190 protein-coding genes and 1 pseudogene (1 of these 191 only partly in view) are annotated in these 171,332 nt (G+C 43.7%); 138 read left to right on the forward strand and 53 right to left on the reverse strand.

Annotated features, from left to right (window positions below):
• The 4 genes from AC3WTJ_RS33315 to AC3WTJ_RS33330 all read left to right on the forward strand — a co-directional run.
• Nucleotides 1-482 carry the 3' portion of an MBL fold metallo-hydrolase gene (locus AC3WTJ_RS33315; RefSeq protein ID WP_157323920.1) on the forward strand. It extends 142 nt beyond the left edge of the window, so only the last 482 of its 624 coding nucleotides appear in the window; its start codon lies off the left edge, out of view; it ends in the stop codon at nt 480-482.
• A 252-nt stretch (nt 483-734) separates the two neighbouring features.
• Complete coding sequence (locus AC3WTJ_RS33320; RefSeq protein ID WP_157323918.1) at nt 735-1,040, forward strand: hypothetical protein; 306 nt, start codon at nt 735-737, stop codon at nt 1,038-1,040.
• Between the two features lie 235 nt (nt 1,041-1,275).
• Complete coding sequence (locus tag AC3WTJ_RS33325) at nt 1,276-2,358, forward strand: Gfo/Idh/MocA family protein (RefSeq protein WP_407870596.1); 1,083 nt, start codon at nt 1,276-1,278, stop codon at nt 2,356-2,358.
• Between the two features lie 125 nt (nt 2,359-2,483).
• Nucleotides 2,484-4,448, forward strand: a complete 1,965-nt coding sequence (locus tag AC3WTJ_RS33330) for an AraC family transcriptional regulator (protein ID WP_492525541.1) — start codon at nt 2,484-2,486, stop codon at nt 4,446-4,448.
• A 161-nt stretch (nt 4,449-4,609) separates the two neighbouring features.
• Here AC3WTJ_RS33330 and AC3WTJ_RS33335 read toward each other — a convergent pair whose 3' ends face one another.
• The 3 genes from AC3WTJ_RS33335 to AC3WTJ_RS33345 all read right to left on the reverse strand — a co-directional run bounded on the left by AC3WTJ_RS33335 (nt 4,610) and on the right by AC3WTJ_RS33345 (nt 7,189).
• Nucleotides 4,610-5,515: a TIGR03943 family putative permease subunit gene (locus tag AC3WTJ_RS33335; protein ID WP_492525543.1), complete on the reverse strand. Its 906-nt coding sequence runs from the start codon at nt 5,513-5,515 to the stop codon at nt 4,610-4,612.
• 18 nt (nt 5,516-5,533) lie between these two features.
• The gene (locus tag AC3WTJ_RS33340; protein ID WP_492525545.1) at nt 5,534-6,472 is read right to left on the reverse strand and encodes a permease; all 939 of its coding nucleotides are present in this window, start codon (nt 6,470-6,472) and stop codon (nt 5,534-5,536) included.
• A gap of 207 nt (nt 6,473-6,679) precedes the next feature.
• Nucleotides 6,680-7,189: an RrF2 family transcriptional regulator gene (locus AC3WTJ_RS33345; RefSeq protein ID WP_492525547.1), complete on the reverse strand. Its 510-nt coding sequence runs from the start codon at nt 7,187-7,189 to the stop codon at nt 6,680-6,682.
• A gap of 226 nt (nt 7,190-7,415) precedes the next feature.
• On the opposite strand from AC3WTJ_RS33345, the gene AC3WTJ_RS33350 reads away from it, so the two are divergent.
• From AC3WTJ_RS33350 to AC3WTJ_RS33365, 4 genes are all read left to right on the forward strand, one after another.
• The gene (locus tag AC3WTJ_RS33350) at nt 7,416-7,877 is read left to right on the forward strand and encodes a carboxymuconolactone decarboxylase family protein (protein ID WP_492525549.1); all 462 of its coding nucleotides are present in this window, start codon (nt 7,416-7,418) and stop codon (nt 7,875-7,877) included.
• Between the two features lie 307 nt (nt 7,878-8,184).
• Entirely contained in the window at nt 8,185-8,787 is a 603-nt protein-coding gene (locus AC3WTJ_RS33355; protein ID WP_492525551.1) for a hypothetical protein, read from the forward strand.
• A gap of 159 nt (nt 8,788-8,946) precedes the next feature.
• On the forward strand, nt 8,947-9,348 hold the full coding sequence (locus AC3WTJ_RS33360; protein ID WP_157323897.1) for a cupredoxin domain-containing protein: 402 nt from the start codon (nt 8,947-8,949) through the stop codon (nt 9,346-9,348).
• A gap of 202 nt (nt 9,349-9,550) precedes the next feature.
• Nucleotides 9,551-11,764: a heavy metal translocating P-type ATPase gene (locus tag AC3WTJ_RS33365; protein ID WP_492525553.1), complete on the forward strand. Its 2,214-nt coding sequence runs from the start codon at nt 9,551-9,553 to the stop codon at nt 11,762-11,764.
• A 106-nt stretch (nt 11,765-11,870) separates the two neighbouring features.
• Here AC3WTJ_RS33365 and AC3WTJ_RS33370 read toward each other — a convergent pair whose 3' ends face one another.
• Nucleotides 11,871-12,842, reverse strand: a complete 972-nt coding sequence (locus AC3WTJ_RS33370; RefSeq protein WP_492525555.1) for a YpdA family putative bacillithiol disulfide reductase — start codon at nt 12,840-12,842, stop codon at nt 11,871-11,873.
• 294 nt (nt 12,843-13,136) lie between these two features.
• Here AC3WTJ_RS33370 and AC3WTJ_RS33375 point away from each other — a divergent pair, with 294 nt between their 5' ends.
• Nucleotides 13,137-15,704, forward strand: coding sequence for a heavy metal translocating P-type ATPase (locus AC3WTJ_RS33375; RefSeq protein WP_492525557.1), 2,568 nt, complete (start codon nt 13,137-13,139; stop codon nt 15,702-15,704).
• Between the two features lie 130 nt (nt 15,705-15,834).
• Here AC3WTJ_RS33375 and AC3WTJ_RS33380 read toward each other — a convergent pair whose 3' ends face one another.
• Entirely contained in the window at nt 15,835-15,993 is a 159-nt protein-coding gene (locus AC3WTJ_RS33380) for a YjzC family protein (protein WP_492525559.1), read from the reverse strand.
• A gap of 43 nt (nt 15,994-16,036) precedes the next feature.
• On the reverse strand, nt 16,037-16,576 hold the full coding sequence (locus tag AC3WTJ_RS33385; protein ID WP_492525871.1) for a cation:proton antiporter: 540 nt from the start codon (nt 16,574-16,576) through the stop codon (nt 16,037-16,039).
• Nucleotides 16,577-16,796: 220 nt separating this feature from the next.
• Between AC3WTJ_RS33385 and AC3WTJ_RS33390 the strand changes: the two genes are divergently transcribed.
• The 5 genes from AC3WTJ_RS33390 to AC3WTJ_RS33410 all read left to right on the forward strand — a co-directional run bounded on the left by AC3WTJ_RS33390 (nt 16,797) and on the right by AC3WTJ_RS33410 (nt 21,161).
• Entirely contained in the window at nt 16,797-17,525 is a 729-nt protein-coding gene (locus AC3WTJ_RS33390) for an SDR family oxidoreductase (RefSeq protein ID WP_492525561.1), read from the forward strand.
• Nucleotides 17,526-17,557: 32 nt separating this feature from the next.
• Nucleotides 17,558-17,938 carry a MerR family transcriptional regulator gene (locus AC3WTJ_RS33395; RefSeq protein ID WP_492525563.1) on the forward strand — a complete coding sequence of 127 codons (381 nt, stop codon included), beginning with the start codon at nt 17,558-17,560 and terminating at the stop codon, nt 17,936-17,938.
• A gap of 381 nt (nt 17,939-18,319) precedes the next feature.
• A complete protein-coding gene (locus AC3WTJ_RS33400) occupies nt 18,320-18,904 on the forward strand; it encodes a TetR/AcrR family transcriptional regulator (protein WP_492525565.1) in 585 nt (194 codons plus the stop codon).
• A 97-nt stretch (nt 18,905-19,001) separates the two neighbouring features.
• A complete protein-coding gene (locus AC3WTJ_RS33405) occupies nt 19,002-20,432 on the forward strand; it encodes an MFS transporter (protein ID WP_492525567.1) in 1,431 nt (476 codons plus the stop codon).
• Between the two features lie 165 nt (nt 20,433-20,597).
• Nucleotides 20,598-21,161 carry an LOG family protein gene (locus AC3WTJ_RS33410; protein WP_492525569.1) on the forward strand — a complete coding sequence of 188 codons (564 nt, stop codon included), beginning with the start codon at nt 20,598-20,600 and terminating at the stop codon, nt 21,159-21,161.
• Between the two features lie 358 nt (nt 21,162-21,519).
• Here AC3WTJ_RS33410 and cydS read toward each other — a convergent pair whose 3' ends face one another.
• From cydS to AC3WTJ_RS33425, 3 genes are read right to left on the reverse strand one after another with little or no spacing between them, the layout of a single operon-like run.
• Nucleotides 21,520-21,621 carry a cytochrome bd oxidase small subunit CydS family protein gene (gene cydS / locus AC3WTJ_RS33415; RefSeq protein ID WP_492525571.1) on the reverse strand — a complete coding sequence of 34 codons (102 nt, stop codon included), beginning with the start codon at nt 21,619-21,621 and terminating at the stop codon, nt 21,520-21,522.
• A 4-nt stretch (nt 21,622-21,625) separates the two neighbouring features.
• A complete protein-coding gene (locus AC3WTJ_RS33420; RefSeq protein WP_492525573.1) occupies nt 21,626-22,654 on the reverse strand; it encodes a cytochrome d ubiquinol oxidase subunit II in 1,029 nt (342 codons plus the stop codon).
• On the reverse strand, nt 22,651-24,000 hold the full coding sequence (locus AC3WTJ_RS33425; protein WP_492525575.1) for a cytochrome ubiquinol oxidase subunit I: 1,350 nt from the start codon (nt 23,998-24,000) through the stop codon (nt 22,651-22,653). The genes AC3WTJ_RS33420 and AC3WTJ_RS33425 overlap by 4 nt, the downstream gene beginning before the upstream one ends.
• A 429-nt stretch (nt 24,001-24,429) precedes the next feature.
• On the opposite strand from AC3WTJ_RS33425, the gene AC3WTJ_RS33430 reads away from it, so the two are divergent.
• The 4 genes from AC3WTJ_RS33430 (at nt 24,430) to AC3WTJ_RS33445 (ending at nt 26,906) form a co-directional block, all read left to right on the forward strand.
• Nucleotides 24,430-25,143: a cytochrome c biogenesis CcdA family protein gene (locus AC3WTJ_RS33430; RefSeq protein WP_492525577.1), complete on the forward strand. Its 714-nt coding sequence runs from the start codon at nt 24,430-24,432 to the stop codon at nt 25,141-25,143.
• Between the two features lie 42 nt (nt 25,144-25,185).
• A complete protein-coding gene (locus AC3WTJ_RS33435) occupies nt 25,186-25,704 on the forward strand; it encodes a redoxin domain-containing protein (protein WP_492525579.1) in 519 nt (172 codons plus the stop codon).
• A gap of 66 nt (nt 25,705-25,770) precedes the next feature.
• Complete coding sequence (locus AC3WTJ_RS33440) at nt 25,771-26,484, forward strand: DsbA family protein (protein WP_492525581.1); 714 nt, start codon at nt 25,771-25,773, stop codon at nt 26,482-26,484.
• Nucleotides 26,481-26,906 carry a disulfide oxidoreductase gene (locus AC3WTJ_RS33445; RefSeq protein WP_492525583.1) on the forward strand — a complete coding sequence of 142 codons (426 nt, stop codon included), beginning with the start codon at nt 26,481-26,483 and terminating at the stop codon, nt 26,904-26,906. Before AC3WTJ_RS33440 ends, AC3WTJ_RS33445 begins: the two co-directional genes overlap by 4 nt.
• Nucleotides 26,907-27,381: 475 nt before the next feature.
• On the opposite strand, the gene AC3WTJ_RS33450 is transcribed toward AC3WTJ_RS33445, so the two are convergent.
• On the reverse strand, nt 27,382-28,356 hold the full coding sequence (locus AC3WTJ_RS33450) for a cation diffusion facilitator family transporter (RefSeq protein WP_492525585.1): 975 nt from the start codon (nt 28,354-28,356) through the stop codon (nt 27,382-27,384).
• 264 nt (nt 28,357-28,620) lie between these two features.
• Between AC3WTJ_RS33450 and AC3WTJ_RS33455 the strand changes: the two genes are divergently transcribed.
• The 3 genes from AC3WTJ_RS33455 to AC3WTJ_RS33465 are packed head-to-tail and all read left to right on the forward strand — an operon-like array spanning nt 28,621 to nt 30,301.
• Complete coding sequence (locus AC3WTJ_RS33455; protein WP_157317614.1) at nt 28,621-28,986, forward strand: ArsR/SmtB family transcription factor; 366 nt, start codon at nt 28,621-28,623, stop codon at nt 28,984-28,986.
• Nucleotides 28,987-29,004: 18 nt separating this feature from the next.
• Nucleotides 29,005-29,457, forward strand: coding sequence for a BlaI/MecI/CopY family transcriptional regulator (locus AC3WTJ_RS33460; protein ID WP_492525587.1), 453 nt, complete (start codon nt 29,005-29,007; stop codon nt 29,455-29,457).
• On the forward strand, nt 29,435-30,301 hold the full coding sequence (locus AC3WTJ_RS33465) for a M56 family metallopeptidase (RefSeq protein ID WP_492525589.1): 867 nt from the start codon (nt 29,435-29,437) through the stop codon (nt 30,299-30,301). Before AC3WTJ_RS33460 ends, AC3WTJ_RS33465 begins: the two co-directional genes overlap by 23 nt.
• Before the next feature lie 52 nt (nt 30,302-30,353).
• On the opposite strand, the gene AC3WTJ_RS33470 is transcribed toward AC3WTJ_RS33465, so the two are convergent.
• Nucleotides 30,354-31,511, reverse strand: a complete 1,158-nt coding sequence (locus AC3WTJ_RS33470; protein WP_492525873.1) for a cation:proton antiporter — start codon at nt 31,509-31,511, stop codon at nt 30,354-30,356.
• A 431-nt stretch (nt 31,512-31,942) separates the two neighbouring features.
• On the opposite strand from AC3WTJ_RS33470, the gene AC3WTJ_RS33475 reads away from it, so the two are divergent.
• The 4 genes from AC3WTJ_RS33475 to AC3WTJ_RS33490 all read left to right on the forward strand — a co-directional run bounded on the left by AC3WTJ_RS33475 (nt 31,943) and on the right by AC3WTJ_RS33490 (nt 36,342).
• Nucleotides 31,943-32,788, forward strand: coding sequence for a cytochrome c oxidase assembly protein (locus AC3WTJ_RS33475; RefSeq protein ID WP_492525875.1), 846 nt, complete (start codon nt 31,943-31,945; stop codon nt 32,786-32,788).
• A 441-nt stretch (nt 32,789-33,229) separates the two neighbouring features.
• On the forward strand, nt 33,230-34,621 hold the full coding sequence (locus tag AC3WTJ_RS33480) for a LysM peptidoglycan-binding domain-containing M23 family metallopeptidase (protein ID WP_492525591.1): 1,392 nt from the start codon (nt 33,230-33,232) through the stop codon (nt 34,619-34,621).
• A 29-nt stretch (nt 34,622-34,650) separates the two neighbouring features.
• Nucleotides 34,651-35,253 carry a copper resistance CopC family protein gene (locus AC3WTJ_RS33485; RefSeq protein WP_492525593.1) on the forward strand — a complete coding sequence of 201 codons (603 nt, stop codon included), beginning with the start codon at nt 34,651-34,653 and terminating at the stop codon, nt 35,251-35,253.
• On the forward strand, nt 35,254-36,342 hold the full coding sequence (locus AC3WTJ_RS33490; protein WP_492525595.1) for a copper resistance D family protein: 1,089 nt from the start codon (nt 35,254-35,256) through the stop codon (nt 36,340-36,342).
• Between the two features lie 340 nt (nt 36,343-36,682).
• On the opposite strand, the gene AC3WTJ_RS33495 is transcribed toward AC3WTJ_RS33490, so the two are convergent.
• A complete protein-coding gene (locus tag AC3WTJ_RS33495; protein ID WP_492525597.1) occupies nt 36,683-37,774 on the reverse strand; it encodes a copper resistance D family protein in 1,092 nt (363 codons plus the stop codon).
• A 253-nt stretch (nt 37,775-38,027) separates the two neighbouring features.
• Here AC3WTJ_RS33495 and AC3WTJ_RS33500 point away from each other — a divergent pair, with 253 nt between their 5' ends.
• The 10 genes from AC3WTJ_RS33500 (at nt 38,028) to AC3WTJ_RS33545 (ending at nt 46,773) form a co-directional block, all read left to right on the forward strand.
• Nucleotides 38,028-39,191, forward strand: a complete 1,164-nt coding sequence (locus tag AC3WTJ_RS33500; RefSeq protein WP_492525599.1) for a YhgE/Pip domain-containing protein — start codon at nt 38,028-38,030, stop codon at nt 39,189-39,191.
• 26 nt (nt 39,192-39,217) lie between these two features.
• Nucleotides 39,218-39,814, forward strand: coding sequence for a TetR/AcrR family transcriptional regulator (locus AC3WTJ_RS33505; RefSeq protein WP_407870644.1), 597 nt, complete (start codon nt 39,218-39,220; stop codon nt 39,812-39,814).
• Between the two features lie 6 nt (nt 39,815-39,820).
• Nucleotides 39,821-40,780, forward strand: coding sequence for a PfkB family carbohydrate kinase (locus tag AC3WTJ_RS33510; protein ID WP_492525601.1), 960 nt, complete (start codon nt 39,821-39,823; stop codon nt 40,778-40,780).
• 349 nt (nt 40,781-41,129) lie between these two features.
• Nucleotides 41,130-41,840 (forward strand): CpaB family protein, encoded by a 711-nt coding sequence (locus AC3WTJ_RS33515; protein ID WP_127458335.1) that lies wholly within the window; start codon nt 41,130-41,132, stop codon nt 41,838-41,840.
• Between the two features lie 20 nt (nt 41,841-41,860).
• Nucleotides 41,861-43,096, forward strand: a complete 1,236-nt coding sequence (locus tag AC3WTJ_RS33520; RefSeq protein ID WP_492525603.1) for a CpaE/TadZ family protein — start codon at nt 41,861-41,863, stop codon at nt 43,094-43,096.
• Between the two features lie 24 nt (nt 43,097-43,120).
• Nucleotides 43,121-44,626 carry an ATPase, T2SS/T4P/T4SS family gene (locus AC3WTJ_RS33525; protein ID WP_492525605.1) on the forward strand — a complete coding sequence of 502 codons (1,506 nt, stop codon included), beginning with the start codon at nt 43,121-43,123 and terminating at the stop codon, nt 44,624-44,626.
• A gap of 4 nt (nt 44,627-44,630) precedes the next feature.
• Nucleotides 44,631-45,563 (forward strand): hypothetical protein, encoded by a 933-nt coding sequence (locus AC3WTJ_RS33530; RefSeq protein ID WP_492525607.1) that lies wholly within the window; start codon nt 44,631-44,633, stop codon nt 45,561-45,563.
• An 11-nt stretch (nt 45,564-45,574) separates the two neighbouring features.
• Nucleotides 45,575-46,447, forward strand: a complete 873-nt coding sequence (locus tag AC3WTJ_RS33535) for a hypothetical protein (protein ID WP_492525609.1) — start codon at nt 45,575-45,577, stop codon at nt 46,445-46,447.
• A gap of 14 nt (nt 46,448-46,461) precedes the next feature.
• The gene (locus AC3WTJ_RS33540; RefSeq protein WP_164819826.1) at nt 46,462-46,611 is read left to right on the forward strand and encodes a hypothetical protein; all 150 of its coding nucleotides are present in this window, start codon (nt 46,462-46,464) and stop codon (nt 46,609-46,611) included.
• A gap of 30 nt (nt 46,612-46,641) precedes the next feature.
• Nucleotides 46,642-46,773: a hypothetical protein gene (locus AC3WTJ_RS33545; RefSeq protein WP_268597730.1), complete on the forward strand. Its 132-nt coding sequence runs from the start codon at nt 46,642-46,644 to the stop codon at nt 46,771-46,773.
• A gap of 69 nt (nt 46,774-46,842) precedes the next feature.
• Here AC3WTJ_RS33545 and AC3WTJ_RS33550 read toward each other — a convergent pair whose 3' ends face one another.
• The 5 genes from AC3WTJ_RS33550 to AC3WTJ_RS33570 form a co-directional block, all read right to left on the reverse strand.
• Nucleotides 46,843-48,294 (reverse strand): recombinase family protein, encoded by a 1,452-nt coding sequence (locus tag AC3WTJ_RS33550; protein ID WP_492525611.1) that lies wholly within the window; start codon nt 48,292-48,294, stop codon nt 46,843-46,845.
• Between the two features lie 26 nt (nt 48,295-48,320).
• Nucleotides 48,321-48,938: an ImmA/IrrE family metallo-endopeptidase gene (locus tag AC3WTJ_RS33555; RefSeq protein WP_492525613.1), complete on the reverse strand. Its 618-nt coding sequence runs from the start codon at nt 48,936-48,938 to the stop codon at nt 48,321-48,323.
• 95 nt (nt 48,939-49,033) lie between these two features.
• Complete coding sequence (locus tag AC3WTJ_RS33560) at nt 49,034-49,855, reverse strand: restriction endonuclease (RefSeq protein WP_492525615.1); 822 nt, start codon at nt 49,853-49,855, stop codon at nt 49,034-49,036.
• 181 nt (nt 49,856-50,036) lie between these two features.
• Nucleotides 50,037-50,603: a hypothetical protein gene (locus AC3WTJ_RS33565; protein ID WP_492525617.1), complete on the reverse strand. Its 567-nt coding sequence runs from the start codon at nt 50,601-50,603 to the stop codon at nt 50,037-50,039.
• A gap of 52 nt (nt 50,604-50,655) precedes the next feature.
• Nucleotides 50,656-51,048 (reverse strand): helix-turn-helix domain-containing protein, encoded by a 393-nt coding sequence (locus tag AC3WTJ_RS33570; protein WP_492525619.1) that lies wholly within the window; start codon nt 51,046-51,048, stop codon nt 50,656-50,658.
• A 153-nt stretch (nt 51,049-51,201) separates the two neighbouring features.
• Here AC3WTJ_RS33570 and AC3WTJ_RS33575 point away from each other — a divergent pair, with 153 nt between their 5' ends.
• The 43 genes from AC3WTJ_RS33575 to AC3WTJ_RS33785 all read left to right on the forward strand — a co-directional run bounded on the left by AC3WTJ_RS33575 (nt 51,202) and on the right by AC3WTJ_RS33785 (nt 82,329).
• Nucleotides 51,202-51,426, forward strand: coding sequence for a helix-turn-helix transcriptional regulator (locus AC3WTJ_RS33575; protein ID WP_492525621.1), 225 nt, complete (start codon nt 51,202-51,204; stop codon nt 51,424-51,426).
• 19 nt (nt 51,427-51,445) lie between these two features.
• Nucleotides 51,446-52,210, forward strand: a complete 765-nt coding sequence (locus AC3WTJ_RS33580; RefSeq protein ID WP_492525623.1) for a phage antirepressor KilAC domain-containing protein — start codon at nt 51,446-51,448, stop codon at nt 52,208-52,210.
• A gap of 215 nt (nt 52,211-52,425) precedes the next feature.
• A complete protein-coding gene (locus AC3WTJ_RS33585) occupies nt 52,426-52,614 on the forward strand; it encodes a hypothetical protein (RefSeq protein ID WP_492525625.1) in 189 nt (62 codons plus the stop codon).
• A gap of 236 nt (nt 52,615-52,850) precedes the next feature.
• Nucleotides 52,851-53,120, forward strand: a complete 270-nt coding sequence (locus tag AC3WTJ_RS33590) for a hypothetical protein (RefSeq protein ID WP_492525627.1) — start codon at nt 52,851-52,853, stop codon at nt 53,118-53,120.
• Nucleotides 53,117-53,326 (forward strand): hypothetical protein, encoded by a 210-nt coding sequence (locus AC3WTJ_RS33595; protein WP_492525629.1) that lies wholly within the window; start codon nt 53,117-53,119, stop codon nt 53,324-53,326. The genes AC3WTJ_RS33590 and AC3WTJ_RS33595 overlap by 4 nt, the downstream gene beginning before the upstream one ends.
• Complete coding sequence (locus AC3WTJ_RS33600; RefSeq protein ID WP_492525631.1) at nt 53,323-53,577, forward strand: hypothetical protein; 255 nt, start codon at nt 53,323-53,325, stop codon at nt 53,575-53,577. Before AC3WTJ_RS33595 ends, AC3WTJ_RS33600 begins: the two co-directional genes overlap by 4 nt.
• Nucleotides 53,574-53,744 (forward strand): hypothetical protein, encoded by a 171-nt coding sequence (locus AC3WTJ_RS33605; RefSeq protein WP_492525633.1) that lies wholly within the window; start codon nt 53,574-53,576, stop codon nt 53,742-53,744. Before AC3WTJ_RS33600 ends, AC3WTJ_RS33605 begins: the two co-directional genes overlap by 4 nt.
• A 104-nt stretch (nt 53,745-53,848) precedes the next feature.
• Nucleotides 53,849-54,019 (forward strand): hypothetical protein, encoded by a 171-nt coding sequence (locus tag AC3WTJ_RS33610; RefSeq protein ID WP_492525635.1) that lies wholly within the window; start codon nt 53,849-53,851, stop codon nt 54,017-54,019.
• A gap of 44 nt (nt 54,020-54,063) precedes the next feature.
• Complete coding sequence (locus AC3WTJ_RS33615) at nt 54,064-54,345, forward strand: hypothetical protein (protein ID WP_492525637.1); 282 nt, start codon at nt 54,064-54,066, stop codon at nt 54,343-54,345.
• Nucleotides 54,284-55,201 (forward strand): ATP-binding protein, encoded by a 918-nt coding sequence (locus AC3WTJ_RS33620; protein WP_492525639.1) that lies wholly within the window; start codon nt 54,284-54,286, stop codon nt 55,199-55,201. The genes AC3WTJ_RS33615 and AC3WTJ_RS33620 overlap by 62 nt, the downstream gene beginning before the upstream one ends.
• Nucleotides 55,198-55,593, forward strand: coding sequence for a single-stranded DNA-binding protein (locus tag AC3WTJ_RS33625; protein ID WP_492525641.1), 396 nt, complete (start codon nt 55,198-55,200; stop codon nt 55,591-55,593). Before AC3WTJ_RS33620 ends, AC3WTJ_RS33625 begins: the two co-directional genes overlap by 4 nt.
• 65 nt (nt 55,594-55,658) lie before the next feature.
• Nucleotides 55,659-55,808, forward strand: a complete 150-nt coding sequence (locus AC3WTJ_RS33630; protein ID WP_492525643.1) for a hypothetical protein — start codon at nt 55,659-55,661, stop codon at nt 55,806-55,808.
• A 209-nt stretch (nt 55,809-56,017) separates the two neighbouring features.
• Nucleotides 56,018-56,560: a site-specific integrase gene (locus AC3WTJ_RS33635; RefSeq protein WP_492525645.1), complete on the forward strand. Its 543-nt coding sequence runs from the start codon at nt 56,018-56,020 to the stop codon at nt 56,558-56,560.
• 233 nt (nt 56,561-56,793) lie between these two features.
• Nucleotides 56,794-57,051, forward strand: a complete 258-nt coding sequence (locus AC3WTJ_RS33640) for a hypothetical protein (protein WP_492525647.1) — start codon at nt 56,794-56,796, stop codon at nt 57,049-57,051.
• A 215-nt stretch (nt 57,052-57,266) separates the two neighbouring features.
• Nucleotides 57,267-57,458 carry a hypothetical protein gene (locus tag AC3WTJ_RS33645; protein ID WP_492525649.1) on the forward strand — a complete coding sequence of 64 codons (192 nt, stop codon included), beginning with the start codon at nt 57,267-57,269 and terminating at the stop codon, nt 57,456-57,458.
• 17 nt (nt 57,459-57,475) lie between these two features.
• Nucleotides 57,476-57,637 carry a hypothetical protein gene (locus tag AC3WTJ_RS33650; RefSeq protein WP_492525651.1) on the forward strand — a complete coding sequence of 54 codons (162 nt, stop codon included), beginning with the start codon at nt 57,476-57,478 and terminating at the stop codon, nt 57,635-57,637.
• Complete coding sequence (locus AC3WTJ_RS33655; protein WP_492525653.1) at nt 57,634-57,969, forward strand: hypothetical protein; 336 nt, start codon at nt 57,634-57,636, stop codon at nt 57,967-57,969. The genes AC3WTJ_RS33650 and AC3WTJ_RS33655 overlap by 4 nt, the downstream gene beginning before the upstream one ends.
• Nucleotides 57,950-58,369 (forward strand): YopX family protein, encoded by a 420-nt coding sequence (locus AC3WTJ_RS33660; RefSeq protein ID WP_492525655.1) that lies wholly within the window; start codon nt 57,950-57,952, stop codon nt 58,367-58,369. Before AC3WTJ_RS33655 ends, AC3WTJ_RS33660 begins: the two co-directional genes overlap by 20 nt.
• Before the next feature lie 13 nt (nt 58,370-58,382).
• Nucleotides 58,383-59,267 (forward strand): hypothetical protein, encoded by an 885-nt coding sequence (locus AC3WTJ_RS33665; protein ID WP_492525657.1) that lies wholly within the window; start codon nt 58,383-58,385, stop codon nt 59,265-59,267.
• Nucleotides 59,264-59,485: a hypothetical protein gene (locus AC3WTJ_RS33670; protein WP_492525659.1), complete on the forward strand. Its 222-nt coding sequence runs from the start codon at nt 59,264-59,266 to the stop codon at nt 59,483-59,485. Before AC3WTJ_RS33665 ends, AC3WTJ_RS33670 begins: the two co-directional genes overlap by 4 nt.
• A 2-nt stretch (nt 59,486-59,487) precedes the next feature.
• The gene (locus AC3WTJ_RS33675; RefSeq protein WP_492525661.1) at nt 59,488-60,222 is read left to right on the forward strand and encodes a DNA-methyltransferase; all 735 of its coding nucleotides are present in this window, start codon (nt 59,488-59,490) and stop codon (nt 60,220-60,222) included.
• 284 nt (nt 60,223-60,506) lie between these two features.
• Complete coding sequence (locus tag AC3WTJ_RS33680; protein ID WP_492525663.1) at nt 60,507-60,857, forward strand: ASCH domain-containing protein; 351 nt, start codon at nt 60,507-60,509, stop codon at nt 60,855-60,857.
• Nucleotides 60,857-61,045: a hypothetical protein gene (locus AC3WTJ_RS33685; protein WP_492525665.1), complete on the forward strand. Its 189-nt coding sequence runs from the start codon at nt 60,857-60,859 to the stop codon at nt 61,043-61,045. Before AC3WTJ_RS33680 ends, AC3WTJ_RS33685 begins: the two co-directional genes overlap by 1 nt.
• Nucleotides 61,023-61,223 (forward strand): hypothetical protein, encoded by a 201-nt coding sequence (locus AC3WTJ_RS33690; RefSeq protein WP_492525667.1) that lies wholly within the window; start codon nt 61,023-61,025, stop codon nt 61,221-61,223. Before AC3WTJ_RS33685 ends, AC3WTJ_RS33690 begins: the two co-directional genes overlap by 23 nt.
• Nucleotides 61,183-61,542, forward strand: coding sequence for a RusA family crossover junction endodeoxyribonuclease (locus AC3WTJ_RS33695; RefSeq protein ID WP_492525669.1), 360 nt, complete (start codon nt 61,183-61,185; stop codon nt 61,540-61,542). Before AC3WTJ_RS33690 ends, AC3WTJ_RS33695 begins: the two co-directional genes overlap by 41 nt.
• 469 nt (nt 61,543-62,011) lie before the next feature.
• Nucleotides 62,012-63,016: a hypothetical protein gene (locus tag AC3WTJ_RS33700; RefSeq protein WP_492525671.1), complete on the forward strand. Its 1,005-nt coding sequence runs from the start codon at nt 62,012-62,014 to the stop codon at nt 63,014-63,016.
• A 56-nt stretch (nt 63,017-63,072) separates the two neighbouring features.
• Complete coding sequence (locus AC3WTJ_RS33705; RefSeq protein WP_492525673.1) at nt 63,073-63,546, forward strand: hypothetical protein; 474 nt, start codon at nt 63,073-63,075, stop codon at nt 63,544-63,546.
• A 274-nt stretch (nt 63,547-63,820) separates the two neighbouring features.
• Nucleotides 63,821-64,273 carry a terminase small subunit gene (locus AC3WTJ_RS33710; RefSeq protein WP_492525675.1) on the forward strand — a complete coding sequence of 151 codons (453 nt, stop codon included), beginning with the start codon at nt 63,821-63,823 and terminating at the stop codon, nt 64,271-64,273.
• The gene (gene terL, locus AC3WTJ_RS33715; RefSeq protein WP_492525677.1) at nt 64,236-65,753 is read left to right on the forward strand and encodes a phage terminase large subunit; all 1,518 of its coding nucleotides are present in this window, start codon (nt 64,236-64,238) and stop codon (nt 65,751-65,753) included. Before AC3WTJ_RS33710 ends, terL begins: the two co-directional genes overlap by 38 nt.
• Nucleotides 65,747-65,980 (forward strand): hypothetical protein, encoded by a 234-nt coding sequence (locus AC3WTJ_RS33720; protein ID WP_492525679.1) that lies wholly within the window; start codon nt 65,747-65,749, stop codon nt 65,978-65,980. Before terL ends, AC3WTJ_RS33720 begins: the two co-directional genes overlap by 7 nt.
• 19 nt (nt 65,981-65,999) lie before the next feature.
• Nucleotides 66,000-67,844: a hypothetical protein gene (locus AC3WTJ_RS33725; protein WP_492525681.1), complete on the forward strand. Its 1,845-nt coding sequence runs from the start codon at nt 66,000-66,002 to the stop codon at nt 67,842-67,844.
• Nucleotides 67,845-67,867: 23 nt separating this feature from the next.
• The gene (locus AC3WTJ_RS33730; RefSeq protein ID WP_492525683.1) at nt 67,868-69,412 is read left to right on the forward strand and encodes a chitobiase/beta-hexosaminidase C-terminal domain-containing protein; all 1,545 of its coding nucleotides are present in this window, start codon (nt 67,868-67,870) and stop codon (nt 69,410-69,412) included.
• A gap of 11 nt (nt 69,413-69,423) precedes the next feature.
• Nucleotides 69,424-70,446, forward strand: coding sequence for an SGNH/GDSL hydrolase family protein (locus AC3WTJ_RS33735; RefSeq protein ID WP_492525685.1), 1,023 nt, complete (start codon nt 69,424-69,426; stop codon nt 70,444-70,446).
• A gap of 345 nt (nt 70,447-70,791) precedes the next feature.
• The gene (locus AC3WTJ_RS33740; RefSeq protein WP_492525687.1) at nt 70,792-71,574 is read left to right on the forward strand and encodes a hypothetical protein; all 783 of its coding nucleotides are present in this window, start codon (nt 70,792-70,794) and stop codon (nt 71,572-71,574) included.
• A gap of 20 nt (nt 71,575-71,594) precedes the next feature.
• Nucleotides 71,595-72,557: a N4-gp56 family major capsid protein gene (locus tag AC3WTJ_RS33745; RefSeq protein ID WP_492525689.1), complete on the forward strand. Its 963-nt coding sequence runs from the start codon at nt 71,595-71,597 to the stop codon at nt 72,555-72,557.
• Nucleotides 72,558-72,614: 57 nt separating this feature from the next.
• On the forward strand, nt 72,615-72,893 hold the full coding sequence (locus tag AC3WTJ_RS33750) for a hypothetical protein (RefSeq protein ID WP_492525691.1): 279 nt from the start codon (nt 72,615-72,617) through the stop codon (nt 72,891-72,893).
• Nucleotides 72,894-72,935: 42 nt separating this feature from the next.
• Complete coding sequence (locus AC3WTJ_RS33755) at nt 72,936-73,520, forward strand: phage adaptor protein (protein WP_492525693.1); 585 nt, start codon at nt 72,936-72,938, stop codon at nt 73,518-73,520.
• A complete protein-coding gene (locus AC3WTJ_RS33760) occupies nt 73,517-75,514 on the forward strand; it encodes an SGNH/GDSL hydrolase family protein (protein ID WP_492525695.1) in 1,998 nt (665 codons plus the stop codon). The genes AC3WTJ_RS33755 and AC3WTJ_RS33760 overlap by 4 nt, the downstream gene beginning before the upstream one ends.
• Before the next feature lie 118 nt (nt 75,515-75,632).
• Nucleotides 75,633-76,925: a hypothetical protein gene (locus AC3WTJ_RS33765; RefSeq protein ID WP_492525697.1), complete on the forward strand. Its 1,293-nt coding sequence runs from the start codon at nt 75,633-75,635 to the stop codon at nt 76,923-76,925.
• 10 nt (nt 76,926-76,935) lie between these two features.
• Nucleotides 76,936-77,634, forward strand: a complete 699-nt coding sequence (locus tag AC3WTJ_RS33770) for a hypothetical protein (RefSeq protein WP_492525699.1) — start codon at nt 76,936-76,938, stop codon at nt 77,632-77,634.
• A 37-nt stretch (nt 77,635-77,671) separates the two neighbouring features.
• Entirely contained in the window at nt 77,672-78,214 is a 543-nt protein-coding gene (locus AC3WTJ_RS33775) for a stalk domain-containing protein (RefSeq protein WP_492525701.1), read from the forward strand.
• Between the two features lie 51 nt (nt 78,215-78,265).
• Complete coding sequence (locus AC3WTJ_RS33780; protein ID WP_492525703.1) at nt 78,266-79,711, forward strand: hypothetical protein; 1,446 nt, start codon at nt 78,266-78,268, stop codon at nt 79,709-79,711.
• An 11-nt stretch (nt 79,712-79,722) separates the two neighbouring features.
• Entirely contained in the window at nt 79,723-82,329 is a 2,607-nt protein-coding gene (locus AC3WTJ_RS33785) for a hypothetical protein (protein ID WP_492525705.1), read from the forward strand.
• On the opposite strand, the gene AC3WTJ_RS33790 is transcribed toward AC3WTJ_RS33785, so the two are convergent.
• Nucleotides 82,326-82,511 carry a hypothetical protein gene (locus AC3WTJ_RS33790; RefSeq protein ID WP_492525707.1) on the reverse strand — a complete coding sequence of 62 codons (186 nt, stop codon included), beginning with the start codon at nt 82,509-82,511 and terminating at the stop codon, nt 82,326-82,328. The genes AC3WTJ_RS33785 and AC3WTJ_RS33790 overlap by 4 nt on opposite strands.
• 106 nt (nt 82,512-82,617) lie before the next feature.
• On the opposite strand from AC3WTJ_RS33790, the gene AC3WTJ_RS33795 reads away from it, so the two are divergent.
• Genes AC3WTJ_RS33795 through AC3WTJ_RS33805 form a run of 3 tightly spaced genes read left to right on the forward strand, consistent with a single transcriptional unit; the run spans nt 82,618 to nt 84,024 of the window.
• Nucleotides 82,618-82,824: a hypothetical protein gene (locus AC3WTJ_RS33795; protein WP_492525709.1), complete on the forward strand. Its 207-nt coding sequence runs from the start codon at nt 82,618-82,620 to the stop codon at nt 82,822-82,824.
• Complete coding sequence (locus AC3WTJ_RS33800) at nt 82,821-83,279, forward strand: hypothetical protein (protein WP_492525711.1); 459 nt, start codon at nt 82,821-82,823, stop codon at nt 83,277-83,279. The genes AC3WTJ_RS33795 and AC3WTJ_RS33800 overlap by 4 nt, the downstream gene beginning before the upstream one ends.
• Nucleotides 83,260-84,024, forward strand: a complete 765-nt coding sequence (locus tag AC3WTJ_RS33805; protein ID WP_492525713.1) for a glycoside hydrolase family 25 protein — start codon at nt 83,260-83,262, stop codon at nt 84,022-84,024. Before AC3WTJ_RS33800 ends, AC3WTJ_RS33805 begins: the two co-directional genes overlap by 20 nt.
• Before the next feature lie 37 nt (nt 84,025-84,061).
• Here the strand turns inward: AC3WTJ_RS33805 and AC3WTJ_RS33810 are convergent, their stop codons facing one another.
• From AC3WTJ_RS33810 to AC3WTJ_RS33835, 6 genes are all read right to left on the reverse strand, one after another.
• On the reverse strand, nt 84,062-84,187 hold the full coding sequence (locus AC3WTJ_RS33810; RefSeq protein ID WP_492525715.1) for a hypothetical protein: 126 nt from the start codon (nt 84,185-84,187) through the stop codon (nt 84,062-84,064).
• Between the two features lie 103 nt (nt 84,188-84,290).
• The gene (locus AC3WTJ_RS33815; RefSeq protein WP_492525717.1) at nt 84,291-84,476 is read right to left on the reverse strand and encodes a hypothetical protein; all 186 of its coding nucleotides are present in this window, start codon (nt 84,474-84,476) and stop codon (nt 84,291-84,293) included.
• Between the two features lie 68 nt (nt 84,477-84,544).
• Nucleotides 84,545-84,682 carry a hypothetical protein gene (locus AC3WTJ_RS33820; RefSeq protein WP_492525719.1) on the reverse strand — a complete coding sequence of 46 codons (138 nt, stop codon included), beginning with the start codon at nt 84,680-84,682 and terminating at the stop codon, nt 84,545-84,547.
• Nucleotides 84,683-84,761: 79 nt separating this feature from the next.
• A complete protein-coding gene (locus AC3WTJ_RS33825; protein WP_492525721.1) occupies nt 84,762-84,983 on the reverse strand; it encodes a hypothetical protein in 222 nt (73 codons plus the stop codon).
• Nucleotides 84,980-85,189, reverse strand: coding sequence for a hypothetical protein (locus tag AC3WTJ_RS33830; protein ID WP_492525723.1), 210 nt, complete (start codon nt 85,187-85,189; stop codon nt 84,980-84,982). The genes AC3WTJ_RS33825 and AC3WTJ_RS33830 overlap by 4 nt, the downstream gene beginning before the upstream one ends.
• A gap of 2 nt (nt 85,190-85,191) precedes the next feature.
• Nucleotides 85,192-85,410, reverse strand: coding sequence for a helix-turn-helix transcriptional regulator (locus AC3WTJ_RS33835; RefSeq protein ID WP_492525725.1), 219 nt, complete (start codon nt 85,408-85,410; stop codon nt 85,192-85,194).
• A 165-nt stretch (nt 85,411-85,575) separates the two neighbouring features.
• Between AC3WTJ_RS33835 and AC3WTJ_RS33840 the strand changes: the two genes are divergently transcribed.
• From AC3WTJ_RS33840 to AC3WTJ_RS33870, 7 genes are read left to right on the forward strand one after another with little or no spacing between them, the layout of a single operon-like run.
• A complete protein-coding gene (locus tag AC3WTJ_RS33840) occupies nt 85,576-85,827 on the forward strand; it encodes a hypothetical protein (RefSeq protein WP_492525727.1) in 252 nt (83 codons plus the stop codon).
• Nucleotides 85,828-85,832: 5 nt separating this feature from the next.
• Nucleotides 85,833-86,108 (forward strand): hypothetical protein, encoded by a 276-nt coding sequence (locus AC3WTJ_RS33845; protein WP_492525729.1) that lies wholly within the window; start codon nt 85,833-85,835, stop codon nt 86,106-86,108.
• Between the two features lie 13 nt (nt 86,109-86,121).
• Nucleotides 86,122-86,310 (forward strand): hypothetical protein, encoded by a 189-nt coding sequence (locus AC3WTJ_RS33850; protein ID WP_492525731.1) that lies wholly within the window; start codon nt 86,122-86,124, stop codon nt 86,308-86,310.
• Nucleotides 86,307-87,407: an FtsK/SpoIIIE domain-containing protein gene (locus AC3WTJ_RS33855; RefSeq protein WP_492525733.1), complete on the forward strand. Its 1,101-nt coding sequence runs from the start codon at nt 86,307-86,309 to the stop codon at nt 87,405-87,407. The genes AC3WTJ_RS33850 and AC3WTJ_RS33855 overlap by 4 nt, the downstream gene beginning before the upstream one ends.
• Nucleotides 87,408-87,450: 43 nt before the next feature.
• Nucleotides 87,451-87,825 carry a hypothetical protein gene (locus AC3WTJ_RS33860; protein ID WP_492525735.1) on the forward strand — a complete coding sequence of 125 codons (375 nt, stop codon included), beginning with the start codon at nt 87,451-87,453 and terminating at the stop codon, nt 87,823-87,825.
• Nucleotides 87,826-87,841: 16 nt separating this feature from the next.
• Complete coding sequence (locus AC3WTJ_RS33865; RefSeq protein ID WP_492525737.1) at nt 87,842-88,324, forward strand: hypothetical protein; 483 nt, start codon at nt 87,842-87,844, stop codon at nt 88,322-88,324.
• 53 nt (nt 88,325-88,377) lie between these two features.
• Nucleotides 88,378-89,565: a M24 family metallopeptidase gene (locus AC3WTJ_RS33870; RefSeq protein ID WP_492525739.1), complete on the forward strand. Its 1,188-nt coding sequence runs from the start codon at nt 88,378-88,380 to the stop codon at nt 89,563-89,565.
• A 114-nt stretch (nt 89,566-89,679) separates the two neighbouring features.
• On the opposite strand, the gene clpP is transcribed toward AC3WTJ_RS33870, so the two are convergent.
• From clpP to AC3WTJ_RS33885, 3 genes are read right to left on the reverse strand one after another with little or no spacing between them, the layout of a single operon-like run.
• A complete protein-coding gene (gene clpP / locus AC3WTJ_RS33875) occupies nt 89,680-90,261 on the reverse strand; it encodes an ATP-dependent Clp endopeptidase proteolytic subunit ClpP (protein ID WP_157317564.1) in 582 nt (193 codons plus the stop codon).
• A 38-nt stretch (nt 90,262-90,299) separates the two neighbouring features.
• Nucleotides 90,300-90,605: a hypothetical protein gene (locus AC3WTJ_RS33880; protein WP_492525742.1), complete on the reverse strand. Its 306-nt coding sequence runs from the start codon at nt 90,603-90,605 to the stop codon at nt 90,300-90,302.
• Nucleotides 90,606-90,619: 14 nt separating this feature from the next.
• A complete protein-coding gene (locus AC3WTJ_RS33885; protein WP_492525744.1) occupies nt 90,620-91,204 on the reverse strand; it encodes an ArsR/SmtB family transcription factor in 585 nt (194 codons plus the stop codon).
• Between the two features lie 704 nt (nt 91,205-91,908).
• On the opposite strand from AC3WTJ_RS33885, the gene AC3WTJ_RS33890 reads away from it, so the two are divergent.
• The 4 genes from AC3WTJ_RS33890 to AC3WTJ_RS33905 all read left to right on the forward strand — a co-directional run bounded on the left by AC3WTJ_RS33890 (nt 91,909) and on the right by AC3WTJ_RS33905 (nt 95,211).
• On the forward strand, nt 91,909-92,133 hold the full coding sequence (locus AC3WTJ_RS33890; protein WP_492525746.1) for a DUF896 domain-containing protein: 225 nt from the start codon (nt 91,909-91,911) through the stop codon (nt 92,131-92,133).
• Between the two features lie 160 nt (nt 92,134-92,293).
• Entirely contained in the window at nt 92,294-92,857 is a 564-nt protein-coding gene (locus AC3WTJ_RS33895; RefSeq protein ID WP_492525748.1) for an NADPH-dependent FMN reductase, read from the forward strand.
• Nucleotides 92,858-92,895: 38 nt separating this feature from the next.
• Entirely contained in the window at nt 92,896-93,897 is a 1,002-nt protein-coding gene (locus tag AC3WTJ_RS33900; protein WP_492525750.1) for a type I glyceraldehyde-3-phosphate dehydrogenase, read from the forward strand.
• Between the two features lie 429 nt (nt 93,898-94,326).
• The gene (locus tag AC3WTJ_RS33905; RefSeq protein WP_492525752.1) at nt 94,327-95,211 is read left to right on the forward strand and encodes a hypothetical protein; all 885 of its coding nucleotides are present in this window, start codon (nt 94,327-94,329) and stop codon (nt 95,209-95,211) included.
• 244 nt (nt 95,212-95,455) lie between these two features.
• Here AC3WTJ_RS33905 and AC3WTJ_RS33910 read toward each other — a convergent pair whose 3' ends face one another.
• Complete coding sequence (locus AC3WTJ_RS33910; protein ID WP_492525754.1) at nt 95,456-96,295, reverse strand: YitT family protein; 840 nt, start codon at nt 96,293-96,295, stop codon at nt 95,456-95,458.
• A 183-nt stretch (nt 96,296-96,478) separates the two neighbouring features.
• On the opposite strand from AC3WTJ_RS33910, the gene AC3WTJ_RS33915 reads away from it, so the two are divergent.
• Nucleotides 96,479-96,601: a hypothetical protein gene (locus AC3WTJ_RS33915; protein WP_492525756.1), complete on the forward strand. Its 123-nt coding sequence runs from the start codon at nt 96,479-96,481 to the stop codon at nt 96,599-96,601.
• 90 nt (nt 96,602-96,691) lie between these two features.
• Here the strand turns inward: AC3WTJ_RS33915 and AC3WTJ_RS33920 are convergent, their stop codons facing one another.
• Complete coding sequence (locus tag AC3WTJ_RS33920; protein WP_492525758.1) at nt 96,692-97,465, reverse strand: SDR family NAD(P)-dependent oxidoreductase; 774 nt, start codon at nt 97,463-97,465, stop codon at nt 96,692-96,694.
• A gap of 30 nt (nt 97,466-97,495) precedes the next feature.
• Nucleotides 97,496-98,233, reverse strand: coding sequence for an SDR family NAD(P)-dependent oxidoreductase (locus AC3WTJ_RS33925; RefSeq protein ID WP_492525760.1), 738 nt, complete (start codon nt 98,231-98,233; stop codon nt 97,496-97,498).
• 174 nt (nt 98,234-98,407) lie between these two features.
• Here AC3WTJ_RS33925 and AC3WTJ_RS33930 point away from each other — a divergent pair, with 174 nt between their 5' ends.
• The 13 genes from AC3WTJ_RS33930 to AC3WTJ_RS33990 all read left to right on the forward strand — a co-directional run bounded on the left by AC3WTJ_RS33930 (nt 98,408) and on the right by AC3WTJ_RS33990 (nt 113,021).
• On the forward strand, nt 98,408-99,007 hold the full coding sequence (locus AC3WTJ_RS33930; protein ID WP_492525762.1) for a TetR/AcrR family transcriptional regulator: 600 nt from the start codon (nt 98,408-98,410) through the stop codon (nt 99,005-99,007).
• 132 nt (nt 99,008-99,139) lie between these two features.
• Complete coding sequence (locus AC3WTJ_RS33935) at nt 99,140-102,388, forward strand: hybrid sensor histidine kinase/response regulator (RefSeq protein ID WP_492525877.1); 3,249 nt, start codon at nt 99,140-99,142, stop codon at nt 102,386-102,388.
• An 8-nt stretch (nt 102,389-102,396) separates the two neighbouring features.
• Nucleotides 102,397-103,554, forward strand: coding sequence for a response regulator (locus tag AC3WTJ_RS33940; RefSeq protein ID WP_492525764.1), 1,158 nt, complete (start codon nt 102,397-102,399; stop codon nt 103,552-103,554).
• Between the two features lie 5 nt (nt 103,555-103,559).
• Complete coding sequence (locus AC3WTJ_RS33945; protein ID WP_492525766.1) at nt 103,560-103,697, forward strand: hypothetical protein; 138 nt, start codon at nt 103,560-103,562, stop codon at nt 103,695-103,697.
• A 389-nt stretch (nt 103,698-104,086) separates the two neighbouring features.
• Nucleotides 104,087-105,781: a DHA2 family efflux MFS transporter permease subunit gene (locus AC3WTJ_RS33950; protein WP_492525879.1), complete on the forward strand. Its 1,695-nt coding sequence runs from the start codon at nt 104,087-104,089 to the stop codon at nt 105,779-105,781.
• A gap of 60 nt (nt 105,782-105,841) precedes the next feature.
• A complete protein-coding gene (locus tag AC3WTJ_RS33955) occupies nt 105,842-106,411 on the forward strand; it encodes an NAD(P)H-dependent oxidoreductase (RefSeq protein ID WP_407870767.1) in 570 nt (189 codons plus the stop codon).
• Nucleotides 106,412-106,521: 110 nt separating this feature from the next.
• The gene (locus AC3WTJ_RS33960) at nt 106,522-107,628 is read left to right on the forward strand and encodes a GntR family transcriptional regulator (RefSeq protein ID WP_492525768.1); all 1,107 of its coding nucleotides are present in this window, start codon (nt 106,522-106,524) and stop codon (nt 107,626-107,628) included.
• A gap of 239 nt (nt 107,629-107,867) precedes the next feature.
• Entirely contained in the window at nt 107,868-109,310 is a 1,443-nt protein-coding gene (locus tag AC3WTJ_RS33965; RefSeq protein ID WP_492525770.1) for an ABC transporter substrate-binding protein, read from the forward strand.
• A gap of 92 nt (nt 109,311-109,402) precedes the next feature.
• On the forward strand, nt 109,403-110,290 hold the full coding sequence (locus AC3WTJ_RS33970) for a carbohydrate ABC transporter permease (protein ID WP_492525772.1): 888 nt from the start codon (nt 109,403-109,405) through the stop codon (nt 110,288-110,290).
• 19 nt (nt 110,291-110,309) lie between these two features.
• Nucleotides 110,310-111,143, forward strand: a complete 834-nt coding sequence (locus tag AC3WTJ_RS33975; RefSeq protein ID WP_127457396.1) for a carbohydrate ABC transporter permease — start codon at nt 110,310-110,312, stop codon at nt 111,141-111,143.
• Between the two features lie 259 nt (nt 111,144-111,402).
• Entirely contained in the window at nt 111,403-111,900 is a 498-nt protein-coding gene (locus AC3WTJ_RS33980) for a DinB family protein (RefSeq protein ID WP_492525881.1), read from the forward strand.
• A 75-nt stretch (nt 111,901-111,975) separates the two neighbouring features.
• Entirely contained in the window at nt 111,976-112,863 is an 888-nt protein-coding gene (locus AC3WTJ_RS33985; RefSeq protein ID WP_492525774.1) for a fructose bisphosphate aldolase, read from the forward strand.
• The gene (locus tag AC3WTJ_RS33990) at nt 112,863-113,021 is read left to right on the forward strand and encodes a hypothetical protein (protein WP_492525776.1); all 159 of its coding nucleotides are present in this window, start codon (nt 112,863-112,865) and stop codon (nt 113,019-113,021) included. Before AC3WTJ_RS33985 ends, AC3WTJ_RS33990 begins: the two co-directional genes overlap by 1 nt.
• A gap of 51 nt (nt 113,022-113,072) precedes the next feature.
• Here AC3WTJ_RS33990 and map read toward each other — a convergent pair whose 3' ends face one another.
• Together map and AC3WTJ_RS34000 are read right to left on the reverse strand one after the other, a co-directional pair.
• A complete protein-coding gene (map, locus tag AC3WTJ_RS33995) occupies nt 113,073-113,819 on the reverse strand; it encodes a type I methionyl aminopeptidase (RefSeq protein WP_492525778.1) in 747 nt (248 codons plus the stop codon).
• A gap of 7 nt (nt 113,820-113,826) precedes the next feature.
• Nucleotides 113,827-114,411, reverse strand: a complete 585-nt coding sequence (locus AC3WTJ_RS34000; protein ID WP_492525780.1) for a TetR/AcrR family transcriptional regulator — start codon at nt 114,409-114,411, stop codon at nt 113,827-113,829.
• A 186-nt stretch (nt 114,412-114,597) separates the two neighbouring features.
• Here AC3WTJ_RS34000 and AC3WTJ_RS34005 point away from each other — a divergent pair, with 186 nt between their 5' ends.
• From AC3WTJ_RS34005 to AC3WTJ_RS34020, 4 genes are all read left to right on the forward strand, one after another.
• Nucleotides 114,598-114,993: a VOC family protein gene (locus AC3WTJ_RS34005; RefSeq protein ID WP_492525782.1), complete on the forward strand. Its 396-nt coding sequence runs from the start codon at nt 114,598-114,600 to the stop codon at nt 114,991-114,993.
• Between the two features lie 466 nt (nt 114,994-115,459).
• Nucleotides 115,460-116,011: a cupin domain-containing protein gene (locus AC3WTJ_RS34010; protein WP_492525784.1), complete on the forward strand. Its 552-nt coding sequence runs from the start codon at nt 115,460-115,462 to the stop codon at nt 116,009-116,011.
• A 191-nt stretch (nt 116,012-116,202) separates the two neighbouring features.
• Complete coding sequence (gene lepB / locus AC3WTJ_RS34015; protein ID WP_492525786.1) at nt 116,203-116,865, forward strand: signal peptidase I; 663 nt, start codon at nt 116,203-116,205, stop codon at nt 116,863-116,865.
• Nucleotides 116,866-117,060: 195 nt separating this feature from the next.
• The gene (locus AC3WTJ_RS34020) at nt 117,061-117,363 is read left to right on the forward strand and encodes a hypothetical protein (protein ID WP_407870779.1); all 303 of its coding nucleotides are present in this window, start codon (nt 117,061-117,063) and stop codon (nt 117,361-117,363) included.
• A gap of 274 nt (nt 117,364-117,637) precedes the next feature.
• On the opposite strand, the gene AC3WTJ_RS34025 is transcribed toward AC3WTJ_RS34020, so the two are convergent.
• Nucleotides 117,638-118,759: a hypothetical protein gene (locus AC3WTJ_RS34025; protein WP_492525788.1), complete on the reverse strand. Its 1,122-nt coding sequence runs from the start codon at nt 118,757-118,759 to the stop codon at nt 117,638-117,640.
• 249 nt (nt 118,760-119,008) lie between these two features.
• Between AC3WTJ_RS34025 and AC3WTJ_RS34030 the strand changes: the two genes are divergently transcribed.
• From AC3WTJ_RS34030 to AC3WTJ_RS34050, 5 genes are all read left to right on the forward strand, one after another.
• Nucleotides 119,009-119,464 (forward strand): NUDIX hydrolase, encoded by a 456-nt coding sequence (locus AC3WTJ_RS34030; RefSeq protein WP_492525790.1) that lies wholly within the window; start codon nt 119,009-119,011, stop codon nt 119,462-119,464.
• Between the two features lie 267 nt (nt 119,465-119,731).
• Complete coding sequence (locus AC3WTJ_RS34035) at nt 119,732-120,370, forward strand: hypothetical protein (protein WP_492525792.1); 639 nt, start codon at nt 119,732-119,734, stop codon at nt 120,368-120,370.
• 420 nt (nt 120,371-120,790) lie between these two features.
• Complete coding sequence (locus AC3WTJ_RS34040) at nt 120,791-121,309, forward strand: DUF4275 family protein (RefSeq protein ID WP_492525794.1); 519 nt, start codon at nt 120,791-120,793, stop codon at nt 121,307-121,309.
• Between the two features lie 596 nt (nt 121,310-121,905).
• Nucleotides 121,906-122,703, forward strand: a complete 798-nt coding sequence (locus tag AC3WTJ_RS34045; protein WP_492525796.1) for a lipid II flippase Amj family protein — start codon at nt 121,906-121,908, stop codon at nt 122,701-122,703.
• Nucleotides 122,704-123,232: 529 nt separating this feature from the next.
• Entirely contained in the window at nt 123,233-123,931 is a 699-nt protein-coding gene (locus tag AC3WTJ_RS34050) for a CTP synthase C-terminal region-related (seleno)protein (RefSeq protein WP_492525798.1), read from the forward strand.
• Nucleotides 123,932-123,956: 25 nt separating this feature from the next.
• Here AC3WTJ_RS34050 and AC3WTJ_RS34055 read toward each other — a convergent pair whose 3' ends face one another.
• Complete coding sequence (locus AC3WTJ_RS34055; RefSeq protein WP_492525800.1) at nt 123,957-124,109, reverse strand: DUF3973 domain-containing protein; 153 nt, start codon at nt 124,107-124,109, stop codon at nt 123,957-123,959.
• A 246-nt stretch (nt 124,110-124,355) separates the two neighbouring features.
• On the opposite strand from AC3WTJ_RS34055, the gene AC3WTJ_RS34060 reads away from it, so the two are divergent.
• Nucleotides 124,356-125,156, forward strand: a complete 801-nt coding sequence (locus AC3WTJ_RS34060) for a hypothetical protein (RefSeq protein ID WP_127457377.1) — start codon at nt 124,356-124,358, stop codon at nt 125,154-125,156.
• 61 nt (nt 125,157-125,217) lie between these two features.
• On the opposite strand, the gene AC3WTJ_RS34065 is transcribed toward AC3WTJ_RS34060, so the two are convergent.
• Nucleotides 125,218-126,108 (reverse strand): AraC family transcriptional regulator, encoded by an 891-nt coding sequence (locus AC3WTJ_RS34065; RefSeq protein ID WP_492525802.1) that lies wholly within the window; start codon nt 126,106-126,108, stop codon nt 125,218-125,220.
• 145 nt (nt 126,109-126,253) lie between these two features.
• On the opposite strand from AC3WTJ_RS34065, the gene AC3WTJ_RS34070 reads away from it, so the two are divergent.
• On the forward strand, nt 126,254-127,165 hold the full coding sequence (locus AC3WTJ_RS34070; RefSeq protein WP_492525805.1) for a DMT family transporter: 912 nt from the start codon (nt 126,254-126,256) through the stop codon (nt 127,163-127,165).
• Between the two features lie 75 nt (nt 127,166-127,240).
• On the opposite strand, the gene AC3WTJ_RS34075 is transcribed toward AC3WTJ_RS34070, so the two are convergent.
• From AC3WTJ_RS34075 to AC3WTJ_RS34085, 3 genes are all read right to left on the reverse strand, one after another.
• Nucleotides 127,241-128,218, reverse strand: a complete 978-nt coding sequence (locus tag AC3WTJ_RS34075) for an ABC transporter substrate-binding protein (protein WP_492525807.1) — start codon at nt 128,216-128,218, stop codon at nt 127,241-127,243.
• Between the two features lie 183 nt (nt 128,219-128,401).
• On the reverse strand, nt 128,402-130,138 hold the full coding sequence (locus tag AC3WTJ_RS34080) for a helix-turn-helix domain-containing protein (protein ID WP_492525809.1): 1,737 nt from the start codon (nt 130,136-130,138) through the stop codon (nt 128,402-128,404).
• Nucleotides 130,135-130,872 carry an AraC family transcriptional regulator gene (locus tag AC3WTJ_RS34085; protein WP_492525811.1) on the reverse strand — a complete coding sequence of 246 codons (738 nt, stop codon included), beginning with the start codon at nt 130,870-130,872 and terminating at the stop codon, nt 130,135-130,137. Before AC3WTJ_RS34085 ends, AC3WTJ_RS34080 begins: the two co-directional genes overlap by 4 nt.
• Nucleotides 130,873-131,166: 294 nt before the next feature.
• Between AC3WTJ_RS34085 and AC3WTJ_RS34090 the strand changes: the two genes are divergently transcribed.
• Genes AC3WTJ_RS34090 through AC3WTJ_RS34105 form a run of 4 tightly spaced genes read left to right on the forward strand, consistent with a single transcriptional unit; the run spans nt 131,167 to nt 136,065 of the window.
• The gene (locus tag AC3WTJ_RS34090) at nt 131,167-132,690 is read left to right on the forward strand and encodes an ABC transporter substrate-binding protein (RefSeq protein ID WP_492525813.1); all 1,524 of its coding nucleotides are present in this window, start codon (nt 131,167-131,169) and stop codon (nt 132,688-132,690) included.
• Nucleotides 132,691-132,749: 59 nt separating this feature from the next.
• Nucleotides 132,750-133,697 carry a carbohydrate ABC transporter permease gene (locus tag AC3WTJ_RS34095; RefSeq protein WP_492525815.1) on the forward strand — a complete coding sequence of 316 codons (948 nt, stop codon included), beginning with the start codon at nt 132,750-132,752 and terminating at the stop codon, nt 133,695-133,697.
• 5 nt (nt 133,698-133,702) lie between these two features.
• On the forward strand, nt 133,703-134,554 hold the full coding sequence (locus AC3WTJ_RS34100) for a carbohydrate ABC transporter permease (protein WP_492525817.1): 852 nt from the start codon (nt 133,703-133,705) through the stop codon (nt 134,552-134,554).
• A gap of 47 nt (nt 134,555-134,601) precedes the next feature.
• A complete protein-coding gene (locus AC3WTJ_RS34105) occupies nt 134,602-136,065 on the forward strand; it encodes a sulfatase family protein (protein WP_492525819.1) in 1,464 nt (487 codons plus the stop codon).
• A gap of 67 nt (nt 136,066-136,132) precedes the next feature.
• On the opposite strand, the gene AC3WTJ_RS34110 is transcribed toward AC3WTJ_RS34105, so the two are convergent.
• The 13 genes and pseudogenes from AC3WTJ_RS34110 to nikC form a co-directional block, all read right to left on the reverse strand.
• Nucleotides 136,133-137,212: a stalk domain-containing protein gene (locus AC3WTJ_RS34110; protein ID WP_492525821.1), complete on the reverse strand. Its 1,080-nt coding sequence runs from the start codon at nt 137,210-137,212 to the stop codon at nt 136,133-136,135.
• 198 nt (nt 137,213-137,410) lie between these two features.
• Nucleotides 137,411-138,334 (reverse strand): annotated as a pseudogene (locus AC3WTJ_RS34115) (S8 family peptidase).
• A 190-nt stretch (nt 138,335-138,524) separates the two neighbouring features.
• Nucleotides 138,525-138,698: a hypothetical protein gene (locus tag AC3WTJ_RS34120; protein ID WP_492525887.1), complete on the reverse strand. Its 174-nt coding sequence runs from the start codon at nt 138,696-138,698 to the stop codon at nt 138,525-138,527.
• Nucleotides 138,667-138,816: a PCYCGC motif-containing (lipo)protein gene (locus tag AC3WTJ_RS34125; RefSeq protein ID WP_492525823.1), complete on the reverse strand. Its 150-nt coding sequence runs from the start codon at nt 138,814-138,816 to the stop codon at nt 138,667-138,669. The genes AC3WTJ_RS34120 and AC3WTJ_RS34125 overlap by 32 nt, the downstream gene beginning before the upstream one ends.
• 31 nt (nt 138,817-138,847) lie before the next feature.
• Nucleotides 138,848-139,606, reverse strand: a complete 759-nt coding sequence (locus AC3WTJ_RS34130) for a hypothetical protein (RefSeq protein WP_492525825.1) — start codon at nt 139,604-139,606, stop codon at nt 138,848-138,850.
• A 445-nt stretch (nt 139,607-140,051) separates the two neighbouring features.
• Nucleotides 140,052-140,957, reverse strand: coding sequence for a DMT family transporter (locus tag AC3WTJ_RS34135; protein WP_492525827.1), 906 nt, complete (start codon nt 140,955-140,957; stop codon nt 140,052-140,054).
• 15 nt (nt 140,958-140,972) lie between these two features.
• Nucleotides 140,973-142,286, reverse strand: a complete 1,314-nt coding sequence (locus AC3WTJ_RS34140) for a sodium:solute symporter family transporter (protein ID WP_492525829.1) — start codon at nt 142,284-142,286, stop codon at nt 140,973-140,975.
• Between the two features lie 2 nt (nt 142,287-142,288).
• On the reverse strand, nt 142,289-142,987 hold the full coding sequence (locus tag AC3WTJ_RS34145) for a response regulator transcription factor (protein ID WP_315955869.1): 699 nt from the start codon (nt 142,985-142,987) through the stop codon (nt 142,289-142,291).
• Nucleotides 142,988-142,999: 12 nt separating this feature from the next.
• Entirely contained in the window at nt 143,000-143,755 is a 756-nt protein-coding gene (locus AC3WTJ_RS34150; RefSeq protein ID WP_492525831.1) for a sensor histidine kinase, read from the reverse strand.
• Between the two features lie 77 nt (nt 143,756-143,832).
• Nucleotides 143,833-144,840, reverse strand: a complete 1,008-nt coding sequence (locus tag AC3WTJ_RS34155; RefSeq protein ID WP_492525833.1) for an ABC transporter ATP-binding protein — start codon at nt 144,838-144,840, stop codon at nt 143,833-143,835.
• Complete coding sequence (locus tag AC3WTJ_RS34160; protein ID WP_492525835.1) at nt 144,837-145,868, reverse strand: ABC transporter ATP-binding protein; 1,032 nt, start codon at nt 145,866-145,868, stop codon at nt 144,837-144,839. The genes AC3WTJ_RS34155 and AC3WTJ_RS34160 overlap by 4 nt, the downstream gene beginning before the upstream one ends.
• A 14-nt stretch (nt 145,869-145,882) precedes the next feature.
• Nucleotides 145,883-146,803: an ABC transporter permease gene (locus AC3WTJ_RS34165; RefSeq protein WP_127457365.1), complete on the reverse strand. Its 921-nt coding sequence runs from the start codon at nt 146,801-146,803 to the stop codon at nt 145,883-145,885.
• Nucleotides 146,804-146,863: 60 nt separating this feature from the next.
• Nucleotides 146,864-147,763, reverse strand: a complete 900-nt coding sequence (gene nikC / locus AC3WTJ_RS34170) for a nickel transporter permease (protein ID WP_127457364.1) — start codon at nt 147,761-147,763, stop codon at nt 146,864-146,866.
• Between the two features lie 192 nt (nt 147,764-147,955).
• Between nikC and AC3WTJ_RS34175 the strand changes: the two genes are divergently transcribed.
• From AC3WTJ_RS34175 to AC3WTJ_RS34205, 7 genes are all read left to right on the forward strand, one after another.
• The gene (locus tag AC3WTJ_RS34175) at nt 147,956-149,182 is read left to right on the forward strand and encodes an amidohydrolase (RefSeq protein WP_492525838.1); all 1,227 of its coding nucleotides are present in this window, start codon (nt 147,956-147,958) and stop codon (nt 149,180-149,182) included.
• On the forward strand, nt 149,179-150,663 hold the full coding sequence (locus tag AC3WTJ_RS34180; RefSeq protein ID WP_492525840.1) for an amidohydrolase family protein: 1,485 nt from the start codon (nt 149,179-149,181) through the stop codon (nt 150,661-150,663). Before AC3WTJ_RS34175 ends, AC3WTJ_RS34180 begins: the two co-directional genes overlap by 4 nt.
• Before the next feature lie 39 nt (nt 150,664-150,702).
• Nucleotides 150,703-151,929: an amidohydrolase family protein gene (locus AC3WTJ_RS34185; RefSeq protein ID WP_492525842.1), complete on the forward strand. Its 1,227-nt coding sequence runs from the start codon at nt 150,703-150,705 to the stop codon at nt 151,927-151,929.
• Nucleotides 151,907-152,242 carry an RICIN domain-containing protein gene (locus AC3WTJ_RS34190; RefSeq protein WP_492525844.1) on the forward strand — a complete coding sequence of 112 codons (336 nt, stop codon included), beginning with the start codon at nt 151,907-151,909 and terminating at the stop codon, nt 152,240-152,242. The genes AC3WTJ_RS34185 and AC3WTJ_RS34190 overlap by 23 nt, the downstream gene beginning before the upstream one ends.
• A 341-nt stretch (nt 152,243-152,583) precedes the next feature.
• A complete protein-coding gene (locus tag AC3WTJ_RS34195; protein ID WP_492525846.1) occupies nt 152,584-154,152 on the forward strand; it encodes a glutathione ABC transporter substrate-binding protein in 1,569 nt (522 codons plus the stop codon).
• Nucleotides 154,153-154,162: 10 nt separating this feature from the next.
• Entirely contained in the window at nt 154,163-155,461 is a 1,299-nt protein-coding gene (locus AC3WTJ_RS34200; protein ID WP_492525848.1) for a purine/pyrimidine permease, read from the forward strand.
• Nucleotides 155,462-155,690: 229 nt separating this feature from the next.
• A complete protein-coding gene (locus AC3WTJ_RS34205) occupies nt 155,691-156,884 on the forward strand; it encodes an MFS transporter (RefSeq protein WP_492525850.1) in 1,194 nt (397 codons plus the stop codon).
• Between the two features lie 380 nt (nt 156,885-157,264).
• On the opposite strand, the gene AC3WTJ_RS34210 is transcribed toward AC3WTJ_RS34205, so the two are convergent.
• Nucleotides 157,265-157,453 carry a sporulation protein Cse60 gene (locus tag AC3WTJ_RS34210; RefSeq protein ID WP_315955856.1) on the reverse strand — a complete coding sequence of 63 codons (189 nt, stop codon included), beginning with the start codon at nt 157,451-157,453 and terminating at the stop codon, nt 157,265-157,267.
• 279 nt (nt 157,454-157,732) lie between these two features.
• On the opposite strand from AC3WTJ_RS34210, the gene AC3WTJ_RS34215 reads away from it, so the two are divergent.
• A complete protein-coding gene (locus tag AC3WTJ_RS34215) occupies nt 157,733-159,190 on the forward strand; it encodes a response regulator (RefSeq protein WP_492525852.1) in 1,458 nt (485 codons plus the stop codon).
• Nucleotides 159,191-159,213: 23 nt separating this feature from the next.
• Here the strand turns inward: AC3WTJ_RS34215 and AC3WTJ_RS34220 are convergent, their stop codons facing one another.
• Nucleotides 159,214-160,026 carry a helix-turn-helix transcriptional regulator gene (locus tag AC3WTJ_RS34220; RefSeq protein ID WP_492525854.1) on the reverse strand — a complete coding sequence of 271 codons (813 nt, stop codon included), beginning with the start codon at nt 160,024-160,026 and terminating at the stop codon, nt 159,214-159,216.
• A 440-nt stretch (nt 160,027-160,466) separates the two neighbouring features.
• Between AC3WTJ_RS34220 and AC3WTJ_RS34225 the strand changes: the two genes are divergently transcribed.
• From AC3WTJ_RS34225 to AC3WTJ_RS34265, 9 genes are all read left to right on the forward strand, one after another.
• Entirely contained in the window at nt 160,467-161,789 is a 1,323-nt protein-coding gene (locus tag AC3WTJ_RS34225; protein ID WP_492525856.1) for an ABC transporter substrate-binding protein, read from the forward strand.
• Between the two features lie 160 nt (nt 161,790-161,949).
• A complete protein-coding gene (locus tag AC3WTJ_RS34230) occupies nt 161,950-163,722 on the forward strand; it encodes a sensor histidine kinase (protein WP_492525858.1) in 1,773 nt (590 codons plus the stop codon).
• A 31-nt stretch (nt 163,723-163,753) separates the two neighbouring features.
• Nucleotides 163,754-165,211 carry a response regulator transcription factor gene (locus tag AC3WTJ_RS34235; RefSeq protein ID WP_492525860.1) on the forward strand — a complete coding sequence of 486 codons (1,458 nt, stop codon included), beginning with the start codon at nt 163,754-163,756 and terminating at the stop codon, nt 165,209-165,211.
• Between the two features lie 32 nt (nt 165,212-165,243).
• The gene (locus AC3WTJ_RS34240) at nt 165,244-166,350 is read left to right on the forward strand and encodes an alpha-L-fucosidase (RefSeq protein ID WP_492525862.1); all 1,107 of its coding nucleotides are present in this window, start codon (nt 165,244-165,246) and stop codon (nt 166,348-166,350) included.
• Nucleotides 166,351-166,427: 77 nt separating this feature from the next.
• Nucleotides 166,428-167,576 (forward strand): galactonate dehydratase, encoded by a 1,149-nt coding sequence (gene dgoD / locus AC3WTJ_RS34245; protein ID WP_492525864.1) that lies wholly within the window; start codon nt 166,428-166,430, stop codon nt 167,574-167,576.
• Nucleotides 167,577-167,810: 234 nt separating this feature from the next.
• Nucleotides 167,811-168,857: an LLM class flavin-dependent oxidoreductase gene (locus tag AC3WTJ_RS34250; RefSeq protein WP_492525866.1), complete on the forward strand. Its 1,047-nt coding sequence runs from the start codon at nt 167,811-167,813 to the stop codon at nt 168,855-168,857.
• Nucleotides 168,858-169,085: 228 nt separating this feature from the next.
• Nucleotides 169,086-169,445, forward strand: a complete 360-nt coding sequence (locus tag AC3WTJ_RS34255) for a DUF1304 domain-containing protein (protein ID WP_492525883.1) — start codon at nt 169,086-169,088, stop codon at nt 169,443-169,445.
• Between the two features lie 184 nt (nt 169,446-169,629).
• Complete coding sequence (locus AC3WTJ_RS34260) at nt 169,630-170,400, forward strand: putative protein N(5)-glutamine methyltransferase (protein WP_492525885.1); 771 nt, start codon at nt 169,630-169,632, stop codon at nt 170,398-170,400.
• Between the two features lie 108 nt (nt 170,401-170,508).
• The gene (locus tag AC3WTJ_RS34265) at nt 170,509-171,018 is read left to right on the forward strand and encodes a GNAT family N-acetyltransferase (RefSeq protein WP_492525868.1); all 510 of its coding nucleotides are present in this window, start codon (nt 170,509-170,511) and stop codon (nt 171,016-171,018) included.
• Nucleotides 171,019-171,332 lie beyond the last annotated feature (314 nt).

Below are 171,332 nucleotides of genomic sequence, written 5' to 3' on the forward strand. Positions count from 1 at the left end.
TTGAAGCGATTTTACTGACGCATGCGCATTTCGATCATATCGGCGGCGTTGATGAAATTCGCAAGCTGAAAAAGTGTCCCGTTTACATACACGATCTGGAAGCCGACTGGCTGACGAATCCGAAGAAAAACGGTTCAACCCGCTGGCCGGAGCTAGGTGTTCTTATCGAGACCGAGCCGGCTGAGTACGCGCTGGACGAAGGGCAAACGTTGGAGTTTCTGGGCATCAAGCTCAAAGTGTTCCATACACCCGGCCACTCTCCGGGAAGCGTGAGTTTCCTATACGACAAACATTTGTTTAGCGGGGATGTTCTGTTTAAACTGTCGGTTGGCCGGACGGATCTGCCTGGCGGGGATAACAATGAGCTGCTGGATTCTATCCAGGATAAGCTCTTCCTCCTTGAAGACGATACGATCGTCTATCCGGGGCATGGCGGTAAAACAACGATTGGCTTCGAAAAAGATAATAATCCATATGTATAGAAGAAACAGCGAGTCGGGAATGTGTTCCTGACCGCTGTTTTTTTGTCTTATCTCCGTGTATTACCCAGGTACAAGCGGGCTGATGCAGGAGGCTCGTTCGCCCATGATACGTAACCATTTTTGGGTGATCTGGGTGTTTACCGTGTTCGTGGTAGGTGCTCCCCCATAGACTGATGTTGTAAGCTATTCACCCAACCCTAACGATAACAACCTAATGTTAAAGCTTCAATATTCTAAGGAGGTGCTCCATCCATGGAGTTTGTAAAACCAACGTATCCAATTGCACCGATGCCAGCTCCGATGCCAATGCCAGCCCCGATGCCGATGCCAATGCCAATGCCAGTCGCACCGGCGCCAGCGCCTATTATGCACCACAAGCCAGTTCACAATGACATCCACCTGCACGCTTCGTACCAACAAACTTCGTTTGTATTCCCAAAACCGGTTGCCGCAGCGCCAGTAGCCAAAGTTTGCGCATACCCTAACAACAACGTAGGCAGCATTCTTGTTCTGTTCATTTTGCTTGTCATTATCACTCGTTGTATTTGTAAATTTTAATTACGAGTAGTTCACTAGTTCACTTGGCCCACGTCAGGAGACGCCTGCGTGGGTTATTTTTTATGCGTGAATGGTACTAGCTGTGTTCTCAGAAGACTATTCAAATTGCGAACCGCAAAGTAGTATCATTTTTTCACAACATAGAGTCACATTTCATCCCTCCATCTTGTTAAGCTTAGAGGGTCAACAAGAAACAATGCAGCGATAATTCATATATGATAGGGGACTATATACGATGCAAAAAAGCGATGGCATGAATTACGCACCAGTCGGTACATTTAACTCCGTTTGTCAACCTGGCGAGTTTATATTTGCAGCAGCAGCACTGGATCACGGCCATATCTACGGGATGTGCAACGGGCTTCGCGAAGCGGGCGGCGAGTTGAAATGGGTGTATGACCCGGATCCTAAGAAAGTAGATACATTTGTAAGCAAATTTCCGGGTGTTCGCGTTGCCAGCTCTTTGGAGGAGATCCTTCAAGACAGCGAAGTCAAGCTGGTTGCCGCAGCGGCGATTCCTAGCGATCGTGGACCGCTTGGTCTGAAGGTTATGGACAGCGGCAAAGATTATTTTACAGACAAAGCGCCTTTCACGACATTGGAGCAATTGGAAGCGGCCCGCGAGAAAGTTGCAGAGACGAAGCAAAAGTATGCCGTTTACTACAGCGAACGTCTTCATTCAGAAAGCTCCATCTTTGCGGAGCAACTTATCAAGCAGGGCGCAATCGGACGTGTGCTGCAGGTTATCGGTCTTGGACCGCACCGCATCAACTTGTCGAGCAGACCGGACTGGTTCTTCGAGAAAGAGAAGTTTGGCGGAATTTTGTGCGACATCGGCAGCCATCAAATTGAACAATTCCTTCAGTTCACAGGCGCGAAGGATGCCAAGGTTGTACATAGTAAAATCGCGAACTATAACTACCCGCAGTATCCGACGTTTGAAGATTTCGGTGATGCGACATTGGTTGGAGATAATGGAGCTACAGGTTATTTCCGGGTAGACTGGTTTACACCGGATGGCTTAAGCACGTGGGGCGATGGCCGCATGACGATCCTCGGCACAGAAGGTTATATCGAGCTTCGCAAATATGTGGATATTGCCAGAGAGCAGACAAGCAATCATGTGTATCTTGTGAACGGGGATGGCGAGCAGCATTTTGCTGTGAATGGCCAGGTGGGCTACCCTTACTTCGGCCAGCTGATCCTGGATTGTTTGAACCGTACAGAAAATGCGATGACGCAGGAGCACGCTTTCAAAGCGGCGGAGCTGTGCTTGATTGCGCAACGCGATGCGATGAGAATTACATCGGAAAAGTAATAGCTGCTGTCATGCAGCATACAGGAGTGAGCTGACCTCTACGGAGGTCAGCTTTTTCGTGTAGGTGTCATTGTCGCTCTGTTGCTGACTACTCTATAATAGGGAAAGAACAGGGGGGAATGAATATGGCGGGGGACATGCAACTAGAAGATCAGCTCCAATTATGGTACCAGGCTGCAGTTAAAATTATGGACGTTAGGCACGTGAAAATGACGTCCGGCGAATCGCTGCGCGCTTACCGACTTCCGTCGAATGCCTTTATCTTTGCTTTGCAGGGCGGCGCGAGCATTGCGCTTGATGACCGTGACTATGCCGTTCAAAAATTCCATCTTCTGCACGGCGGGAAAGGAAGCTACTTGGATATCAAGCTCACGGAGCATATTTTTGAGTATTACCTCATGCTGTACAAAGCTAGCATTCCGCTTCCTACGATGAGAGATAAACTGAAATACATAGATAAAAGCAATCCATTCTATATGCAGTACAGTTTCTTGCCGAGGCTGCCCATGCTGCTGTATCAGATCCTGGAGCAGCTCGAACGGGAGTGGAACGGTGCCAGCAATTTATCGAAACTGCATGCCAAAACATTGTTGTACAGTTTCATCTACGAGCTGATGCAGCAGCTCCAAGACCAAAAAGTGACGATGGTTCCAGGGGAGCCGGTGGCGCAAGCGATCCGTTTCATGCATGAGCATTACGCAGAATCGATTACGCTGGAGCGGTTAGCGGAAGTATTGGAATGCAGCCCAAGGCAAGTGACGCGGATGTTCAAAAATCAGACGACCGCCAGCCCGATTGACTACCTGATTCGTTATCGCATGGAAAAAGCCAAGAAACTCCTGCTGGATACAGATGCTACGCTTCAGCAAATTGCTGCTGGAGTAGGCTATCAGGATGTTTATTTTTTCAGCCGTACCTTCAAAAAACATACAGGCATCGCACCGGTTCATTTTAAGGACAATTACCAGACGTCCCTTCACAGTCTCTATAATCCATTCAGGATGTCTATATCTTCCATTGCATTGCGCAAGCGGGGAGGGCATACTAGTCATGAGGATAATAATCATTCTCAATATAGAAGTGAAGGGGTATTACCAATGTACAGAAGTTCCAAACCGTCTATTGCTTTAGTTTTATTGCTCAGCCTGACCTTGTTCGTAACCGCATGTGCAAGTTCATCCAGCCCGGCAGGGGAGAATGGGCAAGCACCGGCTTCCACGAGCAGTTCCAAAGAGCAAGCCGCAAGCGAACGGGTTTTAAAAGATGCTTTAGGACACGAAGTGAAGGTTCCAGCCAATCCGCAGCGTGTTATCGCTTCATATTTAGAGGATCACTTGGTAGCACTAGGCGTTAAGCCTGTAGCACAATGGTCCATTAATAAAGGGACTACGACCGTACAAAACTATTTGCAAAAAGATCTGAACGGCATTCCAACGATTCCTTTTGATCTTCCATTTGAAGCTGTGATGAGCTTTAAACCGGATCTGATCATTATGGACAGCGCGGAAACCGTTGCAGGTGATAAATATGATCAGTACTCCAAAATTGCTCCAACCTACACGGTAGGGGGCGAGAAAAACAATGATTGGCGCCAAGAGCTGCTAACCATTGGAGAAGTTTTGAACAAGAGCAAGGAAGCTAAACAAGCCTTGGAAACCTACGACAACAAAGCCAAGGATGCGAAAGAAAAGCTGCAAAAAGCGATTGGCACGCAAAAGGCCGCGGCGCTTTGGGTGACGGCTAAGGCTGTTTATGTGGTAAGCGAGAAATTATCGAGCGGAGATGTGTTGTACAAAGATTTGGGACTTAACGTCCCAAGCGTGGTCCAAGAAGCTTCCAAAACAGGAACAGCCAACTGGCTCTCCCTGTCCATGGAGAAGCTCGCTACACTGGACGCTGACTATTTGTTCATTGTGAACAGCAAAGGCGTTAGCAAAGAAGAAATTCTTAAAGACCCAGTATGGGCAGGGATTCCCGCTGTGAAAAAAGGTCAAGTTTATGACTTTGACAATAACTCCAGCTGGTTATACTCCGGCACAATTGCGAATAGCCAAATGATTGATGATGTTCTGAAAAGTGTTGTGAAGTAAGGAAAGAAGGTTCCTGGGATGGCAGATGCCGACTCAGGGCCTTTTTATGATGTAACTAACCCAATTTGAGAAGTTTATGAACTAAATGTTTTAGGCGGTTCAATAAGTCCAAAAACCCTATCCCTCGGTCATTAGATGACCTTTGGGATAGCCTCGTTTGGTTAGCTTCCAAAGTATGGATTTTGATATACATAGGGACTTGTGGGTGCATCTTGCGTATCAACTGTTTTGGCCACGATCGTTAATACATCTTTGCCGTCAAATTGTCGTTTTTCTATGGTGCCGAGCGCAACTGCGTACATATCGTTTTTCCATTGTTCCGGGGTATCGGCTTCCACTAGGATCGCGAGCGGGACAGAGTCTGCGACACAGCACCTCATGGAAAATCTGCCGAGAGCAAACTCATTTTTGCTCATCGTATCCAGTCGGTATACGTAACCGCTAATCTGCACCTTTTTACCCACAAATTGATCTTGATACAAGTCCAGTGATGTCAGCGATTCGATATAAAAATCATCATTAATCACGATGAGAGGTTCTTTGTACATCTCTGCAGCCCGCTTGGCGTAAGGCTTGGTGTATTCATTAAACGGAAAAACCTGACCTGTATCCGATTGCAGCTTATCATTCGGAAATAAGTTCGGGCTTGCATCGCCGTAATTGTTATTCACTAGGATGCCTGAAGGGGTGAAATTCAATCCTTTTTTGGCCGCCATCTGACTGCCTAGTACCGCACTAGGAAAAGAAAAGGCAAGAACAAGCGGGATGATCAGAACTCCATACATGATAATAACGCCGGGCTTCCAGTGATCGTGGCTATGTGCCGAGCATGAACAGGCGGCTGCCGCTGTTGGGGTCTTGGCGCGGATAGCTCGGACTGCCAAATAAAGCTGATGCATAGCCAATACATACATGTCCACAGCAAGACTTTTCACCCATAGATTCATGGTTGGTGCAACATAATAAATTAAAGCATCGGAACGGCTGATCTGCACGATAAAAATAACGAAGGCGAGTAAAACGGCAGCTCGAATCGTTCGATGCGCGAACGTGGACCATTTTTGCATAGTTGCCTTGCCTCCATTCTATAAGTACGGATACAGTTGATCGAATGCGACGGAACCTAGCAGAACGACTGCAGCTGAAATGAGCATAACCGTCACGAGGGTTTTGATTCGGAACACTTTTAGCAGCATCATCGTGCTTTTGATATCGAGCATAGCGCCAAAAACGAGAAAGGCAAGCACGGAGCCGAGGCTGAAGCCTGGAATGAACGTTGCGCCGATAAAGGCGTCTGCCGTGGAGCAGATGGAAAGGATGTAGGAGAGTCCCATCATAAACAAATGAGGAGTGAAATCACCATCGCTTAATGTGAGAAGCCATTTTTTGCTTACAACTGTTTGCATCAAAGCAGTAACCGTAGCGCCTAAAACTAAAAATTTGCCTACATCAAACATTTCAATGGCGGCATGTTCCAAGGTTTCATGCCATTTGTTCGTCCATGCGGCTGCTTTTGGTGGTTGGACCGGGAGAGGTCGTTTAGGGCTTTTTTTGATTGGAGTGGCTTGTTCAATCGTATTGCCTACTTGCGAGCGAAGCGCAGAATTGCCTACACCTCGGGCCGCCCATAGCCCAATCATAGCCGCTGCGGCAAACGCCAATACCATGCGGGCAACGGCCATCTCCGGATGAGCACGAAAGGCTACGAACGTGGATGTAAACACGACGGGATTAATCATCGGTCCGGCCATCATGAAGACAAGACCGATATAAGGCGGCATGCCTTTGCGGATCAGGCGGTGCACAACAGGGATAATTCCGCATTCGCAAAGCGGAAAGACGATGCCCAGCAGACATCCAAAGAGGATGCCGGGAATTGTTCTTTTCGGTATCCATCGCTGCAGCGTTTGATCACTAATGAATGTTTGCAGCAAAGCGGAAATTACGACACCTAGCAGAATAAACGGAAATGACTCTAGTAAAATACCGAGAACCATGGTGCGAAAATCACTTAAAAAACTCATTAAGCCCGCCGCCTTCTTAATAATAGAATAAACCAAATAAAAAACAACTATTAATAGTTGTTTTTTATTTGGTTTATTTGTGTTTTCTATTGATTTTAGCAGGCGACTATTATTTCTACAACAAAATGACGTTAAGAAATTGTTAAGGAGAGGGGGGGTTGGTCAATTCTTGTTCAGTATAAAAAAACACCTAACATCAGGAAGATGTCAGGTGTCTTGCTTGCTAGTAGCAAAATATTCACGGGTTTGTTTACGAGATTGAGGCGTTAAGACACGATCAAGCTCCTCATTTAGCCAAGTAAGCGACTTGTTGCGCAGAACATTGCGCATACTATCCTCAGCTTCCAGCATCGCCATGTTAATCGTACAGGGAGTAGCTTTGGTACATGCTGCAACCTCTTCGTCCTTCGTACATAAATAACTATTATCTTTTATGTTTTTGCATTGGAAAATAGGCGCCTCCCCTTCGACTGCTTCGACTACATCCCAGAACGAGATATCCGAAGGATGCTTGGCTAATTTATAGCCGCCTTTAACTCCAGGGACAGAGCTTACGATGCCGGCTTTTGTCAATTTACTGAAAATCTTCGATAGATACGTCTCGGAAATACCTTGAAAAGCGGAAAGTTCTTTAATCCCAATCGTAGCATCAGGAGGAATATCAATTAAATATACTAAGCAATGCAGTCCATATTCAACGCCAATACTATACTGCATGCAAACACCTGCTTTCAGATAAAAAAAGTTATTATACCTCATCTTAGGTGGATTTAGGAACCTTGTCAAATAGGGAGAGGTGTGCGGTTGACAGCCATAAACGAAAGAGATATATTATAGACATAGTTAATCGACGATTAATATTGTCTATAATATCTCGAAGAAATAAGATCTATGAAGCCTGCATTTTCTTTTAAAAATAAAGAAACTAAGGAGTGTCAAACACATGGAAATCAGATTGGATTATACGAAAGTACAGCCGGAGTCTCTACAAACACTATTAAAATTGGAAGGGTACGTGAAGAAGAGCGGGCTTGACAGCAAACTGGTGGAATTGATTAAAATTCGCGCCTCGCAAATTAATGGCTGCGCCTACTGCCTGGATATGCATACGAAAGACGCGCGAGCGATGGGAGAGACAGAGCAGCGTATCTATTTGCTCAACGCATGGAGAGAAGCTCCGTTTTACACGCCGTCAGAGCGTGCTGCGTTAGCTCTAACGGAAGCTGTGACCAGAATTTCAAATGCCGGCGTGCCGGATGATTTGTATGACCAAGTTCGGAGACATTTCGATGAGGAACAATACGTTGATTTAATTATGGCGATTAATGCCATTAATAGTTGGAATCGCATGGCGATTTCAACAGGCATGTTACCTGGAGACTATCAGCCTCCTGCAAGTAAATAATTTCATTTATGATGTGAAAATGAAAAGAGGGTGTCCAAAAGCCAATTTCCTGGCTATCGGATAGCCTTTTTTTCATGCATTTTATTGATTGGCAGGCTGCCCGGTTATCGGATCAAAGCGATAAATCCAAACTTATGGAAAACATTTTTAGTTGCATCTATAGCCCTTATGAGTCATTTCAAACTTTCAGCTTTCAAGTATACTTTAGACAGTTAATCTGAGCTGGACTGAAGGGAGGGTCATGATCCATGTGTTGAAATGGTAATTGGAGCGCAAGCTAAACTGCAAAAAGTAGAGGTGAAGACGGTTGAGAAGATTAGCTCAAGGGATTTATGTGAAAATATGCGGTTTATTCCTGATCATAAGTGCATGTTCACGCAGTTTACCAGCAGCCGCGCATGAACACGGGGACTCAGTGACAGAGATCCAAATGGGGCCTTCTACTTTAACGGTGAATACAAGTATTGCTTCTCTTATTTTCGTCCTGCTTGTAGTTGTCGTTCTCATTCTTCACTTACGCACTAAGAAAACTGTTTTAACTAAAATGACAGGCATGATGGCGGCTATGGCGATTGCTATGGTATCCAGTCTGGCAGTCGGCACAATAGCTGGAATTGTTTTGGAGAAATTATTCCTATCAACTGTTATTGGAGTCACCTTTGGCATGAGTGTTGGTTATTTATCCGGAAGCTTCTTGCATCTGCTTGCCTCTTTGGACGGCATGTTAGCAGGTTTGATGGGAGGCATGATGGGGGCAATGCTGGGTGTTATGGTGATTTCGGATTATCCGACACTTTCCATCGTTTTCATGGATGTTGTCTTAGCGGTTTCGATGTTGCTGCTGTATAAGCTGTTAGATGCCGAAGAAAATCTTCCTGTGGATACTTCCGTTTCTCAGTTAGAGGCGTAACTGTAGAGGTAAGTTCATTGGATTGAAACTAAATTTTCATCAATCATTCATATTATTAGCACAAAGGACACAATCTAATGACATGTTCAGGTGTATAATCAACCTTGCCGGATTTACTGGCTAGGTTGATTTTTTTATGATTCGAAAGGGGGGACTGGCTTGAAAAGTCGTTTAACGAAATTCTCAAGATTTGGTCTTATTTCGGGAGTTCTTATGATTTGTCTTTTTATTTTTGCTTTATTTTATTTTCAGCAACCGGAGTCATCAGCCGAGGAGCCCACGGTTACGCAACAAGGCGGATATCAAGTTGTTACGATAAATGTGAAAGATGACGGTTTTTATCCTAACAATATCGAGGTTCAGGCAGGTGTGCCGACAAAGCTAAATTTCAAAAAACAAAGCCGCTTGACTTGTATCAAGAGTGTAGCATCTCCTGAATTAGGCATGGATGTCTATTTGGAAAAAGGGGATAATTTCTTTACATTAAAAGATTTAAAACCCGGAACCTATAAGTTTCACTGCGGTATGTATATGTACTATGGGACAATAACGGTGAAATAATGGAACAGTTGAAATCCCCATCTATAAATGGCGAATAAAAGATCATTTCAACCTTTTTAGGGATGAAATGATCTTTTTCTTTGTCCATTCTGTGATAATTAACCGTACTTGATATGAAAAGTTTCAGAGAGTCTAGCATGATTTTGGATCACACCCCATATAGTTGCAAGTAAGCGAGCAATTGATATCGGAGGTGCAGAGCTTGAACGAACAAATAACGTATCAGAAAATAAACCTGCAAATAGAGGGCATGACATGTGCAGCCTGCTCTGCGCGAATTGAGAAAGTGATCGGCAAAATGGCAGGCGTTCATGAAATTGCAGTGAATTTACCAATGGGAAGTGCAGCATTAGTGCTGGATGCAGGCACAGAGTTGAAAGGGGAAATTATTGAACGTATTGAGAAACTGGGATACTCGGCTAGAAGCTTTGAAGAAGCGGGTGATTCTCAGCAAGCGATAGTTGGACTGGGAGCAAAACTAGTGATTTCGGCGTTATTCACACTTCCTCTTCTGTGGGCAATGGTTCGTCATTATACCATGACATCGAGCCTATGGATTCCTGATCTATTTTTGGAACCATGGTTCCAGTGGCTGCTTGCTACGCCGGTTCAATTTGCAATAGGTGCTCCATTTTATTATAACGCGTGGAAGGCCATAAAAAATAAAAGTGCGAATATGGATGTTCTTATCGTTCTTAGTACGACTTGCGCTTACTTGTATAGCCATTACATGACGATACATATGCTTCGTTCGGGAGGAGCTGACCCGCATGCCGTCTATTTTGAGACAAGCGCCATGATTATTACCGCTGTTCTCCTTGGTAAGTGGCTGGAAGCTTCGGCGAAAGAAAGAAGTATGAAGACTATTCATCGACTGCGCCGCTTAAGCCCGCAAACTGTCACAATCATCAGAAATGAGATGCAGTCCGAAGTCATATCGATAAAAGACGTCAAAATTGGGGATATGCTCCTCATCCTGCCAGGTGAAATTGTTCCTGCGGATGGACGAGTTATTCGCGGCCGGTCAGCTGTTGATGAAGCATTCATTACGGGGGAATCCGTACCTGTAGAGAAACGTCAATACGATCGCCTGATAGGCGGATCTGTGATTAGAGATGAAGCCATTACGATGCAAGTAACTGCTCTTGGGTCTCAAACTGCGCTCGGTAAGATGATTCATTTGATGGAGGAAGCCCAAGGCTCGAAGGCTGAGATCGGACGTTATGTAGATCGAATTGCCGCTGTGTTCGTTCCTGCTGTTTTGGTGCTTGCCTTGCTGACATTGTGTATTTGGTCTCTATGGCTTACTCCGGGGGATCTCAAAGGAGCGCTATTCAAAGCGATAGCTGTGCTTGTCATTGCGTGCCCTTGCGCCTTAGGATTGGCGACGCCAACTTCGATACTGGTCGGCACAAGCCGTGCTCTGGAATCGGGCATTTTATTTAAAGAAGGCAAGTATGTGGAACAATTGCAGCAGATCGATATCATTTTAATGGATAAAACAGGAACGCTTACCCATGGAACACCCCGTGTGACAGACGTCATCACGGATCCGGGCCAGGAGCATCGCCTGCTTCGCATGCTTGCTGCTGCTGAGAATGGCATCGAACATCCTTATGCGAAAGCAATTATGAAGGAAGCCGTTCGGCGCGGACTTCAGGTTAAAGAGACAACCTCCTCACAAGCAATAACAGGCCTGGGTGTGAAGGCGCGAGTAGATGAACATGAGATTCTAGTCGGTTCCAGAGCTTTTATGAATCAGGCTGAGATTTCCATCCAAAGGTTTGCATATGTAACAGAACAGTTAGAGAGGGAAGGCAAGACGATGTTATTTGCAGCTGTGGACGGTGTGCCTGCAGGTGTAATCGCACTCATGGATACATTAAAAGCATCTACACCTCAGGCTTTAAGAAGGTTGAAAAAAATGGGAATCATTGTGGCTATGGTAACCGGCGATCACCGTAAAACAGCTAAAGCGATAGCTGAAAGAGCTGGCATAACAACGGTCTATTCGGAAATGCTGCCACAGGATAAGGTTCATTTGGTCAGAACACTGCAGCAAAAAGGGAAACGTGTTGCTATGGTCGGGGATGGCGTGAATGATGCCCCTGCTTTAGCAGCTGCGGATATTGGTATTGCTGTAGGTACCGGTTCAGAGATCGCGAAGGACGCAGCGGATGTCAATTTGCTTCATAGCGATTTGGGAGGCGTTGCGGATGCTGTGGTGATGAGTCGTAAGACCATGCGCAATATTCGTCAAAACTTAATTTTTGCATTAATGTACAATATCTTGGCTATACCGCTTGCGTTCATGGGGCTGTTGACACCATGGATCGCTGGAACAGCTATGGCGCTAAGTTCTGTATCTGTCGTTACAAATGCGAGCAGACTGCAGAAAGCATCATGGCGTGATTAAATATCATTTTTTGATGGGCAAGAATTCACACCTAAGGAAAAATAGGAGTACAAAAAAAATCCTCGACCTATTGCTTATTAGGTAGAGGATTTCGAAATTATCATGATTATGAATGAAGCGTAGCAAGCGTTTTCGCAATATTGAGGCCATGAAGCCGTCCATCATCGATAAATACTTTATTCGTAATTCCGCCAGTCACCACACCAGCGACATAGACGTTCGGTATATTGGTCTCAAACGTATCCATGTCAAACTTAGGAACCAGCGTTGCAGGATCAAGTTCTATTCCTAATTGCTGTAGCAGGGCAACATCAGGACGATACCCGATTAAAGAGAAAACAAAATCGTTGGGAACCTTGATCAGATCGGTTCCCTGTGTCACATGAACAAATGATTGGTCAATAGCGGTCACCGATGCCTCCGGATAGAAGCGGATCCGGTCTTTCTCAATCAGGTTTCGGATGTCGAGCAGGAGTGTCGGTTTAATGCCTTGATAAACGGACGTTCCCCGATGAACCAGTGTTACCTCCGCACCATTTCTATAGAGGTCGATTGCGGCCTCAATCGCCGAATTCTTCCCCCCCGCGACAAGAACAGATCTTCCTGCATAAGAGTGACCTTCTGTATAATAATGTTTTACTTTTGGAAGTTGTTCGCCTGCAACTTCCAACAGTCTCGGTTGATCGTAAATACCTGTTGCAAATACAAGTTGGCGTGCTTCATAAACGCTCTCTTGGCCATGATGATTACGGCAATAAACGCGAAAGTGATCGAAGTAACGTTCTACTTGCGTAACATGATGATAGGTTAAAATGTTCAATTGCTGTCTCAATACAACAGAGCGATAATACCGCATCACTTCCAGCCGAGAAGGGCGTTCCTCCTCAGACAGAAAAGGAATATCTGCAATTTCAAGCCTATCGCTAGTGCTGTAGAAACGCATATTTACGGGAAAAGAAAGGATCGAATTGACAATAGCGCCTTTCTCGAGAATCAAATAATTCATGCCTTGCTTTTGCAAAGCGGCTCCTACGGAAAGTCCGCAAGGACCGCCTCCGATTATGATGACATCGATCATGAATTTTTCACCCCATTTATTGTTCACGTGTGCAGTAACACGATTTTATAAAATAGTAACACAATTAGCGAGGGAAATGAAGTTTGTTTTTAAATTAACTGGTTATCGCAATACGTGTTGATTTCTAAGGCGCTTTTATATTGAAAAGGGATTCCTTTCAACGGAACCCTTTTTTTAGTAAAGTCATTTCGTTGGGTTATTGACGATTGACATAATAAGGAGATCGACATAATATAAAGTTAATACATGAACATGTAATCATATATTAATGGATATTAAGGAGTATGATCTCTAATGTCTTCTAATTCATCTTGTTGCAACAACGGAGGTAATAAAAAGGACCTGCATCAAAATCAGGGACGCGAGGGTGCGCAAAATCAGGATAAAAAGCATGTCCATGATCACACACACGATCACACACATGACCATGTTCATGATCACACACATGACCATACCCATGATCATCACCATGACCACGATCACCACCATGGTGATTCATGCTGTGGTAGCTCATTAGGTGAAGCGGTGAATCGAACAATTACACTTGAAGGCATGCATTGTGCGGATTGTGCAGTGAAGCTGGAGAGATCCGTATCTCGCTTAGATGGAGTAAATCAGGTTTCTGTTAACTTTGCTACTGCCAAGATGAGTCTTGCTTACACAGAACCGATAGTTAATTTTGAAATTATTAAGAAACAGATTAATAATTTAGGATATGGTATTCAACAACAATCATCTGAGAATCAAGTTTCCGTCTTTCGAATAGATGGGATGGATTGTGCAGACTGCGCGCGAAAACTTGAGAAGAGAGTCGGCTCGCTTTCAGCTGTGAACCAGGTAACAGTAAACTATGGGGCTGCTAAGATGACTGTTGAACATAATGGAACGGCCGATCAAAGCATTCTACAAACGGTAAAGCAGGCGGGGTATACGGCCACATTAGATTCAGGGAGTCTAACTCGACCAACTGCCGAAGCAAGCTTCTGGAGACGGAATAATAAAGTTCTTCCTACGTTTTTATCAGGGCTATTATTTGCATTAGCATGGGTTCTAACATTTGGTGATCTCGTAAATCAGGTCTTCTCAACGGTATTATATGCCGTTGCTATTGTTGTTGGTGGATTTCGGATTGCCAGAACAGGATTTTATGGTTTGAAGTCCCGTACAATTGGGATGGATCTACTCATGACTGTCGCAGCTGTGGGTGCTGCACTTATCGGGCAATGGGAGGAAGGTGCAGCGGTTGTATTTTTATTCTCATTGGGTGAAACATTAGAAGCTTACACGATGGATCGGACTAGGAAATCAATCCGTGGGCTGATGGATCTCTCTCCGAAAGAAGCCTTAGTTCGTAGAGATGGCCGCGAGTCTATGATTGCCATTGAAGATATTCAAATTGGTGATACCGTTATCATCAAACCTGGTGAGAAAATAGCGATGGACGGCGTCATTATCAAAGGTCATTCAACGATAAACCAAGCCCCGATCACTGGGGAGTCGATTCCTGTTGAGAAATCAAGAGGCGATGAAGTATTTGCAGGGACAATTAACCAACAGGGTGCACTAGAGGTTGAAGTAACGAAACTGTCTAAAGATAATACCTTATCTCGCATTATTAGTATGGTTGAAGATGCCCAAGCGCAAAAAGCTCCTTCTCAACGTTTTGTTGATGTTTTTTCTAAATATTATACGCCTGCCGTGCTAATTATTGCTGTGGGCATAGCCATTATTCCTCCTGTATTCTTTGGTCAGCCTTTTCAAACGTGGATTTATCGCGCACTCATGATGTTGGTCGTGTCCTGTCCGTGTGCATTGGTGATTTCAACACCGGTTTCAATCGTGTCTGCAATAGGAAACGCGGCGAGAAATGGCATTCTTATTAAAGGCGGGGCACATCTAGAAAGATTAGGTGCAGTTTCCGTTGTTGCCTTTGATAAAACAGGGACATTAACCGCAGGGATGCCACAAGTAACGGTAGTCATCGCTTTGAATGGACAAAAAGAGGAAGAAGTCTTATCTATTGCAGCAGGAATTGAGTCTTCGTCGGAGCACCCTGTTGCAGAGGCAATTGTTCGGTTCGCAGAACAAAAGGGTATTCGGATGAAGGAAATTTCATCGTTTAGTTCTGTCACTGGTCAAGGTGTTAAAGCTACAATTCAAGGTGTGGAATATTTCATCGGCAGTCCAAAATGGTTTATTCACGACTTGAATGTTTCCCTTGAAGAGATAAAGGCAAGAATTCAAGAATTAGAGCAACAAGGGCAAACGGTTATGCTCATGGGTACCAGTGAGCAAGTACTTGCAATTTTTGCTGTAGCGGACGAGGTTCGGGCAAATAGTAAATCTACACTTGAACAGTTAAAACGTATAGGAATTAAGAAGACAGTCATGTTGACAGGAGACAATCGAGGAACAGCTCATGCTGTAGCCGCTAAGCTCGGGGATATCGAGTATTACGCTGAGTTGCTTCCACAAAATAAGGTTGCTTCTATGAAAAAATTAATGGCGGAATATGGTCATGTTGCCATGATTGGTGACGGAGTGAACGACGCTCCGGCCTTAGCCACAGCTACTGTTGGTATTGCGATGGGGGCAGCAGGTACAGATACTGCCTTAGAAACGGCAGACGTAGCTTTAATGGCAGATGATCTATCCAAGCTGCCTTATGCCATAAGTTTAAGTCGGAGAGCATTGAAAATTATAAAACAGAACATTGCTTTCTCTTTGTTAGTAAAAGTTGTGTTTCTTGTCATGATTTTTATGGGAACATCAACTCTTTGGATGGCTGTTTTAGCGGATACAGGAAGTTCACTCATTGTAATCGCGAATGGAATGAGACTGCTTCGAAAAAAATCAGATTGACCTTGAAGTACTATAAAAGCATATCAATAAAAAAATTGTTCGAGGCATATAATTGCTTTGAACATTTTTTTATTTAGAAAAAAGAAACGCCTAGCTCATAAGCCGGCGTCTCCACCAAAAGTTTACCTATTCATGCTTCATGCTTCCAAGTGGTTGCTTTTCCTGTCTTAGGACAAGTAGGGAAAGTATCACCTGCCTGAAGAACAACGTGTCCTCCATCACCATCAATATAATGTCCAGTTTCCGTTACCTTTTCACCCGTCTTGTGGCGATGATTTGGGTTTGCCATACGGCGTCACACTCCTTAGTTTATTGTGACACATAAGTAGAAATCATGTATTCACGAAAAGTAATATTCCCTTATCATTAATAAGATGAACCTTCCAATTTTGTCCATAACTAAGAAGTGCTAATAAGTCCATGAATAAGCTTAATACAGGCAATAGAAGCTCCTGGTTATTGCGAGCTTCTTGTTGCAGCATAATCTCTGAAATAAAATTTAAGCGTCGGTAGAGCATCAAAGTGGTTAAGATAACTGTAATAATAGAAGTAAAGTATTCATTGGGAAGTAAATTTGCTTGCAAGCCCGCTGATGCAATGATTAGAGCGACTTCGCCACGTGAGATCATTCCTGATCCAACTGCGAGAGCGGAATGATTATTCATTCCGGTTAATCTAGCTCCTAAGGCTCCTCCAATTAATTTAGTAAGAACCGCTATGATGCTTAATACAATAATAAAACCTATCTGATTGCCTATGCCTTTAAACGATACATTTAATCCAATGCTGACAAAGAATACAGGTACAAATAAAGAATAAGCTATAGGTTCAATTTTTGATTCAACAGTATGCTTAAATGAAGTTTGGGAAATATGAAGGGTCGTTCAAAGGGGGCGCGATAGTACAATAAGCAGGGAGCAGTTCGCCGTGGCCGGCAGCAGCTCCTTTTTCATTAAGCTAAAGGGCAGGCTTTTTTTTGTATTTACCGCTTGACTTGGTGTTAACACCAAGTTGTAACATGAGCGATGTAATGTTCAAAAGCGTAATGATGCATGTCATTCCGCTCAAAAAGAGAAGGATAGGTGAGAAGAAATGACCGTACAAATGAAGAAGGTAGCTTTAATTACGGGAGGCAACAGAGGGCTTGGATTTGAAACGGCCCGCCAATTGGGGAATCTAGGGTATACGGTTCTGCTAGGAGCAAGAAACCAGGAAAACGGGGTAGAGGCAGCAGCAAAATTGCAAGCCCAAGAAATTGATGCACACTGTATCGAATTGGATTTGACCGATCAAGCGACTATTGATGCAGCAGCTCGGATAATCACAACAACGTATGGAAAACTGGATGTGTTGATTAATAACGCAGGAATTGGTGTTATGCATAAATTTGCGGATCTGAGCGTATCGGATTTAAAGAGATCATTTGATACGAACTTTTTTGGGGCATTCGCGATCAGCAAAGCTATGCTCCCCCTCATCGAAAACTCGGATGCCCCGCGGATTGTCAATATTTCCAGCTCCATAGGATCAATAACGCTGCATAGCGACCCGGCTAGTGGCATATATCCTTTTAAGGCGTTGGCCTATAGCAGTTCCAAAACTGCACTGAATCAGCTTACCACACATCTTGCTTTTACCTTGAAGCATACGCCTGCTAAAGTAAATTCTGTTTGCCCTGGTTTTGTAGCTACTGATTTCAATAACGGATACGGCGATCTGACACCGGAACAAGGTTCCCGAATCATTGTCCAATATGCTACACTTGCACAAGATGGACCCACAGGGGGCTTCTTCAACGAGCAAGGTGTTATTCCATGGTGACTTAATTTCATAAAAGATAGGAAGGTCTTAGGATGAGCAGCGGCGCCGCTTTTTCAATCAAGGAAATTTCAATGATGACCGGACTGACAGAGGATGCACTCCGTTATTACGAGAAGATCGGACTGCTTCCCCGGGCAAAAAGAAGAGAAAATGGCCGACGAATGTATCACAATGAAGACATGCAGCTAATGGAGCTTATTATTTGTTTGAAGAAGATAGGTGTTCCCCTTAAAGATATTAAAGAGTTTGCAGCACTCTCCTACAAGGAAGACATCCTGTCTGCACCTGAAGTGTATGATAAGGTTCAAGCATACAGAAGAAAGCTCCAGGACCAAATCAATCACTTGCAGAAAATTTTGGGTGTACTGGATTACAAAATTGCGAATAAGAAAAGCCTGCTGAAGGATTCATAAATTTAGATTCAGTATTTGAATGCAAGGACAGAACACTGTGGAGCGACTACCGGTGTTCTGTATTTTTTTATGGGAACCCGTATCCACCATGTTCTTTACAACAATTTCTATTAATTATTGACTGTTCAGTCTAGAAATGCTAAGATGAATTCGTCAAGCGAGGGGAGTGAAGGAAAATGAGGAATTAGGCTATTTTTTTATGATAATTTCGGACTGAATGGTCAAAATATGAAGGAATTATCCAACCTACATTATCGTCGTTCGAACGAAGGTAGGACTTTCTGAAATCTAACGCGATTTGCTGAATAAGGACATGACTCCAATTCTTGACCGAACGATCTGTTAAGGGTAGTATGGGGATGAGGAAAGGAGGGATTCTACGTGGCACGAAGCAAAGAATTCGACATGAACCTGGTTCTGCATAAAGCGATGGAAGTGTTCGGTCATTATGGGTATGAGGGAACGTCGCTTCCCATATTGCTCGAAGGGCTGGGCATCGCACGGCAGAGTTTATATGATACGTACGGCACGAAGAAGGATCTCTTCATCAAGGCCGTTAAGCATTACGTAAACGAGAAATCATCCGCCGTTGTTGATCATTTGGCGAATTCGGAGTCCGTCAAGGAAGCGATTCATGAGATCTTCCGTGAGATCGTCTTCGTTCTTCAAGATGAGGATCGGCGCAAGGAGTGCTTCATTCTTTCCAGCGCCATCGATCAAGTCCCCCACGAGCCGGAGATTGCCGCCTTGTTTGAGGAGGACCGTATCCGACTGGAGCGCGCCTTCTATGAAGCGTTGATTCGAGCTAAGCAACGGCAGGAACTGAACACCGATAAAGACCTACAAATGTTGGCCAGGTATCTGTACCATTCGCGGTATGCCTTAACGCAAGTGGCCAAGTTAACGAACGATCCCAAAGTGCTGGAAGAAGTCACGACAGTTACACTGTCGATGCTGGAAGCCTGATGAGAGAGCTTTGCTCTCCTTTCTGCTGCATTTATTAGATCGATTAGTCCGGAATGGAATTTTTAGACCATTTAGTCAAAAAAGGAGCATGTACAAAATGAATAGAGGCCGTTTCAAAGGTTTGGCGCTTCTCGTGCTAGCCATCTCCCAATTAATTATGGCTCTGGATTATACGATTATTTTCGTGGCAATGCCTTCCCTGGGTGAGGGACTGGGCTTCTCCGCCAACCATCTGCAATGGGTCGTTAGCGCGTATTCCCTGGCATTCGGAGGGTTTCTGCTGATCGGGGGCAGGCTCTCGGACATAATGGGCAGAAGGAGAATGTTCATGATTGCCATGTTCCTATTCGGGCTGAGCTCTTTGCTTGGCGGGCTGTCCGAATCGCAGATAATGCTTATCATAGCCAGAGGCCTGCAAGGTCTCGGGGGAGCCCTGCTATCCCCGGCAACATTGTCGCTGATCATGTCTAACTTCGAAGAAGGTGCTGAACGGAATAAGGCCATGAGTATCTGGGCTGCCATGGGCGGAGTCGGTATGTCGCTAGGGTTGCTGCTCGGCGGTGTACTCACTAGCTTTATAGGTTGGGAAGCGACGTTCTTCGTTAATGTTCCCATTGCGCTATTCACTCTTTTGTTAGCACCTGTTGTCCTCAATGAAAGCACGGCACTGAGCGGCCGCAAGCACTTCGACATCGCAGGGACGATCTCGGTTACCGCTGGCATGCTTCTTGTCGTCTACTATCTGATTCAATCTCCTATCTCAGGTTGGCTTAGCTCAAACACCTTGCCTTTCGTTCTGATTGGAGCCGTACTTCTCGTATCCTTCGTCGTCATTGAGAAGCGTTCCAAGGGTCCGCTGATTAACTTTCGCATGTTCCGAAATCGCAACCTAACCGGTGCCGCACTCGTCGCCTTTCTTTTCTCAGCATCGTTCGGTACGCTTTACTACTTCTTAACCCTATATACCCAGAATGTTCTGCATTTTTCAGCGATTCAGTCTGGACTTACATTCCTACCGTTGACCCTAAGTGCGTTTCTGGGAGTAAAACTCATCACTCCCATGCTGGCCAAAGTAGGAGTCGCCGGGACAATTGCATCAGGGATGGCACTTGGAGGTGTAGGCTTCCTGTTGCTGACCCAGTTATCGGCTACGGGCAATGCCTTAGGAGTAATTCCAGGGACGATTATCATCGGACTCGGGCAAGCTCTCGTCTTCACGACAATGTTCATCGCCGGAAGTACAGGGGTCGATCCTAGCGAACAAGGGGTATCCTCCGCGGTTATCAACACCGGTCAGCAGATTGGAGGAGCTATTGGACTCGCGGTCATCATAGCTATTATCTCAGCTACCCTCGGTTCTAACGCAACAATGGAGACGATGAGTACTGCCGCCCTTAACTCGTCCATCCATACCGCGTTTATCATTTCAGCTGTGGTTACACTGATCGGTATCATAGTTGCGTTCGCTGCCTTAAAACGAGTAAGCGGGGATTCATCTAAAGAAGGGAAGGTTATCGCAACTCACTAAGGTACAGCAGCCAAGTTACATTGTTTAAAGGTAAGTGAGCAGACCGCCGTGCCGGTAGCTGCTCACTTTTAATGGTTCAATCTTCAAACTAAGCCTATCTTGAAGAGAGACAAACTTTGAGATAGTCTATTAAAAGAAAGTGTAGAGAGGATAGTGGACGAAGATATGAAATCAATAGCTGTATACTGTGGATCAGGCACAGGAAATGACCCTATTTATATGAATGAGGCAAAGAAGTTAGGGAAAGTCTTAGTAGCTCATGGATTGGATCTTGTCTACGGAGGAGCAACAGTCGGATGTATGGGGGCTGTTGCCGATGCGGTCATGGAGTCTGGTGGTAAGGTCATCGGAGTAATACCCAAAAAATTGGCTAATGTGGAAATCGCTCACGAACATCTAACAGAACTTCATATTGTTGATACTATGCATGAAAGAAAAGCTTTAATGGCAGAGCGTGCTGATGGATTTATCGCACTCCCCGGTGGGACGGGCACGTTAGAAGAATGGTTTGAAGTATTTACATGGGCTCAACTAGGATATCACAATAAACCATGTGCCTTACTAAATATCAATCAATACTACACGCCGATGTTATCGCTTTTTGATCATATGATTGAACAAGGGTTTGTAAAAGAGCCGTATAAAAATTTAATTTTAATTGACGATGATTCAACAAACTTAATCGAAAAGCTAAAGAACTATAAAGCGGAATATATACATAAATGGTAGCTTCTTCTGCTATAGAAGAACATTAGCTCAACAAATAGATGTGGAAGGAGTTAACCATGTCACAACAACGTATTATGATTTCTACCATAACCATATTCTATAGTAATCAAACTTACACCTTAGATAATTTATAATGAAAATACTAATCAGAGATAGAACTCAACTAAAGAAGAACGTTAGTTCAATAAAGTCAGCGGCAATCCAAGACTTTATTTTTCAGTCTTGGTCCACCGCTGTCCCATTTTTATAGTTAGCTAACACTTATTTTTCGAAGTCTGGCTATATTCGATATAATAAATCGTGTTAAGTAAAAATTCCTCATTTTTCCAATGGGAAACTACAGTTGTTAATGACAATTTCATTCAATTACATCACTGCTTCTCGTAACCCAAAAAAGTATAAATACGAGAGAAAACAGTACAATAACCGGCGCAGCGTACTGAATTAGAAAGTTTTCCATCAGTTTAATTTCCTTTCTTTATTAATTTGCCTTGTACATAATCGGCATCGAATAGAAATAAGCGCATGAGTAAAAAGAGTGATGGGACTAGAATTACGATTCCAGCGATAAAGGCGATAACAAGCGCAGTCCCCATTGTTTGATTTGTGAAATTTTCATGGATGGTAATGTAGGGAAATAAAATATACGGTAAATGGGCTTTACCATAACCAAAAAAGGCAAAAGCAAATTGCAGCAGCACAAATATGAATGAAGTACCCAAATTCCTTTGCTTCCAAAGGAGAAAGACTGCAATCAAGAAGCATAGAAACGATGTCCCAAACATCCAGCCATGGGAAAGCATGTTGCTGAAATGCTCCGGGTTTTGTTGATTGATCGTGAAAAAAACAAGAAAACTTGCAAGAATCGTTGGCCCACTCCAAAAGAGGGCGTACCCACGTAAGATTTTAAATGCGGGCTTGTCTTCTGCTCTGTATGCATAATACGAAAGAAACATGGAAGAAATGTAAAGAACACTGACCAACGACAGTAAAATGACGGACCAGGTATAGGGACTGCCGAGCAGCCTTTGCCAGTTAAGGAGGATCAATCCATTATGCTCACTAATGATTCCACCTTCTGAAATGGTAAGTACCGTAGAGAGGGTTGCAGGGATGAGCAAGCCAGTTGCTCCATAGATGAGCATATACCATTTATTATCCTTCGAACCGTAGTTGCTGAAGGCATAGTAGGCTCCTCGAATGGCAAGCAATATGATGGCTATACTGCCTGGAACGAGAAGCGCGGTACCATAATAACGTGCTGTTTCCGGGAAGAATCCAACCATTCCAATGTAGAAGAAGACTAAAAAGACATTCGTTACTTCCCAGACAGGAGAAAGATAGCGCTCAATAATTTTATGGATGATATGCTGTTTCATTGTAATTACAGAATAATAACTGAAGAAACCTGCACCGAAGTCAATGGATGCTACGATTAAATACCCGTATAAAAAAATCCATAAAACCGTAATTCCTATTACTTCAAGACTCATTTCTTTGTCCTCCCCCCGAAAATGCCAAGAGCCATTAATTCGTCTGCGACATCGCTTTTTCTAAAGAGTTTAGATAACACTTTGACCGCGGTGAGTGCTAGTACGATATAAAGGAAACAAAAAAGCACGAGCATCATATCCACGTTTTGAGAGGTAGTAGCCGCATCTGCAACCTTTAGATACCCACGTAAAATCCATGGTTGACGCCCAACTTCAGCGTAAAACCATCCGCATTGAATACCAAGCATGGAAAGGGGCCCGCAAGCTACTATAATCGCTAATAGCCATTTAGGATAAGGTTTAACGGATCTTTTTCTTGCGTACCACAAATGAAAAATAGCAACAACAATCACGAACACACCTATACCTACCATAGCATCGAAAAAGTAATGAACGTATAGAGGAGGACGAAGATCAGGGGGGATCTCATTAAGCCCTTTTACTTCAGAACTAGGAGTACCTCCAGCTAAAATGCTGAGTGCGTATGGAATTTTCAAAGCATATTTAATTTCATTACCATCAGTTAGAATACCACCCAGAATGAGCGGCGCGTTGGCCGTGGTTTCGAAATGCCACTCCGCTGCTGCAAGTTTTTCTGGCTGATTTTGAGCTAGAAACTTTGCGGATAAATCACCAATAAGTGCTGTAGTCACAGCAAATACAAGACCGGCGGTGACAGTCAATTTTAATGCCTTTTTAGCATATAAGATGTCATCTTTTTTCTTAAGAAGAGAGTAGGCTGCAATAGCTGCCAATATAAATGCGCTTGTCATATAAGCAGAGGAGAGCACATGCGCTACTTTGGTTGGCATAGAAGGGTTAAACATAGCTAATATCGGTTGAACATTCGTAATTAAGCCGTCTTTTAGTGAGAATCCTTGAGGCGTATTCATAAATGCATTGACAGTAGTTATAAAAAAAGCTGAAGCGGAGGAGCCGATGACAACAGGCACGAGTAGAAGGAGATGATGCATTGGTTTTAATCGTTCCCATGTATATAAGTAAATACCTAGGAATATAGCTTCAATGAAAAACGCAAAGGTTTCTAGGAATAATGGAAGCGCAATGGCCTGTCCGGCAATTTGCATAAAGGTAGGCCACAATAAACTGAGTTGAAGGCCAATGGCTGTACCGGTAACCACGCCAATAGCAACGGTGATAACGAAACCCCTGGCCCATCTTCGTGCTAATAATGTGTAGTAGGGGTCTTTGCGTTTAATGCCAGCGAGTTCAGCCAACAGGATCATGACGGGAACACCAACGCCGATTGTAGCGAAAATGATATGAAACGCCAATGTAGTCTCTGTTAGTAGACGGCTATAAAACACGGAATCGTAGGTAGGCATGTGAAATCATCTCCTTTTCGTTAATCTAGGTTAAAAAAGTTTGCGAATAAATGAAACCAACATGACAAAAGCAACGCTGAACATGAGGTACATTAATCGCTTTTCATGTTTTCGAAATGGGACCAAGTTGTATCACCCTCTGGTAAATTTTATTTCGTTATGAAATTAGTGTACTCCATTGTATGTGATTATTTTCACATAATCTGTGAATACGAATTGAACAAAGTTTTACAACTTTACTAACGGGAAAATGAACATTATGAGAACAAATTGATATATTAAATGAACATATGATAATTTGTTAATATAAGAGGATTGATGAACGAGAGGTGATGTAGATGTCTCGCAATAAATGAAAGGTCCGTGAACGTAAATCCTGCTGAAAGTAACACGAAAAGATAGTTCTCACTTCAAGAAAGGGGAACCCATTTGAATTCTTTAGACTTAAGCTTGTGGTTAGCGTTTGGTGCGGGCTTATTATCATTCCTATCACCTTGTTGTCTCCCGTTGTACCCTACATATTTATCTTACATTACAGGAATATCAGTGAGAGATTTAACGATTGGTAGAGGTTTATTACAGAAAAGGGCGATCATTCATACACTCTTCTTTGTTATGGGTTTCTTCATCATCTTTTTTTCTTTGGGATTATCCGCCAGCCTTGTAGGTGACCTATTTTCTAATAATCGAAATTTAATTCAACAGCTTGGCGGTTTATTGGTTGTCGTTATGGGGTTTGTTATTCTTGGGGTATTTCAACCTCATTTTCTTATGAGAGAGAAACGTTTTAATTTTAAAGGACAACGAACAGGGTATATCGGTTCATTGTTGGTAGGTATTTCATTTGCTGCTGGATGGACTCCTTGTATAGGTCCCATTTTATCGGCTATTTTCACAGTAGGTGTCACAAGGCCTGACTATGCTGTATTTTATATTCTTTCCTTTATCCTTGGATTTGTTATTCCTTTTTTTATGATGGCTTTTTTTCTGGGTAAATTGAGTTGGATTTTAAAATACTCAGCTATACTGATGAAAATCGGTGGATTGATGGTGGTTATAACAGGTATTCTTCTTTATACAGATAAAATGTCAAGTATCACCATCTGGTTGATTCAACTATATGGCGGTTTTACCGGTTTTTAAACTTTCTCATAGATCAGAGTAGAGGCAGTGAAAGGAGTTTGAATGATAAATTCAAAGAAAACTATACAAGTTGTCGTTTTATCTGTGGTTTTATTGCTAGTAGCTGTTACTCTAGTCTTAAACATTATGAAAAAAGAGTCTCCTGTCAAAGTAGGATCCAAGGCTCCGAATTTTACATTAAAAGGGCTTGATGGACGAGACTATGTGTTATCTGATCTGAAAGGAAAGGCGGTTGTTTTAAACTTTTGGGGTACGTTTTGTCCACCATGTGTAAGAGAGATGCCTGCTTTACAAAAACAATATGCGTTGTGGAAGGACAAAAATGTTATCGTTCTTGGCGTGAATCTTAACGAGAGTAGGATAACTGTTCAAAGTTTTATCACAGAGCATCAAGTTACCTTTCCAATCTTATTAGATAAAGATATTTTAAGAAAAGAATATAAAGTAACGGCTTATCCCACAACCTTTTATATAGGGACTGACGGGAAGATTAGGGATATATTTGTTGGAGAAATGAAGGAAACGGATATCCTTAACAGGATTAATAAACTTCAGGAATAAAAGTTAAACAATGAAATTAACGACTACTACTTTTTATGAGTTACAAATCGATTGGAGGATGAATAAGTGTCAAAACCTAAAAAACAATATGCTGTACAACCCAAGAATAGCTTAAAACCTTTAGTATTAATCACTCTAGTCGTTATTGTGTTATTGGTCATATTATTTGTTATCACTCAAAAGAATTCAGAGAAAAATCAACAACCCCTCACTTTCCAAGAGCAAGTTTCCCTTGTTAATCAACCAACCGTAGGACAAGACAGTGCACCAATAACCCTTATTGAGTTTGGTGATTATAAATGTCCTTCCTGTAAAGCTTGGGGCGAAAGCGTGTACCCACAATTGAAGAAGGAGTATATAGATACAGGGAAGGTGAAGTTTGCTTATATAAACGTGTTATTTCATGGGGCTGAATCCCAAAAAGGAGCTATTGCTGGTGAGGCTGTATTTAACCAAAATCCAGATGCATTCTGGCCGTTTCACAAAGCTTTATTTGATGCACAACCGCAAGAGAATCATGATGGACTTTGGATAACAGATGAAAAGATGATTGAAATTGCTAAGAAGACTTCACCAGATATTGACTTGGTCAAATTGAAAGAGGATCTTCAAAATCAACAGACATTGTCTCAAGTTAAAGTTGATAGTGATCTTGTTGCGAAATATCAAATTAAACAAACACCTACCATCATGATAAACGGCGCGATCCTGGATGCTCCATTCGATATAAATAAGATGAAATCGATGTTAGACAAACAATTAAAGGCTAACAAGTTATGATTAAACACCCTAATCTGCAGAACTATTTGTTATATATCGCGTGGATTGTCTCTATTACAGCAACATTAGGTAGTCTCTATTTTAGTGAAATTCTCGAATACATTCCTTGTGAATTATGTTGGTATCAGAGGATTTTTATGTACCCGCTGAGTATTATTCTCGGGGTGGCAGCTTATAGTGGCGACAGTTCGTTGAAAAGAGTCGTGTTGCCTTTGTCGATCATTGGCGGCTGCATTTCTTATTATCACTATATGCTTCAAAAAGTGCATGGTTTTATGGAAATTAAACCTTGTACCCAGGGAGTTCCAGGCAATGTAGATTATATTAACTGGCTTGGTTTTATAACAATACCCTTCCTTGCACTTATTGCTTTTGTTATAATAACGGTTTGTATGATTTATGTACGTAAAATTGAGGAATAGAGGGTAATCAGTATTCTATTGTAATTTCACGCTCTAAAATACTATGATATATAGTATTTTAGAGGGACACGATTCTATCTAAAGAAGGGTTACGGTGCGAGAGTGAATAGTAAAGAGAAGAAATTTCTGGATACCTGGAATGCCAAGCGAACGATTGGAAGAAGAAAGTATGTTTTAATGTATGGCTTACTTGGTTTTGGCGTAGGACTAGCGCTGCTGTTTAGTATAGTCGAGTTAATCACTAACGGTACATTAATAATGAGTTATACGATCTCGAGAGTGATCGTTCTACCGACCATTGGAATTATAATTTTTAGCAACCGATGGGACTCGAGAGAAAAGAGATATGAAAAGCTAGTAAACAGCGTGAAAGGGTCCTTAAAAAAACCGCCTATATATTTAAAACAGTCCTAAAAATATACGTAAGAAAAAGAGTCGCTGTTAATAAATAAACAATGACTCTTTTTCTATCATTTTATATTTTGCATTCAGCATGTTGCACATTAGATGTTTCAATTTGAAAGGTTGTATGCTGTATTATAAATTTCTTTTCTATTTCATGAATGGCTGCCTGTAGAATAATCTGACTGTCTTTTGAATCATCGATTAAAATATGACAACTTAAAGAGTCGAGACCTGATGTAATTGTCCATACATGCATATCGTGAACGTTAATAACTCCATCAATACTCTCCAGTGTCTTTTTAACTAGATCGATATCAATTGTTACAGGTGTGCCCTCCATAAGTATGTGTATAGCTGTGCGAATAACTCCCCATGCGCTTTTGAGGATAAGAACAGAGACGATTACACTGATAATAGGATCGGCAATATACCAGTCGAAGAAAAGCATTAATAGTCCTGCAATAATAGCTCCAACTGAGCCTAGGGCATCTCCAATAACATGTAAATAAGCGCTCCGAACATTGATGTTGTCCTTCACATCACTTTGTCTCATCAATGCCCAAACGCTCAACAGATTGGCTAGGAGCCCAACTAAGGCAATTAATATCATAGATCCACTAGAAACAGTAGGTGGATCAAAGAACCGCGCTATGGCCTCTTTTATAATAAAAGCAGCTATGATGAATAAGGCTAATCCATTGAACAGCGCGGCCAAAATTTCAAACCTGTAATAGCCGAACGATTTTCGCGGAGAAGCTGGTCGGTTTGCGAACCACATTGCTACTAAGCTTAATGCCAAGGATACGGCATCGCTTAACATATGTCCTGAGTCAGAAAGAAGAGCTAAACTATTTGTAATTAAGCCTCCGAAAAACTCCACGAACATGATACCACTTGTAATAATGAGAGCAATAGCTAATCCCTTTTTGTTATTTGGTGCATGACTATGCCCAAGTCCATGCCCATGATTGTGGTCATGATGGCTGTGTTCATGATCAGGATGGTTATGTCCCTGTTCATCATGTGTGTGACTATGATTGTGCATCTAAACCCCTCCTACAACATATGATCAAGTGTTCATATGTTATTATATTTGAAAAAAATTTAAATGGCAATAATATGGAGAGATCTTGGTCAATAGTATTTCCAATTTCTCAATATACATAAGACTATTGTTTCGGGGCTAACATAGCTCTGTAACATTTAATTTTGAAGGACCGTTATAGAGCGGTAATACTAAGAGTTTTCTGTTATAATGAGTGTAAATCGTAAGTTTTATCATCAGAAAGTGAGAATATTTATGGAAGATATGTTGCCTAAAACCGTACAAGATCAATGTGATGACACTTGTAATGGAACTTCAAATATTGATGTCTTAAAAGATCAATTAATAAATGATCAAACTGTTAATGGGTTAGCTGAAGTGTTTAAAGCACTCGGGGATCCCACCAGATTAAAAATCATTCATACCCTATTGAATAAAGAGTTATGTGTTCACGATATTGTGCAAATTTTAGGAATGGGCCAGTCCGCGGTATCACATCAACTCAGATATCTACGAAATCTTAGAATTGTTAAACGCCGTAAAGTTGGAAAGACCGTTTATTATTCCTTGGATGATGAACATATTGAGCAAATTTTTGTGCAGATGCTTCAGCACGTGAAACACAACTAAAGGGGAATAATAAGGTAAATGAAAAAAATAGGATATCGCATGCAAGAAGAGGGAGTTAATCGTTTTCTGGGATCACTGGAAACTTTGATTATGGAGTTAATGTGGGATTCAGGAGACTGGTTAAATGTGCAGCAGCTTCGTGAAAGTCTGAAGTCAGAACATGACTACTCTGTAACAACAATCATGACGGTATTAAATAGATTATCCGAAAAAGGAATCTTGGTAAAGCAGGCTTCAGGGCGAGGGCGTAATAAGCTTGCTCAATTTAAGGTTGTTACTACCAGAGAAGATTTCATTTTGGAGCAAACTAGAAATGTCACTGAGGGGCTTATTAAAGATTTTGGGGAAGTCGTTGTTGCCCATATGATCGATGTTATGGAAGAAGTAGACCCGCATTTATTGAAGAAAGTAGAACAAATGCTCCAAGAGGCAAAAATGAGGAATAGTGATGAAGAAAATAAATCAAGCTAATCTTGTATTTGCATTGTATTCTATTATTACATCAGCGTTGTTTGTTTTGTTGATTTGGTCACTGTGTCATCAACTCAAGGATATTAGTTGGATACCTAATGTAACTCATATCTTGATAAACTTTTGGCACGACTTTCGCTTTAGACACTCTGTTGGGGAGTCTTTGTTAACAGTAGTTTTCTTATATACCTTTATCACTCTGATGTTCATTGTAATAAAGGATATGTATAAGCATTACATATGGAATGATTTTATCAAGCATCAAACAGAAAAAGCGCTAACTAAGCAATTGAACCATAAGTATAGCGATTTTGGCTTTCCAATTTTGGTTGTTGTTGATAAGGAACCTTTTGCTCTAACGTCTGGTATTTTGAAGCAACAGATTGTTATCTCAACCAGACTTATAGAATCATTATCAGAAAACGAAACAAAGGCTGTTCTTGCTCATGAAGCTTATCATTGTCTCAACGGACATCCCTTTAAGAAATGGGTTTTGAGGCGTTTAGCTCAAGTAATGAGATATTTCCCAATACTAAAGGGATTATCTTTTTATTACTCTATATGGATTGAGCTTCTGGCAGATCGATATGCGATAGAGCTTATGAGGAATAAAACATATCTTGCATCAGCCATTGTGAAAATGATTAATCATTCAGAGTCTCGTAGAACAAGAAATTCAGTTGTAGCAGCTGATTTTGCGAATACTGCAATAAACTATCGTTTAAAACAAATATTAGACCTTCAAGAGAATCTTCATGTTGTATACTTTTCTAAAAGGGCTTTCTGGTCATCCATAACGGTTGGAGCAGTTTTCACATCTATCGTAATTTATAGCTGTATCTAAAACGTGGAGATAATCCACGTTTTTTATTTACGAAAAACAAAGAGGCTCCTAGTCATTGGGAGCCTCTTTTTGCAGCTGTATCGCTGAAAAAAAATTTAAGCATTGGCGGAGCAAACAAAGTCGTTAAAATGACCGTAATGATAACAGAAGTAAAGTATTCATTGGGAATTAGTTTTGCTTGTAAACCTGCTGAAGCAATGATTAGAGCTACTTCTCCACGCGAGATCATTCCTGATCCAACTGCGAGGGAAGAACGGTTATTCATTCCGGTTAATCTTGCTCCTAAAGCCCCGCCAATTAGTTTAGTAAGAACCGCTACGACCGTTAATATAATAATAAAACCAATTTGATTGCCAATACCTTTGAACGACACATTTAATCCAATGCTGACGAAGAATACAGGGACAAATAAAGAGTAAGCTATTGGTTCAATTTTTGATTCGACCGTATGCTTAAATGACGTTTGGGAAATAGAAATACCAGCAGCAAAAGCACCTATAATTGCAGCCATCCCCATTAAGTCAGCAAAGTAGGTGAATGCAAAGCAAACCACTAGAGCCATCGTAATGACTGGTTCAGTGACCGTTATCCTTTTAAGTAATTTCAAGAATCTTGGAACAACAAACCATCCAACGATGACCGTAGTGATAAAGAAAATGATCTTTTTGCTAATTAACATTCCTAGCGAAATATCTGTTCCAGTACCTAAAAAACTCATCATGACTGCAAGAAGGATGACAACTAACACATCATCAACGACGGCAGCGCCGAGGATCGTTGTACCCTCACGTGAGTTAAGCTTGTTTAAGTCCTTTAGTACCTGTACCGAAATGCTAACTGAGGTTGCACTAAAAACAACTCCCATAAAGAGCGAATAATTATCATTCAGTCCAAAGGCTTCGGCTGCGCCGTAACCGCCTAAAAAAGGCAATATAATTCCGCCAACTGCGACAGCGAAAGCCGATTTCCAAGTTCGCTTTAATTGTTCTAAATCTGTCTCTAGTCCTGCAATAAACATAAGTAAAATAACTCCAATTTCCGCAAAGTAATGAATGAATTCATTACTTTCTATCCAGCCCAAAAAAGCTGGACCGATGATAATACCAATGAGGAGTTTTCCAAGGACAGAGGGTTGCCCCAACAATGTTGCAATATGTCCGAAAATCTTTGTGAGTAATAAAATTAACAATAAATATAAGATGAAATCCAATTTAAACTGCACCTCATAACCGTACATCATCCGGATAGATGCCGATAGAATATCGAATTCGTACAATTAATATAACCCACTTTAATTGTTATTAAAATAACGTTTTTAACATCCGTAAAGCCGTCATTTTTGATTTTGAAGCTGTGGTTAATCCCTATGGATTAAGTATAGAATTAATCTTCTTAGAATCAAAAATAGAGGCCTATTGAACTCTAGCTTAGAACGTTATCCTGATAAGCAGAGAGCAGCCCGTCACGCGGCAACCTCTCTCTTTGTTTAAGTAAAGAAGGATAGTTCGTTGGGTTTTTCTTTCACTAAAAGTGAACATATTAGCACATATTCATTTATCAGGTTGACAGAGGTATCTGGGTATCTTACAGTTAAAACGATGATGCGTAGTTTTTTAAAATAATGAGGTGTGACGAGTGGAAATGAGCAGCACGATATCATTATTGGATGGTTGGGAACTAGATGTATGGATCCCAGTATTTATGGTCATAGCCATCTACTTGCTCATAACAGGGCAATACTATGTGAATTTTAAGGAAGGCATGAAAGTCTCAAAAAGACAAAGATTTTATTTTCTCGCAGGGGTAATGATAGGTGGAATAGCACTTGGTAGTCCAATAAGTATGCTCGCACATCATAATATGTTTAGCGCACACATGCTTCAACAGTCATTGCTATATTTTGTTGTTCCACCCCTGTTATGGATTGGAATTCCTACGTGGTTATTTCGAGTAATATTTCCCGAAAAAGTAAGGAAATCAGTTCTACCGCTAATAACCAATCCATTAGTATCTGTTTTACTATTTAATGCATTTTTGTCGTTTTATCACTTTCCGATTATATACGATAAGATCATGTCAGGCGAACAACCTTTCATTATGTTCCTATCACACTGTATTCTTTTCATTTCTGCAATGCTGATGTGGTTTGCTATCACTTGCCCTGAACCTGGCCTAGATCGTTTAAATCATTTGAAAAAGATTGGTTATGTTGTTTTGAATGGTTTGTTGTTATATCCAGCTTGTGCCCTCATCATTTTTGCGGACGATCTCATTTATCGTTCTACTCAGGAGTCTCATCAAATCTTCACATTTCTAACGCCAATGGCAGATCAGCAAGCTGGTGGGGTTATTATGAAGATTTTTCAAGAAGGGGCCTTTGCAGTTGCAATCGGCGTAATCATTTCTAATTGGTATCGTGTAGAGCGGCATGAGGAAATTGATGTTCAAAACGAAAACATTCAGGATCAAGTCACGACGTTAAAATGAGTAAAATTCATCCAAGGTGATACAGTCATAAATCACACCTCCATAGTGCCCGTGCGGTACGGACAAGATAATATACGTAGATAGAGCCAAGGATATGCGAAGGAGTAGAAAGTTAAATAAACAATGAAAGGGGAATATAAATGCTTTTTCATTTTCATGGGATCTTAGATGGGAGAAAAATAAGAAACAGTGCCATGACTATTCTGGGACTACTGCTTGTTATTTTTACTTTAGATATGATAATTGGATTTTCTACGATCCAAAGAGTCTATGCATACGTCGTACCGTTTTCCTTACATGTATTAATTTCTCTCTTTTTGAAAGGGAAAGAATCGTGGCTTTTGGGTGGAATGTTAGGAACACTTATTTCTATGGTTATCTTGGTCATATATTTTATAATTTCATAAAAATACACACATGTTGAAATAATGGGAGGTTGTTGTGAAAAGTAGCCGCACGTTGATACTAACACTGCTCATAATGATACTTGTCTCCGCTAGCATAATTTATATACAAAGGAATATGGTAAGTCGCTTTGAGGTTTATATAGATAAAACAATGATTGGATCAATTAGCAAGCCTGAAATTGTAGAAGAATGGTTAGAACATAAAGAGCAAAACTTGTCCTTACAATACCCAAATGCAAACATGAAAGTGGACGTAGGGGAAATAAGTTATAGGCAGAAAAAAATGTGGAATAGGAATCTTGATAATCGTATTTTGCTTAACGAACTTGAAAAAAGAGCTGTGTCAATGGCCTTCGGGGTCGAGTTATTAATCGATGGGAATAGCATTGCCATTGTACGAGACATTGAAGAAGCTACAAACATACTTGATGGAATAAAAAGCAAATATAAATCGACAGAGATCTCAGACAAGGATGTTAATTCTCTCTCGTTTAAGGGAAGTGGGGATGCGACAGGAAAGCCGCAAGAGGAGTCTTTAGAGTTCGTCCAAAATGTGACAGTAAGAGAGAAACTAACTACCCCGGATCAAATCTCGGACAAGGAAAAGGTATTATCTGAACTGCAATCAGGAGGTGTAGAATCTGATCGGTATACCGTTCAGGAAGGGGATTGTGTTTCGTGTATCTCCAAAAAACTGAATGTTTCTCTTGATCTTATTTATAAGAATAACCCTTGGATTGAAAATGATTTTATCAATGTGGGCGATGTATTGGATTTAAAAGAATTAAAGCCACTTCTTTCTGTAAAGACAGTAGAACGGAGAACGGACAACTTGGTAATTCCTCGTGGCATTAAATATGAAAATGATTCTACAATGAGAATGGGGCAATCTAAAGTTGTTCAAGAGGGTAAAGACGGGGTAAAACAAGTTACGTATCGGATTATAAAGGTTAATGGACAGCTCGTGGAAGAGACTCCCTTTCAGGAGATCCTTATTGAGAAAGCCTCAGATAAAATTATCATCCAGGGTACTAAAGTGATTCCAGGTATAGGCAGTGGTACTTTTGCATGGCCGATTGTATCTCCGACGCTAACAAGTGAATTCGGGAAGCGGTGGGGCAAGCTCCATGCGGGAACGGACGCCGTTTCTTCTAATCATTCTATTCTGGCCTCTGATAACGGTAAAATTGTATTTGCTGGAACAAAATCAGGCTATGGAAAATGTATCATTATCGATCACCAAAACGGATATAAAACGTTATATGCTCATTTAAGTGATATTCAAGTTAAAGTAGGACAAACCGTAGAGAAAGGCGAAAAAATTGGTGTTATGGGAAGTACGGGGAATTCAACAGGGGTACACTTACATTATGAGATTCATAAAGATGGTGCCCAACAAAATCCACTGAAATATTTAAACAGATAACAGAAAAATGAAGTATTTGGAGGATATAAATGATAATCGCTAAAAATAAAGTGTTTTCTAAATTTACAATTGTTACTGTAGGTTTGTTGCTCTGTCTAATAATATTTCTTACTAAACCTGCATTTGCTCATACTGGATTAGAGAGTTCCAATCCTAAAGCAGGAGCAGAAATTACCGAGGCTCTGCAAGAAATTAGTTTAACATTTGAAGGTAAGCTTGAGAATTTGAGTACATTTAAATTGTTTGATAGTAATAAACAAGAGATTAAGGCGAATGTTACTCTTAAAGAGAAACTCATGACAGGGAAGTTGAGCCAACCGCTGTCTAACGGTAGTTACGAGGTACAATGGACAATTGTTGGTGAGGATGGACACCCGATTCAAGGTAAGTATACTTTTACTGTGAAAATTGCGGCAGATAAACAGACTCAGCCTGAGGTAACCGTCACACCCGCAACCTCTGCGACAGTCGAGCCTTCAACACCGCCTTCAAGCACGCCCGTCTCAGTCAAGGCATCGGAGTCTGAAACTACAACTGAAGCAGCCACTTCAAATAACTACTGGGTCTGGATTGTAGGTGGAGCAATTCTGGTTACTCTTGTGGTTCTGTCGATTACTAGGAGGAAAAAGTAATTGATTTATATTTTATCAGAGGCTCTGCTCTACATATGCTTTGCTATTCTAACAGGGGCAAGTATACTTGCTCTTGTTCCAGAGAATAAAAAGCCGAGATATTACATATCAGACAATGTACTAACTTGGATTCTACTGGGAATTGTTGTTTTGTCATCGCTTCAAATCATAAAGCTCATAATCTTCTATAAAAAGGCTCTAGATTACGAACTAACTTATCTCACTTTTACGGTTTTGAGTGATTATAATGTAGGTAAAGCTTGGTTCGTTACCGTCATTATTGCAATGGCAATCATTTATTGTCTTGGCTTAAAGCAAGATTCTAAATTTATGAGATATAAATGGGGTGCAATACCCGTATTAACAGGTATTTTGTTAATCACTTTCGGATATGCCAGTCACTCAGCTTCTATCTATGGTTGGACTGGTTTTGCTGCACATACGACTCATTTTATCGCTGCAATGGTTTGGATTGGTGTGATGATCGTAATCGGGTGGTGTACGATCGAAATCCGTAATTGGAAAACATTCTTAAAGTGGTTTACACCGGTGGCTATCGTTTGTGTACTAGTGACAATTGTGGCTGGTCTGTTGTTAATGAGTAAACTCTCGCCACAGTATGTAAGTTCCTGGATTACTTCGTATGGTCAAGCGATGTTGATCAAACACTTGTTGATAGTTCCAATTATTGCTTTAGCTTTTATTAATGGGTTCTTATTGCGCAAAGGAACTGCCGGAACGTTGTCTTGGCTAAAGGTAGAAAGTATTGTTGTTATCTTATTGCTAGCGGTAACAGCATTTATGGGACAGCAAGCACCTCCTCATGATGATCTTAAAGAGTTACTTGCCGAGGAACCGCCATCGTCCTTGTTTATGGCTATAACTGGTTACAGCTTAAAACAAGGAATAGAACTACAAATCGTCCCGAACTTAGTTAGTCTATGTCTTGTCGCTATTGCAGTAATCTCTTTAACTGCCGGGTTATTATGGGGATGGAAAAAGAAAGATCCAAAGTGGTCCTTAGTCTCAGCACTGCTTTTTGTTGGTTGTGGATATATGGCTCTTATGAATGCTATTGTTACGAGTTAAATAATAAAGGAGTGAGAATGAACGGGATTGTAGGCTGCTTGCGGATAACTATAATTAGAAGCAAAAAAGTTAGTGTTGATAAATAAAAAAGACCATCCATATTCATATTTGGTAGGTCTTTTTTGTGCTGCAGTCAGCTATTCCGTTGATTGTGGTTAAACAAAGTACTTGTTCGCTATGTAAGCATAAACAATGTAACCTAAGATGGAAAGGACTATACAGAAAATTCCTAAAGCGGTTTTACGCTGAAATAAAAGTAAAAAGCCGGCACTGAATGCTGATCCGATAACAATCATAGAAATAAAAGTTAGAACACCCAATGAGATCTATCTCCTTATTTTTATTTAACACTTACCATTACAGCCACGTATGTCACTGCCGCAAGAATTGTACCCAGAGAGATAACAGGGAGCGAAGCTCTTTGTCTTTTAATAAATAGGAAAAGCATTGCGAAAATTAACAGAATGGCTAGAAGCAGGAGTACTACACTCCATAAATTAACTCCCATTTTAACAATAAAATCAAAAGGTAGTGGGTGGAACATGGTAAACAAACTAGATGGTTGTGTCAGCTTAATTGTATTTTCAATGCTTAATTCATGAGGAGGATTCTGTTGTCCCATTACGGATGTAGCGGCTAAAACAAGAATTGCCGAGATGCTCTCAATTCTCAGCCAAGGCTTGGGATCGTAATTAGGATTAAGATTAAATTTGCGCTTCGTAAGGAAGCCATTCATAAAGGCTATTACGAAAAGAGGAATGATTAATACATGTTTAATTAACAGTGTTTGTCCGTAAGTTATCAGCCAAGAATTTAAGTACTCAGGAACAATAAATTTCATAAGGATAAGTCCTGCTACAATCGTAATGGCTACACAAACCAAAGCTACAGGGCTGAACCATTTAAAAAAGGCCTTCCAGTGTTCATTGTCTTTCGAGAACCAAGCTACCACAAATAAAACGCCGATCCAAACCGAGACAGCAACGAAGTGCGAGCTATGTGTAATAAATCCTTTAATTGCATAATTAGAAGCACAATGACTAGCCCAGCCGAAAGCACCAATTAAACCAATTGTAAAAATATTACCTATTGCTTCAACTAGAGGTTCTCTTTTTTTTCCACGTAGCATCCGAATAAAAATTAAAGCCATGGAGAAAAAGAGCGTATACAGCCAGGCGTTGCCTAATTTAAAGTCAAGAAGAACACCTTTACCTATGACCCAATAGCTTTCTCCAAAGTCCTTTGAGAAAAAATCGATGATTTTAAACACTGGAGCAAAAGATAGGAGGGCAACTCCACTAATACATACAAGAATTAACCAGTTAGGCACTTCAATTCTTGGGCGCTTATTCGGAGGAACCAGGTTTAAAATTTGTTCCCCAACAATGATACAGAAACAGAGGTATAGTAAAGTCTCAGATATATAAATCATATTCTCCCTTAAAAAACTATGTATAATGTTATTTTATGAATCTATTATAGCGTACTAATATGTTTGGGAATCTATGAAATTAATACGATTTATTGAACTTTGTTGTTTGCTGCTGCTTGTGCGTACAACGAGCACTCTTTGTTGTGCAGGCAGGTGTATAAAGATCCTCATTGACAGACAAAGCCCTCCTCCCTATAATTTAAACAAACGTTTAATTAAAATGATCGTTTAAATTTAAATAGGAGTGGTCATATTGAAACAAGCACTAGGCGCATTTTTTATGCAAGGTACGACGAAAGTAGGAATCATAACAGCCATTATGTTTCAACTGTTATTTAGCTTGATCTGGATGACGGGTTATGCAGGCGTATCTGATAATACGAAGAATTTGAAGATCGCTATCGTCAATGAAGATCAGGGTATGGGAAGTACAGTGGCAAGCAATTTGAAAGCGAATCTGCCTTTTCAAACTGAGCAAATAGACTCAAACGACAAAGCGCAAGAAATGCTGAACAACCGCCAAGTGCAAATGGTTATACACATTTCATCCGATTTCACAAAAAAACTGCAAACACCGGGGCAAACGGCTCCCATTTCGTATACAATTAATGAGTCCAATCCATCTATGATGAAACCCGTGATGCAGGCCGTAGCAGGCAATGTAACGGCAACTGTGAACGGGGAAGCAGTAGCTGCAGGGGCAACTGCCGTGCTTACTCAAATGGCTCCGAAACTGCCGGCTGAACAGGCGGGGCAAATTGCACAAGGGCTGGCGAATAAGGTAACCTCGGATATCCAGAGTACAAATAAAGTTAAAGACATGCCGAATCAAATGCTGCCTATGATGCTTGTGCTTGCTTCAATTGTAGGAACAATGATTATGGGGATGAACTTCAGCGTTTCCACGAATATCCTCGGTGCATCGGTAAGTAAAATGGGCAAATTAGCTGCACGCTTCATGCTCACCGTCATTGCCGCAGTAGTAGTTGGGCTGATCAGCTCGACAATGGTTGTTGCTTTGGGAGGACATGTAGAGAAAGGATTTATGGCATTATGGCTGTTTGAATCCTTATTCTTGCTTACGTTTGCGTTTGTTGCACAAATGTTTTTGACATTGTTTGGGAACGCAGGTATGCTATTTAACATCGCGATGTTATCCTTGCAATTGGTGTCTTCCGGGGCCATCGTGCCAAGGGAGCTTTTGTCGAACTTTTATCATACTTTGAGCAATTATTTCCCGGCCACGTATGCGGTTAACGGTCTGATGAATATTTTGTTCGGCGGTCCTGGTGTAACGAAAGAAGTGAGTTCTTTGCTCCTGATTGCCATTATCGCATTAGCTATTGATTGTGTGGTTGCATCTATTAAAAAAGTAAAAGCAGCACCTGCTACGAGACAAATCTCACAAGCCGCTTAACTTCCATATAAGGAGGGCGCTAAAGAATGGCACACCAAGAATCAGACATGAAGATAAAGATTGTACTCGCTGCAAAAAAATTATTCGCCGAGCATGGTTATGATGCTACAAGCGTTCGTCAAATTTGTGAGGAAGCCGGGGCCAATGTGGCTCTGGTTTCCTATTATTTTGGTGGAAAAGAGAGCGTTTTCCATGAAATTTTCCATCAGTTTTTTCCCTCACATAAGCTTTCTGGCCTTTTTGACATTGAAGACCCTGTAGAAGGAATTAAAGCGATTATCAAAGAAATAATTTTAATCCGAAATAAAGACCCTCAAATGATTAGTCTGATTCAAATGGAAATTATTATGGCATCCCCGCGTATTGAGAAGATACGAGCTCTCGTTTTTCCGGCATGGGAAAGGGTTAGATACTTGTTGGAAAAGGGGAGGCGCGAAGGTTATTTTCACTTCGATTCCTTGGACAGTACGCTAATGTTTGTATTAGGTTCGATCTTTTTCTATAAGCAACGAGACTTCTTTGAGCCGCTTTTTTCGGAGCCGCGACCCGAGACGGGAACGATTATTCAGCAAACAACCACTTATGTGATGAACGCACTAGGTTATCAAAGTAAAGGGGAGTAAGGACTTATGGGTAAAACGTATATTGTGTGTTTGGGTGAGCTTTTAATTGATTTCGTACCTGAAATAAATGGACAAGCTTTGGCCGACGTCACGATCTTCCAGCGGGCGGCGGGCGGAGCACCCGCTAATGTGGCGGCGGCGGTCGCCAAACTAGGCGGCGACGCAAGGTTTATCGGCAAAATCGGCCGAGACCCCTTCGGCGATTTCCTCGTGCGCACGCTTGACGAAGTCGGCGTGCAGACGGCCGTTGTCCAGACCGATGAGGCGAAGACCGGTCTGGCTTTTGTTTCGCTGCGCGCGGACGGTGAGCGCGATTTCTTGTTTTTCCGCGACCCGGCGGCGGACATGCTCCTGCGCGCAGACGAAGTCCAGTCGCAGTGGCTGGAAGACGCAGCGGTCTATCATTTCGGCTCGGTATCCTTGATAGCCGAGCCTTGCCGCACCGCGACGCTGGACGCAGCGCACAGGGCGAAAGATCTTGGCGCACTGGTGTCGTACGACCCCAATGTGCGCCTAGCGCTTTGGCCGAGCGCGGACGCGGCTCGGGCCGAGATCCTTGCGCAGCTTCCGCTTGCGGATGTGGTCAAGGTCAGCGAGGAGGAGATCGAATTCCTCCTCGGCGTGGACGCAACCACTGGGGCGCAGCAGCTGCTGCAGCGCGGACCTAAAGTGATTATCATCACTTTAGGCCCTGAAGGCTGCCGCATTGTGAGCGCGCGGCAGGATGTTGTCATCCCCGGCACGCCGGTGGCAGCCGTGGATACAACAGGCGCCGGCGACAGCTTCGTCGGCGGCATGCTCTTTCAGCTGGCGTCGCTGGGCGCGACGCCTGCGAACATCGTTGACGCGCTCGCTGAAGCTGGCGTCGCTGAGCGCGTTTTTGGCTTTGCCAATCGCGTGGGCGCTATCACCACTACGCGTCGCGGCGCGATTCCTGCGCTTCCAACGCTTGCGGAAGTAGAATGAATTCCGGCGGCTCTATTCTACTATTTCGTATTCTTTCTGTTGTATCTACAGGGAACAACGGCAGGTAGTAGGGTTAGAGAGGGATAGAGCTTGTTTATGCGAAAATCTGAGTCAAAGGGATAGTGGCGGTAGGAGTAGATATGAGGAACCCTCAAGTCTTCGTCCTCCAACATGAGTACAAGGAATGGCTAATCTTTTTGCATGAACGGACGAGATATAGATAGATTTCATTTTTATGTTGAAATATGGAAGATTCTATGCTATTTTTAATGTGCGAAGAACGCAGATTTCGGATGAATGTCCGAGAGCTGCGTTTTTTTGTTTTTTTATAATCGATGGAGGTGAGAGTTTGAATCGCAGGAGAAGCCTGCTTATTGCTGTGGTGGCTGCTGTCACGGCGGCTATGCTCGTGTATGGGGTATACGTGCTGCAAGTTAATCAGGTGGAGATGCAGCAGACGATTCCGGTCGTGGTTCCAAAGGATTTTATCCGTGCGGGAGTCTTAATACGTGAGGACATGGTGGAGCTCCGACCAGTTCAGAAGGGAAGCTACACATCTGGTATGCTGACTAGTTTGAACGAGATTATTGGGCAGGAAACGTTGATACCGCTGGGCACGAAGGAACCTATTTTGAAATGGAAGGTCAACCGTTATCATATGCTTCCGAATGAGCGGCAGGCCACTTTCCAAATGCCTAAAGAATATTTACTGTCTGTGTCTAACGGCATTCGCGCGGGAGATCGTGTTCGTGTGTATGTCTCGGGTACGGAGGACGGCGGTTCACGGAGGCTTTTTGAAGAAAAAGAAATTACGGTTGCTTCTGTAAAATCCTCGGCGAATGTGGAAGTGGACAATCCCAAAAATCCAAATTTGTTATCCAAGGTGGAAGGCGATAAGGAGAAAATGTATGCTTCCCGCTTGGAAGCTAACGGGGCTATTGACCAAATTAACTTGAATTTAACCGAAAACGAATGGCTGGAGATTGATCGTTTATGCAGCTCGAAGAAAGCAAAATTGGTTATTGCTTTCAGTTCCTCTTCCATTTTGACCGGAGAATGAGAGAGAAGGAGGGATGAGGTATGAATATCGGTTTACTTTCAACAGATCAAAGATTAATAGACGAAATTATTCATGTCGTTTATAGAAAACCATTGAACTGGATCATTTCATCAACAGCTGCGGATCTGATCAGCCATTTAGCGGAGTTAATATTTTCACATGTGATTATTTCCGATCGCGAATTGGATTTCGGGGGATTGGAGGAGTTCCTTGAAGGGCTTCAGCAAGCAAAACCTGACTTGAAAATCATTGTTTTGCTCTCCAACTATCATGATGTAACGATCAATGAAAAGTATGTGAAAATGTGCAAACTCATGAGGCTGGACTACATTCAGCCGGGGCGCAGCACCGCAGTCATTGCGGATGACATCCGAGCTTGGGTCGACGGATCCGGGGGAGATCTAAGATACCAACAGCCTGTAGGTAAATTAGTTACATTTATCGGATCCACACCAAATATCGGGACGACCCTGGCCTCTTTTGGTGTGGCTTATTCGCTGGCGGCGGAGACGTCGCAGAAGGTCGGATATGTATGCTTAAATCTAAAAAGCTCTAAGCTCCACCGCTATTTAGGGAGAGACGAAAATGGCTTTACGCTGGATGGCTTGCGTGCGGAGCTAAAAGCTCAAAGTTTGACTCCCGATAGGCTGCTGCTCGTTTCCGATAAACCGAAGGAAGCCCACGGGCTGCATGTCCTCTATGGGAATATGCTGCGCGAGCAAGCAGAGTTCTTTTCGCCATCGGAAATCGTACATTTGCTGCGTGTAGCCCGGAGGGCTTTTGATATTTGCGTCATAGAGGTCAATGCTTATTGGGACAACGCGGCAACCGTTTGCGGGTTATTGGAGGCTGACAGCAAAGTAGTCGTTACGACAGCGGATATTGCTCATTTTCAGGAAGATTTTTCACGGTGGATTAGGCAGGTTGGCTCGGTTTTTGGTTTGCAGCCGGACGGTTTTGAGCTCATGGCCGTTCAGACAGAACGTCATTCGAAGCATAGCGAGTTTACGATTAAAGATATTCGCAAGGAAACTCAGCTGCATTTGATCGGACAGATGGTTAAGCATGGGGACGCGCTTTCTCGCTGTAATCAAGGCAAACTGTTTGACATGTTGACCCCAAGTCATCCGATGTATGAGGAGGTTAAAGCAGTTGCGGCCAAATTGGCCGACCTTTATAAGCTGCCCAGGAAAGAGACTGTACGACAAATTACATGGCTGCAGAAGCTGATGACGGGGAGAAAAACGGCAAGTTAATGACATGGAAACGGGGTGAAAGGAGTGAACGAGGAAAGATTTTCGATTATTACCTATATGCACGAACGAAAATATAAGGAAAAGGTCGTAGGAGCAGGTTTTGAAACGAGAACCTATCAGGCGGGCGATGGCAGCACAGAGAAAATGGTTGGATTAGAATCAGAGACTAGAGATAGCTGCTACGAATTAGGAGAAGGAACGGGTGGTGAACAGTCCTCACAGGAGGTTTTACTTTTTGATCAGTGGGTTCAGGATATACGCAGTGAGCTTGTAACGATGAAAGGCAGAACGGAGGCCGAGAAACAACTCTATAATGAAACGTTGAATCGCGCCATTCTTGGTTATGAGGAGGATCGAGGGAAACTGCTTGCCGTTATTCATGATCTTGTTTCAAAAAGAAGACTTACTGGCAGACCACCCCGAACGAGCGGATATGCGACTTTGCCGGAGGCAATTTTTGCAGAAATTATTGGAATGAACGTGCTGGAGCTAGTATTGAAACATAAGGAGGGACTTGAAGAAATCCAAGTTGTGGGGAGGCAGATTTTTGAGGTGCGTGGCGGCAATGCGATTCCATCCGCTCATGTGCTGCCTTCTGTGCGTGAATTAGAAAGAATTCAACAGAATTTAGTGCTTTTTAACAATGATACGCTGAATCCTAGAAAGCGCTGGGCCGAGGTCGTGCTGCGGGATGGATCGCGAGTGACGATGACCGGCTTCGGATTTACGGCTGAGCCCACTTTGATGATCCGCTTTTATACCGTAAAGAGGTTTGAGTTGACGACTTTGGCTTCTGCGGAGCTTGCCACCATGAATCATCGAATGGAGCAGTTAATTCGGTGTTTAATCCGTTCTTATTTTAACCTGGTCGTTATCGGCCCCACGAATTCCGGTAAAACCAATCTTATTAAAGCAATCATTGGTGAAATGGATCATAACGAAAGGATTATTACGATCGAATCGCGGTTTGAATTAAATCTAAAGCGGGATTTTCCGTACAAAAATATCGTCGAATACGAAATTGACGAAGAAGATCCGAGACATTCCGGCTTGCAGGCTTTTAAGCTGGCATTGCGTCAATCACCAAAGCGGATTTGTCATGCCGAGATTCGAGACGAGGATGCGAACCTATATGTCAGAGCTTGTACGCGGGGGCATGAGGGCAGCATTACTTCCGTTCACGTAAGTGAACTTGAGGATGTTCCTGATGCGATTACAGATATGTGCATGTTGGACGGAAGGGGAATGGATCCTCTGCGTTTGACGAAACGGATTACCGAGTTTGTGACACAAATCGGGATAGAGATGGCTGTTGTCCAAGCAAAAAGGAAGATTGTGCGGATCGTCGAATATCGGTACGAAAATGAGGAGGTTTGCGTGACGGAACTCGCAGTTTATGACAAGTCGACAGAGGATTGGAAATTTCCCGGGAAATTGTCGCAACCTGCATCGCGGAAAATCAGTAAGGCTGACCATGAGGGGCATGCTTTGTTGATGAAGCTCGGTTTTATTGAGAAAGAAGGCGAGTGATGGCATGATTTTCGCTACATATGCCTTTCTAACATTGCTGTTTATCGTCGTATATCTGGCTGTGCGATCCATTTTACACGTACTAATCCGACAGCGCAAAGCCAGATTTAGGCTGCATTATGTCAAAATGTCTTCGTTCGGCAATCGTTTCAGTGAATATTTGGGTCATCGAAGTCGATTGATTAAGCATGTAAAGGATATGATGGAATCCGTCGAATTAGGCATGAGCCTGCAAACGATGCTGGTGGTGACATTTGTCTTATTTTTAGTCGGCGTGATAGCGGGAATATTGTATTTTCAGTCGGTAAAAGGGGTTCTGATTTTGACTTGTATCTGCGTGTCGCTGCCCTATGTGCTGCTTCGGCTTAAATTGGTTAGTGTGAGGCTGCAAACCCGCTTGGAGTTTCTTCCTGCTGTAGAAGTATTTTACCAGTATTACATGGTAGATCCTCATAAGAATATGAAAATGGCACTGAAATATTGTATAGAGGAAAACCGCATTTTGTATCCGATTAAGCCTGTGTTTGAGCAGCTTTATCGAAATCTGATGACACAAAGAGATAAGGAGGAGAGTCTGCGCATTTTTTCACTCACATTGGGTCATGCATGGGCCGAGTATTTCGTTGGTATTATGCGTGTCGCTTTGACGGAAGGGAGTTTTGTTGGCGATAGTTTCAAAGAGCTAATTATCGACATGCGAAAAGCGCAGCGATTCGATCAAATGGAACGAAATCGGCTTTTGGAGATTCGGATTGCCAATTTTACGCCGATTTTATTTCTAGTCTTATTTTTGTTCATTAATTTCAAAGTAAACGCTGACAATGCCTATTTATACTATGTTTTGGACCCTGGCGGACGCAATATGATTTTGGATGCACTTTTGCTGATATTCGTTTCCTTTATCATGGGGATTTATCTTTCAATGCGAAGAATGTGAGGACTTAATGAATGATCCAAATTGCATCTAATTTGCTACTATTCGTGCTGTTCATGACGGCCGTTTATCACGGTATTATGCTTGTGCCTGTTCGGGCAAATAGGTGGAGGACATCGCAAGTTATGGGCGTGCTTCGGGAGAAGAAGCTCCCTGACTGGTTGTTCAAATGTTTAGGGATAAAGGCAAAGACGATAGAAGAGAAGCGTCAGCTTCTTATAGGGTGCGGCATCCGGATGAATGCAGGCCTCTACGAAGGAGGCAGGAGAATTCTGTTGCTGGCAGCCTTTCTGGTTGGTGTTTTAGGTTATGCCGGCGTACAGCGTCCAAGGCTCACTTTGTTTATTGAGCCTATCTATGTATTAATCGGGGCGGCTTGCCTGTTGCTATTTTTGTTTTTCGATAAAAAAGTGCTGGCTCAGTTGAAGGAAAAGAGGGCGCATCGCATTGTTCGGGAAATTTACGTCATTAGTCATCACCTGCTTTATTACAACGATTCACATATGAGTTTACATGCAAAGTTATCTTTATGTACAGCTCAAACTCGTTCAATTCGGACACAGTTCGGGCTGCTGCTCAATGAATGGTATCAAGGCTCGGAAGCCGCAATTGCCCAGTTTAAAATCAGGTTGGGAACGGACGAAGCACACAGCTTCGGGGAGACATTGAATGTGCTCAGATTGAATGAACATGCGAGCTACTACGATCTCCTCAAGCAAAGGATTCAGGACTATAAAGAGAAGATGGAGTTAGTGCGGGAAAGTAAAAAAGAGGCAGTCTCTTATGTGTTGTTTGTGCTTGCCGGACTGCCGATTTTGAATACGTTTCGAGTATTTATGTACCCGTGGGTTGCCGAAGGTCAGCGTTTATTTCATGCAATTAACTAAAGGAGTGGCGTGTTATGAGAAATATTTTAGTTACCGTTATGATGCTGATTGTGGTTGCTTTCCTCTTTACATCGATTGTTAATGATGGTTCGACAGGATTAAGGCGGAATATTTCGACGCATGGCACGCAGGCCAATACGGATATTACGGCATTAAGGCCTTAATGCAGAGGGCAGGCTGTGAGGTCGATTTTGATGACAGTGATGTTGATTATGGTTGTGATTGTTATCTATAACAATGTGGTTGGAGGAAGTACGGGAACGCGCATGCAGGTGAACAACGGAGGTGCCAGAATTAATGGAACCATAGAGCGGATTGATCCATGAAGCAGCTATTAGTGTTCGTTTTACTTGTAACTATGCTCTGTTGGCTCAACTACGGATTAGTACAAATATTTATTTGTAGAATTCCACTTCTACGTCCCATTCCTTACCCACTTTTGTGACTGTAATGTGTTTGAACATCGCTTGTATTGCTATTTTTTTATCAGAAGGCTCCATGTCAGACCAAACACTATACAATTGATTTAACCAATCGATAAACACGTCAAATGAGATATCCTCTTCCTTACCACCTGGACCCAGACCATCTAACTGTTTTTTTATTTCTTTAGTCCTGATCAATTCCTCATCCATTAACCTAACAAAATCTTCATATGGTAAATTACCATCACCAAACGCATACTGCCAATTATTCTTGCGTGTATCACTTTTTGCAAGTTCGCGTTCTAAACTTTTTCGTTGCTTCTCTGTGTCGTCTGGTTTCTTCGTTCCTTTACTTGTAATAAAACTTTCTTCGGTGGTTTTTACAATTAATTCTGGAAGCACCTTCTTGAAAATTAATTTCTCTAATTTCATTTCCGAAATATCTGATTGAGTGCAGAAAGCTCCTTTTGAATATTTTCCATAGCATCGATACAGCTTATATTTTTCGCCTTCAATATGACTATTTACAACTCTGCCGTGATACGGATTTCCGCACGCTCCGCATTTAACAATCGTACTGAATGGGTATTCATAACTAGACCTCGATATTTCACTGTTAGATTTTCTGTGCATCATCTTTTGAACCGTATTAAATGTATCCTCATCAATAATGGGCTCATGGTCGCCTTCTTTTATAATTGATTTGGATTTATCACCTTTCGGCGTATAGTGATGTTTACCAACATAGGTTATATTCCCTAGCACGTAATTCACTGTTCTATCATAGAAAAGACCGAAATTTGAAGAAAACCCCTCTTGATTGAGGTGCTTCGAAATTTTATGTTTCCCCCATCCTTTGAGGTAGAGATCGAATATGAGCTTCACTATCTCAGCTTGCTGTTCGTTAATTATTAGTTTGTGATCAACAACATCATATCCAAATGTGGGCTTAAAGTTAACGCGGTATCCTTTCTCCGCGCGCTTTGTAAGCCCTTTTGTCACTTCTTCAGATAAATTCTCGCGGTACATCTGCGCAAAAACTCCAAGGAAGTATACAAACATACGTCCGGACGGTGTGCTCGTATCGATGTTCTCACTAAATGAGACCAATTTCATGTTTTTTTTATTAAACAATTCAATGAGATCGTGCAAATCCCCAATATTTCTAGTTAGACGGTCTAATTTATGAATGAGAACTGCGTCGAACTTATCCTGTTTAGCATCGTTAAGTAACTCTTGCACTCCAGGACGGTCCTTTAAATTTTTACCTGAGATACCTGGATCACTGTAAACTCGGACAAGATCCCAGTCGTTTATTCTAATATACTCAATCAACCGGTCATACTGAGCTTCGAGGGAGAATCCTTCCTGAACCTGACGATCTGAGCTGACACGGGTATATATGGCCACTTTCATTTTCATAATTAACCTCCTAAATAAAAAAGCCCCTAAATATGGGCTTGAGTTGTTTTTTTCGCTAGTAATTGTCTTTGTAGCTGCTCTAAAATTCGATTTGTCTCATCTGTATATTCTACTTCTATTTTAACCGGCCTGCATCTTCGGACATACTCTTGGTCATATTTCTCGATCATGATTTTCCGTTCCATCTGCTCGATGCGTTTACGAACCAGGTATGTCGGAAGGTTGAAATCTTTAGAAATTGTTTGTATGTAAATGTCACGGATCTCAATGTCGTTATACTCATTAAGCATGTAGTAGGGGATGGATGCGTACATTTGGAATTGCCCAGCTTGCTCTTCCTGCATTTCAAGGAAAGAATCGGACATGCTGCGCTGCCGGCCGACATGCAAAATCGGGTGACCCAATTCATGAAAGAAGTTCTCGCGCTGTTCGATCTCCTCCAGATTTTCATTAATGGCAATAACTGAATATACGCCATCTTCCCACTTTACGGTTGTTCTACCATCATAAAAGATGACATCTGTATTAAAAACTTTTGCAACTGCTGCTATATTTAAGTCCGATGGACGCATGATCCCATTTTCCACATATTTATTGTTGATCCATTGTTCCGTATCGCTTGGTTTGTAAAATTGAAGTTCCATTTAAGTCCTCCTATGTGTGGATGTGTTGGTATATCAATGGAAATATACGAATATACGTTCGATTATATCATAAAAAGAAAACCCCGCGAAGGGGATCATCTATAATACTTCTTTTTCCGAACAGGATTTTTTCGTATAGTTGAAAAACTGTCGTTTTTAATTACTGGTACTTTTTTTGATACTTGGTGGTTATTTCTGCATAGATGAAAATCATCTCCACCAATCAATTTAAAGCTAACAATATCTCCGCACTCTAAGCACATTTGTTCAAAATGTTGTGACTCAATATTTTCAGGGAAGGCATGATCTATAAGTTCAGATAGTGATTTATTATCGACTAGTTCAATATTTTTTCCTTTTACATATTCATACGCTGTATCAGTAAACCCTGAAGTTGAAACAAAAAAGCCCTTTACTGCTTTTTCTTCAACCATAGCAGCATAAAATTTTTGAATCATAGGTCTACCGATATTCTTGTCAACGGCGTAACGTTTACATTCGATTAAATACTTTTTACCATCTTTCAGTGCTATAGCATCTTTACCGCCATCATTCGAGTATGGCGTCTGAGTTACTACATATCCAAGTTTCGAATATAGTTTTGCAATTGCATCCTCAAATTCCTGTGGTGATAGTTGCAACAAGTCAACGACCTTATTAAAAGAGTCATTATTAATGCGGTGAGCTTCACCAGATTGTAGGATTTCAGCATTTCTTTTTATTTGAGCTATTCTATTATCATAAGTGGCTTTAATCTTATTTTTTTCAATTTCAATTAGTTTCTTTTCATGATATTCCTTACAAATCGCGCATAGTAATTCGGATTTTCCGTGTTTTACTCCATGTCCACATCTGGATATTTGATTTTGTTCTATAAAGTGTCGTAATAAATAGTATGAAGTAAAAAGAACTAACATTATTATTAAAATAATCCAAATCCACCAGTCCGCCAATCCAAAAAAAGACTGAATTAATGCAGCGAAATAAATATAAATAAGCAGGCCAATTATACTTTGAAATATAGTTTTTATTAGATATCACACCTGGAATCCTCATCGGATGAGGGATTTGCTTTTTCACTTTTTAATATGGCGAGTATCAATTTATGTTTTCATGAATTGTTTCTAATTGATTGTTTAACATGAAGTTTGATTCTTCACGATATTTCATTAATTTTTCTACTAATCTTGAGGATTTGCTTGTATTGATAGTATTCAAGATAAGTATAAAAGCATCTATTTTATTTATTACCTCTTGTGGATTGGTAATAGGCGAATAAATATTTGTTATTATCTCTTTGTTTTCTCCAGTGAATTTTATGTTATGAGAATACAAACCATTTTTTTCTTTCAATATGTATAAGGTATTGAAATATTCATTGATTTTATATTCTAAATCAGTAGCTAGTGTAAATGGGTTACTTACCGTGCGCTTAATATTCAGCATACATGAAATGACATAAATGATTACGAATATTATCAAGTATCCAGCTGTTAACACTAATTCATTTGTCCACAAAAAGTCTAAATGATTAAAGTAAAAGTAAAGAAACTTAACTATGTAGAAAACAATGCCCATTTTGAAGATTATAAACCCGTGAGATGTTAGGATATCTTTTAATTTATCCGATGCCGTTAATTTAGAATTGTTGCTGACTTTCATCATTACCTCTAAGTAGGCTCCACCTAGGCAGCGGTATTTGCTTTATTTTTACTGTTTATTTTTTCTTTTTAGCTTCTTCCTCTTTTTGCTTCTTCCGCGCACGGTGCGCCTCGATCACAGCTTCAGCCATTTCGATTTCTTCCTCGGTCCAGTCTCTACCTCCACCATAGAAGGCCATGCCACTGTCTGGCGTTATGCTAATCGATTTCTTTTCCCCTTCAGATGGTAAGTGTCCTGCTTTTTTCATTAATTCTTCGTAATCGTAGTTATAAGCAGAAGATAAAGCTTTGAGGGTATCCGGAGAGGGAGTAATAGTTACACCTGTTCTAGGATGCTTTCCGCTTTCTAATGAACTTATGTATGAATAACTCAATCCACTTCTTTTTGCGGCTTCTCTTAGACTTAATTCACCTCGTAGTTTCTTCAAAAAATCCCCTAACTCAGACACTAAATACACACCTCCTCACTCCGTTGTTCAACATATAAAACAAGTGTACTACAAATAATTTTTATTTCAACGATCTACAGAGTTGACAAAGTGTTTTACCTGTAGTACATTAAGAGTGTGCTACAGATAATACAAGAAAAGAGGTGATGTTAAATGAAAAACAACCTTCAGTTTCTTATCGAATCTAACAGCGTCAACATCTCTCATATGGCTAAAGAAATAAAGGTATCCCGCGGTTCGATATACAGAGTATTAAATGGTGGTGTACCATCAGCTGAACTGCTTCTAAAAATCAGCAATTACTTTAAAAAAGATGCGAGAGAAATTTTTTTTGTTCCGAGTGTTCTACAGGTAGAACGAAAGAGAAAACTAAGTTAGTTAAAAGGAGTGATAAAAAATGAAACTCGTATTCATCGAAAACAATCGCCTTATCACTGATAGCCTAGTTATCGCTCAGACGTTTGGTAAGGAACACAAAAACGTTTTGCGTGACATTGAATTACTTGAATGTAGCACTGAATTCTCACGGCTCAATTTTGAGCAATCAACTTATGTAAGCGACCGAGGAAGAGAATATCCAAAAGTTAACATGACACAAGATGGTTTTTCGTTTCTAGCATTCGGTTACACGGGAAAAGAGGCAGCACGTTTTAAGGAAATGTACATCAACGAATTCAACCGAATGCGCGATGAGCTCACCAAACCTCAATTTAAACTTCCACAAACGATGGCTGAAGCGCTTGAAGAGTATGCCGCTCAAATAAGGAGAACTGAAGCGCTGGATGCAGAACGCAGAAAACTCCAAACCAAGATTGCAGAAGACCGATCTAAAGTGTTATTCGCCGAAAGCCTCCAGGAATCAAAGGACTCCATCCTCATCGGAGAGCTAGCTAAACTCCTGAAACAGAATAGTATCGACATTGGGCAAAATCGATTGTTCCAACTACTCAGAGAAGAAGGATACCTGATGAGCAAAGGCGATCAGTACAACAATCCAACACAACGTTCAATGGACCTACAGATTATGGAAATCAAAACTGGAACTCGCGGTGCTTCAGATGGAACAACACACATTACTCGAACAACCAAAATAACTGGCAAAGGCCAAGTTTACTTCATTAACAAATTTAAAAATCAATCTGCACTTACATTAGCTAAATAAGGAGCGATAACAATGGATAAAAAAGAAGAAGTTTACCTTAGTCAGCACGCTACATCTGTCATGTTGGAGCTCATGAAAAAGTATCCAAAACCAAAAGAAAATCCTAAAGAAAACAAGTCAGCCTAACACTTTCCTAACACATACAATCCGTATTCTACCATATAGGAATAACCGCTAACAGAGAAGTTTACTAAAGTTTACACAAAGGAGACACCATGACCCCACAGAGCTACCTTAAACAACACGATCCGCAGCGGTTAACTGGTGATGATCTAGCACAATTCCGCAAAGGAGCACTGGAAATGCTCAAATCAGGCAATGAGCCGGCGGTGCTTGCGGCAATCGGATACATGAAGTTACTGAGCCATATCGATTACATGACATTGGAGGCGATGAAGAAGTGACGGTAGTGTTGCCATGCAAGAAATGCGGAGCGTCCACGATTTTATTTCTGGGGACTAAAGTGTGTACCAAATGCGATCACGAGGAGGATGTTAAATGAACTGCTACTGCTGCACCAGAAAAGCCACACACCGCATATACGAGGATCTTAAGCCAGTATGCACATTCCATCGTGACGAAGCTTTAGAGGAAGAAAATCAGCCAATCTTGGTCATGAGGATAGAGGAGGTCGGGAAACGTGAGTCAATTGGAAGAACTGCTTAATAAAGATCAGATAACTTGTATTGCTAACGATTACAACGAACTTTGGCGTGGTGGTGCAATCACAGACAAAGACCATTCTCAAGCGGAAGATTTAATCATATCTAACCTGGCTGCAATCAGGTTACTGAAAATAATGGAAATGTACATTGGCTTCTTGAAGGTTTGCATCCGCAGCGGAGAACAGATGGGTAAATACGAGGATATTGAGGTTTTCGAAAAATCACTCGAGGGGGTAGACATATGACCAAACAACAAATGGTGAAATACCTTCGCGACCAAGCCTTCTGGATCGAACGGTTAGCAGAAGAGGTTGAGCAAGGCAAGGAAATCACATGCGCATGGGCCGTGGATCTGGACTTACCTGAGTATCAAACCGAAGTCGTAACAATCCACGATCAACTGAAACTTAACCACGAGTTACATACTGCCGTAGAGGAGTTGAGCGCATGAGACAAATGGGATATGGATTTTTTCCTGGGGGAGATCCGAGAGACTTCACTCCTGATGAGGATTGTACAGAAAAAGAAATACAAGCTTGGATAGAGGCTTGCGATCAATGGAATCGCGGAGAGCGAGTTGTTTGCGAGGGTTCGCATCGTTGGTTAGTTAATGCAGCTGGTGAAACGATCGGCACAGCTACAGTATCAAGTTTCGGAATTGGGATTTATTTCTATGATGACGAGGAGGATGAATCTGCATGAGCAATATCCTGAGCCCACAGTGGCTGCAACACTTCTACCAGTTCGAATCCATCGAAGATCTGCAATATAAGCTGATATTCACGGAAAGTGCAGCTGAGAGGCACATGCTGGAGTTGGAGATTAACCGGAGGGAGTCGGAGCCACATGACGAGAGAACCGCAGGCTGAGGAAGTCGAACCGTACTGGCATGACGATGAACCGCAACGTAAGCGCAAGCGCCGCACTGTCTACGACGACATAAACACACCTTACAGTGAAGGAGGTGAAAACGATGAGTGAAGCAGACGTGTTAGCAAAATATCGTTGGTATAAGAAGCTAATGATGGAGTCAGGCACAGACAGTCCGGAGCATACGGCATGGGTTGAGATTGTAAGGGAAACTTACGCCAAAATACAAGAAATGACCACTGCGTCAACAGTGGCCATTCAAGGGAATATGTAAATTTAATTGTGATTTTATTATAGCACCTTCAAGAGGTGAAGTGAATGCAGCAAATTACGCAGACTAAATACGTCATCCAACATTTCGAAGGATACTTCATCAACCTGAAATATGAGGCGGTCAAAGATTTCAAGTCCGCCTACCGTTTTTACACCGAAGAAGATGCCCTTCAATTCCTTACACAGAGCTATTATAGGACAACCAATCCGGAATTATACCACATCGTCCCAATAAAAATTACCTACGAATTGGAGAGTGCTCAAGATGCAAATCAGACGAGCGGAACGGAAGAAAGCGAAGTTGAGATTGGGCATAAGTGCTCCTAGTGGAGCTGGGAAAACATACAGCAGCTTACTAGTGGCTTACGGAATCACTGGAGACTGGGAAAAGGTTGGATTGATCGATACGGAGAACGGCAGCGGTGATCTGTACGCGCACCTTGGAAATTACAGCATTATCCCAATTGACGCGCCGTTCACACCGGATAAGTACATTCAAGCTATCAAATTGTTCGAGGATAACGGATTTGAAGTCATCATCATTGATTCCCTCACACATGCATGGGCAGGTGAAGGTGGCATCCTGGACATTCAATCAGCCGTAACTGCAGCATCTAGAAGCGGAAACAGCTACATGGCGTGGAGAGAAGTGACGCCTAAGCACAACGCACTTGTTAACGCGATCCTGCAGAGTAAGTGCCACATCATCGCTACCATGAGGGCTAAAACGGAATACGTCCAGGAGAAGAACGAGAAGGGCCACACGGAGATCAAGAAAGTTGGGTTAGCACCTATCCAACGTGATGGCATGGAATATGAGTTCACTGTGATGCTCGATGTATCAACTAACCACACGGCATCAGCTTCCAAAGACCGCACAAGCCTATTTGACGGGCAGTACTTCAAACCAGATATCAATACAGGGAAGAAGCTTCTAGAGTGGCTAGAGAACGGTGTGGAGGTTGTTAGCGTGGATACTATCGACGAGATTCACGGTTACTGGTCGCAGCTTGGGTTTAACGAAAGCAAAATTGATGATCAATGCAAGAAAACATACGGAAGCACATTGAAAAACATGACTGAGCCGCAAGGTAAGGATTTCATTATCAAATTGCAAGGACTGCTACAAACAAAACTAGGAGATAAAGAAGCTGCTGCTTCAGAGGAGGAACAAAGCGCATGAACCAAGTTGGATTAGTAGGGCGGTTAACGAGAGATCCGGAATTACGTTACACGGCAAGTGGGACTGCTACATGCAGTTTCACTCTGGCAGTAGATGATCCTTTCGCAAAAGGAGATAAGAAGGCGGACTTCATAAGCATTGTAACGTGGAAGCAGTCAGCAGAAGCATGCGCTAACTTTTTAAAGAAAGGTAGATTATGTTCGGTGGAAGGTCGGATTTCCACTAGGGACTACGAGAAGGACGGACGCAAGGTCTACGTGACTGAAGTTATTGCGAGTAATGTTCGATTCCTGGAGAAAGCAGAAGGGCAGCAACAACCGGCTAAGCAAGCGGATCCTGTGTTCGAGGACAGCAAGGCGATGAACTATAATCCAGACGATTTACCGTTTTAGCAGATCCAGCGTAACGGAGCCTAATGGCTCCTTACGTATCAAAATGAATAGGTGGTGGACATGAGATGAAAATAAAATCAGTTGAATTTATCACTGAAGAATGCCCAGTTTGTGGTGGCGGTGGATTCTCAGGTCTAGGAACCATGTACGACGATGTATGCGACGAATGCGGCGGAACTGGCGAAGTTGTTACAGGAGTTAAAGAATCAAAATGAATAGAGGTGTCCGTAAGTGAAACAAGTAAAAATAGCATACATTGATGATGAAATCCAATTTCGTGATGTAATAACTAACAAGCTTGAAGCAAGGTATACACAAAACGCCAACATGACAATTTTCGAATATATTATGTACTTGCGAAAAGAATTAAACATCGAAGTCATTCAATGAATAGACCTTTACATTACAAAATGAGGTGAAACAGATGCAGTTTGTTCAGCCAATTAGAGATCCGCAGAAGATTGAGGACATGAAGCAGGCACTGTTGCGGAGGTCGAAACGAGATTGGTTCATATTCGTGTTCGGCATCAATACCGGGCTGCGCATTGGTGACATTCTCAGGCTTCACGTAAAAGATATCCGTAATCGTACACACATTAGTTTAGTTGAAGGAAAGACACGCAAGAAAAAGTGGGTACCGATTAATACGGATCTGAAGAAAACTATCGATGAGTACACCCAGGGAATGAAGCCTGGAGATCCACTTTTCAAATCATATCGCACCAAAGAAAACCTTGGGCGCACACAAGTATATCGCATTCTAAACTTTGCCGCTGCGGAGTGTGGCCTTGAAGAGATAGGGACTCATACATTACGCAAAACATTCGGTTATCACTTTTACCAGAAGACGAAGGATGTGGCGATGCTGCAGAACATTTTCAATCACGCGTATCCATCACTAACAATGCGGTACATCGGCATAAATCAAGACATGATCGACGATGCAGTTAGTAATTTCGCATTGTAAAGATCTGAATAACAAATGACTTGGAGGTGCGGTATGCCGCCTGTTAAATTGGTTTGTTGGAAATGTGGTCGGCTGTATTATCACGGAACTATAACATCAAATCTATGCAATAACTGTACTCCAAAAGTTACTACCACTTTCACCGACAACACAAAAGTTAACGGAAATTCATGAATACTTTGGTACGTTACGAGAGGATCACATCCTCTCTCCATATCCACTAAGGAGGCCATATGAGCAAATTCAAAGCTTCAACTCACGACAAGATTGATCAGCGCGTTAAAGAGCTACTCCGACCTGAAATTGAGGCCGGGAAAACATATCGCTTCAACGGCAGAGACGCAAAGGGACCGGCTATTCTTGAGCGTCCAGTGATCGAAGTAGATGATCAACACGTGACTTACCTGCGGCAAGGTGTGCCCACCAAATGCCAATTGGTAACGTTTCAAAGGATGTACGAAGAGCACGGTGTAGAAACCGACTTAACATAAAACAGATTCTGAGGTGAACTTATCGTGGATGAGCAAGTAAGGGATCAACTGAACAAGAAGCTTTGCATTGAATGCATGAAGGTATATACGGATTTTGTAGATAAATCAGGAAATAGGATTTGTCATAGTTGTGACAAACGAAAGAAAAAAGAAGCTCAGAAAGTAAGAAGATATATTACGGATTTATATTTTAAACGTGAGTTCGGAGGTTCGAAATGAACGTGATACCACTTAGTGATAAAGCAAAAGCCGTATGCAATAAGCACTACGGCAGCAGTTATAAAACGGCAAAATGTCAAGAATGTGAGATCCAAACCGCCTGCATTGGTCACAGGGTTAACAATTACGAATCACTGAACAAATGGATAAGCGGAATTAACACAGCAGCGGAAGCAGTGAATCTATAGCTAAGGAGTGACCACATATGACCGAACTAGAACGCACGCAACACCTAACGCGCCAGTTGCCTCTACAACGGCTGAAAATGACGCCATGGGACTACATTCGATATTTCCGCATAGCAGCGTATACGTACGTCTGGGAACGCGGTAGAAAGATACTGAAGTGGATTGGGGTGGAGCTATGATGATAATTACACCAGAAATGATCGTGGAAGCTTATGAAATAACAGGACTGAAGCCAGGTAGAGGGGATTTGTTTCCGAGTAAAGGATGTGCATGTGCATTAGGAGCATATGCAGTATCTAATGGTTACACAGACACTGTTTTGGCATTAAAATTCCTCAATACTTTAACTAGCTATGATTATGTGAATGCATTTGGTGAGGGATTCGATGGTATCTCACTTTCTTATCCGGAATACGAAGATGCCTACAAGGACGGGAAACAAGCATGGGAAGCTGTGAAGCACTTATCTGATCCCGAAGGAGGAACCGACAATGCGCGAACACCGCTATAGAGTATGGGACCCAGCAACAGAAACAATGACGTACAACGTAGGGTTACACCGCATATCGGAGTTTGCGGATGAGACGCTCGTGAAGATGCAGATGACGGGATTGAAGGATAAGCGTGGGAATAACGTGTACGAAGGTGACTTTTTAAAGTGCTACATACCTGTAGAGATCATCGATAACGGGTGCAATGCGCTGGATGGTGAGACGGTTATAGCTAAAGTTGTATTCGAAGATGGTTGCTTTATGGCAGAAGCAAAAACTGTCAATTATCCGTGGGTGTTGAACGGAGATAAAACAATATTAAGTTGGCTGCTGGATATCAAAGCATATGACAGATACACGGTCACATCAGAAGTTTGCGGAAACATCTACGAAACATTTGAACTTTTAAAGCAGGAATAAAGGAGGGGTAGAGGTGGCAAGAAAAAGGATGATTGACCCCAGCTTTTGGGTGGATGAGAAACTGGGTACCGTCGATCCGTTGGTTAGACTCCTCTTCATGGGTCTCATCTCACAGGCTGATGACGACGGAAGGCTAAACGGACACCCTGCACTTATACGATCACTTATCTATGCTTACGACCACGAAATCACAGTTAACCATGTGGAGGAGTGGCTCGCGTTGCTTGCTGCTCCCGAAAGGAAGTTAATCATACGGTATGAAGTCGATCACCAGAAGTATATCTGGATTCCCAACTTCAAGAAGCATCAAACCATCAACAAACCGCAGAAATCCAAGCTTCCTGAGTACTACGGTAACGATACGGTAGTGGTGAGTGATGACGACGGTAGTGATCCCGTGCAAAAGAAGTTAAAAGAAGAGAAGTTAAAAGAAGAAGAAGTGAAAGAGAAGGGAAAGGAAAGGGACATGCCCCCACCCGACTCTAATCCTCACAAGGATAAATTATTATCTCTCATCAACGAATGCAAAATCGATGGATACACCCTTTACGACTTAGATTATCTGTACTCGTTTATAGGAGTTTGTGACATTGAAGTAATCGAAGCGTGCATAAAAAAGGCTGAAGGCAGACAACTCAGTTATGCGATCGGTGCGTTGAAAGGAAAAATCAAAGAAGGCGTGGTTAAAAAAGAGCAGTTGTTCCAAAAACCAGAGGTTGGTACATACAACAACATCAGACCGATTGGTTATCGAAATGGACCATCTGGAAAGCCATCCATCCCAGTGGTCACACCTACCGATCAGGGAGCCGGTCGGTTAACCGAAGAGGAAATGTCGGAAGCTCGGCGCATGGCAGCAGCACTCGATGAAAGGTTTAACAAGGGGGTAGCCACTTGAAAGCACAAATCGAATTCGAAGCTGAATGGGACAGTTTTGAATGGCTACTGGTCGATGACTTGCTGAAAGGGGACATGGTGCGGTTTAACCACCGCATCGACCGTCTCCGGGGATCGCTAGCCATACTCGGCTGCAAGAAAGAGTACAGGGAAGAGCAGATTAAGATTCGCGTTGAAGAGTTGCACGAGCATATTAATTTAAAACGGGGAGTGGTGTAAGGATGATTAACGAGGTCATACATGGAGATTGCCTAGATGTAATGACGCAGGTGCCAGACGCATCCATCGACATGATCCTCTGTGACTTACCTTACGGTACCACTTACAACGAATGGGATTCAGTAATCCCACTTGATCAGCTTTGGAAGCAATACAAGCGAATAATCAAGGACAACGGCGCTATCGTTCTTACTGCACAAACACCATTCGATAAAGTACTGGGAGCAAGCAACCTGCAGATGCTTCGGTATGAGTGGATATGGATAAAAAGCAATGGCACTGGTTTCCTTAATGCTAATAGGATGCCGTTAAAAGCACACGAAAACATACTTGTGTTTTACAAGAATTTACCGACCTATAACCCACAAAAGACACATGGACACAAACCAGTAAACCGATACAAAAAGCACACTAGCGACGGAAGCAATTACGGCAAGACCATAATTGGTACCGAAGGTGGTGGCCAAACAGACCGTTATCCAGTGGATGTGCTGGATTTTCCTAGAGACAACGAACGGTACCACCCAACGCAAAAACCTGTTGATCTCGGCCGGTACCTGATACGGACTTATACAATTCCTGGGGACACAGTACTAGATAACACTTGTGGAAGTGGGAGTTTTCTCGTTAGTGCAGCCGAAGAGAACAGAAACTACATTGGGATTGAAAAGGAACTTGAGTATGTTGAGATATCTAGGCAGCGACTAAAGGTTATACAACCAGCTATGAACTTTTAATGCTTTCAAATCGCAAAAAGCAACAGCCATATAACCGAATTTCCCAACACCAATAAAAAGGAGCGATGAACTATGCCAGGGAAGGGCGCACCAACACCACCAATCGTCGGGAGAAAAGTCACTAACATTCAGGTGCTCACGCAGAGCATCAACGACTGCCGCAAGATTTACAGTGAGTTAAGTGACCTGACATTCAGCCTGTTATACGAGAGGAAATACGGAGTTAAGTCGGCGAGGGTGCTTGAGATATTGGGCACCCAGTCGCAGGGACCAGGGGGTGCAGCATGAGAGGGTTAATCATCAAGGATCCTTGGATAACGAAAATTCTGAGCGGTGAGAAAACGTGGGAGATAAGAGGGTCGAATACAAAAATACGCGGGGAAATAGCGCTTATCAAAAGTGGCACTGGAATGATCTACGGAACAGCCGTATTAACAAAATGTTTTCAGGTTACTCAAGAAGCAATGTATCAGGGATTTAAAAACCACCGCATAACTGCGGATTATGATATCCCATACAAAAAGTGCTATGTGTGGGAATTGAGTTCGCCAGTAATCCACCCTGAGCCAATACCGTATAAGCACCCACAAGGTGCGGTCATCTGGGTGAACTTAGATAAGGGGGACATCGCCTGATGAAATCACAATGGGAAGATCACGTGCTGAAAAGTGTGCTTGAAGTTAGGGCGATACGTACGGACCTGGACGATGAACAGTTTATCGAGTGGTACGCAGAACGGTACAAGGTGCTGGAGAAACGAGTGAAGGGGATTTTGGATAAGACGAGGGAGATGAGCGAGCATGATTCTATACCAGCTCACTAAGGACGGAGAGCCATTTGGAGAGCCGATGCCTGAATGGTTGGCGGACAAGCTTATTAAGCGGACGCAGGTCAGTATCTCGAATGAGTTGGGGAAAGAGATCGTGAAGCCGGAGCTAAAAGTGATCGGAGGACAAGCCTATGCAAACAATTCGAGTGAACGAATTTCCGCCAACGCTTAATGAGCTGAATAACATGCATTTCAGGGTGAGAGCAAAGCAAAAGGAGTACTGGGAAGAAATGATGCAGCGTTCCTGCCTGGAGCAGCACATCAAACCAGTGAAGAGAATATCGATCACGTTAGAGTTTTACTTCCCTGACAAACGGCGTAGGGATCCAGACAATTACGGATTTGCAGCAAAGTTCATTGCGGACGGATTGGTGAAGGCCGGCATACTTGAAGATGACAGTTTCAACGAGGTCACAGAACTCAGGATCGTGAAAGGCGGCGTATCGAAGCCGAAGCATATTCTAATTCATCTGCATGAGGTGAGCGCATGAGGAGACACGATCTGCACGTTGCTGAGGGATGGTTCAATGCACTTATACTAATTACACCGTTTTGGATTCTAATCGGATGGTTGGTGTTCAGATGAATGAAACATACATAAGTACCGTTCACAGCGAGTCAGGTAGGCGTACAGGCGTGATAATCATATCGGACGATGCGAAGTTCATCCGAGACTCTAAACGTCTCACAGATGCCATTAAAGCGGTCTGGGAAGGTGGTGACAAAAATGGACGAGATGGAGGTGGAAAGCACAATAAAGTCTCTTGAGGAACTTATTGAAGCGGATTTATCATCCGAGAAGGCGCTTGACTGGATGTTCGGAGATTGATACTAAATGTTGTGTAAACGAGAGAAAAAGTATCAAGATATTGCGATATTCACTGTATTATAGAGTTAATTTATGATAAAATGGAATTATAGGAAAATACGGCGTTTTTTAGCCGAATTCGGGAGGTAAACATGAATTTACGTGACCAATTAACCAGTGTTGAGAACCAACTTGCGGAAGAAAAAAGCAGCTTGAATAAGAACACAGAGCTTATTGCTCATCTCGAGGAGAAACAAGCGCAGTTGACTGCTCAGATAAACGAGCAAGAAGCCGTGCAGCAGGAGCGTATTCAGGTGCAAGAAGAAAAGGTTGAGTCAATTACACTTCCGTATGATTTCAACTCTGTTTTCGATGATCCGAGAGCAAACGAAATGATTATCGAGCTAATAAAAGACTTTCAACGCCAGGCGTATGCAGATCATAATGCCGAGGTTGCAGAGTTGATTGCTGAGCATAAATCTGAATTAACCTTGGTTAAGAATCAAAATGAAATTCTGGAAACAGAAAACAATGCATTGTTAGAGGCTAATGGGCGCTTATCTAAACAGGTTGATGGATTGAAAAATGAAGTTTACCTTGCTAACAATGCGACTGAGGATGCTCTATCCAAACGCGATGCTGCCGTAAGAGAAAAAGAAGGCATTGAAACACTACTGACTGAGAAACAGGAGCACATTGACAAGTTGCGTGATGAAATAGCAATCGGAGCGAAGGCTGCAATAAACGTGACGAGTATTAGCCCGTCTGACCGACTGGCCGCACTGGTACAGGAAAGCAAAAGCGCAAAGATCAAATCCTCTCTCGAACTCGCACTTGAGCGTACAGAACCGGTTAGAGGTAAGATTGACGTGGTTGCGCCACCTAAAGCGCTAGAGGAAGCCACGTTTCCTACACAAACCGGTGATTCAACTAATATCGGACTGGACAACACAGCGTCTAGTCAACTTCCTGCAGATAATACGGAGGTAACTTTTCCCGAGCTCCCCAAAGCAGAAGTACCAACCGTACCAACTGGGATGGCTACCGGACAACCTGAAGCTAGCGCTGAAGGTCAAGTCACGAGGGAAGAATTCACGGCGCTGATCAAACGTGTAGAAGAGCTAGAGAAAGTTTGCGACATAGAAGCAGCTGCTTAAGTAATGGTCAATGTCCGGCATGACAAACCAACCATTACCCAAGGGAGGAACCCGGCATGAGTACTGATTGGAATATGACTTACAATGATTTGAGCAGTGAAATTGAGATATTGAATGTTAGAGTGTACGAGATCAAAAAAGAAATTGAGTTCGTGAAGAGGTTCATGGACACTCCTCCTAGGGCTAAGCTAGTGGCAAATTACAGCGGAATGCCTGGGGGCAGCGGATCATTCTCTTTTGAGCGGTTGTGTGAGCAGTACTGTGCGCTACAAGCGACTTTGGAAGATGTGATGGACATCCTGTCATTGAAACGTGAGGCACAACAACGCATGGAAGCCATAATGAACAATTTTGAGGACTTATCACATAGAGTAATGGTTATGAGGGACATACAACACATGTCATTGCACAACATTGCCGACGTGTTGGGGTATAGCGAGTCCTATATCCGCAAAGTGAGCATGAAGACAACAAAGCGTAAGTTTAAAATTAACATCAAGCAGGGAACAATTAGGGAACAAATCTCATGAGCTGACCGTGTTATTATGATATTAGGTTAGTTCATGCCGGACAACCCCTTAGTTGCTTACGGTTGAAGTGACGTAACGCGGGTACAGCGTAATAGTACAAAACCGAAAGAGAAGCCAGAGCGTTACGACACGCACTCTGCAGCTTCTCTTTTTATATTCAGTCACAGGAAGTGAATTCATATGCAGGAGCTACTCGACCTATTGTGCTGGTCTGCTCCTGTATTTTTTATTTGGTGGAACTGGTTCTGGAGCGTCTATTACAGAGAGGAAGTGAATGATGATGGCATTGACGGATAAGCAGATGAAATTCGTTGACGAGTACATGGTGGACATGAACGCAACGCAAGCTTATCTGCGTGCTGGATATAAGTGCACAGAGGAAGCCGCAAGGGTTAGTGCATCGAAATTGCTAACAAATCCTAACATTGTAGCAGAAATTACTACAAGGCAGGAAAAGTTGCAGGAAAAGACGGAATTAACTGCTGAGTGGGTTCTTAACGAGCTTGCAGATAATCATAGGATTGCGAAACAGATGGGTGATATGGCGCCATCAAACAAAGCACTTGAGTTGATTGGTAAGCATATCGGTATGTTCACCGATAAGGTCAAAATGGATCTAACTGGCGGATTGAACACCACCACGCAAGACTTAACTGGCTTAACTCCAGACGAACGGAGGGCGAGAATAGATGAGCTTAACCGCCGCCGAGGAACTGGAGCTTCTTAGACTTCTTGAACTGGAAGAGAAGCATAACGCAGCCAATGACTACTACGAGTATGTGAAGTATACACATGGCTCGATGTATGGATATACAAGGCATGGTGAGCACATATGCCGACTGCTAGATGATGCAGTTAAGAAGCGTAAGCGCATGTTAGCTGGTCAGATACCAGTGAAGACGCAATACTTCATGTTATCGGTACCGCCGCAGCATGGTAAGTCGATGCACATAACAGAGACATTCCCGAGCTACTTCTTAGGTCACTTCCCGAATGAAGGTGTGATCGAAGTCAGCTATAACAGTGGATTCGCCGAGAAGTTTGGCAGCAAGAACAAAGATAAGGTTGAGGAGTTCGGCAAAGACCTCTTCGGCATTGATGTAGCTGCTGATACGAGGGCCAAGGATGAATGGTCCGTATCGATTGATGGCAAGAAGACGCGCGGTGGCATGATCTCCAGAGGGATTATGTCAGGCATCACCGGTTCATCATGGGGTGACTGCGTTATCATCGATGACCCGATTAAGAACCGCGAGGAAGCCAACAGCGAGACGTACCGCAACAAGATGTTCGAGGAGTGGAAAGACTCCATATCGACTCGTATCCATCCAGGCGCTATTGTGATCCTGATCAATACGCGATGGCACGAGGACGACCTATGGGGCAGGTTGCTTGATCCGATGCATGGTAAGCCGCTGCCATGGGTGGTAACTAACTTACCGCTTGAGTGCGATGAAACGCATATTGAGAAAGAAGGAAATCCGCTGGCAAGGGAGCTTGGTGAACCGCTGTGGCCCGAGCGATACGGAAAAGACTTTGTAGAGGAGCGTAAAGCTTACCCGACGTCGTTTAACGCGTTGTTCCAAGGCAGGCCAACGAGCCAAGAAGGTAACATGCTTAAGCGTGATTGGTGGAAGTATTACGATGTTCTGCCACCGATAGCATCGAATCTCATTAGCATTGACGCAGCGTTCAAGGATGAGAATGAGAGTGACTATGTGGTCATCCAAGTATGGGGTAAAAACAGAGCTGATATGTATCTTGTAGACCAGGTGCGAGCGAAAATGAACTTCCCGGCAACCGTTCAGACAATTCGCAATATGGTTAAGAAACACCCAACAGCCGCTTGGAAGCTGGTTGAGGATAAAGCGAACGGTTCTGCAATTATCGCCACGCTACACCGTGAGATTGGCGGTATCATCCCTATTAACCCAGAGGGTGGTAAAGTGGCAAGGGTGAACGCGGTATCCGCTTATATCGAGTCTGGGAACGTCTACTTACCACGACATGCCGAGTGGATACATGACTTTGTAGAAGAGGCGGCAAGCTTCCCGAATGGTAAGAATGATGATCAAGTTGATGCGATGAGCCAAGCGCTGCATCGTTTTATTTATTTTAGCGGTGATTTCCCTGATAAAGAGGCTTCGCCGTTACCTTTCGCATTCAGGACAGAGGAACCAAGCCAAGGAGGGTTCATGAATTGGTAATCATATTAGCCTTATGCATTCCCATTACAGCTATCGTAGTGGGTTATTTCACGTTAAAGGCTGTGCAGCTCGGATTGCGTTGGCAGATTGAGACGAAGCAACAGCAGCTTCCGACAATGGACAAGCCAATTGTTAATCCATTCGTGAGTGAGCCTAAGAAGCCAGTTACTTTGGATGACAACATACTCGATGAGTGGCTAAACGGACCCAAGCCAGAAAGTAGGTGATTAAGTGGACGAAACAAGCATGATGCAAGAAGGATCGAAGGTGCAGCAGAATTACACGGATGGCTTAGCTTACATAAAACGAATGGGCTTCTTAGACGCATGGCCTGAGTACGAGCGGTTTAAAGCTGGCATACAGTGGCCACCAGTGACGAAGCGTACGGAGAACCTACCGCGTCCGGTGTTTAACATCATCCGGTACATCGAGAATCACAAGGTATCGACGGTGATGAATGAGAATGTGCGCATGTTATTTTCTCCTGAGGAGATGGCTGGCGATGGTACGGAGAACGAACAGGAACAGACTGCAGAGGATCAAGCGGCTGATATGTTTACTCGTTACTCAGATACTACGTGGGAGAACATCAAGCAGGATGAGCTTAACGAGGAAGCCCTTGAGAGCGCGTCTAACCTTGGGACAGGCATATGGCACTACTATTGGGATAGCGAGGTTACAGGCGGCAATGAGTACCCATACGAAGGTGATATGTGCGGTGAGACGATCGATCCGCTCAACATCTTCTTTGGTAATCCGCAGGAACGCAGAGTTCAAAAGCAGCCATACATCCTCATAAGCTCGCGTGATGAAGTAGATTCGGTCAAGGAACTTGCGAAATCAAACAAAGTTCCGCCGCACATGATTGACCTCATCAAACCAGATAGCGATACGAACAACGAGGGTTATGATCGAGCGAAGGTGGAGTTAAGTAGCAGTACCAAAACGACTGTGCTTACAAAGTACTGGCGTGAGGGTGGGAAGATTTACTTCACTAAGGTGTGCGGTAGTGTGGTAGTGAAGCCAAAGACGCCAACGAACATGAAGCTATATCCAATCATCGTCATGCAGTGGGAACGCCGTAAGAAGTCCATATTTGGCGTAGGAGACACGGAGGGCATCATCCCTAACCAGAAGGCGATTAACTTCCTCATGGCGATGCAGTTGCTATCTGTGCAGCTTACAGGATGGCCTAAGCTTATTTACAAGGCTAATGCGATTGATCCTGCGAAAATTACGAATGCACCGGGTGAAATGATTGCAGATAACTCTCCTCCAGGACAAAAAGGGGTTGACTACCTCATTCCCGGCAATACCTCAAACCTTGCGATGGGGCTTGTAGATTCCTTTATGGAGTACACGAAGTCACTTTCCTCTGCTCAGGACGCTTCAACGGGCGATGTTGGTAAAGGTCAGCTTAATGCATCGGCAATTATGCTGCTTCAAAAGGCTGCTGGAGTGCCAATTGAGTCCATTAAGAAGCGTTTTTACCGCGCGATTGAGGATATCGGGCGTGTATGGGAAGAATTTTGGAAGGTGAAGTACAACACGACACGCAAAGTCACCCTAAAAGACGATGATGGGAAGCCTTATCCGGAGGAATTCAAGGGTACTGACCACGCCGATGTGGGAATGAACCTGAAAATAGACATCGGACCTAGCTCGCAATACTCGGAAGAGTTGATGATGAGCTCGCTCGACAAGCTATTTGACGGTCAGTACATCAGCTTAGAGGATTATCTAGAGTTTGCGCCGCAAAATGTGATTCCGTTCAAGGACAGGCTGCTCAAGAAGATCGAGAAGCAGAAGGAAGCGCAGAACATGCAGATTGTTATGCAGATGCCTCGTGATCTGCAACAACAATACATGAACTCGCCACCTGAGATACAGCAGCAAATGATTATGCAGTTCACTCAGCAACAGGAGCAAGCGCAGGCTGCACAACAAATTCAGGATCCACAGGAACAGTTTAGGCAGCAAACCGCACTTAAAGAGATGGACAACCAACATGATATGCGAAAAGCAGAGTTGCAGAGCGCAACGGACTTGCAAAAAGAGGCGATGAAACAACAAAAGGTGGCTGCAAAGTAGGATATTGAAGGTTGGTGAGAGGAATGCCGAATGTTACGGCTACGCCTGTGTCAGAACGTGACGACGACGAAGTACTGCAGAGGACCTACTTCATAGGATTGGCTAACATAGCGAGTAACTCATACACGTATCCGACCACACAAGAGATATTGATTATCAGGAACAGAAGTGACACAGATTTCATTACGGTTACGGTTAACAGCGCCAGTTATGTGATACCAAAAGGTGGATCGAGGCAGATAACGGCTTCATTCACCACGTTTGATATTACATCAACGTCAAACTCGCAGGCTTTCGATGCTACTGCCATTAAAGCGATAACGAGGGTTGGTACTGGTGGCGGAAGTGGTGTGTTAATCGTTTCTACTGTCGCAGAATTACTCTCGTCGTACCCGAATGGAAGCGCAGCTCCTGTGTGGGTTACGGCGGATAATAGTTGGTACTATTGGAGTGGTGCGCTACCAACGCCTGATACAACGCCACCAACTGTGAGTATTAGTCCAACGCCTGGCACATTTACTTCCGCACAATCTGTTACGTTGACAGCTAATGAAGCAGCTACAATCTATTACACATTAGATGGCAGCACGCCAACAACGAGCAGTATGGCTTATAGCTCAGCGATCTCGGTAAACTCAACAGTAACATTGAAATACTTTGCTAGGGATACAGCCGGCAATAGTAGCGCGGTTCAAACAGCAAGCTACACCATCGATGCTGGAGCACCACCAGACACAACAGCCCCGAATCCTGTTACAGGGTTATCAGCTGGCACACCGACTGCAAATAGTGTTCCACTCACGTGGACAATCTCTAACTCTGGAGACGTAACAAAGCAAGAAATTGCTTACTCGACTGATGGTACGAACTTCACTGTAGCCAATGGTAATGTTAACCCTTCAACGAATTCTGCGACAGTTACAGGGCTGGCAGCTTCTACCGCATATACGTTCCGGTTAGTGGCAATTGATGGAGCTAATAACAGATCTACAGCGGTGACGACAACGGCAACAACAGGTGTGGCTTCTGTAGGGAAAGTTAATGATGCATCATTACTCATTTATCAAGACAATCCAACTCTAAATCAAACAATTGCTAATCCAGATACTTATTTTCATAATGCAGATCAATTTACTGCATTTGCTACGGTGCAACCTATATCGGCAACCAATTCAGCGGCGAGCATCTTTACTAGGCTATCTCCAAACGCAGTAAATTTTAGCTTTACTTTTGATAGCAAAGTTAGCGGTATTCTTACAGGTAAAAATGCGAATGGTACAGGATCAGCCAATTTTCCACAAGCCACATCAGCTCCAACTACTTATACTGACCACAGTGTACCTTATCACGTTGTATTCATGCGTGACTCGACAAGTATTAAAGTTTATGTAAACAACGTATTACTACAGTCAACTAACGTAGCATCTGACTTTTATGTTGATACAAGCACATCTCCGCTAATGTTTGCGAGTTCAGTTCAAGCGGGTGTTACTTTCAAAAATATGGGTTATTACAACCGCGCGTTGACAACTGCGGAATTGACACAGAACTACAATGCGCTTAAATAAGGGGTGTTTACATGTGGAATCCACTCTCTAGCGGAAGCGGTAGCGTAGGTCCTCCTGGTCCACAAGGTCCTCCGGGATCTGGTTCAGCTACAGCAACCTCTAATCTTATGATAGGCGGAAACGTTAAATTTAAAGTTGACTTTACATCATTAACAATTTCATGGACTACATGGAATATATTTAGCAGTTATTACTCGAACCAAACGTTAAACGCGGGTTCTGTATCCTTTACAACAAGCAACAATCCACAGTTTGTATGTGTCAGAAACAACACTGTTGAGATTGTGCCGCAAACAACAAACTGGTTAACCTACACTGGGTACATAGTATTTAGTATTCTACAAACAAATGTCATTCCGATGGCTTACCCTGCCGAACAAATAGGCGTTAGAGGTGGAATGATTTACGGGCGTAGGGACCTATCTATAGGCGAGTGGGTAAAGATAGGCGATAGCATCACGTTTGGCGGTGCATCGGATCTAGTAAGTGAGTATGTAAATATCCCTGTTGTAACAAATTTAGGTGTAAACGGTAAGAAAATGAGTCAATCAGGCGGTATGTGGACGGATGTGGCAAACACTCCTGCTACTACTGAACTATGTACAATAATGGGCGGCACGAACGATGAACCTAACCTTACAACAGGGACCTACCAGTTTGGAACGATTCAGCCTGTAGGATCGGCATTCGACACGAATACATACTATGGTGCCTATCAAACGCTTATTGAAGGCTTGCTTAATAAAAACCCGCAAATGGTAGTAATCTGTATATCTCCACCAAGAGCATGGACAGACGGAACTGGTACGACTGAGCGTACTGGAATGAAAGCTGTTCGAGATGCAGTCAAAGCCGTGGCAGAGTTTTATTCATTGCCTTTCTTAGATTTGTATAATGAGTTCGGCGTGAATAAAGTTACACAAGCAACGTTCTTTAATAACGATGGTCTCCATCCAAACGTATACGGGAAAAAGCGTACAGGTACTTTGCTTATGGGCAAGATTAGGCAGGTATTCGGTCAGCCCAATTTTTAATGACTCTGACCTCCTAAAATATGGTATGCTTTAGTCCTACTACAAAAGTATCAGGGAGGACTAATCGGCTTATGGACATTTACAATTTGGACCCATCAAAATCTAGAGTTTATAACGGAATTGAGTACCGGATTGTTTCTTATTTGGAAAACAATCTACTACTATGTGTAATAAAAGAAGACGCAGAAAAAGGTGTCTTCCCAATAAGTACAGTTATAATTCCTGCTACATAACGCTTGATACAAAAATAAACCATTACTAACAGGCCTTTCGCAGAGCAGCGGAGGGCCTTAGCTATATCCAAAAACATTCAGCCAACCATAGCTGAACAGGAGGAATTTAACCATGGAAGAGATCGCCAACCATAGCGATGTAGCAGCGCCGGAAGTATCCGTAGAGACTTCGCCAAGCACTAACGCGACTAATACTCCTGCTACCACACAGGAAGCGCCTAAAGGGCTAACAGTGAAGTATAACAAGGAGGATCGCTTTATTCCTGAGGAAGAAGCGCCAACTTGGATTCAAAAAGGTTTGAACTATGACAAGGTGGCCGAGCGAGCAAAGGAAGCTGAGACATATCAGCAGAACCTTGAGCGTATCGCCAAGCACTATGGTTTCGAGAGTCACAGTGAGTACATGGAAGCCTTGGATAAGTTTGAGCAACAGAAACAGATCGAAGAAGAAGCGAGACGGTTGGGTGTAGATGAATCTGTGGTGCTTGAGCATCTAAAGCCCCTGAAAGACAAGCTAAGTGAGTATGAAAAGGAACGCGAGGCGCTCAAACAAGAGCGTATTCAAGTGCAGATCAACTCCGAAATTGCTGATTTGAAGTCTCGTTACCCTGATTTCGAGCAACACCAGGAGAAGGTATTCGAATTAGCCATCAATAGTGGCTATAAGCTCGAAGATGCCTACAAACTGGCTACTTACGAGGACAAAATCGCGAATATCGCCAAACAAACGGAAGCGGAAACGCTCCGTAAGATTCAGCAAAACAGGGAAACAGCAACTGGCTCACTTGGAGCAGGCGGCGTTGAGCACAAAACAGGGTTCGCAGCCATGACGAAAGATCAACAGCGGCGAATGATTGATGAAGTTAAACAAGGTAAGCGTAATAGCTTAGACTAAACTTAAGGGAGATGTTATGAATGGCTACAAACGTACAAGGGTATAACACTGGATCTGGTGTAAATCAACTATCTGCGGAGAACGCAACGTTTTATCAAACGGCGATGTTGGACCGTCTAACACCAGAATTATTCTTCATGAAGTATGGTGATAAAAAGAACATCCCAACGCGTAAAGGTGCTACAGCTCAATGGAGACGTTTGAACAACCTTGCGGTATCGACAACAGCAATCACCGAGGGTGTTACTCCGGATGGAGTTGACTTGTCGATCACACCAGTAACAGCAACGGTTCAACAGTATGGTAACTGGACGAAGATCTCTGAGTTCATCGATCTAGTTGGACTTGATCCACTTATGACTGAAACTGCTGAGCTTATGGGTGAGAACGCGGGGCAATCTGAGGATATCATCGTCCGTGACATCATCACCGCTGGAACAAACGTGTACTATGCAGCTGGCCGCGCAAGTCGTGTGACAGTTACTGCATCTGATAAGATTGCTGCCCTGGACATCTTGAAAATGCGTCGCACAATGAAGAAGAACAAGGTGAAAGAGATCAAACTGCCTGATGGATCGATGGGCTACTTGATGTTTGTTTCTCCTGACGTTGCAACTGACCTGATGCAGACACAAGAGTGGAAGGACCAAAACACGTATGTGAGCGTGGACAACCGTAAGAACGGTGAACTAGGCAAGTTGTATGGTGTTTACTTCCTAGAGGCTGTCAACGTATCTATCGATCCAACAGGTGGAGCTGCAAGCACTCCAGTTCACCTCAATTTGATGATTGGCGCAGGGGCATATGGTGTGCCTGACGTTGAAGGTTCTAGCAAGCCAGAGATCATCGTGCACGCAGCTGGGAGCGCAGGAACTGCTGATCCATTAAATCAATTCAACACTGTAGCTTGGAAAGCCGCTTTCACTGCAGTAATCATCCAACAACTCGCTATTCTTCGTTACGAGTGTGCTGTATCAGCTTAATAAATAAACTGTATTGAGGAGCCTTCGGGCTCCTTTAAATTTGAGGAGGAACAAATCATGGCAGAGAGAAAAACGGAAGCACAAGAAGAAAAAACATTAAAGGAACAACTTCAAGCAATGCCTAAAAAGACGATTCACATCCCTGAGGACGAGCAAAACCCAGGCGATGTTGTTCCGATTGGTTGGAATGGCATCATTTATGCGGTACCGCGCGGTAGATCATTCGAAGTACCAGAGGTTATTGCAGACATTTGGACAAATGCTTACGAGCAGACGCAGAAAGCAAGACGCCGCATCACAATTTCAGAATTAAAAGACATCGTTGTCAGCTACTAATGCCCCTGTGAGGGGCTTTTTTTGTATAAAGGGGATGATGAAGTGACATTGCAAGAAATTTTAGATGAAATAATGGAAAAATATCCGCATCCTTTGTCATCTGACAACATCATAAGCAAGATTAATACGCTGCAAAAAGAGTTGTTCCGCACAATATACAAGCCTATTGTTACCACTTCATACGATTTGTTGGCAGATAACCCGTACTACCCGATCACATACTCACCTTCCAAGGTGATTGACATAGTAGTTAATGGCGTTGAATATGACTCACTTAACATAAAAGGTAAAGCATCAACAAACTGGTATTGGTTCACAGACGATAACTGTATCGCGTTATACCCTACGCCAACTGAGGATGAAGAAGGCGGTCTGGTGGTATTTCGGTACAAAGAACCTACCGCGCTTAGTTCATCGGATATCGGAGCAATTCCCGATTTCGACTATGATTTCCATATGCTCATTGTGTATAGAATTTGCAAGCAACTGGCAGAAAATAACAATGAGTTTGAAAAGGCGAATGGTTATATTACGCAAATCAACAATCTCATAAGTGATTTCAACGAAGGTAAACAAGAACCTGATTATAGACAAATACAAGATGTGTATGGAGGGATGTTGTTGTGACCCAGCAGGCAACCGAATTAATCGCCACGCAGATGGCAGCATCCGCGCAGATACAAAAGATATGGAACTTTCTCTTTAATGTAAAAGCTGCGCCATATAACGCAAAAGGAAATGGAAGTGACGACACCGGTGCCATACAAAAAACCATTAATGCTGCTATTGCTGCTAACTCTAAATCTGTATTTTTTCCTTCAGGCACCTACAGTGCAACGGCCTTAACTGGACTAGATCAAGTTGTAGTTTTTGGAGACAATGCAACTTTAACTGTAGGTGGCGTACCAATAAATGTTGAACAATTAGGAACAGGTGCATCTAGCGCATTAGAATCTGTTAAAGATGCGGCTTTATATAGCAAGGCATTAAGCGAAATGCTCATCGTTCCTGCAGGATCGCTTGATCGTGCTAAAAATGCAATTGCTACCACGAAGACGCTCAAAGTAGTTGAAGTGGGGGATAGCATTACGGAAGGTCTCGATCAAACTTCACCAGAGGACGCGTATACGAAGAGAGTTGAACGTGCATTAACTTCTGCTCTTCCAGGCATTACAACAACTGTATACAACTATGGGTTAGGCGGAACAGGGATCGGAACACTTAACGATCCAACGTTTGTCGGGGGGACAAACTTCACTAGGCCGTGGTCAGTCAATGGAAAGACATGGCTCAACCATGTACGTGACGCGAAGCCAGATTTAGTTATTGTTGCTTTCGGTATGAACGATGCTGGTATTGGCCCAGAGTTAAACTACAACGGGTACACTACTTTATTGAATACATTTAAAACGTGGGATCCTGTACCAAGTGTAATTCTCGTTCCGTCTATGCTCCCGACTAAAGATACAAAACGGTACAATCAAGGGCAAAACGCAACCAATTCTGTTGCACGATCAACACGGCAATTTGCAAAAGACAATGGACTTGTATGCGCAGATGCGAACCGACTATTCCAGTTATTACGTGACGGTATCGATGACGTATCGCGAGTCAGCTCACAAGAATTGAACTTCTCTGGATTCCCTTCAAAATGGACAGGTAGTGTAGGTAATTTCAGCTTATCTGGCTCTACACTCAACCCATCACCCGGATTAACAGGTCGTTTCGTGACCAGGCCGCGTGACTTTTATAATGGGGCTCTCGAATTTGATGTGAATATCCCAGGTTCAGGTATAAATAATTCTGCTTGGATCAATTATCGCGATGATACGACAAACGGGCGTATGACTGTTCTAATCATGGCTGGTAGTGGATCAACTGGAATTGTGGAGCTTTATACAAATGACTCTACATCTGGTCTAGGAAACGCAACAGGACTTACTATACAACCAGGTGTCACAACCCATATTCGAATTGAAGCGTTGGATACAAATCATAAGATATACGTAAATGGAGCGTTAGCGCTTAACATTACAACAACCAAAAAACTGCATAATGGTTACATAACAATTGGTGGCACAGGATTAGTCCCAACCTACTCAAACATGCAGATGACTTATCTGGACCCATTAAAGTCCACTCCAATTTACACGGAGGATGATTTGCTCGGAAAATATCCGAAATCAGGCAGCGGTAATGGTATTAACCATCCGAGTGGTCTAGGACATGCTATAGTCTACGCTCCCACATTCAATGGGATGATACGCGAATTAACGTTAACCAGAGAAAACGGTTTGTTTCTGCCGATCAGATTGCCAAAAACGAATTGGGGACCTCCCAGTGCAGGTGGAGGCTATCCACTAACCACAACGGCGGGTGAGACACTGTATTATCAGCTAGTGTCGACTTATGACAAGTACCGTGGTATTCGCCTACGAAGACAGGACAACGGCGCGTATTACACACTTAGTTCAGTTGCCTTAGATACGAGCACATTGGCAAACCTAGAACCTGGTAAGTTTGCGTATTACCCTGCGAGTCCAACACAAGATTTTATGTGGATATCTGTTCCTGGTGGTGGCGGTGTAAACTGGGAAGTTGACGAATACAAGTATCAATAAGAGGTGAAATATGAATGAATTTCCTCCTATAAAGACCAGACCACCAATCGTACAGCGGATGTTTAGGGGCACCAACAAACACGACCCGTTCTCGATACGTGATGAAGAAGCATCTGATATGAGCAATCTATCCTCCGATAAGTACCCGGCTCTCTCCGCGAGACCGGGTTTTTCATTACTTGGAAGCACAATGCCATCTGTGATCAACGGATTAGGCGCATGGAAAGACAGTGAGTTACACGCGGTGTCTAACGGTACGTGGTACAAATACTCTGCCGGCACGTGGAGCTCAACAGGCGCTACGGGTCTGGGCGTTACAGACGCGTCATTTGCTAACTTTAAGGGCGCATTCGCTGATATCAACCTTATTATGGCGAATGGCGTGGGTCAGCTGAGAACATACAACGGGACAACAGTATCAGCGTTAGGAGACTCCCCAAGCGGCGCTAATTACGTTGATCAATTTATGGAACGTGTATGGGCTGCCGTGGGCAATACCGTTCACAGCTGTGCCTCAGGAAACGCCTCACAATGGACTAAATTCGATGGTGAGGATAGTGACTCATACACTAAGGGCGTAGATACGAATGATGGTGAAACAATCAATGGAGTCGTAGCAGGATCGAACGCGCTGACCATTTTCAAGCCAAGCAGTATCCATAAATTATTCGGTTATGTACCATCTGATTTCACGCTCATGCCTGTAACAAAAGAAGTTGGATTGCTGAACAACAAATGCGCTGTGACAATCAAAGGGATCATGTACATTTTTGATGATACGGGGATATACGAATATTACGGCTCTACGTTGCCCGATAAGGAATTCTCATTTCCCGTGCAATGGTATGTCGATAACATGAACAAAAGTGCAGCAAATACCTGTTTCCTCACGTCTGACGGAAAGAAACTATATGCTGGCATCGCGATGACCGGCAGCACGCCTGACACCCTGTTAGTCTGCGATTTAGATTATAAAATATGGTATGTATGGAACGACTGGAACCCAACGTGTGGCCTGAAAATGCAGAATGAACTATACCTCGGAGATGCTACAGGAAAGGTGATTAAGCCGGGAGGTACAACGGATAATGGTGCGCCAATCAACTGGCGATGGGTAAGTAAGCCATTCGGCGCTGCATCGATGAGTCAGCGCATCCGTTGGTTCCGATTCTTCCTGATTATTGACGTGCCGGCAGGAAGTTCCCTTAACATCTACGTGAGCAAGTCAGCAACAGGCAATGACTGGACGCAGGTCGGCGGTACCGTCACAGGAACGCTACAGAGCGTTCGTATACCGATCGCGTTAGGCGGTTTAGCCATGGGTAACTGGCTGCGCGTTAAGTTCACCGGTAGTGGTCCGGTATCGATACACGAGTGGAATAGAGATGAAGAGGCAATGCCTCTAAGCTAAGGAGGATATTATGGGGATTCCAAGTTTACCAGAAGTGCCGATGAAGCCAACGACAGAGCAACTCGCTCAGATCGTGGCACAGGGATTTGAGCAGCTAGGCTATCTGATGAGTGGATTCCTGAGCTCAGACAATGCCAGGGAGTTCGGAGGCTGGCAGATCGGCAAGACGGAGATGCAGTCGAAGGATAAGACAGTGGGCATGTCAACGAATAAAGAGGGCGTTGATCCGATTAGGTTTTTTGCTGGAGATACGATCGATGGTCATCCTAACTTTAAGGTGACTCAGGAGGGTATCTTGACAGCAGTAGCAGCAATATTCATGTCGGCTGCGGGGTATCCCAAGGTCGCTATGAACTTGAATAACAATTTGATTCAGGCATTCTCGGATGCGAATAATCACGTAGATATATCGCCTGCAGCTGGTACTGCTCCTGGTATAGCATGGATTGTGGCAGGAGCGTTGAGCGCATATTTACAAAGTACTTCAGCAGGCCCTTTACTTGCATCATTTGGTGGTGTTCCAATAACTTTTCAATCAAGCTCACATATAAATTTAAGACCAGATGGAAATCTAAACATCAATGGATCCGCTGGACAAACTGCATCTATTCCATATGTCAAAAACATTATTCCCATGGAGGGTGGAGGGTTCGTTGCTAACAATGGCACACTAAACTTCACAAAAGGTATTCTCACATCCTATACGTAGTGTATAATGGTGAAAAATACCATTAGGGGATGACGAGATGCGGAAATATATTATTGGAACATTATTCGGCATATTCCTAGCCACGGCGGCTGGAGCGAACGCTCAGGAGGTTACTAAATTGATAGACTCTGTTGTACAAGGGGTCTTCCCAGTTACGGTTGAAGGTAACTCAGTTGGGGAAGCCATTGTTGTAAATGATAAAACGTATCTGCCAGTAAGAGAATTCGGTGAGGCAGTTGGATATAAGGTCACATTTACAGAAGATAGAGAGGTTGTTTTGACTAAGAATGGAACTACCGGTAATAATTCAACAACCGTTATACCTGGTGGTAGCGTAATTACGCCAAACACTCCAACAGTATCAATTGACGATTTGAAAAAGAAGATTGCTGAAGAAAAAGAAAATATAATTTCTGACAAACAATTGTTACAAGTCAATCAAGACTCATTAAAGAATCCCAACATTCCGAAAGCTGATGTTCAGAAATTTATCGATATGTATAACAAGCAAATTGCAGACGCTGAAAAACGCATCGCCGACTACGAAGCGCAAATTGCTGCACTCGAAGCGAAAAAATAAAACAGAGAGTCCTCATTGAGGGCTCTTTTTCATTTAAGGAGGCTGAATTTCATGGCAGTCACGTACAGAAAACCAGTAGATGACGAAGTACCTTGGGACCAACGTTTAGCCAACTATGCAAGCAACAAAGATGCAGGACTAAGCGAGTATCAGCGCGCTCTCGAAGTGTACCGTGGAAAAAGTGCTGCAGGTGATACCGCAGGCGCTGATGCTGCCAAGAAGTGGTCAGATCAGGTTAATACGGCAATCGGCGGCATCGGAAGTAATCGTTCAGCACAAGTCAATAATGCCTTCGATACGATCAGTCAGAAGGTCAATGCGCAGCCATTCCAGTTCAAGCAGACGGCAGCACCATTTCAGTACAATGCACAAGCTGATCCTGCATACCAAGCGGCTTTAAAGACAGCTCAAGGTAACATCCAACAAGGACAGAACAATACGTTAGCCAATCTTGCTGCGCGCGGTCAAGGAAATTCTTCATATGCTACGACAGTTGCTCAACAAATCGCAAATAAAGAGATGGGCAATGTGTCTAACAACATTCTGCCGCAGCTCATGCAGCAAGCCTATGGAAGATACCAAGACGAAGTAAACAACGATTACCGCAATCAGCTCGCTAATTATCAGGCTCAGCAAGATCAGATCGGCAACCTATCGAAGTATGCAGGTGCGTTGAGCGATCTTGGGCAGCGTGATTTGGACAACCAGTACCGTGACAGTCAGGCGGCGGAGCAGCAGAAGCAAAGCAACTGGAATGCGTACCTACAATCGGTTGGATTAACTGGTGACCTTGGCACAGGAGCAAAGAATGACTATTCCTTGCTAGGATCACGAACAGGAAACCTTAGCCTACAAGGCCAACAGTTGAAGGACAATCAGGCTCAGCAAGCGATTGATAATAAATTCAAACAGCAGCAACTAGAGCAATCTGCGCAGCAATTTGCTGCATCACAAGGGCTTCAATGGGCGAATCTGAACCAACGTCAAAGAGAGTTCGTGGCTGAACAAGCGATGAAACAACAACAGTTGGATGCACAAAACAATCCGAACAATCTTGATAATAAATACAAGCAAGCCCAAATTGACGCGTTGACTCAGAAGAATGCACAAACTGCAAATCATGGTATTGATGAGTACGATTTATCCATGATTGACACGTTAGCAGCAAATAAAGGCGTTGATTTCTCTAAGCCTGAGACAATCAGGCCATTTATCGCTGAACTCAAAACTCAATATGGATGGACAACAGATGAAGCGAAAAAAGTGGAATCATACCTATCCAGCAAAGCCAATTCATCGCAAGGTTCATCGTCATTTAATTTTTTCCCGTCGTTAAGTTTTGATTCGATCAAAAACAATTTTCAAAATGGTTTGAATTCATTCAATGGATTACTGGACAAGTTACCTGGTGGTGGAAGCCAACAAGATTCACAAGGCTATATTGATTATTTAAAAGAACTGGCCAAGCAATCTAATCCACTCAATCTGTTTAAATAGGAGGTTAACGTATGGGTCTTTTTGATAAGCAAACATCCGGACAAAAGAGGAATGGACTGTTTGGCATAGATAACTCTTACGACACAACTCCTATAGAAAAACAAATCAGTAATGCCAATACACGGATCCAAGATGCAGGATACAAACAATCCGATTCCGACCAAAGAAACTGGTTTGAAAAGGCTACGAACTTACCACAAGGACAAAACTGGTTCTTTGACACATTAGAACTTCTTGGAAGACCTGGGGGCGCTGTCAAAAACGTAGTCGATAAAAGCCTTTTGAACGATAAGGAAAGTATAGGCGAGGCGGCTTGGAAGGGATTCAGTGGCCAAGAAAAAGTTCATGGCGCTGATATCGCAAAAGATTTAGGCGTTAATAACAAATTAGGAAAATTCGCATTGGGGTTAGGGCTAGATATTGGCCTTGACCCTTTGACTTATGTTCCGGGTGGCGTACTACTTAAGGGTGCAAAAGGCGCGGCTAGTTTAGCGACAGCACCTGTTAAATATGGATATAAGGCATTAGAGAGCGCGAATCCTGGACTTCAAACATTACGATCAAATGTTATCGAGCCTGCATTGGCAAGAGGCAAGGATGCTCTTGGTCATGCTTTTGTGCCTCAATACAAATGGGATCAGACATTATCTGGAACATCAGATGACACACTGAAAAATTTATTTAATCAGACTAACAACAATATTCGATTCCAGAGTGAAGAATCTCTAAGGAACATCGGTAATGTTGCGAAATCCACAGGCTTAAAAGTTGGAGATGATGTCGGCCGGCTTATGGAGAAGGACCTACAGGTATATGGTCCGCGTCCATCTCGCCAATACTCTAATGATCCAAAAGTACAACAAGCGGCTCAGGATCTTATGAAGAGCAATGATGACATTAGGCAATGGGCGGCAGATAGTGGCGTTGATGTAGGTCAATTGCAAGGCTATATGGCACATATTTTAAGCGCTGAAGAACGTGCGGCCAGAACAAAGAAGATTAATATCGATCGCGGTGTTCAGGGGAATAGCCCGGATAAGAAAATCCTGAATGCACGTACGCTCCAGGGGAGTGCAGAAGACGTTAACCAACAGATCGGCCGCAAGTTCTTCGAACCGAATGCATACTTTTCTACAGCAATCGGTCAAAAAAGGTTGATTCAATACGCTAATGCAGTTAAATTCAGACGCGAAGTGCTGGGGAATAAAGAGTTTGCGCAGCCGTTTACAAAAGGCATGCAAGTTCCGTCTGACGCTGCGGTTATCAATACGAATAACTACCGGTTTATCAAGGATCCACTTGGGCAATTACCTGATGAAGTTGGCGGAGAATACCTTGTAACTAAGGGAGTTAAATCTGCTCTAGACCGTTATCAGCACGCCGTTACTGACGAAGGTACAAAAGGATTCCTCAAAGCCTATGACACGTTACAAAGCCTATGGAAGCGTGGAGCGTTGTTCTCTCTTGGATACCATGCTCGAAACCAAGCTGGAGCAATGTTTAACAACTACGTAGGTGGTATGAACCCAGCTGATCTTGTGAAATACACGAAGGATGGATTCCAAGAGGTAACGAATGCAGTCAAAGGTAAAGAGTCAGCGATGTTTAAGGAATACCGTCAGCAAGGTTTGTCGTCGAGCGCGTTGTCTCAAGTGGAATTCGCTAAGCTGGGGGAAGATCCGGAGAGAGCAATTGAGCGAACCATCAATAACCTGAGTCGAGATAAAAAAGGACAAGTAACTCAGCGTCTTAATCCAAAGAATGCTTTCCAAACCTCTCAAGAAATCGGGAACTACTTCGATCAAGCCAATCGATTCGGACTGTATAAATGGTCTCGTGATAGAGGGATGTCGGCTGAGGAAGCGGCTAAAAAGGTGAGAGAAGTACAGTTCGATTACTCGAACACGACACCTTTTGAAAGCAATATAGCCGCCCGTGTAATCCCGTTCTATCGGTGGATGAGGAATAATATTCCTTTCCAAATTAGGCAGGCTATAAACGATCCTCGTAAGTATGAGTACGTTAATAAGGCTCGTGAGAACGCACAGGACGTTGTTGGATTAAATGAGGATAACATTCCTGATTACATGAAAGAGAGCTTCGCTATTCCGGTATACGGGGAGAACGGTAAAGGCAAAATGTTGGGGTTAAACCTACCGTTAGGCGACCTGACTAAACTCTCTAATCCGGGCAAGACTGTCGTTGACTCGCTGTCCGCTGTACTTAAAACACCAGCTGAATTGGCGTTAAATTACAACACATTCCGCGGCAAGCCCATCCAGAAGTTTGAGGGACAAGAAACGAAATATCAGGTGCCATTCACCAACAAAGAGTTTGGGCTACCGGTTAAAACGGCATATGCACTGGAACAAGCTACAGGACAGATAGGAAAAGGCTTAAGTGGATTCCTGCAGAAGCCTGAGAGTGTGGACCAAGATACCTTGAACCGCTTACCTACGCTTGGCATCTCGTCAATGGCTAAAGATTTTGACGCACAAAAATACGCCTACTATAAAAAGCTAGACGAGCTCAAGAAACTGCAAGATTTGATGTTGTACATTCAGCAGCAAGAAGGTGCTAAGCCGCGGACACTTAATGAGATTAAGAAAGCCCGTTAATCTTTGATACGATGCTTTGAAGAGGCTTTAGGAGTCTGTTTGGGTTGTTTTGGTTCCTTCTTGCCAAACAATCTGTCACCAATTCCACCGAAGAACTGACCGAATAACGCGGCTGTGAAATAAACGGCGAACACCACGAATATGCCATATAGCGCAATAGCCTCATCTTTAAGTATTTGCATAGGATCACCTCGAATCTAGTATATCACAAGTAGATTTTGTCCTATTACATAAACTGCAGCCACTCGACAATGAGTGGCTTTTTACTATCCAAGGAGGATGATGCCCATGCCCAGATTTGAGATGGACGAGTCAGAAGAAAGTGGAGAGCAGTCAGTTGAGTGGTGGCAACTGCTCGACGACGCTGCGGGCTTCGCTCGATATTGCTATTCCGACATCCAGCAACACGGTAGCGACGAGCTTAAAAACGCGGTGAATATTATTCTGGGTGGCCATCCACCTGCGATCTATAACAAAAAGGGGGAAATTGCATGAAAACAGTGAATAAAGCAATACTGGTGCCGGTGCTGTCGGCGGTAGCTTTGCTCGCTAAGTTCGTGATCGGGTACGAGATACCGGACGTGGCTGTAGATTTAAGCGCAGACATCATCATGGGACTTATATCGTTGGTTGGTATTTTCATGAATCCCAAGAAAGGTGCCAGTCCTGAAGTGGTATCCGCAATTGCGGCTACATCAGCTTCGATTCAAGAAACGACAGCGGCCGCAGAAGGCGCTCAAATAAAGAAAGTATCGGTTAATCCAATGAGTTTCAATGAGGTCCTCCCGTATCTAGAGGGCATATCAAAGGACCTAACCGACGTGTTTGACGCATTGAAAAGCGGCAAGTATAACACAGATACACAGAAGGCGTTAGACACTGCCATTGCCATCCACGACTTTTTAAAACAGCAAAAAGGGGGCATAGGGGATGCAGCAAAGAGACCCTAATAATGCCTTAGGAATCGACGTTTCGCACTGGCAAGGAGCCATCGATTGGGCGAAGGTGAAGGCAGCCGGTTACTCCTTCGCCATAATGAAAGCGACTGAGGGTACGGGCATGATCGACGATACTCTTGAGCCGAATATTAAGGGTGCTAGCGCGGTGGGAATGGCGGTTGGTTGTTACCACTTCTGCCGCGCTTCGAACGTCTCAGAAGCTGTTGCAGAGGCTACGGTGTTTGGTAATGTGTTGGATAGCTTAGGCGGTATTGCAGCCATCGACATTCCACCAATTCTGGACATTGAGACAGTTCACGCGAAGACTCGTGCGGAGATTGTAGCTATCGCTCACGCATGGCTAGAAGCTATTGAGAAGCGTTTCAACGTTCGGCCAATGATCTACTCTTTCCCGTTTTTCATGGACCAGTACCTAGACGAATCACTGTCAAAGTATCCGCTATGGTATGCGAACTATGGAAATACGCTCGATCAAGACAGATGTGGCTGGAGTGAGTGGACGTTTCAACAATATACTGACAAGGGATCTGTGCCGGGCATTGGCGGATATGTGGACTTGAACCAATATAAAGGGAGCGTGGATGAAATGATGAACCGTATTAGTGCAGAGGATGCGAATAAAATCATTGAACGATGGCTGGCGCATGGATATGAGCACGCTTCTGATGCTGATAAAGATGAGCGCCACCGGTTGGCGAATGAATTACGTAAAGCATCTGGACAACCTGTACAGTAATAAAAAAGCCCTCACACTAATCCGTGGGGGCTTCTCCTCAATCTCCATACAACAACTTATACTTATCAATTACCACTACCGTACCATCCTCGAATATATCTACAAAGTACTCCCGCTGATCATTCCGCAAGTACGTGTAAATCGCATACGGCGGTTTAGTCATCTCCCATCCCCAAAATGTGAGCTTACCAAAACGATCGAAGTAATCCTTCGCTGCATCAAGTGAGTTGATTTAGGTAGGTTGGATGTGTCTACGTTACTTTTTCTCATTTTTCGTCCTGTAAATTTCCGATGACGGTGAACTTACTATTTTTATCGTTTATTATCTCCCAAAAATCCCCTTTTCCGTCTGTAAACTGAATAGACTTGCCTTTATTTCTTATGAAGATACCAGTTCGCTGAGGGTTATTTTCGCCTGCCCATTCGTTAACAACAATGTCCAGAAATTTCATTCGTTTGCTTCCACCTTTACTCATTCGGAGATTAATCTTAAAACTTCCTCAACTTTTGTCATAACTTCCTATTCGACTCCGGGGCTCATGTAAATGCATGTGAAGCTGTCTTTCCCATAAACGCCAAGTATCGCTTCTTTCCTGACATACCAATCAACCTCGTAGTTATATCCGTCTCTTTTCACTCTTCGTCTTAACTTAATCATGTCACTCTGTCTCCTTTACCAAAATTTGTATCAAGTCCACTCCAGTAACTTCCTCGATCATATAACTTCGCCTCATAAGCTATACATAATCGACTGCGTTACATGCTATTTCTTGCATATCTTGTGTGAAAGCACTCTCAGCTGATTTAGGAACTTCCATATCAGCAATCTTTTTGAGTTCATTGCTTAACCGTTTGACTTCATCAAGAAGATACTTTATATCGTCAACAAACTCCCCATTATCTGCATACGAGTCTGTACACTCATCGATGCTTCTTTTTATCTCATCCAGTCTGCTCATTGGTTATCTGTCTCCTTTACCGGAAGATTTATTTCAGCGTAATGGGTTACTCCAGCGCGAAGTGCATGGTCACGTCCCCACCAAGTGTATCCGTAGTTGTTTTCATCTTCACAATATGCGACATCAACATATGTTCCATTTGACACTAAATAAAAATCCTTGGTTGGCATTGGATTTCCATGATCCCACTTTTTCCATTCAATCATCTTTATTCCTCCTCATATATGTACAAGTCATCCACCTTGCGATCTAACAGCTTAGCTAACTTAAATACTAACTCAGCGTTAGGCACCTTCTTACCAGCGATAATGGAGCTTAAATATATTGGTGTGATGCCCAATGATGCCGCTAAATCAGTACGGTTTATTTTATTTCCACTAGCCGTTTCAGACTCGGCGATTACAATTTTGATCCTCGATTTCAGCAACGTCTTATCCTCCATGTTTTGCCCTATACCATAAGAATTCACCGTCCCACATATAAATTCCTGCTTATAAACATTATACCATAAAATTAATAATTAATCTGGTGGAATAATGTACGAGCATTCGACAATATGTTATATCAAACGACTAACAAGGAGGTATACACAATGATTCTAGAGTTGATATTTGCTGCTTACATCGTAGAGGCCGGACGCGCAACTTACTACCATGTAAAGGAGTGGCGGCGCGACAACCGGCTGCATGACCGGTTTATCGACATCCTACACAATTCCAAAACGTTAGCTGAGTTAGCTGCAAACTGCGATGCGGATAAGTTGAATAACCCCGAGTTATACAAGAAAATTCCGCCGACGTGGTTGGGGAAAATATTCAACATGATGGTTGATGATAAGGAGTGAACAGTATGGCTAAGAAACGAGCGTATATGATGGCTCCATTCAGACCGAATTTGGATCGAGATATACAGGAGAAGTACTTTTCTATACCGGAGGGGAAACGCTCTGATGCATTAAGAGACGCTTTCCGCCTATACTGCGGCATAGATAAGAAACTCGTATTCGAAGCCACGGAACAGCCAATCAAACAGCCTACACGACCACCGTATATCAATAAGCCACCTACCGTTCACACTCCAACTAAACCAGTGATTAACAAGCCGCTGCTTAATTCTAAAAAATGAGGAGTGATGCACCATGGAAATTGCTTTCACCATATTGGGATTGGGCGCCCTTGATGCCATTGTATCCGGCATTCTCAAGGAAGCTAAGCAGCAAAACAAAATTGTTTTCGTCCGGATCTCCATGTATCTCACTGTAGCTATCATCGTGTTAGTCGAAGTGTCTAAACTGCTGCATTACGCGAGAGGAGTGTTCGGGATATGATCCTGTTTGCGCTAGGAGCTGCTATGTTCGTGGGTGGATTCGGTGGCGCGATTGTGCTTTCCAAGGCAGGAGGCGCACCGGCCGAGAAGGATACTCTGCACACTTGTTTCAATCGAGCCCGACTATATCTCAAAAACAAAGTGGATGACAAATGGGTGTACACCTATCCCGTGGTAAATGGACATGAAACTTTCGAAGATCGAGAGGAGCACTCATTCACGCTGCCTATCGGTCTTGATCCGGAACGCGTAACTAAATTCTACTGGGTGTTTAAACAGGGATTTGGTGAGCACGTCGACTTGGTGGGAGATACTTCAACCTTCACTTTGAGGGTGTATAACAAAGGGATAGAGAAGTTCGATTACAATCTGTCAGACATTCCGTTAGATGGGTACCATCTACCTATCATAGCTGGCTGCTCACGCGAAGGATGGGAGATAATCGAGATGACGGAGAACCCTCACCTGCTTATTGCAGGAGAGACAGGGAGCGGAAAGAGTACGGCACTACGAGCTATTATATCTACGTTGATTCTTCATATGAAGCCTGCAGAGATCGAGTTATACCTGGCTGATCTAAAGCGTAGTGAGTTTCACTTGTTCAGAGGGATTAAGCACGTCAAAGCTGTGGTCAACGACAGACCGGGACTTTCGAAAGTGTTGGATAAGATTAGCGAAGAGTTGATTATACGTGGCGACCTATGCGATAAACACGAAGTTTCTAATATCATCGATCTGCCGTTTAAAATCCCATTTATCATCTTAGCCATTGATGAAGTAGCCTTGCTGAAAAAGGATAGGAAGCTCATGCCGATCATCGAGGACATTGCGGCCACAGGAAGGGCGTTGGGTGTGTTTCTGATTCTCTCCATGCAAAGGCCAGACTCAAAGCTGCTTGAATCAGGATTGAAGAGTAATTTAACTGTAAGGATGGCATTTAAACATGAGGATGCTACGAATAGTCGAATCACATTAGATTGTGCCGGCGCCGAAAAAATTGAAACGAAGGGATTGATGTTGTTGAAGTGTGAGGGTATCAAGAACGTACAAAGTCCGTACTTAACATTACCGGAGGCTAAAAAGCTTTTAAAAGGGTGACATATTAAAAAATGTTTGTACTAATCAGAAGTTAAGTTGGTTCATGTTCGCTCCCGTGTATAAGCATGTTATTATCGTTCGACAGGCTGTTTTGCAAAAAGAGGTTGACTATCTACTGGAGATTGGCGCTAACGGCAGGCATGGGTACATCGATCAGTCGATGATTCAAGAGTCCAGGAATCGTATGGAGTCCAGGGGCTTCACGCCAGGAGAACTTGTGTATACGATTGAAACTACAACGGGAACAGGGGGGATGGATGTAACATCAACTGTTTGGCGGGGAGCAGGCTTGAGTTTGAAGCTGACGTATCCGTATCATCGGCTTTTTGTTATTGATCGATTAGTGGGGATAACAGTCCCTGCCGAAACGGACCGCATGGGGGCCAGCGGCATGAAGATGAGTGAGTATGTGCCTTGAGGGTTGAGGGGATGTTGTGTATAAGTTACTATTCATGGCGCTGATGAGTGTCGTATTCATGTCGATGTATGCGCTGCAAACGGATGAAGAGCTGGCCATGCACACGCTTTTTCATGGGAAGCATGCGCTGAACCGTGCGGTTCATGCGGCTGCTCAGCAAAATGATCAGGTGAAGCTGGCTGAGGGCATCCATGCGATAGATGAGAGTAGGGCAAGGACTGTGGCCCTGCAATATTTGCAGACAAACTTAAGACTGGATACGGCGAATAATCCGCTGCCTGGCACTTTTTTACAGGATGAGGTGGTGGTAGAGTTATTTAAGATCGTTAATGAGGGGGAGGTATTTCCTTATACTTATACAAATTCTGCTTATGGTTACTCGGTTACGCTGAACCGACCTGGGGTCATTATGTTTATTCGCTTGCAGTTCCCGAGAACATATACTGTTTTGCAGCCGATTACTTGGAGGATTAAGTGTTCTGCAGAAATGGTATTTTGAATGTATAATAGCAGATGAGGTGTACATTCTTGGAGTTGTGAGGAGAGGTACGAATGACGATTTTCCAGCTAAGGCAGCAGTGGCTTCAGGGCGAGATGATCAAACGGGGATGGTCCGGCTTCCTGGTCACCCATCATGTGGATATATATTATTATTGCGGCTCGATGCAGACGGGGTATTTGTTTATCCCGGCGGAGGGCGAGGCGCTTTATCTCGTTCGCCGCAGTTTGATCCGCGCGGAGGAGGAAGCGTCAGCGGACGTGGAAGCGCTGGGATCCTGGAAGACGCTGGCTGAGCGTCTTCGCGCGCGCTGCGCGAGCGGTGCCGCGGCGGCGGATGCTCCGCTGCGGATCGCGACGGAGCTGGACGTGTTGCCCGTTCAGCTGTTTGGGAAACTCCAGGCGGCGCTGCCCGGCGCCGCCTGGGAGGATGGCTCGCTGCTCGTGCGCGAGCAGCGAATGATCAAATCGCCGGACGAAGTCGCGGCGATTCGGGAGGCGGCGCGCGTCGTCGACGCGGCGCTGGAAGCGGTCATCCCCCACATTCGTGAGGGGATGGCGGAGTTTGAGCTGATGGCGCTCATCGAGCATCAGCTCCGGCTGCGCGGGCACCAAGGGCTGATGCGCATGCGCGCGTACAATTCCGAGTTAATCACCGGAATGGTCGCGACAGGCGCGGCGGCAGCGGTGCCCACCTATTTTGACGGGCCGGCCGGGGGTACGGGGCTCCACCCGTCCAGCCCGCAAAGCTCAGGCCGCGCGCTGCTGGTGCGCGGCGAACCGGTTCTCGTCGACATTGGCTGCATGGTCGACGGGTATTTGATCGATCAGACGCGCACGCTCGTGATCGACGATTTGGACCCTGAGCTGCAGCATGCTTACGACGTGGCGGAGCAGGTACTCCGCGCCACGGAGGCTAAGCTGCAGCCGGGCATAATTGCCGAGCATCTGTATCTGCTCGCGCTGGATCAAGTACATGAAGCGGGGCTGAGCGCCCACTTCATGGGGTACGGCGCCGACCAAGTGAAGTTTCTTGGTCACGGCATCGGGCTCGAGATCGACGAATTGCCGGTTCTCGCCAAAGGCTTCAAATACCCGCTGGCTCCCGGTATGGTCATCGCCATCGAGCCGAAGTTTACGTTTCCCGGACGCGGAGTAGTTGGCGTTGAGGATACGTATCTGATTACGGACAGCGGTTGGGAGAAGCTGACGATTTCGAGGGAAGGTCTTATCCGAGTTTAGGTTGTGAAGCAGCCATATCGCACAAAGAAGAAGCTGATCTCTGTGAAAGTAGTGTTTGCTACTTTTGAGACAGCTTCTTCTTTTTGAGGATCTATTAGTACCTTGGTCTCGGCCTTAAATCCTCTCGATAACCTTGTCAATCAGACCGTACGTCTTCGCATCCGCGGCCTCCAAATAGTAATCGCGGTCCGTATCCAGCTCGATTTTCTCGATTGGCTGTTTTGTTGTATCTGCGAGAATACGGTTAAGCGTGTGGCGTGTTTTGAGAATATGCTGAGCGCGAATATGAATATCGCTGGCTTGCCCTTGAGCGCCGCCCCAAGGCTGATGAATCATGACTTCTGCGTTTGGCAGTGCAAAACGTTTGCCCGGCGCACCGGCTGTCAGAAGAATTGCGCCCATGGATGCCGCCATTCCCACACAAATTGTAGATACGTCAGGTTTGATGAAATTCATCGTATCATAGATAGCCAATCCGGCTGATGTTGAACCGCCAGGGGAGTTAATGTAGAGAGAAATGTCTTTCTCAGGATCTTCAGCGGAAAGAAACAAGAGCTGGGCAATAATCGCATTGGCTACTTGATCGTTCACTTCTGTTCCTAAGAAGACAATTCTGTCTTTAAGTAAACGGGAATAAATATCGTAAGAGCGCTCTCCGCGCGAGGATTGTTCAACAACCATAGGTATGAAGCTCATAGGATTCATCCTTTCTATTTTGAGGAGTATCTTTCTTTTTAAGCCGCAGCTCTGCTTTGTAACGTATGACGGTAAGCAGGTTGTTTCTGGCCAAAACCAGAGGAAATGATGACAAGACGGACGGGTTCCTCACCCTGAGAAGAAGGGAATTCACGAACGTTAAAGGTAGCTTCTGACTCAGATAAACCTTGGCGGCGATAATCGTCAATGGAGATCACTTGGCCGTCTGATTTGATTGGAGCTACGCGCTCTCTAGGGAGCTCCCATGTGATTATAGCTGCACCTGGCACGGTGTCCTTCTGTTCTCTTTTTGGTTCTTTCTCTTGCTCATGTTCTTGACTCATCGTAGGCGTCCTCCTCATTCTTTCGGTTTCGGATACACGGCTAATAACACTTGATAGGCCTCATTCTCATCTTTGCCGGCAGCGTAACGTTCCACTAACTGCTGCACCATAGCAGCATATTCCTCAATGAACGCTTGTCGCTGATGCTCATCGGACAAATGAACTTGGAGCTGCAGCGTAGCACTGGGAATCTCTTCTCCACCATCAGATTGCTCCATGAGCAGCATGGCATCATGCCTTATTCGCTCTGACGTTGTGACAAGATGGGCAAGCGAGCTTTGGTCCTTCAGCTTTTGCACGGTCTCAGGCTTCATGCTCAAACTGTCAGCTAGCACGAAAGTTTTGGCAATGGATCTGTACAGAACTTCGACCAGATTGCGCACTTGACGCGTGCCGATTCGCTGCACAAGCCCCGCTTTCTCCAAAGCTTTCAAGTGATAGTTGATCCGCTGCGCAGTCTCACCAAGAGTTCGAGCTACTTCAGCTGCAGAGCCAGGTTCGAGGAGCTGTGCAATAATCTCCCCGCGGATGGGGTTAAGCAGTACGGTAGCTTGCTCGGGTGACTCGATGTAATACCTTTCCTGAATATCGTTTAGCATGGAGAGGATGCCTCCAGTACAATGAATATGTTACGTAAAAATATTTTATTACGTGGAGAATGGAAAGTCAATGGGCGGTATGAAATCTATCATCTACTACACATCTCACGATGGATATAAGTAGCACGTATCAAGCGGCGCCTACACGGGAGTTATCCCGAGCAACGTTTCCGTCACTACAGTTACGTATGCAACTACAGATAGCCATGCGACGGTAGCACTACAGCTCAATGGAAATCTAGTAAACGATTCAATTAGTCTCAATTGGGGGCTAATACGATTACCCTTATCGTGACTGCACAGGATGGAACGAAGCGAACTTATACGGTCGCTCTTAGAAGCATGGTTACTGGTATTGAAGTGTCTAGTACTAGTGACAACATGGTACGTAGGGGACTCCCAACAACTTCACGCCAAGGTGACTCCTGATTATGCTACGGACAAAACTTTCAACTGGTCTGTAAGTGCTGGTACAGGGCAAGCAACGATTAATGGCACACGATTTGAATCGATACTACATCGCTATTTCAATAGGGGACGATTAATTTTCGAGCTGCCTAACATCAAAGGAAGCTCTTGATCACTGAACGGGAAATAAGCTTAATTGAAAACAAGCTATTGACAGTTATCTTAAAATCGTATATCTTTAAATTAAGATAAATGATTTTAAGATTTTATTAGACGACTTCGAGGAGGTAATGAGAATGATTCCAATTCTGAACCGTATTAATGAACTGAGCAGAATTGAGCGCAGATCAGGTCTATCTGATACTGAGAAAGCGGAACAAGCAGCGCTTCGGACGCAGTATTTACAGATTTTACGCGGGCAACTATTAACAACGCTTCTGAACGTGTCTGTTATGGATGAATTTGGGAACGATGTTACACCTAAAAGGCTTATTGATAAAAGAGCAGCTAATGATCAATAATTTTTGTCATATATCTTAAATTTAAGAATGTATAAATTAAGATAGTTTTACCGGTTAGCGATCAGCCAGGCTAATAGCCGTGGCACCTAAACTAATGTTTTCCCACGCATAGTAAGGAAAATATTGTATGATTATATGAGAATGAATTGGAGGTTGGCTGATGTCAAAAAGAATAGGGATTATTGTAGGAAGTTTGAGGGAAAGCTCTTTTAATCAAATGATTGCGAATTCGATTCCAGAACTTGTAGATTCCGCGGAATATGAATGCATATCGATTGCTAATCTTCCCCTCTATAACGCGGATTTGGATCATGAAGAGGGGCCAGATCCAGTTAAGCATTATCGCGAGGCGATTCAAAGGACGGATGGCATTCTCATTGTTAGCCCAGAGTACAACTCAGGTATACCGGGAGTACTAAAAAATGCACTGGACTGGGCATCGACACCTACCAAAACAGCCGTTTTAATTCATAAGCCTGCAGCTGTGATAGGCGCAACACCTGGCGCAAAAGGGACGATTCTTTCGCAGCAGCAAATCAGGCAAACGTTGGATGCCACACAGTCCTATGTGATGCCGGCTCAAAAAATGTACATTTCTCAAATCACGGACAAGATTGATTCAAATACTCGCAAGCTCACGGATGATACGACTCGCAAATATTTGCAGCGGTATGTTCAATCATTTTTGCAATGGATTAACCAGGTAGAACGGATTAATGAGTAGTAAGGATAATAACTAATCTAATATATATGGAGGCTATTATGGGTAAAATTGCGCTTTTTGGATTTGGACGTATCGGAAGACAGCTCCTTCGGGCGGCGTTGCAACAAAGTTTATTTGTCCCCTTTTCCATCTCGGATATTAAAGACGAAGAGACGCTTGCCGCACTTTTTGAAGTGGATACAAATTACAAGCGTTGGCATGAGAAAGTATCTGCTCAAAAAGGCGCAATCGTCATCGGCGACCGGGAGATTCGTTATTTGAATTCGGCCGCTGAATTGCCGAATTGGGGTGAATTAGGCGTTGAATTGGTCATTGATTGTACCGGACGAGCCGTTACGCGATCAGTAGCTGAACTGCATTTGGAGCGAGGCGCCAAAAGGGTGCTTGTCAGCGGTCCGAGCAAAACCTTAGACGATTGCGACGCAGTACTTCTTAAAGGAATTAACTTAGAAAGCTTCGATCCGGAAAAGCATAAAATCATTAGCATGGCGAGTTGCACGACCAATGCGCTTGCACCAGTCGTCAAATTGGTCAGAGAAAACTATGGCATTCAATACGGATTATTCTCCACGGTACACTCGTATACGAACACGCAATCGTTGACGGATCAGCCGATGAAGGACCGCCGGGATTCATGGGCAGCTGCCGAGAACATCATTCCGTCGTCTTCAGGTGCAGCCAAAGCTCTGAAATTCATTTGGCATGACCTGCAAATCACAGGCAAAGCCTACCGGATTCCGACCCGTACCGGGAGTATCGCAGAACTTAATTTGATAACGGAGAAACGATGCACTGTTCAAGAGATTAACGATATGTTCCGAGAAGCTGCGAGAGAAGGCGAATTAAAGGGTGTTCTTGATGTTTTGGAAGGGGAATGGGCCTCGTCCCGTATCGTAGCTGATCCCCATTCTTCGATTATTGATTTGCCTTTAACCCAAGTACAAGGTGAACTATTGTCTATCGCTACTTGGTACGACAACGAATGGGGTTATGCTTCACGATTGGCTGAGGTAGCCTCTTATCTTGTTACAAAATCATAAGCTAGACGATTGATAATGAATTGGATGCATCTTAGAACGTATGAGCGAAGCCAAAGGCGACAGCCAATACATTCTAAGATGCATCTTTTCTCGTCATACAGGGTCGTGGATATGGCTGAGCCCTTGTTTTCTTTCTTTTGAAAATTGTCGGTTGACAAGAACATTGCTCTAACAAGGAACGATATTGTAATAAAAAAGAAGTTCTATTCAAAGAAACTACTCCATTGTCAGGAGTGGTTTTGTCTTTATATACTGATGCATATTTTGTGATCAGACTGTACTTTGTGCTTAGATAAATTGCAGTGAATCGTATCACAATGAGTGGTCTGAAAATAGAAGTGACGATACCAAGCAGATGAATACTTTGGTAATAAAGCTCCAATACTTCTACTATATAAATGGAACTAACCGAGAGAGGGAATATTCAAGTTGCAAAAGATAAATCAGCTAATCGAATTTATTATCAAAGGGAATGCTGTTTGGTTTATTGTATTGGCTGTATTGAGTGTTTTTATTATTTTCTATACTTTTTGGAAAAAAAAGGACCTAAAGCTATTGATCTTGTTTTTGGGCTTAGATGCCCTGGGCGCTTTTTTTGAGAATGTGGTCTATCTTTGGCTAAATGCCTACGAATATTATCCTCATTTATTGAAAAATTCATATTATGACATGACTTTAGGCGCTTATATTTCCCAATACTTATTCGTTCCAGCAATCTCGTTATTTTATGTTGCTTTTCGGCTTACATCCCGATGGAGTTTTATTTTTGCAGCAGTAATTGCTGCCATTGAATTGTTGTTTCTTCAACTGGAGATATATAAGAATAATTGGTGGAATACAAGCTATACCTTCGTCGGCTTGCTGTTTTTTTTCTGGATTTCAAAAATATGGTACAAATATATCATTCAAGCATCCTCTCGTTTTATTCGTTTAATTATAGTAGTTTTTATAGCCTATAGTATGAATGGAGACCTTATTGTTATCCCTGTATTTTCCGATCATTATCATTTTGATGTTGATTGGTTTAATGATCCTACTAGAAGTTCCCTAGCGGTTATTGTACTATATCAGACAATAAGAGCATGTTTAATTGCAATCGTTTGTTTTTATCGGTTCAACTGGACAGTCCAAGCTTTGGCTCCGATTATTCTGCTGGCAAGTTATCTAATTTTTATTCATCTGCATATCTTTACATTTAAGTTCGATTGGGATCTATATTATTTATCAGTGGCGGACATTGTCGTGTTGATTTGTTGTAATTATTTGAATAATAAGGAGCTCTCAAAAGATTCAGGAGCAACGGGGCATGCATAATATCTCCTGTTACTCCAATGCGCTTGCGCTGCATGTATGGCTAACGGGAGACGTTTGTTCAATAAACAACATAGTGAGGCTGCCGCGAATTGATCGGCAGCCTCATTAAGTGATTGGGCAGGTTTCTTCAATGATTTGTGTCGAAATGTGAATGGTTTCATTTAAGGGGGAACAATCTTGCGGCTAATAATGAAGTCTTTCTTATATACAAACTGGGACAGAAGATTGGATCCACATAGATGACTCAGGAATTTTGAATGTCGATAAAACCCTTACCGAACACATCCTGCACATTTTGAACTGTCATGAAAGCTTCGTGATCTGCGGATTTTACGATGTTCTTCAGCAGGGCAACCTCCTGCTTCTTGACTATAATATAGAGAATATTCATGGAAGTCTTCGTATAATAACCATGACCGCTTAAGACCGTAACACCTCGATCCATAAGAGTGTTTACTTGTTGAGCTATCTGGTCTTGTTTTTTGGAAATAACCGTTATAGATTTCGTTGGGTTCAATCCGTCTATCACGAACTCCATCACTTTGGTAGCTACGAAAAGCATAATAATAGTGAACATCAGTCTTTCGGGGCCAATGATAAAGTAAGAGGACATTGCTACAAGAACATCGCACAACAACAACGCAAAACTGATATTCCAGTCCCAGAACTTGTTCATCAACTTGGCTATAATAACAGTGCCGGCAGTCGTACCTCCTACCCTAACAATAAGTCCGATTCCAAATCCAACCAGAGCCCCTCCGAAAATGGAACTCACAATTAGATCGTTTGAAGCAATATGCCAACCCTGGGTCAGATGAAGAAACAACGAATGGAGAGAAACGGCAGCGATTGTATATAATACAGTCTTTCTTGTTAACAAACGGCATCCAATTGCCAACAGTAACAGATTAATAATTAAACTTGTCCAACCTGGAGACCATTCCAGCAAATAATATAAAATGATAGTAATGCCAACCACACCACCCTCGCCCAACTCGTGAGGGATGACAAACACATTAATGCCCAACGCAAAAGCCAGTGCACCAACTGTTATAATTAACAAATCTATGAATGTTCTTTTCACTTCTAAAGCCTTCTTTCTCGCTATGGTACTAAGCCATGACGCAAGCCTATCGTGTCATTTCGTGCTATTGTTACATTTAAACACGGCCTTCATAACTTCTCAAGGAGTTATACTACCATACTAACAATTTACCGGAATAAAGACAGGCTTCATTGAAGGCGGCTCATACAGGGGGGATTCTTGATGACAGAATTATTAATTGTTCCATACAAAAGTAAATACAAGAAAGATTTAATACGACTCTCTTACGAGTGGCTTGAAAAATACGTTAATGTTGAACCTGACCCAACACAACTAACTGACTAACTCTGTGTATGCGAGATATCGGCACACAAAAACGCCCTTCCTGCTTCCTATTAGGAAGCGGAAAGGGCTGCAATAGTTGCTTTCACTGTATTATTGGTTGATTTGGCCGCCATCCACCGTGTAAATCGATTGGGACACATAGGAAGCATCATCAGATAGCAAAAAGACAGCTACATTAGCAACCTCTTCCGCCTCACCGTATCTTCCCATTGGCACAGCGGCGCCAAATGCTTCTCTTGCTCCAGCGGCATCCTCAGGAACCGTATTCTTCTCAATCTGACGCATCATGCGGGTATTGATGACCCCGGGTGCCACGGCATTCACTCTAATGCCAAACGGGGCTGTTTCCAAGGCAACGACTTTGGTCATTCCGATGACAGCATGTTTTGAGCTATTATAGCCAACAAAACCAGGTGCTCCTATTAGTCCTGCACCGGAGGCCGTATTTACGATGCTGCCGTACCCTTGTTTCTTCATCACAGGTACCACATATTTCAAGCCAAGAAACGCTCCTTTGACATTGACGTTGAGCACCAGATCGAATGTCTCGGTTGGATAATCCTCAATGTTAGCAGTAATGCCTTCGATCCCTGCATTGTTGAAGAAACCGTCTATTTTGCCGAATTTTTCGACGGTTTCCTTGACATAGGATTTGACTTCTTCCTCCTTTGCCACATTGGCTTGAATGGCAATTGAATTAGCATCGCTTAGTCCCAATTCCGATACAGTCTGTTGAATGGCTTCAAGATTCAAATCCACCAAAGCCAGCTTAGCTCCTTGCTCTGCCAGCTTCTTGGCCGTTGCTTTCCCGATTCCGCCCGCCGCGCCTGTGATGATAATGACTTTTCCCTCGAATTTTGTCATGATTGATTACCTCCTGAAGTTGATGATAAATTATTGAGCCGTATACCCGCCATCGACAATTAAGCTATTCCCGGTCATGAAAGAAGAATCGTCAGAAGCCATGAACAGTACGGCTTTCGCCATTTCTTCCGCCTGGCCAAGACGTTTCATTGGAGTCATCTGAGCCAAGACTTGCTTACTTTCCTCAGGAATAATAGGTGTATCAATAAAACCTGGGCATAATGAGTTAATGCGGATGTTGCGTTCCGCGTATTCAAGCGCAAGCGAACGGGTCAGGTTAATAACGCCGCCTTTCGCCGCGTTGTAGGCAGCCGAACCGGGTGATCCGACCCATCCGTACATCGAGGCGGTATTGACAATCGTGCCTCCGCCTTGCTTTAACATTTCACGGATAGCTTCACGTGCTACCAAGAATACGCCATCCAAGTCGACATTTACGGTATTGCGCCACTCGGAATAGGCAAGATCATGCGAAGAATGAACTCGCCCGATCCCCGCATTATTAAAGACGACATCCACTTTTCCGAAAGCTTCAACGGCTCGTTTGAATATATCAGCAACTTCTTCTTCGATGGTGATATTGGCTTTTATAAATAAAGCGTCGGCACCCAGCGCTTTTAGCTCCTTCTCGAATGCCAGTCCTTTTTCTTCATTTAAATCAACAAGAACCACTTTAGCTCCCTCAGTTATAAACAGACGGGCTGTCGCGGCTCCGATACCAGATGCTCCGCCAGTAATCACGGCTACTTTGTTATGCAGTTTACCCATGGTTGATCCTCCTAGTATAATGATTAGAAATATATAAATTAGCTTGTAAATGACTATTTTCGGTACAATTTAATTGTACTATTCTATCCATATATAACAATCATCAAGGTTCTGACGGATGTTCAAGCAGTAGACACCTGGATGTGAAATGTCTTTTTGGGAAGAGGTTTTTTCATGAATGATCGACAACGAAATCGCACAAAAGAGCATTTGAAATCCGCTTTTATTAAACTCATTAAAGAGAAGGGCTATCATAACGTATCCGTAAAAGACATCGTGGATGGAGCCGCGTATAATCGGAGCACCTTCTACGTACATTATCAGGATAAAATTCAATTGGCTGAAGACTTGCTTGCTTCTTTGCTTGAGGGCTTGGAGGATTCCGTTGGCAGACCGTATTACCCAGGACAGCAGATCAACGCGAATAAGTTAAACCCGCCTTCGTTCGCTATTATTAGTTACATTTATGAACATCGCGATTCGTTCGAGCTAATTAAATATGACGATACATTACCGGGGCTGCATACGGAATTTCCACAAACCATCTTGAAAATTTATAAGGAACAATTTATTTTTGAAACCTTAAACCAGACTCAAGTCAATATGGACTATTTTAAGCGCTATACGGCTTTTGGATTTTATGGGCTGATTCTAATGTGGATCAAGAATGGCTTTAAGGAATCCTTAGAGGAATTTATTAATGAAGTCATCGACCTCACGAAAACGCATATCTATACTATTAAGTTTGTAGGAAAAAAAGGGGATCTGCTTTAATTTGAAATACAATGGGAAAATACTTGGAAATCGCCGAATACGATTAACAAGCACCCAGGAAGGCATCGCACTTGCCATCATACTTGAAGGTTTGTATCTATCAGCACGCACAGGAACCCAAAGTATATTTTGATGAAATCTGATGTTTTTGCCGAAGCGAAGTCCTTCGCTGAAGCAGTGAAGCGTTCACCCAACTGGGTGAACGTTTTTTTATCGTTGATCAACAGCGGCTCGATTTTCAAAGGAATTTGTAAATTTTTGTCGAATACTCATCTATTATACTATTTGACAAAAAAGGCGAAGTGGATGCTTAAAAACGGCAAGATCACTATAACGATTATTTGTATCATTGTAGGTTTTGTTGGCTTATTCATTAAATATGGGGCTACCCCGATCTATCCGAAGGCACTAAAAGGCGAATTGGATTTAACGCAATGGAATTTTGCCGATAACGGGTCCACCCGTCTGGACGGGGAATGGGAATACTATCAAAATCAGTTGCTCACTCCGGACGATTTCGACCCGCTAGGACATAAGGGCAAACTGCCGGAGATGACGGGGTTCGTTCACGTGCCAGACAGGTGGGAGAAGTATGCGGTCGGGGGCTTGAGCGGGTCTTCGAATGGATATGCGACATTTCGGTTACATGTTAATTTGCAGGGTAACTCTGGGCAGATCTACGGGATCAGACAGATCAACATTAAAACAGCCCACAAACTGTTCGTAAACGGCAGGGAGATCGGTTCCGGGGGTAATCCAGGGACGGACAGGCAGACGACGCTTTCCGTCAATACACCATACGTTCAATTTTTGCAAATTGACGGAAACCGTGCTGACATCATCGTTCAAGTAGCTAATTTTCAGTACTTTCAGGGAGGAATCACCCATCCTATTTATTTAGGGTATCAGGGAGACATTCTGTCCATGCGGGAGTTTGCGGTGGTGGAGGATTTATTAGCTACCTCTTGCTTTTTGCTAATCGGCGCTTATTTCATTGTTCTTTTCTCGATGAGAGGACGAGAGCGTTCTTGGCTCTATTTTGGTCTATGCTGTATAGCGGTCTGCGTATATTTGGCGACTCACGGCGAGAAAATTGCGGCAATGTTTGCGCCGGGGATTCCGTTTGAGCTGTTTTTGAAAATACAAACGATCTCCGGTGCAGCTTCCGAATTATTTCTCCTGCTCTACGCCATGCAAGCTTTTCCGGGATTATTTAAGAAAGTCGTCATGAAAGGGTTCGGATTGACTCTAGCAGTGAGATTGCTGCTTATTCTCCTTACACCCGCACCGCTCTTCAGTAAAATGGGCAGTGTGGGACTGGTGCTGGCATTTTTCGAGATCCTATACGTCGCATATGTGATGTCTGCCGGCATGATGCGGCGGAGGGAAGGCTCGTTGTTGATGCTGATCAGCGCGTTGTCGCTTCTAATTATAGAAGTCGCTTCCGCATTGGACATTTTGGGGATTGTATCCGTCCTTTCCCTCCAGACAGCCGCTTGGATAAGTTTTGCCGTTGCCCAAGGGTTATTTTTGTCAAAACAGTTTGTGAATACGTTCAAGAAAGTGGAGACTCTTTCAGAGCGGCTCCGATATATGGACCGGTTGAAGGACGAATTTCTTGCCAATACATCCCATGAAATGAAAACGCCACTTCACGCCATCATCAATATTGCCGGATCATTGCTTGAAGGCGCGGCAGGTCCAATGTCGCCGCATCAGAAGACGAATGTAGCCATGATCAAAGATACCGGCAGGAGGATGGCCAACCTGTTAGGCGATCTGCTTGATTTCTCCAAATTGAAGAATGGAGAGCTTGTTTTGAAGCGGAAAGCAGTAGCTTTGCAACCGATCGTTCGCCTTATTTTTGAGATGTTTCGCCATATGGCAGGGGACAAACCGGTGCAATTCGTTGATTTCCTGAACGATCGTCACTATGTTTATGTGGATGAAGACAGGCTTGTCCAAATTCTGAACAATCTGGTCGGTAATGCGCTTAAGTTTACGGATTCAGGTCAGATTGCCGTATCCGCGAGGGAGAATGATGGCTGGCTTGTGATTTCCGTTTCGGATACCGGCATCGGCATTCCGCAAGACAAGCTGGAAGTCATCTTCGAATCGTTTGAGCAGGCTGGGAAGGCGGTTGCGATGGAGTACGGCGGAATGGGGCTCGGACTCAGCGTTACCAAGCGATTGGTGGAATTGCACGGAGGCAGCATTTGGGTGGAATCGGAACAGGGAAAAGGGGCCGTGTTTACCTTTACAGTGCCATCCGCAAATCGGGAAGACGAGAAACTGTCCGATCCGGGAGTGAATTGGACGAACGCTTTGCAGGATTTGGCTGCGCCCCATATGGCGTCTTCGAATAAGGTTCGATTGGAAGGGGAAAGCATCTATACGATCCTGATTGCCGATGACGATGCTGCCAATCGGCAGGTGCTGCTCAATCTATTGTCCGTAGAGAAATATACGGTCATTGCTGTTTCCAGCGGGATGGATGCGATTCGCGAGATTGAGATGAACAGGCGCATCGATTTGGCGATTATCGATCTGATGATGCCTGGAATGTCAGGCTACGAAGTATGCCGAAATATTCGCGAACGATACTCGTTGTCGGAACTCCCGGTGTTGCTGCTAACAGCTAGAAATCGTCCGGAGGACATTGTAACAGCCTTTGACTCAGGTGCGAACGACTTTCTCGGCAAACCGATTGAGGCTGGCGAATTAAAAGCCCGCATCCGGACACTGCTTGAATTGAAAAAATCGGTTAGCGATTTAATCCACAGCGAGATGGCTTTTTTGCGGGCCCAAATTAAGCCCCACTTCTTGTTTAACACGCTCAATACGGTGATTTCGGTAAGTCATACAGACGTAAGCAAAGCTCAGGACTTACTTGTTGAATTGAGCTTGTACTTGAGAAGCAGCTTCGATTTCCAAAACCGGGAACAACTCGTCTCGATCCAAAAAGAGCTGGAACTCATAGAGTCTTATCTGTTCATCGAAAAAGCCCGCTTTGGTCAGCGACTGCAAGTCATTTATGACATCGATGAGGATATTCGCTGCCGTATTCCGCCACTTCTTATTCAACCAATTGTGGAAAATGCCATTCGCCATGGCGTGATGAAGCGGCCGGAAGGGGGAGTCGTGCGAATTTCCGTGAAAGCAGACCGAATCTGTCTTGTTATTGTCGTATCGGATAACGGACCGGGAATTTCAGATGAAACAAAGGCGTCTTTGTTCCAAGGAAAAAGCGGGACGAGAGGAGTTGGACTCGCCAATATCGAAGGGCGCTTAAGGACACTCTACGGAACGGGCCTAAAGATCGATAGTGTGTCTGGAGAAGGGACGGAAGTTATGATTCGCATTCCGAATTCGATGGGGTGAGGTGACTTATGCTGCGTGTAATATTAATCGACGATGAGCAGCCCGCACTGGATTTGCTTGGAAAATTATTGGTCACGATCGGCAATGTCGAAATTGTCGGGACGTTTACGAAACCGGGCGAAGCGATAAGTATGTTATTACAGGAGCGCATGGATGTCGTGTTTTTGGATATTGAAATGCCTGGCCTGAACGGGATTGAAGCGGCTGAACACATCATGGCGATTGACCCCGGAATCGACGTGGTATTCGTGACAGCCTACCATCATTATGCCGTCGAGGCTTTTGAGTTAAATGCCATCGATTATGTGCTGAAACCAACCACAGTAGAACGGTTAAGGAAAACTATCGCGCGGACCACGTCAAAACAAAGCGCCGGTAAGCAAGAGAATGCGGGGCAAACAAGCAAGTCCGCGTTTATCTGTTTTGGCCGCTTTGAATGGATGCGCGATAAGAACGCGGAAGAAGCGTCTCCAGTAAAATGGAGAACATCCAAGGAACGCGAACTGATGGCGTATCTTGTTCATCACCGGAATACGTTGATTACGAAAGAAAAAATTCTGGAGGATATTTGGCCTAATGCAAATTTGGAGCAAGTTACCGCATTTTTGCACACCTGTATCTATAGCATTAGGAAAAAGATAGCGAGCGCCGGCGACAACTACAAGTTGGAGTTTCATAACAACTGCTATCGTTTGGAGATACGTGGTGTTGAATGTGATGCAGCTGGATTTGAGCGGGTTACTGGCGGTGAAATGGTCATAACTCCAAATTCAATCGGGGAATTCGAGAAAATAGCAAACCTTTACAAAGGCAATTATATGGAAGAAGATGGTTTTGTTTGGGCGCAGGAAGCGCAGGAGAAATATCAAAGCGATTATATTGAGTTAATGAGACGAATGTCGGATTACTATATATCTATCAAAGAGTTCCGTGCGGCGGCACAATGTTTGCATAACGCCCTTCGCCAAAATCCTTATCTTGACGATGTCAATGAAAGGGTGCTGCTGGTGTACGCGAAGTTGGGGGACCGATTGTCCATGATGAGGCATTATGAACATTTTACGAAGCTACTGCAAGAAGAACTTGGAACTCTTCCATTAAAATCCACGGTTCGATTATTTTCCGCGCTGTACAGCGGCAACGCCGACGATGAGTCGAAGGCGTAAGCCGCTTGAAAGCCAAGCATTCCGTTCAATCGACAGATGCAATCCTTCGTGGCTTTGGAGATACCGCAGATGTATCCTCATGGGCGCTGAGCAGCGTCGCTCTGCTCGGCGAATATTTTGGAGAAGTAAGCCCGGTGAACTGAAATATACGCAGCGACAACTTGCACGTTAATATTTTCGGTGTAATGCATATTCATATACTCTATGCTCCGGGGAATCCAGCCGGATCTAATGAAAACCTTATCCGAGAACGAGAAGACTGTTTGCGGGTCTATTGTTCGGATAAGGTTTTTTACTTTATGCAGCAGTTTCGTATCCTTACAAAATGATAAATGGAAGTTGATCTTTTGGGCAAAGGATCCTAGATGTTTTGAACCTGCGTTTGGATACAAACCTGCCATTCTTAACATACTAAAATCAATATTTTTTATGGCAGTTAATCTAAAGTATCTGGAGAGGATCGATAGCATTGAGTGTTGCAAATAAGGAAACTGCAAGCAGTTCAATCAGAAAAGGGCCTATTTTGTTTGTTATGATTTTGGGGGCCTTCTTGGCCACATTGAATCAAACGGTTATGAGTGTTGCAACCCCTGAACTCATGAAGGACTTTGATATCACGGCCACAACTGCCCAATGGCTGACAACCGGTTACCTGTTGGTTAACGGAGTACTGATCCCCATTACGGCGTACCTTATGCAGCGTTTCAGTACAAGACAGCTGTTTCAGGCTTCGATGATCATTTTCCTTATCGGTACTATAGTTGCTGCAATTGCAGACGACTTCCCAACCCTTCTTACGGGTCGAATGATTCAAGCGGCTGGTGCAGGGATTGTTATGCCCCTCCTCTCAATGGTTATTTTAACGCTATTCGAGCCCGAAAAAAGAGGGGCTGCAATGGGCATGATGGGACTTGCCATCATTTTTGCTCCAGCCATTGGACCCACACTAGCAGGTTATATTTTGGAACACTACAAATGGGAGGTCATGTTTTATGGCATGATTCCATTTGCTGTTATTGTTATCGCCTGCGGGTTTATTTTTTTGAAAAATGTATCGGAACGAATCAACGCTCGCTTCGATATTTTTAGCGTCACTTTCTCTACCATCGGATTTGGCTCCCTGCTGTATGGCTTTAGCAGAGCGGGAAGCTTGGGTTGGTCGAGTACGGAGGTTCTTGTAACAATCGCTGTTGGTGTTGTTTCGCTTGTTATTTTCTCTTGGCTTCAGTTGACATCTAAGACCCCTCTGCTCGATTTGCGGGCATTCAGTTACAGTATGTTTTCCTTGACGACGGTCATCGGTATCGCTGTGACGATGATTATGTATGCAGATATGATGCTGCTGCCGCTTTATCTACAAAATGCACGAGGATATACCGCTCTGGAGTCTGGACTTTTGTTGCTTCCTGGTGCTCTCGTGATGGGTTTTCTAATGCCTGTAACCGGTAAAATGTTCGATCGATTTGGTGCAAAATGGTTGGCAATCATTGGATTGCTCATTACGATTGGAACAACGCTTGGCTTTGTCGAATTAACTGACTCAACGACTTATACCTATTTAGTGCTCATGTCTACTGCACGGCGAATTGGCATGGCTTTATTACTGATGCCAATTCAAACCGCAGGTTTGAATCAATTGCCGGCACGATTGAATCCTCATGGGACAGCAATCTCAAATACCATGCGTCAAGTAGCGGGAGCTATCGGTACCTCTCTGCTTGTAACTGTCATGAGCGATCGAACAAAAACGCATCTTCAGGATATGATGGCTAATGGTGGAGCAGCTGCAGGCGCAACACAGGCTCAAATTATAACAAATGCAACCATAGAAGGAATTAACGATGCCTATCTTGTTATTGTTGCCATTGGTGTTGTCGGTCTGGTGCTTTCCTTCTTTATCAAGAGGGTACAACGAGGTACAGATGAAGTTCCATCGGTACAAGAAAACGAAGTAACGCCAGTATATAAACCCACTGAACGACTTGGAGAAATTAAATATGCGGCTCAGGACACTGCTGCTGATAATGAATTTCGTAATGCAATAAAAGGTTTCTCAAACAAATCTCAATCTGCAAAAAAAGATATGCTTTTTAACGATAGTGATTACAGGAAGGCTCTTCACGGGTTAAAGGGGAATGAGAAGGATACGAGTGATGCGGTTGTAATTGACGATAAAGCCTATCGAGAGGCGCTTAAAAAACTGAAAGAAGAGTCTGACCAACTTTAATTTTAAGAGATGGGCTTTTGGGAAATAGTGATAAAACTACTGTACGTAGGAGGGTATACGATGAAGATTTATATCGTTTATGATAGCGAGGTTGGGCATACGGAAAAGCTTGCTCGATCCATAGCAAAAGGCGCTAAAAATGTGGAAGGGACAGAGGTTTTTATCCATCATGTCAATAACGCAAATGTTAGGGATCTTGCACAGATGGATGCTATTATCTGGGGATGTCCCGGACACTTTGGCACGATTAGTTCCGGCTTAAAAGCTTGGATTGATAAGCTAGGTTCGTTATGGGCGGAAGGAAATCTAGTTGATAAAATCGGTGCAGTATTCTGTACAACAGCAACCGTACATGGTGGCATCGAGGCGACTCTGCTTAACTTGATTACACCGATGTTGCATCAAGGCATGATGGTTGTCGGATTACCCGCAAGTATTCCGGGAAATGCCTTTTACGGCAGCTATTATGGAATAGGAGTTACCTCTCCTGATGAAGATACCGATGATGAGCTCAGTCATTCCCTTTATGAGAAGGGGATCTTATTAGGTGAATCTCTAGGTACACGCGTGGCTAATATGACCAAAATCTTTTTAACCGGTAGGGAGCATCTTTCCAGACAAGGCAGCTGATTGTGTTCAGCTGTTTTTTTTCATTGACCGTTGGATAATAGATTAGAATTGATATTCATCCCTGAAATGATATATTAAGTATATCAACATAAAGCGTTAGGGTGAATAAAATGGAGACGCATTTATACAAACAGTTGTATACGCATATCGTGCATGAGATTCAACAGGGGAAATTAAAGACTGGGGATCGTGTTTCATCCGAAAAAGAATTGGCCGAACAATTTGGTGTTAGCCGCATTACTTCTAAAAAGGCGCTCGAAAGGTTGGCAGAAGCGGGTGTTATCAAACGTATCCAGGGAAAAGGGTCGTTTGTAGCGAATGGTTATACTTCGAGTTTGGAGCAAATGCGCCAATCGGAGGAAAGAACGAATGCGGAGATCCCTGCTCAAGAAAGACCTCTCATTGGATTAATTATTCCAGGTTTTTCGGATGAATATGGTTTGAAGCTTCTTCAATCCATGGAAAAGCAGAGCGCGCGGCATGGGTGCGATTTAATCATCAAGAGGACTGGCGGCAGCAAAGAGGATGAAGAGCATGCGATCCAACTTTTTGTCAGATTAGGTGTCAAGGGATTAATCGTGACCCCCGTCCATGGCACGCATTATAATGCGGAACTCATTCGTCTGGTTTGGGGCAAGTTTCCTGTTGTATTGGTCGATCGGTATTTAAAAGGCATTCCGGTATGTTCCGTTTACACGGATAATAGAAAAGCCGCGGAAGAACTTACGCTTCATCTCATCGAGAAAGGCCATCAAAACATCGGCTATTTATCTCCACCGGTTGAGAATACGTCAGCGCTGGAGGATAGGCTTTTGGGATATACGTTGGCTTTTACCCGGGAAGGATTGAAGTTAGATCAGGATTATTGTTTAACGAATATTACAGGGACCCGTTCAGGTTCATGGGCAGAGGATTTAGAGACGCTCAAAATTTTTTTGGAACAAAACATCCATGTAAAAGCATTTGTTGTTTCGGAATATTTGGTCGCCACCATGTTGGCTCAAGCCATTGATACACAAGGAAAGAGGTTGGAAACCTACGATATCGTGTGCTTCGACTCCTTAAACGATTTTTTGGGAAAACCAATTTTCACCCATATTGAGCAAGATGAGAAACGGATGGGCGAGGAAGCGGTGGATTTGTTGATCTCGCAGTTATATGGAGAAGTTGTCACTGAACAGAGAATTGTCGAACATAGGATGATTGTGAAAGAATAGCAAGTAAAATTTATGAACAGAGAACCGTGGAATACAAATTCCATGGTTTTTGTTTTTCTAGTTTCTCTATCGCTGTCTACTACCGTCGAAAATGTTAATTTTTGTACAAGCATGTCGCAAAATCGTAGTGGACATGGTAGATTTGCCCATATTATTATACTTAGTATACAAACACATTTACCGGCTTGTTTGTATCAGGAAGTGTCATACTATTCTTACTTTTCTGAGGAGGTAACAGTATGTATCGGAGTAATAAAAAAATGTTATCCATCTCCACCTGTGTCTTGTGTGCAACTGTGTTATTCGGCTGTTCGAAGGGGACTGAAACGACAAACACCACAGCCAGTACAACGGCCCCGGCAGCAACTAGTGCAGCTACAGCTGCAGCAAAGGAAACGAAAGCACCTGATGCTGCAAAAAAAACCATCACCATCACATATAGAGACGATGGTACTGGTGAGAACGGAACGCTTTTCAAATGGTTTAAAGATGCGGCAGCCAGTTATCCGAACAAAGATGTCATCATCAAGCAGACGCCGATCCAGGCTTCTGAAGGCGATTACTTCGCGAAAATTGCGCTAGCCCTCAAATCCAAAGACACAGCACCGGATATCGTTACAGAAGACACCTTCATGATAAACTCCGATGCCAGCGCCGGCCTCTTGTCTCCTTTGGATGACAAAGTAAAAAGCTGGACCGACTGGACAAATGGTTCCTTCATCGAAGCGATGAAAAAAGGGGTAACAGCCGCCGATGGTAAAATTTACGGCGTACCGTATAACACGGACTCCCGGGGCCTCTGGTACAACAAGCAAATTTTCAAACAAGCCGGATTGCCTGAAGATTGGAAACCAAAAACTTGGGATGAAGTCTTGAGCGCAGCAAGAACAATCAAGGAAAAAGCAGCCAAGGACGTTGTACCTTTCTGGATGAACATGGGTAAAGCGACTGGTGAAGCGACTTCCATGCAAACTTACGAAATGCTGCTTTACGGAACAGGCGAAAGACTTTATGATGACGCGACTTCAAAATGGACGGTTAAAAGTCAAGGTATTGTGGATGCGCTTACATTCATCGATACCATTAACAAAGAGAAGCTTGGCCCACCTCTTTCCAAAGTATTGAACGGCCAAGCGGGCAACTCCTCTGCTCGTGAATATTTGCCAAAAGGCAAACTCGGCATCTCCTTGGACGGTTCCTGGATTGCAGGCAACTATCTGCCGAATGGTGCAGCTCCATGGCCGGAGTATAAAGACGTTCTGGGCTTTGCTCCAATGCCGACAAGTAAAGGTCAAGCTCCGGGTTCCATTACTTTAGCCGGCGGATGGGCGTTGTCTGTTCCTGCTAACGCTCAACATAAAGACGAGGCTTGGGACTTCATCAAATATGCCGTTAACAAAGAAAACACGCAAAAACTTGTAATTGCAGGCGGTAACATTACAGTTCGGGCCGACGTTGCCAAAGATCCGGGTTATACGCAAATGCCGTTTAACGCCATTGCTACGGAATATTTGAAAAATGCGGAGTTCCGACCTGCTCGTGATAAATATCCAGAAGTATCCACGCAAATTCAGGCTATGGTTGAGTCTGTGGCGACAGGCACCTCACCTGCCGATGCGATGAAGAAGTATCAGCAAGACGTGACCCGCATTGTTGGAGAGGACAAAGTCAGCGTGAAGTAATGGCAACACCTTGCCCTGGCGCCCTATTTCAGAATACGGGGGTCAGGGCAAGCTCGGTTTGCCCTACATCACCAGGGAGAAAGGAGAGAACTATGATGAGCAGTTCGGCAATCCCGATAACTTCTAGAAAGACGTACACATGGTTGTATTTTTTATTTCCTTCGTTGGCCGTTATGCTGGTTTTCTTCATCTATCCGATCTTGCTAACGTTTTTCTACTCATTTACGAACTTGGCATTGACCGGAGAATCGGCCAAACAGCTGAAATTTGTCGGTTTTGACAACTATCTCCGCATGTTTGCGGATCCAACCGTTAGAGTCAGTATCTGGAACACGTTAGTTTTCCTGATCGGCTCAGCTGTCATCGGTCAACAAGTGCTGGGATTTCTAATCGCAATCTTGATGAAACGTAAAAATAAAACGTTCCGCCGTGTGATTGGAACTGTCGTTCTCGCCGGTTGGGTTACGCCTGAAATTGTCTGTGCATTATGTCTCTACAGCTTTTTCGGCGACGAGGGTACGTTAAACGCCATTCTAAGTACACTAGGCATTCCCACGGTCACATGGCTATTCACCGTTCCGATGCTCACGATTATTTTAGCGAACGTCTGGCATGGAACAGCCTTCTCTATGCTTGTGTTTCAAGCAGCACTTGACGATGTGCCGAAAGAAATCGAGGAAGCGGCGCTTGTCGACGGAGCATCACGTTGGAAGATTTTAACTTCCATTATTCTTCCTTATATCAAAGGAACGATTACTACCAATGCGATGCTGGTCACTTTGCAGACCCTGGGCGTTTTTGGCCTCATCTATGCGATGACCGGCGGGGGTCCAGGCACGGCAACGACGACCTTACCTATTTTTATGTACAACCAGGCGTTCATTAACTATCAGCTCGGTTACGGCACGGCCATTTCATTATTGCTCTTGCTTCTGGGTATCGTGTTGAGTTTGTTCTATATTCGCACTTTAAAAGAGTAAAACCATAAGGAGAGTTGGTATGACTGAGATCTACCGTAAAGTCGTTTATCGCACCTTGCCCTACGCAGCCCTCACCTTTATCGGCATTTGTTTCCTGCTACCACTCTTATGGGTGCTAGTTGCCTCCGTGGATCCTAACGCCATGCAATCGCTCAAGGTTCCCAGCTCTTTGACAGCAGGCAACTATATCGATGTGATCACTAGTCGCGCGAATCAGCGCGCATTTCTAATAGGACTCTTCATTTCGGTCGGTCAAGCTTTGATTGTCGTTATAATAGGTCTGCTAGCGGCTTATCCACTGTCTAGATATCAATTGAAGTATAAAAAGCCGTTCATGTTGACCATCTTATTCATGACCTCACTGCCGATCACAGCCGTTATGGTCCCTGTGTATCAGTTGTTTTTGACTTTAAAGCTTTATGATAATATCTTCGGCGTTATTCTTTTTAAAGTCGCCTCGGCCATGCCTTATGGCATCTGGATGCTCAAAAATTTCATGGATTCCGTACCGAACGAATTAGAAGAAGCGGCATGGGTGGATGGTGCGTCCATTCTAGCAGGCATCCGCAGGATCGTCACTCCATTGATGATTCCGGGCATATGCACGGTTGCTATCTTTACCTTCTCCGGCAGCTGGGGGAACTTTTTCGTTCCCTACATTCTCTTGAGTACGCCTGAGAAGTTCCCGGCAGCGCTTAAGCTATATCAATTCTTTGGGCAGTACGGCATGGTGAGTTATGGGAAATTAGCAGCGTTTTCTACGCTCTATGCCATTCCATCCGTTATCATGTATATTCTCTCTCAGCAATTTATGTCCAAAGGTTTTGGCCTTCAAGGCGGGACTAAAGGGTAGGGTAAATGTTTCTCATGCTTTATTTAAGGTCGAGCGATCACGAAACTTATTTGAGAGGTAGTGTAGCCTCGCTTTAACGGACTGAAAATTAACAGATGCAGCGAGCAAAACCCTTGCCAATTAGCGGTGAGGGTTTTTGCTATTGGTGACGGCTGAAGGCGCACGCTTGGTTGTCGTTGTTCGTTGAAGTAATGTTACATTGTTTACAATATATGCTAGTATAGAATTAAGTACATTTCATATGAAGGAGAGAGAACCTATGATGAAACGATTGATCGTCGGAGACTTCATGCATGAGCTAGCCACTACGCGCCGCATCTTGGAGCGTTTGCCCGAGGAGCATATGGCGTGGAAGCCTCATGTAAAATCGATGACACTAAGCGGGCTGGCCACGCACTTGATCAACCTGCTGAACTGGCAAGTGGCTATTTTTCTTTACCCGGAATTCGATCTTTCGACCGTTCCGCTGCGGCGCGAACCTTTGGAAAGACGCGATGACATGCTGGAGGAATTCGACGCGAACGTCACCAAGCTTGAAAATCTGTTAGCCGAATGTGACGAATTAACGCTTGGCGAGGAATGGACCTTGCGGAATGGCGAACATATCATCCTGCGCCAACCACGGGCGATTGCGCTTCGCACCTTCGGAATAAGCCACATGGTTCACCACCGGGCGCAGCTCGGCGTTTATTTGCGGCTTCTCGATATTCCGGTGCCGGGGCTCTACGGTCCCTCGGCCGATGAGGAAGTCAAATGAACGAAGACGCGACGGCACTTGACCGTTATGATGTACAATGAAAGAAAAATAGCATTTTAGGGAGGAACTCCGTACATGAACAAGAAGCAGATGGAACGAATTCGCAATGGTCAAGGTTTCATTGCAGCGCTGGACCAAAGTGGAGGGAGTACGCCGAAGGCACTAATGCAGTACGGCATTGAGGCGAGCCGCTATTCTGGCGATGAGGAGATGTTTACGCTGGTGCATGAAATGAGGACGCGCATTATCAAGAGTCCTGCGTTTGACGCGGAATACATCATAGGGGCCATTCTGTTTGAGAACACCATGGACCGGAAGATCGATGGGCTGTTCTCTGCCGACTACTTGTGGGAGAAGAAAGGTATCGTGCCTTTTTTAAAGATAGATAAGGGGCTGGCAGAGTTAGAGGACGGCGTGCAGGTACTAAAGCCGATTCCCGATTTGGACGTCTTGCTCCGACGGGCGGTCGAGCGCAACGTCTTCGGAACTAAGATGCGTTCGGTCATTCACGAGGCGAATCCGCAAGGGATTCGCAGGGTAGTGGGGCAGCAGTTTGAGCTCGGTAAGCAAATTTGGTCCACAGGACTTGTCCCCATCATCGAGCCCGAAGTCGATATTAACAGCTTCGACAAAGGGGAATCGGAACGGATCTTGAAGGACGAAATCTTCAAGCAGCTGTCCTCTCTTGCGCCGGATGTGACCGTTATGCTGAAGCTCTCGATACCAACCGAGGACAATTTCTACAGCGATCTGATGGACGAGCCAAACGTCGCTCGGGTCGTCGCACTGTCTGGCGGATATGAAAGGGAAGAAGCCAACGAACGGCTGGCCCGGAGTCACGGTTTGATCGCTAGCTTCTCTCGTGCATTGGCCGAAGGTTTATCTGATCAACAGTCGGATGAGCAGTTCAACGAGGTTCTGACTCGTTCCATTCGGTCCATATACGAAGCATCGATCTCCTAATGGAGATGATAGCGGAGCCCGGGATTGCAGAAGCGGGATTTTTTGTGCTCGGAGGTGCATTCTTCCGCGCAGCACCTTTCGCGCTTTTCGCCGTTATGATCGTTACGGTGAACTCTATCAACTTGGAAGTCGATCGTTGTGCTAACTGGAAACGATAGCCTAATAAACAGGGAGCAGATTGCCGCGGCAGCTGCTCCCTGTTTTCATATTTATTGCGCGGTCAAAATTTGTGGACCTTCAGCTGTGATGGCGATTGTATGCTCGTATTGAGCGGCGAGCTTGTTGTCTATCGTTCGTGCGGTCCAACCGTCCGGATCGATAGTCATGAAGTAGCTGCCTTCGGTAATCATGGGCTCAATCGTGAACACCATCCCCTCCTTGATACGGAGGCCTTTTCCGGGCTTGCCGACATGCATATAAGTCGGCTCTTCATGCAGGTCTCGACCGATGCCATGCGCAAGAAGGTCTCGCACGACGCCGAAACCGCGTGATTCCGCATGGCGCTGAATCGCGCTCGTCACGTCGCCGAGTCGATTGCCGGGGCGCGCCTGCTTGATGCCAAGGTCAAGACATTCTTTCGTGACGCGCATCAACTTCTCGGCCGTCGGCGAGATCTGCCCGACCGGGTAACTCCAGGCCGAATCCCCTAGCCAGCCATTGAGCTCAGCGACAGTGTCAATCGTCACGATATCGCCTTCCACAAGGGGCTTATTGCTAGGGAAGCCATGTGCGATTACATCGTTGGCGGAGGCACAGGTCGCATAGGGATAGCCCTTATAGCCTTTCTGGTATGGCTTTGCGCCGTGCTTCAACATAATGTCCTCGAAGATGCGATCAATCTCGTAGGTAGTGATACCCGGTTTGATAAGCGGGGCGATTGTACGATGGCATTCAGCCACCACTTGGCATGCTTTACGGATAGCCTCGATTTCATGCTTGCTTTTTAAAATGACCATGTTCGTATCACAGCTCCTTCGTAATAGCTTGCATAGCAAGCCGGGCGATTCGATCGACGTCCAGATCGGAATTGCCTGCATAGTAATGCAGACCACAGCAACCGACAAGCACGGCAAGCATATGGTCTAAGTTGTCGTCTTCGCACTGGGCGATCGATTGGAGTGGAACATACAGCTGTTCCATAAATTTACTTTTGGCGTGTTGTCGATCTCTCTCAGGCAAGCCTGCATAATGTTCCGCTGCCATTTTGTAGACGAGATATGCGCGGGCATCCGATTGCCACAGCTGGAGCAGCGCTCTACAATAACTCAACAACAACTGGTCATCCTGGGGGCTGCCGCTGGTGTTAGCCCATTTTGCGATAACTTGCTCGCATCGTTCGAAGCCGCTTTCTAACACATCTTCTATTAATAAATGCCGGTTGGGGTAATAATGGTATACTGTGCCATAACCAAGGCCTGCCTCGCGGGCGACGTCGCGAATATCAAAGCTTCCGCCCGTGCGAAAGTAGGAGAGCGCGGCGACGTCCAGGATCTGTTCTTTGCGCTGTATGCGTATGAGCTCATTTTGTTCTTTGGTACGGGGGGACATAATGTGTTAACCTCCTAATATAGACCTGCAAATTTGTCGATATAAAAATAGTAACGTATGATGGTAAGAAATGCAAAAGGTTTGTTGGCCAATTACGACATGACGGCAGCCCGCATCTCGAAGTAACGGGAGTTAAGTTGAATAATGGATATAATATGATGCAATAGTTTAAAGGAGGAGTATGACATGGAGAAAGTAATTCCTTTCTTAATGTTTCAAGATGGCAAGGCGGAAGAAGCAATAAATTTCTATACTTCGCTCATTGAGGATTCTGAAATTACAAGCCTTGTTAGGTATGGTCCTAATGAAGCTGGAGAAGAAGGAACCATCCTGCAGGCCACTTTCACATTAAAAGGGCAGGAGTTTATGTGTATTGACAGTCATGTTAAACATGCATTTTCCTTTACGCCTTCGTTTTCGATTTATGTTGCTTGTAATACGGAGGAAGAGATTGATGAGCTTTATGGGAAACTTAGTGAAGAGGGACAAGCTCTAATGCCATTAGGTAACTATGGGTTCAGTAAAAAGTTTGGTTGGCTGAATGACCGCTTTGGAGTTTCGTGGCAAATAAATTATTTATAGCGACGACACCGGCAAAAGCTATACCTGAAGCTACTATAGATCCTGTGAAAGCCAAAGCCGACGCTTTATGATATAAGGGTGTTTAATGATGGCGGGAATATTAGCTATCTTTACATCATTGCTGACGAAAAATATAAATAATATTCTTAATTTGATTGAAGCAAATAAAGATCCGAGCATGAGGATTAAATGAAAAGTCATGTGTAAAAGCCACTCTGCTCTGTTTTATAAGTTGACAAAGAAACATTTGAAACGCTTAATAATTATAATGTTTGATATGATGTGACACGATTAATGAACCCACCTAAACGATTACCGTTCGGGTGGGTTTTTAATTGCAACATACCGATCAACCGTTTCGCTAACGGGAGATTACTATATAGGCTTTTGCTCATTTTTTGCTCCTTTAATTAGGCAACCGCATAGGATAAAAGGTAAACAATGAAATCATTGGAGGAACATGAATATGTACCGTAATTTGTACTATCACTATCAATGGCATAATCCTATGCATTGTAACTGGAATAATCTAAGATGGAACTATAGTTGGTATCCTCATTATTACAATTGGAACAATAACAACTGGAATCGTTATGAAAACATTAAATTGACAGATTATGGGCCAAGACCATTTGTAGTGAATATTGATCAAGCTACTAAGCAAAACGATAATTACCGAACCGCTTTATGGACAGGGAAACACTATCAAGTGACCCTAATGAGTATTAATGTTGGAGATGACATTGGTTTAGAAGTTCATCCCACAACGGATCAATTCATACGTATTGAAGAAGGTCAGGGCCTTGTTCAAATGGGTGATAGTAAAGAAAATTTGGATTTTCAGGAAATGGCCTTTGATGACTATGCAATTATGATACCTGCTGGAAAATGGCACAATGTAACTAATACAGGTAATAAACCACTTAAAATTTACGTTATCTATGCACCACCTCAGCATCCATATGGTACAGTTCATGAAACCAAAGCAATTGCAATGGGATCTGAAGAAAACCACTAAATTTATGGTCCAACGTCAAAGACGAGCCATTGCGCTAATGCAGAACTATAGAACATCGACACCAGGCTGCCGATATAAATGGCAGCCTTTAACGTAAACATTGATTATGAGTGGAATTTCATAATAATGTTGGAATTTTTTGGGGAAGTCCGCCCCGAAATTGAGTATTATCTAAAATAGGGGGGATACAAATGAAAAAGTCATTAGTCATGGTTTTCTTTTTTTTGTTTGTTCTCAGCTGCAGTCAACAAAGCATTACTGACTCAATCACTCTAGAGTCGCCAAAGAGAGTTGAGATGAAACAGGGCCTAATTGCTGTTGAAAATTATAACGATGGAATGGCGCGTCACAACTTAGAATACATCTCCAAAGACAAAGGGAAGATAGCTGTTGACCCGAATTATTTCAAGGAGAACGGATATAATCGCGGTGATGTAATTTATTATAAAACTCCTGCAATTGATAAGAACAAATATCCACGGCTAAATCCGCCTGAGTTTAACATATCAAGGGTTATTGCTCTTTCAGGCGAAGAGATTGAAATAAAGAAAGGTCAGGTTTATGTTAATGATAAAAGGTTAGATACCTTTTATGGGAAGGCCCTAAGTTGGGGGCTCGAGGAAGAAGAGTATTTTATGACAGTTAACAAACCAGGCTCAGCTCTATGCGATGAATTATGTCAAAAAACCATGAAAGAATACTTTAGCATGGAAATGGATAAGGTTAAAGTGCCTGAAGGGCATCTCTTTGTTATGGGTGATACATGGTGGAGAAGTATTGACAGTCAAATTTTTGGTTCTTTGCCTTTCGCCAATGTCAAGGGAAGAGTATTGGGATATGCTAGTAACGAATAGCTTTCAGAATCCAAACCATTGATCAAGTTTAAACTAACGCAAGAACATTAGTCCAATAGTGGCAGCGAGTTGTTTAAACTGAGTTTTTTTGCAGAGAGAAAGGTACTATAAAAAGATATGACTGTGATTATTTACTAAGATAATCTACACTTAATCCATACATAAACTCGATTCTGTGTGGAAAGGGGAGATGCTATGTCTTATAGAAAAGCTATCGTTGTATGTCTACAAATCATGGTTTCAATTGCTCTTCCATTTCTGCTGTATCAGATATATGATGATTATTTTCATGAGTACTATATTCATGGATTTCTTGCTGGTTTAGGTCCACTATTGGCTGCTGCAGGGATGTTATTACTAAATTTAGCTTTTCTTAGTCCGCTACTGTATGTGCTTTGTAAAAAATACGTCGATAGTGTTTTATTACTTCTACTGCCTCCGATTTTTATTGGGATCTCTGCTTTTTGTCAGTATGGCATCATGGTCGCACTAGACTAAATAAATGACAAAAACAAAGCAGGTATAATCTAGTTAATACGTATCAACTATACAAGAAGTAATTACTCCATAAAATTAGCATAGTAAGGCTGCCGGTTAGAACGGCAGCCTTACTATGCTAATTGGCTATTGAAAACTTCTCGATTTTAGGAAGGAAATGCGTGAAGAGTTATGGATTGGGAAGATGATTTAGACGCAGAATGAATATACACAGTTGACCTCAAAAATTATATATTACTCTAAAAAATCAGCCTCTAGGCTGGCTACTGTAGAACTATGCAACATTCAAGATCTCTTTAATATCTTTGCTTATTGAAACTGAAATTTCATCTGATTCATTATCCAAAGTCTCTAATATGAGCTTGCAACTATTAATTATTTCATCATCAGAATTATGTACAACAAATTCCAGAGCTTTGACATAAATAAAGATTTCATCTAGGTCTAGGTTATTTTCTAAGCCATCACCTAGTTTCTGATGTAGTCTACTTACACATTCCTTAGCTAGTTCGCGACTATATCTCTCAAGACTCAAAAATACATCGTATTCCGTTTTCGTAAATTGATAAGGAGACTTTTTATTAAATTCACTCTTGAATGCTTCTACCCAGTAGTCAAGGCACTCTTCAACACTGTTGTTAGCTTGCTGAACTAAAATTGACTTAAACTCTTCATCCTTAACTCTCAGATCAGGAAAACATTGATAAAACAGTTCAGGATCAATTGTTTTTCTCATCACCAGACTGTAATCATTATAATCATGTCCTGTAGCCGCGTAATATATGAAATCCTCAGTTTTGTTTAAATTGGAGAATGCATCTGCTTCAGCAAGCCGTTTAACTACATTTAGTGCAGCTAAGTAGTGACCGTCTTTAAATATTTTCTTCTCATATGCTACAACTGGAACATCATCGCTTAAAAACTCCTCAGCTTCTTCATCCTCATACGACAAATCTGAAGCCATTCTTTCAAAACCTTCAATTGTACTTGCTACTTCTCCCATATCGCTTGGATAGAATTGAAAAGCAAAATCCCCTTGGTTGTATTTCAAACTTTGTATCTGTGTATCAGAGTAGTTTGGATAGTGTTTCTTCACTGTGTTCTCTAAGCCAGTAATTGTATTCATGTAGACGTAGAAACTGTTGTATTCGTCAGCATATAAATTGAATGCATAGACTTCAATATTGTTCTTGGAGATAGAGAAATTATTTATAATTTTTTTACATCCTTCAAATAATGCATCTTCTAGATCCTGGAAGGTTACTACTTTAGTTTCTAGTGGTGCTGACTCTGAGTATAACAGACGGTTATCATCAGTTTTGACATAGTAACCTTCACCTTTTAAAGCTTTTTTTCCGTCTAGTAGTTGGCAAATTCCCGTATAATAAAGATTCATATTTTTCTCCTTTATTTTGTGCTATTTGAGCAAAATAAGTTTACATTCTCCTCCTGTTGCTAGTATACAACAAAAAAACAGCCTCTAGACTGGCTTGTATTAAATCAAATCTAACTATTTGGAGAATTAGTTAACCATAAACGGCAACCTTTGTCATGATACCAGGCAGGATAATGAATTCGTCTTCGTGAATACATGAATTATTGTTAGATGAACTTAACGAACGGTAAAAGACAAAGGAGACTATTCATGGGATACATAATGGACTTAAGAAACTTTGTTGGCTCAAGCCCGCTAATAATGGTTGGATCATGTGTGCTTATTTTTAATCAAGCGGGGCAATTATTACTCCAAAGGAGAACCGATAGTAATGATTGGGGAACCATTGGAGGCTCATTAGAACTAGGCGAATCATTAGAAGAAGCAGCAGCTCGGGAACTTTATGAAGAAGCAGGATTGATTGCGGATTCCTTCAAATTCATCACGATTTTATCCGGAAAGGATATGTACTATAAATATCCTCATGGCGATGAAATCTATAATGTGATGGCAATTTATGAAGCCCAGAATGTGCAGGGTAATCCTAAAGTAAATGACAATGAAAGCCATGAACTTAGATATTTTTCTTTGGAAGAACCAATAGAGAATTTGAATCCTTTTACAAAGCATTATCTTAAAAAAGCTGGATATATAGTGAAATGGTAAAATTTCATCTAGTTATCCGATAACAACAGCTCCATACAGATCCAGGAAGAGACTGCCACAATCGGCAGCCTTTTTAGGTTGCGATACAGTTGGGAAAGTGTAAAAAGCGGTTGACAAAATAAAACTATTCCAGTATTTTCTAATTAGAAACTCATCTAATTAGATGAACAGTAAATTTATCTAGGTACTCTTATCGAAATCAGTATGTATAGTCACATCAATATAAGCCTTTAGAGCCAACAATTTGTGGACTAGATTGGGGGAATCATGCCAACGGTAGGAATCTTAGGAGTAGTTCATGACAATGAATTACGGAAGAAGTACCATTTAACTTTGGAAATAATAAGAGAGTTAATTCTGGAATTTAATCCAGATGTGATATGCGGTGAAGTACTTCCCGACAGTTGGGAGAAATACAAAACTGATTCCACACATCGAGGATATTGGGGCGAACCAGCAAGCGAGTACTGGGATTTAATTTTTCCATTATGCGAAGAATTGAAAGTTGATTTTGTACCTATTGATTGGGTGGAACTTGATGTTTGGATGGATTTCGACCCATTCAAGAATCATAGTGAGTTGCAACGAAGTGCTTTGATTGCTGCATCAGAGCAATGGTTTCAGAGACAACTTTCCACTTGGAATTCCAGTGCTATTCCGTTCAATTCATTAGAATACGACAATATAACGAAACAAAAGTATAAATGGTTAGAGCAAATTAACCCTGAGTCACATGTATTTCGATGGGAGTGTAGACATCTAATAATGATTCAACGAATACATAACGCAATTAATAAGTATCCAGGGAAACGATTCTTATGTATCGTGGGTGCAGACCATAATCATGCGATATACGAAGGTTTAGTTAAAAATAAGGATATACAACTTGTATATCCTTTAAAATAGTGAGGGTAGATGTCTTAATCAAATTGAACATTTTGATCCAAGATCACTTCTTTCGGTGGACTTTCCATTGGTGGAGCATAAGGGATCAAAGCGAAACGGTTGGTTCGACCATTCTTGTACAAGTTCTCTAGAGGGAATAAGTCGCCTACCATTAGATAATGCTCTGGCGTTCAGTTAGTAGTCGGATAAGGGATTCGTCAATTGCTTTGACTTCATCATTGTATTCGTTCGGTATCAGTTTCAGTTCAGACCAAGCCATCATTATATCCTCCTTGAATCCAATTATATTCCTTTTCCAATTATAACAATAATAAAGCGAGAATAGAAAAAGCAGCAATGAGGTGCTGCTCGTAGCGCAACCATTTTTACCCATTTTCGTATATATATTGTTCAATTAAGGCTAGTGAAGAGAGGGATTTTATGAATTATAGTACGTACAGACAAGAAATTAATCAAATGATAGACCGTTTACCTGATGAAGAATTAGAGAAAGTTTACTGGTCCATTGAAGCTATCCGCCAAAAATATCTTTTTACTAAAGCCATGCAAGATAAAGGGGTAGTTATAGTAACCTTATTAGATAAAGAGCAAGGAATCATGGAGCAGTGGGATAGCGTATTTGCAAAGAATATTAGCGACGAGACCAAAAGGAAAATTCGTTATGATCAGTATAAGTGGCATATTTTTAGTTTTAAAAAGCAAGATTGCATTGAAAAAGAAGCAGCAAGAAACGCATTTGATGCTATAACTAAAAATGAACTTTATGTTATGTATCAAAATATACCTGATATTATATTTGAATATAATAACGCTAGTGCTATTGTTGCATCCGATTTTGATTATGAACAAGATATATATCTATTTGATAAGAATTTTACATGGACGTACGTATACACTCATGAATCCATGTGTGGACCATACTTTTACAAAAGTGTTTAGGGATAGTTACCTATTAACTTATTTGATGAAACTCTTAGAGGTGCAAATATGGAAATGAAATGATTAGCATATCGAATCTACCCTGAACCATTTGGAACCACGTATCAGTATATTGATTTAATGAATAAAGCTATTGTTGAAAAGCTGTTTGATTATTGTCAGATATTAGAAGCAATGATTTCCAGAGAAGGTTGGAACTTTTTGATAAATTATCATGGATATCAGGTTTTATATGAGATAAATGAAAAGAGCGAGTAGTTTGACTGCGGAAATCTTGAAGGATTTATCATTGAAGTTGAAGCACATATCGACATTTTGCCTCATCTTTAACGGGACACGTTTGTTAACAAGATTATTAATGGGCAGGTGCCAAGGCGCCTGCTCATTTTATTAAATTGTAAGATTTAATAAAAAGATTGTAGAGACCTTCATAATAGAAGGTTCAGGATAACGTAGTTGGCACTAAGATCAAAATAAGAAATAAATACTAAGGGAATTTCTCTTTTTTGGAAAAAACAACTAGGTTATTATATGTAAGGAAGTCAAGTTGAGAGAGATCTTTATTAGAAATGCAACAGACGGGGGAGGCTATTCCCATGGTTGAACGTATCGTTATAATATCGTTGCTTACACTGATTATCCACTCTGCTGAAACGCTCTCATACGCGGTGAGAATGGCGGGAATTCGATCAGGAAAATTAGCAATAGCACTATCTTTAACGGGTATGATTGTTCTTATTTCGAGAACGTCAAATATTGCTCAGGGAACGATGACCGGCAAAGTCGTTGATTTTGCTAAGAATCATTTAGAGTTTAACCTAGTTGGGAACTTTAGGATTATATTAGCTGCTGCTTCCCTTGGCACTCTACTTGCAATAGCATTATATCCTACATTTATAGCATTATCTGGACGTATGGTATCACATTTGGAGAAAGCCGGATCAGTCCCGAAAATGATTCAGAATGTACTCCGAGTTGATGTCATTCAACATTCTTTCTATCATTTTCGAATACCGAAATGGGAAATGATTCAGCGTCTCCGTGCTGGTGGACTCCCAAAACGATTAATGCTTATGAACTGTTTTGTGACTGCTATTTATACCGTAGGCGTATTGGCAGCTTTATATGCAGCATTTTTGCCAGGGCAATATAGCATTGGTGCTTCTCAATCTTCGGGATTAATAAACGGAATGGCTACTATTCTATTAACTATACTGATCGATCCGAAGGTTGCATTACTGACAGATAAAGCTTTGAGTAAAAAAGCAAAGTTATCTTCAATTAATAAAGTTTTTGGTGCTCTTATGTTCTCAAGATTTTGTGGGACGTTGCTAGCACAAGTAATATTAATACCTGCAGCATATTGGATAAAAACAATTGTCCCATACATATAGAATTTGTAGTAAGGTTAACTGAACGAGGTAGGAGGAGCATATTGGACAAAAGAAACATAATATTGTTTACGCTTACTATTATTATTTTTATTATTGGACCAATATAGTTTGGGTTGAATTTTACGCACCTCTTGCAAGTGGTTCAGCAATGGAGTTTCCGATATTATCGAACTCGGAGATTAATTCATACCCACAATTAGAGTCTCACGTAGAAAAAATCGCCATGTCTGGTTATTTGGTGAGTGAATGGCTTAAGAGAATGAAATTATCTTACTTATATTATGGTATCAACTCCTTTTTAATAATTATTTTGCTGCTATTAATGGCAATGATCACAAGAACCAGAAAGCGTCCCACGAGGAATAGTGAATTAAACTAAATACGGTTCATTCTCTCGTAATACTCGAAAAATAGCTTTTCCTCTAACATAAAACAATAGCTGAATACAATCAATATGGAGTTACTTAATACTAAATCCAAGGGAACTTAAACTAACCATACGATCCAAAAGCGAGGCTCACGAACAAAAATGATAATTGGCATTGTAGGTGATTTTAGTCCAAAATACCCGTCGCAGATCGCAACTAACAATGCGCTTAGGCACACTCAAGCTAAATTAGGGATTTCTATGGAGTTTGAGTGGATTGCAACAGCGACAATAAATAAACAAATGGATGCCATCAAGCGTACGTACAATGGTATTTGGATTGGCCCAGGTTATCCGGATTCTCTCGATGGGGTACTTAGCATTATTCAATTCGCACGTGAAAACGATGTGCCTTTGCTGGGAACATGCGGCGGGTTTCAATATATCATTATGGAATATGCAAAAAATAAATTGATGTTGGAGCATGCAGCCCACGAAGAGCGCACCCCCCATGCTTCACAATTAATAATTAGTAAACTGGCCTGCTCCTTAGTTGGTCAAGAAGGTGAAGTTATCATCAGGAAACCATCGAAAACCTTTGATATTTATAAGACCGAAGCTATAAACGAACAGTTTAGGTGTAGTTATGGATTAAGTTCCGAGTATGAAAAGCAAATTCATGATAGCGGATTAAGGATCGTAGGAACAGATCCTGTAGGTAATCCAAGAGTTATAGAAATACCTGATCATAAGTTCTTTATTGGTACTTTATTTGTCCCCCAATTAAGTTCCTCTGTAGATTCAACTCATTGTATTATTGACTCTTTTATTACTACTGTATTGAATGAACAGCTACAATAAAACTATATTTAAACGTTGTGTAAGCTCACTTTTTTTCAATATGGCATACTCCGGCATGGTAAAGAGTTGAATTATTATAATAGAACCCCGAGCTAAAAATTAGGATTTGTTTCGATGTAGAACGCAGATGTAATGCTTTACACCGGATACAATAATACATGAGATCACCTCGTAACATCTTTTATTAAATTTTGCTTGCTCCTGCTGAAATTGACTTACATTCTGATAGCCTACCCGTTTGGCGACGTCGAAACAATGCAGAAATTTAAGGATTCTGGTTTGCTTTTTTTCGGTAAAAAAAATTAACCGAGCAGTATATTTTAATAGATGTCGTTTTCTAAATAATTGATGATCTTGTCCTGCTGCATCCGTCCATACCAAATCACTCTATTTCTCATTTCATATATAGGAATTCTTAATTCTTTTGAGAGTGGTGGTAGAGATGGCCTTTACGGTTCCTGTGGTTTCTATTTTCACAGCGGGTTCAGCTTCTGGCGGTACTTCCCAAGAACGGCAAGCCCGGCAAGGAAATGACATTTCAAGTTCGAACCTGGCATGGGGAAGCGGCTTCTCCCCTGGAGTAAGATGCGGTATGACATTTACTGCAGCAGGCCGCTTTAACACACCTACTACAATTAATAGCAGATCCGTTACTAGTCTAGATGATCCAAGACTCGTCGCTTTATTCGATATGGCCAAAAGACAAACGAACAATGCCACTGCACTTTATGTCATCTATGTAAGCGGGGAATTCCTCACCAGTTCCGGCAATGTCATTGGCATGGGGGGACCGCGCTTCAAATTTTTTAACAGCACAACCGATTATGGTCTGTATGGTCATATCGTCATGAGCGACGGAGCACTAAATTCGTACGGGCTTGCACATGAAGCCGGGCACTGTTTATTCGGCCGGTTTTTGAACAGCAACCAGAACAGCTTTACGATTAACGATCCATCCAATCCAGGCAGCGATCACAGCAACAATCCGCAAAATCTCATGTTTCCAACGATTCCGAACGAGAATCCGCAGATTGTATCGTCACAATGCAGCACCGCCAGACAAAGTAAAATTGTGCTGCAGAACGCTTCGAACAGCCGAGGCAGAATTATTAAAAACAATCTGACGTCGATGAAAAAACTAAACGCTAGAATCATTGCAAAAATGAGATTTATGAAGAAGGATACGTTACGTCGCCCTGTAAAGAAAAGACGTAAGCTGGCCTAATGTGTAAGCTGTCCCGGATTCGTCTTAGCAGGCGACCCGGAACAGCTTTTTTACATATGTTTCAGAAAATAGAGGAGGAAGAAGAGCGGAATTCCTTGGGCGTAAGGCCGCGATGTTTTTTAAAGGATTGGATAAAGTGATTGACGTGATTGAAACCAACTCTTCTGGCAATTTCGGTTATCGCATATTCCGTCGATGCCAATAGCTCACAGCTTTTTTTAATCCGGTACTTGATCAGATAGTCGTAAGGGGTAATATGGATGCTCTTTTTAAAGCCGCGGGTGCACTCCGATACACTCAAATGAGCCGCATCAGCAATTTCCTTTAACGTTAGAGTATTTGTATAGTTCTGGTGAATAAAGCTAAGCATCAATTGCAATCTTTCTTGTTGTAATCTGTTATGCTTTGAGGTTTCCTCTGAAGGTAACGAGATGTTCGAGATGAGGATTAACCATAACTTGACCGTTTTGATCGAAATCTCATACTGCCATCCCCAGTTCTTTTTCCATTCAAACTCTTTTTTCATATCGTTAAGGATTTGAAGGACTTCATGTTCCCATGCCGCGTCTCCTTTAATTTCTAGCGACAATAGGTAGGAGTTGGTATAAGGAAGCACATAATTTCTCTCCATGGCACTATCTGAATAAAAGGCGAGCAGCTTCTCCGGAAAATTAAAGCTCACATATTCCCCGTCAGGCGAAAGGCGAGTCACAATGTGCAGAACGCTTTTGTTGATAAAAATAGCCTGCCCCGCTCTTAACTCATAATCAATGCCATTGATTTGAATCGTCAGCTTTCCTTTGGTCACCAAAGTCATTTGTAATTCTTCGTGCCAGTGCAAGTCGTTAACTCCTCGGCCTAGAGGGACAGATCCGTGATTCGTATGGGTATACATGATATAGGGGAAGGCCTCGTCAGGATATTGAATGGCTTCATATAATTGTTTTTTCAAAGGGGAACTCCTTTTTGACGATATATCCATATAAATAAGGGATATAATTGCACAAAATATACAGGGACGATGTTATTATTATATCCAGCTTCGGCTAACCTTTACAATTCTGTGCACAGGAGTTGTTGAACAGCTTGGAGGAATTATGGATAGATTAATGAAATCTGCCTTGCAATCGCATCCGTTTATATTACTAGCCATCAGCATTTTATCCGTCTCGATCTCCTCTATCATGATCAAATTTTTGGATTCGCCTACGTCCGTTGCCGGGATGTACAGATTGTTTATTTCTGTCATTCTGATGTTTGCTTTTGTCCCCTGGAGAAGGATTCGCACCTTACGGTTGGATAGAAAAGAATGGAGTATCGTGCTTTTAGCCGGTCTTTTTCTTGGCCTGCATTTTCTCTTTTGGATGGAATCTCTGGTTTATACTTCAGTAGCAAGCTCCATGGTCATCTTGTCGCTGCAGCCACTGTTTGTCATGATCGGTTCTTATTTATTATTCAAAGAACAAGTAAATCGGCTAATGGCCGGTTGCTTAATCCTTGCGCTTCTGGGTTCAATTCTTATTGCTTGGGGAGATATAGGGATTTCGAAAGCAGCACTGATTGGAGACGGCTTATCGTTAGCAGGGACGCTATTTGTTTCCGTTTATTTATTGGCGGGGCAGAAAATAAGCCATAAAATAGATGCGAATGTATACAGCATTATCGTCTTTTTCATTGGCGGTACCGTCTTGCTGCTCTACAATGTAATGAATTACATCCCGCTTACGGGGTATGACTCTTCCGAATGGACGTACTTCTTGTTGCTTGCCATCATCCCGACCTTATTCGGACAATATATTTTTAATCTATTGTTGAAGTCGGTGGGGGCAACGACGGTCTCAGTAGGCATTATCGGTGAACCCGTTCTTGCCATCATTCTCGCTTATTTATTGTTAGGGGAGGCCATTACCTTATTTCAGTTTTTAGGCGGTATGCTGACTTTGTTCGGTATGGGCATGTATTTCTGGTTCAAAACTTTGACTGGGGGCAGGAAAGCCACAAATCATTGAATCGAGCGGTATCGGCATAAAATTGAATCGCAAAAAGCGCCACCCGGGATGGGTGGCGCTTTTTCATAAAAGGATTTATTTGAGCGCAGCAGCAATCTGATCAACAATTAAATTGATGGCTATGGGTCCATAATAGCCGATCCATTGTGCTGTGTTTTCGGAATAGACATGGTTATCCTTAACCGATTTCAAATTTTTCCAGATCGAAGTTGCCTGAAAGGTAGTCGTTAGCTCCAGATTCGTCTCGTCTTGAAGCAGAAACATATGATCAGCACTCAACTCCGGGAGAGACTCCATTGAAATCATGACACTTGTGTCCTTGGTGTTGTTGGCCATTGGGGGTGGAGTCAGACCCAGATCCTTGTACAGTATTTGTGATGTCCGATGTGCTGTCGTTTGGAGACGAATCATTTTATCTCTAGGCCGGATCAAGGCAACTGTTTGACCTTTCATTTTGTTGGCCAATACCGTTTTTAGATCGCTTATTTTTTGTTGGTAACCTGTAACCAGTGCCTGCGCTTCTTGCGGTTTATTCAAGATTTGCCCGAACTTCAACAGGACGGTCTGCCAATCTTCCGTGCGCTGCAGGACAATCGTCGGTGCGATTTTGACTAAATTGTCGTAGATCTTGTTATGGGCATCCGTAGCGATGATAAGATCCGGTTCAATAGCGATAATTCCTTCCATATTTGGTTCCAAATAAGTGCCAAGTAACGGGATGTTGCTCATCTTATCACCGAGATATGGAGGGAGTCCGTTATCCGTTTCGGCGATTACACTGCCCGCCGGCTTAACGCCTAACGCTAGCATTTGATCCGCGAACTGAACGTCTAACACGACAATTTTCTTGGGCACGTCCTTAAGTGTCATTTCACCCTTCAAATGTTTGATGGTAACCGGTGCCGGGAGTTCTGACTTAGTTTGAGTTTGATTGGTCGCTTCTCCGCCAGCGGTAGTGCTGCCTTGATTGGCGTTGTTGGAGCAGGCAGCCAGAAAGATGACCAGAGTTACTAGCAGGCTAAATGTCCATATAAACTTGATTTTTGGGTGCATAGGATATAATTCCTCCACTTTTTATTGAGAATGAGACTCATCTTCACTTAGATTACTATACCGATTCGTTCGGCTATCTTCCATGGATATTTGCGCCAATTCCCCATGGATTGTGACGACACAAAAAACACTGTCGCACGGATCAGCAGAATCCGTAACAACAGTGTTGATATAGGAAAGGGACTATTTTGCATCCAAAAGAACGCTTGCCACTTGATCAACCACCTGATTCATCGCGATTGGGCCATAATAAGCAATCCAAATACTCGATTTGGCGTGATAAACATGCTGCTGCTGCACGGCACGTAGACTTTTCCATGTCGTCGTGGCCTGGATTTCATCTGTCCAACCTTTAAATTGGTTGTCGGTCAATACGAAATAATGGTCCGCATCCACCTCCGGCAACCCTTCCAAAGATAGGAGAGAACTGGTCCTTTTGCGATCAACCGCTAACTTCGGCGGATGCAGACCCAGATCGGTGTAGAGAATCGATGCCGTACGATGGGCACAGGTATGCAGCCGAATCGAGCTGTCCAGAGGCCTGATCATCGTTACCGATTGCCCATGCAGCTTGGTCGCAAGCAATGATTTCAGCACATTGATTTTGCTTTTATACTGCTGCAAGACCTGTTCAGCTTCTGGTTTCTTGCCCATGATCCGGCCGATGGTTCGCAAGGTTTCTCTCCAGTCGCGATTTCGTTCGAGCATGATGGTCGGCGCTATTTGTGTGAGGCATGCGTACAAGTTTTTGTGAACCTCGGTGCAAATGATCAGATCGGGTGCCAACGCATGCAAAGCTTCCAGATCGGGCTGTTGCATCGTACCCAAGGGCTTGATTGGGCGAAGTTTACCAAATAGATACTCAGGAAAGCTGCTCAGATCACCGGGTTCCATGACACTACCGGCCGGCTGTTCACCGAGAGCCAGCATATGGTCCATAAATTGGGGATCCAGTACAGCAATTCGCTCAGGTTGCCGCTGGAGCAGCAGCTCGCCTTTAAGATGAATAATCGTCAACTGTAATCGACGTAAGCGACGAATAGGAACATCCATTGAATCCGACGCTGATTTCTTTTCGCTGCTAACTTGTTGCATCGATTCCCGATACATGCTCGGAGATACGCCTGTGTAACGCTTAAATAATCGGCTGAAATAGTAATTATCCACATAACCTACGGCTTCGGCAATATCCTTGAGCCCATCTTTTGTACTACTGAGCAACGCCTTGGCCTTGTCGATTCGGATTTGCATGAGGTAGTCGATCGGTCCCAGACCCAGATGCTTGTTGGACATCCGCTGCATAGTCCGAGAGCTGCTGTTGAATCGTGTTGCTAGTGTGACTGCTGTGATCGGTTCGAAATAATGTTCATCCATATATTTGACAGCTTGCAGCACCATATCCGGTGATGTTTGTTCTAATTGTTGGTGCTGCAGTTGTCCCATTACTTCACAAATGAATTGGTAAAACAACGATTTCACCTGCAGCTTTGCCAACGCTTCCGTCTGTTCCCATTCCTGCTCCATCCGTGACAAGGAGATGAGAAGGGGAGCCGTGTGACTGGCCACGAAGCCATAGTGGATATCAAACGGTTCCGTACGAGCCAGCAATTCAAGATGATCTTGGCTGCACGGCATTGGAAGAGAGGCTTTATACGAAATGATGTAATATTCGACAGGATCGGTGATGTCCTTAATCGTGAGTACAGCACCCTTGCCTGCATGACAAACATATCCATTCTCAAGAGGATGCTCATCCCCGCCTAGCACCATTCGAGCATGACCTTTTACCGTATATAAAAGAGTACTCGACATAAGCTGGAAGGTGTGCAAAGGCTCGCCGATAGGCAGCTCGATCCGCTGCACATCCGTTATTTTCAGCGATGCTTGGTTCCAAAGTGTAAGGTGATTTTCCACAATCATAGCTTCATGTCAGCTCCTGTCAGGTCCAATCCCGAATGCTTATAGGCCGTCGGAGACATAGACGTGTACTTTTTGAAAATACGGAAGAAATACGAATGATCGTAATAACCCAAGTAATTAGAGATCTCCGTTACCGAAAGGTCGGAATTCGTCAACAGATTGCAAGCCTCTTTCATACGCAATAGATGAATATACTGAATAGGGGAGATGCCCATAACTTCGCGGAACATGGAGATTGTATAGTTGGACGAGCGGTGTATGAGGGCGGCAAGATGATCGATCTGGATGGGTTGTCTGTAGTGAGCGACCAAGTATTTTTGCAGCTCGTTCGCAAGCTTCAGTTTGACAGGAGTTACTTCCACAAGTTCGAATTCACGTGCCGCCATTCCGACTAACTCCTGTAAAATTCCGTTGACAAAATATCGATTGAATTTGCCGTCTCCAACGACTTCGAGATAAAGCTTTTCGAATCGGTGTTTAAAATACGCGAAGTTACGGATTTTACACTTGAGGTGACCTTTAACGAAAATAGGAAGTTCCTCTGAATCCTCTTCGCCATGATAGAACAAAACGGTGATTTTTTGATGCTCACCTTCAAAGTTCTCACCCGTTCGCAACGAATTTACCGGTATGAACAGCAATTCTCCTTTTTCTCCAATTACGGTATGATCGTTGATGGTGTATTTGATTTTACCGTCAATCATTAGTACGAGTACATTATGATTTAATAACATGGGACTTGTACGCCAGTTTGGAATGCGGTTGTCAAAGTGTACGGAATGAAGAGACAACATATGTACGAAAGTCCTTTCGAGTAGTATATCTAAACATTAGCAGTATACATAATAAAATTCAATAATGCTTTGATTAATAAGTATTTATATTATAAATCGAAAGAGAATTGTACATATCATCAGTGTAATATGCATGGACTATTCTCTTATGTTTTTAGTACTATTCACATTAAGGAGAGCGTTTTCATAATTTCTCTGGGTAAAAAATAGTTAATGATGGGGAGGTTATTATTCTTGAAGCAATTAACCCGCCACACCTTGTACTCTACCGCAGCTGTCATGCTGATGATACCGCTTGCGGCATGCACGTCATCAGGCTCGGCCGGGGAGCCCAAACAACCAACCACTACAGAGCAGACCGCGAAGCCAGCCGAATCGTCGAGTGGAGCACAGCAGCAAGTCACGCTTCGTGTTATGGATTGGAGCGATAGTACAAAGGCAATTCGTGAGGATTTCCACAAGAAGTTCATGGAGAAATACCCCAACATCAAGATTGAATACACACAGCTGACGATTGACCAATTCAAAAATACGATTTTGGCCGCCGTCAAATCGGACGATGCGCCTGACCTGTTCCCGGTTCCGACAGGTATGAAGATCGCCACACTCGTCAAGGACGGATGGTACCAGCCACTTGATCCATATATCGATGATAGTTTCAAAAACATGTTTGTCGACGGTACGTTTCTGGAGGGGACGACAATGGTTGGAGGCAAAATATACTCCACGCCAGAAGCGTTATCTCTGCCAGGCACACTGGTGTTTTACAACAAGAAGTTATTTAGTGAAGCGGGGCTCGATCCGGCCAATCCCCCGAAAACATATCGTGAATTTCGTGAGGCAGCCCAGAAAATAACGAAAGCGGGAAAAGGGAAATATTACGGAATTATAGAAGGAGGCAAGCAGACTAACCGCTGGTTATCTACCGTTCAGGATTGGTCCTCGCTCGGCGGAAGCGGCTTGAATGCGAATTCCCCGATAAGTCTCGTCACTAAAAAAACGACCTATGATTCAAAACCGGTCATTGATGTATTCGATTTATTCAAGGGCATGACGCTCGATGGAAGCTATCATCCGAAAACGTTGAGCCTTACCGCACCAGAGGCAAGAGCGCTATTTGCCCAAGGGCAGGCTGGATTCATCGTCCAAGGGGCTTGGAATATCGGTGTTTGGAACAAGGATAACCCGGATCTCGATTATGGTGTCATGCCGCCACCTGTTCCGGACAGTGGAAGGAAGGGATCGATTCCGATGACCAATTCAGGGGCATGGCTCGGTCTGTCCGCCAAGTCCAAGCATCAGAAAGAAGCGGTTCTCTACTTGAAGGAATATTATGCAAGCGATTGGTTTCAACCGAAGAAGGTTGAGTCAGGCGATTCGTTCTCGCCGATCAAAGGGGTTAACGAGAAGTATGCAAAAGCTGTACAGCTAAAACAGTACTATGACATCTGTATGGAATACGGACGCATCATTCCCGACCCGGCTATTTTGAACGGGGCAGCTGCCGATGTTTTTGCCGAGTTCAAGGACGTACATCCGAATCTGGGTGAGCTGCTCGCAGGGGTTGTAGCAGGTGCAGTGAAGGATGAGCCGAACAAGCTGAGTGATCTTTCCAAGCAGTTGGATAAAGCTTGGACGTCGGCTATCGATGCGGCACAGAAAAAGGGAGCCAAGATCGAAGCCAAGGACTTCGAGTTCGCGAACTGGGATGCTATGAAAAATTATAGTATTGACGACTACAAGTCGTTGAATAAGTAAAGGAAGCACGGCAGGGAAATTCTGCTTCATCCTGGGGTTGACGGCGAAGGAGGATGTTTATGATAATGCCCACAGCGGGAGTTGCTGTACCGACCACACGTAAGCGAAAGGCTCTACGCTATAGAATAAATCTGTGGTGCTGGCTGTTTATCGCACCTAATTTGATCTTATATATGATGTTCATCGGTTGGCCGATCATGATTGGTTGGTACTACTCACTCCTCGATTGGTCAGGGCTTAGCGCAAAGACGTTCGTCGGTTTACAAAACTTCAAGGAAGTAATGACGGACACTTATTTCTGGGGGGCATACGCAAACAGCTTCAAGTTTATGTTGGGAGCGGTCCCGCTTCAGATGGTCATATCCCTCTTGATCGCCGTCATGCTGAACAACCCCAAGTTACGTTTTGCTAGCGGCTATCGGACACTTGTCTTTCTACCCGTAGTAACGACGGCATCTATCATAGGGATTATTATGGTATACATTTGGGGGGCAGACGGTGCTGTCAATTTTCTACTGATGAAGCTGCATCTTATTGAGGAGCCCATCAATTGGCTAACGGACGCCAAGTGGGCCATGTCCACAGTCGTTATTATTTATATTTGGAAAAATCTCGGTATCAATATGGTCTACTGGTTGGCCGGCTTGCAGAGTGTGCCACGCGAGTTATACGAGGCTGCACGCGTGGATGGTGCGAATCATATGAGGACGTTCTTTCATATAACGCTCCCCCTTATCATACCGATAGGTGCGGTCATTTTGCTGCTTAATATAGCCGGTGCCCTTAAGGTGTTCGATTTGATTAAAACGATGACGGACGGCGGCCCGTTTTTTGCTACCGATGTTGTTTCAACATATATATACCGTTACGCTTTTTCAAGCGAACTCGGACTGCCGAGACTTGGCTATGCTTCTGCTGCGGGCATGTTCTTTGCCTTGACTATTGTTGTTATTGCTGTCGTTCAGACAATGATTAGCCGTAGATTTAAGAAGTCAGGGGAGGAGTAACCAGGATGAGTGACACTAATGCAAAGCGGATATGGCAGCCTGCCGCGCAATTTTGCCTTCATGCAGTTCTTGTTTGCCTGGCATTCATGTGGGTATATCCGTTTCTTTGGATGATTTCGGCGTCATTCAAATCGAAGGATGATTTTTTTACCAAGGGTTTAAGTTTGATCCCATCCTCCATTGACGTTTCGAACTTCTCAAGGGCATGGAAAGAAGGGCATTTTGAGCAATATTTCATGAACTCGATTGTGATCGTCCTCTTCGTCACCGTAATTGTTCTATTCGTTACTGCTACATGCGGTTACGCGCTCGGCCGTTATGCGTTTATCGGTAAGAAAGCAATTGTAGCTCTGTTTGCAGCGAGTATCTTTGTACCGCTAGAGTTTGCGATTATTCCAATCTTTGAGTTGATCAAAAATCTCGGATTAATGAATTCGCTCGCTGGTGTCATCTTAGCCGAATCCGGGGGCAGTCACCTTGTATTTGTTCTGTTATTCGCTGGATTCTTCCGCCAAATTCCGAAGGAGCTGGAAGATTCGGCGATCATTGACGGCAGTAGCTTTATCCGGACTTTCACACAAATCATGCTGCCGCTCGCCAAACCGATTGTTGGGAGCGCGATTATTATGCAGTTTATTTGGACTTGGAACTCCTTCTTGCTGCCGTTGATTCTTACCTTGAGCAATCCCGCAATCCGGCCGCTTGCCGTGGGCTTGTATGCGCTGCGAGGTGAGAACATTGTGGATTGGACTGGAATTGCAGCGGGAGGTACGATCGCAATCGTTCCGATTATTGTCATATTCTTGTTTCTGCAGCGTTATTTTGTTGACGGGATTGCTGGCGCCGTTAAAGGTTAAGCAGCTCAAGAGTGAGATAAAATCATATGACAAGGAGAGTTAAAAAGATGAGAATATTATTGCTTGATTTGGACTCCACCAGACCCGATCATTTAGGGTGCTACGGTTACGAGCGAAATACTTCACCCAACATTGACAAAATTGCTGAGGAAGGCGTCAGATTTTCGAATTACTATACGTCGGACGCACCCTGCTTTCCTTCACGGACAGCGCTCATGACCGGACGATTTGGCATTCATAACGGAGTTGTTGGACACGGCGGCACAGCTGCTGACGTTCGGCATGAAGGAGAGGACCGCCAGTTCCGCAGCCGCTTAACGAGCGAATGTTTCCCTGCCTTATTTCGCTCCGCCGGTATGAAAACGGCTCTCATCAGCCCTTTCGGCGAAAGACATTCCGCTTGGACATTTTATGCCGGGTTTAACGAGATCCATAATACTGGAAAAGGCGGTATGGAGTCCGCCGAGGAAGTAACTCCCGTCGTAATGAATTGGATTCAGCAAAATGCGAAGCAAGATGATTGGTTCCTGTACGTCAATTATTGGGATCCACATACCCCGTACCGAGCACCGGAGGAGTTCGGTAATCCGTTCGCCGATGACCCTCTGCCCGAGTGGATTACGGATGAGGTACTGAAGGAACATACGACACGTAAGGTTGGCCCGCATAGCGCCCGTGAGATCAGCATGTTTGATAATAAAACGAATCCGAAATTCCCGCGCCACCCGGGAGATTTCACGGACCGTGAGGGATTGCGCCGTGTCATCGACGGTTATGACTGCGGCATCCGCCATATGGACGATCATATCGGCATGTTATTTCGTGAGTTGGAGCGACAGGGTGTGATGGAAGACCTCGCTGTGATCATTACGGCCGACCATGGCGAGAATATGGGGGAACTCGGGATCTACGGCGAACATGGAACCGCCGATCAAGGCACCTGCCGAATTCCAATGATTATCCGCTGGCCGGGCATGATGAAGAATCATTTGGATGAAGGTCTGCATTATCATCTGGATATTTTGCCGACGATAGCCGAGCTGCTGGGCAAGTCAGCGGCTCCGTCTTGGGACGGCACCAGCTATGCTGCGGCATTGCAGACAGGTGAAGCCTGCGGTAGGGACTATTTGGTGGTGTCCCAATGCGCGCATGTCTGCCAGCGCAGTGTACGCTTCGGCGATTATTTATACGTGCGAACCTACCATGACGGCTATCATTTGTTTGATAAGGAAATGCTCTTCAATCTGAAGGAAGATCCGCATGAACAGCACAATCTTGCACAGGCTGAGAGGAGTCTATGCAAAGATGCGGTGTACTACCTGAATGAATGGCATGACGAGATGATGGACTCGATGGAGTTTGATAACGATCCGCTATGGACGGTTATGAAGGAAGGTGGACCTTACCACGCCAAGGGACATCTGCAAGGTTACGTCAACTGGTTGGAACAGACGGGGAGAGCGTATGCGATTCCTGAGCTTAAGCGCCGGCATCCGGCGGAGTTCATGTAGGATGGAAAAAGAGGCTTACCCCTTGTCATTTATATGACTTTGGGGCAGCCTCTTTTTATCAAAATGATTATCTTCTAGCGTTGAAACCGACAAAAGCTTTCGTATTGAAATCGAACACGGCTGTCAACGGTCCAAGAAGCTCGTCTTGATCTGTGTTGTAAGTAACCGTCACGAAATTGCCGTTAGCAGCTTGAACTTCAGCGAGCAATTTCTTTTGCTCATCTGTGGAAGCAAATACGCCTGCTTCTTTAGCAGAAACGATTTGAACAGCAGCTTCGTCTTGTTTCGTTGTAATATGAGACACTTGCTCTTTTACTTGCGCCCACGCCAAGTTGCGGTACTCTTGAGCTGCCTCTGGCGACATTTTCGGAGTGCCGATTACAGGGGATTGAGCTTGAACAACGAGCAAGTAAACTGGGCTTTGAGGAGGAAGGCTCTTAGTCTCCATCGGACCGTAGTAAGCTTTAACTTTCGTGCCGGCTTTCAAATCTTCCCAATTCACGGATTCGCCTTGAGATGTCATAACGCGAGTTTCTTTACCTGCGTTCAGTACCAAACCATCGAATTGAACTTGCCAGCCGTCATCTGTATGTTTGACTTCTTTAATGGCATCTTCTTTGACCAAGCGGTCTGCATAAACGTTAATGTTTACTGCTTGAGCTTGACCTGGGTAGCTCATCGCCATCGCTGGTCCGAATCCGGCATCAATTTGAGTTCCGACCTTCAGATCGGCTGCAGTTAACGTTTTACCGTCTAAGCCTTTGATAACAGTGGATGAATCTACGTTTAAAATGACCCAAGTGCTGCCAAGCAGCTCGATGCGGGCACTACCGTCTTCTTTCGCTTGCACGCTTACAACGACACCGGTTGCACGCATCAAGTCAGCCGCTTCGTCGAGCTCGATTTCTTTGTTAGCTTCGTCATATTTTACAGTATATCCAAGCTGAGTTGCAGCATCGCGTACTGGGAGATAGGCTTTTCCATCGATGTAAACAGGTGTAAGTGCGCTGTCTTGTCCATTAACAACAATTTTTACATCCTTTTGCAGGTAACCTGTTACTTTCTCCACGATTCCTTCAGCCCCGACTGCCGCCGTTGTACCTAGGATCCCAGCCAAAGTTAATAGTACAGTTAGTTTCTTTTTCATATGATAAAGCTCCTTCCGGTTTTTGAAAAGTAGGTTTATTTATGTCGACAATTCATCAAACGGAAGTCGGTTCGAAAAGGTTGCAGTTGTCCTGAAAATTGTTTGATTAGTCCAGTAATACGTTTTCCAAGAGGTGATCTCGCCCTAGCTACTTGAGGGGATATTTAAGCTTTTTTTCGAATTCGTATCCTTCATTTGTTACCGGTATAATTGAGTCATTTTAATGGCTGAATTAGCATCTACTATATGAATCTTTTCTTTTCCCACACTTAGTACAGTTCTTGATGATTCAAGTAAAATGTGTTTAACTTCGCTTGATGTTAGACTTACATTATAAGAAGCAATAATAGCACAAATTGATGTTACTATTGGAGTAGCTGCGGATGACCCACTGAAGTATTTAATCGAATCAGTTTGAGAAAATCCTGTAGTTAATAAGTCTTCTCCAGGAGCACTAATATTGAAGCTTTCATAATTTGTATTAACACCTGTTTCACCATTTTTTTTTAATGTCGAAACAGCTATTAAGTCAGGAAATGCAGCAGGGTAAACATTTTTTTTGCTATTATCATTTCCAGCTGCTGCAACAATAACGGTACCTTTAGATAAAGCATTTCAAACACTTAATTCTAATACAGGGGTTGATTCAATAGCTCCTTGACTGATATTTATTATTTTCGCTTCTTTTTGAACTGCTAGATCTATAGCTTGGGCAAGCTGTTCTGAAGACATGCCTACAGAACTACCTACTTGAATTGACAATAGTTTCGCATCTGGCAAAAGTCCTTGTGGAGTTGTACGCCCGTTGCCTCTTCCTATAATTAAACCGGCAACGCGCGTACCGTGATCTTGGTTTGCACTTTTAGATAAATTGTCAAAAATGATTTGGTCAATATTATTTTTATTTAAATATTTATTTCCCGTGTAAATGCCGCTGTCAATAATAGCGATTAGTGGTAAATTACTTCCGCTCCGAGGAAAGATACGCTTACCATTTATAGTATTGATTACTCCACTTGATTTGGATGAATCGACAACGTTGTGAGTTTTAGAATAAAAAAAATAAATACTAAAAGTGAGGCATAGAAATATGCTAACCTTTACAATTAAATTTTTTTTCACTTATCTACCTTCTTTTAAACATGAAAATAATGCTAATAGTTAAAAATATTAATGCTCCTATCCAGCCAATTAAAGGAGAATAGGCGACCAAGCTTTTCCCGAAAATTGCAAATAACATACATATTATTGCTACGGCTATTGTTAAAATAATTGATGGTATCTTTTTCAATATTATCAGCTCTCCTACAGTTTATTGTTGTGATGTGTTGGAATATTTATCATCAATTTCCTTGATTATCGTCCTATCATCAATACCTCTATTTTTTTGTTGTCCTATAAAATTTGCTTCTTGTATACACTCAAAACAATTTTCACCATGTAAAGAAGTAAAGTCAATCATATAATGACCGATGACCGTTTGCATCTGTAATCATACATCCGCAATAACATCCGACTTTTTGGAAAACATCTTTAAATTGCCTAGCATAGCCATAAGCTTCTATGACTTTTGGATTCTTACTATTCAGTTGGCTAGCACTCAAAACAGGCTACTATTTTTATCTTTAGCTAGAACTATTTAGAGCATTGTCCAGAACAGTATCCAACAACTGAACCAGCCGCGATGTCTGCTCCCAGTAAGCAAACCAAACATCCAGCTCCTGCAGTTGCAGCGCATGCAACCCCACATAAAATAGAAAGTGTTGTTATAGCCCATGCCGCTATACCTTGTGATGCGAGACAGTCATTTAAACAAGACCAATAACCTTGTGGAAGTACAGTAGTACTTGATAATGATTGTTTTTCACCTGTAGATGTAATTACACTTCCAGATACAATTTTCCCTTCTTCGGTTAAAAGTGTATCGAAAACAGACAAATTGTTTTTCAAAACAATAGAACGAATTTGTTTTTGATCATTCTTCAATCCAAGAATTAAATAATCTTCGAGCACGGAACCCTTCCCGTCAAATGTTAGAACATAGTGGCTATCTTTTTCTGCATTACCGCTGATAGGGTAATATACAAAATAAACATTCGAATTATTTTGTTGTACTTTCATAATATGTCTTTTAGTTTCGTCTAAAGATAATGCTTCTGAATATTCAAGAAGTTTCGAGGAAACTTTTGGTAGTTTATCGGCATCTTTTATCCATTGGTCCAAATTAAGACTTTCAGCATCTTTTTCCGTGATTCTACTAAAGACAGGATTAGACGTCTCAGATGCTGCATCAACTTTTGAATAATAAGATAACATACCTGTTGCTGTGATAATCACAGCTAGGAATATTGCAATATAATTTTTGAAACTAAACATTTTTTTTGCGAATTTCAATTGATTTTCCTCCTAATTTAACTTTTATTTATTTGAAAGCTGGCCAGCTTATCAAAACATAAAGATATTGGTAATTCTACTTATATTTATAACATTTATATTACCATTAAAAGTATTTTTTGAATTAATTTTCTATTTTTAAAAGTATAGCACAATAATAGCACTAATAGTTTGAGGAAAATGTCATATTATAGGAGTTTTTATTGGGGAAATATTAATTAATGGTAAAGTTTCAAATTTTTATGTTTTAAGTATTTTCTTGGTTTTTTTAGTTTTTCCTCTAATTTAACTCTGGATTTGAGTATGTCTTCCATAAGAAAATACGGGTAGTCTTCACTCAAACCAGAGCAATTCGTTTTTCTGGCGGAAAAACGGAGTTCCTTATAAGGGAACTCCGTTTATAACATTACGAATATAGATGATATACGACAGCAGCTATTTCTTGCTAAATATGCGTCTTAGAATTGTGCGAAAGCACCCTCTGAGACTTCCTTTTAGAAAAAGTCAAAGATGCCAACGTAACGCCACCCACGATGAACACGGAACCAAGCATTTGCCGGGAAGTAACGAGCTGGCCGAGAACAAGATAGCCAACAATCATCGCAACAAACGGTTCCAGGTTCGAGAACATGGATGCCTTCGCTGCGCCAACCTTTTGCAGCTGGCTGTTCCAAACGAGGGTGACGATGCCGTGCATCAGGATAGCCGTGACAATGAGCAAGATCCATGCCCATGCTTCATGGCTGATGTTCCAGCCAGTCCCGCCCGCGAGCACAATCGGTACCATCGTGCCGAATCCAACCAGGGTCGAATACACGGTGATGATGATAGGCGGCAGCCTGCGAGCCAACAGACGTACTAAGACAATGGAGATGGCAAACGTAATCATCGTAATAAAAATCCATAGGTGACCGATATGAAACGCCAATCGGGAGCCGTTGAAAACAACGAGAAATATACCCAAGATGGCCATTAACGAGCCAACCAGCATGCTTATCGATAAAGTTTCTTTTAAAAATAGGGCTGCCAAAAGGGCTGTCGTAATGGGGGTTAGCGCGAGAATAAGCGCCGAGGTGGTCGAGTCGGCCGTTTCTAAACCTTGATAAAATGACCACTGGTTAATAAACACACCGATGATGCCTAGCAGGATCAGCAGCTTCCACTCCTGTTTGCTAATGGGAAGGAAGCGGTGCCAGATCCATGTATAGCCAACTAGAAACAAGGATATGAAGAGCAAGCGAGTCATGGCAATAAATAAGGGGGAGAATTGTTGGACAAGGATGTTGCCAAAGACAAAGTTGCTCCCCCAAACGGTCACGCAAAAGATTAACAACAAGTAGGAACGAAGCATGTAAGTGAATTCCTCTCAATGATTTCCCAGGTGTTTCTTCATAAACTTAGCGCACCAATACAAGATCACGAGCAGGCTCGATACCATCATACTAACCCAGACGGCTTCTAAATTTCCTAGTGTATATCGGCTTAAATAGCCCGCGACCAGTCCGATCAATGCGCAGAGCGGGATGAAATTGTCCACTTTGCCTTTGCTGAAAACGATGAACAGAAGAGGGACAATGAGTGCCGCGTAGATGATGCCAAAGAAAAAGAGCAGATCCAGAAGTGTAGGGGTATAAAAATAAGTAAGCGCAAACGACAGAATGCCGATCGCTATCGCCAACATATATCCCATGCGCATCTTCTGTTTCTCATTAGCGTCAGGCTTCAGGAGTGGATACACGTTGCCCGCAATGAGACTGATCATGGAATGCAGACCTGCCCCGAAAGCGGAGGTCACAGCGCCGAATGAACAGAGAACGAACAAAACCAACAGGAAGATGGTATCAATCTTACGGATAAGATCAAACAGGAGCGAATAAATGTTATTAAAACTGCCTGTAAAGATGACAACCATGATTAACGAAGAAAAAGCAAGCGGAACGGTTGCCCAGATGAGGCCGGAGAGCAGGAAGGTAGGCACGATTTTTTTGCCTTCGATCATGTACAGACGCTGCCACGTTGCTTGGTCGACGAAAATTTGCCCGAAGCCGATTAATAGGCCTGTGCACATAAAAAATAAGCCTTCATGATTGTTCAGCACAAGCAAATAAGGATGGTAGAGGCGAATGCCTTGATAGACGTTTTCAACCCCTTTGGCAATGAAGAAATAAAGCGGGATCAAGATCGCTGCGGCAAACATCAGGATGACTTGAACGAACGCCAAGCGCTGGATAAGCGCCATGCCGCCAAAGCCGACATAGATCACGCAAAGCAGGAAAAAACAAAGCATGCCGATCGAAATCGGAACTCCCAGCAGAATGTTAACAAGCACGCCGGCAGCCATTCCTTGGGTAAACAAGCCCTCAATGCTGGTGATAAGCAGAATCACAATCATCATCCAATAGCCGACGCCGTGCAGTTTATTTTGGAAAAAATCCCCAATGGTCAAGCCGTCGCCGTACTCTCTACGCACCTTTTTTCCCAGCCATCCAAAAGCCATTAGCGCGATAGCTCCCATTAACGCATAGCCAATTCCACCAAAGATGCCGTATTTGACGAGTGCTTCGGGAGAAGCAAAGATGGTAATTCCGGTTACCCATCTGGCTAAGATCGCTATGACCCCGAGGCCGATGCCAATCTTGGCTGCTCCCTGCGCATATTCACGAAATGATTGGTACTGCAAGATTATTTCTCCTTCTCGCGAAATTCTTTCGGTGTTTGGTTGGTGCTTTTGCGGAAAATGGTGCAGAAGTAATGCTGGCTGTTAAAGCCGCTTTTCTCGGATACGGTAGAAATACTCCACTCGGGATGGGCGATGAGATACTTTTTAGAAATCTGGATGCGGTACTGCATCAAGTATTCAGAGAACGACACACCAACCTCGTCATGGAAACGCCGGCTTAGATAGGTTGGGTTAATATGAACCTCGGCAGCAAGGTCGGCAAGCGCGAGCTTCTCCGCATATTTTTCATGGATAATAGTAAGCGCGTCATGAATGACATGGGAGTACTTGGATTGCGGCATTTTGTTGCGGTATTTGCTTAGAATATCCACTAATTCGCTTTGAATGACCGGTTTGGTCATATAATCCACTACGCCTAGTCGGATGGACTGTTTGGCATAATGGAAGTTTTGGTAAGCGGTGACGATAATGAATTCCATATCCTGATTGTGCTGACGCAGCTCTTCGCCAAGCTCCAGCCCTGATTTGCCTGGTAAATTGATATCCAGAAAAGCCAGATGAATTTTCACCTTTTGGCTGACGGCGGCAGCCTGGCTGCTATCGGATGCTTTGTACAAATTCCAATAAGGAAAAAGCGGATGAATCAGATACTCAAGCTGCTCCAGCTCAAGGGGCTCGTCATCCACGAGTAATACGTTCATTAAGTCACCTCTTTATAAGTTAGGTTCTAGGATGAAAGGCCATTTGACCTGCACTTTCGTGCCTGTCTCCGGGATCGATTGAATCTGCAAGCTGGCGTGATCGTTGAAGTAGAGATGCAGACGGCGTCTGATGTTATCCAAGCCATGGCCGCTTTTCTCCTCGATGGCTGCTTCCACTTGCTCCATCGTGCCATTATCGAAGACCGTAAGGTTAGCCATTTCTTGCTCGAGGAAAAAATGGATGTCCAGGTTCACGGCGCCAATTTTCCTCTCCAGCCCATGCTTAAACGCATTCTCAACGATGGTTTGCAAAACAAAAGGAGGGATATAGGCTTCCTGAATGTCTTCCTCACACGTTAGCGTGACCGTAAGGCGAGCGCCGAAACGCAGCTTTTGAATCTCGATGTAATACTCTGTGTAACGAATCTCCTCCCGAAGGGGGATGACAGGTTCCGTGGTTTTATATTTAAACTTAAGGAATTGGGAGAAAACCTCAAGGGCTCTGACCAACTCTTCCGTCCGTTCCAATCGCGCCAGGGTTAGAATCACATTCAACGAATTGAATAAAAAATGGGGCTGAATTTGCTGATTCAATTGGTTGTAAAGAGATTGCTGAAGCTCCTTTTCCAGCTCGATCTTTTTTGTTTTGTTTTCCAAGAGATCGATGCGCTTCTCGAAAACGAACAAAAATAATAAAGTAATAGCTCCAATAATTGGAGCTAGAATAAACAATAAAATGAGTAAGGTAAAACCCTCAAAGCTAAGCATGAGATCCCTTCTGCATACGTTTTAATATATGGTTTCTCTACCAGTTTAAATTATTCGTCATGATAAAGCGAATGAAGTCAATAATTACCTGAAGCAATCAAGTGGCAAGCGACTTGATGTCCTTCACTAGTGTAGCGCAGCTCGGGCTCTTGCGATTTGCACGCTTCGACGGCGAACGGGCAGCGTGTATGAAAGCGGCATCCTTGCGGCGGATTGATGGGAGAGGGAACATCACCGGTCAACAGGATGCGCTCCTTCTTTTCCTTCTGATTGGGTACAGGAATGGCGGAAAGGAGTGCTTTGGTATAAGGATGCTGCGGGTTATCGAAAAGCGATCTTTTATCAGCGATTTCTACGATTTTGCCCAGATACATGACCATCACCCGATCGGAGATGTGGCGTACTACGCCTAGATCATGAGAGATAAACAGATAAGTCAGTTTATACTGTTTCTGCAGCTTCTTCAAGAGGTTCAGTACTTGTGCCTGAATCGACACATCCAGGGCGGATACGGCTTCATCGCAGATGATCAGCTTCGGCTCCACAGCGAGTGCGCGCGCAATGCCGATACGTTGGCGTTGGCCACCGCTGAATTCATGCGGGTACCGATCAATATGGTCCGGCCGTAACCCGACGTTGTCGAGCAATTCTTTAATACGTTCTGTCCGCTTTTCCTTCGGAATGACGTCTTGTATGGCCAGCGCTTCGCCGAGAATTTGGCGGACGGTTTGCCTTGGATTCAGCGACGCGAAAGGATCTTGGAAAATGACTTGCATGTCCTTGCGCAGCTTTCTGAGTTCTCCTTTATTCAGGCCGAGGACATCTTTATCCTGAAAACGAATATCTCCTCCGGTGGGTTCATCCAGGCGCAACAAGGCTCGTCCTGTGGTTGATTTGCCACAGCCTGATTCACCTACAATGCTCAGCGTTTCACCCTCATAGATGCTAAAGCTGATGTCGTCCACAGCTTTTACATGGTTGACGGTTCGTCCCAAGATGCCGCCTTTAATCGGAAAGTATTGTTTCAAATGGTTGATTTCAACTAAAACGTTTTTCTCCACGTCACGTTCCACAGGTATGGTCATTGGATGGAATCCCCCGCTTTCCTATGCGCATCAGGCTGTGCGTCCCATTCTGGTGTATACATCCAGCAGCGAACCTGACTGTCGTTGCCGACATCGGTTAGCTCCGGCATCGTTGTCTGACATAACTCTCTGGCGTGAGGACAACGAGGAGCAAAACGGCATCCCTCCGGCATGTTGTACGGACTTGGGACACTTCCTTTGATTGCTTGCAGCTCTTCTTGGTCTTGGTCCGCGCGAGGCAGAGAGTTAAGTAACCCGATGGTGTAAGGATGTTTTGGATTGGCAAACAATTCGCTGGCATCGGTATATTCGACGATTTTGCCGGCATACATGACAGCGACGCGGTCACATGTTTCCGAAACGACGCCCAGATCATGCGTGATCATGATGATACTCATGCCCAGCTGTTTTTGCAGCAGCTTCATTAAATCGAGAATTTGGGCTTGAATCGTAACATCAAGGGCGGTTGTCGGCTCATCCGCAATCAGTATTTCCGGGTTGCAGGCCATCGCCATCGCGATCATCACGCGCTGCCGCATGCCTCCGCTCAGTTCATAGGGCTCTTGTTTGGCGCGTTTCTCCGGGGACGGAATGCCGACAAGACGCAGCATGTCGACGGCTTTCTCCCAAGCTTCTTTTCGGCTCATCTTCTGGTGATGGCGAAACACTTCCGCTATTTGTTCCCCAACTGTATACACGGGATTTAATGAAGTCATGGGCTCTTGGAAAATCATTGAAATTTCGTTGCCTCGGATGGCACCCATTTCTTTATCCGTTTTCTTCAATAAATCTTGCCCTTTGAACAGGATTTCCCCGTTAAGGATGCGTCCGGGAGGACTTGCGATCAGTCTAAGGATGGAAAGCGATGTGATACTTTTCCCGCAGCCCGATTCGCCTACAAGCCCGAGTGTTTCCCCTTTGTGGAGTGTAAAGTCAATCCCGTCAACAGCTCGGCTTACGCCTTCATGGGTAAAGAAATGTGTCTGAAGATTGCTTACTTCCAGAACCTTTTCTTGTTGTTTAAGCATCTCATTCCCTCCTTTTAATCCAGCTCGATACGTTTGTTGAAGTTGCGATACAGTACGTCGACTGCAAGGTTGACCAAGACGAAAATCATGGACGCGACCAGTACGCCGCCTTGAACCACAGGCAGGTCACGCATACGGATGGCATCTACAATCAGCCGTCCAAGTCCGTTGATAGCAAAGACAGACTCTACTAATACCGTACCGCCGAGCAGTACGCCGAATTGTAGACCAACCACGGTAATGACAGGGATTAGCGCGTTCTTCAGGGCGTGCTTATAGATAATAATGCGTAATTTCAAACCTTTGGCTTTGGCTGTTCGAATATAATCCTGGCGAATGACATCCAGCATGGTTGAGCGCGTCATCCGGGCGACAATGGCGGCACCTGAAGCACCAAGTGTGATCGCCGGGAGCACAACATGTTTCCAAGTTCCCCAACCTGCGACAGGAAAGATGTGCATTTTCACGGAGAAAAAGTAAATCAACGAGAGCCCGAGGCAGAAGCTGGGCAAAGATACACCGAGCAAAGCGATGATCATGATCGTAATATCCGATACCGTATATTGCTTCGTTGCGGATATGATGCCGGCAAGCATCCCCAAAACAATGGTGATGAAAATACTGGCCACAGCAAGTTCAATAGTGATAGGCAAACGAATCATGATTTCTTTAAAAACAGGCAGATTGGAACGCAGAGAGGTCCCGAAATCTCCTTGAACCACGTCAAAGACGTATTGGACATATTGAATAAATAATGGCTGATCCAGCCCCAATTGATGCCGAATGCGTTCTACGGTCTCAGCGGAAGCCCCTTCTCCTGCAAGCAGAACGGCCGGATCGCCCGGTACGAGCTGCATAATCAGGAACACGACTAGAATGACGCCGAGCAGTACCGGGATCATCTGGAGCAGCCGGCGAATGATGTATACGAACATGGATATCCCCCTTAAAGTCTTCCTTTAGGAAGACTATCTTCGAAAACATACGCTTAAAGACTACTGTTTCATTCTTGGATCCAGAGCGTCTCTGAGCCCGTCTCCAAATACGTTAAAACCAATAACTAATGTAGAGATTGCTAGTCCCGGAAATAAAGCCAAATAAGGGACTGTGAATAAAAAGTCGCGGCCATTGCTCAGCATGGCACCCCACTCCGGCAAAGGCGGTTGAGCGCCTAGTCCCAAGAAAGACAAGCCTGCGGCAGAGAGGATAGCCGTTGCGAGCCTTAGAGTCGCTTGAACGATAATCGGAGACAGGATGTTCGGGAAAATGTGCACGAAGATGATCCGCATATCGCTGGCCCCTAATGAGCGAATGGCGTCGATGTATTCCAATTTTTTAACCGACAAGGTCGAACCGCGGACGATCCGGGCGAACATCGGAATGGAAAATACGCCAATGGCGATCATGACATTGATTAGACTGGGGCCTAAGGCGCTTACGATGGCGAGGGCGAGCAAAATACCCGGGAAAGCAAGCAAAACGTCAATCACACGCATGATGATCGTATCCACCCATTTTCCGTAATAGCCGGCAAATAACCCGAGAACGATTCCGAAGAAGGCTCCGATAAATACGGCTACGAACCCTACAGAGAGTGAGAGGCGCGTCCCGACAATCAACCGGCTAAGCACGTCGCGACCCTTATCGTCCGTCCCCATCCAATGTTCGACTGAGGGAGGTTTTAGTTTGTTCACTAAATCAATATGATAGGGATCGTACGGTGCTAGCAGCGGAGCGAAGATTGCGACAAGGAAGTAAAAAAGAATCACGTACCCACCCAACATCGCTAACTTATTTTTCCGAAGCTTTAAATAAAATGTTCTCCACTTGCCAGGGCGAGCGGAGAGAGCCTGTTTTGGTAGCGCTTGCTTTTGTCCAGCATATTCAACATTCATCTAGCAGTCCTCCTTTGTTTAATTAAAGTTATCAGAAAACAAGGCGAAGTAAATAAGCTTTGGGCAACTCGTAAAGATACCTTAAATAGAAGTAAAGATTGTGAAAATAAAACACAGAATATTCTTTATAATTGAGGGAGTACGAGCAAATCACACCGAATTTTGGGAAAAGGAAGGAAGGGTGAGCAATTCGTGAGTTCATCTTATTGGTTAACCAATGTTCGTCTGGAGAGCGGCTATTTGTATGAAAATGGCGTGATCTCCGGGACAGAAACAGAAATCTGCCATCTGCGTATAGAGGGCGGTGTCATCCATGAAATCGTTACAGCGGATAAACCGCTAGAAACAGATCTTCCGAAGCAAGACGGAAAGAACCTGCTGTTGTTGCCATCATTTATTGAAAAACATGTTCATTTGGATAAGACGTTAATTGGGGATACGTGGCGTGCAGTCACCCCTGTAGCTAATATCATGGGACGCTTCGAAGTAGAGAAACGGATTCTTCCTTCACTGCCGACTTCGACCAAGGAGCGAGCAGAAAATTTGTTGGCTACGTTATTAAGTGCAGGTTCGACTGAAGTGCGGACGCATGTGGATATCTATCCGGAAGCAGGATTGCATAACTTGGAAGCCGTGCAGAAGGCGTTGGACACATATGAGGGGAAACTTTCTTATGAAATAGTAGCTTTTCCACAGCATGGCTTATTGCGATCCGGGTCCAAAGAGCTGGTTAGAGCAGCCCTTCGTGAAGGCGCTACGCTGATTGGCGGCGTCGATCCCGCCATGGTGGACGGGGACGTTGAAGCTTCTTTGCAGCAAATGATGGAGTTGGCTGTTGAGGCGAATGCGGGCGTCGATTTGCATCTGCACGATCCGGATTATTTGGGCACTTTTACCATGAGACGGTTGGCAGCGCTTACGATGGAAGCGGGTTTGCAAGGAAGAGTGGCAATCAGCCACGCTTTCGCTCTTGGCGAAGTGCCTGCCGGTGAAGCGGCGGAATTATCCGCTATTTTAGCCGAGGCCGGCATTACGATCATCACAAGCGCGCCCCACAGCAGAACGCTGCCGCCGGTACCGCTTTTGCATGAGAAAGGGGTAGCTGTCGCGGCAGGCTGCGATAATATTTTTGACACATGGCAGCCTTTCGGGAACGGGGACATTTTGGAACGGGCAGGCCGTTTAGCCGAACGCTTCCGTTGGATTGACGAATATTCCTTGTCGCAATCGCTCGGTTTCATTACCGGTGGAAAGACGCCGCTGGATCGAGACGGCAAACGCGCATGGCCTAATGTCGGAGATGAGGCTAGCGTGGTTCTAGTGGAGGCTACTTCCACGGCGGAGGCTGTCGCGAGAAGAGCTGAACGCAAGGCTGTCTTCTACCGCGGGACTTTGGTGGCAGGAGGACTCCAGCCATGATCGATTTATTACTCGTACATGGCGTTGTTATTACCATGGATCAAGATCGTCGCATTCTTGAGAATGGGGCTGTCGCGATTCATGATGGGAGAATTCTGGAAGTTGCTGACACCGAGCAATTACTGGCGAAGTATGAGGCGAAGAAAACGATCGATTGCAATCATCACTGTGTCCTGCCTGGATTGATCGATGTCCATGGTCACGGCGGCCATTCCATGTTCAAGACAATCGCCATGGACAATATCAGTTTCTGGATGCCGATCATGACGCATACGTATAAGCACTTTGTAACGGATGACTTCTGGTATTACGAAGGTAAGCTGAACGCGCTTGAACGTTTAAAAGCAGGGATCACGACAGGCGCCTGTGTGCTTGGTTCGATGCCTCGCTCCGACGATCCGATCTTTGCGCTTAATCATGCCAAAGCTTACTCCGAAGTTGGCATTCGGGAGATCGTCTGTACGGGTCCTTGCAATCCGCCGTGGCCGCATTCGTTCAGCCGCTGGGTGGATGGGAAGCGGGTAACCAGAGAAGTGACTTACGAAGAAGTGCTGCAAGGTGCCGAGTCGGTCATTGAAGCTTTGCATCACGCGCACGACGATCATATTCGTGCTTTCATCACGCCTTTTGTGATCGTTACTTCCGTGAACCCGTCAGCCCCGACGCCGCCGGATCAGTTATATGGCTTAACGGATCATGACCGATATCAAGCGAAAAAGATTCGCGAGATCGCCCGAAAATATAACACGCGGATTCACTCGGATGCCTTCGGAGGCATGATTCACCTGGCGATTCAAGATAAAGAAAACGCTTTGCTTGGACCCGATGTGCATCTGCAGCATTGCCGCGGTATTTCGTTTGATGAAGCGCGAATTTTGGCTGAAACAGGAACCAATGTGAGCTCAGCGCCAGGATTCGGACAAGTGAATGCGCGAACGCCCATTACGGAACTGATGGAGATGGGCGCAACGGTGGCGATTTCCACGGACGGTACCTCCCCGGCAGCCAGCTTCGATATGTTTCAAGCGATGCGCAAGACGCAGATGATTCATCAGGCAGCGCTCAAAGATTACTATTATTTGCCGGCCGGCAAGCTGCTTGAGATGGTGACCATTGATGCCGCCCGCTGTGTAGGCTGGGATGATGAACTAGGCTCGCTCGAAGCTGGGAAAAAAGCGGATGTGATTACGGTCAACATGCGCCAGCCGCATTTGACACCTGAGTATATGTATGTGCACCGTTTGGTCCATCAGGCCGTGGGGAGCGACGTAGACAACGTTATCGTGAATGGGAAAATCGTGATGGAAGATCGCAAAGTGCTCACCGTTGACGAATTCTCGGCACTTGATGAAGCGAATGAAGAAGCGAAGCGGACGATTGAGCGCGCAGGGCTGCAGAAATATATGGAACCGACCAAATACTTCTGGGGTCACACCAGAGCTTATGTGGATGAGAAACGTTTTGATCCTGAGTTGCTGTAAGAGATTACAAATTTGACAGGGAGAAAGGGTGTAACCAACATGAGTATGACAACGGCTTATTGGCTAACTAACGTTTGTTTGGAGAGCGGCTATCGCTATGAAAATGGAAGAATTGCAGGCACAGAAACGGAGATTTGCCACCTCCTTATTGAAGATGGGAAGATTGCGCAAATCGTGTCTGCTGACGCAAGCTTAGACAGCGATCTGCCTAAGCAAGACGCGAAGAGGCTGCTTCTGCTTCCAGCGTTCCGCGATATGCATATTCACATCGATAAAACGTATTACGGAGGGCCGTGGAAAGCTTGTTCCCCGCCCGTGAACATTTTTACTCGTTTAAAGGAAGAAGAGACGCTGCTTACAGAGCTGCTCCCAACTGCCAGGGCACGAGCGGAAGCGATGCTTGGACTGCTGCTGAAAAACGGCACGACCCACGTCCGCAGCCATTGCAACATCGATCCCTATATTGGCTTGAAAAATCTTGAAGCCACTCTGCAAGCTTTTGAAACTTATTCGGGCAAGCTGTCTGGCGAAATTGTAGCCTTCCCGCAGCACGGGCTGCTGCGCAGCAACGTTGTGGAGATGGCGCGCGAGGCGCTGCGAATGGGAGCGACATCCATGGGTGGCGTAGACCCGGCCTCGGTCGATCAGAACATTGAGAAATCGCTGAATACGATTATGGAATTGGCTGTAGAGGCAGATGCTGACGTGGATGTTCACATTCATGATCCGGGTCATTTAGGTATCTTCACTTTCAAAAGGCTTGCCGCACTGACCGAGGAAGCGGGTTGGCAGGGGCGCGTAACCGTCAGCCATGCGCTAGGTTTTGCTGACGTTCCGGTCGAGCTGCAAAGCGAAGTGGCCGAGTTGTTTGCTCAGCTGGGCATCGCGATCACCTCGACCGTGCCAATTAACCGAGCGACGATACCGATTCCGCTGCTCAAGCAAAAAGGCGTATCCATCTCCTTAGGCGACGATAGCATCACAGATCATTGGTCCCCATTCGGCCAAGGAGACAGTTTGGAAAGAGTCGGACGTCTGGCGGAGCGATTCCGCTGGAGTGATGAGCGCTCGCTAGCGCAGGCGCTCGGCTTTATTACAGGCGACAAGCTTCCGCTTTCTGCGGATGGCACCCGCGTCTGGCCAGCTGTTGGCGACGAAGCAAGCGCGGTGCTTGTTCACGCGAGTTGTTCGGCGGAAGCGGTAGCGCGGAGAGCCGAGCGTCAAGCGGTGCTGTATCGCGGGAATGTCGTTTCCGGTTCCTTGTAATCACCAAAGGCATAGTTTTCTCTCATTCGGGAGAGGGCTATGCCTTTTTTTTGTTGTAGGCAGCGGATATTTACTGGATGTTAGCGGAGTATCTTCCTATGATGGGGCCAATGTCATTCAATGGCCAGACAATAACGGGTGGAACCAGCAGTGGGAAATTATCGCAACCGGCGAAAATGATCCGGTGAAAATTAAAAACCGAGGCAGCGGCAAATTGTTGGATATGTCGGGACAATCCACATCCGATGGAGGGCAAGCCATTCAATGGTATGATAATGGCGGCCACAATCAGCACTGGTATTTATTATCATAAGCTAAATAAAACCGTCAAGGAGAGATGAACTTGACGGTTTTATTATTTATTCAATGAAAAGAAGTAAAGATTATATAAATACAAGTAAAGATTGTGAAACTAAATAATCTGAAAATTATTTATTATCTAAATAAGAAGGCCATTCATTCGTAAAGGGGATTTTGCATGAAAGATACTATGTTAGCGCTTTCCTGGTTGTAGCTTGTTTGCATATTAAAAATAGTAAAGATATTGTAAATAGACGTAAAGAATGTGCAATGTTCTAAAGCTATTTTTTTCTATAATGCTAATAAGCCATTTTAAAGTAGTAGATAAACGATAGAAATAGGAGGGTTTATACAATGAAAAGAAAACTTATTCTCGGCGGCTTTCTTGCGATATCCCTTGTAGGTATGTCCGTGTTGGCCGGATGCTCCTCTTCACCAGATTCGACAACAGATAGCGGAAAAGCCGCGGAAGCTTCCCAAGCGGGCGGTACGCTGACCATCGCAAGAAAAGCGGACGCGAACAACCTGGATCCGCAATTTATTACAAACATTCCTTCAGCGAACTACATTTATGGTAAAGTCTACGAAGGCCTGCTCATGACAGATAAAAATATGGAGTACAAGCCTTCTCTGGCATCAGAATGGAAACAGGTCGATGACTTAACTTGGGAGTTCAAGCTGCGTCAGGGTGTGAAGTTCCACGATGGCACGCCGTTCACGGCAGATGCGGTTAAGAAGACAATGGAGCGTGCTTTGGATCCAAAGGTCAATTCGCCAAGAGCAAGCAATTTCTCCATGGTCAAAGAAGTGAAGGTTGTGGACGACTATACTGTTCAATTCATTTTGTCTTATCCGTATGCTCCTATTCTGTCTATTCTGGCTAGCACCGAAGGCAGTATCCTTAGCCCGAAAGCCATTGCGGAACAAGCGGACAAGCTTTCCAAAAATCCGATTGGAACAGGTCCATTCAAATTCCAGTCTTGGACGCCAGGACAAGAGATGGTTCTTGTCAAAAATGATACCTACTGGGGCGAGATTCCGAAAGTAGATAAGGTTGTTTATAAAGTAGTTCCAGAGGATACTACGCGTGTCGCCATGGTGGAATCCGGCGAAGTTCAGATTAGCGATCAATTGCCTGTAACCGAATTAGACCGCGTGAAAAATTCTTCTTCCATGACGCTGGCTCGCACCGAAGGGCTTGGGGTAGAATACATCGGCTTTAATACGAAGAAAAAACCGTTCGATGACCCGCGCGTTCGTCAAGCATTCTCCTATGCCATTGAAAAGGACTCCATAATCAAAGGCGTTTATAATGGTGTGGGCAGCAAAGCGATCTCGGCTCTTTCTCCTAAGATGATCGGATTTAATGCTAATTTGGCCGAATATACGTACAACATCAACAAGGCGAAAGAATTGCTTGCCGAGGCTGGTTTTCCAAATGGATTTAAAACATCGATTGTGACAGATGATAGAAAAGAGCGCATCAACCTGGCGGAAGTGGTTCAATCTCAGTTGAAAGGGATTGGCATCGACCTCGAAATCAAAGTGATGGAGTATGGTGCTTACCTGGATATTACCGGTAAAGGCGAACACAATCTGTTTATCGGCGGTTGGGGCAATGCGACAGGGGATGCGGATTACAATCAGTATAATGTGTTTCACAGCTCTTCCCATGGAAGCAAAGGCAATCTGGCATTCTACACCAACCCGGAAGTGGATAAGCTGATTGAAGACGGCCGTCGTGAGAAAGATGTGGAGAAACGGAAAGAGATTTACGCCAAAGTACAAGATATCGAGATGAAAGACAGTCCGTTAATTCCAATTCGCACTATTGATCATGTAGCCGTAACAGCTAAAAATGTCAAAGGATTCTCGTTGAGTCCAATCGGATATCTGATGTTAAACGATGTTACCGTAAAGTAAGGGAGGTACAATGGAAACACAAAATCGCCGGTTCTACGGCAGCTTAAGCACATTTCAATGGTTTATTTTCCTGCTGGCCAATTCTGTCGCACTGCCTATCGTCATCGGTGGCATTTTTCACTTATCGATAGAGGAAGTTTCGGCGTTGATGCAGAGAACATTTTTGGTCGTTGGCTTGAGTTCTTTCATCCAAGGATGGTTAGGGCATCGGTATCCGATCGCGGACGGTCCCGCAGGTTCATGGGTCAGTGTGTTTGTGATTTTAGCAGACGTAGCAGTCAGACAGGGGCAAAGCTTGAAGGAAACGCTGCAAATTTTGGAGGGTGGATTCCTTATTGCGGGTCTACTCCTCCTAATCCTTGGCTTGAGCGGATATTTCCACCGATTGCTGTTCCTGTTCACCCCTCTGGTTACCGGTTCTTTTCTTTTGATCTTAGCGCTTCAACTTAGCGGTGTTTTTATGAAAGGAATGATCGCGTTACAAGGAGAATCATCCTTGCCCGATTATGGAACTGCAGCTATATCGTTTGGCGTTTTTATTCTCGTCATCCTTCTTTCGGTCAAAGGAAAAGGTTGGATCAAAAACTATGCCGTGCTGATCGGAATCTTATCCGGGTGGCTGCTATATACGCTGCTCGGTAAAAGTTCGGCTTCCGTTCATACGAACGAATCTTGGGTTAAGCTGCCGGAGTTGTTCGCATGGGGAAATCCGCATTTTAATGCCGGAATCGTGATCACGGCCATTCTGTTTACGTTTATTTTAGTTTCCAATACGATCGCTGCAGTTTCGGCTGTCAGCCAAGTAGTACCGGAAGCTCCGGGGAAGTTAAAAGAAACCTTGAATCGCGGCGGAATAGCCGGTGGAATTTCTCACTTCTTGTGTGCTGTATTCTCGACAATTGGCGTCGTCCCCTTACCGGTGTCCGCGGGCTTTATTCGACTAACCGAACAAACCCGGGTTCGCCCGTTTCTTGTGGCTTGTTTGGCCTTGTCGGGGATATCCCTGGTTCCGGTTATCGTTAATTTCTTGGCGCTGCTCCCAGGACCGATCGCTACCGCGGCCTTACTGGCATCATTTGTTCAAATGATCGGAATTGCCTTTCAGTCGATTCTAAAGGAAACACTGGATCAACGCCGATTGACGATTCTGGGCATTACGCTGCTGATTAGCATTGGACTTATGTTTCTTCCGTCAACAGCATTCCAAGGGCTTCCATCGATCTTGCAATATGTATTCAGCAATGGACTGCTTGTAGGCACGATGATTGTGATTTTGCTTGAACAACTATGGAAAGCCGATAAAGCATAAGCATCTATCTATAACAATTGTCGCTATCTCGCCTCACAGCTGGAGAAACGGCAATTTTTTTCGTTGACAACGGTCAGTGCAGCCGAATGCAACGAAATCTTATATTGCCCTTACAAGTAACTTCTGCTAAGATGATCTAGACTTATTAAAATAATTTAATAAGTGGTGTCGCCGCGGAGAAATCCACTATACAGGCGATGCTTATGATCGAAGGAGAAGGGGTGGTACGATGGCAACCATGTTCTTAGTTGTTATCTATTTGGCATTTATTAGCCTGGGAATTCCAGACTCCTTGCTGGGATCGGCGTGGCCCGTGATACGGCCCGACATCGGCGCTTCATTTGGCTTCGCGGGGATCTTGTCGATGATTGTGGCAGGAGGAACCATCGTATCCAGTCTGGCAAGCGGACGTTTGGTTCAGCGAGCGGGGACGGGTAAAATTACCTTGATCAGTTGCTGCCTTACTGCAGGAGCGTTGCTGGGGTTCTCAATGGCGCCTTCGATGATTTGGCTTATCCTTTTAGCCATTCCTCTTGGTCTGGGCGGAGGTGCGATTGACGCGGCGCTAAATCATTATGTGGCTGAAAATTATAAAGCCCATCACATGAACTGGCTGCACTGTTTTTGGGGTGTAGGGGCAACTATTGGGCCTATTATCATGTCATTTTATATCGCTGAACACAACTCCTGGAGAGACGGTTATACAACGGTATCTATGATACAGTTCACACTCGCCATTGTATTGCTTGTTACACTGCCTTTATGGAAACGTGTCGCGGTAAGCAGAGAGGCTGAGGGTCTAAACAGTGAGATTCCACAAGTGCAGGTCGGAGAGCAGATGCAACCTGTGGCTAGTTCCAAAGCTAGCGTGCTTCAGATCAAAGGTGTTAAACAGACACTTATCGCATTTTTGTTCTATTGCGGGGTTGAATCTACGGCAGGATTATGGGGAGCCAGCTATCTGGTTGGCGCAAGACATATGACAGCCGAGACAGCTGCCGGGTGGATCTCTTTATACTATGGGGGAATAACGATTGGAAGACTAATTACAGGGTTTATTACAATGAAATTCCACAATCGTGTGTTGATCCGGTGCGGTCAGATCATTGCCATTGCGGGTGGGGTCATGCTGCTGCTTCCTCTGCATCAAGTTTTCCTGGTTGGACTTATTTTGATTGGCATCGGGCTTGCTCCCATCTACCCTGGCCTGCTGCATGAAACGCCTGCACGCTTTGGTCGCGAAAATTCCGCCAAGCTAATGGGGTTTCAGATGGCTGTCGCTTATACGGGATCCACGTTTTTACCGCCGCTCTTTGGCTTGCTCGCTTCACAGATGACCATTAATTTGTTCCCTTTTATTGTGCTGGCTTTTATTGTTTTGATGATGCTGAGTACTGAGCAAGTAAACCGTATATTAAAATAAGGGCAATTCATTTAGCGAAATTATTTGCTAAACGAATTGCCCCTTTTTTTGCGATTCTGCCGTTAACTTGAAGTAGACAGCCTAAATTTCACACATTCCTCTATGGTTCATCGTAAATTCCTCCGGAAATGATCAGACGACAATGCCAATACATGTTCATATTGCGAACCTCCCTGCTTTTAAAAAGTAAAGCCTATGCTCTTAAAACCTCTTCGTGGCATCCTTTACCGGGAATTCAGATATTGCGTAAGATGACATATACCAATACTCCTGCGAGAAAAAGTGTTGAGACCAATGAGATTAACTTAAGGAAAGTTTCAACTCTTGATTTCATATCCATACCTCTTTTAATCATTGATAAAACGCAGGGAAATCGGCGTTTATTCTTTTGTTCTATAAACAATAAGAATGGAACTTCGTTGGAGTCCGGCATCATGTTTTCCTGTCTTCAGGATAGAGCCGTAGCATACGTTAATCACCTGATCATCCGATAGCTCAGTCAGAAATTGATTAGCTCTCGACTCTGCGTAGGATGAATCCGTGTCCAAAAATTCTTTAACTTGAATCACCTTTTAAACCTCCTTTCACCAAATAAATGAAATGTAAAAGAAATACAACAAGACATTCCGATTGAGACGTGGAATGTCTTGCGTATTCCTCTGACCATACCACTGAAAGAAAACGCTGTCAACCTTGAAGTTTGGTAAATTTGTTACTGTAGATGAATAAATCTGTGCCTTATTTTATCATCACTTCATAAATAATAATGAATTACAACCAAGTGTGAGCTCGAATAGACGTGCAGGGATCACAGCGTCAGTGGAACCTGTATAAAAGGAGGAAGCTGAGTGAGAAAGTTTCGATGTTTGGTAGCAGATGGAGAGGGGCCGGTTGCGCATGCGGATCGTCTGGAGCGTCTTTTTCTCTCCTTTGGAGGTAAATTTGAATTGGTAGGTATCGCTTATTCGAGTGAGGAAGCGATAGAAATTGCTGTAGAGAAGCAACCGGATATCATACTGATCGACATTGTCATGCCGGATATGAACGGCATTGAATGGATCGAGGGGTTAAAACCTAGGCTTTCTGCCTCAGCCGTTTTTATGATTTTAACGGCTTATGAAGACTTTGAGTATGCCAAACAAGCAATTAAGCAAAATGTGCTGGATTACATCATGAAGTCATCATCAGATGCGTCCGTTATTCGAGCGGCTCTGGAAAGGGCTGCAGATGAAATAATAGCAAGAGAAGAACAGGAGGAGAGGCTGAGCAAACTGCAACGAGCCTCTCTCGAGAATATATATAGGCTCCGTAAGCAAGTTTTAGGCGAACTGTTCAGGGGAGAGGCCTCAGCAGTTACCATAGGGGAGCTCAGTGAAAACCTTCGAGTTCAACGAGAGCTGCATGCCTATAATGCCATTGTGATCGAGCTCTGCGAATATGATTCGTTCATACGGAAAACTTCGACAAAGGACCAAAGGATGCTCAAATATGAGGTGTTGGGCATTATCGAGAAAACGATAGACAATTATGCCAAAGGTTTCGCTTGTGAAATTAGCGAAAATCAAATGCTGGCTGTTGTTTCATGGCCGATGATGTCAAGTGCAAGAAAAAATGAACAGCAGGCCATGGAGCTTGGACAAGCACTGTTAGTCCAGATCGGTAAGTATATGAATCAAAACATGAATATTGCCTATAGTGGAGTGGCTAATGGGTGGGGGGAATTGGCCGAGGCTTATCACCGTGCCTATGCCAAAGTTAAAGATTTATTTTATATGGAAGAGGATGGTAAGGTTTTTGGTCCCTCTTATCACACGGCGCCGCTAAAAGGTCATGAAGAGGCTATCGAAAAGGAGTTCTGGGGAGTGATGAATTGTCTCAAGCTTAACGTTGCGACAAAAGAGTTAACCTATAGTTTTGAGCGATTGGCACGAAGGGTCAAGGAAGGTCGAGTGGACCGGGAACAGATAGAGAGACGCCTATTGGAGATTGTCAGTGCAGCGCGTGATGTAGTCGGAAAGTTCACAGGAGAATCTGGAGGAATCTGCTTATTTGAATCCAAGGATGGAGTATCGTGGGAAAACTCCCCGAATCCGAAAGTGCTCGGGTCCAGGTTCCTGTGGGAAGATGGGAGCAGGAGTGAAAGCCCGTTGGATCGCCCACAGATATTGTTGAAGGATGGGAAACCCCATGTGTTGTATGGGGCAATCTGCCGCCACACTCCGGCAGGAGAAATGCTCTCTCTAAGTGTATTCATCCCTTTGCACGTTCCGGACCAGGTCATGAAGATTGGAAACGGGCTCATTTAATCATGAGCTCGCTTTGCATTCTTTTAGACCATATGCAGTTTCCGAAAATCAGAAGGGGTCATTCCGACATGTTTTGCGAAAACCCGGCTGAAATAAAATGCATTTTCGTACCCACAAGCTTGTGCAATAAACTCTACAGTTATATCCGGGGCCGCAAGCAGTGTCTTTGCTTTTTTAACTCGTAACTCGATTAAATAGTTCATCGGTGTGATTCCAAAACACTGTCGAAATCGTCTGGTGAGATGCACCTTATTCAAATGAAACTGCTGTGCGATATCCGTTAGATAAAAACGATTAAAAGCACTTTCTTCAATTAAACGCTTAACCTCAGCCATTGCTGCATCTTCTTTAACTTTACGGCTGCCTCTTTGCACTTCCAAGTAATACAGAAGCCAAATATCATTAAGAAAATGTTCTCTCAGTTTAGCCACATTTTCTGTAAATCGGACTCGGTCGGTTTTTCGTAAATGATTGAGGGTAGAGGCAAGTCTATCTGATTCTTTGATGCTAAATTTATGCAACGAGAGAGAAGATAGCATAGTTCGTATTTCTTGGTCGATTTGGCTGTGTGTTTCTCTCCAATTAAACAAAATAAAATGGAAAGTTAGAGTTCCATTGGCGATTTCACGATGGAAAGCTGTATGTGGAGGACAGATTACAATCTCTCCGGCGGAGGCTTGGCCGCTAATCCCCTCAATCGAGTACTGGAATGTACCTTCTTCTACGATAAATAACGTCCACGATTCATATTGATCAAAAGGAAGAAGAAATTTGCTAATACTCTTCCAATAGGTATACGCACGTATAGCCATCGTATATTCGCTTCGCCGCTGCATGGTATCGTCCTTTCACTGTGAAATAATGTCCAGATAACTGCTGCTTTTTTCATGGTTATGCGTTACAAGCATTATACAGAAAACATTGAAAATTTGATATATAACCTAGCAACCGCGTTTCATTGAAGAAAAGCGTTTTACCCCATACGCGTGCAGTAGCATTGAAAGGGGGGCGTATGAAACCAGTTTGTCTATCCAGGCTGATCTTAGCACCGACTTGTCGGTACTCTGAGATCAGCTTATTCACTTCATAATCCATTTTCAAAACTGGGGAGTTATATGGATAATGCATAAAACTTTTGCAATCAAAAAATTTTGAAGGAATTCAATAAAATAATGAAATGTCGACTTTTTTATGATGATATAATTTTTTTCAATTAGCCATCCAATCCCCATATCGTAGTGCTATCACATGTAATTTTGAAAGGATAAGAACAGCTATGGAATGGAAACTTATCACACCTGTACTTTCAATTACCTTGGCGCTCGGAACTGCAAGTTGCGACAGCAATATGGCAACCCAAGTCAGCAACTTAACGACGGCTCTAGCTGCAAATGGCAGTAAAGACAATGCGATTATTTTGAAGGTTGCGATGTGGGATAGCGATAGCGATTTTTTGAATAGCTGGACTATGAAAGTTAAAGAGTTTTCAAATGTGATGCCGAACGTAAAAATCGAACTCGAAGCATTCAAAAGTGATGACGATTATTTGCAAGCGATGAGGGTCCGATTCGCCGCTGGTGAGCTCCCGGATATCATTGAGTTGAAGCCTAATTTTATTCATGATTTTAAGACCGAGCTGCTCCCTCTTGAAAGCCTGAGTGTTACAGCGAAGAATAAGAAAGCCAAGCAATTTGCTGTAGACGGTGAAATACTCGCGCTCCCTTTGATTTCTTTTCCTGAACTTGTTTATTATCATCCAAGTGTTTTTAAAGAATTAGACATAAGTGTGCCGACAACATGGGAGCAATTTGTAGGCGTGTTAACTCAGATTAAAAAGAGTGGTAAGTATCAACCCTATGCTATGGGAGGTAAGGATTCCTGGACGAATTATCCATTTAATGAGTTTATGCCGCTTCTTTCATCCGGTGATGAAAACTACTATGACAATATGGCCGGAACGGATAAGCCGTTTGAGAAAGGTTCGCCTTTCTATAAAGCCTATACGGATATCCAAACCCTTTATGATGCTAAGGTTATGGGGGCTGACCCTCTCGGATTAAGTAATGACCAGGCTACGGGATTATTTGAAGCGAAAAAAGCCGCCGTCATTGCCGCAGGGTTATGGTATTTACCGCAATACAAGTCAAGGGTGGGAAATATGGATGATTTGGCCGCATTCCCACTGCCAGTTCGCCATTCGGAGACCGAGCCGCTGAAAGTCATGACTTTTACGGATAATTTCTTTGGTATTAACAATAAGTCCAAGAACATTGAGATAGCTAAGAAGTTCCAAGAGTGGATGTTTTCCTCAGATGCCTACTCTTTTTATGTAAACAAGAAGCAGGCGAACTCTGTCATGGAAGATATCGAAGTAGCTGTTCCGTTCTTGAATGATTTCTACAAAGCAAACAAAGTTGAAGAGTTCAACTACCGCCCTGGCGGCGAAGAATTCCATAAATATATAAATTCGATCCAATTGGACTGGAAAAAACTTGGACAAGAAATGATGGGCGGAACGCCGCTTGATCAGATTGCTAACGATCTGAATTTCAAATGGATGAAAGCCAGAGCATGGGACGCAAGCTCGGGTCCTCTCTAGACTTTATAAAAACGTAAGTTTGTTACTGATAATGAATAAATTTATTCCTTATTTTTAGTTAAGCGTTACATTAGAATGCAGATAGCTTCCATTAGGACTGACATGCTAAGATAACCAAAAGTCTCGTTTGAATGGGGCGCTAGCTTGAGAGGGGGATTACGTGTTTCAACGAGTTCGCAGACTATGGCCTGCCAAATTGCAAAATCGTATATTCCTCAGTTTCCTGCTAGTCATATTCGTTCCCTTCTCCCTTCTGCAAATTCATAATTACAATCAAATAGAAACGATTATCGGAGCCAAAATCAGTGAACAGAACGTCACTCAGTTAAGCCAAATGAAGTTCCAACTCGAGGAGATACGCCGGACCGCTCTGATTTCGGTTTTACAGATGGAGCGAGACACTGGTATTAGGGAGTTGTTGACCCAAGCTCAAAACTTACCGGGAGCAGAATCAACTCGTAATGTCGAGGAGAAATTGGATGCAATGAAAAGCACCTTTTTACCGAATAGTGTATTCATTCAATATACGTTGGTCCAGGAGAACGGCGAGGCGTATACATCTTTGCCACATGCTGAGAACAACGAAGGTCCACTGCATGCTCAGTTGGCTGGCGAGTTAACCGCCAAACTACCGCTCCGAAGTCAGCTGTTAAAGTGGGAGTTCGAACGAGCACACAATGGGCTGGAGTCGGGGGCTGAGACAAGAAACGTTTTGTCCTTATATTCGTTTTCTAATGCTGCAGGCGGAGAATGGTTGCGAGCGCGAGCGAGCATCGATATCGATGGGTGGTTGCGAAACTCAGCAAACAGTATTCAGATCAAGCAAAACTATTATGTGTTAGATCAGCAAGGCGCTATCCTTTCTCAGTCAAATGCCGGGTTTGTCATGGAACCTCTTATTACATCGAAAATTCTGAATAAGGAGAAAAGTGTGACAAGCGCTTATATCTTAGATAAATCTGGTAGGTACATCTTTAACGCTATCTATATTCCTTCCACATCAAGTTATTTGGTCAGTCAGTTTCCGCTCGATTTCTTCTTTGGGGATATACAAGCCCTCAAAGAGCGGGTGTTCAGCACTTACCTGCTGTTTATTGCGTTTTTCATAGGCATCTCCTTCTTGACCCTATCCACGCTGACCCGTCCTCTTCGGCTTCTGGAGGCAAGGATGAAAGAAGCTGCGGAGAAAAGGATGAATATCAAATTATCCGAAGATCTGCACAGGGGTGAAATTTTGTCCTTCGTTCGTGCATTTAATGGGATGGTCGACGATGTCACAGGCTTGATTGGGCAGCTCAAATTAGAAGAGAGGCAAAAAGAAGCGATTCGGTTTCAAATGCTGTTGAACCAGATGAACCCGCACTTTTTGCTCAACACGATCAATACGATTAAATGGAATGCCAGTAATTCCGGTGATGAAACGACTGCGGAAATGTGCAAAGCGTTAGCTAAACTGCTGGAAAGCAGTCTGAACACAGATAAGGATCTGGTTTTTCTTCATGAAGAGTTGAAGTTGCTGAATTCCTATGTCTACATTCAATCGTTTCGGTACGACCACCGTTTTGAGGTGCAGTATGAAGTCCAGTCAGGTCTGGACTATGCGCTAGTCCCGAAGCTAAGCCTGCAGCCGCTTGTCGAGAATGCCATCCAGCACGGGCTTGTATACCGCAAGCAAGGGGGCATTATTAAGCTAAATGTGGCCTGCGAGGACCGTTTTCTCATAATTGATGTACAAGATAACGGTGTGGGGATGCAGAATCAGCAAACGTATGCGCACCGAGTACGGAAGGGAATCGGTTTAAACAATTTGCGTGAACGATTATCGCTTCTCTACAAGCAGGATGGCAGTCTGCATCTGATTCCGCAAGAGGAAGGGACGCATGTTCGAATCACAATACCTTTATTATTGTCGAATCCATATCAGTCCAAGTAATCATTGTTCGATAAGAAAAGGGGGGCAAGCGATGTGGAACTTGCTGCTGTTAGAAGATGAACCTTTCGTTCGCAGGTCTATACGCCAAGCCATCGATTGGGAGGCACTCGGTTTCAGAGTTGTGGCAGAAGCCGAGGATGGAGGCGAGGCTTGGGAGCTCATGCAAGTTCATCAAGTCGATGTGGTTTTGTCTGACATCAGGATGCCCATCATGAGTGGCATCGAGCTGATCCGGATTGCGAAGCAGAAAGGTCATGAGGCCGAGTTCATCATGCTTACCTGTGTGAATGAATTTGAATACGCGAGACTGGCGCTCCAGTATGGAGCTGTGGGGTACCTGCTTAAAGCTTCTATGGATGTGGAAGAACTGAAAGCGCACCTGCTAAAAATAAAACAAAGTTTAATCAAGAAGCGCGATCAACGAACGAAAGCGCCTATGTTCAACTTGTATCATAAAGTTTGGAGATCTATACATGGCCTAGAGGAGACGGAGCAAGGGGAGGATAACGAAGGACTGTCCCCACTACCTGCATATGTGCGCCTATTTGTCGGATCAGCCAATGACATTTCAGCAGGAAATAGTCAAATTCTCGACCTGTTCGACGCGAATTGCCGTGATAAATTACTCATACACCGATTTGTCGAGTGGGGAATTGCCACCCTATTTGTTTGGTCGGATGAGAAGGGGGTTCCGGTCGCAGCGCTTCCAAAGGAACTCATTTGCACCCCTTGGCAGACATCTGATGCACTGAAAGAAGATTGGGCATCGTTGCTCCAAGAGCTGGGGCGATTCTGGTACGATCTTAAGCCCACTCAAGCAAACGGATTGCAAGTTGAAAACATATCTTGGAAAAAAGAGTCTCTTGTTCTTTCGCTATTCGAAGCCTCCCAGTGGGATGAATGCGATAAATCTTTACAATGGATATGGAATTCCTTTAGAGAACAACAAATAGCAGTGGCTGTCGTAAAAGAAACAGCTGACCGGCTGGACAAGTCGTTTGCCAGGCTATCCAATCAGGCTCCTGCCGGGAAGGCAGCCTGGGCCGCAATGGAAAGTCATGAGGATTCCTTGGAACAACTCATAGACCGGGTTCACTGTTATTCCAAACATAGGATTAAGGGGACCACTACGGACCATCCAGAGATCAATAAAGTCATTGAATACGTGAACAGGAACTATGATAAGGAACTTACGCTTAAGGGGATGGCGAAGTACGTAAACATGGGAGAGCAGTATTTGAGCGCTTTATTTAAGAAGAAAACCGGTGAGCAATTTATTCAATATGTCTTGCGTATTCGAATCGAGCGGGCTTGCTATTGTTTGGCGGAGACGGAACTGCGCGTTGCGGAAATATGCGAGCAAGTTGGCTTTGTCCATTTGAATTATTTCCTGAAGCAGTTCAAGAAATGGACAGGAGTAACCCCATCGGAGTACCGCGAAAGTAAAAAGGCAGTATGGAAGAAACCGCTGGACGTCGAGGACCTGTAAAGCTTTTTCACATTCTAGAAGAGGAGGCAGAAATGAAGTTGATTCCATCCTATCTGAAAGATTATGAGAAGCTCTATGTCTCCGATCCGCGGGAAGCAGGCGTTGCATGGTTTCGGGAAGCCAAGTTTGGGATGTCCATCCATTATGGTCTGTACAGCCTTCTACGCCGCGGAGAGTGCATTATGTATCATGATAAAATTCATGTAGCCCATTATGAATGTCTTGTCGACATCTTCACGGCTGAATATTTCAATGCGGAGGAAATTGTTGATTTGGCTATCCGGTCAGAAATGAAATATATCAATTTCACCACAAGACATCATGACAGTTTTTGTTTGTTCGAGACCAAAGAAACCAGTTTTAATAGCGTCAATTCGCCAGCTGGAAGAGACCTACTTAAGGAATTGGCGACAGCCTGTGAGAAGAGAGGAATTGGTTTGTTCCTTTACTATAGTTATGGAGCAGACTGGAGACATCCCTATTATTTGTCCAATGAATCGGGAGTACCGTGGTCCCGTCCTGACTACCCGGAGACCGAACCGACCTACCTGTATAGAGAAGAGAAAGATTTTCAGCATTATATTGCTTTTATGCACGCTCAAATCAGCGAGTTGTTGACGAATTACGGTGCGATTGCAGGCATGTGGTTTGATGTGAATACACCCTGCTATTTGCGGCCGGATTTGTTCCTTGTTGAAGAAACATATAACTTGGTACGCCGTTTGCAGCCGCAATGCTTGATTTCATTTAGACAAGGTGTGACAGGTACCGAGGATTTCATGTCTCGTAATTTGCGGTTGATCCCACTGGAGGAGCAACTCAGAACCATAGGAGCATCGCAAGAAGCAATGGATTGGTCTAACGAGGTCATGAAGAAACACATGAATAAAAGAAATGAAATCTGTACGGTCGTACAAACGAAGGGCGGAGGGTACATCAGTGCCCTAAACCATCTTAGTGCGGATGAAGTCATGTCGAGACTCGGGTACGCCGCTGAACAAAACTGTAATTTACTCGTCAATACAAGACTCTACGCAGATGGTACGATTCCATTTGAAGATGGCAGGGTATTGTTAGAAATGGGCAAGCGACTTCGAGGAGGCTTGCATTCCAATAACCTTATTTCTTCCACTTGGTAAGTAATTTGGCTTTAAGGGAGATGAGAGTACTAGTCGCAAGGATTCCAACAGACTTAGTACAGGGAGGTATAACAAAGATGAAAATTACGGGTTTGGAACTATTTAAGGTGCCGCCGAGATGGTTGTTTTTGAAAATAGAAACGGACGAGGGGATCACGGGATGGGGGGAGCCGATTGTTGAGGGAAAAACGAATACAGTCGCAGCTGCTATCAGCGAAATGAGTGATCATCTCATTGGCAAAGATCCAATGCGGATCGAAGATATCTTTCAAGTCCTGTACCGTGGCGGTTTCTATCGCGGAGGCCCGATTCTGACAAGTGCCATTTCCGGCATCGAGCAGGCGCTGTGGGACATTAAGGGCAAGTTTTACAATGCCCCTGTCTATGATTTGTTAGGCGGCGCATGCCGAGACCGTACTCGTGTGTACGCCTGGATTCAAGGCAGCAGCCCTGACCATTTGGCGAGTTCTGCTCTGGAAAAAGTTGCAGCAGGCTTTACCGCTGTGAAGATGAATGCGACAGAGGAAGTCCATTACATCGATTCGCTCAGCAAGGTAGATGCGGCGATTACACGCATGGCGGCTGTTCGCGATGTCGTTGGGAGGGACATCGGCATCGCCATCGACTTCCACGGGCGTATTCATAAGTCGATGGCAAAAATTCTCGTCAAAGAGCTGGAGCCGTTTCGCCCAATGTTCATTGAAGAGCCTGTTTTGCCGGAAAATAATGAAGCACTGAGGGAGATCGCGCGCCATACTTCCTGCCCGATCGCTACCGGGGAGCGCATGTACACGCGTTGGGGCTTTAAAGATTTATTAACACAAGGCTATGTGGATATTATTCAGCCGGATCTTTCTCACGCGGGCGGCATTCTGGAAACTCGGAAAATCGCCGCAATGGCGGAAGCATATGACGTCGCCGTTGCACCGCACTGTCCATTAGGGCCGATAGCGCTTGCCTCCTGCCTGCAGCTCGATACTTGTTCGCCTAACGCTTTCATTCAGGAGCAAAGCTTGGGCATTCACTACAGCCAGGGCAGCGACATGCTCGAGTACTTGAAAGATCCTGCTGTTTTTCAATATGAAAAGGGGTTTGTCAAAAATCTAACTGCTCCAGGCCTCGGCATCGAGATCAATGAAGAGGTTGTCCGTGAAAAGTCCAAGATCGGCCATAATTGGAAAAACCCCGTTTGGCGTCAAGAGGATGGCACAGTAGCGGAATGGTAGATGGCATGAGTTAAACATAAAACGGATTTTTGAAAAAATGTCGTGATCCTGGCCTCAAGGCTGGAGAAACGGCATTTTTGCGTTGTAGATGTCCCAAATATGAACGCGAGGTTGACGATCTTATTGATTTAATAATATAATTTCTAAAGTTAGGATAAATAATTTAAGGATAAGAGATGAGAGTTTAATTTTTCATAATAGATTTTATTTCAACCATGATAGGGGGATTTGAAAGTGGAAATAGGTGTAGATACATTTGTTGAAACAACGCCGGATGCTCAAACAGGCAAAACGATAAGTCACGCGGAGAGATTGCGAGAGGTTGTAGAAGAAATTGCTCTAGCCGATCAGGTTGGGTTGGATGTATTCGGAGTTGGCGAGCACCATCGTAAGGAATTCGGGGATTCCGCTAGTGTTGTGGTGCTGGCAGCTGGGGCGGCTGTGACCAAAAAGATACGTTTGACCAGTTCGGTTACCGTACTTTCAGCTGCGGATCCGGTCCGCGTGTTTCAGGAATTTGCAACATTAGATGGCATTTCCAATGGCCGCGCAGAAATTATTGTGGGTCGAGGCTCTATGGTCGATGCGTTTCCATTGTTTGGTTTTGACTTGAAGGATTACGAAGAGTTGTTTGAGGAGAAACTGGAATTATTCTTGAAATTAAGAGAGTCGGAGAAAGTATCCTGGAAAGGAGGGCATCGTCCCGCCTTTACGAATTTGGGTGTTTATCCGCGACCTGTTCAGACCCGTCTCCCCGTTTGGATTGGCAGCGGAGGGAACCCGGAATCGGCAATACGCGCAGGCGTACTAGGATTGCCGCTTGTTTTGGCTATCATTGGAGGGAGCCCCGTGCAATTTGCTCCCATTGTGAAGCTTTATAGGGAAGCAGCTGCTCGTGCAGGACATGATGCTTCAAAATTACCGGTGGCTGTACATTCACTCGGTTTCGTCGCCGAAAGTACCTCCCTTGCGGTTGACAGATATTTTCCGCCTACTCAGGCCTCAATGAATATGTTTGGCAAAGAGCGCGGTTGGGGACATTACAGCCGAGCACAGTTCGATGCCTCTCGAAGTCTGGAAGGCGCGCTTTATGTAGGCGATCCCGAAACAGTGGCTAACAAAATTGTGTATATGAGCAAACATTTAGGCTTCACGCGGTTTTTCATGCATTTACCTGTCGGCACAATGCCTCATCATGAAGTTCTTAAAGCCATTGAGTTGCTGGGAACGGAAGTTGCGCCACGGGTTCGGGAACAGATCGCAAGAATGGAAGTTAAATAAGCATTTAATAAAAACTAGCCAAAAAAACACTCCAATGAGGCCGATTAGGTTATCAATGGAGTGTTTCTGTGTTTGAATACGACTCATCATTTCGTAATAGCTGTAATTTATCTTTTGGTTTTTTCTAAAAATATTATTTTTGTATATTACTATCGAAATTAAAGTTTAATAAATATAATAAAATAAATAAGTAGTAAACACAAAATGGTTGAGGAGGATAAACTTATTATTGCGATAATTGCATCTATACTTGTAGGATTAGTGGCACTGGAGCATGTATACATACTTGTTTTGGAAATGTTTTTGTGGACTAGCCCTCGCGGGATGAAGGCATTTGGTATGACAAAAGAGCAGGCAGAGGCAACGAAGTCGCTGGCAGCGAATCAAGGGTTGTACAATGGATTTTTGGCAGCCGGGCTCCTATGGGGACTTGTTCATCCTGATGCGTTGATTGGCCACTCGATTCAAGTATTTTTCCTTGTCTGCGTTATTGTTGCGGCCTTGTACGGTGGGGCAACCGCTAAGAGATCGATTTTGCTCACACAAGGATTGCCGGCTGTGATTGCTTTGCTGTTTGTTTGGCTATAAGACGGTTCATGCAAAAGAAGAAGGTCCTGTCATGTGTGGGGCCTTTTTTGTTGTTCATTCTCAAGTGAGCCGGAAGTTCAGAAGAATTGTTTTTTATAAAAGAATTCTACCTGTGCGGGAAACGATACAAAGGATAAAATAGGTGTATTGTGAAGGAGAAATGTGGTGAATTTTTTTGGAGATTATGACTTATCATCATATCGTCACCAGACTTCGTGCAGCGGGTTGTGTATTCGCAGAAGAAGAAGCCAGAGTGCTTATTTCAACTGCGAAGGAGCCGGTTCTTTTAGCCGAAATGGTAGAACAGCGAGCCTTAGGTTATCCGCTTGAACATGTCATAGGTTGGATGCCGTTTTACGGCCTTCGGATAGAGATAGATCCTGGAGTATTCATTCCCCGTCCTCGTACAGAATTTCTCGTCCGTCGGGCCGCTGAAGTTACCAAGTCAGGATCGATCGTCGTTGATCTGTGCTGCGGGTCAGGTGCGTTGGGCGCAGCCTTGGCCGCAACAATGGAAAGAATAGAACTGTATGCGGTAGATATCGACCCGGCAGCAGTGCGATGCGCCCGCCGAAATATAAGGGCAGCCGGGGGGCAAGTATTCGAAGGCGACCTTTTCGAACCGCTACCCGTCTCACTGTTGAATAGAGTCGATATTCTGATCGCAAACGTCCCATATGTCCCAACCGGAGCGATCGAACGGCTTCCGTCGGAAGCTCGTAACTATGAGGCGCGGTTGGCGCTTGATGGCGGAGTGGACGGACTTGATGTGCAGCGGCGTGTTGCACGAGAAGCGCCACAATGGCTGGCGCCTGGGGGACACTTGTTGGTTGAGATTAGCGAGCGGCAGGTACCGCAAGCCGTAGAGATTTTTGTCCGGAGTGGGTTGACTCCGATTGTGTCCAGGTTTGATGATTTGGATGCAACCGTCATCATTGGAACAAAAGTGCATTGACTGGGAACGTACGTTCTGTTAAAAATTTGGGGAGAGCTATTTTTGGGTTGGTCGCGAGAATGAACTTTATTAGAAACAAACATCGAGGTGAAGGGATTGGCAGAGCAAGTGAGTAAACCATCAGTTAGATTAGAGCCTTGGTCTGAATCGAATTTGGATCTGCTGCGCGAGATTAATGAGCCTGAGATGATGGAACATCTCGGTGGCCCTGAAACGGAAGAACAAATATTGAGACGACATAAGCGGTATCTTGAAATTGTCGGTAAGGGATCAGGCCGCATGTATAGTATTGTGCTGCTTCCAGGCAATGAAACGGTAGGCAGTGTTGGTTACTGGGATAGTACGCGTAATGAAGAAAGCATATATGAGATTGGTTGGAGTGTCCTTTCATCCTACCAAGGTAGAGGCATAGCAACCGCGGCTGTCGCAGAAGCAATAGGAAACGCAATTATGGAGAATAAACATAAGTATATGCACGCCTTCCCGTCCATCCATAACTCTGCGTCGAATGCTGTTTGTCAAAAGCTCAGCTTTCAATTGATCAGTGACTGCGAATTTGAATACCCTCCAGGCAACTTCATGCAGTGTAATGATTGGAGGCTAGAGCTCGAGACATGAAAGTTGAAATTGAGGAAAGAAAGTTTTTTTGAGAAAAAGGTTGTAATACTTTTTAATCCGTGGTATATTGCAAATCCGCCATTTAAAAGCGGGTGAATAACGAGTTTCATTCATACAGCGTGGCATAAAGATCAGCCTGAAATAGTCAGACTAATTGCTGAATTACGCAATGTTGAGAATTTTAAAATGAATGAAAAAAACACTTGCAATTGAAATTCTTACATGGTATATTACTTCTCGCTGCTTCGGTAACACGGCAGTGAGCGAAAGAAATTGATCTTTGAAAACTGAACAACGAGTGAGTAAGCACAGTC

The organism is Paenibacillus sp. FW101-FHT12H11, from assembly GCF_058790355.1.

What these genes read in the sequence shown, in the direction of transcription:
- AC3WTJ_RS33320 (WP_157323918.1), top strand. Translation starts at nt 735, where the DNA reads ATGGAGTTTGTAAAACCAACGTATCCAATTGCACCGATGCCAGCTCCG.
- AC3WTJ_RS33325 (WP_407870596.1), top strand. Translation starts at nt 1,276, where the DNA reads ATGCAAAAAAGCGATGGCATGAATTACGCACCAGTCGGTACATTTAAC.
- AC3WTJ_RS33330 (WP_492525541.1), top strand. Translation starts at nt 2,484, where the DNA reads ATGGCGGGGGACATGCAACTAGAAGATCAGCTCCAATTATGGTACCAG.
- AC3WTJ_RS33335 (WP_492525543.1), bottom strand. Translation starts at nt 5,515, where the DNA reads ATGCAAAAATGGTCCACGTTCGCGCATCGAACGATTCGAGCTGCCGTT.
- AC3WTJ_RS33340 (WP_492525545.1), bottom strand. Translation starts at nt 6,472, where the DNA reads ATGAGTTTTTTAAGTGATTTTCGCACCATGGTTCTCGGTATTTTACTA.
- AC3WTJ_RS33345 (WP_492525547.1), bottom strand. Translation starts at nt 7,189, where the DNA reads ATGCAGTATAGTATTGGCGTTGAATATGGACTGCATTGCTTAGTATAT.
- AC3WTJ_RS33350 (WP_492525549.1), top strand. Translation starts at nt 7,416, where the DNA reads ATGGAAATCAGATTGGATTATACGAAAGTACAGCCGGAGTCTCTACAA.
- AC3WTJ_RS33370 (WP_492525555.1), bottom strand. Translation starts at nt 12,842, where the DNA reads ATGATCGATGTCATCATAATCGGAGGCGGTCCTTGCGGACTTTCCGTA.
- AC3WTJ_RS33375 (WP_492525557.1), top strand. Translation starts at nt 13,137, where the DNA reads ATGTCTTCTAATTCATCTTGTTGCAACAACGGAGGTAATAAAAAGGAC.
- AC3WTJ_RS33380 (WP_492525559.1), bottom strand. Translation starts at nt 15,993, where the DNA reads ATGGCAAACCCAAATCATCGCCACAAGACGGGTGAAAAGGTAACGGAA.
- AC3WTJ_RS33390 (WP_492525561.1), top strand. Translation starts at nt 16,797, where the DNA reads ATGACCGTACAAATGAAGAAGGTAGCTTTAATTACGGGAGGCAACAGA.
- AC3WTJ_RS33395 (WP_492525563.1), top strand. Translation starts at nt 17,558, where the DNA reads ATGAGCAGCGGCGCCGCTTTTTCAATCAAGGAAATTTCAATGATGACC.
- AC3WTJ_RS33405 (WP_492525567.1), top strand. Translation starts at nt 19,002, where the DNA reads ATGAATAGAGGCCGTTTCAAAGGTTTGGCGCTTCTCGTGCTAGCCATC.
- AC3WTJ_RS33410 (WP_492525569.1), top strand. Translation starts at nt 20,598, where the DNA reads ATGAAATCAATAGCTGTATACTGTGGATCAGGCACAGGAAATGACCCT.
- cydS (WP_492525571.1), bottom strand. Translation starts at nt 21,621, where the DNA reads ATGGAAAACTTTCTAATTCAGTACGCTGCGCCGGTTATTGTACTGTTT.
- AC3WTJ_RS33420 (WP_492525573.1), bottom strand. Translation starts at nt 22,654, where the DNA reads ATGAGTCTTGAAGTAATAGGAATTACGGTTTTATGGATTTTTTTATAC.
- AC3WTJ_RS33425 (WP_492525575.1), bottom strand. Translation starts at nt 24,000, where the DNA reads ATGCCTACCTACGATTCCGTGTTTTATAGCCGTCTACTAACAGAGACT.
- AC3WTJ_RS33435 (WP_492525579.1), top strand. Translation starts at nt 25,186, where the DNA reads ATGATAAATTCAAAGAAAACTATACAAGTTGTCGTTTTATCTGTGGTT.
- AC3WTJ_RS33445 (WP_492525583.1), top strand. Translation starts at nt 26,481, where the DNA reads ATGATTAAACACCCTAATCTGCAGAACTATTTGTTATATATCGCGTGG.
- AC3WTJ_RS33450 (WP_492525585.1), bottom strand. Translation starts at nt 28,356, where the DNA reads ATGCACAATCATAGTCACACACATGATGAACAGGGACATAACCATCCT.
- AC3WTJ_RS33455 (WP_157317614.1), top strand. Translation starts at nt 28,621, where the DNA reads ATGTTGCCTAAAACCGTACAAGATCAATGTGATGACACTTGTAATGGA.
- AC3WTJ_RS33460 (WP_492525587.1), top strand. Translation starts at nt 29,005, where the DNA reads ATGAAAAAAATAGGATATCGCATGCAAGAAGAGGGAGTTAATCGTTTT.
- AC3WTJ_RS33465 (WP_492525589.1), top strand. Translation starts at nt 29,435, where the DNA reads ATGAAGAAAATAAATCAAGCTAATCTTGTATTTGCATTGTATTCTATT.
- AC3WTJ_RS33475 (WP_492525875.1), top strand. Translation starts at nt 31,943, where the DNA reads ATGAGCAGCACGATATCATTATTGGATGGTTGGGAACTAGATGTATGG.
- AC3WTJ_RS33485 (WP_492525593.1), top strand. Translation starts at nt 34,651, where the DNA reads ATGATAATCGCTAAAAATAAAGTGTTTTCTAAATTTACAATTGTTACT.
- AC3WTJ_RS33495 (WP_492525597.1), bottom strand. Translation starts at nt 37,774, where the DNA reads ATGATTTATATATCTGAGACTTTACTATACCTCTGTTTCTGTATCATT.
- AC3WTJ_RS33505 (WP_407870644.1), top strand. Translation starts at nt 39,218, where the DNA reads ATGGCACACCAAGAATCAGACATGAAGATAAAGATTGTACTCGCTGCA.
- AC3WTJ_RS33510 (WP_492525601.1), top strand. Translation starts at nt 39,821, where the DNA reads ATGGGTAAAACGTATATTGTGTGTTTGGGTGAGCTTTTAATTGATTTC.
- AC3WTJ_RS33520 (WP_492525603.1), top strand. Translation starts at nt 41,861, where the DNA reads ATGAATATCGGTTTACTTTCAACAGATCAAAGATTAATAGACGAAATT.
- AC3WTJ_RS33530 (WP_492525607.1), top strand. Translation starts at nt 44,631, where the DNA reads ATGATTTTCGCTACATATGCCTTTCTAACATTGCTGTTTATCGTCGTA.
- AC3WTJ_RS33535 (WP_492525609.1), top strand. Translation starts at nt 45,575, where the DNA reads ATGATCCAAATTGCATCTAATTTGCTACTATTCGTGCTGTTCATGACG.
- AC3WTJ_RS33540 (WP_164819826.1), top strand. Translation starts at nt 46,462, where the DNA reads ATGAGAAATATTTTAGTTACCGTTATGATGCTGATTGTGGTTGCTTTC.
- AC3WTJ_RS33545 (WP_268597730.1), top strand. Translation starts at nt 46,642, where the DNA reads ATGACAGTGATGTTGATTATGGTTGTGATTGTTATCTATAACAATGTG.
- AC3WTJ_RS33550 (WP_492525611.1), bottom strand. Translation starts at nt 48,294, where the DNA reads ATGAAAATGAAAGTGGCCATATATACCCGTGTCAGCTCAGATCGTCAG.
- AC3WTJ_RS33555 (WP_492525613.1), bottom strand. Translation starts at nt 48,938, where the DNA reads ATGGAACTTCAATTTTACAAACCAAGCGATACGGAACAATGGATCAAC.
- AC3WTJ_RS33560 (WP_492525615.1), bottom strand. Translation starts at nt 49,855, where the DNA reads ATGTTAGTTCTTTTTACTTCATACTATTTATTACGACACTTTATAGAA.
- AC3WTJ_RS33565 (WP_492525617.1), bottom strand. Translation starts at nt 50,603, where the DNA reads ATGATGAAAGTCAGCAACAATTCTAAATTAACGGCATCGGATAAATTA.
- AC3WTJ_RS33575 (WP_492525621.1), top strand. Translation starts at nt 51,202, where the DNA reads ATGAAAAACAACCTTCAGTTTCTTATCGAATCTAACAGCGTCAACATC.
- AC3WTJ_RS33580 (WP_492525623.1), top strand. Translation starts at nt 51,446, where the DNA reads ATGAAACTCGTATTCATCGAAAACAATCGCCTTATCACTGATAGCCTA.
- AC3WTJ_RS33585 (WP_492525625.1), top strand. Translation starts at nt 52,426, where the DNA reads ATGACCCCACAGAGCTACCTTAAACAACACGATCCGCAGCGGTTAACT.
- AC3WTJ_RS33595 (WP_492525629.1), top strand. Translation starts at nt 53,117, where the DNA reads ATGACCAAACAACAAATGGTGAAATACCTTCGCGACCAAGCCTTCTGG.
- AC3WTJ_RS33600 (WP_492525631.1), top strand. Translation starts at nt 53,323, where the DNA reads ATGAGACAAATGGGATATGGATTTTTTCCTGGGGGAGATCCGAGAGAC.
- AC3WTJ_RS33605 (WP_492525633.1), top strand. Translation starts at nt 53,574, where the DNA reads ATGAGCAATATCCTGAGCCCACAGTGGCTGCAACACTTCTACCAGTTC.
- AC3WTJ_RS33610 (WP_492525635.1), top strand. Translation starts at nt 53,849, where the DNA reads ATGAGTGAAGCAGACGTGTTAGCAAAATATCGTTGGTATAAGAAGCTA.
- AC3WTJ_RS33615 (WP_492525637.1), top strand. Translation starts at nt 54,064, where the DNA reads ATGCAGCAAATTACGCAGACTAAATACGTCATCCAACATTTCGAAGGA.
- AC3WTJ_RS33620 (WP_492525639.1), top strand. Translation starts at nt 54,284, where the DNA reads ATGCAAATCAGACGAGCGGAACGGAAGAAAGCGAAGTTGAGATTGGGC.
- AC3WTJ_RS33625 (WP_492525641.1), top strand. Translation starts at nt 55,198, where the DNA reads ATGAACCAAGTTGGATTAGTAGGGCGGTTAACGAGAGATCCGGAATTA.
- AC3WTJ_RS33630 (WP_492525643.1), top strand. Translation starts at nt 55,659, where the DNA reads ATGAAAATAAAATCAGTTGAATTTATCACTGAAGAATGCCCAGTTTGT.
- AC3WTJ_RS33635 (WP_492525645.1), top strand. Translation starts at nt 56,018, where the DNA reads ATGCAGTTTGTTCAGCCAATTAGAGATCCGCAGAAGATTGAGGACATG.
- AC3WTJ_RS33640 (WP_492525647.1), top strand. Translation starts at nt 56,794, where the DNA reads ATGAGCAAATTCAAAGCTTCAACTCACGACAAGATTGATCAGCGCGTT.
- AC3WTJ_RS33645 (WP_492525649.1), top strand. Translation starts at nt 57,267, where the DNA reads ATGAACGTGATACCACTTAGTGATAAAGCAAAAGCCGTATGCAATAAG.
- AC3WTJ_RS33650 (WP_492525651.1), top strand. Translation starts at nt 57,476, where the DNA reads ATGACCGAACTAGAACGCACGCAACACCTAACGCGCCAGTTGCCTCTA.
- AC3WTJ_RS33655 (WP_492525653.1), top strand. Translation starts at nt 57,634, where the DNA reads ATGATGATAATTACACCAGAAATGATCGTGGAAGCTTATGAAATAACA.
- AC3WTJ_RS33660 (WP_492525655.1), top strand. Translation starts at nt 57,950, where the DNA reads ATGCGCGAACACCGCTATAGAGTATGGGACCCAGCAACAGAAACAATG.
- AC3WTJ_RS33675 (WP_492525661.1), top strand. Translation starts at nt 59,488, where the DNA reads ATGATTAACGAGGTCATACATGGAGATTGCCTAGATGTAATGACGCAG.
- AC3WTJ_RS33680 (WP_492525663.1), top strand. Translation starts at nt 60,507, where the DNA reads ATGAGAGGGTTAATCATCAAGGATCCTTGGATAACGAAAATTCTGAGC.
- AC3WTJ_RS33685 (WP_492525665.1), top strand. Translation starts at nt 60,857, where the DNA reads ATGAAATCACAATGGGAAGATCACGTGCTGAAAAGTGTGCTTGAAGTT.
- AC3WTJ_RS33690 (WP_492525667.1), top strand. Translation starts at nt 61,023, where the DNA reads ATGATTCTATACCAGCTCACTAAGGACGGAGAGCCATTTGGAGAGCCG.
- AC3WTJ_RS33695 (WP_492525669.1), top strand. Translation starts at nt 61,183, where the DNA reads ATGCAAACAATTCGAGTGAACGAATTTCCGCCAACGCTTAATGAGCTG.
- AC3WTJ_RS33700 (WP_492525671.1), top strand. Translation starts at nt 62,012, where the DNA reads ATGAATTTACGTGACCAATTAACCAGTGTTGAGAACCAACTTGCGGAA.
- AC3WTJ_RS33705 (WP_492525673.1), top strand. Translation starts at nt 63,073, where the DNA reads ATGAGTACTGATTGGAATATGACTTACAATGATTTGAGCAGTGAAATT.
- AC3WTJ_RS33710 (WP_492525675.1), top strand. Translation starts at nt 63,821, where the DNA reads ATGATGATGGCATTGACGGATAAGCAGATGAAATTCGTTGACGAGTAC.
- terL (WP_492525677.1), top strand. Translation starts at nt 64,236, where the DNA reads ATGAGCTTAACCGCCGCCGAGGAACTGGAGCTTCTTAGACTTCTTGAA.
- AC3WTJ_RS33725 (WP_492525681.1), top strand. Translation starts at nt 66,000, where the DNA reads ATGATGCAAGAAGGATCGAAGGTGCAGCAGAATTACACGGATGGCTTA.
- AC3WTJ_RS33730 (WP_492525683.1), top strand. Translation starts at nt 67,868, where the DNA reads ATGCCGAATGTTACGGCTACGCCTGTGTCAGAACGTGACGACGACGAA.
- AC3WTJ_RS33735 (WP_492525685.1), top strand. Translation starts at nt 69,424, where the DNA reads ATGTGGAATCCACTCTCTAGCGGAAGCGGTAGCGTAGGTCCTCCTGGT.
- AC3WTJ_RS33740 (WP_492525687.1), top strand. Translation starts at nt 70,792, where the DNA reads ATGGAAGAGATCGCCAACCATAGCGATGTAGCAGCGCCGGAAGTATCC.
- AC3WTJ_RS33745 (WP_492525689.1), top strand. Translation starts at nt 71,595, where the DNA reads ATGGCTACAAACGTACAAGGGTATAACACTGGATCTGGTGTAAATCAA.
- AC3WTJ_RS33750 (WP_492525691.1), top strand. Translation starts at nt 72,615, where the DNA reads ATGGCAGAGAGAAAAACGGAAGCACAAGAAGAAAAAACATTAAAGGAA.
- AC3WTJ_RS33765 (WP_492525697.1), top strand. Translation starts at nt 75,633, where the DNA reads ATGAGCAATCTATCCTCCGATAAGTACCCGGCTCTCTCCGCGAGACCG.
- AC3WTJ_RS33770 (WP_492525699.1), top strand. Translation starts at nt 76,936, where the DNA reads ATGGGGATTCCAAGTTTACCAGAAGTGCCGATGAAGCCAACGACAGAG.
- AC3WTJ_RS33775 (WP_492525701.1), top strand. Translation starts at nt 77,672, where the DNA reads ATGCGGAAATATATTATTGGAACATTATTCGGCATATTCCTAGCCACG.
- AC3WTJ_RS33780 (WP_492525703.1), top strand. Translation starts at nt 78,266, where the DNA reads ATGGCAGTCACGTACAGAAAACCAGTAGATGACGAAGTACCTTGGGAC.
- AC3WTJ_RS33785 (WP_492525705.1), top strand. Translation starts at nt 79,723, where the DNA reads ATGGGTCTTTTTGATAAGCAAACATCCGGACAAAAGAGGAATGGACTG.
- AC3WTJ_RS33790 (WP_492525707.1), bottom strand. Translation starts at nt 82,511, where the DNA reads ATGCAAATACTTAAAGATGAGGCTATTGCGCTATATGGCATATTCGTG.
- AC3WTJ_RS33795 (WP_492525709.1), top strand. Translation starts at nt 82,618, where the DNA reads ATGCCCAGATTTGAGATGGACGAGTCAGAAGAAAGTGGAGAGCAGTCA.
- AC3WTJ_RS33800 (WP_492525711.1), top strand. Translation starts at nt 82,821, where the DNA reads ATGAAAACAGTGAATAAAGCAATACTGGTGCCGGTGCTGTCGGCGGTA.
- AC3WTJ_RS33805 (WP_492525713.1), top strand. Translation starts at nt 83,260, where the DNA reads ATGCAGCAAAGAGACCCTAATAATGCCTTAGGAATCGACGTTTCGCAC.
- AC3WTJ_RS33810 (WP_492525715.1), bottom strand. Translation starts at nt 84,187, where the DNA reads ATGACTAAACCGCCGTATGCGATTTACACGTACTTGCGGAATGATCAG.
- AC3WTJ_RS33815 (WP_492525717.1), bottom strand. Translation starts at nt 84,476, where the DNA reads ATGAAATTTCTGGACATTGTTGTTAACGAATGGGCAGGCGAAAATAAC.
- AC3WTJ_RS33820 (WP_492525719.1), bottom strand. Translation starts at nt 84,682, where the DNA reads ATGATTAAGTTAAGACGAAGAGTGAAAAGAGACGGATATAACTACGAG.
- AC3WTJ_RS33825 (WP_492525721.1), bottom strand. Translation starts at nt 84,983, where the DNA reads ATGAGCAGACTGGATGAGATAAAAAGAAGCATCGATGAGTGTACAGAC.
- AC3WTJ_RS33830 (WP_492525723.1), bottom strand. Translation starts at nt 85,189, where the DNA reads ATGATTGAATGGAAAAAGTGGGATCATGGAAATCCAATGCCAACCAAG.
- AC3WTJ_RS33840 (WP_492525727.1), top strand. Translation starts at nt 85,576, where the DNA reads ATGATTCTAGAGTTGATATTTGCTGCTTACATCGTAGAGGCCGGACGC.
- AC3WTJ_RS33845 (WP_492525729.1), top strand. Translation starts at nt 85,833, where the DNA reads ATGGCTAAGAAACGAGCGTATATGATGGCTCCATTCAGACCGAATTTG.
- AC3WTJ_RS33850 (WP_492525731.1), top strand. Translation starts at nt 86,122, where the DNA reads ATGGAAATTGCTTTCACCATATTGGGATTGGGCGCCCTTGATGCCATT.
- AC3WTJ_RS33855 (WP_492525733.1), top strand. Translation starts at nt 86,307, where the DNA reads ATGATCCTGTTTGCGCTAGGAGCTGCTATGTTCGTGGGTGGATTCGGT.
- AC3WTJ_RS33860 (WP_492525735.1), top strand. Translation starts at nt 87,451, where the DNA reads ATGTTCGCTCCCGTGTATAAGCATGTTATTATCGTTCGACAGGCTGTT.
- AC3WTJ_RS33870 (WP_492525739.1), top strand. Translation starts at nt 88,378, where the DNA reads ATGACGATTTTCCAGCTAAGGCAGCAGTGGCTTCAGGGCGAGATGATC.
- clpP (WP_157317564.1), bottom strand. Translation starts at nt 90,261, where the DNA reads ATGAGCTTCATACCTATGGTTGTTGAACAATCCTCGCGCGGAGAGCGC.
- AC3WTJ_RS33880 (WP_492525742.1), bottom strand. Translation starts at nt 90,605, where the DNA reads ATGAGTCAAGAACATGAGCAAGAGAAAGAACCAAAAAGAGAACAGAAG.
- AC3WTJ_RS33885 (WP_492525744.1), bottom strand. Translation starts at nt 91,204, where the DNA reads ATGCTAAACGATATTCAGGAAAGGTATTACATCGAGTCACCCGAGCAA.
- AC3WTJ_RS33890 (WP_492525746.1), top strand. Translation starts at nt 91,909, where the DNA reads ATGATTCCAATTCTGAACCGTATTAATGAACTGAGCAGAATTGAGCGC.
- AC3WTJ_RS33895 (WP_492525748.1), top strand. Translation starts at nt 92,294, where the DNA reads ATGTCAAAAAGAATAGGGATTATTGTAGGAAGTTTGAGGGAAAGCTCT.
- AC3WTJ_RS33900 (WP_492525750.1), top strand. Translation starts at nt 92,896, where the DNA reads ATGGGTAAAATTGCGCTTTTTGGATTTGGACGTATCGGAAGACAGCTC.
- AC3WTJ_RS33915 (WP_492525756.1), top strand. Translation starts at nt 96,479, where the DNA reads ATGACAGAATTATTAATTGTTCCATACAAAAGTAAATACAAGAAAGAT.
- AC3WTJ_RS33920 (WP_492525758.1), bottom strand. Translation starts at nt 97,465, where the DNA reads ATGACAAAATTCGAGGGAAAAGTCATTATCATCACAGGCGCGGCGGGC.
- AC3WTJ_RS33925 (WP_492525760.1), bottom strand. Translation starts at nt 98,233, where the DNA reads ATGGGTAAACTGCATAACAAAGTAGCCGTGATTACTGGCGGAGCATCT.
- AC3WTJ_RS33930 (WP_492525762.1), top strand. Translation starts at nt 98,408, where the DNA reads ATGAATGATCGACAACGAAATCGCACAAAAGAGCATTTGAAATCCGCT.
- AC3WTJ_RS33935 (WP_492525877.1), top strand. Translation starts at nt 99,140, where the DNA reads ATGAAATCTGATGTTTTTGCCGAAGCGAAGTCCTTCGCTGAAGCAGTG.
- AC3WTJ_RS33940 (WP_492525764.1), top strand. Translation starts at nt 102,397, where the DNA reads ATGCTGCGTGTAATATTAATCGACGATGAGCAGCCCGCACTGGATTTG.
- AC3WTJ_RS33950 (WP_492525879.1), top strand. Translation starts at nt 104,087, where the DNA reads ATGATTTTGGGGGCCTTCTTGGCCACATTGAATCAAACGGTTATGAGT.
- AC3WTJ_RS33955 (WP_407870767.1), top strand. Translation starts at nt 105,842, where the DNA reads ATGAAGATTTATATCGTTTATGATAGCGAGGTTGGGCATACGGAAAAG.
- AC3WTJ_RS33960 (WP_492525768.1), top strand. Translation starts at nt 106,522, where the DNA reads ATGGAGACGCATTTATACAAACAGTTGTATACGCATATCGTGCATGAG.
- AC3WTJ_RS33965 (WP_492525770.1), top strand. Translation starts at nt 107,868, where the DNA reads ATGTATCGGAGTAATAAAAAAATGTTATCCATCTCCACCTGTGTCTTG.
- AC3WTJ_RS33970 (WP_492525772.1), top strand. Translation starts at nt 109,403, where the DNA reads ATGATGAGCAGTTCGGCAATCCCGATAACTTCTAGAAAGACGTACACA.
- AC3WTJ_RS33975 (WP_127457396.1), top strand. Translation starts at nt 110,310, where the DNA reads ATGACTGAGATCTACCGTAAAGTCGTTTATCGCACCTTGCCCTACGCA.
- AC3WTJ_RS33980 (WP_492525881.1), top strand. Translation starts at nt 111,403, where the DNA reads ATGATGAAACGATTGATCGTCGGAGACTTCATGCATGAGCTAGCCACT.
- AC3WTJ_RS33985 (WP_492525774.1), top strand. Translation starts at nt 111,976, where the DNA reads ATGAACAAGAAGCAGATGGAACGAATTCGCAATGGTCAAGGTTTCATT.
- AC3WTJ_RS33990 (WP_492525776.1), top strand. Translation starts at nt 112,863, where the DNA reads ATGGAGATGATAGCGGAGCCCGGGATTGCAGAAGCGGGATTTTTTGTG.
- map (WP_492525778.1), bottom strand. Translation starts at nt 113,819, where the DNA reads ATGGTCATTTTAAAAAGCAAGCATGAAATCGAGGCTATCCGTAAAGCA.
- AC3WTJ_RS34000 (WP_492525780.1), bottom strand. Translation starts at nt 114,411, where the DNA reads ATGTCCCCCCGTACCAAAGAACAAAATGAGCTCATACGCATACAGCGC.
- AC3WTJ_RS34005 (WP_492525782.1), top strand. Translation starts at nt 114,598, where the DNA reads ATGGAGAAAGTAATTCCTTTCTTAATGTTTCAAGATGGCAAGGCGGAA.
- AC3WTJ_RS34010 (WP_492525784.1), top strand. Translation starts at nt 115,460, where the DNA reads ATGTACCGTAATTTGTACTATCACTATCAATGGCATAATCCTATGCAT.
- lepB (WP_492525786.1), top strand. Translation starts at nt 116,203, where the DNA reads ATGAAAAAGTCATTAGTCATGGTTTTCTTTTTTTTGTTTGTTCTCAGC.
- AC3WTJ_RS34020 (WP_407870779.1), top strand. Translation starts at nt 117,061, where the DNA reads ATGTCTTATAGAAAAGCTATCGTTGTATGTCTACAAATCATGGTTTCA.
- AC3WTJ_RS34025 (WP_492525788.1), bottom strand. Translation starts at nt 118,759, where the DNA reads ATGAATCTTTATTATACGGGAATTTGCCAACTACTAGACGGAAAAAAA.
- AC3WTJ_RS34030 (WP_492525790.1), top strand. Translation starts at nt 119,009, where the DNA reads ATGGGATACATAATGGACTTAAGAAACTTTGTTGGCTCAAGCCCGCTA.
- AC3WTJ_RS34035 (WP_492525792.1), top strand. Translation starts at nt 119,732, where the DNA reads ATGCCAACGGTAGGAATCTTAGGAGTAGTTCATGACAATGAATTACGG.
- AC3WTJ_RS34040 (WP_492525794.1), top strand. Translation starts at nt 120,791, where the DNA reads ATGAATTATAGTACGTACAGACAAGAAATTAATCAAATGATAGACCGT.
- AC3WTJ_RS34045 (WP_492525796.1), top strand. Translation starts at nt 121,906, where the DNA reads ATGGTTGAACGTATCGTTATAATATCGTTGCTTACACTGATTATCCAC.
- AC3WTJ_RS34050 (WP_492525798.1), top strand. Translation starts at nt 123,233, where the DNA reads ATGATAATTGGCATTGTAGGTGATTTTAGTCCAAAATACCCGTCGCAG.
- AC3WTJ_RS34055 (WP_492525800.1), bottom strand. Translation starts at nt 124,109, where the DNA reads ATGTTACGAGGTGATCTCATGTATTATTGTATCCGGTGTAAAGCATTA.
- AC3WTJ_RS34070 (WP_492525805.1), top strand. Translation starts at nt 126,254, where the DNA reads ATGGATAGATTAATGAAATCTGCCTTGCAATCGCATCCGTTTATATTA.
- AC3WTJ_RS34075 (WP_492525807.1), bottom strand. Translation starts at nt 128,218, where the DNA reads ATGCACCCAAAAATCAAGTTTATATGGACATTTAGCCTGCTAGTAACT.
- AC3WTJ_RS34080 (WP_492525809.1), bottom strand. Translation starts at nt 130,138, where the DNA reads ATGATTGTGGAAAATCACCTTACACTTTGGAACCAAGCATCGCTGAAA.
- AC3WTJ_RS34085 (WP_492525811.1), bottom strand. Translation starts at nt 130,872, where the DNA reads ATGTTATTAAATCATAATGTACTCGTACTAATGATTGACGGTAAAATC.
- AC3WTJ_RS34095 (WP_492525815.1), top strand. Translation starts at nt 132,750, where the DNA reads ATGATAATGCCCACAGCGGGAGTTGCTGTACCGACCACACGTAAGCGA.
- AC3WTJ_RS34100 (WP_492525817.1), top strand. Translation starts at nt 133,703, where the DNA reads ATGAGTGACACTAATGCAAAGCGGATATGGCAGCCTGCCGCGCAATTT.
- AC3WTJ_RS34105 (WP_492525819.1), top strand. Translation starts at nt 134,602, where the DNA reads ATGAGAATATTATTGCTTGATTTGGACTCCACCAGACCCGATCATTTA.
- AC3WTJ_RS34110 (WP_492525821.1), bottom strand. Translation starts at nt 137,212, where the DNA reads ATGAAAAAGAAACTAACTGTACTATTAACTTTGGCTGGGATCCTAGGT.
- AC3WTJ_RS34120 (WP_492525887.1), bottom strand. Translation starts at nt 138,698, where the DNA reads ATGCAAACGGTCATCGGTCATTATATGATTGACTTTACTTCTTTACAT.
- AC3WTJ_RS34135 (WP_492525827.1), bottom strand. Translation starts at nt 140,957, where the DNA reads ATGCTTCGTTCCTACTTGTTGTTAATCTTTTGCGTGACCGTTTGGGGG.
- AC3WTJ_RS34145 (WP_315955869.1), bottom strand. Translation starts at nt 142,987, where the DNA reads ATGAACGTATTACTCGTGGATGACGAGCCCCTTGAGCTGGAGCAGCTT.
- AC3WTJ_RS34150 (WP_492525831.1), bottom strand. Translation starts at nt 143,755, where the DNA reads ATGCTTAGCTTTGAGGGTTTTACCTTACTCATTTTATTGTTTATTCTA.
- AC3WTJ_RS34155 (WP_492525833.1), bottom strand. Translation starts at nt 144,840, where the DNA reads ATGACCATACCTGTGGAACGTGACGTGGAGAAAAACGTTTTAGTTGAA.
- AC3WTJ_RS34160 (WP_492525835.1), bottom strand. Translation starts at nt 145,868, where the DNA reads ATGCTTAAACAACAAGAAAAGGTTCTGGAAGTAAGCAATCTTCAGACA.
- AC3WTJ_RS34165 (WP_127457365.1), bottom strand. Translation starts at nt 146,803, where the DNA reads ATGTTCGTATACATCATTCGCCGGCTGCTCCAGATGATCCCGGTACTG.
- nikC (WP_127457364.1), bottom strand. Translation starts at nt 147,763, where the DNA reads ATGAATGTTGAATATGCTGGACAAAAGCAAGCGCTACCAAAACAGGCT.
- AC3WTJ_RS34180 (WP_492525840.1), top strand. Translation starts at nt 149,179, where the DNA reads ATGATCGATTTATTACTCGTACATGGCGTTGTTATTACCATGGATCAA.
- AC3WTJ_RS34185 (WP_492525842.1), top strand. Translation starts at nt 150,703, where the DNA reads ATGAGTATGACAACGGCTTATTGGCTAACTAACGTTTGTTTGGAGAGC.
- AC3WTJ_RS34190 (WP_492525844.1), top strand. Translation starts at nt 151,907, where the DNA reads ATGTCGTTTCCGGTTCCTTGTAATCACCAAAGGCATAGTTTTCTCTCA.
- AC3WTJ_RS34195 (WP_492525846.1), top strand. Translation starts at nt 152,584, where the DNA reads ATGAAAAGAAAACTTATTCTCGGCGGCTTTCTTGCGATATCCCTTGTA.
- AC3WTJ_RS34200 (WP_492525848.1), top strand. Translation starts at nt 154,163, where the DNA reads ATGGAAACACAAAATCGCCGGTTCTACGGCAGCTTAAGCACATTTCAA.
- AC3WTJ_RS34205 (WP_492525850.1), top strand. Translation starts at nt 155,691, where the DNA reads ATGGCAACCATGTTCTTAGTTGTTATCTATTTGGCATTTATTAGCCTG.
- AC3WTJ_RS34220 (WP_492525854.1), bottom strand. Translation starts at nt 160,026, where the DNA reads ATGCAGCGGCGAAGCGAATATACGATGGCTATACGTGCGTATACCTAT.
- AC3WTJ_RS34225 (WP_492525856.1), top strand. Translation starts at nt 160,467, where the DNA reads ATGGAATGGAAACTTATCACACCTGTACTTTCAATTACCTTGGCGCTC.
- AC3WTJ_RS34235 (WP_492525860.1), top strand. Translation starts at nt 163,754, where the DNA reads ATGTGGAACTTGCTGCTGTTAGAAGATGAACCTTTCGTTCGCAGGTCT.
- AC3WTJ_RS34240 (WP_492525862.1), top strand. Translation starts at nt 165,244, where the DNA reads ATGAAGTTGATTCCATCCTATCTGAAAGATTATGAGAAGCTCTATGTC.
- dgoD (WP_492525864.1), top strand. Translation starts at nt 166,428, where the DNA reads ATGAAAATTACGGGTTTGGAACTATTTAAGGTGCCGCCGAGATGGTTG.
- AC3WTJ_RS34260 (WP_492525885.1), top strand. Translation starts at nt 169,630, where the DNA reads ATGACTTATCATCATATCGTCACCAGACTTCGTGCAGCGGGTTGTGTA.